The 225,624-nt window shown below is 74.6% G+C and carries 202 protein-coding genes and 1 tRNA gene (1 of these 203 only partly in view); 123 read left to right on the forward strand and 80 right to left on the reverse strand.

What is annotated here, in order from left to right:
- Window positions 1–258: acyl-CoA dehydrogenase family protein (locus tag ACFZCF_RS19675; protein ID WP_391287634.1), on the reverse strand; the 258-nt coding region annotated here is incomplete at its 3' end.
- A 142-nt stretch (window positions 259–400) separates the two neighbouring features.
- Window positions 401–1,078, reverse strand: coding sequence for a ScbR family autoregulator-binding transcription factor (locus ACFZCF_RS19680; protein ID WP_388444984.1), 678 nt, complete (start codon window positions 1,076–1,078; stop codon window positions 401–403).
- A 128-nt stretch (window positions 1,079–1,206) separates the two neighbouring features.
- On the opposite strand from ACFZCF_RS19680, the gene ACFZCF_RS19685 reads away from it, so the two are divergent.
- Genes ACFZCF_RS19685 through ACFZCF_RS19695 form a run of 3 tightly spaced genes read left to right on the forward strand, consistent with a single transcriptional unit; the run spans window position 1,207 to window position 3,833 of the window.
- Window positions 1,207–2,160, forward strand: coding sequence for a ScbA/BarX family gamma-butyrolactone biosynthesis protein (locus tag ACFZCF_RS19685; protein WP_388444987.1), 954 nt, complete (start codon window positions 1,207–1,209; stop codon window positions 2,158–2,160).
- Between the two features lie 44 nt (window positions 2,161–2,204).
- Window positions 2,205–3,182, forward strand: coding sequence for an NAD-dependent epimerase/dehydratase family protein (locus tag ACFZCF_RS19690; protein WP_388444990.1), 978 nt, complete (start codon window positions 2,205–2,207; stop codon window positions 3,180–3,182).
- Between the two features lie 45 nt (window positions 3,183–3,227).
- Window positions 3,228–3,833 (forward strand): TetR family transcriptional regulator, encoded by a 606-nt coding sequence (locus tag ACFZCF_RS19695; protein WP_391287636.1) that lies wholly within the window; start codon window positions 3,228–3,230, stop codon window positions 3,831–3,833.
- 211 nt (window positions 3,834–4,044) lie between these two features.
- Here the strand turns inward: ACFZCF_RS19695 and corA are convergent, their stop codons facing one another.
- Complete coding sequence (gene corA, locus ACFZCF_RS19700) at window positions 4,045–5,130, reverse strand: magnesium/cobalt transporter CorA (RefSeq protein WP_388446281.1); 1,086 nt, start codon at window positions 5,128–5,130, stop codon at window positions 4,045–4,047.
- A 58-nt stretch (window positions 5,131–5,188) separates the two neighbouring features.
- Complete coding sequence (locus ACFZCF_RS19705; protein WP_388444996.1) at window positions 5,189–6,520, reverse strand: D-arabinono-1,4-lactone oxidase; 1,332 nt, start codon at window positions 6,518–6,520, stop codon at window positions 5,189–5,191.
- A 290-nt stretch (window positions 6,521–6,810) separates the two neighbouring features.
- On the opposite strand from ACFZCF_RS19705, the gene ACFZCF_RS19710 reads away from it, so the two are divergent.
- Together ACFZCF_RS19710 and ACFZCF_RS19715 are read left to right on the forward strand one after the other, a co-directional pair.
- The gene (locus tag ACFZCF_RS19710) at window positions 6,811–8,052 is read left to right on the forward strand and encodes an alanine racemase (protein WP_391287638.1); all 1,242 of its coding nucleotides are present in this window, start codon (window positions 6,811–6,813) and stop codon (window positions 8,050–8,052) included.
- 95 nt (window positions 8,053–8,147) lie between these two features.
- On the forward strand, window positions 8,148–8,753 hold the full coding sequence (locus ACFZCF_RS19715) for a TetR family transcriptional regulator (RefSeq protein WP_391287640.1): 606 nt from the start codon (window positions 8,148–8,150) through the stop codon (window positions 8,751–8,753).
- A 35-nt stretch (window positions 8,754–8,788) separates the two neighbouring features.
- On the opposite strand, the gene ACFZCF_RS19720 is transcribed toward ACFZCF_RS19715, so the two are convergent.
- Window positions 8,789–9,028, reverse strand: coding sequence for a twin-arginine translocase TatA/TatE family subunit (locus ACFZCF_RS19720; RefSeq protein ID WP_388445004.1), 240 nt, complete (start codon window positions 9,026–9,028; stop codon window positions 8,789–8,791).
- A gap of 149 nt (window positions 9,029–9,177) precedes the next feature.
- On the opposite strand from ACFZCF_RS19720, the gene ACFZCF_RS19725 reads away from it, so the two are divergent.
- The 5 genes from ACFZCF_RS19725 (at window position 9,178) to ACFZCF_RS19745 (ending at window position 13,817) form a co-directional block, all read left to right on the forward strand.
- Window positions 9,178–9,660 (forward strand): BlaI/MecI/CopY family transcriptional regulator, encoded by a 483-nt coding sequence (locus ACFZCF_RS19725; protein WP_391287642.1) that lies wholly within the window; start codon window positions 9,178–9,180, stop codon window positions 9,658–9,660.
- A gap of 4 nt (window positions 9,661–9,664) precedes the next feature.
- A complete protein-coding gene (locus ACFZCF_RS19730; protein ID WP_391287645.1) occupies window positions 9,665–10,606 on the forward strand; it encodes a M48 family metalloprotease in 942 nt (313 codons plus the stop codon).
- 437 nt (window positions 10,607–11,043) lie between these two features.
- Window positions 11,044–11,916: an alpha/beta fold hydrolase gene (locus ACFZCF_RS19735; RefSeq protein WP_391287647.1), complete on the forward strand. Its 873-nt coding sequence runs from the start codon at window positions 11,044–11,046 to the stop codon at window positions 11,914–11,916.
- Between the two features lie 166 nt (window positions 11,917–12,082).
- Window positions 12,083–12,874, forward strand: coding sequence for a DUF4239 domain-containing protein (locus ACFZCF_RS19740; RefSeq protein ID WP_388445015.1), 792 nt, complete (start codon window positions 12,083–12,085; stop codon window positions 12,872–12,874).
- Between the two features lie 91 nt (window positions 12,875–12,965).
- Window positions 12,966–13,817: a YhjD/YihY/BrkB family envelope integrity protein gene (locus ACFZCF_RS19745; RefSeq protein WP_391287650.1), complete on the forward strand. Its 852-nt coding sequence runs from the start codon at window positions 12,966–12,968 to the stop codon at window positions 13,815–13,817.
- A 15-nt stretch (window positions 13,818–13,832) separates the two neighbouring features.
- Here ACFZCF_RS19745 and ACFZCF_RS19750 read toward each other — a convergent pair whose 3' ends face one another.
- Window positions 13,833–14,822: a substrate-binding domain-containing protein gene (locus ACFZCF_RS19750; RefSeq protein WP_391287652.1), complete on the reverse strand. Its 990-nt coding sequence runs from the start codon at window positions 14,820–14,822 to the stop codon at window positions 13,833–13,835.
- A 245-nt stretch (window positions 14,823–15,067) separates the two neighbouring features.
- Here ACFZCF_RS19750 and ACFZCF_RS19755 point away from each other — a divergent pair, with 245 nt between their 5' ends.
- Complete coding sequence (locus tag ACFZCF_RS19755) at window positions 15,068–17,272, forward strand: RICIN domain-containing protein (RefSeq protein WP_391287654.1); 2,205 nt, start codon at window positions 15,068–15,070, stop codon at window positions 17,270–17,272.
- An 80-nt stretch (window positions 17,273–17,352) separates the two neighbouring features.
- Window positions 17,353–17,919 carry a DM13 domain-containing protein gene (locus ACFZCF_RS19760; RefSeq protein ID WP_391287656.1) on the forward strand — a complete coding sequence of 189 codons (567 nt, stop codon included), beginning with the start codon at window positions 17,353–17,355 and terminating at the stop codon, window positions 17,917–17,919.
- Between the two features lie 52 nt (window positions 17,920–17,971).
- Here the strand turns inward: ACFZCF_RS19760 and ACFZCF_RS19765 are convergent, their stop codons facing one another.
- The 3 genes from ACFZCF_RS19765 to ACFZCF_RS19775 all read right to left on the reverse strand — a co-directional run bounded on the left by ACFZCF_RS19765 (window position 17,972) and on the right by ACFZCF_RS19775 (window position 21,682).
- Entirely contained in the window at window positions 17,972–19,234 is a 1,263-nt protein-coding gene (locus tag ACFZCF_RS19765; RefSeq protein WP_391287657.1) for an MFS transporter, read from the reverse strand.
- A 105-nt stretch (window positions 19,235–19,339) separates the two neighbouring features.
- Window positions 19,340–20,197 (reverse strand): hypothetical protein, encoded by an 858-nt coding sequence (locus tag ACFZCF_RS19770; protein WP_388445032.1) that lies wholly within the window; start codon window positions 20,195–20,197, stop codon window positions 19,340–19,342.
- Window positions 20,198–20,575: 378 nt separating this feature from the next.
- Window positions 20,576–21,682, reverse strand: coding sequence for a magnesium and cobalt transport protein CorA (locus ACFZCF_RS19775; RefSeq protein WP_388446284.1), 1,107 nt, complete (start codon window positions 21,680–21,682; stop codon window positions 20,576–20,578).
- A gap of 214 nt (window positions 21,683–21,896) precedes the next feature.
- Between ACFZCF_RS19775 and ACFZCF_RS19780 the strand changes: the two genes are divergently transcribed.
- Window positions 21,897–23,000, forward strand: coding sequence for a DNA glycosylase AlkZ-like family protein (locus ACFZCF_RS19780; protein WP_391287660.1), 1,104 nt, complete (start codon window positions 21,897–21,899; stop codon window positions 22,998–23,000).
- Window positions 23,001–23,206: 206 nt separating this feature from the next.
- Here the strand turns inward: ACFZCF_RS19780 and ACFZCF_RS19785 are convergent, their stop codons facing one another.
- On the reverse strand, window positions 23,207–24,046 hold the full coding sequence (locus ACFZCF_RS19785; RefSeq protein ID WP_388445037.1) for a LuxR C-terminal-related transcriptional regulator: 840 nt from the start codon (window positions 24,044–24,046) through the stop codon (window positions 23,207–23,209).
- A 288-nt stretch (window positions 24,047–24,334) separates the two neighbouring features.
- Between ACFZCF_RS19785 and ACFZCF_RS19790 the strand changes: the two genes are divergently transcribed.
- The gene (locus ACFZCF_RS19790) at window positions 24,335–25,876 is read left to right on the forward strand and encodes an AMP-binding protein (RefSeq protein WP_391287663.1); all 1,542 of its coding nucleotides are present in this window, start codon (window positions 24,335–24,337) and stop codon (window positions 25,874–25,876) included.
- 106 nt (window positions 25,877–25,982) lie between these two features.
- Complete coding sequence (locus ACFZCF_RS19795; RefSeq protein WP_391287665.1) at window positions 25,983–27,587, forward strand: AMP-binding protein; 1,605 nt, start codon at window positions 25,983–25,985, stop codon at window positions 27,585–27,587.
- On the opposite strand, the gene ACFZCF_RS19800 is transcribed toward ACFZCF_RS19795, so the two are convergent.
- The 3 genes from ACFZCF_RS19800 to ACFZCF_RS19810 form a co-directional block, all read right to left on the reverse strand.
- Complete coding sequence (locus ACFZCF_RS19800; RefSeq protein WP_391287666.1) at window positions 27,566–28,135, reverse strand: GNAT family N-acetyltransferase; 570 nt, start codon at window positions 28,133–28,135, stop codon at window positions 27,566–27,568. The two genes, ACFZCF_RS19795 and ACFZCF_RS19800, sit on opposite strands and share 22 nt — an antisense overlap.
- Window positions 28,136–28,154: 19 nt before the next feature.
- A complete protein-coding gene (locus ACFZCF_RS19805; RefSeq protein ID WP_391287668.1) occupies window positions 28,155–28,913 on the reverse strand; it encodes a TIGR04222 domain-containing membrane protein in 759 nt (252 codons plus the stop codon).
- Window positions 28,914–29,005: 92 nt separating this feature from the next.
- Window positions 29,006–30,151 carry a hypothetical protein gene (locus ACFZCF_RS19810; protein ID WP_391287670.1) on the reverse strand — a complete coding sequence of 382 codons (1,146 nt, stop codon included), beginning with the start codon at window positions 30,149–30,151 and terminating at the stop codon, window positions 29,006–29,008.
- A 265-nt stretch (window positions 30,152–30,416) separates the two neighbouring features.
- Between ACFZCF_RS19810 and gcl the strand changes: the two genes are divergently transcribed.
- Together gcl and ACFZCF_RS19820 are read left to right on the forward strand one after the other, a co-directional pair.
- Entirely contained in the window at window positions 30,417–32,204 is a 1,788-nt protein-coding gene (gcl, locus tag ACFZCF_RS19815; protein ID WP_388445054.1) for a glyoxylate carboligase, read from the forward strand.
- A gap of 152 nt (window positions 32,205–32,356) precedes the next feature.
- The gene (locus tag ACFZCF_RS19820; RefSeq protein ID WP_391287672.1) at window positions 32,357–32,776 is read left to right on the forward strand and encodes a hypothetical protein; all 420 of its coding nucleotides are present in this window, start codon (window positions 32,357–32,359) and stop codon (window positions 32,774–32,776) included.
- Here the strand turns inward: ACFZCF_RS19820 and ACFZCF_RS19825 are convergent.
- Window positions 32,773–33,765 carry an ArsR family transcriptional regulator gene (locus ACFZCF_RS19825; RefSeq protein ID WP_391287674.1) on the reverse strand — a complete coding sequence of 331 codons (993 nt, stop codon included), beginning with the start codon at window positions 33,763–33,765 and terminating at the stop codon, window positions 32,773–32,775. The genes ACFZCF_RS19820 and ACFZCF_RS19825 overlap by 4 nt on opposite strands.
- Window positions 33,766–33,898: 133 nt before the next feature.
- Here ACFZCF_RS19825 and ACFZCF_RS19830 point away from each other — a divergent pair, with 133 nt between their 5' ends.
- On the forward strand, window positions 33,899–35,131 hold the full coding sequence (locus ACFZCF_RS19830; protein ID WP_391287675.1) for an MFS transporter: 1,233 nt from the start codon (window positions 33,899–33,901) through the stop codon (window positions 35,129–35,131).
- Here the strand turns inward: ACFZCF_RS19830 and ACFZCF_RS19835 are convergent.
- From ACFZCF_RS19835 to ACFZCF_RS19850, 4 genes are all read right to left on the reverse strand, one after another.
- Window positions 35,067–35,732 carry an HNH endonuclease gene (locus tag ACFZCF_RS19835; protein ID WP_391287677.1) on the reverse strand — a complete coding sequence of 222 codons (666 nt, stop codon included), beginning with the start codon at window positions 35,730–35,732 and terminating at the stop codon, window positions 35,067–35,069. The genes ACFZCF_RS19830 and ACFZCF_RS19835 overlap by 65 nt on opposite strands.
- A gap of 527 nt (window positions 35,733–36,259) precedes the next feature.
- Window positions 36,260–37,717 carry a catalase gene (locus ACFZCF_RS19840; RefSeq protein ID WP_391287679.1) on the reverse strand — a complete coding sequence of 486 codons (1,458 nt, stop codon included), beginning with the start codon at window positions 37,715–37,717 and terminating at the stop codon, window positions 36,260–36,262.
- A gap of 194 nt (window positions 37,718–37,911) precedes the next feature.
- Window positions 37,912–38,826: a 2-hydroxy-3-oxopropionate reductase gene (locus tag ACFZCF_RS19845; RefSeq protein WP_391287681.1), complete on the reverse strand. Its 915-nt coding sequence runs from the start codon at window positions 38,824–38,826 to the stop codon at window positions 37,912–37,914.
- Window positions 38,827–38,873: 47 nt separating this feature from the next.
- The gene (locus ACFZCF_RS19850; RefSeq protein WP_391287683.1) at window positions 38,874–39,707 is read right to left on the reverse strand and encodes a TIM barrel protein; all 834 of its coding nucleotides are present in this window, start codon (window positions 39,705–39,707) and stop codon (window positions 38,874–38,876) included.
- Window positions 39,708–39,847: 140 nt separating this feature from the next.
- On the opposite strand from ACFZCF_RS19850, the gene ACFZCF_RS19855 reads away from it, so the two are divergent.
- From ACFZCF_RS19855 to ACFZCF_RS19890, 8 genes are all read left to right on the forward strand, one after another.
- Complete coding sequence (locus ACFZCF_RS19855; RefSeq protein WP_360610128.1) at window positions 39,848–40,108, forward strand: hypothetical protein; 261 nt, start codon at window positions 39,848–39,850, stop codon at window positions 40,106–40,108.
- A 44-nt stretch (window positions 40,109–40,152) separates the two neighbouring features.
- Window positions 40,153–40,473, forward strand: coding sequence for a helix-turn-helix domain-containing protein (locus ACFZCF_RS19860; protein WP_391288229.1), 321 nt, complete (start codon window positions 40,153–40,155; stop codon window positions 40,471–40,473).
- Between the two features lie 155 nt (window positions 40,474–40,628).
- Window positions 40,629–41,144, forward strand: coding sequence for a 2-oxo-4-hydroxy-4-carboxy-5-ureidoimidazoline decarboxylase (gene uraD, locus ACFZCF_RS19865; RefSeq protein ID WP_391287685.1), 516 nt, complete (start codon window positions 40,629–40,631; stop codon window positions 41,142–41,144).
- Window positions 41,141–41,548, forward strand: coding sequence for a hydroxyisourate hydrolase (uraH, locus tag ACFZCF_RS19870; protein ID WP_031015272.1), 408 nt, complete (start codon window positions 41,141–41,143; stop codon window positions 41,546–41,548). The genes uraD and uraH overlap by 4 nt, the downstream gene beginning before the upstream one ends.
- Before the next feature lie 5 nt (window positions 41,549–41,553).
- Window positions 41,554–42,501 carry a factor-independent urate hydroxylase gene (gene pucL, locus ACFZCF_RS19875; RefSeq protein ID WP_388445082.1) on the forward strand — a complete coding sequence of 316 codons (948 nt, stop codon included), beginning with the start codon at window positions 41,554–41,556 and terminating at the stop codon, window positions 42,499–42,501.
- 92 nt (window positions 42,502–42,593) lie between these two features.
- Entirely contained in the window at window positions 42,594–44,012 is a 1,419-nt protein-coding gene (locus ACFZCF_RS19880; RefSeq protein ID WP_391287688.1) for a solute carrier family 23 protein, read from the forward strand.
- 48 nt (window positions 44,013–44,060) lie between these two features.
- Window positions 44,061–45,449, forward strand: a complete 1,389-nt coding sequence (locus ACFZCF_RS19885; RefSeq protein ID WP_388445089.1) for an 8-oxoguanine deaminase — start codon at window positions 44,061–44,063, stop codon at window positions 45,447–45,449.
- A 393-nt stretch (window positions 45,450–45,842) separates the two neighbouring features.
- A complete protein-coding gene (locus tag ACFZCF_RS19890) occupies window positions 45,843–47,192 on the forward strand; it encodes a solute carrier family 23 protein (protein WP_391288231.1) in 1,350 nt (449 codons plus the stop codon).
- 98 nt (window positions 47,193–47,290) lie between these two features.
- Here ACFZCF_RS19890 and ACFZCF_RS19895 read toward each other — a convergent pair whose 3' ends face one another.
- Complete coding sequence (locus ACFZCF_RS19895) at window positions 47,291–47,890, reverse strand: hypothetical protein (protein WP_388445091.1); 600 nt, start codon at window positions 47,888–47,890, stop codon at window positions 47,291–47,293.
- A 132-nt stretch (window positions 47,891–48,022) separates the two neighbouring features.
- Between ACFZCF_RS19895 and ACFZCF_RS19900 the strand changes: the two genes are divergently transcribed.
- The 3 genes from ACFZCF_RS19900 to ACFZCF_RS19910 all read left to right on the forward strand — a co-directional run bounded on the left by ACFZCF_RS19900 (window position 48,023) and on the right by ACFZCF_RS19910 (window position 52,988).
- Window positions 48,023–48,985 (forward strand): fibronectin type III domain-containing protein, encoded by a 963-nt coding sequence (locus ACFZCF_RS19900; protein WP_391287691.1) that lies wholly within the window; start codon window positions 48,023–48,025, stop codon window positions 48,983–48,985.
- A gap of 123 nt (window positions 48,986–49,108) precedes the next feature.
- Complete coding sequence (locus ACFZCF_RS19905; protein WP_391287693.1) at window positions 49,109–51,046, forward strand: hypothetical protein; 1,938 nt, start codon at window positions 49,109–49,111, stop codon at window positions 51,044–51,046.
- 136 nt (window positions 51,047–51,182) lie between these two features.
- Window positions 51,183–52,988, forward strand: a complete 1,806-nt coding sequence (locus ACFZCF_RS19910) for a hypothetical protein (protein ID WP_391287695.1) — start codon at window positions 51,183–51,185, stop codon at window positions 52,986–52,988.
- Between the two features lie 6 nt (window positions 52,989–52,994).
- Here ACFZCF_RS19910 and ACFZCF_RS19915 read toward each other — a convergent pair whose 3' ends face one another.
- From ACFZCF_RS19915 to ACFZCF_RS19925, 3 genes are all read right to left on the reverse strand, one after another.
- Complete coding sequence (locus ACFZCF_RS19915; RefSeq protein WP_391287697.1) at window positions 52,995–54,140, reverse strand: GDSL-type esterase/lipase family protein; 1,146 nt, start codon at window positions 54,138–54,140, stop codon at window positions 52,995–52,997.
- A 199-nt stretch (window positions 54,141–54,339) separates the two neighbouring features.
- A complete protein-coding gene (aceB, locus tag ACFZCF_RS19920) occupies window positions 54,340–55,971 on the reverse strand; it encodes a malate synthase A (protein WP_391287699.1) in 1,632 nt (543 codons plus the stop codon).
- A gap of 248 nt (window positions 55,972–56,219) precedes the next feature.
- A complete protein-coding gene (locus ACFZCF_RS19925; RefSeq protein ID WP_391287701.1) occupies window positions 56,220–56,846 on the reverse strand; it encodes an NTP transferase domain-containing protein in 627 nt (208 codons plus the stop codon).
- Between the two features lie 188 nt (window positions 56,847–57,034).
- On the opposite strand from ACFZCF_RS19925, the gene ACFZCF_RS19930 reads away from it, so the two are divergent.
- Window positions 57,035–57,346: a DUF5955 family protein gene (locus tag ACFZCF_RS19930; protein WP_391287703.1), complete on the forward strand. Its 312-nt coding sequence runs from the start codon at window positions 57,035–57,037 to the stop codon at window positions 57,344–57,346.
- 126 nt (window positions 57,347–57,472) lie between these two features.
- Here the strand turns inward: ACFZCF_RS19930 and ACFZCF_RS19935 are convergent, their stop codons facing one another.
- Window positions 57,473–58,099, reverse strand: a complete 627-nt coding sequence (locus ACFZCF_RS19935) for a response regulator (protein ID WP_388445113.1) — start codon at window positions 58,097–58,099, stop codon at window positions 57,473–57,475.
- The gene (locus ACFZCF_RS19940) at window positions 58,096–59,256 is read right to left on the reverse strand and encodes a histidine kinase (protein ID WP_391287704.1); all 1,161 of its coding nucleotides are present in this window, start codon (window positions 59,254–59,256) and stop codon (window positions 58,096–58,098) included. Before ACFZCF_RS19940 ends, ACFZCF_RS19935 begins: the two co-directional genes overlap by 4 nt.
- Before the next feature lie 112 nt (window positions 59,257–59,368).
- On the opposite strand from ACFZCF_RS19940, the gene ACFZCF_RS19945 reads away from it, so the two are divergent.
- Window positions 59,369–60,445 (forward strand): ABC transporter permease, encoded by a 1,077-nt coding sequence (locus ACFZCF_RS19945; protein ID WP_388445119.1) that lies wholly within the window; start codon window positions 59,369–59,371, stop codon window positions 60,443–60,445.
- Window positions 60,442–61,122 carry an ATP-binding cassette domain-containing protein gene (locus ACFZCF_RS19950; RefSeq protein WP_391287706.1) on the forward strand — a complete coding sequence of 227 codons (681 nt, stop codon included), beginning with the start codon at window positions 60,442–60,444 and terminating at the stop codon, window positions 61,120–61,122. Before ACFZCF_RS19945 ends, ACFZCF_RS19950 begins: the two co-directional genes overlap by 4 nt.
- A 62-nt stretch (window positions 61,123–61,184) precedes the next feature.
- Here the strand turns inward: ACFZCF_RS19950 and ACFZCF_RS19955 are convergent, their stop codons facing one another.
- Window positions 61,185–61,991, reverse strand: a complete 807-nt coding sequence (locus tag ACFZCF_RS19955; RefSeq protein ID WP_388445125.1) for an IclR family transcriptional regulator — start codon at window positions 61,989–61,991, stop codon at window positions 61,185–61,187.
- Between the two features lie 326 nt (window positions 61,992–62,317).
- On the opposite strand from ACFZCF_RS19955, the gene allB reads away from it, so the two are divergent.
- From allB to ACFZCF_RS19975, 4 genes are all read left to right on the forward strand, one after another.
- Window positions 62,318–63,655 (forward strand): allantoinase AllB, encoded by a 1,338-nt coding sequence (gene allB / locus ACFZCF_RS19960; RefSeq protein ID WP_391287708.1) that lies wholly within the window; start codon window positions 62,318–62,320, stop codon window positions 63,653–63,655.
- A gap of 3 nt (window positions 63,656–63,658) precedes the next feature.
- A complete protein-coding gene (alc, locus tag ACFZCF_RS19965) occupies window positions 63,659–64,774 on the forward strand; it encodes an allantoicase (protein ID WP_388445130.1) in 1,116 nt (371 codons plus the stop codon).
- A gap of 426 nt (window positions 64,775–65,200) precedes the next feature.
- A complete protein-coding gene (locus ACFZCF_RS19970) occupies window positions 65,201–66,139 on the forward strand; it encodes an EamA family transporter (RefSeq protein ID WP_391287710.1) in 939 nt (312 codons plus the stop codon).
- A gap of 9 nt (window positions 66,140–66,148) precedes the next feature.
- Window positions 66,149–66,490, forward strand: a complete 342-nt coding sequence (locus ACFZCF_RS19975) for a hypothetical protein (protein WP_391287712.1) — start codon at window positions 66,149–66,151, stop codon at window positions 66,488–66,490.
- A gap of 1 nt (window position 66,491) precedes the next feature.
- Here ACFZCF_RS19975 and ACFZCF_RS19980 read toward each other — a convergent pair whose 3' ends face one another.
- Window positions 66,492–66,716: a hypothetical protein gene (locus ACFZCF_RS19980; protein ID WP_388445141.1), complete on the reverse strand. Its 225-nt coding sequence runs from the start codon at window positions 66,714–66,716 to the stop codon at window positions 66,492–66,494.
- A gap of 144 nt (window positions 66,717–66,860) precedes the next feature.
- On the opposite strand from ACFZCF_RS19980, the gene ACFZCF_RS19985 reads away from it, so the two are divergent.
- Genes ACFZCF_RS19985 through ACFZCF_RS19995 form a run of 3 tightly spaced genes read left to right on the forward strand, consistent with a single transcriptional unit; the run spans window position 66,861 to window position 69,182 of the window.
- Window positions 66,861–68,072, forward strand: coding sequence for a histidine kinase (locus tag ACFZCF_RS19985; protein WP_391287714.1), 1,212 nt, complete (start codon window positions 66,861–66,863; stop codon window positions 68,070–68,072).
- Window positions 68,069–68,755 carry a response regulator gene (locus ACFZCF_RS19990; protein ID WP_391287716.1) on the forward strand — a complete coding sequence of 229 codons (687 nt, stop codon included), beginning with the start codon at window positions 68,069–68,071 and terminating at the stop codon, window positions 68,753–68,755. The genes ACFZCF_RS19985 and ACFZCF_RS19990 overlap by 4 nt, the downstream gene beginning before the upstream one ends.
- Window positions 68,756–68,789: 34 nt before the next feature.
- Window positions 68,790–69,182, forward strand: coding sequence for a PaaI family thioesterase (locus ACFZCF_RS19995; protein WP_388446294.1), 393 nt, complete (start codon window positions 68,790–68,792; stop codon window positions 69,180–69,182).
- A gap of 11 nt (window positions 69,183–69,193) precedes the next feature.
- On the opposite strand, the gene ACFZCF_RS20000 is transcribed toward ACFZCF_RS19995, so the two are convergent.
- Window positions 69,194–70,186 carry a Gfo/Idh/MocA family oxidoreductase gene (locus ACFZCF_RS20000; protein ID WP_391287718.1) on the reverse strand — a complete coding sequence of 331 codons (993 nt, stop codon included), beginning with the start codon at window positions 70,184–70,186 and terminating at the stop codon, window positions 69,194–69,196.
- Between the two features lie 161 nt (window positions 70,187–70,347).
- Here ACFZCF_RS20000 and ACFZCF_RS20005 point away from each other — a divergent pair, with 161 nt between their 5' ends.
- From ACFZCF_RS20005 to ACFZCF_RS20030, 6 genes are read left to right on the forward strand one after another with little or no spacing between them, the layout of a single operon-like run.
- Window positions 70,348–71,367 carry a sugar ABC transporter substrate-binding protein gene (locus ACFZCF_RS20005; RefSeq protein WP_388445153.1) on the forward strand — a complete coding sequence of 340 codons (1,020 nt, stop codon included), beginning with the start codon at window positions 70,348–70,350 and terminating at the stop codon, window positions 71,365–71,367.
- Entirely contained in the window at window positions 71,364–72,428 is a 1,065-nt protein-coding gene (locus tag ACFZCF_RS20010) for an ABC transporter permease (protein ID WP_388445156.1), read from the forward strand. The genes ACFZCF_RS20005 and ACFZCF_RS20010 overlap by 4 nt, the downstream gene beginning before the upstream one ends.
- Window positions 72,425–73,222 carry an ATP-binding cassette domain-containing protein gene (locus ACFZCF_RS20015; protein ID WP_388445159.1) on the forward strand — a complete coding sequence of 266 codons (798 nt, stop codon included), beginning with the start codon at window positions 72,425–72,427 and terminating at the stop codon, window positions 73,220–73,222. The genes ACFZCF_RS20010 and ACFZCF_RS20015 overlap by 4 nt, the downstream gene beginning before the upstream one ends.
- A 56-nt stretch (window positions 73,223–73,278) precedes the next feature.
- A complete protein-coding gene (locus ACFZCF_RS20020) occupies window positions 73,279–74,442 on the forward strand; it encodes an ROK family glucokinase (RefSeq protein WP_388445162.1) in 1,164 nt (387 codons plus the stop codon).
- Window positions 74,439–75,041, forward strand: a complete 603-nt coding sequence (locus ACFZCF_RS20025; RefSeq protein WP_388445165.1) for a hypothetical protein — start codon at window positions 74,439–74,441, stop codon at window positions 75,039–75,041. Before ACFZCF_RS20020 ends, ACFZCF_RS20025 begins: the two co-directional genes overlap by 4 nt.
- Window positions 75,042–75,076: 35 nt before the next feature.
- Entirely contained in the window at window positions 75,077–76,492 is a 1,416-nt protein-coding gene (locus ACFZCF_RS20030; protein WP_391287722.1) for a DEAD/DEAH box helicase, read from the forward strand.
- Between the two features lie 85 nt (window positions 76,493–76,577).
- Here the strand turns inward: ACFZCF_RS20030 and ACFZCF_RS20035 are convergent, their stop codons facing one another.
- Window positions 76,578–77,228, reverse strand: coding sequence for a fasciclin domain-containing protein (locus ACFZCF_RS20035; RefSeq protein ID WP_391287724.1), 651 nt, complete (start codon window positions 77,226–77,228; stop codon window positions 76,578–76,580).
- A gap of 86 nt (window positions 77,229–77,314) precedes the next feature.
- Window positions 77,315–78,907, reverse strand: coding sequence for a molybdopterin-dependent oxidoreductase (locus tag ACFZCF_RS20040; RefSeq protein WP_391287726.1), 1,593 nt, complete (start codon window positions 78,905–78,907; stop codon window positions 77,315–77,317).
- Between the two features lie 425 nt (window positions 78,908–79,332).
- Between ACFZCF_RS20040 and sigK the strand changes: the two genes are divergently transcribed.
- The 15 genes from sigK (at window position 79,333) to ACFZCF_RS20115 (ending at window position 93,101) form a co-directional block, all read left to right on the forward strand.
- Complete coding sequence (gene sigK, locus ACFZCF_RS20045; protein WP_388445177.1) at window positions 79,333–79,926, forward strand: ECF RNA polymerase sigma factor SigK; 594 nt, start codon at window positions 79,333–79,335, stop codon at window positions 79,924–79,926.
- Window positions 79,923–80,672 carry an anti-sigma factor domain-containing protein gene (locus tag ACFZCF_RS20050; RefSeq protein ID WP_388445180.1) on the forward strand — a complete coding sequence of 250 codons (750 nt, stop codon included), beginning with the start codon at window positions 79,923–79,925 and terminating at the stop codon, window positions 80,670–80,672. The genes sigK and ACFZCF_RS20050 overlap by 4 nt, the downstream gene beginning before the upstream one ends.
- 110 nt (window positions 80,673–80,782) lie before the next feature.
- A complete protein-coding gene (locus tag ACFZCF_RS20055; protein WP_388445183.1) occupies window positions 80,783–82,042 on the forward strand; it encodes an NAD(P)/FAD-dependent oxidoreductase in 1,260 nt (419 codons plus the stop codon).
- Window positions 82,036–82,806, forward strand: coding sequence for a DUF1365 domain-containing protein (locus tag ACFZCF_RS20060; protein WP_388446297.1), 771 nt, complete (start codon window positions 82,036–82,038; stop codon window positions 82,804–82,806). The genes ACFZCF_RS20055 and ACFZCF_RS20060 overlap by 7 nt, the downstream gene beginning before the upstream one ends.
- Window positions 82,803–84,143, forward strand: coding sequence for a class I SAM-dependent methyltransferase (locus tag ACFZCF_RS20065; RefSeq protein WP_388445185.1), 1,341 nt, complete (start codon window positions 82,803–82,805; stop codon window positions 84,141–84,143). The genes ACFZCF_RS20060 and ACFZCF_RS20065 overlap by 4 nt, the downstream gene beginning before the upstream one ends.
- Entirely contained in the window at window positions 84,140–85,426 is a 1,287-nt protein-coding gene (locus ACFZCF_RS20070) for a class I SAM-dependent methyltransferase (protein ID WP_388445187.1), read from the forward strand. The genes ACFZCF_RS20065 and ACFZCF_RS20070 overlap by 4 nt, the downstream gene beginning before the upstream one ends.
- Window positions 85,423–86,253, forward strand: a complete 831-nt coding sequence (locus ACFZCF_RS20075; protein WP_391287730.1) for a DUF1295 domain-containing protein — start codon at window positions 85,423–85,425, stop codon at window positions 86,251–86,253. Before ACFZCF_RS20070 ends, ACFZCF_RS20075 begins: the two co-directional genes overlap by 4 nt.
- A 198-nt stretch (window positions 86,254–86,451) precedes the next feature.
- Window positions 86,452–87,720: an alpha/beta fold hydrolase gene (locus tag ACFZCF_RS20080; protein WP_391287731.1), complete on the forward strand. Its 1,269-nt coding sequence runs from the start codon at window positions 86,452–86,454 to the stop codon at window positions 87,718–87,720.
- 44 nt (window positions 87,721–87,764) lie between these two features.
- Complete coding sequence (locus tag ACFZCF_RS20085; RefSeq protein ID WP_391287733.1) at window positions 87,765–88,397, forward strand: MBL fold metallo-hydrolase; 633 nt, start codon at window positions 87,765–87,767, stop codon at window positions 88,395–88,397.
- A 45-nt stretch (window positions 88,398–88,442) separates the two neighbouring features.
- Window positions 88,443–89,222 carry an exodeoxyribonuclease III gene (locus ACFZCF_RS20090; protein WP_388445198.1) on the forward strand — a complete coding sequence of 260 codons (780 nt, stop codon included), beginning with the start codon at window positions 88,443–88,445 and terminating at the stop codon, window positions 89,220–89,222.
- Between the two features lie 82 nt (window positions 89,223–89,304).
- Window positions 89,305–89,742, forward strand: a complete 438-nt coding sequence (locus ACFZCF_RS20095) for a DUF6278 family protein (RefSeq protein ID WP_388445201.1) — start codon at window positions 89,305–89,307, stop codon at window positions 89,740–89,742.
- A 132-nt stretch (window positions 89,743–89,874) separates the two neighbouring features.
- Window positions 89,875–90,618 carry an ATP-binding cassette domain-containing protein gene (locus ACFZCF_RS20100; RefSeq protein WP_391287736.1) on the forward strand — a complete coding sequence of 248 codons (744 nt, stop codon included), beginning with the start codon at window positions 89,875–89,877 and terminating at the stop codon, window positions 90,616–90,618.
- Between the two features lie 14 nt (window positions 90,619–90,632).
- Complete coding sequence (locus tag ACFZCF_RS20105; protein ID WP_391287737.1) at window positions 90,633–91,562, forward strand: transporter substrate-binding domain-containing protein; 930 nt, start codon at window positions 90,633–90,635, stop codon at window positions 91,560–91,562.
- A gap of 31 nt (window positions 91,563–91,593) precedes the next feature.
- The gene (locus ACFZCF_RS20110) at window positions 91,594–92,238 is read left to right on the forward strand and encodes an ABC transporter permease subunit (protein WP_391287739.1); all 645 of its coding nucleotides are present in this window, start codon (window positions 91,594–91,596) and stop codon (window positions 92,236–92,238) included.
- Window positions 92,235–93,101 carry an amino acid ABC transporter permease gene (locus ACFZCF_RS20115; RefSeq protein WP_388445214.1) on the forward strand — a complete coding sequence of 289 codons (867 nt, stop codon included), beginning with the start codon at window positions 92,235–92,237 and terminating at the stop codon, window positions 93,099–93,101. The genes ACFZCF_RS20110 and ACFZCF_RS20115 overlap by 4 nt, the downstream gene beginning before the upstream one ends.
- Window positions 93,102–93,153: 52 nt before the next feature.
- Here ACFZCF_RS20115 and ACFZCF_RS20120 read toward each other — a convergent pair whose 3' ends face one another.
- Window positions 93,154–94,662, reverse strand: coding sequence for a CocE/NonD family hydrolase (locus ACFZCF_RS20120; RefSeq protein WP_388446300.1), 1,509 nt, complete (start codon window positions 94,660–94,662; stop codon window positions 93,154–93,156).
- Between the two features lie 297 nt (window positions 94,663–94,959).
- Between ACFZCF_RS20120 and ACFZCF_RS20125 the strand changes: the two genes are divergently transcribed.
- On the forward strand, window positions 94,960–96,198 hold the full coding sequence (locus tag ACFZCF_RS20125; RefSeq protein WP_391287741.1) for a cytochrome P450: 1,239 nt from the start codon (window positions 94,960–94,962) through the stop codon (window positions 96,196–96,198).
- Between the two features lie 215 nt (window positions 96,199–96,413).
- Window positions 96,414–98,285, forward strand: a complete 1,872-nt coding sequence (ggt, locus tag ACFZCF_RS20130) for a gamma-glutamyltransferase (RefSeq protein ID WP_391287743.1) — start codon at window positions 96,414–96,416, stop codon at window positions 98,283–98,285.
- 210 nt (window positions 98,286–98,495) lie between these two features.
- Here the strand turns inward: ggt and map are convergent, their stop codons facing one another.
- Window positions 98,496–99,263, reverse strand: coding sequence for a type I methionyl aminopeptidase (map, locus tag ACFZCF_RS20135; protein ID WP_388445222.1), 768 nt, complete (start codon window positions 99,261–99,263; stop codon window positions 98,496–98,498).
- A gap of 53 nt (window positions 99,264–99,316) precedes the next feature.
- Between map and ACFZCF_RS20140 the strand changes: the two genes are divergently transcribed.
- Both ACFZCF_RS20140 and ACFZCF_RS20145 read left to right on the forward strand, forming a co-directional pair.
- Window positions 99,317–99,568, forward strand: a complete 252-nt coding sequence (locus tag ACFZCF_RS20140; RefSeq protein WP_360610044.1) for a helix-turn-helix transcriptional regulator — start codon at window positions 99,317–99,319, stop codon at window positions 99,566–99,568.
- A 134-nt stretch (window positions 99,569–99,702) separates the two neighbouring features.
- Entirely contained in the window at window positions 99,703–100,002 is a 300-nt protein-coding gene (locus ACFZCF_RS20145; protein WP_388445226.1) for a hypothetical protein, read from the forward strand.
- Between the two features lie 284 nt (window positions 100,003–100,286).
- Here the strand turns inward: ACFZCF_RS20145 and ACFZCF_RS20150 are convergent, their stop codons facing one another.
- Window positions 100,287–100,517: a hypothetical protein gene (locus ACFZCF_RS20150; protein WP_391287747.1), complete on the reverse strand. Its 231-nt coding sequence runs from the start codon at window positions 100,515–100,517 to the stop codon at window positions 100,287–100,289.
- A gap of 128 nt (window positions 100,518–100,645) precedes the next feature.
- Between ACFZCF_RS20150 and ACFZCF_RS20155 the strand changes: the two genes are divergently transcribed.
- The 6 genes from ACFZCF_RS20155 to ACFZCF_RS20180 all read left to right on the forward strand — a co-directional run bounded on the left by ACFZCF_RS20155 (window position 100,646) and on the right by ACFZCF_RS20180 (window position 107,288).
- The gene (locus ACFZCF_RS20155; protein ID WP_391287749.1) at window positions 100,646–101,041 is read left to right on the forward strand and encodes a PPOX class F420-dependent oxidoreductase; all 396 of its coding nucleotides are present in this window, start codon (window positions 100,646–100,648) and stop codon (window positions 101,039–101,041) included.
- Between the two features lie 155 nt (window positions 101,042–101,196).
- On the forward strand, window positions 101,197–102,486 hold the full coding sequence (locus ACFZCF_RS20160) for a UL36 very large tegument protein (protein WP_391287751.1): 1,290 nt from the start codon (window positions 101,197–101,199) through the stop codon (window positions 102,484–102,486).
- A gap of 202 nt (window positions 102,487–102,688) precedes the next feature.
- Window positions 102,689–103,528 (forward strand): nitrilase-related carbon-nitrogen hydrolase, encoded by an 840-nt coding sequence (locus tag ACFZCF_RS20165; RefSeq protein WP_388445241.1) that lies wholly within the window; start codon window positions 102,689–102,691, stop codon window positions 103,526–103,528.
- Window positions 103,525–104,805, forward strand: a complete 1,281-nt coding sequence (locus ACFZCF_RS20170; RefSeq protein WP_391287753.1) for an aminotransferase class III-fold pyridoxal phosphate-dependent enzyme — start codon at window positions 103,525–103,527, stop codon at window positions 104,803–104,805. Before ACFZCF_RS20165 ends, ACFZCF_RS20170 begins: the two co-directional genes overlap by 4 nt.
- A 19-nt stretch (window positions 104,806–104,824) precedes the next feature.
- The gene (hydA, locus tag ACFZCF_RS20175; RefSeq protein ID WP_391287755.1) at window positions 104,825–106,228 is read left to right on the forward strand and encodes a dihydropyrimidinase; all 1,404 of its coding nucleotides are present in this window, start codon (window positions 104,825–104,827) and stop codon (window positions 106,226–106,228) included.
- Between the two features lie 46 nt (window positions 106,229–106,274).
- Window positions 106,275–107,288 carry a TIGR03842 family LLM class F420-dependent oxidoreductase gene (locus tag ACFZCF_RS20180; RefSeq protein ID WP_388445249.1) on the forward strand — a complete coding sequence of 338 codons (1,014 nt, stop codon included), beginning with the start codon at window positions 106,275–106,277 and terminating at the stop codon, window positions 107,286–107,288.
- On the opposite strand, the gene ACFZCF_RS20185 is transcribed toward ACFZCF_RS20180, so the two are convergent.
- Window positions 107,269–107,481, reverse strand: a complete 213-nt coding sequence (locus tag ACFZCF_RS20185; RefSeq protein ID WP_391287758.1) for an MbtH family NRPS accessory protein — start codon at window positions 107,479–107,481, stop codon at window positions 107,269–107,271. The genes ACFZCF_RS20180 and ACFZCF_RS20185 overlap by 20 nt on opposite strands.
- A 201-nt stretch (window positions 107,482–107,682) precedes the next feature.
- Here ACFZCF_RS20185 and ACFZCF_RS20190 point away from each other — a divergent pair, with 201 nt between their 5' ends.
- From ACFZCF_RS20190 to ACFZCF_RS20275, 18 genes are all read left to right on the forward strand, one after another.
- Entirely contained in the window at window positions 107,683–107,925 is a 243-nt protein-coding gene (locus ACFZCF_RS20190; protein ID WP_391287759.1) for a hypothetical protein, read from the forward strand.
- Between the two features lie 384 nt (window positions 107,926–108,309).
- Window positions 108,310–109,959, forward strand: coding sequence for a condensation domain-containing protein (locus tag ACFZCF_RS20195; RefSeq protein ID WP_391288234.1), 1,650 nt, complete (start codon window positions 108,310–108,312; stop codon window positions 109,957–109,959).
- Window positions 109,949–111,793, forward strand: coding sequence for an amino acid adenylation domain-containing protein (locus ACFZCF_RS20200; protein ID WP_391287761.1), 1,845 nt, complete (start codon window positions 109,949–109,951; stop codon window positions 111,791–111,793). Before ACFZCF_RS20195 ends, ACFZCF_RS20200 begins: the two co-directional genes overlap by 11 nt.
- Window positions 111,790–116,472: a beta-ketoacyl synthase N-terminal-like domain-containing protein gene (locus ACFZCF_RS20205; protein ID WP_391287763.1), complete on the forward strand. Its 4,683-nt coding sequence runs from the start codon at window positions 111,790–111,792 to the stop codon at window positions 116,470–116,472. The genes ACFZCF_RS20200 and ACFZCF_RS20205 overlap by 4 nt, the downstream gene beginning before the upstream one ends.
- Complete coding sequence (locus tag ACFZCF_RS20210) at window positions 116,465–117,781, forward strand: MupA/Atu3671 family FMN-dependent luciferase-like monooxygenase (RefSeq protein WP_391287765.1); 1,317 nt, start codon at window positions 116,465–116,467, stop codon at window positions 117,779–117,781. The genes ACFZCF_RS20205 and ACFZCF_RS20210 overlap by 8 nt, the downstream gene beginning before the upstream one ends.
- Window positions 117,778–121,839, forward strand: coding sequence for an amino acid adenylation domain-containing protein (locus tag ACFZCF_RS20215; RefSeq protein WP_391287767.1), 4,062 nt, complete (start codon window positions 117,778–117,780; stop codon window positions 121,837–121,839). Before ACFZCF_RS20210 ends, ACFZCF_RS20215 begins: the two co-directional genes overlap by 4 nt.
- Entirely contained in the window at window positions 121,836–123,101 is a 1,266-nt protein-coding gene (locus tag ACFZCF_RS20220) for an MFS transporter (RefSeq protein ID WP_388445268.1), read from the forward strand. The genes ACFZCF_RS20215 and ACFZCF_RS20220 overlap by 4 nt, the downstream gene beginning before the upstream one ends.
- On the forward strand, window positions 123,098–126,376 hold the full coding sequence (locus tag ACFZCF_RS20225) for a condensation domain-containing protein (protein WP_391287770.1): 3,279 nt from the start codon (window positions 123,098–123,100) through the stop codon (window positions 126,374–126,376). The genes ACFZCF_RS20220 and ACFZCF_RS20225 overlap by 4 nt, the downstream gene beginning before the upstream one ends.
- A gap of 12 nt (window positions 126,377–126,388) precedes the next feature.
- Window positions 126,389–127,720 (forward strand): enoyl-CoA hydratase/isomerase family protein, encoded by a 1,332-nt coding sequence (locus ACFZCF_RS20230; RefSeq protein ID WP_388445274.1) that lies wholly within the window; start codon window positions 126,389–126,391, stop codon window positions 127,718–127,720.
- Complete coding sequence (locus tag ACFZCF_RS20235) at window positions 127,699–129,288, forward strand: AMP-binding protein (protein WP_391287772.1); 1,590 nt, start codon at window positions 127,699–127,701, stop codon at window positions 129,286–129,288. The genes ACFZCF_RS20230 and ACFZCF_RS20235 overlap by 22 nt, the downstream gene beginning before the upstream one ends.
- Entirely contained in the window at window positions 129,285–131,798 is a 2,514-nt protein-coding gene (locus ACFZCF_RS20240) for an amino acid adenylation domain-containing protein (protein WP_391287774.1), read from the forward strand. Before ACFZCF_RS20235 ends, ACFZCF_RS20240 begins: the two co-directional genes overlap by 4 nt.
- Before the next feature lie 246 nt (window positions 131,799–132,044).
- A complete protein-coding gene (locus ACFZCF_RS20245) occupies window positions 132,045–133,295 on the forward strand; it encodes an ATP-grasp domain-containing protein (RefSeq protein ID WP_391287776.1) in 1,251 nt (416 codons plus the stop codon).
- Window positions 133,285–133,995 (forward strand): HAD family hydrolase, encoded by a 711-nt coding sequence (locus ACFZCF_RS20250; protein WP_388445285.1) that lies wholly within the window; start codon window positions 133,285–133,287, stop codon window positions 133,993–133,995. Before ACFZCF_RS20245 ends, ACFZCF_RS20250 begins: the two co-directional genes overlap by 11 nt.
- Window positions 133,992–135,128, forward strand: a complete 1,137-nt coding sequence (locus tag ACFZCF_RS20255; RefSeq protein WP_391287778.1) for a hypothetical protein — start codon at window positions 133,992–133,994, stop codon at window positions 135,126–135,128. Before ACFZCF_RS20250 ends, ACFZCF_RS20255 begins: the two co-directional genes overlap by 4 nt.
- A complete protein-coding gene (gene pdhA, locus ACFZCF_RS20260) occupies window positions 135,125–136,246 on the forward strand; it encodes a pyruvate dehydrogenase (acetyl-transferring) E1 component subunit alpha (protein ID WP_388445290.1) in 1,122 nt (373 codons plus the stop codon). The genes ACFZCF_RS20255 and pdhA overlap by 4 nt, the downstream gene beginning before the upstream one ends.
- A complete protein-coding gene (locus ACFZCF_RS20265; RefSeq protein WP_388445293.1) occupies window positions 136,243–137,280 on the forward strand; it encodes an alpha-ketoacid dehydrogenase subunit beta in 1,038 nt (345 codons plus the stop codon). The genes pdhA and ACFZCF_RS20265 overlap by 4 nt, the downstream gene beginning before the upstream one ends.
- Complete coding sequence (locus ACFZCF_RS20270; RefSeq protein ID WP_391287781.1) at window positions 137,277–138,764, forward strand: 2-oxo acid dehydrogenase subunit E2; 1,488 nt, start codon at window positions 137,277–137,279, stop codon at window positions 138,762–138,764. Before ACFZCF_RS20265 ends, ACFZCF_RS20270 begins: the two co-directional genes overlap by 4 nt.
- Before the next feature lie 25 nt (window positions 138,765–138,789).
- Complete coding sequence (locus ACFZCF_RS20275) at window positions 138,790–139,767, forward strand: NAD-dependent epimerase/dehydratase family protein (protein ID WP_391287783.1); 978 nt, start codon at window positions 138,790–138,792, stop codon at window positions 139,765–139,767.
- A gap of 26 nt (window positions 139,768–139,793) precedes the next feature.
- Here ACFZCF_RS20275 and ACFZCF_RS20280 read toward each other — a convergent pair whose 3' ends face one another.
- The 3 genes from ACFZCF_RS20280 to ACFZCF_RS20290 form a co-directional block, all read right to left on the reverse strand.
- Window positions 139,794–140,990 (reverse strand): PLP-dependent aminotransferase family protein, encoded by a 1,197-nt coding sequence (locus ACFZCF_RS20280; RefSeq protein WP_388445302.1) that lies wholly within the window; start codon window positions 140,988–140,990, stop codon window positions 139,794–139,796.
- Window positions 140,991–141,083: 93 nt separating this feature from the next.
- A complete protein-coding gene (locus ACFZCF_RS20285; protein ID WP_391287785.1) occupies window positions 141,084–142,214 on the reverse strand; it encodes a glycosyltransferase family 9 protein in 1,131 nt (376 codons plus the stop codon).
- A complete protein-coding gene (locus ACFZCF_RS20290; protein ID WP_388445307.1) occupies window positions 142,211–142,957 on the reverse strand; it encodes an SDR family oxidoreductase in 747 nt (248 codons plus the stop codon). The genes ACFZCF_RS20285 and ACFZCF_RS20290 overlap by 4 nt, the downstream gene beginning before the upstream one ends.
- A 444-nt stretch (window positions 142,958–143,401) precedes the next feature.
- On the opposite strand from ACFZCF_RS20290, the gene ACFZCF_RS20295 reads away from it, so the two are divergent.
- A complete protein-coding gene (locus ACFZCF_RS20295; RefSeq protein WP_391288236.1) occupies window positions 143,402–144,664 on the forward strand; it encodes an MFS transporter in 1,263 nt (420 codons plus the stop codon).
- A gap of 19 nt (window positions 144,665–144,683) precedes the next feature.
- Here the strand turns inward: ACFZCF_RS20295 and rfaE2 are convergent, their stop codons facing one another.
- The 10 genes from rfaE2 to ACFZCF_RS20345 form a co-directional block, all read right to left on the reverse strand.
- Window positions 144,684–146,081: a D-glycero-beta-D-manno-heptose 1-phosphate adenylyltransferase gene (gene rfaE2, locus ACFZCF_RS20300; RefSeq protein WP_391287787.1), complete on the reverse strand. Its 1,398-nt coding sequence runs from the start codon at window positions 146,079–146,081 to the stop codon at window positions 144,684–144,686.
- Window positions 146,078–146,734: an SIS domain-containing protein gene (locus ACFZCF_RS20305; RefSeq protein ID WP_388445314.1), complete on the reverse strand. Its 657-nt coding sequence runs from the start codon at window positions 146,732–146,734 to the stop codon at window positions 146,078–146,080. The genes rfaE2 and ACFZCF_RS20305 overlap by 4 nt, the downstream gene beginning before the upstream one ends.
- 118 nt (window positions 146,735–146,852) lie before the next feature.
- Window positions 146,853–148,124 (reverse strand): glycosyltransferase, encoded by a 1,272-nt coding sequence (locus ACFZCF_RS20310; protein ID WP_391287789.1) that lies wholly within the window; start codon window positions 148,122–148,124, stop codon window positions 146,853–146,855.
- On the reverse strand, window positions 148,121–149,083 hold the full coding sequence (locus ACFZCF_RS20315; protein ID WP_391287791.1) for a glycosyltransferase: 963 nt from the start codon (window positions 149,081–149,083) through the stop codon (window positions 148,121–148,123). The genes ACFZCF_RS20310 and ACFZCF_RS20315 overlap by 4 nt, the downstream gene beginning before the upstream one ends.
- Complete coding sequence (locus ACFZCF_RS20320; RefSeq protein ID WP_391287792.1) at window positions 149,080–150,159, reverse strand: glycosyltransferase family 9 protein; 1,080 nt, start codon at window positions 150,157–150,159, stop codon at window positions 149,080–149,082. The genes ACFZCF_RS20315 and ACFZCF_RS20320 overlap by 4 nt, the downstream gene beginning before the upstream one ends.
- A complete protein-coding gene (locus ACFZCF_RS20325) occupies window positions 150,156–150,818 on the reverse strand; it encodes an HAD-IIIA family hydrolase (RefSeq protein WP_391287793.1) in 663 nt (220 codons plus the stop codon). The genes ACFZCF_RS20320 and ACFZCF_RS20325 overlap by 4 nt, the downstream gene beginning before the upstream one ends.
- Window positions 150,815–151,888, reverse strand: a complete 1,074-nt coding sequence (locus ACFZCF_RS20330; protein WP_388445328.1) for a glycosyltransferase family 2 protein — start codon at window positions 151,886–151,888, stop codon at window positions 150,815–150,817. The genes ACFZCF_RS20325 and ACFZCF_RS20330 overlap by 4 nt, the downstream gene beginning before the upstream one ends.
- A gap of 4 nt (window positions 151,889–151,892) precedes the next feature.
- Complete coding sequence (locus ACFZCF_RS20335; RefSeq protein WP_391287796.1) at window positions 151,893–153,548, reverse strand: carbamoyltransferase C-terminal domain-containing protein; 1,656 nt, start codon at window positions 153,546–153,548, stop codon at window positions 151,893–151,895.
- Window positions 153,549–153,611: 63 nt separating this feature from the next.
- On the reverse strand, window positions 153,612–154,574 hold the full coding sequence (locus ACFZCF_RS20340) for an NAD-dependent epimerase/dehydratase family protein (RefSeq protein ID WP_388445334.1): 963 nt from the start codon (window positions 154,572–154,574) through the stop codon (window positions 153,612–153,614).
- A 351-nt stretch (window positions 154,575–154,925) separates the two neighbouring features.
- On the reverse strand, window positions 154,926–155,498 hold the full coding sequence (locus ACFZCF_RS20345; RefSeq protein ID WP_391287797.1) for a hypothetical protein: 573 nt from the start codon (window positions 155,496–155,498) through the stop codon (window positions 154,926–154,928).
- 182 nt (window positions 155,499–155,680) lie between these two features.
- On the opposite strand from ACFZCF_RS20345, the gene ACFZCF_RS20350 reads away from it, so the two are divergent.
- Complete coding sequence (locus ACFZCF_RS20350; RefSeq protein ID WP_391287800.1) at window positions 155,681–156,721, forward strand: substrate-binding domain-containing protein; 1,041 nt, start codon at window positions 155,681–155,683, stop codon at window positions 156,719–156,721.
- Window positions 156,722–156,753: 32 nt separating this feature from the next.
- Here ACFZCF_RS20350 and ACFZCF_RS20355 read toward each other — a convergent pair whose 3' ends face one another.
- The gene (locus ACFZCF_RS20355; RefSeq protein WP_391287802.1) at window positions 156,754–157,659 is read right to left on the reverse strand and encodes a poly-gamma-glutamate hydrolase family protein; all 906 of its coding nucleotides are present in this window, start codon (window positions 157,657–157,659) and stop codon (window positions 156,754–156,756) included.
- Between the two features lie 470 nt (window positions 157,660–158,129).
- On the opposite strand from ACFZCF_RS20355, the gene ACFZCF_RS20360 reads away from it, so the two are divergent.
- Together ACFZCF_RS20360 and ACFZCF_RS20365 are read left to right on the forward strand one after the other, a co-directional pair.
- Window positions 158,130–158,543, forward strand: a complete 414-nt coding sequence (locus tag ACFZCF_RS20360) for a VOC family protein (protein ID WP_391287804.1) — start codon at window positions 158,130–158,132, stop codon at window positions 158,541–158,543.
- 107 nt (window positions 158,544–158,650) lie between these two features.
- Window positions 158,651–158,735, forward strand: a tRNA-Leu gene (locus ACFZCF_RS20365).
- Window positions 158,736–158,820: 85 nt separating this feature from the next.
- Here ACFZCF_RS20365 and ACFZCF_RS20370 read toward each other — a convergent pair.
- The 9 genes from ACFZCF_RS20370 to ACFZCF_RS20410 all read right to left on the reverse strand — a co-directional run bounded on the left by ACFZCF_RS20370 (window position 158,821) and on the right by ACFZCF_RS20410 (window position 165,810).
- Entirely contained in the window at window positions 158,821–159,627 is an 807-nt protein-coding gene (locus tag ACFZCF_RS20370) for a trypsin-like serine protease (RefSeq protein WP_391287806.1), read from the reverse strand.
- A gap of 63 nt (window positions 159,628–159,690) precedes the next feature.
- Entirely contained in the window at window positions 159,691–160,593 is a 903-nt protein-coding gene (locus tag ACFZCF_RS20375; RefSeq protein WP_391287808.1) for a hypothetical protein, read from the reverse strand.
- A gap of 10 nt (window positions 160,594–160,603) precedes the next feature.
- Window positions 160,604–161,659: a biotin/lipoate A/B protein ligase family protein gene (locus ACFZCF_RS20380; protein WP_388445354.1), complete on the reverse strand. Its 1,056-nt coding sequence runs from the start codon at window positions 161,657–161,659 to the stop codon at window positions 160,604–160,606.
- Window positions 161,660–161,773: 114 nt separating this feature from the next.
- On the reverse strand, window positions 161,774–162,079 hold the full coding sequence (locus ACFZCF_RS20385; protein ID WP_391287810.1) for a hypothetical protein: 306 nt from the start codon (window positions 162,077–162,079) through the stop codon (window positions 161,774–161,776).
- 62 nt (window positions 162,080–162,141) lie between these two features.
- On the reverse strand, window positions 162,142–162,330 hold the full coding sequence (locus tag ACFZCF_RS20390; RefSeq protein ID WP_388445359.1) for a hypothetical protein: 189 nt from the start codon (window positions 162,328–162,330) through the stop codon (window positions 162,142–162,144).
- Window positions 162,331–162,400: 70 nt separating this feature from the next.
- Window positions 162,401–162,598: a hypothetical protein gene (locus tag ACFZCF_RS20395; protein WP_388445361.1), complete on the reverse strand. Its 198-nt coding sequence runs from the start codon at window positions 162,596–162,598 to the stop codon at window positions 162,401–162,403.
- Between the two features lie 91 nt (window positions 162,599–162,689).
- A complete protein-coding gene (locus tag ACFZCF_RS20400) occupies window positions 162,690–162,878 on the reverse strand; it encodes a hypothetical protein (RefSeq protein WP_388445364.1) in 189 nt (62 codons plus the stop codon).
- 58 nt (window positions 162,879–162,936) lie between these two features.
- Window positions 162,937–163,128, reverse strand: coding sequence for a hypothetical protein (locus ACFZCF_RS20405; protein ID WP_388445367.1), 192 nt, complete (start codon window positions 163,126–163,128; stop codon window positions 162,937–162,939).
- A gap of 30 nt (window positions 163,129–163,158) precedes the next feature.
- Window positions 163,159–165,810 (reverse strand): S8 family serine peptidase, encoded by a 2,652-nt coding sequence (locus ACFZCF_RS20410; protein ID WP_391287814.1) that lies wholly within the window; start codon window positions 165,808–165,810, stop codon window positions 163,159–163,161.
- A 334-nt stretch (window positions 165,811–166,144) separates the two neighbouring features.
- Between ACFZCF_RS20410 and ACFZCF_RS20415 the strand changes: the two genes are divergently transcribed.
- From ACFZCF_RS20415 to ACFZCF_RS20445, 7 genes are all read left to right on the forward strand, one after another.
- Window positions 166,145–166,852 carry a BTAD domain-containing putative transcriptional regulator gene (locus ACFZCF_RS20415; protein WP_388445374.1) on the forward strand — a complete coding sequence of 236 codons (708 nt, stop codon included), beginning with the start codon at window positions 166,145–166,147 and terminating at the stop codon, window positions 166,850–166,852.
- A gap of 74 nt (window positions 166,853–166,926) precedes the next feature.
- Window positions 166,927–167,775 carry an inositol monophosphatase family protein gene (locus ACFZCF_RS20420; protein WP_388445377.1) on the forward strand — a complete coding sequence of 283 codons (849 nt, stop codon included), beginning with the start codon at window positions 166,927–166,929 and terminating at the stop codon, window positions 167,773–167,775.
- Window positions 167,776–167,897: 122 nt separating this feature from the next.
- Window positions 167,898–169,331 (forward strand): phytoene desaturase family protein, encoded by a 1,434-nt coding sequence (locus ACFZCF_RS20425; protein ID WP_388445380.1) that lies wholly within the window; start codon window positions 167,898–167,900, stop codon window positions 169,329–169,331.
- 10 nt (window positions 169,332–169,341) lie between these two features.
- Window positions 169,342–169,962: an L-threonylcarbamoyladenylate synthase gene (locus ACFZCF_RS20430; protein ID WP_388445383.1), complete on the forward strand. Its 621-nt coding sequence runs from the start codon at window positions 169,342–169,344 to the stop codon at window positions 169,960–169,962.
- A gap of 105 nt (window positions 169,963–170,067) precedes the next feature.
- Window positions 170,068–170,847 carry a metallophosphoesterase gene (locus tag ACFZCF_RS20435; protein ID WP_391287816.1) on the forward strand — a complete coding sequence of 260 codons (780 nt, stop codon included), beginning with the start codon at window positions 170,068–170,070 and terminating at the stop codon, window positions 170,845–170,847.
- A gap of 57 nt (window positions 170,848–170,904) precedes the next feature.
- A complete protein-coding gene (locus tag ACFZCF_RS20440; RefSeq protein WP_388445389.1) occupies window positions 170,905–172,374 on the forward strand; it encodes an AlkA N-terminal domain-containing protein in 1,470 nt (489 codons plus the stop codon).
- Between the two features lie 12 nt (window positions 172,375–172,386).
- The gene (locus tag ACFZCF_RS20445) at window positions 172,387–172,905 is read left to right on the forward strand and encodes a methylated-DNA--[protein]-cysteine S-methyltransferase (protein WP_388445392.1); all 519 of its coding nucleotides are present in this window, start codon (window positions 172,387–172,389) and stop codon (window positions 172,903–172,905) included.
- A gap of 165 nt (window positions 172,906–173,070) precedes the next feature.
- Here ACFZCF_RS20445 and ACFZCF_RS20450 read toward each other — a convergent pair whose 3' ends face one another.
- Window positions 173,071–173,787, reverse strand: coding sequence for a Sir2 family NAD-dependent protein deacetylase (locus tag ACFZCF_RS20450; protein WP_391287817.1), 717 nt, complete (start codon window positions 173,785–173,787; stop codon window positions 173,071–173,073).
- Window positions 173,788–173,851: 64 nt separating this feature from the next.
- On the opposite strand from ACFZCF_RS20450, the gene ACFZCF_RS20455 reads away from it, so the two are divergent.
- Window positions 173,852–174,055, forward strand: a complete 204-nt coding sequence (locus ACFZCF_RS20455) for a type II toxin-antitoxin system VapB family antitoxin (RefSeq protein ID WP_383461403.1) — start codon at window positions 173,852–173,854, stop codon at window positions 174,053–174,055.
- A gap of 24 nt (window positions 174,056–174,079) precedes the next feature.
- On the opposite strand, the gene ACFZCF_RS20460 is transcribed toward ACFZCF_RS20455, so the two are convergent.
- Window positions 174,080–174,574: an NUDIX domain-containing protein gene (locus ACFZCF_RS20460; RefSeq protein ID WP_391287818.1), complete on the reverse strand. Its 495-nt coding sequence runs from the start codon at window positions 174,572–174,574 to the stop codon at window positions 174,080–174,082.
- A 161-nt stretch (window positions 174,575–174,735) separates the two neighbouring features.
- Entirely contained in the window at window positions 174,736–176,442 is a 1,707-nt protein-coding gene (locus tag ACFZCF_RS20465; RefSeq protein WP_391287820.1) for a BCCT family transporter, read from the reverse strand.
- 112 nt (window positions 176,443–176,554) lie between these two features.
- Here ACFZCF_RS20465 and ACFZCF_RS20470 point away from each other — a divergent pair, with 112 nt between their 5' ends.
- On the forward strand, window positions 176,555–177,706 hold the full coding sequence (locus ACFZCF_RS20470; RefSeq protein WP_388445405.1) for a glycerate kinase: 1,152 nt from the start codon (window positions 176,555–176,557) through the stop codon (window positions 177,704–177,706).
- Window positions 177,707–177,746: 40 nt separating this feature from the next.
- Here ACFZCF_RS20470 and ACFZCF_RS20475 read toward each other — a convergent pair whose 3' ends face one another.
- Window positions 177,747–178,946, reverse strand: a complete 1,200-nt coding sequence (locus ACFZCF_RS20475) for a PucR family transcriptional regulator (RefSeq protein ID WP_388445408.1) — start codon at window positions 178,944–178,946, stop codon at window positions 177,747–177,749.
- A 207-nt stretch (window positions 178,947–179,153) separates the two neighbouring features.
- Between ACFZCF_RS20475 and ACFZCF_RS20480 the strand changes: the two genes are divergently transcribed.
- From ACFZCF_RS20480 to ACFZCF_RS20505, 6 genes are all read left to right on the forward strand, one after another.
- Window positions 179,154–180,014 carry an ABC transporter ATP-binding protein gene (locus ACFZCF_RS20480; RefSeq protein ID WP_388445411.1) on the forward strand — a complete coding sequence of 287 codons (861 nt, stop codon included), beginning with the start codon at window positions 179,154–179,156 and terminating at the stop codon, window positions 180,012–180,014.
- Window positions 180,011–180,856 carry an ABC transporter ATP-binding protein gene (locus tag ACFZCF_RS20485; RefSeq protein ID WP_388445414.1) on the forward strand — a complete coding sequence of 282 codons (846 nt, stop codon included), beginning with the start codon at window positions 180,011–180,013 and terminating at the stop codon, window positions 180,854–180,856. The genes ACFZCF_RS20480 and ACFZCF_RS20485 overlap by 4 nt, the downstream gene beginning before the upstream one ends.
- The gene (locus ACFZCF_RS20490) at window positions 180,853–181,743 is read left to right on the forward strand and encodes a branched-chain amino acid ABC transporter permease (protein WP_391287824.1); all 891 of its coding nucleotides are present in this window, start codon (window positions 180,853–180,855) and stop codon (window positions 181,741–181,743) included. Before ACFZCF_RS20485 ends, ACFZCF_RS20490 begins: the two co-directional genes overlap by 4 nt.
- 10 nt (window positions 181,744–181,753) lie before the next feature.
- Window positions 181,754–182,812, forward strand: coding sequence for a branched-chain amino acid ABC transporter permease (locus tag ACFZCF_RS20495; protein WP_388446309.1), 1,059 nt, complete (start codon window positions 181,754–181,756; stop codon window positions 182,810–182,812).
- The gene (locus ACFZCF_RS20500) at window positions 182,809–184,077 is read left to right on the forward strand and encodes an ABC transporter substrate-binding protein (protein WP_388445420.1); all 1,269 of its coding nucleotides are present in this window, start codon (window positions 182,809–182,811) and stop codon (window positions 184,075–184,077) included. The genes ACFZCF_RS20495 and ACFZCF_RS20500 overlap by 4 nt, the downstream gene beginning before the upstream one ends.
- A gap of 93 nt (window positions 184,078–184,170) precedes the next feature.
- Window positions 184,171–185,157, forward strand: a complete 987-nt coding sequence (locus ACFZCF_RS20505; protein ID WP_388445423.1) for a GNAT family N-acetyltransferase — start codon at window positions 184,171–184,173, stop codon at window positions 185,155–185,157.
- Between the two features lie 58 nt (window positions 185,158–185,215).
- Here ACFZCF_RS20505 and pssA read toward each other — a convergent pair whose 3' ends face one another.
- The 9 genes from pssA to ACFZCF_RS20550 all read right to left on the reverse strand — a co-directional run bounded on the left by pssA (window position 185,216) and on the right by ACFZCF_RS20550 (window position 196,195).
- Complete coding sequence (pssA, locus tag ACFZCF_RS20510) at window positions 185,216–186,091, reverse strand: CDP-diacylglycerol--serine O-phosphatidyltransferase (RefSeq protein WP_388446312.1); 876 nt, start codon at window positions 186,089–186,091, stop codon at window positions 185,216–185,218.
- The gene (locus tag ACFZCF_RS20515; protein ID WP_388445426.1) at window positions 186,084–186,740 is read right to left on the reverse strand and encodes a phosphatidylserine decarboxylase; all 657 of its coding nucleotides are present in this window, start codon (window positions 186,738–186,740) and stop codon (window positions 186,084–186,086) included. The genes pssA and ACFZCF_RS20515 overlap by 8 nt, the downstream gene beginning before the upstream one ends.
- Before the next feature lie 170 nt (window positions 186,741–186,910).
- A complete protein-coding gene (locus ACFZCF_RS20520) occupies window positions 186,911–188,116 on the reverse strand; it encodes an acyl-CoA dehydrogenase family protein (RefSeq protein WP_388445429.1) in 1,206 nt (401 codons plus the stop codon).
- A 3-nt stretch (window positions 188,117–188,119) separates the two neighbouring features.
- Complete coding sequence (locus ACFZCF_RS20525) at window positions 188,120–188,644, reverse strand: MaoC family dehydratase (RefSeq protein WP_116158043.1); 525 nt, start codon at window positions 188,642–188,644, stop codon at window positions 188,120–188,122.
- 3 nt (window positions 188,645–188,647) lie between these two features.
- Window positions 188,648–189,622: an HpcH/HpaI aldolase/citrate lyase family protein gene (locus tag ACFZCF_RS20530; RefSeq protein ID WP_388445432.1), complete on the reverse strand. Its 975-nt coding sequence runs from the start codon at window positions 189,620–189,622 to the stop codon at window positions 188,648–188,650.
- Window positions 189,619–191,688 carry a protein meaA gene (locus ACFZCF_RS20535; RefSeq protein ID WP_388445435.1) on the reverse strand — a complete coding sequence of 690 codons (2,070 nt, stop codon included), beginning with the start codon at window positions 191,686–191,688 and terminating at the stop codon, window positions 189,619–189,621. The genes ACFZCF_RS20530 and ACFZCF_RS20535 overlap by 4 nt, the downstream gene beginning before the upstream one ends.
- A gap of 14 nt (window positions 191,689–191,702) precedes the next feature.
- Window positions 191,703–193,040 (reverse strand): crotonyl-CoA carboxylase/reductase, encoded by a 1,338-nt coding sequence (gene ccrA, locus ACFZCF_RS20540; RefSeq protein WP_388445438.1) that lies wholly within the window; start codon window positions 193,038–193,040, stop codon window positions 191,703–191,705.
- 421 nt (window positions 193,041–193,461) lie between these two features.
- Entirely contained in the window at window positions 193,462–194,331 is an 870-nt protein-coding gene (locus ACFZCF_RS20545; RefSeq protein WP_388445441.1) for a TetR family transcriptional regulator, read from the reverse strand.
- Between the two features lie 82 nt (window positions 194,332–194,413).
- Window positions 194,414–196,195, reverse strand: coding sequence for a 3-hydroxybutyryl-CoA dehydrogenase (locus ACFZCF_RS20550; RefSeq protein WP_391287829.1), 1,782 nt, complete (start codon window positions 196,193–196,195; stop codon window positions 194,414–194,416).
- A 379-nt stretch (window positions 196,196–196,574) separates the two neighbouring features.
- Here ACFZCF_RS20550 and ACFZCF_RS20555 point away from each other — a divergent pair, with 379 nt between their 5' ends.
- The gene (locus ACFZCF_RS20555) at window positions 196,575–197,204 is read left to right on the forward strand and encodes a HEAT repeat domain-containing protein (protein ID WP_391287831.1); all 630 of its coding nucleotides are present in this window, start codon (window positions 196,575–196,577) and stop codon (window positions 197,202–197,204) included.
- Window positions 197,205–197,220: 16 nt separating this feature from the next.
- On the opposite strand, the gene ACFZCF_RS20560 is transcribed toward ACFZCF_RS20555, so the two are convergent.
- The 3 genes from ACFZCF_RS20560 to ACFZCF_RS20570 all read right to left on the reverse strand — a co-directional run bounded on the left by ACFZCF_RS20560 (window position 197,221) and on the right by ACFZCF_RS20570 (window position 200,517).
- Window positions 197,221–197,664, reverse strand: coding sequence for a RidA family protein (locus ACFZCF_RS20560; protein ID WP_388445450.1), 444 nt, complete (start codon window positions 197,662–197,664; stop codon window positions 197,221–197,223).
- Between the two features lie 80 nt (window positions 197,665–197,744).
- On the reverse strand, window positions 197,745–199,367 hold the full coding sequence (locus ACFZCF_RS20565; RefSeq protein WP_391287833.1) for an alpha/beta fold hydrolase: 1,623 nt from the start codon (window positions 199,365–199,367) through the stop codon (window positions 197,745–197,747).
- Between the two features lie 112 nt (window positions 199,368–199,479).
- A complete protein-coding gene (locus ACFZCF_RS20570; protein WP_391287834.1) occupies window positions 199,480–200,517 on the reverse strand; it encodes an Rv2578c family radical SAM protein in 1,038 nt (345 codons plus the stop codon).
- 170 nt (window positions 200,518–200,687) lie between these two features.
- On the opposite strand from ACFZCF_RS20570, the gene ACFZCF_RS20575 reads away from it, so the two are divergent.
- Both ACFZCF_RS20575 and ACFZCF_RS20580 read left to right on the forward strand, forming a co-directional pair.
- The gene (locus tag ACFZCF_RS20575; protein WP_388445459.1) at window positions 200,688–201,131 is read left to right on the forward strand and encodes an SRPBCC family protein; all 444 of its coding nucleotides are present in this window, start codon (window positions 200,688–200,690) and stop codon (window positions 201,129–201,131) included.
- Between the two features lie 285 nt (window positions 201,132–201,416).
- On the forward strand, window positions 201,417–203,873 hold the full coding sequence (locus ACFZCF_RS20580; protein ID WP_391287837.1) for a DHA2 family efflux MFS transporter permease subunit: 2,457 nt from the start codon (window positions 201,417–201,419) through the stop codon (window positions 203,871–203,873).
- Window positions 203,874–203,887: 14 nt separating this feature from the next.
- On the opposite strand, the gene ACFZCF_RS20585 is transcribed toward ACFZCF_RS20580, so the two are convergent.
- Window positions 203,888–205,132, reverse strand: coding sequence for a hypothetical protein (locus ACFZCF_RS20585; RefSeq protein WP_391287839.1), 1,245 nt, complete (start codon window positions 205,130–205,132; stop codon window positions 203,888–203,890).
- Between the two features lie 306 nt (window positions 205,133–205,438).
- Here ACFZCF_RS20585 and ACFZCF_RS20590 point away from each other — a divergent pair, with 306 nt between their 5' ends.
- From ACFZCF_RS20590 to ACFZCF_RS20605, 4 genes are all read left to right on the forward strand, one after another.
- The gene (locus tag ACFZCF_RS20590) at window positions 205,439–206,272 is read left to right on the forward strand and encodes a M55 family metallopeptidase (RefSeq protein ID WP_388445468.1); all 834 of its coding nucleotides are present in this window, start codon (window positions 205,439–205,441) and stop codon (window positions 206,270–206,272) included.
- Window positions 206,265–207,668, forward strand: a complete 1,404-nt coding sequence (locus ACFZCF_RS20595; RefSeq protein WP_388445471.1) for a M20/M25/M40 family metallo-hydrolase — start codon at window positions 206,265–206,267, stop codon at window positions 207,666–207,668. The genes ACFZCF_RS20590 and ACFZCF_RS20595 overlap by 8 nt, the downstream gene beginning before the upstream one ends.
- 118 nt (window positions 207,669–207,786) lie before the next feature.
- Window positions 207,787–209,784 (forward strand): S9 family peptidase, encoded by a 1,998-nt coding sequence (locus tag ACFZCF_RS20600; RefSeq protein WP_388445474.1) that lies wholly within the window; start codon window positions 207,787–207,789, stop codon window positions 209,782–209,784.
- Window positions 209,781–210,770: an LD-carboxypeptidase gene (locus ACFZCF_RS20605; protein ID WP_391287842.1), complete on the forward strand. Its 990-nt coding sequence runs from the start codon at window positions 209,781–209,783 to the stop codon at window positions 210,768–210,770. Before ACFZCF_RS20600 ends, ACFZCF_RS20605 begins: the two co-directional genes overlap by 4 nt.
- 79 nt (window positions 210,771–210,849) lie before the next feature.
- Here the strand turns inward: ACFZCF_RS20605 and ACFZCF_RS20610 are convergent, their stop codons facing one another.
- From ACFZCF_RS20610 to ACFZCF_RS20620, 3 genes are all read right to left on the reverse strand, one after another.
- Window positions 210,850–211,503: an FCD domain-containing protein gene (locus tag ACFZCF_RS20610; RefSeq protein WP_391287844.1), complete on the reverse strand. Its 654-nt coding sequence runs from the start codon at window positions 211,501–211,503 to the stop codon at window positions 210,850–210,852.
- A gap of 63 nt (window positions 211,504–211,566) precedes the next feature.
- Window positions 211,567–212,655, reverse strand: coding sequence for an adenosine deaminase (locus tag ACFZCF_RS20615; RefSeq protein WP_388445481.1), 1,089 nt, complete (start codon window positions 212,653–212,655; stop codon window positions 211,567–211,569).
- 188 nt (window positions 212,656–212,843) lie between these two features.
- The gene (locus ACFZCF_RS20620) at window positions 212,844–213,605 is read right to left on the reverse strand and encodes a GntR family transcriptional regulator (protein ID WP_388445484.1); all 762 of its coding nucleotides are present in this window, start codon (window positions 213,603–213,605) and stop codon (window positions 212,844–212,846) included.
- A 169-nt stretch (window positions 213,606–213,774) separates the two neighbouring features.
- Between ACFZCF_RS20620 and ACFZCF_RS20625 the strand changes: the two genes are divergently transcribed.
- The 3 genes from ACFZCF_RS20625 (at window position 213,775) to ACFZCF_RS20635 (ending at window position 215,237) form a co-directional block, all read left to right on the forward strand.
- Window positions 213,775–214,026 (forward strand): lipopolysaccharide assembly protein LapA domain-containing protein, encoded by a 252-nt coding sequence (locus tag ACFZCF_RS20625; protein ID WP_388445487.1) that lies wholly within the window; start codon window positions 213,775–213,777, stop codon window positions 214,024–214,026.
- The gene (locus ACFZCF_RS20630; RefSeq protein WP_388445490.1) at window positions 214,023–214,385 is read left to right on the forward strand and encodes a hypothetical protein; all 363 of its coding nucleotides are present in this window, start codon (window positions 214,023–214,025) and stop codon (window positions 214,383–214,385) included. The genes ACFZCF_RS20625 and ACFZCF_RS20630 overlap by 4 nt, the downstream gene beginning before the upstream one ends.
- 306 nt (window positions 214,386–214,691) lie before the next feature.
- A complete protein-coding gene (locus tag ACFZCF_RS20635; RefSeq protein ID WP_388445494.1) occupies window positions 214,692–215,237 on the forward strand; it encodes a GNAT family N-acetyltransferase in 546 nt (181 codons plus the stop codon).
- Here the strand turns inward: ACFZCF_RS20635 and ACFZCF_RS20640 are convergent.
- Together ACFZCF_RS20640 and ACFZCF_RS20645 are read right to left on the reverse strand one after the other, a co-directional pair.
- A complete protein-coding gene (locus tag ACFZCF_RS20640) occupies window positions 215,218–215,553 on the reverse strand; it encodes a DUF6204 family protein (protein ID WP_388445497.1) in 336 nt (111 codons plus the stop codon). The two genes, ACFZCF_RS20635 and ACFZCF_RS20640, sit on opposite strands and share 20 nt — an antisense overlap.
- Window positions 215,554–215,664: 111 nt before the next feature.
- On the reverse strand, window positions 215,665–216,477 hold the full coding sequence (locus tag ACFZCF_RS20645; RefSeq protein ID WP_391287849.1) for a methyltransferase domain-containing protein: 813 nt from the start codon (window positions 216,475–216,477) through the stop codon (window positions 215,665–215,667).
- A 418-nt stretch (window positions 216,478–216,895) separates the two neighbouring features.
- Between ACFZCF_RS20645 and ACFZCF_RS20650 the strand changes: the two genes are divergently transcribed.
- The 3 genes from ACFZCF_RS20650 (at window position 216,896) to ACFZCF_RS20660 (ending at window position 220,705) form a co-directional block, all read left to right on the forward strand.
- Window positions 216,896–218,131, forward strand: a complete 1,236-nt coding sequence (locus ACFZCF_RS20650; protein ID WP_391287851.1) for a molybdopterin-dependent oxidoreductase — start codon at window positions 216,896–216,898, stop codon at window positions 218,129–218,131.
- Between the two features lie 82 nt (window positions 218,132–218,213).
- Window positions 218,214–219,479, forward strand: coding sequence for an aminotransferase class I/II-fold pyridoxal phosphate-dependent enzyme (locus tag ACFZCF_RS20655; RefSeq protein WP_388445506.1), 1,266 nt, complete (start codon window positions 218,214–218,216; stop codon window positions 219,477–219,479).
- Window positions 219,476–220,705, forward strand: coding sequence for an MBL fold metallo-hydrolase (locus ACFZCF_RS20660; RefSeq protein ID WP_391287853.1), 1,230 nt, complete (start codon window positions 219,476–219,478; stop codon window positions 220,703–220,705). Before ACFZCF_RS20655 ends, ACFZCF_RS20660 begins: the two co-directional genes overlap by 4 nt.
- On the opposite strand, the gene ACFZCF_RS20665 is transcribed toward ACFZCF_RS20660, so the two are convergent.
- Entirely contained in the window at window positions 220,685–221,356 is a 672-nt protein-coding gene (locus ACFZCF_RS20665) for a DedA family protein (protein WP_388445512.1), read from the reverse strand. The genes ACFZCF_RS20660 and ACFZCF_RS20665 overlap by 21 nt on opposite strands.
- Window positions 221,353–222,132 (reverse strand): MBL fold metallo-hydrolase, encoded by a 780-nt coding sequence (locus tag ACFZCF_RS20670; protein ID WP_388445515.1) that lies wholly within the window; start codon window positions 222,130–222,132, stop codon window positions 221,353–221,355. Before ACFZCF_RS20670 ends, ACFZCF_RS20665 begins: the two co-directional genes overlap by 4 nt.
- Before the next feature lie 91 nt (window positions 222,133–222,223).
- Between ACFZCF_RS20670 and ACFZCF_RS20675 the strand changes: the two genes are divergently transcribed.
- From ACFZCF_RS20675 to ACFZCF_RS20685, 3 genes are all read left to right on the forward strand, one after another.
- Complete coding sequence (locus tag ACFZCF_RS20675; RefSeq protein WP_388445518.1) at window positions 222,224–222,628, forward strand: hypothetical protein; 405 nt, start codon at window positions 222,224–222,226, stop codon at window positions 222,626–222,628.
- Window positions 222,629–222,766: 138 nt separating this feature from the next.
- Window positions 222,767–224,926, forward strand: a complete 2,160-nt coding sequence (locus ACFZCF_RS20680; RefSeq protein ID WP_391287857.1) for a phage holin family protein — start codon at window positions 222,767–222,769, stop codon at window positions 224,924–224,926.
- 83 nt (window positions 224,927–225,009) lie between these two features.
- On the forward strand, window positions 225,010–225,624 hold the 5' portion of the coding sequence (locus ACFZCF_RS20685; RefSeq protein WP_391287859.1) for an amino acid permease. Its footprint extends 837 nt past the window's final position; the window shows 615 of its 1,452 coding nt (coding positions 1–615); its start codon is at window positions 225,010–225,012; its stop codon lies off the right edge, out of view.

The raw sequence follows: 225,624 nt of genomic DNA on the forward strand, positions 1-225,624 counted from the left end.
ACCACACGCCCGCGCGACCTCCTCGATCACGATCACCGTCGCCAGCGCGTCCGCGCCCGCACCCCCGTACGCCTCCGGCACGTGCACCGCGTGCAGATCGTTGGCGACCAGCGCGTCCAGGGCCTCCTGCGGGAAACGCCCCTCCTCGTCCACCGCCGCCGCGAACGGAGCGATCTTCGCCTCCGCCAGCGCACGCACCGACTCCCGGAGCATCTCGTGCTCCTCCGACGTCCGGTACAGGTCGAAGTCCTTGCCCATGCTGTCGAGCTCCCTGGAATGCGTGTGGCACTGAGTACCCTCAGCAAAACACACTCAGTGCCATGACGCCAGAGCGCCCCGGCGGCGGAGGGCCGTCGGGGCGCTTACAAGACCGGTCGGTATGTTTCTGTGGACGCTCGGGTCAGGCGTGGACGTCGGCCGGGACGTCGTCCCGACGGTGCCGGCCGGCCTCGTACTCGGCCGCGAGGGCGCGCGCCCGCTCGGCGCTCATGTCCAGCTCCAGCAGGATCGACGGCGTACATATCGACGGGATCAGGTGTTTCATCAGCACCGTCGTCCGATGCGGAAGATCATTGCGATCGCACAGCACCGCGGACATCGTCTGGATCCCGGTGAAGGCGCCGGAGAACAGCTCGGCCGTGTCCGTCACGTTCACGTGGCGGAGCAGCTCGCCGCGCGCCCGCGCCACGGTGAGGATGTCCGAGACCTGGTCGACCCAGGCCTGGAACGGGATCGCGCGGTTGACACTCACCGCCCCACTGTCCAGCGCGAGCGCGACGCTCGCCTGCACCAGCGGGTCGTGCTGGAGGCGGTGGGCCAGCAGGAAGCCCTGGTCTATGAGCTCTTGGAGCTTGACCTCCTGCGGAGTGAGCGGCTCGTCGAGCAGCTGGGCGTCGAGGACGCCCATGGCGACCTCTTCCTTGGATGCAAAGTGGAAATACAACGCACCCTTGGTCACTCCGGCGCGCGCGAGGATCTCCCCGACGGTGGCCCGCTCGTATCCGCGCTCCGCGAAGACGGTGGCGGCTGCTTCGAGGATCGTCCGTCGTGTTCGGATGGCACGCGCTTGTTGCGCCACAGGGCCCTCCCGCTGTCTCACTGTGTGCTTTCGCCATGTGACGTGAAGCATTGAAAAAGAAACCGGACCGTACGTACCCTACGCCGGGCCGGGTACGACGCCCGGGGGGAAGGGTCACAGGGGGAAACATGGACCGGCGCAATCCACTCAGGGAGACGACGGGGACGACGGTCCCGGGAGAGTTCGTCCATCGGCACGATCCCCTGGACATCATCCCCACCGGTTGGAAGCAGCTCGCGGAGAATCGATTCTCCGTCTCCGCCGCCTGGTCCACCGAGCATCCCTTCTTCTCCCCGGTCGCTGGCGACCGGCACGATCCGATTCTGGTCGCGGAGACCATACGCCAGGCGACGATGCTCATCGCCCACGCCGAGTACGGCGTCCCGGTCGAGTCGCAGTTCGTCCTCTGGGACCTCTCCTACGACGCCGAGCCCGACGCGCTCCTGATCGAGGACGGCGACGCGGACCTCACCGTCGACGTGATCCTCTCCGACGTGCGCGGCCGGGGCCGGGGGCTGCGGGCGCTGCGCACCACCACGGTCCTCACCCGGGACGGACGCCTCGTGGCGACCGGGCGGGGCGTGGCGAGCTGCACCTCCGCCGCCGCGTACCGCCGGATCCGCGGCCCCCAGCTGGCCCTCCTCGGCCGCCCGGTGCCGCTGATACCCGGCATCGACCCCCAGACCGTGGGCCGGGAGCGGCCCGAGGACGTCGTCCTCGGCGCGGGCCCCCTGCCCGGTCAGTGGCAGCTGCGGATCGACACCGGCCACCGCACGCTCTTCCGCCGCCCCAACGACCACGTCCCCGGCATGCTGCTCCTGGAGGCGGCCCGCCAGGCGGCGCACGCCACGGTCGGCTCGGAGAAGTTCTTCCCCTCGGTGATGAACGTCTCCTTCCACCGGTACGTCGAGCTCGACACCCCGTGCTGGATCACGGCCGAGGTCGTCCCCGCCCCGGACCCCGAGACGTACGCCGTGCGGGTCTCCGGCCGCCAGGACGGCCGGTCCGTCTTCGCCTGCACCTTCTCCTCGCCGACCGGCGCCGTCGCACTCGCCGACGTCGACCGCCGGCTCGCCGGCTGACCGCCGGTCCGGCCGCGTCCACCCCCTCTCACCGGAAGAACGTCATGGGAACCCGCCTCCTCGTCACCGGCGCCACCGGCTTCATCGGCGGCCGGGTCGCCGCCGCGGCCGCCGCGCACCCCGACCTCGACCGGGTGCGCCTGCTCGTCAGGGACCCGGACGCGGCCCCGGCCGCCCACCCGGGCACCGCCGGCGGCGGGCCCGTCGTCGAGACCGTCCAGGGCGACGTCCGCGACGCCGAGAGCCTGCGCCGGGCCTGCGAAGGGGTCGACGCCGTCATCCACTGCGCCTCCGCGATCGGCGGCGAGGAGGAGCTGCTGCGGGCCGTCAACGAGCACGGCACCCGCGACCTCGTCGACGCCGCCCGCCGGGCCGGAGCCGGCCGGATCGTCTCCCTCAGCACCGCCTCCGTCCACGGCCGGGGCCCGTTCCGCGCCGCCGCGCCGGACACCCTCCCGCTCGCCCCGGTGTCCGCGACCAGCCGGACCCGCGCCGCCGGGGAGCGGCACGTCCTCGACGCCGGCGGCACCGTGCTGCGCCCGCACCTGGTCTACGGGACCGGGGACCGGCAGGTCGTCCCCGGGATCCTGACGCTGCTCGGGGCGCTGCCCGGGCCGCTGGCCGGAAACGGCTCGCTGCACTCGCTCATCGAGGTGGAGAGCCTGGCGGGCGCCCTGGTCGGCGCGGCGCTCTCCCCGGCGACCAGGCCCGGCGCGTACTACCTCGCCCACCCGGACCCGGTCTCCGACGAGGAGCTGCTCGCCGCCGTCGAGCCCCTGCTCCCGGAGCCGGTGCGGGAAGCCCGGGGCCCCGTCGTGGAGTTCGAGGAGGCCAGGGCGCTGCTGGCCGGGAACCCGCTGGCCGCCCACCACCTGGAGATGTTCGGCCTCGACCACTGGTTCGCCGACGAACGCCCCTGGACCGACTTCGGCCGCGGCCCCGGCCCCGGCTTCACCGCCGTCTTCCCCCGCCATCTGGGCTGGTACCGGCGAGTTCTCGCCGAGCGCGCGGAACGGACATAGTCCGTCACCTCCGCGACCGCACGGCGCGTCTAAGGTGGGGGCACGATGACCAGTTTCCGTGAGAGTGTGCGGTCCCTGCTCCGGGAGCAGGTGCTCGATGCCGCCCATGGACTCGTGGCGGCCGACGGATGGGGCGTGCTGCGGATGACCGCGATCGCGCGGGCCGCGGGGATCAGCCGGCAGACGCTCTACAACGAGTTCGGCTCCAAGGAGGCGATCGGCGGCGCGCTCGTGCGGCGCGAGCTGGAGCGGTTCCTGGTGGGGATCCGGCGGGAGCTGGACGCGCACCGGGGAAGCCTGGAGGGGGCCGCGCGGGCGGGGGTGGAGTACACGCTCCAGCAGGCCGTCGACAATCCGCTGATCAAGAGCGTGCTGCTGGCCGCGCGGGGCGGGGCCGACGCCGATCTCCTCGCGTACCTCACCACCCGCACCGAGCCGGTCTTCGGGACCGCGATGACCCTGCTCGACGCGTACGCCGTCGAGGCCTGGCCCGACGTGGACGAGGAGTCGCGGGGGCTCGCGGTCGAGACCATCGTGCGGCTCACCGTCAGCCACATCGTCCAGCCGGTCGCGCCGCCCGAGGAGTCCGCGCGCCGGATCGCCCGCATCACCGCGCGGGTCGCCCACCCGGGCGGCGCGCCCGCCGGCTGACCCGGGGCGAGCCGGTCGGGGCGCGGCCGGGGGACCGCGGCCGACAGGACCGTGCCCCGCTCGGCGGCCGCGAGTTCCCGGCGGGTGCGGACCGGGTCCGCGATGAGCTCGCGCCGTCGCCGGGTCCGCTCGTCCCCGCGGACGGAGTCGACGACCAAGACGGTGGCCAAGACGGCGACGAAGACGGCCGACGCGGACGGGGCGACCCCGTTCAGAGCCAGCCGTTGCGCCGGAAGCCCCGGTGGATGACGTAACAGGCGATCGCGATCACCCCGAGGACCACCGGGTAGCCGTAGGTCCAGCGCAGCTCCGGCATGTGCTCGAAGTTCATGCCGTAGACGCCGCAGACCATGGTCGGCACGGCGACGATCGCCGCCCACGCGGTGATCTTCCGCATGTCCTCGTTCTGCGCCACCGTCACCTGCGCCAGGTGCGCCTGCAGCACCGAGTCGAGCAGGGTGTCGTACGAGGCGATCTGCTCGGTCACCCGCGAGAGGTGGTCGGTGACGTCCCGGAAGTACGCCCGGATCTCCGGGTCCACCAGCGGCATCGGCCGGGTCGCCAGGGCCGTCAGCGGGCGGGCGAGCGGGGCGACGGCCCGGCGCAGTTCGAGCAGCTCCCGCTTGAGCTGGTAGATCCGGCCCGCGTCGCGGCGGTCGGTCTGCGAGGAGAAGACCGCGTTCTCGATCGCGTCGAGGTCGGTCTGCACGGCGTCCGCCACGGCCAGGTAGTCGTCCACCACGTGGTCGACGACGGCGTGCAGCACCGCCGACGGGCCCTTGGCCAGCTGCTCGGGCAGCTCCTCCAGGGCCTCGCGCAGCGGGCCGAGGGAGCCGTGCCCGCCGTGCCGGACGGTGATGACGAAGTCGGGACCGACGAAGGCCATCAGCTCACCGGTCTCCACCACCTCGCTGGTGGCGGTCAGTTCCTCGTGCTCGACGTACCGGACCGTCTTCAGGACGGCGAACAGCACCCCGTCGTACTCCTCGATCTTGGGGCGCTGATGGGCGTGGACGGCGTCCTCGACCGCCAGCGGGTGCAGTCCGAAGAGCTCCGCGAGGACCGTCAGCTCCTTCTCGGCCGGCTCGTGCAGGCCGATCCACACGAAGCCGTCGCCGGTGCGCCGCACGTGGCGCAGCGCCTCCTCCGCGCCCCCGCCCCGGACGGTGCGCCGCACGCCGTCGGCGTACACCACGCAGTTGACGACCGCGCTGCCGAGCGGCGAGCGCGCCGGGTGGCTCAGGTCCACGGTGCGGCGATAGGTCCGGCGGACGGCGGTGCGCAGACGCTGGATCACGGACACGGTGGTACTCCTTCGGCAGACCGGGCCAGTGTGCCACCGCCCGGCCGTGCCGTCAGCCCGCCCCCGGAGGTGCGCCGAGGACCCGGTCGAGGTACGGATTGGAGAGGACGCCGGAGGGGTCGAGGGAGTCGCGGAGGGCCACGAAGTCGTCGAAGCGCGGGTAGAGCGGACGCAGGTCCTCCGCGCCCAGGTCGTGCATCTTGCCCCAGTGCGGGCGGCCGCCGTAGGAGCCGAGGATCCGCTGGCAGGCGTCGAAGTACCGGCGGTACGGCATCCGGTGGTACTGGTGGAAGGCGATGTAGCAGCTCTCCCGGCCCTGCGCGGTGGAGAGCCAGATGTCGTCGGCTGCGGCGAAGCGGACCTCCAGCGGGAACGACACCGGTTCCCCGTGGGCGTCGATCCACTTCCGCAGCTCGCGCAGCGCCTCGGTCGCGTGGGCGCGGGGGATCGCGAACTCGCCCTCGTGGAAGCGGACGTCGCGCACCGAGGCGAAGATCCGGTACGCGTGGTCCGTCCAGGTCCGGGAGGACATCGCGCGCGCGGCGAAGCGGGTGATCGGCGGCACCAGGCGGGGCACCCGGGTGCCGAGCCGGTTCAGCGCCTCGAAGCCGGGGCCGCTCACGGCCTCGTCCAGGCGCCGGGAGAGGCCCCCCAGGGGGGAGAGGGGGGTGTCGCCGGGCAGCCGGCGAAAGCGGCGGGTGAGCGTGGTCTCGCTGTGCGGGAACCAGAAGAACTCGAAGTGGTCGTTCTCCGCGACGAGTTCGTCGAGCCGGCCGAGGGTCTCGGCCACCGGCGTCGAGACGTCCCGGGCGTGCAGGGCGTACAGCGGGACGGTCTGGAGGGTGACCCGGGTGATGACGCCGAGCGCCCCGAGACCGACCCGGGCCGCCGCGAAGAGCTCCGGCCGCTCCGTCTCCGAACAGGTCGTCACCGACCCGTCGGCCAGCACGAGTTCGAGCGCCCGCACCTGGGTGGCGATGCCGCCGAAGCGGACGCCGGAGCCGTGGGTGCCGGTGGAGATCGCGCCCGAGACCGTCTGACGGTCGATGTCGCCCATGTTCTCCAGGGCCAGGCCGTGCGAGGCGAGCAGCGGGTTCAGTCTCCACAGCGGCATGCCGGCCCCGACGGTGACGAGACCGCTCTCCGCGTCCACGGAGAAGGCCGCGTCGAGCCGGTCGAGGCGGAGCTGGACGCCGGGGGCGACGGCGACCCCGCTGAAGGAGTGGCCCGCGCCGATCGCCTTGACCCGCAGTCCGTCCCGTACGGCGTCCCGCACGGCCGCGGCGACCTCCTCGGTGCTCGCCGGGCGCAGCACGCGCCGGGGGCGGGCCTCCTCGTTCCCGGCCCAGTTGCGCCAGACGGCGCCGTTCTCGCTGCTGCTCATGCCGGGCGGTCCCTTCGGGGCGGGCGGTCGGGCGGGGCGTCCGGGGAGCTTTCCCCCGGGGCGGTGGCGGGTTACCGCCGGTTCTCGCTGTCCGGAAGGGTGAACTTGGACAAGCGTCCAAGTCAAGGGTCGGGGAGTCTTGACTTGGACGGACGACCAAGAGACCGTGGCGGCGTCGCCACCGGTTCCGGAGAAGCCGCGCACGCTCCCCGAGCGGGTCCCCGAACGGGTCCGCAGGTTCCCGGACGGGTCCGCAGGTCCCCGAACAGGTCCACGAAAGGCCGCCCACCATGGCAAGCGCCCGCCCCGACGCCGCAGCCGCTGAGCCCGCCCCGCGCCCCGCCGGCTTCGCCGACCTGGAGAAGGCGACCTCCGGCCTCCAACCGCCCTTCGCCGTCGTCGACCTGGGCGCCCTGCGCGCCAACGCCGCCCAGATGGCCCGCCGCGCCGGCGGCAAACCGATCCGCCTCGCCAGCAAGTCGCTCCGCTGCCGCGCCCTCATCGACGACGTCCTCGCCCGCCCCGGCTTCTCCGGCGTCCTCGCCTTCACCCTCCCCGAAGCCCTCTGGCTCGCCGCCCGGAACCCCGCCGCCGACGTCCTCGTCGGCTACCCCACCGCCGACACCGACGCGCTCCGCCGCCTCGCCGCCGACGAGGACACCGCCGCCCGGGTCACCGTCATGGTCGACTCGCCCGAACAACTCGACCTCCTCACCACGGCCATCGGCCCCTCGGGGCCGCCCGTGCGGGTCTGCCTCGACCTCGACGCCTCCCTGCGGCTGCTCGGCGGCCGCGTCCACCTCGGCATGCGCCGCTCCCCGCTGCACGCCCCCGCGCAGGCCGCGGCCCTCGCCCGCGCCGTCACCGCCCGCCCGCGGCTGCGGCTCGTCGGCGTCATGGCGTACGAGGGCCAGATCGCGGGCGTCGGCGACGCCCAGCCGACCCAGGCCCGGCCGATGCGCACCGCCGTCCGCGCGGTCCAGCGGCTCTCCGCCCGCGAGCTGCGCGCCCGCCGGGCCGCCGCCGTCCGCGCCGTACGGGAGGTGGCGCCGCTGGAGTTCGTGAACGGCGGCGGCACCGGCAGCCTGGAGTCCACCTCCGCCGAGCCCGCCGTCACCGAACTCGGCGCCGGGTCCGGGCTCTACGCCCCCGCGCTCTTCGACCACTACCGGGGCTTCAGCCCGCTGCCCGCCGCCTTCTTCGCGCTCGCCGTCGTCCGCCGCCCCGCCCCCGGCCACGTCACCGTCCTCGGCGGCGGCTGGACGGCCTCCGGCGCGCCCGGCCCCGACCGGCTCCCCGTCCCCGTCCACCCGGCCGGGCTGCGGATGCTCGGCGCCGAGGGCGCGGGCGAGGTGCAGACCCCGCTGACCGGACCGGCGGCCGACACCCTCCGGGTCGGCGACCGCGTCTGGTTCCGGCACGCCAAGGCGGGCGAGCTGTGCGAGCGCGTCGACACCCTCCACCTCGTCGAGCACGACCGGATCGTCGACGCCGTCCCCACCTACCGCGGCGAGGGCATGGCCTTCCTGTAGGCGGCGGGACCGGGATCCCGCCGCGCCCCCTGCGGTACCTTGACCCGGCCCGCCACCCCCGGGCCCGCCCGCACGACATCCGAGGAGCCCGCGCCATGCCCCGACTCTCCGCCGCCGAGCGCCGCGAGCAGCTGGCCGAGGCGGCGATCCGGGTCATGATCCGCGACGGGGTCGACCAGACCACCACCCGGGCCGTGGTCACCGAGGCCGGGGTGCCGCTCGGCGCCTTCCACTACTGCTTCCGTTCCAAGGAGGAGCTGCTCCAGACCGTGATCGAGCGGATCATGGAGCGGAACCTGCCGCCCGCGGACCTCGCGCACCCCGAGGACGCCACCCCCTTCGAGAAGGTCCGCGCCGTGCTCCGCGCCTACTGGGAGCAGGTCCTGGCCCGCCCGGACGAGCACCTGATCACGTACGAGGTCACCCAGTACGCGCTGCGCCGCCCCGGCCTCGCCGACCTGGCCCGCCGTCAGTACCGGCACTACCTGGACGTGAACCGCGCCTACCTGGAGTCGATGGCCCGCGCGGCCGGCCTCGCCTGGACCGTCGACCCGGCGGTCCTCGCCCGGCACGGCCTCGGCGTCCTCGACGGCCTGACCCTCACGTGGCTGATCGACCGCGACGACGAGCAGGCGCTGGCCGCGCTCGACGAGTACGCCCGCTACCTGGCCTCGGTCGCGGAGCCGCTCCCCGGAGCCTGACGCCGGGAGGCGGCGTCTCCGGTCGGTGCTTCTCGTCAGTGCTTCTCGGCGGCGGCCGGGGCCTGGGCCTGGGTCTGGGTCTGGGCCGGGGTCTCCCTGATCGTGTACGTGGCCGCCGGCTCCCGTCGGGTGCCGTCGGCCTTCATCTCCCGCGCCTCGGCCTTGAGGATCCGCGCGGCCTTGCCGGCGTTGCGGGCGAGCTCCGGGAGCTTCTTCGCGCCGACCACCAGGGCGACGACGACCAGCAGGATCGCGATCTCGCTCAGACCGAACATGGAATGACACTCCTGGCGGGGACGGGACGGGGGTCCTACCCGCGTCAATCTACAGGGACGTAGAAGAACGGGGTAGGGTCGCCCCCCGAACGATGAACGGCACCCGGGTGGCGCGGACGAGCGGCCGGGAACGGGAAGGCGGACGAGCGGTGAAGAAGAGGGACGCCGAAGCGGCGGAAGGCGGCGGCACGCGCCGGCGCGGGCAGGGCGAGCTGGAGGCGCAGGTCCTCGCGGCGGTCCACGCCGCCGGGGGACCGGTCACCGCGGGCGGGGTGCGGGAACGGCTCGGTGGAGACCTCGCGTACACCACCGTCATCACCATCCTCACCCGCCTCCATGCCAAGGGCGCCGTCGCCCGCGAGCGCACCGGCCGCTCCTTCGAGTGGACCGCCGTCGCCGACGAGGCCGGGCTCGCCGCGCTCCGCATGCGCCGGCTCCTCGACGGCGAGGGCGACCGCCAGGCCGTCCTCACCCGCTTCGTCACCACCCTCCCCGCCTCCGACGAGCAGCTCCTGCGCGAGCTGCTGGCCCGGGCGGAGGAGCCGGCGGAGGAATCGATGGAGGATCCGGGCGAGGACTCCGTGAAGCGAGCGGCGGAGAGACCGGCGGAGGAAGCGGAGGGGGAGGACTGACCCCGTGGGCGTCTTCGTCTTCCTGCCGCTCGTGCTGCCGCTGACCGCCTGGCCCGTCGCGCGCCTCGCCGAACACCACCTCCACCCGCGCTCCGCGACCCGGCTGCTCACCGCCGTCGCCGCCGTGCTCGCCGTCTGCAGCACGCTCTGCCTCGCCCTCCTCATGGTCGTGGGCACCGCCCAGCTGCCCGGCAACCCGCTGCCGGACGCCTGGTCGGACCCCGAGGTGCGGGCCGCCGTCCCCTACGACGAGATCGCGGGCCGGGCGGCGATCCCGGCGCTCCTCGCGCTGGTCGCGGTCTGCGGCCGGGTGCTGCTGCGCCACCGCAGTGTCCGCCGGCGGGCCGCCCGCGCGCTCGCCGGACTGCCGGACACGCCGGTCGCGGTGCTGCCGGACCCCGAGCCGTACGCGTACGCCCTGCCGGCGCCGACGCGCCGCTCCCGGGGGCGGATCGTGGTCAGCCGGGGCATGCTCGCCCGGCTCGGAGCGGCCGAGCGGCGGGCCCTCTTCGCCCACGAGCGGGCCCATCTGACGGGGCGGCACGACCGGCTGCTGCTCGTGACGCGCCTCGCCGCCGCGGCCAATCCGTTCCTGCGCCCGCTGCGGACGGCCGTCACGTACTCGGCGGAGCGATGGGCGGACGAGGAGGCGGCCGTCCGGGTCGGCAGCCGGCGCGTGGTGGCGCGGGCCATCGGGCGGGCGGCGCTGGCCTCCGGTGGTGCCCGGCCCGCGGTCCTGCCGGGCTTCGCCGTCGCCGGGCCCGTGCCGCGCCGGGTGGCCGCGCTCCTGGCGCCCCCGCCGTCCCCGCGCGCCTGGCCGCCGGCCGGCACCGCCGTCGGCCTCGCCCTGTGGGGCGCGGTCGTCGGCGTCACCGTCTCGGCGCTCTCCTCGGCCAACTCGGCGCTGACGCTCTACGCGGTCCTCAAGGCGGCGACCCCGCTCTGAACGCCGCCGGCGGAGCGCCCTCCCGGGGCCAGGGGCCGCCTTCGGGCGGAGCGGTCCGGGGCGAAGCCGGCGTCGCGGACGACGCCCCGCGCCTCGGCCGGCTCCTTGCCCGCCCCGGCTGCCTCCTGGGACGCGTCACCGGCCCGGAAAGGCGTGGCCGGAGGCGGCGGAGGGCTGTTACGGTCGGGCCCATGTGCTCCGTCATCCCGAACTTCCGGGCGAACCGGCTCCGTTCCGCGCGCTGACCACGGCTCCGGCCCGTCCGCGTGCCCGCCACGGGTGCTTCCCGGTGCGTTCCCGCGCGCCCTCGCATGCCCGCGGGCTTCCGCGTCTCCGCGAGCATGCGCGCTCCCGCGTGCTTTCGCCCGCCTTCGCGTCCGCCGGTCCCGGGGTCCACGCGTCCACCCTTTCGCCTCAGGATGACGAGGAACCCTCCCATGCGCTCAGACCAGCGCCCCACCTTCGTGTTCGTGCACGGCGGTTCCAGCAACGCCCGTGCCTGGACCCCGCTCCGCAACGAGCTGGCCCTGCGCGGGCACCGCTCGTACGCCGTCGACCTGCCCGGTCACGGCGACTCGGCCACCGGACCCGCCGCCTACCACCGGCCCGGTGCGGACCGCACCGCCCTCACCCACGAGCCCTCCCCGATGAGCGGGGCCACCCTCGCCGACAACGTCAGGCACGTCGTCGGCGTCCTGCGCCGGCTCGCCGCCCACGGCCCGGTGGTCCTCGCCGGCAACAGCCTGGGCGGTCTCACCCTCACCGCCGTCGTCAACGCCGCCCCCGCACTCGTCGACCGGGTCGTGTACCTCTCGGCGCTGTGCCTCGCGGACCCCGCCATGCTCACCGAGCCGTGGGACGTCGCCGACGACAACCTGCTCGACGCCGCCGCGGCCCGCGTCGCCGTCCCCTACGAGACGCCGGCCGGCGACCCCGGCGTCGTCCGCCTCGACTGGCGCCGCGCCCACGCCGACCCGGAGGCCTTCGCCGCGCTGAAGGCCGCCATCATGGCCGACGCCCCCGACCCCCTCTTCCGCCACTTCCTCGACACGCTCGACGCGGACGAGAACCACGCCGTCCTCGAACCGGCCGCGCTGATCCGGCCCGAGGCCTGGCGCGGGGTCCGCCCCACCTACGTCCGCCTCTCCGCCGACCGCGCGCTCACCCCGGCCGTCCAGGACCACATGATCCGCAAGGCGGACGAACTGACCCCCGACCACCCCTTCGACGTCCACACCCTGCCCGCCTCGCACGTCGGCTACTGGAACCGGCCCGAGCTCTTCGCCGACCTCCTCGCCCGTCTGACCTGACCCGCCCGGCCGCTCCGGTCCGCCGCCCGGTGGCCGCCGTACCCCCACGGTGGACACCGGGCCGTCCGGCCGCGTCACCCGATGGTGTGCACTGTCCCCCGCGCCGGGGGCGCACGCCTCGGTGGTGGCCCGGAGGCCGCGCGCCCGGTCCCTAGACTCCGCGCCCATGTCGCTCTGGCTGCTCAACCACCTCGGCTCCTTCACCCTCTCCCTCGTCCTCGTCGGCGGGACCGTCGCCCTCGCCGTCGCGGGCAGCGTGCTGCTCCGGCGCCGCCACCCCTCGCTCGCCGCGGGGGAGCACAACGACATGGTCGGCGTGACCCTCGGGATGTTCGGCGCGATCTACGGGATCATCCTCGCCTTCGTCATCGTCACCCTGTGGACGCAGCGCGAGACCACCCAGACCATCGTCGCCGCCGAGGCCACCGACGTCGCCCTCATCGCCCGGGACGCCGCCGCCTTCCCGCCGCCCGTCCGCGCCGGGCTAGACGCCGCGCTCGGCGACTACGTCCACGCCGTCGTCGAGAAACAGTGGCCGCTCATGCGCGACGGCGTGCCGCGGTACGGCGCCACCGAGCGCAGCCTCGTCGACGCCTTCGACGTCCTCCAGGCGTACGAACCGGAGGGCGCCCGCGAGGAGGTGTTCTACGAGGAGGCCGTCGCCCACCTCAACGACGTCGCCGCCCAGCGCCGCGCCCGGATCACCATGGCCGAGCAGGAACTGCCGCCGCTGCTCCAGGTACTCGCCTTCGGCGGCGCGCTGGTCCTCATCCCGCTGACCTTCCTCTACGGGATGCGGCGGCTGCGGATCCAACTGCTGTTCGTCGCCTCGGTCGCCGCGCTGATCGGCTTCAGCCTGCTGCTCGTCCTCGTCCTGGACCGTCCCTTCGCCGGAGACCTCGGCGTCAGCCCCGCCCCGTACAAGGAGGGCGCGCTGGCCCGGTACTGGGAGCCGTGAGCCGCCCGATCGGCCGCCGCCGGATGGCCGGGGGAGCGGCGGCGGCGTCTCATGGCGGAAGGACCGGCGAGGCGGGGCGGGAGGCGGCGCGATGTCGTGGGTGAACCGGCTGCGGAGCCTGCGCGCCGGCGCCGAGCGGCGCTTCCCGGTGCTGACCGAGGTCACCGAACGGCTCGTCGGGGGCAACCTCCTCGACGCCGGCACCCGCCTCGCCGCCCAGGCCTTCCTCGCCGCGATCCCGCTGCTCTTCGCCCTCGCCGCCTTCGCCCCCGCCCCGGTGCGCGACCAGCTCCGGGAGTCCCTGCGCGCCATGTTCGGCCTCACCGGCGCCGCCGACCAGCAGCTCCAGCAGGTCTTCGACCGGAGCGCCGACGACACGGCACGGGAGACCAGCGGCGCCGTCGGCGCCCTGGTCGCCCTGATCTCCGCCACCAGTTTCAGCCGGGCCATGGCCCGGGTCTGCGAGCGGGCCTGGAGCCTGCCCAAGGCCCGCACCCGGATCGCCGCCTGGCGGTGGGCGGTCTGGCTGATCGCCCTGGTCGTCGTCGTGTTCCTGCAGGCGCCGATCCGGGACGGCTTCGGGGCCGGCGCCTGGCTCGGCTTCCCGCTCTTCTTCGTCCTCGCCACCGGCGTCTGGCTCTGGACCCAGCACCTCCTGCTCGCCAACCGCGTCCCCTGGCTGCCGCTGCTGCCCGGGGCCGTGCTGGGCGCCGCCGCCTCCACCGCGCTCGGCGTCACCGCCCACCTGTACATGCCGGGCGCGCTCAACCGGGCCCTCGCCGAGTACGGTTCCCTCGGTCTGGTCCTCACCCTGCTGTCCTGGCTGATCGCCGTCTGCGCCGCGCTGACCTTCGCCTTCACCATCGGAGCCGTACTCGCCCGGGAACCGGCGTTCGCCCGCCGGCTCGGCACCGACCGGATCGGGGAGCCGCGGGGCGACTGACCCGCCCCGCCCCCGTCACCGGGCCGGCGCGGTGCTCTCGCCCGGGGTGAGGGTGGGGAGGAGGAGGCGGGGGACGGCCGTGCGGGGGGCGGCGGGGGCGAGGGCGAGGTCGACGGCCTGCCGGGCCATGGCCCGCTTGGGCAGGGTGACGCTGGTCAGGGCCGTGCCGGAGAGCAGCCCGGCGGGGGTGTCGTCGTGGGCGACGACGGACAGGTCATCGGGGACGGCGCGGCCGAGGGAACGGGCGGCCTCCACGGCGGCGACCGCGAGGACGTCGTGGGTGGCGAAGACGGCCGTGGTGTCCGGGCGGTCCCGCAGGGCGTCGAGGGCGGCGTCGAACCCGCCCCGGAAGGTGGGTTCCGCCGCCGTCCTGACCGCGTCCTCGGGCAGCTCGACGCCGTCCTCGCGGAAGGCCCGCCGGAACCCGGCGGCGCGGACGGTGTGCGCGGGGCTGGCGAGCACCAGCGCCCGCTCGTGCCCGAGCGCCCGCAGATGGCGGCCCGCGAGGTGGCCGCCGTGCTCGTAGTCGACCGTGACGACCGGGAAGCCGCCCGGCAGCGCGGCCTCCCAGGCACAGAGCACCACCGGGAAGCGGGCGTCCGCGAGCAGCGGCAGATGACCGGTGAGGTCCTGGTCGCCGGCGATCAGGAGGGCGTCGACGGAGCGGCTGGCGAGCGCGGCCAGATGGCGCCGGGCCCGCTCGCCGTCGAGACGGGTGGTGCAGAGCAGCAGCCGGTACCCCCGCTCCTCCAGGGCGTCCTCGACCTCCTCGACCACGTCCGCGTAGAACGGCACCGAGACGGTCGGCACGAAGAGCCCCACGGTGCGGCTGCTGCCGGTGGCGAGCGAACGGGCCACCAGGTTCGGTACGTAGCCGAGCTCGGCGATCGCGGCGCGGACGCGCGCCTCCGTGGCCGGGCGCACCGCCACCCGCCCGGTGACGACGTTGGAGACGGTCTGCTTGGTGACGCCGGCCCGCTCCGCCACGTCCCGCATGGTGACCATGACGCCCCCGTCGCCCCCGCCCGTCGCTCCCGCCGGCTCGCAACGTAACCGGGCCCCCACCTGCGGTCAAGGCGCCGACGCGGCTCCCCGTACCGCCGACCACCGGCCAACTCCCTTGGACCGAAAGAGAGTCACCGGACGCAGAGCTCTTGTTTTACCGGTCAAATGAGCCCTAGGGTCCGAGCCGTCAGCGGCCCGACTCCTCCACCCAGGGAGTACTCGTGCACCTTCCGCGCAGCCGATTCGTGAGCACGCTCGTCGCGGCGGCCCTCGCCGTGTCCGCCGGTGCGGCGCTCGCCGCCCCCGCACCGGCCCCCGCCCCCACCGCCGCGCCCCCCTCCGCGACCGCCACCTACACCGTCACCGTCGGCGCCAAGGGCACCTGGAACCGGCCCGACGACACCCCCGCCAGCCCGTACGTCGACAAGGACGGCACCTTCTACTACCAGCAGGCCCACGCCCTCTACGGGGCGACCGACCCCCGCAGGTGGACCTTCTACACCGGCACCGACTTCGACTCCGCCGCCCGCTCCGCGGCCATCAGCGACGCGGTGAACCCGGCGAACTCCGCCGACCGCAACAACGACACCACCTGGCGCTGCAACAACAGCGTCACCGGCGTCGAGTCCACCCCGGCCCCGGCCGGCAGCGGCTACGCCCACCGCAACTACTGCGACCTGACCGGCCTGTGGGTCGACCCGGACACCGGCGACTGGTACGGCCTCGTCCACAACGAGTTCACCCCCCAGCCCTTCGCCGACGGCATCCACTACGACGGCATCGACTACGCCGTCTCCAAGGACCAGGGCAGGACGTGGACCATCAAGGACCACGTCATCACCTCGCCGTACAGCACGGACCGCGGCGACACCGCCGCCTTCCCCCAGCAGACCTACCACTACGGCACCGGCGACCCCCGGCTCTTCGTCGACACCGCCTCCGGCTACTTCTACGCCTTCTACGGCTCCCGGATCGTCAACAAGGGCGGCGGCTGGGCCGCGTTCTACGGGCACGTCGCCCGCGCCCCGATCTCCGGGAAGATGGCGCCCGGCTCCTGGCGCAAGTGGTACGACGGCGCCTGGACCCAGCCCGGCGTCGGGGGCCGCGAGTCCACCATGGTCCCGGTCGGCGCGGGCAGCACCACCGGCTACGTGCCGACCGCCTCCGAGTACGACCCCGCCAACGCCGGCACCGTGGCCCAGCAGGTCGCCGCGGGACTGACCCCCGCGACCTCCCCGCTCTTCGTCATGGACATCACCTACAACGCCCACCTCGGCCTCTACATCGGCGAGCCGCAGGCCGTCGACCAGAGCGGCGACGCCCCCCAGGAGATCTACGCCACCGCCGACCTGACGACCCAGAAGTGGTTCCGGCTCGGCGACACCGGCAGCTACCGGACCGCGTCCTGGTACCGCTGGTTCCTCGACGCGGGCAACCGCACCTCCTCCGGCATCGTCGGCAAGGACTTCCGCGCCTACTGCTCCTTCGGCTGCTCCGGCGGCGCGAGCGGCGAGTACGTCAACCTGAGCATCGGCACGAACGAGCCCGCGGCACCCGTCGACACCGGGCGCGCCTACCGGATCGCCGCCGGCGGCGGCCGGGTCCTGGCCCAGGTGTCCGGCGGCTCCGCCACCACGTCCACGGCGGCCGCCACCGGATCGGCCCTGGAGCACTGGACCTTCACCGCCAAGGGCGACGGCTCCTACCGCATCGCCAACGCCGCCACCGGCGGACTGCTCGGCGTCGCCTCCCACGGCGCCGCCACGCGCGCGTGGGGCACGAAACCCACGGTGACGGCGGCCGCCTCCGGCACCGGCCAGGACTGGTTCGTCCTGCCCGGAGCCTCCGCCGCCGACAACGCCCCCACCGGCACGTACAAACTGGTCAACCGCCACAGCGGCCTCGTCCTCGGACTCTCCGCCACCGCCACCCGCACCGCCGAGACCACCCCGGCCCGCAGCTGGACCGACACCAGCGGCAGCCCCGTCGGCGCGGGCCGGACCGCGGCCGAGCAGACCCTCACCCTCACCCCGGTCGGCGCCGCCCCCCGGACGGTCACCCTCACCACCGGGGGCAAGGCCCTCGACAACCCGGACAGCGGCACCGCCAACGGCACCGGGCTCGTCACCTGGACCGCGAACGGCGGCGCCAATCAGAAGTGGACCCTCACCCCGCACGCCGAGGGCGGCCACGAACTGCGCAACCTCTCCTCCGGCAAGTGCGCGGACGTCGAGGGCGGCTCCACCGCCGCCGGCGCCCGGGTCGTCCAGTGGACCTGCCACGGCGGCGCCAACCAGCGCTGGACCCTCACCACGCTCCCCGACGGCACCACCACCGTCGCCTCCGTCCGCAGCGGACTCCTCCTGACCACCGCGTCCACGGCCAACGGCGCCCAGGTCACGCAGCAGCCGGACACCGGAAGCGCCCGGCAGCGCTGGACGATCCGCTGACCCGGGCCACGGCCGGACGGACGTAGGTCATCATGGGCATGCCGGAAGACCGACGGGGAGCACGGGGAAGGGGAGACGCCATGGAGCGTGTCACGAGGAAGCGGCGGTGGATCGCGGTGGCCGTCGCGGGCCTGGTGGTGGCGGTGGCCGGACTGGTGTGGTTCAAGCCCTGGGCGCTGTGGGTGGACGAGACGGTGAACGAGGCACTGCCGTCCGCGCCCTCCGCCCCCGCGACGGCCACCGCGAGCGCGGCCCCCGGCGGACCGCCGGCCGGCACTCCGTCCCCGGCGGGCCCGGTGACGGTCGCGCGGGGCGGCTTCATCAGCCACGAGCACGCCACCACCGGCACGGTGAAGATCGTCCGCCTCGCGGACGGCAGCCACACCCTCCGCCTCGAAGGGCTCGACACCAGCAACGGCCCCGACCTGCGCGTCTGGCTGAGCGACGCCCCCGTGAAGGAGGGCAGGGCGGGCTGGTCCGTCTTCGACGACGGGGCGTACGTCGACCTCGCCAAGCTGAAGGGCAACAAGGGCGACCAGAACTACCCGTTGCCCCCGGGCGTCGACTGGTCGGCGTACCCGAGCGTCAGCATCTGGTGCGACCGCTTCGACGTCTCCTTCGGCGCCGCGGCTCTCGCCCGCGCCTGACGGCGTACGGCGGGGCCGGACCCCACGGGGTCCGGCCCCGGCCGTACACGCGTCAGGCGGCCTTGACCAGGGTGGACCGGTCCCGCGCGGGCGCGGCGAGGCCGGCGGCCGTGGTCGCCCGTCCCTCGTGGCGCGGCCACAGCAGGAGGGCACCGGTCGCCCCCGCCCCGGCGAGGACCGCGAGGACGGACCAGGTGACGGTGAAGCCGGCGGCCGTGCCGAGCCACCCGGCGAGGGGATAGGTCACCAGCCAGGCCAGGTGCGACAGCGAGAACTGGGCCGCGAACGCCTCGGGGACCGCGTGCGGCGCCACCGAGGCGCGCACGACCTTGCCGGTCGGCGTCACGACGAGCGCCATGCCGACCCCGATCGCGCTCCAGACGAGGGCCGTGGCGGTCCAGGTGAGGAGGCCGGTCGCGGTGAGCGCGACGGCGGCCACGGTGCCGCCGGTCAGGACCCCGGCGCCGGTCGTCATGACGGTGCGCGCGGCGACCCGGTCGAGGACGCGGGGGAGGACCAGGGCGGCCAGGAGGGTGCCGGTGCCGGAGGCGGCGAGCATCCACGCCACGTCCGACCGCGTGCCGCCGAGCACGTCCCGCACGTGGTTGACGGTGTTGACGACGACGATCGAACCGGCCGCCGCGACCACCAGGTGGAGCGCCAGGACGCCGCGCAGCCGGGGCGTCCCGAGGAAGGTCCTGATCCCGGCCGCCGCCTTGTCCCACGCCTTGGCGTGGCCGTTGGGGCGGGCGTCGGGGACGCGCGTCGACAGGACGAGCGCCGCGGAGAGGAGGAACCCGGCCGAGGTGCCCAGGAAGAGGCGGTCGAAGCTCAGGAACGTCAGGGCGACCGCTGCCAGGACCGGGCTCAGCAGGCTCTCCATGGTGGACGCCACCTGAGAGGCGGACAGGGCGCGCGTGTAGGCGGACTCGTCGGTGACGATGTCGGGGATGACGGCCTGGAAGGTGGGGGTGAAGGCGGCCGAGGCGGCCTGGAGCAGGCCGATCAGCACGTAGACGTGCCAGACCTCGGTGACCAGCGGCAGGGCCAGGACCACCGCGCCGCGGAGGACGTCGAGGACGAAGAGGAAGGTCCTCCGGGGCAGCCGGTCGACGTACGCGGCGGCCAGAGGGGCGATGACCACGTACATGACCATCTTGACGGTCAGGGCCGTGCTCAGCACCGCGCCGGCGTCCGGACCGGCGAGGTCGTAGGCCAGGAGTCCGAGGGCCACCGTGGTCAGCCCGGTGCCGAACAGGGCGATGACCTGGGCGCCGAACAGGCGGCGGTAGTCGCGGAGGGCGAAGAGGCGCATGGCGGTTTCCTTCCGTGTCCATGCGGCGGGGGCGGCCCCGGCGGTGGGGGCCGCGCCCCGCGGAGACAGCCGGGGGAGTCGTCGGGCATGGGGATCGCTCTTCCGTCAGTGGTGCGCGTGGTGTCCGTGGTGCGTCCCGCCCGTGTGAGGCGGCCGGCCGTGCGCGGGCGCGGCCTCCGCGGTGTGCACGGTGAACTCGGCGGTGCGGACGACGCCGCCGTGCTGGAAGTCCAGGTACAGGCGGTAGGTGCCGGCCGTCGGCGCGACCGCCACGAATCCGATCTCGGGACCGGGCGCGGTGACCCCGTCGCCCGGGTGGCCCTCCGGGTGGACGTGGAGGTAGCCCAGGTCGCCGACGCGCAGGGCGACGAGATGCCCGTAGGCGGCCAGGTAGGGCTCCAGGTCGGTGACGGGCCGGTCGTCGCGGTGGACGGTGAGGGTGAGCTCGCTCGCCTCGCCGGGCACGAGGGCGCCGTCGAGGGTGACGGCGTACGCGCCGATCCGCGCGGTCCGGGTGGCCTCGGGGAGCGGGCGCGGGGCGTACGCTCCGGCGACCGCGACGTCGATCCCCAGGGTCAGGGTGCCGTCGTGGCCGGCCGGGTGGATGTCGGCGAAGAAGCGCCAGTCCCCGGCCTCCAGGTCCAGCTCGGTGCTCCAGCCGCCCTTCTCGTCCCGCACCGGGTGGACGTGCTGGAACCCGGCCGTGTCCCGCCGGACGGCGATGAAGTGCAGCTCCTTCTCGTGCTCGGCGACGAAGTCGGTCACCGGCTCCCCGTCGGGCCCGATCACCCGGAAGCCGACGGGCCGGCGCGGCCCGGCGGTGAGGATCCTCGCGTCGACGTCGAGCGTGTACCCGTCCACCGAGACCGCCAGCCCCCCGGGCCCGCCGTGTCCAGCGTGCCCGCCGTGGTGGCCCTGCCCGCCGTGGGCGCCGTGACCGTCGTGGCCGATGTGGTCGTTCATGACGTGTCTCCTCGGGTTGTCGCGCGGGCTCCCCGCGTCGCCGTCCGCTCTGGACGATGATCAGAACCATATACCCCCGGGGGGTATTCCGAAAGGGTGGGAATTCCCTCAGAGGGATCGCGCGGATCTCCGTCGGGCCGCGCCGCGCCGAGGCGCCCCACGGTGCGAGGACGAGGGGGTGGGGCGGGGTGGGGCGGGGCCTGGCGTAGGGCGCCCGGGCGGGCTCCTACGGCGCGGCGCGACGGCGCGACGGCCGCCCCTGGCGACATGAGCGTGCCGCACGCGCCGCTCGGCGGCTCGCGGCTCGCGCCCGAGCCGGGGGCGCCGTTGCTCCGGCACCTGCTCGACGGGGGTGCCGGCGTCAGCGCCGTGGGGCGGCTACAGCCAGTCCTTGCGTTTGAAGATCACGTACAGGCTCGTGCAGACGACAGCCATCAGCAGGACCGCGAACGGGTAGCCGGCCGCCCAGTGCAGCTCCGGCATGTGGTCGAAGTTCATGCCGTAGATCGTGCCGACGAGGGTGGGGGCGAAGAGGATGGCGGCCCACGAGGAGATCTTCTTGATCTCCTCGTTCTGTTCGAAGCCGGCCTCCGCCAACGCGCGCATCTCCGCGTTCTGTTGCTGGGTGACCAGGGTGGCGTTGACGGTGAGGATCTCCGTGAGGGCCTGGCGGAAGCCGTCGACGCGTTCGCTGGTGTGGGTGACGTGGTCGGCGACGTCGCGGAGGTAGCGCTGGAGCTCCTCGTCGGTGCCGTACTTCGCGAAGCCGGCCATCAGGCCGTGGAGCATGCCGACGAGGGGGCGGGTGGCGCGCTGGAACTCGACCATCTCGCGGGAGAGTTCGTAGATGCGGCGGGAGACGGCCGGGTCGCCCCCGAAGACCTCGGTCTCGATCTCGTCGACGTCGTTCTGGACGCCGGCCACGACCGGGGCGTAGCCGTCCACGACCGCGTCCAGGATGGCGTAGAGGACGGCCTCCGGGCCGAGGGCGAGCAGGTCGGGGTTCTCCTCCATGCGGTGGCGGACCGCCGACAGGTCCGGGGCGGCGCCGTGCCGGACGGAGATGAGGAAGTCCGGGCCGACGAAGACGTGCAGCTCGCCGAAGTCGACCTCCTCCTGCGCGTCCAGGTAGCGGGCCGCGCGCAGGACGACGAACAGGGTGTCGCCGTACCGCTCCAGCTTCGGGCGCTGGTGGGCCTCCAGTGCGTCCTCAACGGCGAGCTCGTGCAGGTCGAACTCGGCCGCCAGCGAGTGGAGTTCCTCCTCGGTCGGGCGGTGCAGGCCGATCCACGCCATGCCGTCCGGGTGTTCCCGCAGCTGCCGGTACGTCTCCGCCAGCGTCGCCGGCGACGCCACCTTGCGGCCCTCCCGGTACAGGGTCGCCTGGATGACGCTCGGCGCCTCGGCGGAGGACTCCGGGGCCACGGGAGCCGGCGCGGGCTCCGGCTGGCGGCGCCGGGCCGCGCGGGGGCGGCGTTCGGACACGATGCGTACCTCCGTCGACTGCTGCTGGGCCTCCGCACCCTTCCCGAACACGGCCGGGGAGGAGGCGATCATCAGGATATATGGGTGGGAATCGTGCCGCCGGGGCGTGTCCGCCGACGGCACGGTTCCCGCCTGCCCGGGAGGTTCCGTGCGACGCCCCTTCCATCGGCGATGGAGGACAGGTTCTGTCCTCGATGGACGGTAGCGTCCCCGCATGGACTCCCTCCCCGTGCTCTCGCCCCGCGCCCTGGGCCGTGCGACCCTCGCCCGTCAGCTGCTGCTCCGACCCTCCGAGCTCGGGGCCGAGGAGGCCGTACGGCACCTGGTGGGGCTCCAGGCGCAGAACACCAAGCCCCCGTACTACGCCCTCGCCGCCCGGCTCGCCGGTTTCCGGCCCGAGGAGCTCTCCGGCCTGATGGAGTCCCGGGCGGTCGCGCGGATCGTGTCCCTGCGCTCGACCGTCCACACCCACACCGCCCGGGACGCCGTCGGCCTGCGGCGACTCGTCCAGGCGGGGGCCGTCGAGCGGGAGCTGAAGGCGTTCCGGAAGGGGCTCGCCGGCGTCGACCTCGACCGGCTCACCGCCCTGGCGGCCGCGTACGTCGAGGAGCGGGCCCGGACGCCGAAGGAGCTGCGGGAGCGGCTGCTGCGCGAGTGGCCGGACGCCGATCCCCTGGCACTCACGATCGCGGCGCGCTGCCTGCTGCCGATGGTGCAGGTCACCCCGCGCGGGCTGTGGCGGCGCAGCGGGCAGGTCGCGCTGACCACCACCCGGGAGTGGTTCGGCGCGGGCGACGAGGAGGCGGCCGCGATCGACGAGACCGTACTGCGCTACCTCGGCGCGTTCGGGCCCGCCTCCGTCAAGGACATGCAGACCTGGTGCGGGCTCACCCGGCTGCGCCCGGCCTTCGAGAGGCTGCGGCCCCGGCTCCTCGCCCTGCGCACCGAGCACGGCACCGAGCTCTTCGACCTGCCCGACGCGCCCCGGCCCGACGAGGACACGCCGGCCCCGCCGCGGCTCCTGCCCGAGTTCGACAACCTGCTCCTCTCGCACGCCGACCGGACCCGGATCGTCGCCGCCGATCTGAAGGGGCGCACCTGGACCGGCAATCAGGCCCACCGCGTCTTCCTCCTCGACGGGGTCCTCGGGGGGCTCTGGTTCCTGGAGGAGTCCAAGGGCCGTACGACCCTGACCGTCGAGCCCTTCGGGCGGATCGCGCGCGCCGACCGGGTCGCCCTCACGGACGAGGCCGAGCGGATCCTCCGCCTCACCGCCCCCGAGGGCGACGCGTACGACGTCGCCTTCCGGGCGGGGTGAGCGGCACACCGGGCCGCTTCGCCCACGAGGAGGGGCGAGCGGCGTCACGGTCGCTCGGGCCCGTCCCTCGGCGCGCCGAGCCGCCCGGCCTCCCCAGCCGTCCCTGCCGCGCCCGGGCCGCCCGGGATCCCCAGCCGTCCCTGCCGCGCCGCCCCCCCCGCGCCCCGGCCTGCCGGCCGCCCACGCCGCTCCCCGTCCCTCCCCGCCTACGGCAGCGCCCCCGCGCGGCGGGCCGCCACCACCGCCTCCAGGCGGGTGTGCGCGCCCAGTTTGCGCATCGCCGAGCGCAGGTAGCCCTTGACCGTCTCGGGGCGCAGCCCGAGGCGGCGGGCCGCCGTCGCGTTCGTCGCGCCGGAGGCCACCGCCGCCAGGACGTCCGTCTCGCGCGGGGTCAACGCCACGGCGGGCAGCGGCGCCCGGGTGCCGGCCGCGGACTCCAGGCGGCCGCAGACGGCGAGCAGCCGGGCCCGCAGGTCCTCGTCCGCGAGCCGCGGGGCGAGGGCCCGGAGCTCGCCGTAGGCGTGCCGGACCTCCTCCCACGCCGGGCCGGGTCCGGCGGTGGGGCGCGGCGGCTCCGGCTCCCGGGCGAGGCGGCCGAGCTCGTCGCGGACCACCAGCGCCTGCTCCACGTCCCGGGCCGCCGCCATCGCCGCGTCGAAGACCCGGTCGCCGAGCGGCAGGGCGTCCCGCAGCGCCCCGTACAGCACTCCGCGCACCCGCCGCCGGACGACCACCGGCACCGCGATCACCGAGCGGAGGCCCTCCGCCGACACCGGCAGGTCGTACTCGTGGGTGATGTGCCGGGCCACCGGGTAGTCGGTGACCGCGCACGGGCGGGCCAGCGCCAGGCACTTCCCGCCCAGGCCGTTGCCGGGGGAGATCACCAGGCCCCGGAGCGCCGGGGTGAGCGCCCCGTGGAGTTCGGCGATCCGCAGCGGCCGGGCGCCGTCCGGCACGAGGCCGCCGAAGACCACGGGCAGCCCGCTGCCGCGCCGCAGCCGTACCAGCGCGGCGCGCAGCTCCGCCTCCTCGATCCGCTCGGACACGGAAGAACACCCCTCCTTCACCCCCGAACGGGGGTAGTGGGACCCGGGGCACCGATTACACGATGGGCGGACCCCGTCCCGCAACGAGGAGGACACATGACGGCCACCGGTGCCGCCCGGGACCTCCCGGTCCCGGAGGCCGCCACCGGGCCCGCGCGGGCCGGCCCGGCGCCGTCCTGACGGAGACCGGTTCCTCTGTTTGGATGGCGCGTGAGGCGTTCGGGTCCAACGGTCGGCACCACCGGCGACGCCGGGGGAGCGGCCCCTATCTGCGAAGAGGCGACACCGATGCGTGTACCGATGACGATCACCGACTTCCTGGAGCGGGCCGAGCTCGGCTTCCGCGAGGGCGTGGCGGTGGTGGACGAGCCGGACCAGCCCGCGGGGGCCGTGCCCACGACGACCTACGGGACCTTCGCCGAGCGGGTGCGGGCGTGGCAGGCCGGGTTCGACGCCCTGGGCGTGCGGGAGGGCGAGCGGGTGGCGGTGGCGAGCCACAACTCCGCCCGCCTCCTGGAGCTGTTGTTCGCGCTGCCGATGAGCGGCCGGATCTGCGTGCCGGTCAACTTCCGGCTGAAGCCGGAGGAGGTCGCGTACGTGGTGGCGCAGAGCGGCGCGTCGGTGCTGCTCGTCGACCCGGAGCTCGACGCCGCCCTGTCGGGGGTCAGGACGCGGCACCGTTTCGTGCTCGGGGAGGCGACGGACACCGGGCTCATGCGGTTCGGGGTCGAGCCGCGCCCGTGGTCGGCGCCGGACGAGGACGCGACGGCGACGATCAACTACACCTCCGGCACGACGGCCCGCCCCAAGGGCGTGCAGCTGACACACCGCAACATCTGGGTCAACGGACTGACCTTCGGCCTGCACACGCGCGTGTGGGAGCGGGACGTCTACCTGCACACGCTGCCGATGTTCCACTGCAACGGCTGGGGCATGCCGTACGTGATGGCCGGGCTCGGGGTGAAGCAGGTGGTGCTGCGGAAGGTCGACGGCGCGGAGATCCTGCGCCGGGTCGACGAGCACGGCGTCACCCTGATGTGCGGGGCGCCCGCCGTGTGGAAGGCGGTCGTGGACGCGGCGGCCGACTGGGACGGTCCGGTGCCCGGCCGGGACCGGGTGCGGATCGTGTGTGCGGGCGCGCCGCCCCCGAGCCGGCTGATCCAGCGGGTCGAGGAGGAGCTGGGCTGGGAGTTCACCCAGATCTACGGCCTGACGGAGACCTCGCCGCTGCTCACCTTCAACCGCCTCCGCCCGGAGGACGCGCACCTGCCGGCGGAGGAGCGGGCCCGGAAGCTGTCCCGGGCCGGGCTGCCCGCGCTCGGCGTGAAGATGGAGCTCTCCGGCACGGGCGAGGTGCTGGCCCGCTCCAACACGGTCCTCGACGGGTACTGGGAGAAGCCCGAGGAGAGCGCCGCCGCCCTGGAGGACGGCTGGTTCCACACCGGCGACGGCGGCACCTTCGACGAGAAGGACGGCCACCTGACGATCTCGGACCGGAAGAAGGACGTCATCATCACCGGCGGCGAGAACGTCTCGTCGATCGAGGTCGAGGACGTGATCTTCCGTCACCCGGCGGTCGCCGAGGTGGCCGTGATCGGCGTGCCGGACGAGAAGTGGGGCGAGACGATCAAGGCGCTCGTCGTCACGGCGCCCGAGGAGACGGTCTCGGAGGCGGAGATCATCGCGCACTGCAAGGAGCGGATGGCCGGCTACAAGGCGCCGACGAGCGTGGAGTTCCGTCCGGACATCCCGCGCACCGCCACCGGCAAGATCCAGAAGTTCAAGCTCCGCGAGCCGTACTGGGAGGGCCTCGACCGCGGTGTGAACTGACGCGTTCCGCCGTCCCGGGTCCGCGAGGCGCGCGCGGCCCCGGGACCCGTACGGCCGCCGAAGGGGCCCGCGCCGACACCGACGTACACCACCGAAGGGACCCGGCATGACCGCCACGGAGCTCTCGTACGCGCACGGGGTGGCGGACACCCCGCTGCTCGGCGACACCATCGGAGCCGACCTCGACCGGGCCGTCGCCGCCTGGCCCGACCGGGAGGCCCTGGTCGACCTCGGCGACGGACGGCGTTGGACCTACGCCGAGTTCGGAGCCGACGTCGACCGGATCGCCGGCGCCCTGCTCGGCAGCGGTGTCCGCAAGGGCGACCGGGTCGGGATCTGGGCCGTGAACCGCGCCGAGTGGGTCCTCGTCCAGTACGCCACCGCCCGCGTCGGCGCCGTCATGGTCACCATCAACCCGGCCTACCGCGCCCATGAACTCGCCTTCGTGCTGCGCCAGTCGGGCATCTCGCTGCTCTTCGCCTCGCTCGCCCACAAGACCAGCGACTACCGGGCGATGGTCGAGGAGGTGCGCGGCGCGTGCCCGGAGCTGCGGGAGGCGGTGTACTTCGGCGACCCGACCTGGGACGCCTTCGTGGCCCGCCCCTCCGGAGGCCTCGTGCCCGAGCCGCTCTCCGCCGACGAGCCGGTCAACATCCAGTACACCTCGGGCACCACCGGCTTCCCGAAGGGTGCCACGCTCTCCCACCACAACATCCTCAACAACGGCTACTTCGTGGGCGAGATGATCGCCTACACCGAGGAGGACCGGATCTGCGTGCCGGTGCCCTTCTACCACTGCTTCGGCATGGTGATGGGCAACCTCGCGGCCACCTCGCACGGCGCCTGCATCGTGATCCCGGCCCCGTCCTTCGACCCCGCGGCGACCCTCCGCGCCGTCCAGGACGAGCGCTGCACCTCCCTCTACGGCGTACCGACCATGTTCATCGCCGAGTTGAACCTCCCCGACTTCGCCGCCTACGACCTCTCCTCGCTGCGCACCGGCATCATGGCGGGCTCGCCGTGCCCGGTGGAGGTGATGAAGCGGGTGGTCACCGAGATGAACATGGCGGAGGTGTCGATCTGTTACGGCATGACGGAGACCTCGCCGGTCTCCACCCAGACCCGCCGCGACGACGACCTGGAACGGCGCACCGGCACCGTCGGCCGGGTCCTGCCGCACGTCGAGGTGAAGGTCGTCGACCCGGCCACCGGCCTCACCGTCCCGCGCGGCACCGCGGGCGAACTGTGCACCCGCGGCTACAGCGTGATGCTCGGCTACTGGGACGAGCCGGAGAAGACCGCCGAGGTCGTCGACGCGGGCCGCTGGATGCACACCGGAGACCTCGCGACGATGCGCGAGGACGGCTACGTGCAGATCGTCGGCCGCATCAAGGACATGATCATCCGCGGCGGCGAGAACATCTACCCGCGTGAGATCGAGGAGTTCCTCTACGCGCACCCCAAGATCGCCGACGTGCAGGTCGTCGGCGTGCCCGACGAGTGCTACGGCGAGGAGATCCTCGCCTGTGTGATCCCGCGCGACCCGGCCGACCCGCCCACCCCCGACGAACTCGCCGCCTTCTGCCGCGACCGCCTCGCCCACTACAAGGTCCCGCGCCGCGTCGAGATCCTCACCGAGTTCCCCATGACGGTCAGCGGCAAGGTCCGCAAGGTGGAACTCCGCGAGCGCTACGGCCCCCAGGGCGGGTGAGCGCCGGTCGGCCCCGACCGCTCCCACGACTCCTGCCCCAGCTCGCGGCGCATGCAGACGCGCGGCCACGCGGCGAGGCCGTGGGCGGCCTCGGCGCGGCTGATCTCCCGCAGGCCCTCGGTGAGGGCGGGGTCGGCGTCGGCGAGCGGCCGGAAGCCGAGACGGGCGTAGTACGGGGCGTTCCAGGGCACTTCGGCGAAGGTCGTCAGGGTGAGGGTCGTCAGGCCCTCCTTCCGGGCGACCTCGGCCAGGTGCTCGATCAGGGCCCGGCCGACGCCCCGGCCGGCCGCCTCCGGGTGGACGGAGACCTGCTCGATGTGGGCGGCGCCGTCGACCGCGTCCGCGATCAGATACGCGACGGGACGGTCGGTCCCGTCGACCGCCACCCAGGCCCGGCCCGCCGCGCGATACCCCTCCAGGACGTCGAGGGGGAGCGGCTCGTCGTCGGCGATCGCCGCCATGCCGAGGGCGCGGAACGACTCGCCCGCCGCGCGCTCGATGGACCGGAGCAGCGTGAGTTCGGCCGGTGCGACCGCTCGGGTGCGCATACGCCAGTATCGCCCGGCCTCACCGCCCCTCGGGGGGCCGAGGGGCGAGCAGGCCCCCGTCGCGGGCGAAACGCGGCAGGAACAGCGCCAGCGCCGGATCGCCGTACAGCGCCACGTACAGCTGGACGAGCCGGCCGTCCGTCACCTCCCGCCGGTGCGCGGGCAGCGGATGTTGTTCCCGCAGGTCGGAGAGGAGCCGCCGGGCGGCCCCGGTGACCGGCGGCAGCCGCAGCAGCGCGACCACCGCCAGGAGCGCGGGCGCCCCGGTGACGAGGACGAGCACGGGACCCGGACCCTTCTGCGCCCCGGCGCCCGCGAGCAGCCCGGCCGCGAGCGTGGCCGGCGCCGCCGCGAGCAGCAGCCGGGCCGCGCGCCGCCGCCCCGGCGGGCGCAGCAGCCCCGCCCGCCCCAGATCGGCCTGCAGCCCGTCGACCGCCCGTCGCGCCTCCGGGCGCGCCGCGAGCGCCCGCGGCGTGAGGGCGTTGCGCAGCGAGCGGTGCACGCCGAGCTGCACCGGTTCTCGGGTGCGCCCCGGCCCGCCATTGGCCCGAACCGTGTGTTTACGTCCCGCCGCGACCGCGCCGCGCTGGTGCAGCGCGACGAGCGCCACCGTCACCGCGGCCTGCCGTCCGCCGCGCAGCAGCGCCAGTGCCTCGGGGCCGGGCGGGGCGTCGTCGCCGCCGCTCCCGGCCCGGACCCGCAGCAGCACCGCCGCGACCAGCACCTCGGCCCACGCGGCGCAGGCCGCCGCCAGGAACCACCCCGTCCCCGTCCCCATGCCGTCCACCCCCCCAGGAGGGTTCTGCCCGGGGGAGCGTGATCGTCACGCGTGGATGGCCGGATCCATATCCCCGATCGGCCCCCGAGGGCTCAGCCGGCACCGCCGGACGTCAGTTCGTCGGCGGCGTCGTTGACGGGCTGCGGGGTGCCGGTGAGGTCGAGGACGTAGAGCGGGAGCCCTATCTCGGCGGCACGGGAGCGGGCCTCGGGGGTGTATCCGGCGAGTGAGAAGAAGACGCTCACGGAGGAGGCGCCGAGGCCGTTCAGCCACAGGCACTCCACGGCCCGCAGCCCGGCCGGCCGGGTGCTGGGGTCGACCTGGGCGACCAGCCCGTCGCCGCGCAGGTCCACGCCGGGGGTGTGCCGGTCCTCCGGCTGCACGATCTCCCGGAAGCCGAGCCAGTGCAGATACGTCGCCGCCGCGGCGACCGCGTCCCGGGCCGTCCGGATCGTCACCGGCCGGTAGACGCCCCGTCCGGGGGACGGCCTCGGCACGGTCGGCGGGGGCGGGATGTGCGCCGGGTACCGCTCGGCGAACGACCGGGGCGAGGCCCCGAACCAGTCCGAGACGGGCCCCGACCACCACCCCTCACCGGCCCCGTCGTCCGGGTCGGCGAACGGACCGGGGCGGTCGGGGCGGTCGGGGCCGGGCCCCGGGCCGTCGGGAGCGGCGCCGGGGAAGCCGTCGGAGGCGGGGCCGGGGAAGCCGCCGGGCGGGTACGGGGCGGGCGCGGGACCGGCGGAGTCGTCCGGTGCGTGCGGGACGGGACCGCGCGCCTCGGAGCCGTACCCCTCCTCGGGGCCGTGCTTCCGCCCGGAGCCGTACCCCTCCCCGGGGCCGCGCCTCTCGGAGTCGTACCCCTCCCCGGAGCCGTGCCTCCGCCCCGAGCCGTGTCCCTCCTCGGGGCGGTACCCCTCCGCGGGGTCGGGCCGCGGCGGTGGCGGGACCGTGGTGCCCGGTCCCGTCCGGCCGGGCGCGGGTGCCACGGGGATCCTCAGGACCGTCCCGCAGGCACAGCCCAGCTCGGGGCGGGGCCACTCGCCCTCGCGGCCGCAGGCTCCGCAGCGGACGGTCACCCACTGGTCCTGCCAGGTCCGGTGCCGGACCGGTTCGGCGGTCGCGTCCGGGTCGACGCGCGGCGCGACGGGGGTCCCGCAGGCGCAGGGGAAGGCGGGCGGCGCGTACGCATGGCTCCGCCGGCACTCAGGGCAGCGCACCGACACCGACTCACCCACACCGAACCCCCTCTTCCCGTGCGTCCATGGTCCACCCATCCGGTCGCGCGGGGGTGCGACTTCGGCCATCCCGGCGGCCTTTCGGAGCCCGCGGGGGCCAGGTCCGGGCCCGTTCCGGTGCCCGGCTGGTGGGCGCTCCCTTGACGGCTTCCCGAGCCCCACCTACATTGCTTCCGTATAGCAGAACAGTTCTTCCGCATTACGGAAACAGGGACGGGCGGCCCGCCCGGAACCTGCGACCGACCGGCCGAGCAGGAGCACTCCCATGCCTCGTATGACCGCCGCCGCAGCGGCCGTTGAGATCCTCAAGCGCGAAGGCGTCACCAACGCCTTCGGCGTGCCCGGCGCGGCGATCAACCCCTTCTACCGCGAGCTCAAGAACGTCGGCGGCATCGGTCACACCCTGGCCCGCCACGTCGAGGGCGCCTCCCACATGGCGGAGGGCTACACCCGCGCCAAGGCCGGCAACATCGGTGTCTGCATCGGCACCTCCGGCCCCGCGGGCACCGACATGATCACCGGCCTGTACTCGGCGATCGCCGACTCCATCCCGATCCTGTGCATCACCGGCCAGGCCCCGGTCTCGAAGCTCCACAAGGAGGACTTCCAGGCCGTCGACATCGCCTCGATCGCCGCGCCCGTCACCAAGAAGGCCACCACCGTCCTGGAGGCCGCGCAGGTCCCCGGCGTCTTCCAGCAGGCCTTCCACCTGATGCGCTCCGGCCGTCCCGGCCCGGTCCTCATCGACCTGCCGATCGACGTCCAGCTCACCGAGATCGAGTTCGACCCCGAGACCTACGAGCCGCTGCCCGTCTACAAGCCGACGGCCACCCGCGCCCAGGCCGAGAAGGCGCTCTCCTTCCTCCTGGAGGCCGAGCGCCCGCTGATCGTCGCCGGCGGCGGCATCATCAACGCCGACGCCTCCGACCTCCTCGTCGAGTTCGCCGAGCTGACGAGCATCCCGGTCATCTCCACCCTCATGGGCTGGGGCACCATCCCGGACGACCACGAGCTCGCCGCCGGCATGGTCGGCGTCCAGACCGCGCACCGCTACGGCAACGCGACCTTCCTGGAGTCCGACGTCGTCATCGGCATCGGCAACCGCTGGGCCAACCGCCACACCGGCTACAACCTCGACGCGTACACCCAGGGCCGGAAGTTCGTCCACGTCGACATCGAGCCCACCCAGCTCGGCAAGATCTTCGCCCCGGACTACGGCGTCGCCTCCGACGCCAAGGCCGCCCTGGAGCTCTTCGTCGCCATCGCCAAGGAGTGGAAGGCCGAGGGCAGGCTCCCCGACTTCACCGCCTGGGCCGCCTCCGCGCAGGACCGCAAGGCCACCCTCCAGCGCCGGACGCACTTCGACAACGTCCCGATCAAGCCGCAGCGCGTCTACGAGGAGATGAACAAGGCCTTCGGCCCGGAGACCCGGTACGTCACCACCATCGGCCTCTCCCAGATCGCCGCCGCGCAGTTCCTCCACGTCTACAAGCCGCGCCACTGGATCAACTGCGGCCAGGCCGGCCCGCTCGGCTGGACCATCCCCGCCGCCATCGGCGCCGCCACCGCCGACCCGGAGACCCCGGTGGTCGCGCTCTCCGGCGACTACGACTTCCAGTTCATGATCGAGGAGCTGGCGGTCGCCGCCCAGCACAAGGTCCCCTACGTCCACGTCCTCGTGAACAACGCCTACCTCGGCCTCATCCGCCAGGCGCAGGGCGGCCTCGGCATCAACTTCGAGGTCAACCTCGAGTTCGAGAACATCAACACCCCCGAGATCGGCGTCTACGGCGTCGACCACGTCAAGGTCGCCGAGGGCCTCGGCGTCAAGGCGATCCGCGTCGAGGACCCGGCCAAGCTGGGCGAGGCCCTGGAGCAGGCCAAGAAGATGGCCGTCGAGTTCCAGGTCCCGGTCGTCGTCGAGGCGATCCTGGAGCGCATCACCAACATCGCGATGAGCAAGACCGTCGACATGAGCGACGTCACCGAGTTCGAGGAGCTCGCCACCGAGCCCGGCCACGCCCCCACGGCGATCAAGCCGCTCGCGGTCTGACCGCCGGGCCCCTCCGGGCCCGGCCCCGGCTCCCGCCCGCCCCCGTCGTCCACGCGGGGAGGCGGGCGGGCCCACCCGGGACGCTCCCGTCCCCGTCGCACCGTGCCCGGCCGGCTCCCTCCGGCCGGGCACGCGGCGTCTACGGTGGACCCATGAGCCCCGGCACCCCCACCCGACCCGTCACCCCCGTCCGCCTCGTCACCCACGTCGAACTCGACGAGGCCCACACCACCGACCGGCAGCTGTCGGTCTCCGCCCGCCTGGAGGCCGAACTCTCCGACGGACGCGGCCTGGTCCTCCTCGACGACCGCGGCTGGAGCGAGAGCGCCCTGGGCGACGGCGACGTCCGCGCCCTCCTGACCCGCGCCTCCGTCGAGGAGACCGCCCGCACGGTCGTCGGCCCCGACGAGCCCCACGGGGACGAGACCCAGGAGCAGGCCGCCGCCGGCCACTGGGCCGCCCTCGCCGGCATCCTCGCCCGCCGGGGCGTGGACGCCGACCCCGCCGCCCTCGCCGGCCTCGCCCACGCCGTCGTCCTCGGCGAACGCCTCCGCGCCTGGGCCGGTTTCTAAGGAGCCGACCGCTGCGCCCGGACGAGCACCGCGCCGGCCTCCGTCCAGTCGTACAGCACCGACCGGCCCGCCCTCCTCCGCCGCACCAGCCCCGCCTCGTGCAGCACCTTCAGATGGCGCCCCACCGAGCCGAGTCCCTGGCCCGTCAGAGCCACCAACTGGCTGGTGGAGAGCGGGGCTTCGAGGCGCAGCAGGACGCCGGCCCGGGCCGGGCCGAGCAGCGCGCCCAGCGCCGACGGCACCGCCGGTCCCGTCCCGTCGGCGAGCACCCCCGCGCAGGCGTAGACGATCGCGTACCGCTCCTCGCCCGGCCGCTCCGTGTCCCAGGACACCCAGCCCGTCGCCGGCGTCACCGGCACCAGCAGCAGCCGGCCGCCCTCGACCGAACGCGGCGGATAGTCACGGGCGTTGACCTGGAGCCTGCCGTTCCCCAGCCACCGCAACTTCCCCGGGCACAGCTCGTCGAGCGCCGCCGCCCAGCCGTCCCGCGCCAGCCGCGCGGTCCTGGCCGCCACATCGGCCTCCAGCACCCTGCGCCGCCGAGGCCACTCCGGCAGCACCGTCTCCCGCCACACCCAGTCCAGCAACTCCGCGAGGCGCCCCGGCAGATCGCCCGCCGAGGCCAGCGGCTCCGGCACCGGGCCGCCGACCGAGACCGCCAGGTCGGCCAGGGCGGCCGACTGCCCGGTCGCCCGGACCACCGCTACCTCCTCCTCGAAGCACCGCTCGCCCTCGCCCAGCGGGGTGGGCGTGAGGAAGTCCGCGTTCCAGGTGGGGCTGATCGCCGCCCGGACCAGCAGTCCGTCCAACGGCTCGGCGGCGAGCCGCGCCCGATAGGCCGGGAGGTGCTCCGCCAGCCAGCGCCGCTCGCCCGGGTGCCCGGCCCGCCCGGTGTGCAGCGCCTTCAGCGCGGCGACGGTCTCGGCGAGCGGCGACACCACGAACCGGCCGCCCGCCAGCGTGTCCGCCCCGATCCGCCACCACCCCATGCCCGGCCCCCTTCCCCGTCCGGTCGAGCTTCCCGTCCGGTCGAGCGTCCCCGCCCGCCCCGGCGCGCGCCCACTGTTTCGCGGTCCCGCGAAACAGTACCGGCGCCCCTCCCGGCCTCACAGAATCCCCGGCATGCCCCTCTCCGCCTCCGAGGCGCCCGCCCAGCCGGGCTACCGCGACCTGTTCCGCACCCCCGAGTTCACGCCCCTCTTCCTCGCCGGCTCCGCGCAGACCGCCGCCCAGACGGTCGCCGGGCTCGGGCTCGCCCGACTCGTCTTCGACGCGACCGGTTCCCCCCTGCTCAGCGCGCTCGCCATGTTCGGGCCCTCGCTCGCCCAGCTGATCGGGGCCACCACGCTGCTCTCCGCGGCCGACCGGCTGCCGCCGCGCACCGCGCTCGCCGTCGTCGCCGTCGTGTTCGCGGCGGGCACGGCCGCGCAGGCCGTGCCGGGGGTGCCGCTCGCCGCCGCCTTCGGGCTGCTCGCCGTGCTCGGCGCCGTCGGCTCCCTCGGCGGCGGAGTGCGGCTCGGACTGCTCGGGGAGATCCTGCCGCCCGAGCGCTTCCTGCTCGGGCGGGCCGTGATGAACATGGCCGTCGGCGTCTGGCAGATCGCCGGCTTCGCCACCGGCGGCGTCCTGCTCGCGGTGCTCTCGCCGCGCGGCACCCTCCTCGCCGCCGCCGCCCTCTACCTCCTCGCCGCGCTCCTGTACCGCTTCGGCCTCACCCCCCGCCCGCCGCGCGCCTCCGGCCGAGCCTCGGCCGCCGAGACCTGGCGGACCAACGGCCGGCTGCTCGCCGACCGCCACCGCCGCCTGCTCTACCTCGCCCTCTGGGTGCCCAACGGCCTGATCGTCGGCTGCGAGGCGCTCTTCGTCCCGTACGCCCCCGGCCGCGCCGCGCTGCTCTTCGCCTGTGCCGCCGCCGGCATGCTCGCCGGGGACACGGTCGTCGGGCGGTTCGTCCCGCCGCGGCTGCGCGGACGGCTCGCCGCGCCCCTCCAGGCCCTGCTGGCGGCCCCGTACCTGCTCTTCGCGCTCGGTACGGGGCTGCCGGCGGCCCTGGCGTGCGCGGCCGTCGCCGTCTCCGCGGCCGGTTACGGCGCGAGCCTGCTGTACCAGGAGCGGCTGCTCGCGCTCGTCCCGGAGGAGTCCCGCGGCCACGCGCTCGGCCTGCACGGTTCCGGGATGCTGGCCTGCCAGGGCCTCGCCGCGGCGCTGGCGGGCGGTCTGGCGCAACTGACCTCTCCGGCGACGGCGATGACCCTCCTCGCGGCGGCCTCGCTCGCCGTCACCGCCGCGCTCACCGCGGGGCTGTCGAGCGCCGCACGACCGTCTCCTCGCACGGGCCGTCGCCGAACAGCTTGAGCGCCTCCTTCTCGTCCTTGTCGACGGAGAGCTCCCAGCGCAGCTTGGTGCCGACCCACTCGCCGACGTAGCGGCAGTACGCGGCTCGGTCGTCGGGGACCCACGCGGCCGGGTCCTGCCCGGCCTTCGCCCTCAGGCTGCGGGCGGTGACGGCGACCAGGGTGGCCGCCGCGCCCTGGTCGTTGGCGTACGCCGCCCGCCTCGCCGCCGTCCAGCCGGACGCCCCCGAGGCCCACGCCTCCTCCAGCGGCACCAGGTGGTCGACGCGCAGGAGGGACGCGTCGGTGACGCTCTGGCCGTCGTAGAAGGAGGTCCACCGGCCGCCGGTGAGGGCGCAGCCGGCCCCGATCGCCGGTGCCTCGACGGCCTCCTCGAGGAGCACCTCGGCGCGGGTGTCGCAGCCGTCGGCCGCGTCGAGGCCCTCGTCCCAGTGGGGGAAGGCCGACTTCTCGTACCCGGCCGGGTCCTCGGTGGCCTCGGTGAGTTCGGCGAGCGCGTCGGGGAAGAGCTGGACGCCCGCGGAGGCGGTGGGCGCGGGGGCGGCGAGCGGGGACAGGACGAGGGCGAGCGGGACGAGCCCGCGCATCAAGTTCTTGATCACGTACGGGTGGATAGCGCCGGGTCCGGGGCGCGCGGACGGCGAATCGCGGTGCGCTCCCCCGGGCGGGTGCGGATCTTCACCGCAGAAACGATGCGCTGTGCTCGCGCGCGGCGGCACGGAGCAGCGCCGGTGCGCCGGGCTCGCGCACGGTGGACGGGAGGACGGGGGCATGGAGAAGAGCGCGGAACCAGGGACCGTAAACCTGGTTCCGCGCTCTCGTCGATGACCGCCCGGCGGTGCGAGGCCGGCGCGACTGGACGTTCGTGCCGCCGGGCGGAGTGCGGGGCTCCCCCCCCGTGGGGGGAGGGCGTTGGGACCGCGGCGGCTCCGGCGGACGCTCCGGCCGGTCCCTTCCTTCAGGTCTGGAAGGGAGGCCGGGCGTCCTGGCCACCGCACTGGCTCGCAGCCGCCGCGGTCCTCACGCTGTCCATGAACACCGGCCACCCCTCATCCGGGCCGGTGTTCCGGACGGCGTACGACAGTGACCTCCCGTCAGCTGTCGTACGCGGTCTGGGATTTCGAGACGACTAGTCCTCGCGCAGGGCGCGGACGGCCTCCTCGACGCGCTTGCCGTACTCGGGGTCGGCGGCGGCGAAGTGGGCGATGTTCTTCTCGATGACGTCCTCGCGGGACACCTGGGAGAGGCCGCCGGCGATGTTGGCGATCAGACGGGACTTCTCCTCCTCCGACATCAGGCGGTACAGCTCGCCGGCCTGGAAGAAGTCGTCGTCCTTGGTGTGCTGCGGGGCGGCGTGGGTGCCGGTCCAGCCGTGGATCGCCAGCGGCGCCGAGAGCGGCACGTCGGTCTGGGCCGGGCCCCGGTAGGAGTTGGGCTCGTAGTTCTTGTCGTAGCGCGAGCCGTTGCGGGTCGCCATGGCGCCGTCCCGGCCGTAGTTCTCGGCGACCGTCGCCTTGGGGGCGTTCACCGGGAGCTGGGTGTGGTTGACGCCGAGGCGGTAGCGGTGGGCGTCCGCGTAGGCGAAGAGGCGGCCCTGGAGCATCTTGTCCGGCGAGGGGCCGATGCCCGGCACGAAGTTGTTCGGGGAGAACGCGGCCTGCTCGACCTCGGCGAAGACGTTGTCCGGGTTGCGGTCGAGGACCATCCGGCCGACGCGCTGGAGCGGGTAGTCGGCGTGCGGCCACACCTTGGTGAGGTCGAACGGGTTGAAGCGGTAGTCCGCGGCCTCGGCGGCCGGCATGACCTGCACGTACAGGGTCCAGGACGGGTTGACGCCGCGCTCGATGGCCTGGAGCAGGTCCGTCTGGTGCGAGTTGGCGTCCTTGCCGACGAGCTCGGCGGCCTGCTCGGCGGAGAGCGAGCGGATGCCCTGGTTCGTCTTGAAGTGGCACTTGACGAAGAAGGCCTCGCCCGCCTCGTTGGTCCACTGGTAGGTGTGCGAGCCGTAGCCGTTCATGTGACGGTACGAGGCCGGGATGCCGCGGTCGCCCATGAGCCAGGTGATCTGGTGGGTGGCCTCGGGGGAGTGGGCCCAGAAGTCCCAGACGTTGTCCGGCTCCTGCTTGCCCGTGAAGGGGTCGCGCTTCTGGGAGTGGATGAAGTCGGGGAACTTGATCGGGTCCTTGATGAAGAACACCGGGGTGTTGTTGCCGACGAGGTCGTAGTTGCCCTCGGCGGTGTAGAACTTCACCGCGAAGCCGCGCGGGTCGCGGACCGCGTCCGCGCCGCCGAGCGAGTCGGCCACGGTGGAGAAGCGGATGAAGAGCTCCGTCTTCTTGCCCACCTCGGAGAGGAAGTCGGCCTTGGTGAAGCCGGTGACGTCGTCGGTCACCTCGAAGTAGCCGTAGGCGCCGGAGCCGCGGGCGTGCACCACGCGCTCCGGGATGCGCTCACGGTTGAAGCGCGCGAGCTTCTCCAGCAGGTGCTGGTCCTGGAGGAGGAGGGGGCCGCCGACACCGGCGGTGGCGGAGTTCTGGTTGTCGGCGACGGGGGCGCCGGACTCGGTGGTAAGCACGCGCTGCGTCATTTGTCGGGGCGGCCTTTCCGTACAGGAACCTGCTGACTGCCGTGGAGCGTAAGTTCGCTCAGAACAGGGCGTCAACAGTTTGTTGAAAATGAAGTGTGGTGTTCCGGTCGGCGGCGGCGCCTGGGCGCGACAGGACAGGTGTCAGCACCGCCGCCGACCGGAAATCTGGGGCCCCGCCGAGACGGGGCGTCGGATCAGACCTGGGCGCCGGAGAGACGCTCGACGGCGCGGAGCAGGGCCGAGTGGTCCAGGCCGCCGTCACCCTGCGCGCGCAGCGAGGCGACGAGCTGGGCGACCACGGCGCCGACCGGGAGGGCCGCGCCGACGTTGCGGGCGGCGTCGGTCACGATGCCCATGTCCTTGTGGTGCAGGTCGATCCGGAAGCCGGGCTTGAAGTCCCGGTTCAGGAAGTTGTCCTTCTTGCGGGTCAGCACGGTGGAGCCGGCCAGACCGCCGTTGAGGACGTCGAGGGCGGCGGCCAGGTCCACGCCCGACTTCTCCAGGAAGACCACGGCCTCGGCGCACGCCTGGATGTTCACGGCGACGATGAGCTGGTTGGCCGCCTTGACCGTCTGGCCGGAGCCGTGCGGGCCGCAGAGCACGATGGTCTTGCCGAGGGCCTCCAGGATCGGGAGGGCCTCGTCGAAGTCGGCCTGCTCGCCGCCGACCATGATGGAGAGCACGGCCTCGATGGCGCCGGCCTCGCCGCCGGAGACGGGGGCGTCGATGACGCGGATGCCCTTCTCCTTGGCATTCTTCGCCAGGTCGACCGAGGTCTGCGGGGTGATCGACGACATGTCGATGACCAGCGCGCCCTGCCTGGCGTTCTCCAGGATGCCCTCGGGGCCGTAGGAGATCGCCTCGACCTGCGGGGAGGCGGGCACCATCGTGATGATCACGTCGGCGTCCTCGACGGCCTCGGCGATCGAGCCGGCAGCGGTGCCGCCGGCGGCGGCCAGGCGGTCCAGCTTGTCCTGCTCCAGGGTGAAGCCGGTGACCGAGTAGCCGGCCTTGATCAGGTTCTCGGACATGGGGGAGCCCATGATGCCGAGGCCGATCCACGCGATCGCCGGGCGGGTGGGCTGGGAGGAGCTCGCAAGAGTGCTCATGGTGAGGGTGCCTCTCAAAACAAGGTGGTACGGGGAGGGGGCCTGCGTCAGCGGGCGGGGCGGGCCTCGGCGGCGAGCCATTCGAAGGAGGCGGCGGCGTCGGCGGCCTTGTACTCCAGGCCCACGAAGCCGTCGTACCCGGCCTTCCTCAGCTCGTCGAGCAGCTGCTCCAGCGGGAGTTCGCCGGTGCCCGGGGCGCCGCGGCCCGGCATGTCCGCGATCTGGACGTGGCCGGTCTTGTCGGCGTACCGCGCGATGACCTCGCCGACGTCCTCGCCGTTCATGGCCAGGTGGTAGATGTCGAGGAGGAACTTGGCGTTGCCGAGCCCGGTGGCCTCGTTCACCTTGTCGACGACCTCGATCGCGGAGGGCGCGCTCACCAGCGGGTAGAGCGGCGACTCCGGCTCGTTCAGGGTCTCGATCAGCAGGATCGCGCCGACGCGGTCGGCGGCGCGGGCGGCCAGGACCAGGTTCTCCAGGGCGAGGGTGTCCTGGACCTCCGGGTCGACGCCCTCGACGCGGTTGCCGTAGAGCGCGTTGAGCGCCTTGCAGCCGACCGAGGCGGCGAAGTCCGCGGCGACGTCGATGTTGGCCCGGAAGCGGTCGGACTCCTCGCCCGGGACCGAGACGGCGCCGCGGTCCGGGCCGGGGAGCTGTCCGGCGTAGAAGTTCAGACCCACCAGCTGGGTGCCCGCGTCCTCAAGAGCCTTCTTGAGGGCGTCGAGCTCGCTCTGCTCGGGGGTGGCGGTGTCGATCCAGGGCCACCACAGCTCGACCGCGGTGAAGCCGGCCGCGGCGGCGGCCGCGGGGCGCTCCAGGAGCGGGAGTTCCGTGAAGAGGATCGACAGGTTCACATCGAAGCGCTGGTCCGAGTATCCCATGAGGGGCGGCGCTCCTTCCGTATTGCGGAAGTCGTTTTCTGTCTGACGGAAGGTTGCCCGGCGGGCGTCCGACTTGTCAAGAGGTCCCCGCAGGTCCGGGGCTCCCCAGCCGCCCGAACGGCCCGTAGCGTGGGGGCATGGTGCGTTTGAGAGTGGAGTTCACGACCGAGCCGTTCGACCTCGACGAGGCGCCGGCCCACGCGGTCGTGGCTCGTGAGGTCATCCAGTCGGCCGAACTGGACGCCGTCGATGTCGGCCCCTTCGGCAACACCGCGGAAGGCGGCGCCGACGCCGTCCTCACCGCCGTCGACGAGCTGCTGCGCAAGGCGCTCGGTGCCGGTGCCACCCGGGTCTCGCTCCAGGTCAACGTGATCGGTGAGGGCGGGGAGGACGAGAAGTGATCGAGCATCCCTTGGCGGCGGCGGTGAAGCCGCTGGTCGACGCGATGGGCGCGGAAGTGCTGGAGCCGGCGCAGGCGGCGGTCGACGACATCGTGCTGTCGTGGGAGGGCGAGGACGTCCTCGCCGTGCGACTGCCGCAGCTGTCGGACTCCCTGGACCGCATCCTCGCGGCGATGGAGCGCCGGCACGGGATGCCGCTGGCCGAACTGGACCGCAAGGCCAAGCAGGAGATCGTGCGGCTCCTGGAGGCGCGCGGTGCCTTCTCCGTGCGTCATGGAGTGGAGACGGTGGCGGGTGCACTGGGTGTCAGCCGCTTCACCGTCTACAACTACCTGAACAGGGAAAACGCCTCCAAGAACGCTTAGTTGATCAAGAATGGCCACAAGCCGTCGTCCGCATGTCGGGACGACGGCTTTTGTGTCACCGACTTTTCAACAAAGTGTTGACGTCGTGTTGTCGAGGGCGTTAGCTATCCGCAGCCCGTCCGACGCACAGCGAAAAACAGCCACGGAGGCTTCCCGTGACTTCAGGTACGACACCGGGTCTCACCCGGTTCAACACCTCGGCGGACAGCGAGGCTCTCGCCGCGCTCCACGAGGTGTGCTCCAGCTCGGCGTGGGGGAGCAAGATCCTCGACCAGCGCCCGTACACCACCGCCGAAGCCCTCTTCCTCGCCAGTGACGCCGCCATGGCCGAGCTGACCGCCGAGGACCTGGCCGAGGCGATGGCGGGCCACCCGCCGATCGGTCGTCCGAAGGAAGGGGATGCCACCTCCACCCGCGAGCAGAGCGGGATGGCCGGCTCCTCCGCCGAGCTCAAGGCCGAGATGCTCGAACTGAACCTGGCCTACCAGGAGAAGTTCGGCCACGTCTTCCTCATCTGCGCCACCGGCAGGACCGGCGAGCAGATGCGGGACGCGGTCAAGGACCGGATCGGCAACTCGCCCGAGCAGGAGCGCGAGATCGTCCGCACCGAACTGGGCAAGATCAACCGCATCCGGCTCACCCGTCTCGTAGAGGAAGAGAGTGCCGCATGAGCACCGACACCACGGCCTCGGTGTCCACGCACATCCTGGACACCAGCATCGGTCGCCCCGCGGAGGGCGTGGCGATCACCCTCGCCGCCCGCGCCGGCTCCGACGCCGCCTGGGTCGCGCTCGGCGGCTCCGCCACCGACGCCGACGGACGGTGCAAGGACCTGCCGGCCCTGCCGGTCGGCACCACCCACGTACGCCTCGACTTCGAGACCGAGGCGTACTTCCTGAGCAAGCAGAACCAGCAAGCCGAGGCGCAGCAGGACGCCCCCGCGAATCGGGACAGCGGTCCGGCCGGTGCTTTCTTCCCGGAGGTGGCGATCACGTTCGCCGTCAAGCCGGGCGAGCACTACCACGTACCGCTGCTGCTCAACCCGTTCGGCTACTCCGTTTACCGAGGGAGCTAGCAGACATGACACCCCTTTCCCGCCCTGCCCACCCTGTGATCCTCGGCCAGAACCAGTACGGCAAAGCGGAGAACCGCGTCGTCAAGATCACGCGGGACGGCGCCACCCACCACATCAAGGACCTGAACGTCTCCGTCGCCCTCTCCGGCGACCTCGACGACGTCCACCTCACCGGCTCCAACGCCAACTGCCTCCCCACCGACACGACGAAGAACACCGTCTTCGCGTTCGCCAAGGAGTACGGCATCGAGTCCGCCGAGCAGTTCGGCATCCACCTCGCCCGCCACTTCGTGACGAGCCAGGAGCCGATCAAGCGGGCCCGGATCCGGATCGAGGAGTACGCCTGGGAGCGCATCGCCTCCTCGGACGCCAACTCCAAGTTCATCGGGGCCGACGAGGTCAACCACTCCTTCGCCCGCAAGGGCCAGGAGACCCGCGTCACCCAGATCACCTACGACGGCGAGAAGTGGGAGGTCATCTCCGGCCTCAAGGACCTCGTCGTCATGAACTCCACCAACTCGGAGTTCTGGGGCTACATCAAGGACCAGTACACCACCCTCCAGGAGGCGTACGACCGCATCCTGGCCACCCAGGTGTCCGGCCGCTGGCGGTTCAACTGGACCGACGACGACCAGCGCATGCCCAACTGGGAGCGGTCCTACGAGCAGACCCGCAGGCACATGCTCGAAGCCTTCGCGGAGACCTACTCGTACTCCCTCCAGCAGACGCTGTACCAGATGGCCACGCGGATCATCAACCACCGCGCGGAGATCGACGAGGTGCGCTTCTCGCTCCCCAACAAGCACCACTTCCTCGTGGACCTGGAGCCCTTCGGGCTCAAGAACGACAACGAGGTCTACTACGCCGCGGACCGCATGTACGGCCTCATCGAGGCCACAGTCCTGCGCGACGGCGCCGAGGCGCTCATCCCGGTCGACATGACCAACCTCTGAGTGGCACCACATCTCTGAGCGGCACTGAGTGACCCGGTCCCCGCCCGCCCGCAGTCGGGCGGGGACCGGCACCGGACCGGAGGGAACCCAGCATGGCACTGCCCGCACCGGGGCCGGCGACCGCCGAAGGCCCGTGTTCCACCCCGTCGACCAGCGAGGCCCCTGCCCAGGCCGCCTGCCATCCGGTCGACGAGAAACTCCCCGCCTCGCGGCTCGTCCCCGCGGCGCTCCAGCACATCGCCGCCATGTACGCCGGCGTCGTCACCCCTCCGCTCATCATCGGCCAGGCCGTCGGCCTGGACGCGGCCGGGATGACCCGGCTCATCGCCGCCAGCCTCCTGATCGCCGGTCTCGCCACCATCCTGCAGACCCTCGGCATCCGGAACATCGCCGGCAACCGGCTCCCGTTCGTCAACGCGGCCTCCTCCGCGGGCATCGCCCCCATGCTGGCCATCGCCGAGACGAGCGCCCCCGGACACCAACTCCCCGCCATCTACGGCGCGGTCATGGTCGCGGGCGTCTTCTGCCTCGCCGTCGGCCCCTTCTTCGGCCGGCTCCTGCGCTTCTTCCCGCCGCTCGTCACCGGCGTCGTCATCACCCTGATCGGCGTCACCCTGATGCCGGTGCCCGTCAGCTGGGCCCAGGGCGGCGACAAGACCGCCGCCGACTTCGGCGCCATGAAGTACCTCGCCCTCGCCGGCTTCACCCTGGTCGTCGTCCTGCTCTTCCAGCGCTTCGGCCGCGGCTTCGTCAAGCAGATCGCCCTGCTCCTCGGCCTGCTCATCGGCACCCTCGCCGCGATCCCCTTCGGCATGGCGGACTTCTCCGCCCTGCGCGAGGCGCCCGTCGCCGCCCTGCCGTCCCCCTTCGCCTTCGGCGCCCCCGAGTTCCAGCCCGCCGCGATCCTCTCCCTGTGCATCGTGATGCTGGTCCTCATGACCGAGTCCAGCGCCGGCATGCTCGCCCTCGGCGAGATCTGCGAGCGCCCCAGCGACGGGAGGACCATCACCCGCGGTCTGCGCACCGACGGCATCGCCACCCTGCTCGGCCCCGTCTTCGGCGGCTTCCCGACCTCCGCCTTCGCGCAGAACGTCGGCGTCGTGTCGCTCACCCGGGTCCGCTCCCGCTACGTGGTCGCCGTCGCCGGCGGCGCCCTCCTGGTGCTCGGTGCCTTCCCGGTCCTCGGCGCGGTCGTCTCCATGGTCCCGATGCCCGTCCTCGGCGGCGCCGGCATCGTCCTCTTCGGCTCGATCGCGGTCAGCGGCATCCGGACCCTCTCCGAGGCCGGACTCGACGACAGCTCCAACATCATCCTGGTCGCCGTCGCGCTCGGGGCGGGCATCATCCCACTCGCCGCCCCCACCTTCTACGCCGGCTTCCCCGCCTGGGCACAGACCGTGCTCGGCTCCGGCATCAGCGCGGGCGCGCTCGTCGCCGTCCTGCTGAACCTGTTCTTCCATCATCTCGGCACCCGGAGCCGTCAGGCGGCCCCGGCACTCAAATCCTCCTAGGGTCCTGCCGTGCCCACCCCACCCATGAGGAATGAAGGAAGCACCGCCATGGCAGCACCTTCGGCAGCCCAGCGCATCGTCATCGAGAACGCGGCGATCGCCACCGTCGACGCGAACGACACCGAGTACGCCTCCGGGTACCTCGTCGTCGCCGACAACAGGATCGAGTCCCTCGGCCCCGGCAAGGCCCCCGAGAACCTGGAGAACGTGGTCCGGCGGATCGACGCCACCGGCCACCTGGTCACCCCGGGCCTGGTCAACACCCACCACCACTTCTACCAGTGGATCACCCGGGGCCTGGCCACCGACCACAACCTCTTCGACTGGCTGGTCGCGCTCTACCCGACCTGGGCCCGCATCGACGAGCGGATGGTGCGCGTCGCCGCCCAGGGCTCGCTCGCCATGATGGCCCGCGGCGGCGTCACCACCGCCATGGACCACCACTACGTCTTCCCGAAGGGCTCCGGCGACCTCTCCGGCGCGATCATCGGCGCCGCCTCCGAGATGGGCGTGCGCTTCACCCTGGCCCGCGGCTCCATGGACCGCAGCGAGAAGGACGGCGGCCTGCCGCCGGACTTCGCCGTCGAGACCACCGAGGGCGCGCTCGCCGCGACCGAGGAGACCGTCAAGAAGTTCCACGACGCCTCCTTCGACGCGATGACCCAGGTCGCCGTCGCCCCCTGCTCGCCCTTCTCCATCTCCACCGAGCTGCTCCGCGAGGGCGCCGCGCTCGGCCGCCGCCTCGGCGTGCGCATGCACACCCACGGCTCGGAGACCGTGGAGGAGGAGAAGTTCTGCCACGAGCTCTTCGGCATGGGCCCGACCGACTACTTCGAGTCGACCGGCTTCCTGGGCGAGGACGTGTGGATGGCGCACTGCGTCCACATGAACGACTCCGACATCGCCGCCTTCGCCCGCACCAAGACAGGTGTCGCCCACTGTCCGTCGTCGAACGCGCGCCTCGCCGCCGGCATCGCCCGCGTCCCCGACATGCTGAAGGCGGGCGTCCCGGTCGGCCTCGGCGTCGACGGCACCGCCTCCAACGAGTCCGGCGAGCTCCACACCGAACTCCGCAACGCCCTGCTGATCAACCGCCTCGGCGCCCACCGCGAGGCCGCGCTCAACGCCCGCCAGGCCCTGCGGCTCGGCACCTACGGCGGCGCGCAGGTCCTCGGCCGGGCCGACAACATCGGGTCCCTGGAGGCCGGCAAGCTCGCCGACCTCGTCCTCTGGAAGATCGACGGCCTCGGCCACTCCTCGATCGCCGACCCGGTCACCGCCATCGTCTTCGGCGCGGCGGCCCCGGTCACCGCGTCCTTCGTCAACGGCAAGCAGATCGTCGAGAACAACCGGCTGCTCACCGTCGACGAGGACACCATCGCGCGCGACGCGCGCGCGGAGGCCCAGCGCCTGGCCCGCATCGCGGCCCAGGCCTGACCCTCCCCCCGGAGTCCGGTCGGGGGGGACGGCCCCCGACCGGTCGCCGCGGACCCGAGCAGGGTCCGCGGCAGCCCGACCGGGCGGCGCCGTACGCACCCGTCGTACGGCGCCGCCCGCGACGGCCGCAGCCGCCCGTCCCCCCACCGGGCGTCCAGTCCCCGCGCCGCACCCCTTCCTCCGGCGCACCGCACCGCCCCGCGACGAGCCGCACCTCCCGCACTTCGCACCGCATCGCACCACCTCCCTGACACCCGCGTCACCGCCGACGCGTACCCGACCGGAGGAACCGCCGTGGCCGATGAGCCCCAGGTTCGCAATGCACAGGACGCAGGCACCACCGACCCCGGAGACCGGAGACATCCGGTCGACGAGACCCTGCCTCCCCTGAAGATGTTCACCAGCGGCCTCCAGCACGTGGCCGCCATGTACGCGGGCGTGGTGGCCCCGCCGCTGATCGTCGGAGCGGCTGTCGGCCTCTCCGGCACCGAACTCACCTTCCTGACCGGCGCCAGCCTCTTCACCGCCGGCCTCGCCACCTTCCTCCAGACCCTCGGCGTCTGGAAGATCGGCGCCAAGCTGCCCTTCGTCAACGGCGTCACCTTCGCGGGCGTGGCCCCGATGCTCGCCATCATCGACACCACGAAGGACAAGGCGGACGCGCTGCCCGTCATCTTCGGCGCGATCATCGTCGCCGGTCTGCTCGGCTTCCTCGCCGCGCCGTGGTTCTCCCGGCTCGTGCGCTTCTTCCCGCCGGTGGTCACCGGCACCGTCATCACCCTCATCGGCATCTCGCTGCTGCCGGTCGCCTTCGGCTGGGCGCAGGGCCCCAACCCCGCGGCGAAGGACTACGGTTCGGGGAAGTTCCTCGCCCTGGCGGCCGTCACCCTCGCGATCGTCCTGCTGCTGCGCCGCTTCACCCGCGGGTTCCTCAAGCAGATCGCGGTCCTGGTCGGCCTGGTCCTCGGCACGCTGATCGCCATACCCTTCGGCGTCACGGACTTCTCCCCGGTCACCGAGGCGGACGTCGTCGGCTTCCCGAGCCCCTTCCACTTCGGCGCCCCGCAGTTCGCGCTCGCCGCGATCATCTCCATGTGCGTGGTCATGCTGGTCTCGATGACCGAGTCCACCGCCGACATGCTGGCGCTCGGCGAGATCGTGGAGCGGCCCGCCGACGAGAAGACCATCGCGGCCGGTCTGCGCGCCGACACCCTCGGCTCGGCGATCAGCCCGCTCTTCAACGGCTTCATGTGCAGCGCCTTCGCGCAGAACGTCGGCCTGGTCGCCATGACCCGGATCCGCAGCCGCTTCGTCGTCGCCTGCGGCGGCGGCATCCTCGTCCTCATGGGCCTCTCGCCCATGATGGCCTCGCTGATCTCGGTGGTGCCCCGCCCCGTCCTCGGCGGCGCCGGCGTCGTCCTCTTCGGCTCGGTCGCGGCCAGCGGCATCCAGACCCTGGTCAAGGCCGGCCTGGAGAAGGACAACAACGTCCTCATCGTCGCCGTCTCGCTGGCCGTCGGCATCATCCCGATCACCAAGCCGGACTTCTACCACGCCTTCCCGCAGACCGCGCAGATCATCCTGGACTCCGGCATCTCCACCGGCTGTGTGGCCGCCGTCCTGCTCAACGTGGTCTTCAACCACTTCGGCCGGCGCGCGGACGACGACGAGGTGACCGCGCCGATGGAACCGGGCGAAGAGATCTCCGAGACCCGCACCGCCAAGGCGGCCCACGTCCACTAGCCGGCGCGGGAACCACCGCACCCGCGTCCCCCGTCCCGCCCGCCCCGGCTCCCGCGCACCGCGCGGGGCCCGGGGCCGCGGCGTGCGGTCCGGCGCCCTCACCGCGACTCCACGGCGATCCGCCGGGCGCACTCGGCCGCGAGCGCCGGATACGCGGCGGCGATCGCCTCGTACTGCCTGCGCCGCAGCAGCCGCTCGGCCTCGTGGCGGCCCGTGTCGCCGTACAGCCCGTCGAGCAGCGTCTCGTACCGCGCCAGCGTCTGCCGCAGATAGCCCACCTGCCACCGCGTCAGCGCGCCGGGGGAGACCCCGCCGCCTCCGCCGCCCGCACCGCGCGCCGTCAGCAGCCTCCGGTGGCGGGCCGCCCGCCGCTCCAGCTCGGCCGCCGGGAGCCTCGGCACCAGGAGCGGCTCGGCCCGGATCGCCGCGAGGACGGCCGCCCGCCGCCCCTCGGCCAGCACCCCGACGGCGCCGCTCCGCCCCGACGCGGCCAGGGCCGACGAGGCCGCCGCGAACTCGGGCGTCCGCTCCACCGCCTCCACCCGCGCCAGCAGGTACAGCCGCAGCGGCGTGAGCGCGTACCGGCGGGGATCGCGCCCCTGCACGTCCGGAAGCCCCAGCAGCTCCCGGATCATCGTGTCGCTCCAGCCGCGCCGCCGCACCCCGGCCGACGACACGTAAAGCCAACGGTCCGTCATGATCCCCCCAAGAATCGACTACGGAGAGTAACGATTCCAGTGAAGCGCACCCCACTGACAACGCCCCCTTGCCAACCGCCGGACCCGCGTGCGATATAGGTCTGGACCATTCCGACGGATGGAGGCCGGACCGTGCAACGCCCGCTCGCCGCAAGCCTGTCGACCGCGCTCGCCCTGACCGCCGCCACCGTCCTCACCGCCTGCTCCGGCCCCGGCCCCGCGGACACCACCCCGCCCGCCACCCCCACCGGCCTCACCGCAGCCTCCGGCAGCTCCACCACCGTCCACGTCATGTGGGAGGCCGCCACCGACGACCGCGCCGTCACCGGCTACCAGGTCCTCCAGGACGGCCGCCCGGTCAAGGACCTCCCCGCCACCACCGTCATGACCGACATCACCGGCCTCGCCCCCGGCAGCCGCCACACCTTCGCCGTCGTCGCCCGCGACGCCGCCGGCAACACCTCACCCGCCACCCCCGCCGTCGCCGCCACCACCCTGCGCGCCACCGCCGAGGACCGCGAACCCCCCACCGCCCCCCGCACGCTGCGCGCCACCCCGGACGGCACCACCGCCGCCGTCCTCACCTGGACCCCCTCCCGCGACGACACCCGCGTCACCGCCTACGACGTCCACCAGGCCGGCGTCCGCATCCACACCGCCCCCGGCACCGCCACCACCGCCCGCCTCACCGGCCTGCGCCCCGGCACCGCCTACTCCCTCACCCTGCGCGCCCGCGACGCCGCCGAGAACTCCTCCCCGGACAGCCCCCCGGCCGAGCTCACCACAGCCCCCGCCCCCGGCGCACCCGCCAACACCTCCCCGCGCGCCCTCGCCGCCACCTCCGCCGACGGCGAGATCACCCTCACCTGGACCCCGCCCGAGACCGGCGGCCCCGTCACCCACCACGAACTCCACATCGACGGCCGCTTCGCCACCACCATCGTCTGGGGCGCCGCCCCGCCCGCCGGCCGCGCCACCTACACCTTCCCGGCCCAGGCGAAACCCGGCACCACGTACACCCTCACCCTCCGCGCCCGCCTCCCCGACGGCACCTGGGGCGACTTCTCCGCCCCACGGACCGTCACCGTCCGCTGAGCCCGGACCGGTTGCGGGGCGGCCCTCCGCCGCCGAGGCGACGGGTCATAGGATCGGGCGATCAGGGCGGAACGACGGGCCCGGCACGGCCGGGGCCGTCGAGAACGGACGAGTGGGACCAGCGTGACGAACCCGATCGCCTCCGGCGGCGGCGAAGCCGAGGAAGCGTTCACGGCGATCCCGGCCCTGGACGCCCTCGCCCACGAGTTCGGCGTGACCCCGCCCCGCGACCTCGCCGCCGCCGAGGAGCTCTGCGCGCTCGTGGCCGCGGCCGGCGAGGACCACCGCCCCCTCGACCGCTGGCTCGCCCCCGGCGGTCCCGCGGAGGCCGAGGACGCGGCGGTACGCGTCACCGCCGACGCCCTCCGCGCCTTCCTCGCCCGCCGTGCCGAGGCCCTGGCGGCGCGAGAGCGGGCCGCCGTTGAGGCCGGCCCCCGCTGGACCGCCCTGCCCCCGGACCTCACCGGACAGCCCCCCGCCGTCGAGCGGGCGCTCGCCGGGCTGCGCCCCGAGGGCCTCGGCCTCGCCCCGCTCACCCGCGCCCGGGCCGCCGGCCTCGCCCGCCGGCTCACCGGCCTCGCGGCCCATCTGGCGGAGACCGACGCGCGCGCCTCCGCCCTCGCCGGACTCCTGGGCCGCGACGCGCCCCGGAGCACCCGGGAGGCCGAGGAGCTGACCGCCCTCGCCGGCCTCGGAGCGGGCCCCCACCGGGCCCCGGAGCACTGGCTGGACCCGGCGGTGCTGCGGCGGGTCCGCGAGGTCCGCGTCCAGCTCGCCGACGCCCTCCGGCGCCTCGCCGAGGCGGAGGCGGCCGCGTCGGCCACCTTCCGCCCCGAGATCGTGACCCTCCCCGAACTCCCCGACATCGCCCGCCGACTGACCGAGGGGGCGCGCGGCCTCGGCGGGGCGCTCTCGGGCACCGTGCGCGCCGACCGCGGGATCATCGGCGCCTTCACCACCGCCGGTACCTGGCGCGGCGACCTGTACGACAAGCTGCCCCTCGCCCTCGCCTGGAAATCCGCCCACGAGCGGCTGCGCTCGCTCGTCCGCGCCCACGCCGCACTGCTCGGCCGGTACGCCGCGGAACTCCCCGACCTGACGCTCCTCGACGCCGCCCTCGGCCACGCCGGGGTCCTGCGCCGCCTCGCGCCCGACACCCTGGCGGACCCGCGCCGTCGCGCCCTCCTCGCCGGGCAGCTCGCCGACGGCCGCACGCCCACCCCCGAACTGACCGGCCACGCCGCCGCGGTGCGGGAGGCGCTGGCCGGCTGGCGGACGGTACTGCGCGGGCCGTGGCTCGCGGAGCGCGCGGAGGCGCTCGCCGGGCAGCCGCTCGGCCGGGCGGCCCGCTGGGCGAGCGCCCACCTGGCCCCGCTCGCAGCCGCCCTGGACCTCCTGGACGCCGTCGCCCCGGCCGGCCGGGGCGACGACGACCCCGCCTACGCCCCCACGGTGGAGGAGGCGCGGACCGCCCTCGCCGCCGTCCGGGAGGCCCGTCGGGCGACCGACGCCCTCGACGCGCGGGCCGAGGCGGACCGGCTGCTGCTCGGCCCCTGGTACCGGGGCCTCGACACGGAGCCGTCCGCGATCGGCGCACCCCTCCCCGACGCCACGCCGGCACAGGCGGCCGTCGGTGAACTCCTCGCCCGCGCCCGGGACCTCGCCGACCACGCCGACGGCCCCGCCGCCGAGGACCGCCACCGCGAGCTCCTCGGCCGGTACGCGCCCGACGCGGGCACCGGCCCCGATACGGCGGTAGGCCCCGGCACCTTCGCCCTGTGCCGGGCCCTCGACATCGCCCGGACGGCGGAACGGCTCGCACCGGACGCCCTCGCCGACCCGGAGCGCCGGGCCCGCCTCGCCGACCGGCTCGCCGACGGCCGCCCGGTGCCTCGCGACGCCCTGCGCCGGGCCGAGCGGATCCGCGCGCGGCTGTCGGCCCGGCGGCGGGGCGCCCCCGGGGGAGCGGCCGGGGGCTCGCCCGGGCGGGCGAGGACAGAGGACCCCCGGGGACGGTCGAGGCGACGACAGACCCGGCGGAGGCGACGAGGGGAGGGCTGAGAGCCGCCCGGGACGACCGGGGAGGGGCGGGCGCGTCCGTCGGGGCGTCCGCGGAGGCGGTCCGGGCACGACAGGCCCTCGCCGCCCGGGGGTGTTCCTCAGGCCGTTCCCGGTGCCCCCGAACTACCCTGGAACCGTGGCCGAGACCGTTCTCACCAATACCGGGCTGGACAGGTTCCTGGAGCTGCTCGACGGCAGGCCGGAGCACCGTGACCCCGCGTTCCGCCGGGCCGCCGAGATCGTCCTCGGCCTCCTCTCGCTGCGCGGCGCCGACCGGGCCGGCGGCCTGCCCGAGCCCACGCCGGAGCTGGTGCGGCGCCTCCTCGTCGAGGACCTGCCCGCCTTCGTCCACATCGCCCCCGGCGAGGAGGCCCGCTACCGTGCGGTCGTCGGCGAGCTCGCCGGGCGGTTCGACGACGGGCTGCGCGAGCGGATCGCGGCCGTCGTCGAGGAGAGCGCAGGGGACTTCGAGCGCGCCATGGCCGACCCCGGGAACCTCACCTGGTACCGGTGGTACGCCTCGCTGCTGCGGACCATCGGCACCGACCTCGACGACCCCGACGACGTCCGGCGGCGGATCGGCGCCCTCGACGGCGCGCCGCTGCCCGACGGGGTCCTCCGCGCCGACCTCATGGGCCGTACCGCCCTCGCGGACACCGTGCTCGCCGAGGCCGTCGCCCGCGCCTACGTACGGGACGCCGAGGAGCCGCCCGCCGCGGGGCCGCTCCTCTCCGACCACGCCGTGGCCGGGGGCGTCGGCCGGGTCGCCGCCGCCCTCCTCGACCGCTGGACCGCCGCCGGCCTCGCCGAGCAGCTCGCCGGCGCCTACGCCCGCTTCGCGCCGGGCCCCGACGACTTCCCGCACCTCGTCCTCGCCGACGCCCTCCTCGACGAGCACATGGACTACTACGGCGACCCCTCGATCCCGGTCCCGCCGCCCTTCGCCGTCGAGCCCGCCCCGTGGGACGACGCCGAGCGGGACGCCGACGCCCTGCTGGCCGCCGTCGAGGAGCTGGCCGAGGAGGAGTACGAGCCCTACGGCGGCGAGGCCCCGCACCTGCTGTACGCGCTCTACCAGCGCGGCTGCGCCGCCGACTCGATCGCCCGGCGCGCCGCCGAGTACGAGGACTGGACCGTCGACCCGGCCCTGGAGGACGTCCCCGTCGCCGTCCCGGAGGGCGTCACCGGCGCCTACGTCACCCCGCCCGTGCCCGAGCTCGTCCGGCTGCTCGGCTCCGCCGGACTCGGCGAGGACGACCGGGTCCGCCTGGAGGGCCCGGCCCGCGAACTCGCCGCCGTCGCCGACCGGCTGGCCGCCACCGGTCTGGTGCTGCGCTCCGGCGACGCCTTCGGGCTCACCCCGCGCGGCGCCGCCACCGTCCGCTACCTCCTCCGGGTCCGCCGGGTCGCCGCGCCCACCACCGCGGAGGCGGTCGCCTGGCCGGCCGCGGAGCTGGTGGCCGCCGCGGCGCAGTGGCCCCACGCGCCCGCCGCGCGCGTGCTCGCCGACTGGCTGCACGCGCGCGGGGACACCGCCGCCGCCTGGTCGGAGCTGCTGGCCGCGCTGGGCTCCGTCCACGCCCACGCCGCCGAAGGGGCCGACGTACGCGCCCTGTTCGGGCTCCTCGACACCGCCACCGCCCCGCCCGACGCGCTGCGCGCCGCGCTCCGGGACCCGGTGGTCGGCGCCGACGCGCTGGACGCGCTGCGCGCCCGCGGCGAGGAGGCCGACCCGGTCCAGGTGCCGGCCTCGGCCCGTGCCCTGCGCGTCCTGGACCGGCTGCCCGGCAAGAAGGGGCCGCTGGAGTCCCGGCGGGCCGCCTTCGACGCGGCCGCCGCCGAGTGGCCGGGCGGCTCGGCCGCCCTCGTCCGGGAGATGGCCGAGGCCGACCGGCACGGCACGGAACGGGTCCTCGGACCGCTGGGCATCCGCCTGCCGTGAGGGGCGTCAGCCCGTCGTGAGGTACATCCCCGAGGGGCCCGCGCCGGCCGTGTTCCGGCAGGAGCGGTGGCCCGACGGGACGGCGTGGATCAGCGCCAGGCAGCGCCCGAGGGCCTGCTGGCCGTACGCGTTGGGGTGCATGGACTCCTGGACGAGGCCCTGGGTGGACTGGCTGTCGATCCACCGCGCCCACTCGCTGGACGCCCCGGACGGAGGCAGGGACGCCGTCACCTGGCGGCTCGCCTTCGCGCACACCTCGCGCCCCTGGAGGGCGTCCCGCAGGTCGAGGAACTGCGCGCCCTTCGCCACCGCGACCTGCCGCAGCCGCCCGGCGAGCTGGGGGACGAGGGAGTCCCGCGCCCAGTCGGAGTCCTTGTTCCAGAACGGGCAGCCGCCGGTGTTCGTCCGCGCCCAGCCGCTCTCGGAGTAGCGGTTGTCGGCGGCGCGGGGGAGCGGGGAGGGGTAGGACTGGAGCACGATCCGGTAGTCGGAGGCCGTGTAGCCCGCGCCGGCCATGACCGCCCGGATCTCGTCGACGGCCTTGCCGACGGAGGCCATCACGGCGTCGATCCGGGCGTCGACCTCGGCCTGCTGGTCGTCGTGGCAGTAGGAGTACCAGACGATGTAGTCGGTGGCGCAGGTGGTGATGATGTCGGCGAAGCCGAGGTCGTTGCCGCCGATCGACAGGGCGATCAGTTCCACGTCGTGGGAGGCGGCGACGGCGGCGAGCCGGTCGGCCTGCGGGGCCTCGCCCTTGTACGGCAGGCCGCCCTGCGAGGCGCGGAAGACGTTCGCGGTGGTGGCCCCGGAGCAGGCCAGGTTGATGAGGGAGCTCGCGACCGGTCCGGCGCTCCTGACCTCGGAGACGTCCGAGCGGTGGCAGCCGCCGGCGGTGGAGCCGTACACCCGGGAGGGGTCGTAGCCGCTGCCGGTCCAGGCGCGGTCGGTGCCGTCGCGGCCGGCGGCATTGGTGAGGCTGTTGCCGAGCCAGCGGCCGGCCTCGCCGGAGATGTAGCTGTCGCCCAGGGCGACGACGGCGGTGGGGCCGCTGCCGGGGGACGCCTGGGCGGCCGGGGCGGCGGCGGTGGCCAGTCCGGCGGCGGTACACAGTGCCAGGAGTGCGCGCAGCGCGCGGCGGGGGGTCGAGGGCATGGCTGGGTGCTCCTGCGGTACGCGGTGACGTGGGGGACGGCCGCCGGCCGGTGGCATGGCGGAATCTCGCACGCGCCGACTTATTACCGCTAGGTAGCTGCATATCTCGGTTGCGTCACTTCCCCTGTGACGCGCCAGGGCCCGGGCCCCGGATCTGTGCGTTTCCCGGGGGCCGGGCCCTGACGTGGTGGTGCGGGGGTCAGCCGACGAGCTGCTCGTACGCGGGGAGGGTGAGGAAGTCCGCGTAGTCCGCGTCGAGGGAGACGTGGAGGAGGAGGTCGTGGGCCTGCTGCCACTTGCCGGCCGCGAAGGCCTCCTCGCCGATCTCGGCGCGGATGGCGGCGAGCTCCTCGGCGGCGACCTCGCGGGCCAGCTCCGGCGTGGCCCGCACCGTCTCTCCGGCGCGCTCGAACTCGACCCCGGCGTTGATCCACTGCCAGATCTGGGAGCGGGAGATCTCGGCGGTGGCCGCGTCCTCCATGAGGTTGAAGATGGCGACGGCGCCGAGGCCGCGCAGCCACGCCTCGATGTAGCGGATGCCGACCTGGACGGCGTTGCGCAGGCCGTCGTAGGTGGGCTTGGCGTCGAGTGAGTCGATGGCGATCAGGTCGCCGGGCGCCACGGAGACGTCCTCGCGGAGGCGGTCCTTCTGGTTCGGCCTGTCACCGAGGACGGCGTCGAAGGACGCCATGGCGATCGGGACCAGGTCGGGGTGGGCGACCCAGGAGCCGTCGAAGCCGTCGCCGGCCTCGCGGTCCTTGTCGGCCTTGACCTTCTCGAAGGCGACCTTGTTGACCTCGGCGTCCTTGCGGGACGGGATGAAGGCCGCCATGCCGCCGATCGCGTGCGCGCCGCGCTTGTGGCAGGTGCGGACGAGGAGTTCGGTGTACGCCCGCATGAACGGGGCCGTCATCGTGACCGCGTTGCGGTCCGGGAGGACGAACTTCGGCCCGCCGTCACGGAAGTTCTTGACGATGGAGAAGAGGTAGTCCCAGCGGCCCGCGTTGAGGCCGGCGGCGTGGTCGCGGAGCTCGTAGAGGATCTCCTCCATCTCGTACGCGGCCGTGATCGTCTCGATGAGGACGGTGGCGCGGACGGTGCCCTGCGGGATGCCGACGTAGTCCTGGGCGAAGACGAAGACGTCGTTCCAGAGGCGGGCCTCCAGGTGCGACTCGGTCTTCGGCAGGTAGAAGTACGGGCCCTTGCCGAGGTCGATCAGGCGCCGCGCATTGTGGAAGAAGTACAGGCCGAAGTCGACGAGCGCGCCGGGCACCGGGCGTCCCTCGAAGGTGAGGTGACGCTCCTCCAGGTGCCAGCCGCGCGGCCGCATGACGACGGTGGCGAGCTTCTCGGCCGGCTTGAGGGCGTACGACTTGCCGGTGCGGGCGTCGGTGAAGTCGATGTTCCGGGTGTAGGCGTCGATCAGGTTGACCTGGCCGAGGACCACGTTCTCCCAGGTGGGGGCGGAGGCGTCCTCGAAGTCCGCGAGCCACACCTTCGCGCCGGAGTTGAGCGCGTTGATCGTCATCTTGCGGTCGGTCGGACCGGTGATCTCGACGCGGCGGTCGTTCAGGGCCGCCGGGGCCGGCGCGACCTTCCAGGAGTCGTCGGCGCGGATCGCCGCGGTCTCCGGCAGGAAGTCGAGGGTGGAGGTGCGGGCGATCTCGGCGCGGCGCTCGGCGCGGCGGGCGAGCAGCTCGTCCCGGCGCGGAGTGAAGCGGCGGTGGAGCTCGGCGACGAAGGCGAGGGCCGCCTCCGTCAGCACCTCCTCCTGGCGCGGCAGGGGCTCGGCGTCGACGACGACCAGGGGGGACGGCGCTGGTGCGGACATGAACTGTCACTTCCTTCAGCGGACGGGCGGTGCCTGCGGCCGCCGGGCGTCACGGACGGCACGGAGTGCCGCGATGCCGAGATACGGCCGCGAGCGCTCTCACACGGGGTGAGGCGCTTCTATGCAGTGGATATTAGTTTCCTCATGGTGGAAGTTCAATCGTTTGTTGATGTCGAGATTCTTCGGGTCGACAGAACATGGCTCCGAGTGCCAACCCCCTCACTCCAGGTGCCCACCGCGGGCCCTCCTCACCCGTCGAGCCGGTACAGATCCGCCTCCGTGTCGATGTCGAAGGGCTCCGCCACGTCGCCGCACTCCACCAGCGCCACCGCCTCCCGGTGCGCCGCCAGGTACCCCCGCGCGCCCCGGTCGCCCTCCGCGCCCGCCGCGATCCCGGCCCACCGGTCCGCCCCGAACAGCACCGGATGCCCGCGCTTCCCGTCGTACGAGGCCGCCGCCAGCGCGTCCCGCGCCCCGTACGCCCCCCGGACCCGCGCCACCGCCGCCGCGCCGATCCCCGGCTGGTCCACCAGCGACACCAGCGCCGCGTCCACCCCGCGCGCGTCCGCCGCCAGCGAGGCGAGCCCCACCCGCAGCGAGGAGCCCATACCGTCGGCCCACTCCGGGTTCTCCACCACCACGCACCCCGTCAGATCGGCCCGCTCCCGTACGCGCTCCGCCGAGGCGCCGAGCACCACGTGCACCACCGGGCAGCCGCCCTCGCGCAGCACCCGCACCGCGTTCTCGACCAGCGGCCGGCCCCGGTACGGCAGCAGCGCCTTCGGCCGCCCGCCGAGCCGGCGGCCGCCTCCGGCCGCGAGCAGCAGCCCGGCGACGACGGGCGTCCTCCGGGTCTCAGCAGTCCGGGGAGGCATGGGATTCATGGGAGTCATGGAGGACTGCATACCGCATGACACGGAATGACACGGTCGCATGAATGCGCCGCACTGCCTCTTCCCCGCCGGGCGGCCGGGGAGTTAACTGTCCGCACTCCGGGCGCCGACCGCCGTCCCGGGGCACCTGGACGGACGTCTCGGCGTGGGGGGAGACCGTGGTGCGAAGCGTGGGGCAGAGGCGAGTGACCGGCGAGGCAGTGGACCCGAGGGTGGCCGGACTGCGGTCCGCCGTGGCCCGGCTCCGGCGGGAACTGGCCGGACACCGGGTGGACTTCGCCGACCGCGAGATCGCCGAGGACGAACTCGCCGCGCTCGACGCCATGGCCGCCGGCGGTGCCCCCGAGGTGTGGCGGCTGCGCCGCAGCCTGCTGCTCGTGGCCGGTTCGCTCGGCTCCGTCAGCGCCCTCTCCCAGGCGCTCAGCGGCGTCCGCAACGCCGTCGAGCTCTTCGGCCCACCCGGCCCGCCGACCCCGCGCTGACCGCGCCGACCCCGCGCTGACCGCGCCGACCGCGCCGCTCCCGCGCCCGCGCGCACCGCGCCGACCCGCGCGCGTCGCGCCGCGCTCGCGGGTCGCGCCGACCCGCGCGCGTCGCGGCGGCACCCGCTACCGCCGGATCAGCCGTCGCTCGCGGGCCGCCGCCACCGCCGCCGTGCGCGAGTCGACGCCCAGCTTCGCGAAGACGTGCACCAGGTGGGACTTCACCGTCGCCTGGCTGAGGAACAGCACCTTGCTGATCTGCTGGTTCGACAGCCCGTCGCCGACCAGCTGGAGCACCTCCAGCTCCCGCTTCGTCAGCGCCGCCGCCGGCGTCCGCATCCGGTCCATCAGCCGGTGCGCCACCGCCGGGGCCAGCGCCGACCGGCCGGCCGCCGCCGTCCGCACCGCCGCCGCCAGCTCCTCCGGCGGCGCGTCCTTCAGCAGGTAGCCCGAGGCCCCGGCCTCCACCGCCGCCAGGATGTCCGCGTCCGTGTCGTACGTCGTCAGCACCAGCACCCGCGGCCCGCCCGGTACGGCCGTGATCGCCGCCGTCGCCTCCGAACCGTGCATCCCCGCGCCGAACTGGAGGTCCATCAGGACCACGTCCACGCCCCCGGCCGCCGCGCGCTCCACCGCCCGCTCCGCCGTCGCCGCCTCGCCGACCACCGTGAAGTCCGGCTCGGTGTCGAGCACGGCGCGCAGCCCCGCCCGGACCACCGGATGGTCGTCGGCGAGGAGAAGTCGGACGGTCATGAGGCGGCTCCGGCGGGGAGGGGGAGGGAGACGGCGACGGCGGTGCCCTGGCCGGGGCCCGACTCCACGGTGAACGTGCCGCCCAGCGACTCCGCCCGCGAGCGCATCGCCGGAAGGCCGAAACCGCCGTCCGAGGACGGGCGCACGGAGACCGGGTCGAAGCCCCGGCCGTCGTCGACCACGTCCAGCGTCACCGACGCGTCCATGAACGACAAGGTGATCTCCACCCGGGACGCCGAGGCGTGCCGCACCGTGTTCCCCAGCGCCGACTGCGCGATCCGCAGCAGCGCCACCTCGTACGGCGTCGGCAGCTCCACGGGCGTCCCGCTCACCGAGAACCGCGCCCGAGGCCCCGCGCCGGGCTCGCACAGCCGCTCCAGGGCAGCCGCCAGCGAACCCCGCTCCAGATCCGGCGGCGTCAGCGCCCGCACGAAACGGCGCGCCTCCGCGAGGTTCTCCTGTGCCGCCCGCCGCGCCCGGTCGATGTGCCCGGCCGCCGGCGACCCCGCGGGCAGCGCCCGCTCCGCCGCCCGCAGCAGCAGCTGGATCGACGACAGCCCCTGCGCCAGCGTGTCGTGGATCTCCCGGGCCAGCCGCTCCCGCTCGGCCAGCGTCCCCGCGTGCCGCTCCGCCGCCGCCAGCTCCGCCCGGGTCGTGACCAGCTCCTCGATGAGGCGCCGCCGCCCCTCGCTCTCCCGGTACAGCGCCTGGTAGCCGAGGACCGTCGCCACCGCGACCGCGGCGCCGAGCAGCGGCCCGATGAAGACGCCCGGGTTCAGGGCGGCGCCGTGGCCCACGTACGAGAGGATCGCCGCCCCGGCCGTCAGCGCCACCGCCGGCAGCGACCAGCGGACCGGCAGCAGGTGCAGTTGCAGGAAGTACAGCGGGAACGCCAGCCACAGCGCGTCCGGTGTCGCCCACAGGAGCGCCAGCCAGGACAGTGCGAGGACCGCGAGCCAGCCGCCCGCCGCCCGCTGCGAGCGCCGTACGGCGGGGAGCCAGGCCCCGGCCGCGTACACACCGCCCACGACGGCCGCCAGGACCGCGCCCGCGGTGGAGCGGTCGCGCACCGCCACCAGGACGAGGAGCCCCGCCACCAGCAGGTGCAGACAGAGCCGGAGGGCGCGCAGGACGGGGGTGAGGGTGAGCGGATCCATGACCCCACCAGCGTAGACACGGGCGGGGCCCGGCCGGGTCAACCAAAAGTTTGAAGGGGGAGCCATCCGTGGCGCGATGCCCCGGGCCGGGCCCGGGCACCAGGCTGGTCCCATGTTCGTGGCATGGAGAGACCTGAGATTCGCCAAGGGGAGGTTCGCCCTCATGGGCACGGTGATCGTGCTGATCACCCTGCTCGTGGGGCTCCTTTCCGGGCTGACGGCCGGACTCGCGCGGGAGAACGTCTCCGCGATCACCGGCCTGCCCGCCGACCGCGTCGCCTTCGCCGCCCCGCCCGCCGGCCAGTCCGTCTCCTTCACCAACTCGACGGTGACGGAGGAGCAGTGGACCGGGTGGGCGGAGCGGCCGGGAGTGACCGCGGCGGCACCGCTCGGCATCCGCACCCTCAACGCGGTCGCGGGCGACCGGACCGCCGCCGTCTCCGCCTTCGGCACCCGGCCGGGCGACGGGCTCGCGCCCGGCGCCGTGACGCCCGGCGAGGCCGTCCTCTCCGGGGCGGCGGCGGAGGAACTGGACGCGCGCCCGGGGGACACGGTCCGGCTCGGCCCGCTGGAGGCCCGCGTCTCCGCCGTGGCAGGGGACGCCTCGTACAGTCACACGCCCGTCGTGTGGACCTCCCTCGACGACTGGCAGGAGCTCGTGCGGGGCGGCACGACGGCGGGGGAGCAGGCGACGGTCGTGGTGCTCCGCGGCGACGGCGCCGACTGGGCGGCCGGCGACGCGGCGGCCGGCACGGAGGCGCGGACCGTCGACGGCGCGCTCACCGCCATAGGGTCGTACCAGGCCGAGAACGGCTCCCTCCAGCTCATGCGCGGCTTCCTCTTCGCGATCTCGGCGCTGGTCATAGGGGCCTTCTTCACGGTGTGGACGATCCAGCGCAGCGGTGACGTCGCCGTCCTGAAGGCGCTCGGCGCCTCCACCCCGTACCTGCTGCGCGACGCGCTCGGCCAGGCGGTGCTGATGCTGGTGGCGGGCACGGTGCTCGGCACCGGTCTCGCCCTCGGCGTCGGCGCGCTGGTCTCCGGCGGCGACGTCCCCTTCGTCCTCTCGCCGCTGACCGTCCTCGGCCCCGCCGGCGTGATCGTCGTGCTCGGCGCGGTCGGCTCCGCCCTGTCCATCCGGCGGATCACCGCCGTCGACCCCCTCACCGCGCTCGGGAGCGTCCGATGAGCCTCGCACTCGATGCCGTGACCCTGACCTACCCGGACGGCGAGGGGCGGCTCACCGCCCTCGACGAGGTCTCCCTGACGGTCCCGGCCGGACGCCTCACGGTCGTCGTCGGCCCCTCCGGGTCCGGCAAGTCCAGCCTGCTCGCCGTCGCCGCGACCCTCGTCACCCCCGACCGGGGCCGGGTCGTCGTCGCCGGCACGGACACGGCCGGCCTCGACGCGGCCGGGCGGGCGCAGCTCCGCCGCACCTCCATCGGGATCGTCTTCCAGCAGCCGAACCTGCTGCCCTCCCTGACGGCGGTCGAGCAGCTCCAGGTCATGGCGCACCTCTCGGGACGCCCGCCGGCCTCCGTACGCGCGCGGGCCATGGAGCTCCTGGACGCGGTCGGCCTCGCGGACCGCGCCGCCCGCCGCCCCCACCAGCTCTCCGGCGGGCAGCGCCAGCGCGTCAACATCGCCCGGGCCCTGATGAACGAGCCGGCGGTGCTGCTGGTCGACGAACCCACGAGCGCCCTCGACCACGAGCGGGGCGCGGCCGTCGTGGCGCTGCTCGCCGCCCTGACCCGCGACCGGGGTACGGCGACGGTGCTCGTCACCCACGACCGGACGCACCTGTCGGTCGCCGACGAACTGACGACGGTCCACGACGGCCGCCTGACGGTCACCACCCCGGCCTGACGCACCCCCGTTGCGGGCAGGCGTCCCGCCCCGCGGAGCGCCTGCCCGCTACGGAGCGGGCGTCAGGCCTGGCCGTTGCCCGCGGTGTTGGCGAGGGCCGTGGAGAGTTCGCGGGCCACCTGCTGGAGGATGGGGACGATCCTCTCCGTCGCCGCCTCGGTGACCCGGCCCGCCGGGCCCGAGATGGAGATCGCCGCGGCCGTGGGCGAGTCGGGGACCGAGACGGCGAGGCAGCGGACCCCTATCTCCTGCTCGTTGTCGTCGACGGCGTACCCCGTCTGCCGCACGTCCGCGAGCGCCGCGAGGAAGCCGTCCGCCGTGGTGATGGTCTTCTCGGTCGCCGCCGGCATGCCGGTGCGGGCGAGCAGTGCCCGCACCTCCTCGTCCGGCGTGTGCGCGAGGAGCGCCTTGCCGACGCCCGTGGAGTGCGGCAGCACGCGCCGACCGACCTCGGTGAACATCCGCATGGAGTGCTTGGACGGCACCTGCGCGACGTAGACGATCTCGTCGCCGTCGAGGAGCGCCATGTTCGCGGTCTCGCCGGTCTCCTCGACGAGCCGTGCCAGGTAGGGGCGGGCCCAGGTGCCCAGGAGGCGGGAGGCGGACTCGCCGAGGCGGATGAGCCGGGGACCGAGCGCGTACCGCCGGTTCGGCTGCTGCCGTACGTAGCCGCAGGCGACCAGGGTGCGCATCAGGCGGTGGATGGTCGGCAGCGGCAGCCCGCTGCTCGCGGACAGCTCGCTGAGCCCGACCTCGCCCCCCGCGTCGGCCATCCGTTCCAGAAGGTCGAAGGCGCGCTCAAGGGACTGGACGCCACCGCTCGCGGCGGGCTTGGCGGCGTCGGTGGTGCTGGCGCTGGACGTCGGCACGTCAACGGTCCTTTCGGGGCAGGCGGGCAAGTCAGCAGCCTACCGGGCCGCCGGGCCGGGCACCGCGTGCGGGCCCCGGCGAACCGGCCGGTCAGCGGGGTGTTTGTCCGTTGTCTGCGGCTGCTCGGCGTGGGTCTGGACCACCCCGCCTGTGCGGAGCTACCTTCTACTGTACGAAATATTGATTCCACTTTGTGGAAACATCTAAGCGAGTCCGGCCGGACCCGACCCGGAGGGGGCTGCCCTTGACGGCATGTCGTCCCGGCCGCACACTCCTTCAACAGTTCGTTGAATTCCTGCTTCCCGGAAGCGGAACGGAAAGGGGCATGGTGGACGTCAACCTGGTACTGCGCTCGACTCGGGTGATCACCCCGGAGGGCACACGGCCGGCGGCCATCGCCGTCTCGGGCGGAACGATCGCGGCGGTCCTGCCGTACGACGCCGAGCTGCCCGCCGGAGCCGTGCTGGAGGACGTCGGCGACGACGTCGTCCTCCCCGGCCTCGTCGACTCCCACGTCCACGTGAACGACCCCGGCCGCACCGAGTGGGAAGGCTTCTGGACCGCCACCCGCGCGGCCGCCGCCGGCGGCATCACCACCATCGTCGACATGCCGCTCAACTCGCTGCCGCCGACCACCACGGTCGAGAACCTCCGGGTCAAGCAGGACGTCGCCCGCGCCAAGGCCCACGTCGACGTCGGCTTCTGGGGCGGCGCCCTGCCCGACAACGTCAAGGACCTCCGGCCCCTGCACGACGCCGGCGTCCACGGCTTCAAGTGCTTCCTGTCGCCCTCCGGCGTCGAGGAGTTCCCCGAGCTCGACCAGGAGCAGCTGGCCCGCTCCCTCGCCGAGATCGCCGGCTTCGACGGGCTGATGATCGTCCACGCCGAGGACCCCCACCACCTCGCCGCCGCCCCGCAGAAGTCCTCGCCCCAGTACGCCGACTTCCTCGCCTCCCGGCCGCGCGACGCCGAGAACACCGCGATCACGAACCTCATCGACCAGGCCCGCCGGCTCGGCGCCCGCGTCCACGTCCTCCACCTCTCCTCCTCCGACGCGCTGCCGCTCATCGCCGCCGCCAAGGCCGAGGGCGTCAAGGTCACCGTCGAGTCCTGCCCGCACTTCCTCACCCTCACCGCCGAGGAGATCCCGGACGGGGCCACCGAGTTCAAGTGCTGCCCGCCCATCCGCGAGGCCGCCAACCAGGACGCGCTGTGGCAGGGGCTCGCCGACGGCGTCATCGACTGCATCGTCTCCGACCACTCGCCGTCCACCGCCGACCTCAAGACGCCGGACTTCTCCTCCGCCTGGGGCGGCATCTCCTCCCTCCAGCTCGGCCTGCCCGCCATCTGGACCGAGGCCCGCCGCCGCGGCTTCGACCTCACCGACGTCGTCCGCTGGATGTCCGAGGGTCCCGCCCGCCTCGCCGGCCTCGACCGCAAGGGCGCCATCGAACCCGGGCGCGACGCCGACTTCGCCGTCCTCAACCCCGACGCCACCTTCACCGTCGACCCGGCCGAGCTCCAGCACCGCAACCGCATCACCGCCTACGCCGGCAAGACCCTCCGCGGCGTCGTCAGGTCCACCTGGCTCCACGGCCGCAAGATCAACGACGGCGGCGCCCTGACCGAGCCCTCCGGCCGCCTCCTCGAAAGGAACAACTGACCCGTGACCGGCATACCCTCCTTCACCGGCGACGCCAGCCCCTACGGCGGCGGTGACCCGTACGCCGACTACCGCACGGCCGAGTTCCCCTTCACCCGGTACGCGGACCTCGCCGACCGCCGGCTCGGGGCCGGCGTCATCGCCGCCAACGACGAGTTCTTCGCCGAGCGCGAGAACCTCCTCAAGCCCGAGGCCGCCGAGTTCGACCCCGAGCACTTCGGCCACAAGGGCAAGATCATGGACGGCTGGGAGACACGCCGCCGGCGCGGCGTCTCCGCCGCCGAACCGCACCCCACCGCCGAGGACCACGACTGGGCCCTCGTCCGGCTCGGCGCCCCCGGCGTCATCCGCGGCATCGTCGTCGACACCGCCCACTTCCGCGGCAACTACCCGCAGGCCGTCTCCGTCGAGGCCACCTCCGTACCCGGCTCCCCCTCGCCCGAGGACCTCCTCGCCGACGACGTGAAGTGGACCACCCTCGTCCCGCGCACCGCCATCGGCGGCCACGCGGCCAACGGCTTCGCCGTCGACGTCGAGCAGCGCTTCACCCACCTCCGCGTCAACCAGCACCCCGACGGCGGCATCGCCCGGCTCCGCGTGTACGGCGAGGTCGCCCCCGACCCGGCGTGGCTCGACGTCCTCGGCACCTTCGACCTCGCCGCCCTGGAGAACGGCGGCCGGGTCGAGGACGCCTCCGACCGCTTCTACTCGCCGGCCACCAACACCATCCAGCCCGGCCGCTCCCGCAAGATGGACGACGGCTGGGAGACCCGCCGCCGCCGCGACAAGGGCAACGACTGGATCCGCTACTCCCTCGTCGCCGAGGCCGCGATCCGCGCCGTCGAGATCGACACCGCGTACCTCAAGGGCAACAGCGCCGGCTGGGCCGCGCTCTCCGTCGCCGCCGAAGGCTCCGAGGACTGGACCGAGATCCTGCCCCGGACCCGCCTCCAGCCCGACACCAACCACCGCTTCGTCCTCGACACCCCGGCGGTCGGCTCCCGCGTGCGCATCGACATCTACCCGGACGGCGGCATCTCCCGCCTCCGCCTCTTCGGCTCCCTCACCGAGGCGGGCACCGCCCGCCTCACCGCCCGCCACCAGGAACTCGGCGGCTGACCCACCCGGCCCGCCCCGGGGGCCGAGCGGCCGACACCGCCCGGTCCCCGGCGCGCTCCCTCGGCCCACGCGCCGGGCCCATGCGACCGGGCGGGCACGACACCCCGCCCGGCCCGCGAGGGCGCACCGACCCGACAGCACCGGTGCGCCCTCGCGAACCCCTGCGCCGCGGGGCCGCCGCCGCGCGGCGACGGATCGGCGGCCCTGAGGGACGGCCCCCGCGCGTCGGTACGCCGTCGGGCGCCGTCCTCGGCGTCGCCCTCCAGACGTACGAGCGCGCCGGGCGCCCCACGTACGGCAGTTACGCCTGAGGACGGGGGCAGGGAAAGGTGTAGTCACCACGGGCCGTGCCGGGTACGGTGAGCCTCCCGTGTGCGAGCCGCCGACGTCTCCACCCCTCCGGAAGAGTGGGAGACCCGGTCCGACATGGCCGCTCCGTCCGCCCCCGCGCCCGCCCTCACCGCCCCCCTCGGGACCCGCCGCCGCGCCTGGCTCACCGACCTGCCGCTGCTGTTCGTCGCCGTCTTCTGGGGCGGCAGCTACCTCGCGGCCAAGGGCATCACCACGAGCCACACCGTGGTCGCCGTCCTCGTGCTGCGCTTCGCGCTCGTCGTGCCCGTCCTCGTCGCCGCCGGGTGGAGGGGCCTGCGGGCGCTCACGGCCGCGCAGTGGCGGGGCGCCGCGCTGCTCGGGCTGATCCTCGCCGGGATCTTCCTCCTGGAGACCTACGGCGTCGTCCACACCTCCGCCACCAACGCGGGCCTGATCATCAGCCTCACCATGATCTTCACCCCGCTCGCCGAGGCCGCCGTCACCCGGACGGCGCCCTCGCGGGGTTTCCTCGGCGCCGCCGCGCTCTCCGTCGGCGGCGTCGTGCTGCTCACCCAGGGCGCCGGGTTCACCGCGCCGTCCCTCGGCGACCTGCTGATCCTCCTGGCGGCCCTCGCCCGGACCGTGCACGTCCTCGCCATGGCCAGGACGAAGGCCGTGCGGTCGGCGGACCCGCTCTCCCTGACCACCGTGCAGCTCGGCACCGCCGTGCTCGTCTTCGCCGCGCTCTGCGCCGTCGGGGGAGGGCCGACCCCCTGGGCCGCCGCGCTCGACTTCGGGCCCGGCGAGTGGGCCGGTCTGGTCTTCCTCTCCGTCTTCTGCACGCTCTTCGCCTTCTTCGTGCAGATGTGGGCCGTGCGCCGCACCTCCGCCTCCCGGGTCAGCCTGCTGCTCGGCACGGAGCCGCTGTGGGCCGCCGTCGCCGGCATCGCCCTCGCCGGCGACCGGCCCGGCCTCCTCGGCCTGGCCGGCGCGGTCCTCGTGCTCGCGGGCACCGCCTGGGGGCGCCGCGGGGCAGGCCCCGCCGCCCAGTAGGTTGTGATCATGTCAACCTCCGGCGCCCGTACCCGCCCCGAGTCCCCGCTCCTCGTCCGCGCCCGCCGCTCCCAGGGCCGGGGCCTCCTGCTGCTCGCGGTGGCCGGCCTGCTGTGGGGCTGTTTCGCCGTCCTGCTGGTCACCCCGTACGGCGACGACGGGGAGTGCCCCGCCCTCGTCACCAGCGCGTACGCGCACGAAGACGACTGCGTCGAGAGCCGCGACTGGCCCCTCATGACCCTCCTCCTCGGCGGCTCCGTTCCCTTCGCCGCCCTGGGCGCCGCCGTCTACGCGAGCGCGAGCACCGAGCGCCGCGTCGCCGAACACCTCGACGCCCCGCCCCGGGACTGACTCAGCCCTTCCCCTCCACCCGGTCCGAGACGATCATCAGGACCAGGCCGAGGGCGGCCACCACCAGGTTCGTGAAGACCTCCCGGCCCTCCAGGAACCACACGTTCTCGGTGAGGAACCGGGTCGCTCCCATGAACGAGAACCACCCGTCCGTCAGCTCGCGCACCACCCCGCAGACCCCGAACACCGTGAGCAGGAAACCGGTCACCTCGAGAAATCGCCTCATACGGCGATCATGGGCGCCCCCGTCGGCCCCCCGCGTCGGCCACCGGTCCACCGCCGTGCGACCGAAGTATCGGCCCGCGCGACTTCGGTAGCGGCCGGACGCCGCGGACCGGTGCGGCGGGCCCCGGCTGCGTACATTGCGGATATGACGCGAACGGACCGGCAGCGCTGGCTGCTCCCCTCCCACCTGGTCCAACCGGGCCGGACCGGGGGCGCCCGGCCGCGCCGTACCGTCCGCGACTGGGTCGTGGACCTCCTGGTCTTCCTGCTCGCCGTCCTCTTCGGGCTCGTCGCCCTCGACGCCGGCGCCCGCTACGACAGCGACCCCGTCCATCTGGCGGACCAGATCGTCGGCGCCCTCGCCTGCTGCTCGCTGTGGCTGCGCCGCCGGTGGCCGGTGGCGCTCGCCGCCGCCCTCGCGGTCGTCGGCGCCCTCGTCCCGGCCGCCGCCGGGGCCATGCTCGCGAGCCTCTTCAGCGTCGCCGTCCGCCGCCCCTTCCGGGACCTCGCCTGGATCGTCGCCCTCGCCCTCGCCGGTGCCGTCGCCACCGTCTTCGTCCGGCCCGACCCCGAGACCGGCCGGCTCCTCGGGATCGTCCTCGGCGTCGCCCTCACCCTCCTCGCCGTCGCCTGGGGCATGCTCGTACGGGCCCGCCGCCAGCTCGTCGAGGCACTGCGCGAGCGTGCCGAGCGCGCCGAGTCCGAGGCCGAGCTGCGGGCCGCGCAGGCCCAGCGGCTCGCCCGCGAGGCCATCGCCCGCGAGATGCACGACGTCCTCGCCCACCGGCTCACCCTGCTCAGCGTCCACGCCGGCGCCCTGGAGTTCCGCCCCGACGCCCCGCCCGAGCAGATCGCCCGCGCCGCCGGCGTCATCCGCGACAGCGCCCACGACGCCCTCCAGGACCTGCGCGAGATCATCGGCGTCCTGCGCGCCCCCGGCGAGGACGGCGGCGGCGACCGGCCGCAGCCCACCCTCGCCACCCTCGGCGAGCTCGTCGACGAGTCCCGCGCGGCCGGGACGCGCGTCGTCCTCGACTCCACCGTCCGCGACCCCGGCGCCGTGCCCGCCGCCACCGGCCGCACCGTCTACCGCATCGTCCAGGAAGGCCTCACCAACGCCCGCAAGCACGCCCCCGGCACCGAGGTCACCGTCACCCTGACCGGCCGGCCCGGCGACGGGCTCACCGTCGAGGTCCGCAACCCCGCCCCCGCCGGAACCGTCCCGCACGTCCCCGGCTCGGGGCAGGGCCTCATCGGCCTCTCCGAGCGGGCAGCCCTCGCCGGCGGCCGCTGCGACCACGGCCCCGACCCCGGCGGCGGCTTCGTCCTCACGGCCTGGCTACCGTGGCCCCCATGACCATCCGGCTGCTGGTCGTCGACGACGACCCCCTGGTCCGCGCGGGCCTCACCCTGATGCTCGGCGGCGCCCGGGGCATCGAGATCGTCGGAGAGGGCTCCGACGGCGGCGAGGTCCCCGGCCTCGTCGCCCGGCTCGCCCCCGACGTCGTCCTCATGGACATCCGCATGCCGCACGTCGACGGCCTCACCGCCACCGAACGGCTCCGCGCCCGCCCCGGCGCCCCCGAGGTGATCGTCCTGACCACCTTTCACGCCGACGAACAGGTGCTGCGCGCCCTGCGGGCCGGCGCCGCCGGCTTCGTCCTCAAGGACACCGCGCCCGCCGAGATCGCCGGCGCCGTCCTCCGGGTCGCCGCCGGCGACCCCGTCCTCTCCCCGGCCGTCACCCGCCAGCTCATGCGCCACGTCGCCGGCGCGCCCGAGGCCCGTCCCCGGCGCGAGACCGCCGCCGCGCGGCTCGCCGGGCTCGCCGACCGCGAGCGGGAGGTCGCCGTCGCCGTGGGACGCGGCGCCTCCAACGCGGAGATCGCCGACCGGCTGTACATGAGCGTCCCCACGGTGAAGACGTACGTCTCCCGGCTGCTCGCCAAGCTCGGCCTCAACAACCGTGTGCAGATCGCCCTGTTGGTCCACGACGCCGGTCTCCTCGATCACGACCCGCCGGAGGGTACCGGCGAGTAGGGTGGCGAGGGTGACCGACCACGCCACCCTCGCCATGGCCCGGGGCATCCTGCGGGCCCAGCCCTTCAGCCGCCTCGTCGGCGCCGACGTCCGCGCCTTCGGCGACGGCGGCGCCACCCTGGAACTGCCGATCCGCGAGGACCTGCGCCAGCAGAACGGCTACGTCCACGGCGGAGTCCTCTCCTACGCCGCCGACAACGCGATCACCTTCGCCGCCGGCACCGTCCTCGGCCCGTCCGTCCTCACCGCCGGCTACTCCATCGACTACGTCCGCCCCGCCACCGGCGTCACCCTCCGCGCCCGCGCCGAGGTCCTCCACTCGGGCCGCCGCCAGGCCGTCGTCCGCTGCGAACTCCTCGCCGTCGACGAGGAGGGCGACGAGACCCTCTGCGCCCTCGCCCAGGGCACCGTCCGCACGGTCGGCTGAGTCCTCAGCCCTCAGCCCTCCACCGCCACCGGGCGGCGCTCCCGCCGGGACAGCTCGCATGCCTCCGCGACCCGCAGCGCGGCCAGCGCCTCCCGCCCGTCGCACGGGTTCGGGGCCTCGCCGCGCACCAGGCGCACGAAGGCGTCCAGCTCCGCCTCGTAAGCCGGGCCGAAGCGCTCCAGGAAGCCGGGCCACGGCTTGGGCGGGGGCGCCGGGGAGTGGGGTTCGAGCGAAGTGAGCGGGGTGCGCTCGTCGAGTCCGACCGCCAGCTGGTCGAGGTCGCCCGCCAGCTCCATCCGCACGTCGTACCCGGCGCCGTTGCAGCGGGTCGCCGTCGCCGTCACCAGGGTGTCGTCGTCCAGGGTCAGCAGCGCGGCGGCCGTGTCCACGTCCCCGGCCTCGCGGAACACGGCGGGGCCCGCGTCCGCGCCGCGCGCGTACACCTCCACGACCTCCCGGCCGGTCACCCAGCGGACCATGTCGATGTCGTGGATCATGCAGTCCCGGAAGAGGCCGCCGGAGAGCGGCAGATACGCGGCCGGCGGCGGCTCCGGATCCGAGCTGACCGTCCGCACCGTGTGCAGCCGCCCGAGGAGCCCCGCGCGGACGGCCGCCCGCGCCGCCCGGTAGCCCGCGTCGAAGCGGCGCATGAAGCCGAGCTGGAGCTCCGTGCCGGCCTCCGCGACGGCCCCGAGCGCGGCCAGCGTGCCCGGCACGTCCAGGGCGATCGGCTTCTCGCAGAAGACCGGTAGCCCGGCCCGCGCGGCCCGGACGATCAGCTCCGCGTGCGCGGCCGTCGCCGAGGCGATCACCACCGCGTCCACGCCGGCGCCGAGCAGCGCCGCCGCGTCGGGCGCGGCCTCGGCGCCCAGGGCCGCGGCCACCGCCCGGGCCCGTGGCGCCTCGACGTCGGTGACCACCAGCGAGCCGACCTCCGGATGCCGGGCGAGCGCCCCCGCGTGGAAGCTCCCGATCCGGCCCGTACCGATCAGTCCGATGCGCATGGCCCCACCGTGAGCCGCCCCGCCGGGCGGTGTCAAGGCGGTCCCGCCGCTGGTCCGTACGTAGGCCGCGCCGGAGCGGGGTAGGCCCCCTGGCGAGCCGCGGCACCCGCATGACCGATACTGCAATGCACGCAGAAGGACACAAAGGAGGGCACGGCCTCGTGACCAGGCTTCGGACAGGAGGGGTACGCGCCGCCATCGGCGCCGTGCTCGCACTCGCGCTCACGGGAGCGCTCGCCGGGTGCAGCAGCACGGGCGGCAAGCGGGCGGAGGACGCCCGCAAGGCGGCCGCGGCCCAGGGCCGGGCGGCCGTGGACACCCCCCGCTGGACCTTCGCGATGGTGACCCACTCGGGCGACGGGGACACCTTCTGGGACATTGTCCAGAACGGCGCCGAGCAGGCCGCCGCCAAGGACAACATCAACTTCCTGTACGCCCACGACGCCGAGGCGCAGCAGCAGGCGCAGCTGATCGACTCGTACGTCGCCAAGGGCGTCGACGGGCTGATCGTCTCCCTCGCCAAGCCCGACGCCATGAAGGCCTCCGTGGAGAAGGCCGTCAAGGCCGGCATCCCGGTGATCACCGTGAACTCCGGCGCCGAGCAGTCCAAGGCCTTCGGCGCCCTCGCGCACATCGGCCAGGACGAGACCGTCGCCGGCCAGGCCGTCGGCGAGGAGCTGAACAGGCGCGGGCGGAAGAAGGCCCTCTGCGTCCTGCACGAACAGGGCAACGTCGGCCACGAGCAGCGCTGCGCCGGCACGAAGGAGACCTTCGACGGCGAGCTGGTCAGCCTCTACGTCGACGGCACCAACATGCCCGACGTGAAGGCGTCCGTCGAGGCCAAGCTCCAGTCCGACAAGGACGTCGACGCCGTCGTCACCCTCGGCGCCCCGTTCGCCGACGCCGCCGTCCAGGCCGCGAAGAGCGCCGGCAGCGAGGCCGAGATCGACACCTTCGACCTCAACGCCAAGGTCGCCGCCGCCCTGGAGGCCGGCACCCTCGGCTTCGCCGTCGACCAGCAGCCCTACCTCCAGGGCTACGAGGCCGTCGACCTGCTCTGGCTGTACCGCTACAACGCCGACGTCCTCGGCGGCGGCAAGCCCGTCCTCACCGGCCCGCAGATCATCACCCAGGACCAGGCCGGCGAACTGAAGAAGTACGCGGAGCGGGGGACCCGATGAGCGCCACCGCGCCCCCCTCCGCGCCGGGCGACGGCCTCGACCACGTCGACGAACGCCTGCTGCGCACCACCCCGCTGAAGAAGCTGCTCGCCCGCCCCGAGCTGGGCTCGGTCGTCGGCGCGATCGCCGTCTTCGTCTTCTTCGCGGTCGCCGCCGACGGCTTCCTCCGCCCCTCCAGCCTCGGCACCGTCCTGTACGCGGCCTCCACCCTCGGCATCATGGCCGTGCCGGTCGCCCTGCTGATGATCGGCGGCGAGTTCGACCTCTCCGCCGGCGTCCTGGTCACCAGCTCCGCGCTGGTCTCCTCGATGTTCAGCTACCAGATGACCGCGAACGTCTGGGTCGGCGTCGGCGTCTCGCTGCTCGTCACCCTGGCCGTCGGCGCCTTCAACGGCTTCATGCTGACCCGCACGAAACTTCCCAGCTTCATCATCACGCTCGGCACGTTCCTCATGCTGACCGGCCTGAACCTGGGCCTCACCAAACTGATCACCGGCACTGTCTCCACCAAGTCGATCGCCGACATGGAGGGCTTCCCCTCCGCCCACGCCGTCTTCGCCTCGACCCTCACGGTCGGGAGCGTGGAGCTGAAGGTCACCATCCTGTGGTGGCTCGCCCTGGTCGCGCTCGCCACCTGGATCCTGCTGCGCACCCGCTTCGGCAACTGGATCTTCGCGGTCGGCGGCGGCGCCGACGCGGCCCGCGCGGTCGGCGTCCCGGTCCACCGGACCAGGATCGGCCTCTATCTCGGTGTCGCCCTCAGCGCCTGGATCGCCGGCCAGCACCTGCTCTTCTCCTTCGACGTCGTCCAGTCCGGCGAAGGCGTCGGTAACGAGCTGATCTACATCATCGCGGCCGTCATCGGCGGCTGCCTGATCACCGGCGGCTACGGCTCGGCCATCGGCTCCGCCGTCGGCGCCCTCATCTTCGGCATGACCAGCAAGGGCATCGTCTACGCCGAGTGGAACCCCGACTGGTTCAAGTTCTTCCTGGGCGCGATGCTGCTCCTCGCGACCCTCCTGAACGCCTGGATCCGCAAGCGCGTGGAGGCCACCAAGTGACGGCACCGACGACGACCCCGCTGGTGGAGCTCGACGAGGTCTCCAAGTACTACGGCAACATCCGCGCCCTCGAAGGGGTCTCCCTTGAGGTCCGGGCCGGCGAGATCACCTGCGTCCTCGGCGACAACGGCGCCGGGAAGTCCACCCTCATCAAGATCGTTGCCGGACTGCACCGGCACGACGCCGGCACCTTCCGCGTCGAGGGCGAGGAGGTCACCCTCGCCAACCCGCGCGACGCCCTCGACCGGGGCATCGCCACCGTCTACCAGGACCTCGCCGTCGTCCCGCTGATGCCCGTCTGGCGGAACTTCTTCCTCGGCTCCGAGCCCACGAAGGGCAAGGGCCCCTTCAAACGGCTCGACGTCGAACGGATGCGGACCACCACCCGCGAGGCGCTGCTCCGCATGGGCATCGACCTGCGCGACGTCGACCAGCCGATCGGCACCCTCTCCGGCGGCGAGCGCCAGTGCGTGGCCATCGCCCGCGCGGTCCACTTCGGCGCCAAGGTCCTCGTCCTCGACGAGCCGACCGCCGCCCTCGGCGTGAAGCAGTCCGGCGTCGTCCTCAAGTACGTCGCCGCCGCCCGCGACCAGGGCCTCGGCGTGGTCCTCATCACCCACAATCCCCACCACGCCTACCTCGTCGGCGACCGCTTCGTGCTGCTCAAGCGCGGCCTGATGGCCGCGAGCCACACCAAGGACTCGGTGACGCTCGACGAGTTGACCCGCCAGATGGCGGGCGGCAGCGAGCTCGACGACCTCCGCCACGAGCTGGAGCGGCCCGCGGGACCGTGACCCGCCCCGGCCTTTCGTCACACGGACCCGACCTCCCTCCTGGCAGAATCGACCCGATGAGTACCTACCGTGATCCCGCCGCCCGGGGCGGTGTCCTGCGGACCGTGGGGTCCCGCGAGCGGCGCTCCCACCTGTCGGCGCCCCGGGTGCCGACGGTGGGCATCGACATCGGCGGGACCAAGGTGATGGCGGGCGTCGTCGACGCCGACGGCACCATCCTGGAGAAGATCCGCACCGAGACGCCCGACAAGTCCAAGAGCCCCAAGGTCGTCGAGGACACCATCGTCGAGCTGGTCCTGGACCTCTCCGACCGGCACGACGTGCACGCCGTCGGCATCGGCGCGGCCGGCTGGGTCGACGCCGACCGGGCCCGCGTCCTCTTCGCCCCCCACCTGGCCTGGCGCAACGAACCGCTCAGGGACGCCCTCCAGGACCGGCTCGCCGTCCCCGTCATGGTCGACAACGACGCCAACACCGCCGCCTGGGCCGAATGGCGCTTCGGCGCCGGCCGCGGCGAGGACCACCTCGTCATGATCACCCTCGGTACGGGGATCGGCGGCGCCATCCTGGAGGACGGCAAGGTCAAGCGGGGCAAGTTCGGCGTCGCCGGCGAGTTCGGGCACATGCAGGTCGTGCCCGGCGGCCACCGCTGCCCCTGCGGCAACCGCGGCTGCTGGGAGCAGTACAGCTCCGGCAACGCCCTGGTCCGCGAGGCCCGCGAGCTGGCCGCCGCGGACTCCCCGGTGGCGTACAACATCATCGACCGGGTCAAGGGCAGCGTCCCCGACATCACCGGCCCCCTCATCACCGAGCTCGCCCGCGAGGGCGACGCCATGTGCGTCGAGCTGTTCCAGGACATCGGGCAGTGGCTCGGCGTCGGCATCGCCAACCTCGCCGCCGCCCTCGACCCCTCGTGCTTCGTCGTCGGCGGCGGCGTCTCCGCCGCCGACGACCTGCTCATCGGCCCCGCCCGGGAGGCCTTCCGCCGCCACCTCACCGGCCGCGGCTACCGCCCCGAGGCCCGGATCACCCGCGCCCAGCTCGGCCCCGAGGCCGGCATGGTCGGCGCCGCCGACCTCGCCCGGCTCGTCGCCCGCCGCTTCCGCCGCGCCAACCGGCGCCGGGTGGAGCGCTACGAGCGGTACGAGCGGTACGCGCAGGCCTTCCGGGCCGGCACCCACGGGCGCACCCCGCGCACCCCCGAGGACCCCGGCTCATGACCGTCCACCAGCAGCCCGGGAGCCCGCCCGAGGAGCGGCTCCCCGAGCAGCGCCGCGACCGGCCGCGGCTGCCGGAGGAGCGGGGCCGGATGCTGCGCCGCCGCTGGCTGACGGCGGTCACCATCGTGCTGCTCGTCGGCATCCCCGCCGGCTATCTGGTGATCTCCGCCGGGCAGAGCCGGGAGAGCGGCATCGACAAGGAGCGCGAGTCCTCCGTCGTCGGCCTCCAGGACAACTGGCCCTCGCTGATGAAGCGCCGGGTCTTCGAGGTCCCCGTACCGGCCGGCGCCTCCGGCGTCGCCTACTACGAGACCAGCAACTGGAAGACCAGCCGGCTGTACGTGCAGTTCACCACCACGGCGACCGGCCTCGACACCTTCCTCGCCGAGTCCGGCACCGGCCGTTCCGCGCTGACCCCGGGCCGCGTCACCGTCTCCGACCGGGACGCCGACATCGTCGGCTGGGCGTTCCCCGACGGCCTGAGCTGGTCGGGCGCCACCGTCGACCGCGAGGACCCGCGCCCCTCCACCGACATCACCGTCGACCTCACCGACCCGGCGTTCCCCCGCGTCTTCGCCGTCTCCACCACCAGCCCCTGACCGGGCCCGCCCGGCGACCGGTCACAATGGACCCCATGAACAGCTCCCCCCGTCCCGCCGCCGAGGACGACTTCACGCAGCACGCCGGCAGCACCCCGGCGCTCCCCGCCGTCGACTCCTTCGACGCGCTGGGGCTGCCCTCCGCGGTACGGGAGCTGCTCACCGCACAGGGCGTCGTCACCCCCTTCCCGATCCAGGCCGCGACCCTGCCGAACGCCCTCGCCGGGCGCGACGTCCTCGGCCGCGGCCGGACCGGCTCCGGCAAGACCCTCGCCTTCGGGCTGCCGCTCCTGGTGCGGCTCGCCGGACGCCGGGCCGAGGCCCGCAAGCCCCGGGCCCTGGTCCTCGTGCCCACCCGGGAGCTGGCCCAGCAGGTCGCCGACGCGCTCGCCCCGTACGCGGCTGCGCTGGGGCTGCGCCTCGCCACCGTCGTCGGCGGCATGTCCATCGGCCGGCAGGCGACCGCGCTGCGCGACGGCGCGGAGGTCGTGATCGCCACCCCCGGCCGCCTCCTCGACCTGGCGGAGCGCAAGGACGCCCGGCTCGACCGGGTCGAGATCACCGTCCTCGACGAGGCCGACCAGATGGCCGACCTGGGCTTCACCGACCAGGTGACCGCCCTCCTCGACCTGGTGCGCGAAGGGGGCCAGCGGCTGCTGTTCTCCGCCACCCTCGACCGGAACGTCGACCTCCTCGTCGAGCGCTACCTGCACGACCCGGTCGTCCACTCCGCCGACCCGTCGGCCGCCGCCGTCACCACCATGGACCACCTGGTCCTCCAGGTGCACGGCCCCGACAAGTTCGCCACCGCCACCGAGATCGCCGCCCGCGACGGCCGCACGATCATGTTCCTCGCCACCAAGGCGTCCGTCGACCGCTTCACCGCCCACCTGCGCGGCAGCGGCGTCCGGGCCGCCGCCCTGCACGGCGACAAGTCGCAGCCGCTGCGCACCCGCACCCTGGAGCGCTTCCGCGCCGGCGAGGTGACCGTTCTCGTCGCCACCAACGTCGCCGCGCGCGGCATCCACGTCGACGAGATCGACCTCGTCGTGAACGTCGACCCGCCCGCCGACCACAAGGACTACCTCCACCGCGGCGGCCGCACGGCCCGCGCCGGCGGCTCCGGCACCGTCGTCACCCTCGTCCTGCCCGACCAGCGCAAGGACGTCCTGCGCCTCATGGCGGACGCCGGACTGCGGCCCCGGGTCACCCAGGTCCGCTCCGGCGAGGCCGAGCTCAGCCGCCTCACCGGCGCCAAGGCCCCCTCCGGCGTCCCCGTCGCGGGCAGCGCCCCGAGCACCGAGGGCCCCAAGCGGGGAGGCGCGCAGTTCCGCGGCATGGGCACCGTCCCCGGCAAGCCCGGCCGCGCCAAGAACGAGTCCCGCCGCTCGGCGGAGGAGCGGAAGCTGGCCGAGGCCCGCAAGGCCGCCCGGGTCCGCCGCGGCCGCTGACCCTCCCGGCCCTGCCGGCGGCCCCGCACCCCTCCGAGGAGGACGGGTGCGGGGCCGTCGTGGCTCGCGGACCGTGAGCCGAGCCCTACTCGGGCATGAGGACGGTGTCGATGATGTAGACGTTGGCGTTGGCGGTCTTCACGTTGCCGCAGACCACCTTGGCGCTGTCGTCGACCTTGTAGGACTCGCCGGACCCGGTGGTGGTGATCGTGCCCTTCTGGAGGGTCTCGAAGCTGCCGTTCTCCAGCTGCTCGGGCGTGAGCCTCTGGCCGACGACGTGGTAGGTCAGGACCTTCGTGAGCATGTCCTTGTCGGCGAGGACCTTGTCGAGGTCGGCCTTCGGAATTTTGGCGAAGGCGTCGTTCGTCGGGGCGAAGACGGTGATGTCCTCGGCGTTGTTGAGGGTGTCGACCAGGCCGGCCTTCGTGACCGCCGTGACGAGGGTCGACAGGGCGGGGTTGTTCGAGGCGGCGGTGGCGACCGGGTCCTCGGCCATGCCGTCGAAGGAGCCCGCGCCCTCCTTCGGCACGCCGGCGCAGGCCGGGCCGAAGGGCTGGTCGTCGGTCATCGGCTTCTGGGAGGGGGTGCTCGTCCCCGCCCTCGCCTCGTCTCCGGCGGCCGCGGTGGGGGCGGCCTCGGTCTCGCTGCCGGAGTCGGAGCACGCGGCCAGGGAGAAGGGCAGCGCGGCGGCTGCGACGACGGCGATCGCGGTACGGCGGATCCTCATGCTGTTCATAGTCGGTCGCTCCTTGCTGGTTCTTCAGTGGTGTCGAGGTGGTCGGTGGTGCTGCCCGGCGCGGCCCTCGCGGCCGGCCGGGTGGTTCAGGGGACGGTGACGAAGACGCTGTGCCGGCCGCTCGCGCCGTCGGGGACGGTGCGGGTGCGCTGCTCGGTCTGGACCCGGCCGGTGCCGTCGGTGGCGCGGACGGTGAGGTCGTGTCCGCCGGGGGTGGCGTTCCAGCGGTAGGACCACTGGCGCCAGGTGTCGACGCCCGCCCGGGCGGCGAGGTCGGCGTCCCGCCAGGGCCCGTCGTCCACGCGGATCTGCACGCGGGTGATGCCGCGTCGCTGGGCCCAGGCGACGCCCGCGACGGTCACGGTGCCGGCGGCGGGGCGGGCGAAGGGGCGGGGGGTGTCGATGCGGACCTGGGTCTTGACGGGCGCGCGGCGGGCCCACCCCCGCTTGACCCAGTAGGGGTCGTAGGCGTCGAACGTGGTGAGTTCGATGTCTTCGATCCACTTGCAGGCCGAGACGTAGCCGTAGAGGCCGGGGACGAGCATGCGGACGGGGAAGCCGTGGTCGAAGGGGAGCGGTTCGCCGTTCATGCCGACCGCCAGCATGGCGTCGCGGCCGTCCATCAGGTCCTCGACGGGGGAACCGAGCGTCATGCCGTCCACGGAACGGGCCACCAGCTGATCCGCCCGGCCGCCCTTCGACGGCGGCCTGACGCCGGCTTCCTCCAGGAGGTCGGCGAGGGGCACCCCGAGCCAGCGGGCGTTGCCGACGTAGGGCCCGCCGACCTCGTTGGAGACACAGGTCAGGGTGATGTCGCGCTCGACGAGCGGACGGGCGAGGAGCTGGCTGAGGGTATAGGTGCGGGAGCGGGCCACGCCCGCGCCGTGGATGCGCAGCCGCCAGGTGTCGGCGTCGACCCGGGGCACGGTCAGAGCGGTGTCGACGCGGTAGAAGTCGCGGTTGGGGGTGGTGAAGGCCGTGATGCCGGGGACCTTCAGCCGGGCTCCGGCCGGGACGGCGGGCGCCGGGGAGGCGGGCTCGGGAAGCACCAGGCCTTCCCGGGAGGCGACGGCGCCCCGGCCCTGCCGCCCGGTGAAGTACCGGCCCAGCGCGCCGGCCGAGCTCGCGGCGACCGCGGTCACACCGGCGGCGGTGAGGAAGCTCCGCCTGCTCCACGCGCCGGGGCCTGCCCGGCCGTCCGCACCCGCCGGGGCGGGGACGGAGGCGGCCGCGGCCGCCAGGACGTACAGGGCCAGGGCTCCCGCGATGGCGCCGACGATCGAGGGCAGTGCGTCACCGGCGCCGGAGGAGTCGGGGCGGCTGAGAGCCGCGGCGGCGCCGACGACCCCGAACAGCAGCACCCCCGCGGCACCGGCGCGCCGATGGGACACGGCCAGGAGGCCGAGGCCGACGGCGGCGACGGCGAGGATCGTGAGGATCCCCAGCCGGAGAACGACCTTGTCGTCCTCTCCGAACGTACGGATCGCGAAGTCCTTCACCGCGGCAGGCGTCCGGTCGATCACCGCTCCGCCCACCGCGGTCACCGGCCCGGCCGACGGCCGCACCGGTCCGGCCACCAGCTCGGCCACGGCCAATGCCGTGTACGCGGCCAGGAGTCCGGCCAGTGCGCCGAGTGCGGCGCGGACGAGTCTGCTGCGGAAGCTGCTCACATGGTGCATTCGGCAACCCCCGCCCGGCGGATTGGCCCGACCCCCGAAAGAGCGGAATCCCTCGTCGGCCCGCCTTCCGCGAGGGCCGCGGAGCGGCGGCGCGGCCAGGGCCACCGGCGGGCGGAGCGGCACCCGTGGCGGGGCGGCACCGGCGCCGGGGGACCGTCGGGCCATCCCACGGCCCGGCCGCCGCGCCCGCGTTGCCTCGAACGGGTCGATCAGGGACGGCGAGGGAGACGAAGCGCCACCCATCCACGGCCCCGTCCGCTACGAAGAACGGGCAATACACCCCCAGGATTCGGGGACCGGGTCGCCCCAGGGCGGCCCGACCGGATCGAACGACGACAAAGGACCGGCATGCGATGCACGCCCCGCCCCCCGACGGCTGGCCCGGGCCGCCCCGTCGCCCTCTCACCACGACCGGGGCGGCACAGGTGAACCAGCCGCTTCCCTTCGGCACCGGCCGCGAAGGTCGCTCCGCCCCCGGTGACCTCGGCGAGATCATGGGCAAAGTGGCGCGGGGCGACAAGCAGGCCTTCTCCGACCTCTACGAGGCCCTGGCCCCCCTGGTCTTCGGCATCGTGCTCAAGGTGGTGCGCGACCGGGCGCAGTCCGAGGAGGTGGCCCAGGAGGTCATGATCGACCTGTGGCGGCAGGCGGCGCGCTACCGGCCCGAGGCCGGCACGGTCACGGCGTGGGCGGCGACGATCGCGCACCGGCGGGCCGTGGACCGGGTCCGTTCGGCCCAGGCCGCTGCCGACCGCGAGCAGGCCCAGGCCGCCCGCGAGCACACCACCGCTTTCGACGAGGTCGCCGAACAGGTCGAGACCCGCCTGGAATCCGAACAGGTACGCCGCTGTCTGCGCGGCCTGACCGAACTGCAGCGCCAGGCGGTGACCCTGGCCTACTACCGGGGGCTGACCTACCGTGAAGTCGCCGAAGCCCTGCGCGCGCCGCTTCCCACCATCAAGACACGCATGCGCGACGGGCTCATCCGGCTCCGCGACTGCATGGGGGTGACCACATGAAACACCACGCCACCGACGCCCACACCCTCGCCGCCGCCTACGCCCTGGGCGCACTCGACGACGCCGAACGCAGGGACTTCGACGCCCACATCGAGACGTGCGAGGCATGCCGCCTGGAAGCCGCCGAGTTCCAGGCGACCACGGCACGCCTGGCGGCCGCCGTCGCCCAGCCGCCGCCTCCGGGCGCCAAGGCACGGGTCATGGCAGCCATCGACGGCGTGCGTCAACTGCCCCCGCGCGTTCCCCCCACAGGTGCGACGCCCTTGCTCGGCGGCATCCTGCGCCGCCGTGCCCCTGCCCTGGCGCTGGCCGCCAGTGTGGCAGCGGCCGCACTGGGCGGCGTCGCCGTGTGGCAGACGCAGAACGGACAGGAACTGGAACAGCGGGCCCGTCAGGCCCAGCGGCAACTCGACGCGATCAGTGGCGTCCTGGCGGCCCCGGACGCCCGGACCGTGCACGGAAAGGCCGTCAACGGAGCCCTGACCACCGTCGTCTCCTCCGACCAGCAGAACCGGGCCGTCTTCACCGCCGCCGACCTGCCGGCGCCCGGCGCCGGGAAGACGTACCAACTGTGGCTCGACCACGACGGCACCATGCTCCCGGCCGGACTGATCGACCACGACGGCACCGTGCTCCTCATGGGCGACCCCGCCGACGCGGGCGCCGTCGGCCTCACCCTCGAACCCGACGGCGGTTCCGCCCAGCCCACCACCGACCCCCTGTTGCTGATGGCCCTGCCCACCTGACCGGGCGTTCCGCATCGCCCGCATCCCGCCCCATCCGATCGCCCGGCCGCTCCGAAGTACCGGTGAAACGCAGCAGCCGGGCGGCGTGTCGAGTGGCGGGAGAGGCCGTGATGGAAGACCGGAAAGCAGCGGTCATCGGAGCGGGGGTGGCGGGCCTGACCGCCGCCTACGTGCTGGCGTCCTCGTACGAGGTCACCCTGTACGAGGCCGACGGACGGCTCGGCGGTCACGCCCACACCCGAGAACTGGCCGTACCCGGCGGCCGGGCGGTGCCCGTGGACTCCGGCTTCATCGTCCACAACGAACGCACCTATCCGACCCTGCTGCGGCTCTTCGGCGAGCTGGGGGTCGACACGCAGGACGCCGAGATGAGCATGTCGGTGCGGTGCGACGGCTGCGGCCTGGAGTACGCGGGCGCCCGCGGCCCGGCCGCCCTGTTCGCCTCCCGGGCCGCCCTGCGCGGCCGCCACCTGCGGCTCCTGGCGGAGGTTCCGGTCTTTCACCGCCGCGCCCGCCGCCTGCTGGCCCGCGCCGCGCACTCGGGAGTCACGTTCGGGGACTTCCTGCGCGAGGGCGGGTTCTCCGCCTACTTCGTCAGCCACTTCGCCCTCCCCCTGGTCTCCGCGGTCTGGTCCTGCCCGGCACACACCGCCCTGTCCTACCCCGCCGCCTACCTCTTCGCCTTCCTCGACCACCACGGCCTGCTCTCCGTCACCGGCTCCCCTCGGTGGAAGACCGTCACCGGCGGCTCCGCCGCCTACGTCGAGGCCGCCGCCAAACGCGTCCAGCGCGTCCGGGTCTCCAGCCCCGTCCACACGGTCCGGCGCACCAGCCGAGGTGTGCTGATCACCACCGGCGACGGAACCACCGACGCCCACGACGCCGTCGTGATCGCCACCCACCCCGACCAGGCACTGCGCATGCTCGCCGACCCCACCACGGACGAGAGACGGCTCCTGGGTGCCTTCACCTCCTCCCGCAACCCCACCGTCCTGCACACCGACACCACCGTCCTGCCCCGGTCCCCGCGCGCCCGCGCCTGCTGGAACTACCGCATGACCGGCTGCGACCCCACGACCGAGCCGGTCCGCGTCAGCTACGACATGCGGCGGCTCCAGCGGCTGCCCGCCGGTGCCGACTACCTCGTCACCCTCGGCGGTGAGGACGGCATCGCCGCGGACCGGGTGGTGGAGCGGATGGTGTACGAGCACCCGGTGTACACCCCCGCCTCCGTCGCCGCCCAGCGGGAGCTGCCCCGACTCGACACGGCCACGACCGCGTACGCCGGGGCCTGGCGCGGCTGGGGCTTCCACGAGGACGGCTGCCGTTCCGGGGTGGAGGCCGCCCGCTCCCTGGGGGTGAACTGGTGACCGGGACCGACTCCGCCACCGCGCTCACGGCGGCGCGGACGCCGGCGCTGTACGAGTGCGTGATCACCCACGTCCGCCACACGCCCCTGCGCCACGTCCTGCGGCACCGCACCTATCTGTGGTGCGTGGAACCGGAGCGGTTGCCGGTGCTGCCCCGGGCGCTGCGTCCGCTGGCCCGCTTCGACGCCCGCGACCACTTCGCCGGCACCACCGGTTCCGTCCGTGCCGGACTCGACGCCTTCCTCGCCGCCCACGGCGTCGATCTGGAAGGCGGGCGGGTGGTGATGCTCGCGCACGCCCGCGTCCTCGGATTCGTCTTCAACCCGCTCAGCGTGTTCTGGTGCCACGACTCGACCGGCGCCCTGGTGTGCGTGGTCGCGGAGGTCCACAACACCTACGGGCAGCGCCACTGCTACCTGTTGCGGACCGACGAGGCCGGTGAGGCGGAGGCCGACAAGGAGTTCTACGTCTCGCCGTTCTTCGCCGTCGAGGGCCGCTACCGCATGCGGCTGCCGCTGCCGGGCGAGCGTCTCGGCCTGACCATCCGGCTGGAGCACGGCGGCGGCCGGGCGTTCACCGCGGTGGTCCGGGGCATCCGCCGCCCCGCGAGCGTGCCCGCCCTGCTGTCCGCGTCCGTGCGCAGGCCCTGGTCCACCGTCGCCGTCTGGGCCGGCATCCGCCGCCACGGCATCCACCTGCTGCTGCGCGGCCTGCCCGTCCACCCCCGTCCCCGTCCCACTCCGCAGAAAGGCATGCTGCCGTGACGCGCCCCGCCTCCACCCCGCAGGCCCGCCCCCGGCCCGCGGGCCGCACCGCCGCAATCCCTCTCCGGGCGATCCCGGGCGGCGGGACCGCGGCCACCGCTCCGACCGTCCGCCGTGCGGACGTCGACGCCGGCCGGTGGCCCGACGTCGCCCGGCTCCCCGCGGCCGGGTCCGCTCGTACCGCCCTCGCCCGACACCTGGTGGACCGCGCCCTGCACCGGCTGGACCTGACCGCGCCCACCGGAAGGACTGGCGCGGACGCGGCCGGCCCGCGGATGACCGTCCACGATCCCGACGCGTTCCACCGCCGCATCGGCCGGCACGGACTGATCGGCTTCGGCGAGTCCTACATGGCCGGGGAATGGGACAGCGACGACCTGGCCGGCGTCCTGACCGTCCTCGCCGCCCACACCGAGGAGCTGGTGCCCGCTCCGCTGCGCCGGCTCCGCGGCCTGTGGGTGTCGGGACGTCCCGTCGCCGACCGGAACACCCGTGCCGGTGCGCGCGACAACGTCCGGCGTCACTACGACCTGTCCAACGATCTGTTCTCCGCGTTCCTCGATCCCACCCTCACCTACTCCTCCGCGGTCTTCACCGGCTTCCCCGCGCGCCCCGAGTCCCTGGCCGCCGCCCAGCACCGCAAGATCGACCGGCTCCTCGACCTCGCCGCCGTCGGTGCGGGCACCCGGCTGCTGGAGATCGGCACCGGCTGGGGCGAACTCGCCCTGCGGGCCGCAGCCCGCGGCGCCCGGGTCACCACCCTGACCCTCTCCGCCGAACAGGCCGCCCTGGCCCGTGAGCGGATCGCGGCAGCCGGTCTCGCCGACCGGGTGGACGTGCAGCTGCGTGACTACCGCGACATCGAGGGCCGCTATGGCTCCGTGATCAGCGTGGAGATGATCGAAGCGGTCGGCGCCGAGTACTGGCCCGCCTACTTCTCGGCCCTGCGCGGCGCGCTCGCGCCCGGCGGCAGGATCGCCCTGCAGACCATCACCATGGGGCACCGGCAGATGCTCCACACCGCCGCCACCCACACCTTCATCAGCAAGTACGTCTTCCCCGGCGGCCTGATCCCCTCCCGGGAAGCCATCGCCGGGCACTCCGCCGCCGCCGGTCTGCGCACGGCCGCCGACCACGGCTTCGGCGAGCACTACGCCGAGACGCTGCGCCTGTGGCGGGAACGGTTCACCGCCCACCGTCCCGCCGTCACGGCGCTCGGCTTCGACCCGGTGTTCCAGCGCATGTGGGAGTTCTACCTCGCCTACTCGGAAGCGGGATTCCGCTCCCGCTACCTCGACGTCCGCCAGCTCCTCCTCACCGAAGGAACCCCCCGATGAAGTCCGCCGCCGACCTGCTCGCCCAACTCCTCGGCCACTTCCTGCCGGGGCCGCTCCCCGTGCGGGTGCGGGCCTGGGACGGCACCCTGACGGGCCCCGCCGACGCGCCGCTGGTGATCCTCCGCTCGCCCGACGCGCTGCGCCGCCTCGTGTGGCAGCCGGGCGAACTCGGCCTCGCGGAGGCCTACATCACCGGGGACCTGGACGTCGAGGGCGACCTGGCCTCCGCCCTCTCCCGGGCCGGCCGGAGCGTACGCGACCGGCGCCCGGCCCGCCCCAAACCGGCCGGCATGGCCGCGGCCACCGCTCTCGCGGTACGCCTCGGTGCCGTCGGCCCGCCCCCTAAGCGCCCCGACGGGCGGGCCCGCCTGACCGGCGCTCCGCACAGCGTCGCGCGGGACCGTGCGGGCATCAGCCACCACTACGACCTCTCCAACGACTTCTACGCGCTCCTCCTCGACGAGACCATGGCGTACTCCTGCGCCTACTGGACCCGGCCCGACGACCCGACCCACACCCTGGCCGACGCGCAGCGCGACAAACTCGACCTGATCTGCCGCAAGCTCGGCCTGAGCGCGGGAGAGCGGCTGCTCGACGTCGGCTGCGGCTGGGGATCCCTCACCCTCCACGCGGCACGCGAACACAAGGCACGCGTCACCGCCGTCACCCTCTCCCGCGCCCAGCACCGGCACGTCACCGAACGCGCCGCGCTCGAAGGGGTGTCCGATCTCGTGGACGTCCGGCTACGGCACTGGCGCGACGTCGACGGCGGCGGCTACGACGCGGTCGCGGCCGTCGAGATGGGCGAGCACGTCGGCGACACCGAGTACCCCGCCTTCGCCACCAAGCTGCACGACGCGCTGCGCCCCGAGGGCCGGCTCCTGATCCAGCAGATGTCGCGCGGTGCCCACGCGCCCGGCGGGGGCGCCTTCATCGAGACGTACATCGCCCCCGACATGCACATGCGGCCCGTGGGCCGCACCGTGGACCTGCTGGAGACGGCCGGTTTGGAGGCCCGCTCCGTCGAATCGCTCCGCGAGCACTACACGACCACCATCGATGCCTGGCGCTCCACCCTCGAACAGCGCTGGAGCGACATCGAGGCACTCGTCGGCACGACCACCGCCCGGGTCTGGCGGCTCTACCTGGCCGGGGCGTCACTCGCCTTCGCCGAGCGCCGCATGGGCGTCGACCAGATCCTCGCCGTGCGGGCCACCCGCGACGGGGCCTCCGGCATGCGGGCCACCCCCGCCGCCTGGTACTCCCGGGCGGTGCCGGCATGAGCGGCACCGCCTGGGGCGCCCTGGGCGTCAACACCGCCGTGGCCGCGGCGACGGCCGGGGCGGTGCTTCTCGCCACCTCCATCATCGGCGTACGACGCGGGCTGCACCGCGTCGTCGACATCGTCTGGGGCCTCGCGTTCGCCGCCGTCGCCGCCGTGACCTGGCTGCTGTCCGCCGGGCACGGCGACGACGGCCGTCGGCTGCTCGTCGCCGCGGCGACGAGCCTGTGGGGACTGCGGCTGTCGGTGCACATCGCACGGCGCTCCCGCGGACACGGCGAGGACCCCCGCTACACCGCCCTGCTCGACAAGGCCCCCGGCAACCGGACCCGGTACGCGCTGCGCACCGTCTACCTGGGCCAGGCGGCTCTCGTCTGGCTGATCTCCCTCCCCGTCCAGGCCGCCTCCTACAGCTCCGTGCCCCTGGACGCCCTGGCGTACGGCGGCCTCGCGGTGTGGGCGACCGGACTCGCCTTCGAGGCCGTCGGCGACCACCAGCTGGCCCGCTTCAAGGCGGACCCCGCCAACCGCGGACGGATCATGGACCGGGGACTGTGGGCCTGGACCCGGCACCCCAACTACTTCGGGGACAGCCTCGTCTGGTGGGGCCTGTACCTGCTCGCCTGCACCGCATGGCAGCCGGCCCTGGCCGTCCTCGTCTCCCCGGTCCTGATGACCCTGCTGCTCACCGTCGGCAGCGGCAAGCGCCTCCTGGAGAGGCACATGGCCCACCGTCCCGGTTACGCCGCGTACGCCGCCCGCACCAGCGGCTTCCTCCCCCTGCCACCCCGGAGGACTTCTCGCGGCACACCGGAGAGGACCGGATGAGCGAACCCGGGCGAAGGCGCGCCGTCCGTGCGCTCCACATCCCGAGCCGCGGCGGACGGGAGCGGCTCCTGCTCACGGGCTCCCCGGAATCGTCCGAAGCGTCGAACGTTAGGCTGCTCGTGGTGTTCCACCCGGCCAGGATCACCCATTCGGACCCGTCGCCAGAGGGGCTGTCGTGACAGATGTAGGTGTGAACCGGTGAGCGAGACCAAGATCGATACGCTGCAGTTCCGCGTCGACGGGCCCGAGGACGCGCCCGTCCTGGTCCTGGGCCCCTCGTTGGGCACCACCTTCCACATGTGGGACCGCCAGATCCCGGAGCTGATCCGGGACCGCCGGGTGGTCCGCTTCGACCTCCCCGGACACGGCGGCGCGCCCGCCCAGCCGTTCACCTCCGTCGCGGAGCTCGGCGACCGCCTCCTCGCCACCCTCGACGTCCTCGGCGTCCAGCGCTTCGGCTACGCCGGCTGCTCCCTCGGCGGCGCCGTCGGCCTCGACCTCGCCCTGCGCGCCCCGCACCGGGTCGCCTCGCTGGCCCTGGTCGCCACCGCGCCCCGCTTCGGCACCGCCGACGAGTTCCGCCAGCGCGGGGTCGTGGTCCGCACCAACGGCCTGGAGCCGATGGCGCGCACCGCGCCCGAGCAGTGGTTCACCCCGCACTTCGCCGCCAACCAGCCCGCGATCGTCGACTGGGCCGTGCAGATGGTGCGGACCACCGACGCCGCCTGCTACGTCGCCGCCTGCGAGGCCCTCGCCGTCTTCGACGTCCGGGCCGCCCTCGGCAGCATCGGGGTGCCGGCGCTCGTCCTCGTCGGCTCCGAGGACCGGGTCACCGGCCCCGCCGAGGCCCGCACCCTCGTCGCCGGCATCGCCGACGCCAAGCTCGCCGTCGTCCCGGGCGCCTCCCACCTCGCCCCCGTCGAACAGCCGGCCGCCGTCACCGACCTGCTCCTGGAGCACTTCGCGGCCATCTCCCACGACACCAGCGGCACCCTCGCCGTACCGCCGCCCGTCCCGGCCCCGGCGGTCCAGGCGGAGCCCGCGCCCGCCCCGGAGGCCGTCCAGGACGGCGTGGAGGCCCCGGCCGGCCGGCCCGACCCGTACGAGAAGGGGCTCGGGCTGCGCCGCGAGATCCTCGGCGACGCCCACGTCGACCGGGCGCTCGCCGACGAGGACGCCGCCGACTTCCAGGAGCTCGTCACCCGCTACGCCTGGGGCGAGGTCTGGGCCAGGGACGGCCTCGACCGGCGCACCCGCAGCGTCGTCACCCTGACGGCGCTCGTCGCGGGGGGTCACCGCGAGGCGCTCGCCGACCACACCCGCGCCGCCCTCCGCAACGGCCTCTCGCCCGCCGAGATCCGCGAGATCGTGCTCCACACCGCCGTCTACTGCGGCCTCCCCGCCGCCGAGACCGCCCTCGCCACCGTCGGCCGCGTCATCACCGAGGAGACCACGCCGCCGGTGTAGCCGGCACCCGAGCCGGGCCCGCACGCCCGGCGTAGGGTGTGGCCGTGAAGCTGACGAAGAAGTCCCACGCCTGCGTCCGGCTGGAGAAGGACGGGCGGACGCTCGTCCTCGACCCCGGGACGTTCACCGAGGAGGACGCCGTGCTCGGCGCGGACGCCCTCCTCGTCACCCACGAGCATCCGGACCACTTCGACGAGGGCCGGCTGCGCGCCGCGCTGGACGCGCACCCGGCCACCGAGCTCTGGACGCTGCGCAGCGTCGCCGAGCAGCTCGCCGCCGCCTACCCGGGCCGCGTCCACACCGTCGGCGACGGCGACGCCTTCACCGCCGCCGGCTTCGACGTCGAGGTCCACGGCGAGCTGCACGCCGTCATCCACCCCGACATCCCGCGCGTCACCAACGTGGGCTTCCTCGTCGACGGCGCCGTCTTCCACCCCGGCGACGCGCTCACCGTCCCCGGCCGCCCGGTGGACACCCTGCTGCTGCCGGTGATGGCACCGTGGAACAAGATCTCCGAGGTGATCGACTACGTCCGCGAGGTGAGGCCGCGCCGGGCGTACGACATCCACGACGCGCTCCTCACCGATCTGGCCCGGCCCATCTACGACCGGCAGATCGGCGCGCTCGGCGGCACGGACCACCAGCGGCTCGCCTCCGGCGCCTCCGTCGGGCTCTGAGCCGGGTCCGGGCCGTTGTCGGTGCCCGCCAGTAGGGTGGAGCCCATGCGCATCGCCACCTGGAACGTCAATTCGATCACCGCCCGGCTGCCCCGGCTGCTGGCCTGGCTGGAGAGCAGCGGCACCGACGTGCTGTGCATCCAGGAGACCAAGTGCACCGCCGAGCAGTTCCCCACCGAGGCGCTGCGGGAAGCGGGCTACGAAGCGGTGGTCAACGCCACCGGCAGGTGGAACGGCGTCGCCCTGCTCTCCCGGGTCGGCTTCGAGGACGTGGTCAGCGGCCTGCCCGGCGGCCCCGAGTACGACGGAGTGCAGGAGCCCCGTGCCGTCTCCGCCACCTGCGGCCCGGTCCGCGTCTGGTCGGTCTACGTGCCGAACGGCCGGGAGGTCTCCCACGAGCACTACGCGTACAAGCTGCGCTGGCTGGAGGCGCTGAAGGCGGCCGTCGCCGAGGACGCGGCCGGCGGGCGCCCCTTCGCCGTGCTCGGCGACTACAACATCGCCCCGACCGACGCCGACGTCTGGGACGTCTCCCTCTTCGAGGGCGCCACCCACGTCACCGGGCCCGAGCGCGCCGCCCTCGCCGGCCTGCGCGAGGCGGGCCTCGCCGACGTCGTCCCGCGCCCCCTCAAGTACGACCACCCGTACACGTACTGGGACTACCGCCAGCTCGCCTTCCCCAAGAACAACGGCATGCGCATCGACCTGGTGTACGGCAACAAGCCCTTCGTCGAGGCCGTGAAGGACAGCTACGTGGACCGCGAGGAGCGCAAGGGCAAGGGCGCCTCCGACCACGCGCCGGTCGTCGTCGACCTGGACCTCTGAGCCGGGCCGCCCGCCGGGGCGGTCCCGATGATCTCCGCGTGCCGGGTGGTGGTCCGGCAGGTGGCGGTGCGACGCTGTTGCGATGAACATCCCGTTTCTCGACCACTGGCGCAGACGGCACCGGCCCGAGCCGTCCCCGCTGGTCGCGGTGGACGACCGGGACCCCGAGGGCGTGGCGGAGCTGCTCGCCGAGTGCGAGCTGCTCCGCGCCCGGGTGGAGGCGGCGGGCGTCGAGCTCGACGACACCCCGCGCTCCCTCGCGGCGCTGGACCAGCTCCCGCCACGCTGGCGCGACGACCCCGAGGAGCTGCCGTGGTTCGGCAACGACGCGGGGCTCTACCTCGGCACCGTCATCGTCCGGACCGTGCCGGGGGCCCGCTGGCAGGTGTGGCCGAACGGCGGTCCGGTCGTCGTCCTGGAGTCCGGACGCGAGATCCCCGTCGTCGAGTACGGCGTGGAGTGGGCCATGACGGGCGCGCCCGAGCTCTCCCAGGTGTACGCCGAAGCGGCCGAGCAGTGACATAAATACGGCTAATCCCCGATCACCCCTTTCGTGCGTGTCGGGGTGTGAAGTCCCTTTCCCCGCCGGATAGTTTGCGCTGTCGCGACACACCGCACCGGCACACCGCCGAGGAATGGGGCAGGGCAGCGCATGACCGTCGATCCGCTGATCGAACTGCGTGGCGTCAACAAGCACTACGGCACGCTGCACGTCCTCCAGGGCATCGACCTCACCGTCGGCCGCGGCGAGGTCGTCGTCGTCATCGGCCCCTCGGGCTCCGGCAAGTCCACCCTCTGCCGTGCGATGAACCGCCTGGAGACCATCGCGTCCGGCGAGATCCGCATCGACGGCCGCCCCCTCCCCGAGGAGGGCAAGGACCTCGCCCGGCTGCGCGCCGAGGTCGGCATGGTCTTCCAGTCCTTCAACCTCTTCGCCCACAAGACCGTCCTCGCCAACGTCTCGCTGGCGCAGACGAAGGTCCGCGGGCGGAAGCGGGAGGAGGCCGACCGCCGCTCCCGCGAACTCCTCGACCGCGTCGGCCTCGCCGCCCACGCCGAGAAGTACCCGGCCCAGCTCTCCGGCGGCCAGCAGCAGCGCGTCGCCATCGCCCGGGCCCTCGCCATGGACCCCAAGGCGCTCCTTTTCGACGAGCCGACCTCCGCCCTCGACCCGGAGATGATCAACGAGGTCCTCGACGTCATGCGGCAACTGGCGGACGAGGGCATGACCATGGTCGTCGTCACCCACGAGATGGGCTTCGCCCGCTCCGCCGCCCACCGCGTCGTCTTCATGGCCGACGGGCGGATCCTGGAGGACCGCGCCCCCGAGGAGTTCTTCACCGCCCCGCGCAGCGAGCGCGCCAAGGACTTCCTCTCCAAGATCCTCTCGCACTGACCGGGGTGGGAACCATGCAGCGCACGCACCGACGCCCGGGCGCCCTCGCCCTCGCCCTGCTGCTCGCCACCGCGGGCTCGCTGCTGGCCGGCTGCGGCCGGCCCGGCAGCCCGCCCGTGAAGGGCCCGCAGCCCGACCAGCTCCCGTCCTACCGGATCGCCTCCGGCTTCCGGCTGCCGGACTCCTCCACCTGGAACCGGGCGCGCACACGCGGCCGGCTGATCGTCGGCGCCAAGGAGGACCAGCCGTACCTCGGCGAGAAGGACCCCGCCACCGGCCGCTACTCCGGCTTCGACATCGAGATCGCCAAGATGATGGCCGCCTCCCTCGGCTTCGACCCGGCGACCGGCGTCGAATTCCGCACCATCGCCTCCGCCAACCGCGAGACCGCCCTGCAGAACGGCCAGATCGACTACTACGTCGGCACCTACACCATCAACGACAAGCGCAAGCAGCTCGTCGGCTTCGCCGGCCCCTACTACGAGGCCGGCCAGTCCCTCCTCGTCCGCGCCGACGAGGACTCCGTCCACGGACCGCAGGACCTCGCCGGCAAGCGCGTCTGCTCGGCCGCCGGATCCACCCCCTACCAGCGCATCCAGCAGGAGTACCCGAAGGCCGAACTCGTCGCCTACGACACGTACTCGATCTGCGTCGACAACCTCCTCACCTACCAGGTCGACGCCGTCACCACCGACGACACCATCCTCATGGGCTACGCCGCCAAGGTCCCCGACGAACTCAAGCTCGCCGGCAAGCCGTTCTCGAAGGAGCCGTACGGGATCGGCGTGCCGCGCGGCGACACCGCGCTCCGCCTCGCCCTCGACGACGCGATCGCCGCGCACGAGAAGAACGGCGACTGGAAGAAAGCGTACGACGCGACCCTCGGCCTCTCCGGCGTACCGGCCCCGGCGCCGCCGCCCATCGACCGCTACCCGACCGACTGAGGACCCCCACCGCTGACATGGACGTACAGACATGGACGTACTGACCGAGAACTTCTCGCTCTACGGCGAGGGTTTCCTCGGCACCCTCGAACTCACCCTCTACGCCTCGGCGCTCGCCCTGGTCCTGGGCTTCGTCATGGCCGCCTTCCGGGTCGCGCCCGTCGGTTCCTTCCGGGTCTTCGGCACCGTCTGGGTGACCGTCCTCCGCAACACCCCGCTCACCCTGCTCTTCTTCGCGGTGATGCTGGGCCTGCCCCGCTTCGGACTGGTCCTGCCCTTCGAGCTGTTCGCGGTCCTCGCGCTCGGCTGCTACACCTCCGCCTTCATCTGCGAGGCGCTGCGCTCCGGCATCAACACCGTCCCCGTCGGCCAGGGCGAGGCGGCCCGCAGCCTCGGCATGAGCTTCACCCAGACCCTCGGCGCGGTCGTCCTGCCGCAGGCCTTCCGCTCGGTGATCCCGCCGATCGGCTCCACCCTGATCGCCCTCGCCAAGAACTCCGCCATCGCCGGCGCCTTCAGCGTCACCGAACTCCTGGGCACCTACAAAACCTTGAGCGAACTCGGCTACAACATCATCTGGACCTTCGTCTGGATCGCCGTCGGCTACCTGATCATCACCCTCTCCATCAGCGCGGTCTTCAACGTGATGGAGAAGCGCTGGGGGGTGGCCCGATGAGCCGCGCGGAACGGGCCAGCGCCCTCTACGACATCCCCGGCCCGCAGGCCCGCCGCCGGCACCTGCTCTACGGCCTGGCCTCCACCGTCGTGCTCCTCGGCCTCGCCGCCTGGATCCTCCACCTCCTCTTCGACACCGAGCAGTTCACCGCGGTGAAGTGGCGGCCCTTCCTCTACGACGGCATCCAGGAGCTGATCCTGGAGGGGCTCGGCAACACCCTCAAGGCCTTCGCGCTCGCGGCCGTCCTCTCCCTGGCGCTCGGCGCGGTCCTCGCCACCGGGCGGCTCTCCGACCACCGGCCGGTGCGCTGGATCGCCACCCTGCTCGTGGAGTTCTTCCGCGCCATGCCCGTCCTCGTGATGATCTTCTTCATCTTCGTGGCGCTCAAGGTGCAGCCGCTGCCCGCGCTGGTCGCCGGACTCACCCTCTACAACGGCTCGGTGCTCGCCGAGGTCTTCCGCACCGGCGTGCACGCCGTGCCGCGCGGACAGGGCGAGGCCGCGTACGCCCTCGGCATGCGGAAGACCCAGGTCATGACCTGGGTCCTGGTCCCGCAGGCGGTCCGGGCGATGCTGCCGGCCATCATCAGCCAGCTGGTGGTAGCCCTGAAGGACACCTCGCTCGGCTATCTCATCACCTACGAGGAGTTCCTCCACGCGGGCAAGCTGATCGCCTCCAACCTCGACTACGACCTGCCCTTCATCCCCGTCGTCCTGGTCATCTCGCCGATCTACATCGGCATGTGCATGCTGCTCTCCTGGTTCGCGACCTGGGTCGCGCGACGGGAGCGCCGCGACCCCCGCACCAAGGGGGTGGACGTCGCTCCCGCCGCACCGGTGACCACGCTGCCGGGCCGTGAGTGACCCCCGTACGGGCCCCCGCACGGGCCTGGAACCGGCCCGGCAGCAGCCGTGATCACTCCTTCCGCAACGGCACCGACAGATACGAGGGGTCGGTGGCGGGGGAGGAGAAGGTCAGCTGCGCGCCGGCCGGGTTGTGCTCGATGTACAGCGGGTCGACGGTGTCGACGACCACCGCCAGGCGATGGCCGGCCGGCACGTCGTAGGCCGTGGAGAACAGCTCCAGGTCCACGGCGAACGGCCGGCCCGGCGTCTTGTCGTGGAAGGTGTACGGGGCGTTGCTCACCAGCTTCCCGACGCCGAGCGGCCCCACGTCGTAGAGGTACGCGACGAAGGTGCCGCTCGACGCGGTCGGGGTGACCGTGGTGTGCAGCACCGGCGTGCCGCGCACCGCGGCGCCCGAGTCGTACCGGCCGGACTGCCACACGGCGGCGAAGGAGCGGGGGAGCAGCGGGACGGAGACGGTCGGCGGGGTCTGCGCCAGTTGGTCGAGGAGGTTGCTGAGCAGCACGATGCCGCCGTCGGCGCCGGAGTTCACGTTGGCCCAGACGTGTTCGGAGTCGTTCAGCGCGATCCGCTCGCGGTGGGCGCCCACGGACTTCCAGTCGGCGTAGCCCTCGTAGCCGCCGTCCGAGCGGGGCTTCAGCCGGACCGGCGGCTCGCGGTCGACGCCGTTGTCGGTCCCCTTGAGGTGGCGGTCGAACCAGCGGTGGGCGCTCGTCCAGGTGTCGTTCGGCAGCCCGAGGAGACCGGTGGCCTCGGCCGTGGCGTGGTCGCCGGGGCGGAACTCCAGGCGCTTGGGGCCCGTGAGCTTCTCGTAGAAGCTCGCGTACTGGTTGGGCGGGAAGATCGTGTCGCCCCAGGCGTTGCCGAGCATGACGGCGGTGCCGTTGGCGTTGATCCGGTCCAGGTGGGTGGCGGCGGAGCGCTGCCGCCCCCAGGCGATCATCTCGTCCTCCTGGTCGAGGTTCGAGGAGAGGAAGTCGCCGAGGACCTTCTTCAGTTCGGGCCCCGGACGGCCGGTGAGGTAACCGGCTCCGCCGAGCAGGGCGGCGGCCTGGAGGTGCTGGGTGCGGCCGCTGTAGATGGAGTCGATGAGGTCGGCCCAGCCGCTGAGCGCGGCGACGGCCTTGATCCGGGGGTCGTGGGCGGCGGCGAGCAGGCTGATGCCGGCTCCGTAACTCACTCCGGCCATACCGACCTTGGCGGGGTCGGCGGGCGTGTGGGCGAGCGCCCAGTCGATCACCTTCGACGCGTCGGCGACGTCCTTCGGTCCGGCGGTCTCGATCTCCCCGCCGGACTCCCAGAAGCCGCGCGAGTTGTAACTCACCACGACGTAACCGGAGTCGGCGAGCTTTCGGGCCTGTGCCAGGTATTCGACCTGGGGCATGGCCCAGCTGGTGGGCAGCACGACGACCGGGAAGCGGGCGGAGCCGTCCGCCCCGGCGGGCGTGACGACGTTGGCCTTGAGCACGGTGCCGCCGTCCCCGGCGATGTCGACGAACCGGATCGACGTGCCGCTCGTCGCGGACTCGGCGGCGTGGGCGGCGGGGGAGAGCGACAGGGCCGTCCCGGCCAGCAGCGCGGCCGAGACGGCGAGGGCCAGGGGTGTACGCACGGGCCACTCCTCGATGGGGGGTCGCCGATGGGGGGTCGGCGAGGTGGCCCGACGGTAACCGGAGCGTGCTACCCGAGGTAACCGGTCGGTAAGTTACGTGCGGGTAACGATTGGGGGCGGCGGGGCGGGCGCGCCGGACACCACCGACAAGGCACCCGAATCGTGCCTGCCGCCCCGCTCGGAACGCGACGCTCCGACCTGGCGCCATGGACACCTCTCCACCCCTGCTCCAGGCTGGACCCCGTGGAGCAGACGAACCTTCCCGACGTCTTCGACCCCCGGATCCACGCCGCCGGGCCGCCGCACGACGCCTTCCGCGCGCTGCGCGACCGGGCCCCGGTCGCCTGGCAGGAGGAGCGGGCGGTGCTCGGCTGGCCGGCCGGGCCCGGCTTCTGGGCGGTGACCCGGCACGCCGACGTCGTCCGGGTGCTCAAGGACGCGGGGACGTACTCCTCCTGGCTCGGCGCCACCCAGATCCGCGACCCCGACCCCGCCGACCTGCCGTTCATCCGCCGCATGATGCTCAACCAGGATCCGCCCGGGCACGGCAGGCTGAGGCGGCTGGCCGCCCGGGCCTTCACCCCCGGGCGGATCGCCCGGTTCGAGGCGACCGCCCGCGCCCGGGCCCGGGAACTGCTGACGGCGGCCCGGGAGGCGGGCGGCGAGGTCGACCTCGTCCGGGCCGTCACCGACGACTACGCGCTGCTCAACCTCACCGACCTGCTCGGCGTGCCCGCCGCCGACCGGGGGCTGCTGCACGCCTGGACCGAGCGGGTCATCGCCTACCAGGACCCCGACGAACCCGCCGTCCTCGACGCCGACGGCAGACCCCTCAACCCCCGGTCGCCGGCCATGCTCGCCGAGATGTTCGCGTACGCCCAGGATCTCGCCGCCCACAAGCGCGCCCACCCCGCCGACGACCTGATGACCGCCCTCGCCACCACCGAACTCGGCGACGCCGAACTGGAGATGTTCTTCTTCCTCCTCACCGTCGCGGGCAACGACACCGTGCGCTCCGCCGCCCCGGGCGGCGTGCTCGCCCTCGCCGGAGACCCCGGCGAACAGCGCAGGCTGCGGCGGGGCGAGGTCGGCGTGGACACCGCCGTGGAGGAGCTCCTGCGCGTCCACCCTCCGGTGCTCTCCTTCCGCCGCACCGCCGCCCGCGCCACCGAACTCGCCGGGGTTCGGATCGCCGAGGGCGCCAAGGTCGTCGTCTTCCACGGCTCCGCCAACCACGACGAACGCGTCTTCGCCGACCCGCACCGGCTGGACCTCGGCCGCCGCCCCAACCCCCACGTGTCCTTCGGTGACGGCCCGCACGTCTGCCTCGGCGCCCACTTCGCCCGGCTTCAACTCCGGGTGTTCCACGAGGAGCTGCTGGCCGCGTGTGGGGGCGTCGAGCTCGCCGGACCACCCCGGCGGCTCGTCTCCAACTTCATCAACGGCGTCAAGTCGCTGCCGGTGCGTCTGCGACAGCCCTGAGCGCCGCCCGCGACGGGCGCGGGCGAGCCGCGGCCGGATCCGGCTCGGCATGCGTGGAGAGGCCGGGCAGCAGTGTGCCGAGGTGGGCGGCCGTCGGCCGATCGGGGCGCGTGCCGGCGGCGGTCGGGTGACCCTTCGACGGGGGCGGCCGGCGGTCCTGCGGACCGCGCCGACAGAAGTTACCCTGCCTGAACGGTCATTGACGGGAGGTCAGGATGCGTCGTTCCACGGTCCGGTACGGGGTGTTCGCGGCGGCGGCCGCGACGGTGCTCTCGGTGGGGGCGGCGGCCCCACCCGGTACGGCCCCGCACGCCCCGACGGTCGCCCCACCGGCCCCGGCGGTCGCCCCACCGGCCCCGGCGGTCGCCCCCGCCGCGCCGGCCGCGCCGGGCAAGGTGCCGGTGGCCGTCGGCCACGGCGGGGCCGTCGCGAGCGTGGACGCGGACGCCAGTGCCGCCGGCATCGAGATCCTCCGCCGGGGCGGCAACGCCGTCGACGCGGCCGTCGCCGTCGCCGCCGCCCTCGGCGTCACCGAGCCCTACTCGGCCGGCATCGGCGGAGGCGGCTACCTCGTCCACTACGACGCCAGGAGCCGTACGGTCTCCACCGTCGACGGCCGCGAGACCGCACCCGCCTCCGCCGACGCGGGCCTGTTCACCGAGAACGGCGCCCCGCTGCCCTTCGAGGAGGCGATGACCAGCGGGCGCTCGGTCGGCACCCCCGGCACCCCCGCCACCTGGGCGACCGCCCTCGACGCCTGGGGCAGCAAGCCGCTGGGCGAACTCCTCGCCCCCGCCGAACGGCTGGCCCGCGACGGCTTCACCGTGGACGCCACCTACCGCGCCCAGACCGCCGCCAACGAAGCCCGCTTCCGCGACTTCCCGGCCTCCACCGACCTCTTCCTGCCCGGCGGCCGGCTGCCCGAGGTCGGCTCGGTCGTCCGGAACCCCGACCTGGCCCGCACCTACGCCACCCTCGCGAAGGAGGGCGTGGGCGCGCTCTACCGGGGCCCGCTCGCGCGTGACATCGTGCGGACCGTCCGTACGCCTCCCGTCCGGGAGGGCGCGTCGCGCGTGGTCCGCCCCGGCGACCTGACCGAGCGCGACCTCGCCGCCTACCGGACCGTCCGGCGCGCCCCCACCAAGGTCGCCTACCGGGGCCTCGACGTCTACGGCATGGCCCCGTCCTCGTCCGGCGGCACGACCGTCGGCGAGGCCCTCAACATCCTGGAGTCGACGGACCTCTCCGCCGCCCCGCGGGAGCGCTACCTCCACCGCTTCATCGAGGCGAGCCGGATCGCCTTCGCCGACCGAGGCCGCTGGGTGGGCGACCCCGCCTTCGAGTCCGTACCCGTCCGCGGCCTGCTCTCGCAGCGGTACGCCGACTCGCGGGCCTGCCTGATCCGCGACGACGCCGCGCTCACCAGCCCGCTCGCGCCCGGCGACCCCCGGAACCCGGTGCCGTGCGCCGCCGGCGGGACGGCGGCCCCCACGACGTACGAGGGCGAGAACACCACCCACCTCACGGTGGCCGACCGGTGGGGGAACGTCGTCGCCTACACCCTCACCATCGAGTCCACCGGCGGCAGCGGCATCACCGTCCCGGGCCGCGGCTTCCTGCTCAACAACGAACTGACCGACTTCTCCTTCGTCCCGGCGAACCCCGCCGTCCACGATCCCAACCTGCCCGGACCCGGCAAGCGCCCCCGCTCCTCGATCTCGCCGACGATCGTCCTCGACCGCCACGACCGGCCGGTCCTCGCCCTCGGCTCGCCCGGCGGCGCCACCATCGTCACCACCGTCCTGCAGACCCTGACCGGCGTCGTCGACCGGGGCCTGCCGCTCGTCGACGCCATCGCCGCGCCGCGCGCCAGCCAGCGCAACCAGGCGACCACCGAACTCGAACCCGCCCTCTGGAACAGCCCCCTGCGGGCCCGCCTCGAAGCGCTCGGGCACGGCTTCCGGCAGAACCCGGAGATCGGCGCCGCGACCGGAGTCCAGCGCCTCCGCGGCGGGCGCTGGGTCGCCGCCGCCGAGACCGTCCGCCGGGGCGGCGGCTCGGCGATGGTGGTCCGCCCGGACAAGTGAGGGCCGGGCGAGCGGCGTTCGATCAAGTGACGCCCGGACAGTGACGCCTGGAGACGCCCGGACAGTGACGCCCGGACAAGTGGCGCCCTGACGAGCGGTGGGCGGCCCCGGCGGACGCGTGTCAGGCGCCGGGGCCGCTCCCCCCCACCGTCCACCGCGTGGGGCGGCGACCGTCCGGCGGGTGACGGGAGCGGCGGCGCCGGGCCGCGCCTACAGGGCCGTCAGCACGCGCGGCCCCGCGTCCGTGACGGCGACGGTGTGCTCGGCGTGGGCGGCGCGGGAGCCGTCGAGGGTCCGGATCGTCCAGCCGTCCCGCGCCGTGTAGTGCCCGTCGCCGCCGCCCCCCACGAGCATCGGCTCGATCGCCAGGACCATGCCGTGCCGCAGCCTCATGCCGCGCCCGGGCCGCCCTTCGTTCGGCACGCCCGGGTCCTCGTGCATCGCCCGGCCGATGCCGTGTCCGCCGAAGCCGTCCGGGATGCCGTAGCCGGCCTTCCGGCACACCCGGCCGATGGCGTGCGCCACGTCCCCGATCCTGTTCCCGACCACGGCCGCCGCGATGCCGGCCGCCAGGGCCTCCTCGGCCGCCCCGATCAGCCGGGTGTCCTCGGCGCGGGCGCGGCCGACGGTGAAGCTCACCGCCGCGTCCCCGGCCCAGCCGCCCAGCAGCGCCCCGCAGTCCACCGACACCAGGTCGCCGTCGGCGAGCCGGGAGGCGTCCGGGATCCCGTGCACGATCGCGTCGTTGACGGAGACGCAGACGACGGCCGGGAAGGGTGTCGGCGCCCAGTCCGGCCGGTAACCCAGGAAGGGCGAGCCGGCGCCGGCCTCCGCGAGCACGTCCCGGGCCGCCCGGTCCAGTTCGGTGACCGGCACCCCGGGCGCCGCCGTCTCCCGCGCGGCGGCGAGGGCGCGGGCCACCACGCGGCCCGCCTCGCGCATCGCGGCCATGTTCTCGTCGGTCTTGATCTCTACCATTCCCATTACTATACCGGTATAAAAATGGGGGCGAGGGCGGGTAGGGTGGGGGCATGGTGCGCACCCCCCTCACTCCGGAAGAGCGCGAGCGCGGCGAGCGGCTCGGGCGACTGCTGCGCGAGGCCCGCGGCGAGCGGTCGATGGTGGAGATCGCGGCGGCGGCGGGCCTCTCGGCCGAGACGCTCCGCAAGATCGAGACCGGCCGCGCCCCCACCCCGGCCTTCTTCACCGTCGCGGCCCTCGCGGGCGTCCTCGACCTGTCGATGGACGACCTGCTGGTCCGCACCGCACCGCTGCCCGCCTGAGTCCGGCCCCGGTCCGGCCCCGGGCGCCGAGTGGCCGCCGCCCTGCCGGGGGAGGACGCTTGAGGGGAGTACGTCCGGGTGGACCGTGGGCGTACCGCACGGCGCCTCCGCCCGGCCGGGATCGGAGCTGTGCCATGCGCATGCTGCTGAAGGTCGAGATGGACACCGCGGCCTCCAACGAGGCCATCAGGCAGGGCAGCATCCCGGGGCTCATGCAGGAGGCGATCGCCCGGATCCGTCCAGAAGCCGCCTACTTCACGGTCGAGAACGGCTGCCGCACCGGCTACTTCTTCTTCGACCTCACCGAGACCTCCGACCTGCCGGCCATCGCGGAGCCCTTCTTCATGAGGCTCGGCGCCAAGATCCACTACTCGCCGGTGATGAACCCGGAGGAACTGGCCCAGGGCCTGAGCCGACTGAGCGGCCAGAGCTGACCCCGGACGGAACCAGGCCCCGGCCGTAGGCCGGCGCGCGAGGCGCGTCGGGAACCTCGGGACCCGGTCCCGTCACCCTGTCCGGGTCGCCGAGAGGGCTCACGTCGAGACCGCCAGGAGGGCGCGGCTGTGGTCCGGGGGGTCTCGATCTCGTCGAGCGGGGCGAGTGCCAGGTCGGCGTGGGCGAGGCGGCCGGGGCCGTCGAGGACCGTGCCGACCGCCGTCCGGTAGCCGCCCGTGGGCTCCGCCTCGGCGTCCAGGTCCAGCGGCGGCACCACCATCAGTCAGTCGAGCCCCGGTCCCGCTCCCGTCCTCAGGAGCTCGAACTCCGCCACGTGGCCTTGGGCGAAGGCCCGCCACTCCGCAGGGAAGCCCGGCGCGTCCGTCAGCCGGACGCCGGACGCGACCTCGAGCGTGGTGGCGATCCCGAGGGTCGGCAGCCTGCCGACGCCGGCCGCGGGAAGTCCGGAGAGCAGCGCCTTCGCCGTCGCGGTGAAGTTCTCCTTCGACGGCACGTCGAGCCGGACCGAGGCGCGGCGACGCGCGGGCCGTGTACCCGGACCGCCCGGTGGCGTGACGCCGGACGCGTCGCCCGGGACGCCCCGGCGCACGTCCGCCCCGCTCCGGCATAGGCTGCGCGGTCATGACGACCGACCGACGAATCCCCGAGGAGCTGCGGCGCGGCCGCTACCTCAGCCTCACCACCTACCGGAAGGACGGGACCGGGGTCGCCACCCCGGTCTGGTACGCCGTCGACGAGGAGCGGGTGTACGTGTGGACCCGCGCCGACTCCTGGAAGGTCAAGCGGCTCCGTAAGGACCCCCGGGTCGAACTGGCCGTCTGCGGCCTGCGCGGCGACATCCCCGAGGGCGCCGCCCGGATCCCCGGCACCGCCCGCCTCGTCACCGGGGAGGAGCTGCGCCGCATCCGCCGCCTGCTCTCCCGCAAGTACACCTACCAGTACTGGCTGGTGGACTGGCCGGCCACCCTCGTCCGCCTCGGCAGGCGCCCGCACACCGGGATCGTCGTCACCCTGTGAGCCGGACCGTGCGCACCCGCCGGTACAAGATCGATGTGGTCTCCGGGGCACGGGGAGGAAAACGGTCCGTAGCCGTCCCGTAACACGACTGCGGTGCAATGCCCTGCGGCGGACCGGAAGGTCCCCTTCTCCAAGCGCGGGGCAGGTGCATGCAGATGACGTCTCCTCACATCCCCTCCGGGATGGCGGATTTCACCCGCTGGCTGAACGGTCTGGCCGCCCGCGCCGAGCAGGTCGGCGGCTGGTGGGCCGTCTTCGCCGCACGCGACCCGGAGGGCCTGCGCGCCTGCCTCGACGGCGCCGAGCTGCTGCCCTGGGACGTCGTCGAGTCCCTGCTGCGGGACGTGGGGGAGGCCCCGGACCGGGGCCGGGAGCTGTACGAGGCCGCCGCCGCCGCGCACGACGGGGCGCCCGGCGGGGCCGAGGCCCTGGCCGCCCGCCGGGACGCGATGGAACGCGAACGCCGGCACGCCGAGGCGCGGATCGAGGAGGGGCGGCGACGCCTCGGCGCCCAGCCGGCCCCGGGCCCCGAGGAGACGGCCCGGCTGGTCCACGACCTGGCCTGGGCCCGCGACGACCACGCCCGCGCCACCGCCCGGCTCGCCGACCTCGCCACCCGCCTCGCGCACCTGCGCGGCGCCACGGCCCCGGACGGCACCCCGGCCGAGCGGGCCGGGTCCGACGGCCCCGCGCCGGCCGCGGTCCGGCGGCGGCCACGGGGTGCCCGGTACGCCTGGGCGGAGGCGGACGACGCCACCGGGACGGCCGTCCCCGTCGGCGGGCCCGACCTGCCCGTCGGCGGAGGCGAGCCGCCGCGCGGCGCCCGGTTCCGGGGGAGGGCCGGGGCCCGTACCGCCGAGACGGCCGCTCCCGTCCCCGGGGCCGCCTCCGGGGACGGCAGGGAGGAGGCGGAGGAGGCCGCGCGCGCCGCCGCCGACGCGGTCCACGCCCTCCGGCGGCTGCGGTCCGAGGGCCGTACCGGCGAGGCGCACGTCCTGCTCTTCGAGGCGCTCGGCGGACCGCCCGGCCGGCTCCCCGCGCTCGCCGCGGAGCTGCACCGGGCCGGTCTCGGCGCCGACTGGGGCACCCTGCTCTGGGAGGCCGCCTCGCTGCCGCCCGCCCGGCTCGCCGCCGTCGCCGGGGCGCTCGCCGACGCGGGCCGCGCCGACGACTGCGAGCAGTTGCTGCGCCAGGGCCTGGCCCGGCCGGTGGAGGAGCTCGCGGGGGCCGTCGCCGCCCTGGTCGCGGAGGCCCGCGAACGCGAGGCCCACGCCCTGCTCACCGCCTTCATCCGGGTCCGCACCCCCGAGGAGGCGGCCCGGCTCGCCGCCGTCGACCCGGCCCTCCTCATGCCCCGGCTCGGCGCGGCGGCCCGCGCCCTGTCGGCGGCCGACGACCGGGCGCTGCGGCACGCCCTGCGGGTCGGCGGAGTCCTCGGGCCCTGAGGACCGGCCCCTCGGGAGAACGGGAGCAGTCGGCACGTGTCGGTACGTGTCCGGTGTGGACCACTCCGGTATGAAACATGATCGACTGCGCGGCTTCCGGGCGGCGGTCTTGCTCCGGGGTGTGACGGGGCTTACGTTCTCCTCCTACGCACCGCGTCTACGGGCGTAGAGGCTCATCGACGCCGCGCCGAAGGAGCTGCTCATGACCGTCGTACGCGCCGCCCTCGTCCAGGCGACCTGGACCGGCGACACCGAATCCATGATCGCCAAGCACGAGGAGCACGCCCGTGAGGCGGCCCGCCGGGGCGCCCGGGTGATCGGCTTCCAGGAGGTGTTCAACGCCCCCTACTTCTGCCAGGTCCAGGAGCCCGAGCACTACCGCTGGGCCGAACGCGTCCCGGACGGCCCCACCGTCACGCGGATGCGGGAGCTCGCCCGCGAGACCGGCATGGTGATCGTCGTCCCGGTCTTCGAGGTCGAGGCAGAGGGCTTCTACTACAACACCGCCGCCGTCGTCGACGCGGACGGCAGCTACCTCGGCAAGTACCGCAAGCACCACATCCCGCAGGTCAAGGGATTCTGGGAGAAGTACTACTTCCGCCCGGGGAACGCCGGCTGGCCGGTCTTCGACACCGCCGTCGGCAAGGTCGGCGTCTACATCTGCTACGACCGCCACTTCCCCGAGGGCTGGCGCCAACTCGGGCTCAACGGAGCCCAGTTGGTCTACAACCCGTCGGCCACCCACCGCGGCCTCTCGTCCTACCTGTGGCAGCTGGAGCAGCCCGCCGCCGCCGTCGCCAACGAGTACTTCGTCGCCGCCATCAACCGCGTCGGCGTCGAGGAGTACGGCGACAACGACTTCTACGGCACCAGCTACTTCGTCGACCCGCGCGGCCGCTTCGTCGGCGACGTCGCCTCCGACAAGGAGGAGGAACTCGTCGTCCGCGACCTCGACTTCGGCCTCATCGAAGAGGTGCGGCAGCAGTGGGCGTTCTACCGGGACCGCCGCCCCGACGCGTACGACGGGCTGGTCCGGCCGTGAACAGCCTGTACGCCCGCCACCGTTCCGTCCTGCCCGACTGGCTCGCCCTCTACTACCGGGAGCCGATCGAGATCACCCACGGAGAGGGCCGCCACGTCTGGGACGCCCAGGGCCGCCGCTACCTCGACTTCTTCGGCGGCATCCTCACCACCATGACCGCCCACGCCCTCCCCGAGGTGACCAAGGCGATCGCCGAGCAGGCGGGCCGGATCGTCCACTCCTCCACCCTCTACCTCAACCGGCCGATGGTGGAGCTCGCCGAACGGATCGCCACCCTCTCCGGCATCCCCGACGCCCGGGTCTTCTTCACCACCTCCGGCACCGAGGCCAACGACACGGCCCTGCTCCTCGCCACCGCCCACCGCGGCTCGAACCAGATCCTGGCGATGCGCAACAGCTACCACGGCCGCTCCTTCTCCACCGTCGGCGTCACCGGCAACCGCTCCTGGTCGCCCACCGGCCTCTCCCCGCTCCAGACCCTCTACGTGCACGGCGCGGTCCGCGGCCGCGGCCCCTTCGCGGGCCTCGACGACGAGCGCTTCACCGCGGCCGCCGTCGCCGACCTGGAAGACCTCCTCGGCCACACCCACGGCGCCGCCGCCCTCATCGCCGAACCCATCCAGGGCGTCGGCGGCTTCACCTCCCCGCCCGACGGCCTGTACGCCGCCTTCCGCCGCGTCCTCGACCGCCACGGCGTCCTCTGGATCTCCGACGAGGTCCAGACCGGCTGGGGCCGCACCGGCGAGCACTTCTGGGGCTGGCAGGCGCACGGCCAGGCGGGTCCGCCCGACATGCTCACCTTCGCCAAGGGCATCGGCAACGGCATGTCCATCGGCGGGGTCGTCGCCCGCGCCGAGATCATGAACTGCCTCGACGCCAACTCCATCTCCACCTTCGGCGGTTCCCCCGTCACCATGGCCGCCGGCCTCGCCAACCTCGGTCATCTCCTCGACCACGACCTCCAGGGCAACGCCCGGCGCGTCGGCGGCCTCCTCATCGAGCGGATCCGGGCCGCCGCGGCCGGGGTCGACCTGGTCCGCGAGGTCCGCGGCCGGGGCCTCATGATCGGCATCGAGCTCGCCGACCCCGTCACCGGCGCGGCCGTCCCCGACGCCGCCTCCGCCGTCCTGGAGAAGGCCCGCGAGAACGGCCTCCTCATCGGCAAGGGCGGCGGCCACGACACGAGCTGCCTGCGCGTCGCGCCCCCGCTCTCCCTCACCGTCGCCGAGGCGGAGGAAGGCGCCGCCCTCCTCGAACAGGCCCTCCGATCCCTCTAGTCGACAGGGGAGCACTCCCATGAGCACCCGAACCCTGATCCGGGGCGGCCTCGTCGTCACCGCCTCCGACGAACTCCACGCCGACGTCCTCGTCGAGGACGGCCGCGTCGCCCTGCTCGCCGCCCACGGCTCCGAGGCGGCGGCCGGGCTGACCGCCGACCGCGTCCTCGACGCCACCGGCCTCTACGTCATCCCGGGCGGTGTCGACGCGCACACGCACATGGAGCTCCCCTTCGGCGGCACGTCCGCGTCGGACACGTTCGAGACGGGGACGCGGGCCGCGGCGTGGGGCGGGACGACGACGATCGTCGACTTCGCGGTGCAGGCGCAGGGCGAGTCGCTGCAGGCCGGCCTGAACGCGTGGATGGAGAAGGCGAACGGGAACTGCGCGATCGACTACGCCTTCCACATGATCATGTCGGACGTGAACGAGTCGACGCTCAAGGAGATGCCGAAGCTCGTCGAGCACGGCGTTCCCTCCTTCAAGCTGTTCATGGCGTATCCGGGCGTCTTCTACTCGGACGACGGTCAGATCCTGCGGGCGATGCAGGTGGCCGCCGAGACCGGCGGGCTGATCATGATGCACGCGGAGAACGGCATCGCGATCGACGTCCTCGTGGAGCAGGCGCTGGCCCGGGGCGAGACTGATCCCCGCTACCACGGGGAGGTCCGCAAGGCGCTCCTGGAGGCGGAGGCCACCCACCGCGCGATCCAGCTCGCCCGGGTCGCGGGCTCCCCGCTGTACGTCGTGCACGTGTCGGCGCGGGAGGCGGTGGCCGAGCTGGCGGCGGCCCGGGACATGGGGCTTCCGGTCTTCGGCGAGACCTGCCCGCAGTACCTGTTCCTGTCCACGGACAACCTGGCGGAGCCGGACTTCGAGGGCGCCAAGTACGTGTGCTCGACCCCGCTGCGGCCGAAGGAGCACCAGGCGGCGCTGTGGCGGGGACTGCGGACGAACGACCTCCAGGTGGTGTCGACGGACCACTGCCCGTTCTGCTTCACCGGGCAGAAGGAGCTGGGGCGAGGGGACTTCTCGAAGATCCCCAACGGCCTGCCGGGCGTGGAGAACCGCATGGACCTCCTCCACCAGGCCGTCGTCGACGGGCACATCACCCGCCGCCGCTGGATCGAGATCGCCTGCGCCGCGCCGGCGAGGATGTTCGGCATCTACCCGCAGAAGGGCACCATCGCCCCCGGCGCGGACGCGGACATCGTCCTCTACGACCCGCACGCCACCCAGGTGCTGTCGGCCGAGACGCACCACATGAACGTCGACTACTCGGCGTACGAGGGGAAGACGGTGACCGGTCGGGTCGAGACCGTCCTCTCGCGGGGCGAGGTCGTCCTCGACCGGCGGAAGTACGTGGGGCGCGCGGGGCACGGGGTCTTCGTGCCGCGCGGCCTCTGCCAGTACCTGGGCTGAGCGGCCCGGGGTCCCGTCGCACCGACTCGAACTTGGAGGCCCCGAAGTGGACTTCGGACTCGTCCTGCAGACCGACCCGCCCGCCTCGCAGGTCGTCGGCCTGATGCGCCGGGCGGAGCGCAACGGCTTCCGCTACGGCTGGACCTTCGACTCCGCCGTGCTCTGGCAGGAGCCGTTCGTCATCTACAGCCAGATCCTCGAACACACCACCAAGCTCCACGTCGGCCCGATGGTCACCAACCCGGGTACCCGTACGTGGGAGGTCACCGCCTCCACCTTCGCCACCCTGAACGACATGTTCGGCAACCGGACCGTGTGCGGCATCGGCCGGGGCGACTCCGCCATGCGCGTCGCCGGACGCAGGCCGAACACCCTCGCCCGCCTGGGCGAGGCCATCGAGGTCATCCGCGACCTGGCGGAGGGCAGGGAGGCGCGGGTCGACGGCAACGCGATCCGCATCCCGTGGGTGAAGAACGGCAGGCTGCCGGTGTGGATGGCGGCGTACGGCCCCAAGGCCCTCGCCCTCGCCGGGCAGAAGGCCGACGGCTTCATCCTCCAGCTCGCCGACCCCTTCCTGACCGAGTGGATGGTCAAGGCCGTCCGGCAGGCCGCCACCGACGCCGGTCGCGACCCCGACGCCCTCACGATCTGCGTCGCCGCTCCCGCCTACGTGACCGCCGACGACTCGCCCGAGGCCCTCGCCCACGCCCGGGACCAGTGCCGCTGGTTCGGCGGCATGGTCGGCAACCACGTCGCCGACCTCGTCGCCAAGTACGGCGAGCACTCCTCGATGGTGCCGGAGGCGCTCACCGCGTACATCAAGGACCGGCAGGGCTACGACTACTCCCACCACGGGCGCGCCGACAACCCCGACACCGCGTTCGTCCCCGACGAGATCGTCGACCGCTTCTGTCTCCTCGGCCCAGCCGAGGCCCACGTCGAGAAGCTGCGCCGGCTGGCGGAACTCGGGGTCGACCAGTTCGCCGTCTACGCGATGCACGACCACCGCGAGGGCACCATCGACGCCTACGGCAGCGAGATCATTCCCGCCCTGCGTTGACTCGGGCGGCGGCTGCGTCCCGCACGCTGCGCGGGCGCATGTCGGTCCAGACCTCGGCGATGTGGTCGAGGCATTCCGCCTTGGTGCCCGTCTTTCCGCCGTCCGTCCAGCCCGGCGGGATCTCCCGGTCCTCCGGCCAGATCGAATACTGCTCCTCGTGATTCAGGACCACCCGGTAGATCGTGTCATCCATGCTGTGCCTTCATCCTCGATGAACTCCGACTGCGCCCTACGGTGATCGAAACGGCGGCGCCGCGTCAACCTCTCCCGGAAATGCGGATGGGGCAGGACGCCGGTCCCGCGGAACGAGGGAAAGGGCGCACAGGGGGAGTACCGCGACGGACGGAATCCGTGGATCCGGATATTCCGTCCGCGTCCGGAAGTCGCCCGCCGGATGGTGCGCGACACCGGACGGTCCCCCGAGCGTCTGATCGTGTGGGCTCGACGATCCCACCCGACCGCGACCCTCGGAGTGACGCGGATCACAGTGGAGGTGTGGCGCGAACGCGCCACCGCCCGGGCGGAGGTCCGCGTCGTCGAGGGCGGACGCTTCCCTCTCGTCGCCCACCCCCTGTATTTCCTGGAGCATATGCAGGGCATTCTCGGGATCGCCTCGGTGGAATCGGAAGCGATCTGACAGATTTTCGGCCACATGTTTCATCCTGCCGGAACACGGGAAGTCAAGCGCTTTCCACCGGGTATGCGCCGGATGTCTGATCCCTCCTTCTCCGTGTGAATTACCGGTGGTGGACCGGCGGACGTCGGCGAATTCCCCCTTGCGTCACGCCGGTCGTCTGAACAAGACTGCGGCCGAGACCAAGATCGTGGTGGCCGGACTTCGCGCGTTCCCTTCGAACGCCGTTCCCGGCGAATCGATCTTGTTCGGTGCCGGCTTATGGGGGAATTCGTTGAGCGGCCTTTTCCGCGCCACCGGGGCGCACTGCGATGTCCGTGCGGGGAACGGTTCCACGGGAGCGGCACGGCCGCGTCGGCGCCCGGGCGCGCCCGGGGCGTGAGCACCATGGGATTCGTCGAGGAAGAGATCGCCCGGTACTGGTCCGAGCTGCTCGGCGTCACCGCCGTGGCACCGCGATCCCGCTTCGCCCGGCTCGGCGGAGCCGCGGACACCGCCGCCCGGCTCTCCGACCGCGTCGACGAGGAGCTCGGCGTCCGCGTCCCGGCCGAGGACCTCCTCGGCGCGGACACCCTGGAGGCGATGGGCGCGCTCGTCCGCGCCGCCATGGAGGCCCCCGGGAACGGCCCGTCCCCCGGCGCGGAACCCGCCGTCACCGGCCCCCGCCCCGGCTCCCGCGACGAACGGCCGGTGCTCTCCTTCGGCCAGCAGCGCCTCTGGTTCATGCAGCAGCTCGACCCCGGAACCACCCTCTACAACGTCCCGACCGTGCTCCACCTGAACGGCCCGCTCGACCGGACCGCGCTCGGTGCCGCGCTCGACGCGCTGGTGGCCCGGCACGAGGTGCTCCGCACCACCTACGCCGCCCCCGGAGGCCGCCCGTACCAGGTGGTGGCGCCCCCGGCGCTCGTACCCCTGCCGTACACCGACGTCTCCGGGCACCCCGAGCCCGCCGCCGAGGCCGGGCGGCTCGCGGACGAGGAGGCCCGGTGGGTGTTCGACCTGGCCGCCGCCCCGCCGCTCCGCGCCCGACTGCTGCGGGTCGCCGACCGGGAGCACCGGCTCGTCCTGACTTTCCATCACATCGCCGTCGACGGCTGGTCACTGGAGATCCTCCACCGGGAACTCGGCGCCCTGTACGGAGCGGCCACCGGGCGGACGCCGACGCCACCCGAACCCGGCCTCCAGTACGCCGACTTCGCGGCCTGGCAGCGGGCCCGACTGGACGGCCCGGTCCTCGACGACCTCGTCGGCCACTGGCGCGCCGTCCTCGGCGACGACCCGCAGGCCCTCGCCGTCCCCACCGACCGGCCCCGCCCCGCCACGCGCGGCTTCCGCGGCGCGGTCGCCCGCCATGAACTCGGACCCGAACTCGTCGGCCGCTTACGCGACTTCTGCCGGAGCGAACGCGTCACCCCCTACATGGCGGCGCTCGCCGGCTTCGACGCGCTGCTCGGCGGCTGGTCCGGCGCGCGGGACATCACCGTCGGCACCCCCGTCGCCGGGCGCACCCGGCCCGAGCTGGAACACCTCGTCGGCTGCCTGATCAACATGGTGCCGGTCCGCGTCCGGCTCGACGGCGCCGCCTCCTTCCGCGCGCTCGCCGCCGCCGTCCGCACCGCGGTGCTCGACGCCTCCGCCCACCAGGACCTGCCCTTCGACAAGCTCGTCGAGGCCCTGGTGAACCGCCGCACCCGCGACCTCCTGCCGGTCTTCCGCATCATGTTCAGCTTCCTGAGGGAGCGGGAGAACCCCCGCTTCCCCGGCCTCGACTCCTGCGTCGTGGACCTCACCGGCCCCGAGGACACCGCCAAGTACGACCTCAGCCTCTACGTCGAGGAACGCGGCGACCGGCTCGCCCTCACCCTCGAGTACGACACCGACCTGTTCGCGCCGGACACCCCGGCCGCCCTGCTCGCCGCCTACGAGCGGACGCTGCACGAAGCGATCGCTTCCCCCGACAGGCCCCTGGCGGACCTGCCGACGGTCCGGCCCGGCGCGCCCGGCACCGAGAGGAGCCCCCACCGTGACCTCTGACGGACGCGCCACCGACGAGCCGGGCACCCTGCACGCCCGCTTCGCGCGGCAGGCCGCCGCACGCGGCGACGCCGTCGCCGTCACCGCCGGCGCCGACCGGCTCACCTACCGCGCCCTCGACCGGGAGGCCAACCGGCTCGCCCACCACCTCCGGGCCCTCGGCGTCGGCCCCGAAGCCCGCGTCGCCGTCCGCCTGGAGCGGACCGCGCACCTGATCACCGCCCTCCTCGCGGTGGTCAAGGCCGGCGGCGCCTACGTGCCGCTCGACCCCTCCGCCCCCGACGAGCGCCTCGCCCGCACCCTCGCCGACGCCGGAGCGGACGTCCTCCTCACCGACACCGCCGACCGCGACCTCGGCGCCCGGCACACCGTCGTCACCGGCCCCGGCGGCACCGACCTCACCGACCACCCGGACACCCCGCCCGCCGACCCCGGCACCGGCCCCGCGAACCTCGCGTACGTCATCTACACCAGCGGCTCGACCGGCACCCCCAAGGGCGTCATGGTCGAGCACCGCCAGGTGCTCGCCCTGCTGGACGGCACCCGCGAACGGTTCGGCTTCGGCCCGGACGACGTGTGGACCCTCTTCGCCTCCGCCGCCTTCGACGTCTCCGTCTGGGAGATGTGGGGAGCGCTGCTCCACGGCGGCCGGCTGGTCGTCGTCCCCGACGACGTGCGCCGCGCCCCCGAGGAGTTCCACGCGCTGCTGCACCGCGAGCGCGTCACCGTCCTCAACCAGACGCCCGCCGCCTTCCGGCAACTCGTCCGGTACGAGGAGGAACACCCGGCCGCCCCCGCGCTCGGCCTCCGCCTCGTCGTCTTCGCCGGCGAGGCGCTGCCCCCGGCCATGCTGGGCCCCTGGACCGCACGCCACGGCGATGGCGCGCCGCTCCTGGTGAACATGTACGGGATCACCGAGACCACCGTGCACTCCACCTACCGCCGGATGACCGCCGCCGACGTCGCCACCACGGCCAGCATGATCGGCGCCGCCCTCGACGGCTGGACGCTGCGGGTCCTCGACGAGCGCGGCGAACCGGTCCCCGACGGCGAGCCGGGCGAGCTGTACGTCGGCGGCGCGGGCGTCGCCCGCGGCTACCTCGGCCGGCCCGCCCTCACCGCCGAGCGCTTCCTGCCCGACCCCGACGCCACGGTCCCCGGGGCCCGCCGCTACCGCTCGGGCGACAGCGCCCGGCGCACCCGCGACGGCGACCACGCCTACCTGGGCCGCCTCGACCACCAGGTCAAGATCCGGGGCCACCGCGTCGAACTCGGCGAGATCGAGACCGCCCTCGCCCGGCACCCCGCCGTCCGCGAGGCCGTCGCCGCCGTCGACCGGGACACCGCGGGCGACCCCCGCCTGGTGGCCTACTGGGTGCCCGCCGCCGGCGCGCCGGCCGGCCCGTCCGAGCTCCGCGACCACCTGCGGCGCACCCTGCCCCCGTACATGCTGCCCAACGTGTACGTGGCCCTCGACCGGCTGCCGCTCACCGTCAACGGCAAGGTCGACCGGCGCGCCCTGCCCGCCCCCGAGGCCGTCCGCCCCGACCTCGACGCGGACTTCGCGGCCCCCGCCACCCCCGCCGAGAAGGCCCTCGCCGACATCTGGGCCGAGGTGCTCTCCGTCGACCGGGTCGGCCTCGACGACGACTTCTTCGAACTCGGCGGGCACTCCATGCTCGCCACCCAGGCCGTGGCCCTCACCCGGGAACGCCTCGGCCTCCCCGCGACCCTGCGCCTGATCTTCGACGCCCCGACCCTCCGGGAGTTCGCCGGGGCGCTCGACACCACGGCCACCGCCGCCCCCACCGAGCACGGGGAGAACGACGCATGACCACCGAAACGGATCCGCCGCTGCCCGAGCAGTCCGTCGCCGTCATCGGGATGAGCGGACGCTTTCCCGGCGCCGCCGACGTCGACGAGCTGTGGCGCCTGGTCGTCGACGGACGCGAGGGCGGCACCACCTACACCGACGAGGAACTCGCCGCCGCCGGTGTCCCCGAGCGGCTCCTCGCCGACCCCGCCTACGTGAGGTCCGGCTTCCCCCTCGACGGCTTCGACCGCTTCGACGCCGCCTTCTTCGGCGTCACCGCCGCCGAGGCCGAACTCATGGACCCGCAGCACCGCCTGCTCCTGGAGACCGCCTGGCACGCCCTCGAACGGGCCGGCTACGCCCCCGACGCCGTCCCCGGACGCGTCGGCGTCTTCGCCGGAACCTCCGGTAGCACCTACCTCCTGGAGCGGGTCGCCCCCGGCCGCGGCGGCTCCGACCGGGTCTCCGACGCGCTGCAGCGGGCCATCGGCAACGACCCCGGCATGCTCGCCCTGCGCGTCTCCCACAAGCTCGGGCTGACCGGACCCAGCCTCACCGTGCAGAGCGCCTGCTCCTCCTCGCTGGTCGCCGTCCACCTCGCCGTGCAGTCCCTGCTCACCCGTGAGTCCGACACCGCCCTGGCGGGCGGCGTCGCCGTGCGCGCCCTGGAGCCCGCCGGCTACCCGTACGAGGAGGGCGCCATCCTCGCCGCGGACGGCCACTGCCGGCCCTTCGACGCCGACGCCACCGGCACCGTCTCGGGCGACGGCGTCGCCGTCGTGGTCCTCAAGCGCCTGGAGGGCGCGGTCGCCGACGGCGACCACATCCACGCCGTCATCCGCGGCACCGCCGTCAACAACGACGGCTCCGAGAAGATCGGCTTCACCGCGCCCTCCGCGCGCGGCCAGGCCGAGGTCGTCGGCGAGGCCCTCGCGGTCGCCGGGGTCGAGCCCGCCACCATCGACTACGTCGAGGCCCACGGCACCGCCACCCCGCTCGGCGACCCCATCGAGGTCCAGGCGCTCACCGAGGCGTTCGGCCCCGGCCTCCCGCCCGGATCGGTCCACCTCGGCTCCGTCAAGTCCAACGTCGGCCACCTCGACGCGGCCGCCGGCGTCACCGGCCTCGTCAAGGCCGCCCTCGCCCTGGAACACCGCTTCATCCCGCCGACCGCGCACTTCCGCACCCCCCACCCCGAACTCGGCCTGGACCGGACCCCGTTCCGCGTCGACGCCGAGGGAGTGCCGTGGCCCGCGCGCGACCATCCGCCACGCGCCGGCGTCAGCGCCTTCGGCATCGGCGGCACCAACGCCCACGTCGTCCTCGAAGCGGCGCCGGCCACCGGTCGCCGGGAGGACGCCCCCGAGGACGCCCCCGAGGACTGGCAGGTCCTGCCGCTGTCCGCGCGCTCGCCCGAGGCCCTGGACGCCGCCGCCGCCGACCTCGCCCGCGCGCTCACCACCGACACCGCCACCCCCGCCGGCACCGTCGGCCGGGCCGCCCTCGCCGACGTGGCGCACACCCTTCAGCGGGGCCGTACCGCCTTCCCCCACCGCCGCGCCGTCGTCGCCGCCGACCGGGCCGCAGCGGTGGCCGCCCTGGAACGGCCGGCCGCGCGGACGGCCCCCGTCGGCCCCGACGACGCACCGCCCGCCGTCGTCTTCCTCCTCCCCGGCCAGGGCAGCCAGTTCCCCGGCATGGGCGCGGAACTCCACCGCACCGAACCGGTCTTCCGCGAGGCCTTCGACCGCTGCGCGACGCTGCTGCTGCCCCACCTCGGCCAGGACATCCGGGACCTCGCCTTCGCCGCCGACGGCGAGGAGTCCCGCGCGCGGCTCCGGCAGACCCTCGTCACCCAGCCGACCGTCTTCAGCCTCGATTACGCGCTCGCCCGGCTCCTGATGTCCTGGGGCGTCACCCCCTCGGCCATGACCGGCCACAGCCTCGGCGAACTCGTCGCCGCCACCCTGGCCGGCGTGTTCACCCTGGAGGACGCGCTGCGCGTCGTCGCCCGGCGGGCCCGCCTGATGCAGGACCTGGCCCCGGGCCGGATGCTGTCCGTGCTCCTCGACGAGGCCGAGCTGGAGAAGGTCCTCGACGGCCGCGCCGCCGTCGCCGCCGTCAACGCGCCCGGCTCCTGCGTCGTCGCCGGCACCCCCGAGGAGGTCGAGGCGGCCCGCCGCCTCCTGGAGGAGCGGGGCGTCTCCGTCCGCGACCTGACGACCTCGCACGCCTTCCACACCGACCTGGTCGAACCCGCGCTCCCCGGCCTCGCCGAGGTGCTCCGCGAAGTCACCCTGAACCGCCCCGCCCTCCCCTTCCTGTCCAATGTGACCGGCACGTGGATCACCGACGAGCAGGCCACCGACCCCGACTACTGGGTCGCCCACACCCGCCGCCCGGTCCGCTTCTCCGACGGCGTCGCCGCCCTCGCCGACCTCGGCCCCGCCGTCCTCGTCGAGGTCGGCCCCGGCAGCCAGCTCACCGGCCTGGTCCGGGCGCACCCCGGCACCGGCCCGGCCGTCACGCTGCTGCGCCGCCCGCGCGCCGGGGAACCGGCCGCCGAGGCCCGTACCGTCCGGGAAGGCCTCGGCGAACTCTGGCGCCACGGCGTCCCGGTGACGTGGAGCGCCCTCCACGGGGCCGCCCCGCGCCGTCGCGTCCCCCTGCCCGGCTACCCCTTCGAGCGCCGCGCCCACCTGCTGCCCCGGCCCGAGGCCGCCGCCGGCCCCGCCCGCAAGGGCGTCGACCGCTGGACGTACGCCCCCGTCTGGCACCCCGCACCGGCCGCGCCGGCCGGCCAGGACCCCGCGACCGTGCCCCTCGCCTGGCTCGTCCTCGCCGACCGGCGGGGCCTCACCGACGCGCTCACCGGCGGCCTCCGCGACCGGGGGCACACCGTCGTCACCGTACGGCGCGCCGCCGCCTACGCCCGCCCTGCCGAGGACGCCTTCGAGGCCGACCCCGCGGACCCCGGGCACCTCGGCCGGATCGTCGCCGAACTGCGCCGGGACGGACGCCTGCCCGACCGGATCGTGCACGCCTGGAGCGTCACCGACGCGCCCGCCGGCCCCGGCGCGGACGCGGGGACCGAGGCCGACGCGGCGGACCGCCACGCCACCGCCCTCGACGCCGGCTTCCACACCCTCGTCACGCTCGCCCAGGCCCTCGGAGAGACGGGCGAGGACCGGCCGGTCCGCATCGACGTCCTCACCGACGAACTCCAGGACGCCCACGGCACACCCGTACGGAACCCGGAACGGGCCACCCTGTACGGGGCGGTCACCGTCCTGCCCCAGGAGTACGGATGGCTGAACTGCCGCTCCGTCGACGTCACTGTGCCGGGCGACACCGGCGGCCGCGACCGGCTCACCGCGCGGCTGCTCACCGAACTGACCTCCCCGCAGCGGGAGCCGCTCGTCGCCCACCGCGGCCCGCACCGGCTGCGCCGGGCCTTCGCCCCCGTCCCCCTGGAGGCGGTGGCCCCGGCCGCCGCCTGGGAGCCGGGCGCCGGGTACCTGCTCACCGGCGCCTCGGGCGACGCGGGCCTCGCCTTCGCCGAGGAGCTCGCCGGGGCCGGCGCACGGCTCCTGCTCGTCGGCGACCCGGACTTCCCCGCCAGGGACGCCTGGGACGCGTGGCGGGCCGGCCGTGCCGGGGACGACGAGCGGACACGCGGCCGGGTCGACCGCCTCGCCGCGCTGCTCGCCGCCCACCCCGGCGACCTCGCCTACCGCGTCGCCGACCTGGCCGACCCGGACGACGCCCGCCGCACCGTCACGGCGGCCCGGGAGCACCTGGGCGCCGTCCGGGGCGTGCTGCACCTCGCCGACGCCCGCGGCTCCGGCCTCGTCGCCCTGAAGACCCGCGACGACTTCGCGGCCGTCCTCGCCGCCCGGGTGCGGTCCACCCTGCTGCTCGACGCGCTGCTGCGCACCGACGACCCGGCCTTCTTCCTCGTCGGCTCCTCCACCACCGGGATCGTCGGCGGCTTCGGCCAGGCCGAGAACACCGCGGCCGCCGCCTTCCTCGACGCTTTCGCCCCCGCGCGCGCCGCCACCGGCCGCCCCACCGTGACCGTCGACTTCACCCAGTGGGAGTGGGACGACTGGTTCGAGCGGCAGATGGCCGGCCTGCCCGAGGTGCGGGACCTGTACGAGCGGATCCGGCGCGAGCAGGGCATCCCGGCCGGCGACGGCCTCGCCGCCGCCCGGGCCGCGCTCGGCGGCGGACTGCCCCAGGTCGTCGTCTGCCCGGTCGACTTCCAGGACATCCTCGCCGACCAGGTCGGCCTGACCGCCTCCTCGTTCACCGCCTCCCTCGGCGCCTCCCGGGACCCATCGGGCGACGACGACTGGGACCCCGCCACCGTGTGGCCCGACGACGAACTCGCCCAGTCCGTCGCCCGTGTGTGGCGCGACATGCTCGGCGTCTCGCCCATCGGCCCCGACGACGACTTCTACGACCTGGGCGGCAACTCGCTCTTCGCCATCCAGATCGTGGGCCGGCTGCGCCGCGCCCACGGCGACTTCCCGATGAGCGCCGTCTTCGAGGCGCCGACGGTCGGCGGACTCGCGGCGGCCATCCGGGAGCACCAGGCGGAGGCGATCGGCCTCGACGAGTTCGAGGCGCTCCTGAGGGAAGTGGAGGGCCTCTCCGCCGCCGAGGCCGAGGCGTTCCTGAGGGGGGACCATGCCTGAGGCCACCGGCACCGCCAGGACCGGCGACACCCCGGAGCCGGCCGTACGCACCGGCACGCCCGCGGACGAGGCGACGGCCGAGCGGCTCAAGGCGCGGCTCTCCTCCCTCTCCCCGAGCCAGCGCGCCGTCCTCGAACAGTCCCTGCGCCGCCGGAACGCCAAGGCCCCGCAGGCGCTCGGCACCACGCCCCGCGCCGCCGGGACCCCGGCGGCCGCGCCCCGCAGGACCCGGCGGCCCGGCAGCACCATGGAGTTCAGCCTCTTCTTCTTCTCCGGGGACGGCAGCGCCGAGGGGCCGGGCAAGTACCGGCTGCTCCTCGACAGCGCCCGCTACGCCGACGCCCACGGCTTCGCCGGGATCTGGGTCCCCGAGCGCCACTTCGTCGACTTCGGCGGGCTCTACCCCAACCCCTCCGTGCTCGCCGCCGCGCTCGCCATGGTCACCGAACGCCTGCAGATCCGCGCGGGCAGCGCGGTGCTGCCGCTCCACCACCCGGTCCGGGTGGCCGAGGAGTGGGCGGTCGTCGACAACCTGAGCGGCGGCCGGGTCGCCGTCTCCGCCGCCTCCGGCTGGCATCCGGACGACTTCCTCCTCGCACCGGGCGACGGCGCGCTGCGCCACGAGCGGCGCAAGGAGGAGATGTTCGAGGCCATCGACACCGTCCAGCGGCTCTGGGCGGGCGAGACCGTCTCGCTGCCCCGCGCCGACGGCACCCCGCAGCCCGTCCGCACCCTGCCCCGGCCGCTCCAGCCCCGGCTGCCGATGTGGGTGTCGGCGCAGGGCAGCGTCGAGACCTTCGTCCGCGCCGGCGCGATCGGCGCCCACGTGCTGACCGGGCTCGTCGCCCAGCGCCCCGCCGACCTCAAGGACAAGATCGGCGCCTACCGGGCGGCCCGCGCCGAGGCCGGTCACGACCCGGCGGCCGGCACCGTGACCGCGATGGTCCACACGTTCCTCGCGGCCCGCGTCGACGAGGCCAAGGAGGTCGTACGGGCGCCGCTCACCGCGTACCTGAAGTCCTTCCTCGCCCAGCAGGACAGCTTCGACAGCGAGTTCGCCACGCTCAGCGACGCCGAGCGGGACGCCATGCTCGCCGCCACCTTCGAACGCTACTTCGACGGCCTCGCGCTGCTCGGCACCCCCGACACCTGCGAGTCCCTCATCGAGGACCTGGTGGACATCGGCGTCGACGAGGTCGCCTGCCTGGTCGACTTCGGCCTCGACCCCGACCGGGTCCTCGCCGGCCTCGACCACCTCACCGTCCTCAAGGACCGCTACCGGCCCGCGCCGGAGGGGGAGCACCCGTGACCGACCTGTCCGCCCGGCTCGCCGGGCTCACCCCGGCGCAGCGCGCCCTGCTCGACCGCCGCCTGCGCGAGCGCACCCGGACGCCCGACACCCTGACCAGGATCCCGAGACGGCGTCGGGCGGACCGCGTCCCGCTCACCGTCGACCAGGAACGCATCTGGCTCATCCACCAGTTCGACCCCACGGACCCCGTCTACAACGTCTACTTCGCCTCCCGGCTGCGCGGCGCCCTCGACACGGACGCCGTCCAGCGGGCCGTGGACGCCTTCGTCGCCCGCCACGAGGCGATGCGCACCACCTTCGAGCAGGACGGCCTCGCGCCCGTCCAGGTCGTGCACGACACCATGAAGGTCACCGTCCGCCACCACGACCTGCGCTCCGTGCCGGCCGAGGACCGCGAGGCCGAACTCCTGCGCCGGGCCACCGAGCAGCTGCGCACCGCCTTCGACCTCGTCCACGGGCCGCTGCTGCGGATCGACCTGCTTCGCCTCGACGAGCGCGAGCACGTCCTCGTCGGCACCGTCGACCACCTGGTCTGGGACCGCCAGTCGATGGGGATCTTCAACGCCGAGTTCACCGCGCTCTACTCGGCGTTCGCCACCGGCCGCGAACCGGACCTCCCCCCGGTCGAGGTGCACTACCCGGACTACGCGGAGTGGCAGCCCGAGTGGCTCCGCGAGGAGGTGCGGCGCAAGCACCTGCCGTACTGGCGCGACCGGTTGGAGGGCGCCGAACTCGTCCTGGAGCTGCCCACCGACCGGCCCCGGCCGCCGCTGCAGACCTTCAACGGCGCACGCTACCGCTTCACCCTGTCCACCGCCCTCACCCAGGCGGTCCGCGACCTCGCCAAGCGCGAGGAGGTCACGGTCAACATCGCGCTGCTCGCCGCCTGGCAGCTGCTCCTCCACCGGCTCACCGGACAGGAGGACATCGTGGTCGGCACCACCTCCTCCACCCGCAGCCGGCCCGAGACCGAGCCGATGGTCGGCTACTTCCTCACCATGCTGCCGCTGCGCACCCGGGTGCGCCCGGAGATGACGGTCGCCGAACTCCTCCAGGCCACCCGGACCACCATGATGGGCGCCTTCGACCACCACGACATCCCGTTCGGCACCCTGCTCGACGAGCTCGACGTCCCCCGCGACCCCAGCCGCACGCCCGTCTACCAGACCTCCTTCATCCTCGTGGACTTCCACCACGAGGAGGAGACCGCCATGGCCGGCGTGGAGGTCGAGGAGCTGCTGCTCGACAACCTGACCGCCAAGGACGACGTGACCCTCGGGTTCTTCGACGACCCCATGCTGGGGGACGGCCGGTTCGTCGGCCTGTTCGAGTACAACTCCGACCTGTTCACCGAGGACACCATGGCCCGGATGAGCCGCCAGGTGACCCGGATCCTGGAGCAGATGACCGCCGACCCCGGCCAAGGCGTGCACGAGCTGTCGCTGCTCGGCCCGGAGGACGCCGAGCGGCTCCTCGTCGAGTGGAACCGCACCGAGGCCGCCCGCGAACCCGGCCTCCGCCTGGAGGAGCTGATCCGCCGCCGGGCCGAGGCCGACCCCGGCGCCGTCGCCGTCTCCTCGGGCGACGAGCGGCTCACGTACGCCGAACTCGTCGGCCGCGCCGGCCGGCTCGCCCACCACCTGCGCCACCGGGGCGTCACGGCCGGAACGGTCGTCGGCGTCTGCCTGGAACGCGGGACCGACCTCGTCGTCGCCCTCCTCGGCGTCCTCATGGCCGAAGGCGCCTACCTGCCGCTGGACCCCGGCCACCCGCCGCGGCGGCTCGCCGACACCGTCACCGACGCGGGCGCCGCGCTCGTCGTCACCCGGTCCGCCCACCTCGACGCGCTCGCCGGCTGCCCCGGCGGCCGCGTCGCCCTCGACACCGACGCCGCGGCGATCGCCGCCGCACCGGCCGCGCCCCCGGCCCCGGCCGGTGACGACGGCCGCCTCGCCTACGTCATCTACACCTCCGGCTCCACCGGCCGCCCCAAGGGCGTCGAGATCACCCACCGCAACCTCGTCAACCTCCTCCTCGCCATGACCGCCGAGACCGGCCTCGGCCCCGGTGACGTCCTCGCCGCCGTCACCCCGGTCACCTTCGACATCGCGGGCCTGGAGCTGTGGGGGCCGCTCGTCACCGGAGCCCGGGCGCACGTCGTCCGCAAGGACGAGGCGGTGGACGGCCGCAGGCTCGCCGCCCTGCTCGACGAGACCGGCACCACCGTCATGCAGGCCACCCCGGCCACCTGGCAGCTGCTCACCGAGGCCGGCTGGCCCGGCGACGTCCGCCTCCGGGCCCTCGTCGGCGGCGAGGCCGTCCCGCCCGCCCTGGCCGAACGGCTCGCCTCCACCACCGGCCGCGCCTGGAACGTGTACGGGCCCACCGAGACGACCGTCTGGTCCACCGCGCACCGCCTGGAGCCCGGCGCCGGCACCGTCTCCATCGGCCGCCCCCTCGACAACACCCGGGTGTACGTCCTCGACGAGCGGCTGCGCCCCGTCCCCGTCGGCGTCCCCGGCCACCTGTACCTCGGCGGCGACGGCGTCGCCCGCGGCTACCGCCACCGGCCCGCCCTCACCGCCGAACGCTTCCTCCCCGACCCCTTCGCCCCCCGCCCCGGCGCCCGCATGTACGCCACCGGCGACACGGTCCGGCTCCGCGAGGACGGCACCCTCGTCTTCCTCGGGCGCGGCGACGGCCAGGTCAAGCTCCGCGGCTTCCGCATCGAGACCGGCGAGATCGAGGCCCGCCTGGAGGAGCACCCCGCGGTCCGCCGCGCGGCCGTCCTGGTCCGCGAGGACCGCCCCGGCGACCGGCGGCTCGTCGGCTACGTGGAGAGCCCCGACGAGGCCCTGCGCGCCGAGGACCTGCGCACCCACCTCCGCGACCGGCTCCCCGACTACATGGTCCCCGCGGCGCTCGTCCGCGTCGACGCCTTCCCGCTCGGCACCAGCGGCAAGATCGACCGGCGGGCCCTGCCCGCCCCCGCCGCCGACCGCGAGGACACCGCCTACGCACCGCCCCGCGACGCCGTCGAGCTGGAGGTCGCCCACATCTGGGAGGACGTCCTCGGCGTCCGCCCCATCGGCCTGCACGACCGCTTCTTCGACCTCGGCGGACACTCCCTGCTCGTGCTGCGCCTCATGGCCGAGATCGAGCGGCGGTTCGGGCGGCAGCTGCCGATGGCCGCCATCTTCCAGGGCGCCACCGTGGAACGCTTCGCCCGCATGCTCCGCGAGGGCTACCGGGAGGAGACCGGCGTCCACCTGGTCGAGCTCGGCTCCGGCGGCAGCGGCACCCCCGTCTACTTCGCCCACCCGGCCGGCAGCGAGGTCGTCTGCTACATGCCGTTCGCCGGGCTCGTCGGCCCCGACCGCCCGCTGTACGCGCTCGCCTCCCCGCCCGCCGTCGACGGCACGCTGCCCTTCGCCACCTTCCGGGAACGCGCCGCCGCCTACGCCGAGCTGATCCGCGCCCACCAGCCGGAAGGCCCCTACGCGCTGGTCGGCTGGTGCTACGGCGGTTCCAACGCCTACGCCGTCGCCCACGAACTGGAGCGCACCGGTGCCGAGGTCTCCGTCGTCATGATCGACAGCCACGCCCCCGCCGAGGTCCCCGAGGGCGAGGAACCCGACCGGGCGGAGATCGTCGAGGCCGTCGCCGCCAACCTCCAGTGGGACTACGGCGACCGGCTCAAGACCGCCGCCGAACTGCGCGCCATGACGCCCGAGGAGCACCTCGACTACCTCCTCGGCATCGCCCGCGCCGCCGACTACCTGCCGCCGGACGCCGGCCGCGACCAGATCGCCGACGTCCTCGGCCTGTGGGTCGCCAACCTGCGGCTGCTGTGGAACCACCGGCCCGAACCGCTGCGGGGCAGGGTCACCCTGGTCCGCGCCGCCGACGAGGAGTACGACATCACCAGCACCTGGCACGCCCTGCACGGCGAGCACCTCGACGTCCGAGCCGTCCGCGGCAACCACTACACCGTCATGCGCGCACCGCACGTCGAGGCCGTGGCCGAGGTCGTCAACGAGGTGATCGCGCCGTGATCGAGCTCCTCAAGGACGGCACCTACCTCCGGTACTGGCTCGCCGTCGTCGCCTCCTTCCTCGGCGACGCCATCACCAAGATCACCCTGATCTACGTGGTCGCCACCGGAACCGACCGGCCCGTGCTCTTCGTGTCGCTGGTCGTCATCGCCCAACTGCTGCCCTCCGGGGTCCTCGGCGCGTTCGTCGGCCCGCTCGCCGACCGGTTCCCCGCCCGGGGCCTGCTCGTCGGCTCCGACCTGGCCCGGGTGGCCATCGCCCTCGCCATGATCGCCGTGCGCGACTCGGCCTGGCTGCTCATCCTGCTCACCGTCCTCAGCGGCGTCGGCAAGGCCTTCTTCGAGACCGCCCGCATCACCGCCATCCCGAAGATCGTCGGCGGCCACAGCATCCCGACCGCCGTCGCCCTCTTCCAGTCCACCAACCACACCATCAACCTCGTCGGACCGGCGCTCGGCGGCCTGCTCCTCGCGTTCGGGAACGTGACCGCCATCTTCGTCCTCGACGCGGCGACCTTCGCGGTCTCCGCGGTCCTGCTGGGCAGCATGGCCGTCCTCCGCGAGGTCCCCGCCCCCGGCGCCGCCGGGAACCGCGAACCGTACTGGCGGGCCCTGCGCACCGGCGTCCGCGGCGTGCTCCAGGTGCCCAGCCTCCGCTTCCTCGCCGTGTTCCTCGTCCCCGTGATGCTGGTGCTCGGCCTCTTCACCACCAACCTCAACACCCAGCTCCTCAACGTCTTCGGCCTGGACGCCCTCCCGTACGGCTTCGCGCACGCCCTCTTCGGCGGCGGCGCGATCCTCGGCGCCCTGGTGGGACCCGGCCTGGTGCGCCGCCACTCCGACCGGTGGCTGCTCGTGGTGTCGATCCTGCTGTTCGGCCTGTCGCTCGTCCTGCTCGCGCCCGCCGGAGCCCTCCACGACCGGATCGGCCTCGGCCCCGTCCTGGCCTGGTGCCTGCTGGCCGGCCTCGGCTCGGGACTCTTCCAGGTCCCGGTCGCCCACACGCTCCTGCGCGACCTGCCCGAGGAACTGCGCGGCCGGGGCGTCGGCCTCGCCAACGCGCTCATGGTCAACTTCACGGTGCTCGGCGTCCTCGCCGGCGGACTGCTCGCCGGAGCCATCGGCACCGCCGAGTCGATCATCGCCTCCGGAGCGGTGCTGCTCGTCGCCGGCGCGGCCCTCGCCGTCCCGCGCCGCCCCGCCGCCGCGCCGGACAGCGGCGACCCGGCGGCCGACAGCAGCGGATCGAAGGTGTCCCCGTGACGACGGAACAGCTCGCCCACCGCTCCCCGGACCGGCCCGGGGACCGGGTCGCCGACGGGCCCGCGGAGACGGTCCTGCCGCTCACCCCGGCCCAGCGGCGCCTGTGGGCCCTGGCCCACCTGCGCCCCGGCGACCCCTTCTTCAGCATCCCCTTCGCCGTCACCGCCGAAGGACCGCTGGACACCGCGGCGCTCCGGCGCGCCCTGGACGAACTCCTGCGCCGCCACGAGGCCCTCCGCGTCCGGATCACCCACCACGGCGGCGAACCGGCCCAGACGGTCACCGCCCCCGCGCCCCTCCCGCTGCCGCTCGTCGACTGCGCCGGCAGCACGGAGACCGCCGACGCGCGGGCCGAGGCCTTCGCCCGCGTCCCCTTCGACCTCGACGGCGGCCCCCTGATCCGGGCCGAGCTGCTCCGGATCGACGACCGGACCCACCGCCTGCTCGTCGGCGTGCACCACATCGTCTTCGACGGCAGCTCCCTGGAGATCCTCACCGCCGAACTCGCCGCACTGTACGAGGCGTTCGCCCGCGGACTGCCCTCCCCGCTGCCCGCCCCCGCCGTCCCGTACACCGCCTTCCTCGCCCGGCGGACGGAGGCCGACGAGCGGACCGGACCGGACCGCCTGCGCCACTGGACCGCGCGGCTCGCCGGCGCGCCCGAGGTGCTCGAACTGCCCCTCGACCGACCCCGGCCCGTCCACGGCGACCACCGGAGCGCCCGCCGCACCACCGTCGTCCCCCACGAGGTCGTCGAGCCGCTCCGGCGCCTCGCGCGCACCCGCCGGTCCACCCTCTTCACGGTCCTCAAGGCCGCCTTCGACGTCGCCCTCGGCACCTACGGCGGCCACGACGTGCTCACCGGCATGGCCGTCTCCGGCCGCGACACCAGCGACAGCGCCGGCGTCGTCGGCTACCTCGCCCGGCCCGTCGTCCTGCGCGCCGACCTCTCCGACGACCCCGTCTTCACCGACCTCCTCGCCCGGGTCCGCGGCGACGTCCTCGACGCCCACGACCACGCCGACCTGCCCTTCGACGAGGTGATCGACGCCCTCGGGCTCACCCGCGACCCCAGCCACCACCCGCTCTACCAGGTCATGTTCAGCCACCAGCGGGCCTCGACCCCGGCCGAGGCGGCCGGCGTCCGGCTCACCACGGCCGAACTGCGGCTGCCCACCATGAAGACCGACCTCGCCGTCGACACCCTCGAAACCGACGCCGGCCTGCTCGTCCTGGTCGACCACCGCACCGACCTCTTCGACGCCGCCACCGCCGACCGCCTCCTCGACCGGCTGCGCACCGTCCTCACCCGCGTCGCCGCCGACCCGGACGCCCGTGTCACGGCGCTCCGCGCCCCCGACCGGGCCGAACTCCACCGCCTCGTCGAGGAGTGGAACCCGGACCGCGACGAACCCGCCGACACCACCTGCCTGCACGCCCTGGTCGAGGAGCAGACCGCCCGCACCCCGGACGCGGTCGCCGTCGACACGGCCGCCGGACCCTGGACCTACCGCGAGCTCGACACCGCGGCCACCGGCCTCGCGCACCGCCTCCGGGAGCTCGGCGTGACGCCCGAGACGCCCGTCGGCGTCTGCGCCACCCCCACGCCGCAGCTCGTGGCGGCGCTCCTCGGCGTCCTCAAGGCGGGCGGCGTCTGCGTCCCGCTCGATCCGGCGCTGCCCGCGTACCGGCTGCGCACGACGATCGACGACCTCGGCATCGGGACCGTCGTCACCGACCGCCGGGCCGCGTCGCTCTTCGACCGCAACCGCCTCACGGTGGTGGACGCCGAGCGGACGGCCGGGGCCGCGGCGCCGGGCGACGGCACCACCCCGCCGGTCCGTACGGACGTGACCGCGCACCACGCCGCCTGGATCCTGCACACCGCCGGCACCGAGGGGGAGCCCCGGCCCGTCGTCGCCGAGCACCGCACCCTCGTCGGCAGGCTCCGCTGGATCCACCGGTCGCTCCCCGAGGGCGCACCGCCCGTGACGGCCCCGGCGGCCGCACCCGGCTCGTACGCCTCCGTGCTCGAACTGTTCGCCCCGCTCACCGGGGGCGGCCGGCTCGTCCTCGGCGGCTCCGGCACCCCCACGCTGCACGTCACCACCCCGGAGGCGCCGGGGGAGCAGCGGTCCGGCACCGTGCTCACCGGCGGCGCGCTCCTCGTCCCCGAGGCCGTGCGCGAGACGCACGGGGCCGGGGCCGGGCGGATCCTGCACGCCTACGCCGCGGCGGAGACCGCAGGACCCGCGCTCGGCGGCCCGGCCGTCCCCGGCGAGCCCGTCACCCTCGGCGTGCCCGCCGGCTGCACCGCGTACGTCCTCGACCCGCACGGCTCGCCGGTCCCGCCCGGAGCGACCGGCGAACTGCACATCGGCGGCCCGGCCGTCACCCGCGGCTACGCCGGCGACCCCCGGCGGACCGCCGAGCGCTACCGGCCCGACCCCTTCGGCAGCGTGCCCGGCGGGCGCCTGTACGCCACCGGCGACCTGGCGCGGCACGACGCCGAAGGGCGGCTCGTGTACGAGGGGCGGGCCGCCGACCGGATCCACGTCCGGGGCGTCCGGGTGTCCCCGAAGGACCTGGAGGCGGCACTGCTCGCGCACCCCGCCGTGGCCCGGGCCGTCGCGTTCCCCGCCGGGGACGGCACGCTCGCGGCCGCGGTGTCCCCCCGGCCGGGCGCCGCCCCCGACGAGCGGACGTTCCGCACGTACCTGCGGGAACGGCTCCCCGGCGCCCTCCAGCCCGACCGGCTCGCGGTCCTGCCGCGGCTCCCGCTGCTGCCCGCCGGCACACCGGACCGCACGGCCGTCGCCCGGGCCCTCGCGGAGGCGGCGGCGCGGCCGGCGGAGGAGCGGCCGCCGAGCGAGACCGAGCGGATCGTCGCGGAGGCCTGGCGGCACGTCCTCGGGCGCACCGTCGGCACCGGCGACAACTTCTTCGACGCCGGCGGCAACTCGCTCCTGCTGATCCGGCTCCGCGAACGGCTGGAGGACGGAGTGGGGCGCCCGGTCCGGGTCGTCGACCTGTTCCGGCACTCCACCGTGCGGGCCATGGCCGCCTTCCTCGCCGCGCCCGACGGCCCGGACGGCGTCCCGGCCGACAGCCCGGCCGGGGAAGCGGACGGGGGAGCGGACGGCACCGGCACGGCCCCCGGCACCGGCTCCGGCACGACCCCCGGATCCGGCAACGGCACCGGCGCGGGGGACCGGGCGCGGGCCCGCCGGGAGGCGCTGCGCGCCCGCGGCCGGGCGCGCAGGCACACGAACTGACTGGGAGGCGACATGGGGAACGACGGGTACGCGGGGACCGCCCCCGCGCTGGGCAGGGGGTACGACGCCGACGCGGCGGACACCGTCGCCTTCCTGGCGCGCGCGGCGGAGACGGTGCGCGCCCTGCCGGCGAAGGCGGCGCGGGACACGGCGCAACAGGCCGCGGCCGAGCGCGCGCACACGGCGGCCCGCCGGGCCCGCGGGCGCTTCCTCGACCTGCACGCGGAGACGCTCTACGCCGAACTGACCGACGGCCGCGCCGCGTTCCTTCGCCTCGGCGACCTCGCCCAGCAGGCCTCCGAACTCCTGCCCGGCCTCGTCCCCACCAAGGAGGAGCTGGAGGAGGAGCGGGTGCGGCCGCAGCGCGACAAGGAGGGCCGGGAGATCGACCAGGGCATCCTCTTCTCCCGCCTGCTCCGCTCCGCCGGCACCGGACGCCACCTCGTCGAGGCGATGCGCCGCCCGACGCCGGAGGCGCTCGCCGCCCTGCCCGGCTTCCGCGCCACCGGCAGCGCCGACCTCGGCATCGTCACCGTCCGGCGGGACGGCGCCGTCGGCGAGGTCACCGTCCACAACACGCGCTTCCTCAACGCCGAGGACGACCTCCTGGTCGCCGCCCTGGAGGTCGCCGTCGACCTGGTCCTGCTCGACGACGACATCCGCGTCGGCGTGATGCGCGGCGGCGAGATGACCCACCCCCGCTACGCGGGCCGCCGGGTGTTCAGCGCCGGCATCAACCTCACCCGCCTCCACCAGGGCGAGATCTCGCTCCTCGACTTCTTCCTCGCCCGCGAACTCGGCTACATCAACAAGATCTACCGCGGCCTGAGCCGCCCCGACGACGGCGAGTCCTGGCTCCCCGAACCCGTCGAGAAACCGTGGATCGGCGCGGTCGACACCTTCGCCATCGGCGGCGGCGCCCAGATCCTGCTCGTCTTCGACCGGGTGATCGCCGCCGACGACGCCTACTTCACCCTGCCCGCCCTCCGCGAGGGCATCATCCCGGGCCTCGCGAACCTGCGGATGCCCCGGGCCGCGGGCGCCCGGACGGCCCGGCGGTCCATCTTCGCCGACCGCCGCGTCGACGCCGCCACCCCCGAGGGCCGGCTGCTCTGCGACGAGACCGTCCCCGCCGCACGGCTCGACGACGCGATCGCCGCCGCGGCCGCCGAGCTCGCCAACCCGGCCGTCGTCGGCAACCGCCGCATCCTCCACGCGCACGAGGAGCCCGAGGACACCTTCCGCGGCTACCTCGCCTCGTACGCCGTCGAGCAGTGCAAGCGCCTCTACAGCAGCGACCTCGTCGACAACCTGGAACGCACATGGATAGCGAGGAACCGGTGACCACCTTCCCCGTCCGCACCTTCTACCAGCGGTTCGAGGAGTCGGCGCTGCGGCTCCCGGACCGGCCCGCCCTGGAACTCCGCGACGAGGTCCTCACCTACGCCCAGTTGCGGAACCTCGCCCTCACCCTCGCCGCCCGCCTGGTCGAGAAGCACGGCGGCGTCCCCGACCGGGTGGCGCTGGTCGCCTCCCGCACGGTGGCCACCTACGCCGGCTACCTGGCGATCCAGCGGCTCGGCGCCGGCATCGTCCCGCTCCACCCGGACCACCCCGACCGGCGCAACCTCGACATCGCCCAGCGGGCGGGCGTCGAGGCGGCCGTCGTCGCGCCGAAGAGCGCCGGACTGTTCCACGCCCTGCCCGAGCGGTACCGGCCGACGGTCCTGGAGCTCGACGAGGACGAGCGCGCCACCGGGAAGCCGTCCACCGCGCTGCTGCCGCCCGTCCCCGCCGACCCGGACCGCGAGGCGTACCTGCTGTTCACCTCCGGATCGACCGGCCAGCCCAAGGGCGTCCCGATCCTCCAGCGCCACTTCTCGCACCACCTGTCCCACACCACACCGCTGTACGGGATCGGCCCCGGCAGCCGGGTCTCCCAGGTCTTCGGCCTGACCTTCGACGCCCACGCCTTCGACCTCTTCGCGACCTGGGGCGGCGGCGCCACCCTGGTCGTACCGACCCCGGCCGAGCTGTACGCGCCGGTCGACTTCATCGTCGAACGGCGCCTCACCCACTGGTTCTCCGTCCCGTCCGTGGTCCGCGAGGCACAGCGGCTCGGCAACCTGCCCCTGGGCCGGGCCACCACCCTCCGCCACAGCATCTTCGGCGCCGAACCCGTCACCCTCCAGCACGCCCGGCTGTGGCGCCGGGTCGCCCCGCACACCGCCATCCACAACGTGTACGGCCCCACCGAGCTGTCCCTCACGGTCACCGACCACACCCTGACCGGCGACGGCGCCGACTGGCCGGAACTCCCCAACGGCACGGTCCCCATCGGCACGATGTACCCGCACATGGAGGGCGTCCTCCTCGACGAGGACGGACGGCCCACCGACGAGGGCGAGCTGTGCGTCCGCGGCCCGCAGCGCTTCGCGGGCTACCTCGACCCGTACGAGAACACCGGCCGGTTCGTGCGGTACGAGGAAGGCGGCCGGGCCGAGGTCTACGACGGCACCGAACCCCTCACCGAGCGGCACTGGTACCGCACCGGCGACCGGGTGCGCCGCGAGAACGGCGTCCTCGTCCACCGCGGACGCCTCGACCAGCAGGTCAAACTGCGCGGCCACCGCGTCGAGATCGGCGAGGTCGAAGCCGTCCTGCACCGCCACCCGGACGTCGTCGACGCCGCCGTCGTCCCCACCCGGCGGGACGGCGAGACCGAACTGATCGCCGCCTACGCCGGCCGCCGGATCGACCCGGCGGAGCTCGACGCCTGGCTGCGCGAGCAGCTCCCGCTGCACATGGTGCCCGCCCGCACCACCCACCTGGACGGGCTCCCGCTCAACGACAACGGCAAGACGGACCGCAGGGCCCTGGCACGGATCCTCGGCGACCGGGAGGGATCATGACCGAAGCGCTCGCCTTCTGGCGCGCCGAACTCGCCGGCCTCGAACCGCTGGAGCTGCCGGCCGACCTGCCCCGGCCCGGGACGGGGAACGGCGGCACGGCCGACCACGCCTTCACCGTCCCGGCCGGGACCGCCGACGCCCTGCGCAAGCTCGCGGCCGAGCGGGGCGGCACCCTCCGCGAGCCGCTGCTCGCCGCCTACCAGGTGCTGCTGGGCGTGTGGACCCGGCGGCGCGACATCGCCGTGGGCCACCGGGCGCCGGACGGCACCCTCGCGGTCGTCCGCACCGACCTGACCGGCGACCCGGCCTTCGACACGCTGGTACGGCGGGTCGCGGCGACCCTGGAGCGGGTCCGCCCCCACCGGGACCTGCCCTTCGCGGAGCTCACCGCCGCGCTCGACCCCCACCCGGACGGCCGTCACCACCCGCTCGTCCAGGCCCTGTTCACCGAGGCGGACGCCCCGGCCCCGGCCGACACCCGCCCGCCGGACCTGGAGCTGCGCGTCACCGACGGCGACGGCGCCCTCGCGGCCCGGCTCACGTACGGCACCGCACTCCTCACCGCCGGGACCGCCGAGCGGTTCGCCGCCTGCTACCTCACCCTGCTCGCCGCGGCGGCCGCCGCGCCCGGCACCCCGATCGGCGGGCTCGACCCGCTCGACCCCGCCGAGCGCCACCGGCTCCTGCGCGAATGGGGCGTCCACCCGGCGGCCTTCCCCACCGACCGGGGACCGGACGAGCTCATCGCCGAGCACGCCGCCCGCACCCCCGACGCCCTCGCCCTGGTGTCCGGCACCGAGCGGCTCACCTACGCCGAGCTCAACGCGCGGGCCAACCGCCTCGCCCATCACCTGCGCGCCCTGGGCGCCGCGCCCGGCACCCCCATCGGCGTATGCCTCGACCGCGGCCCCGCCCTGGTCGTCGCCCTGCTCGCGGTCGTCAAGGCCGGCGGCGCGTATGTGCCGCTCGACCCCGAACACCCGGGGGAGCGCCTGGAGTTCGTGCTCCGCGACACAGGCGCCCCGGTCGTCGTCACCCAGCGGGCGCTGCGCGGCCGCGTCCCCGGCGACGGCCGCACCCTCGTCGTCCTGGACGCCGACGCCGACACCGAGGCCCTCGCCGCCCGCCCCGCGACCGACCCGGAGCCCACGGCCGGACCCGAGGACCTCGCCTACGTCCTCCACACCTCCGGCTCCACCGGCACCCCCAAGGGCGTGGCCGTCACCCGCGGCGCCCTGCTCGACCTCGTCCACGCCATGCGGACCGTCTTCCCTCCGCCGGCGAGCGACGCCGTCCTCTTCACCACCTCGGCCACCTTCGACATCGCCAACGTCGAGATCTTCCTGCCGCTCGTCACCGGCGGCCGGCTGATCGTCGCCGACAAGGACCAGGTCCACGCCCCGCACGCGCTCGCCGCCCTCGTCGACGAGCACCGGGTCACCCTCGTCCAGGCCACCCCGTCCGCGTGGCGGCCGCTCGTGGACGCCCTCGCCGAACGCCCCGCCGCCGACCGCGACCTGACGGTCCTCAGCGCGGGCGAGGCGCTCCCCGCCGACCTGGCGGAACGGCTGCTGCGGGTCGGCCGCCGGGTCGTCAACGGCTACGGGCCGACCGAGACCACCGTCTACGCGACCGTCGCCGAGATCCGCGACGCGACCGGCCCCGTGCCGATCGGCCGCCCCACCCCCAACACCGAGGTGTACGTCGTCGACGACGCCGACCGGCCCGTACCCGTCGGCGTCCCCGGCGAACTCCTCGTCGGCGGCAGCGGCGTGGCCCGCGGCTACCTGGGCCGGCCCGACCTGACCGCCGAGCGCTTCGTCCGCCACCCCTTCTCCACCGACCCGGCGGCCCGCGTCTACCGCACCGGCGACCTGGTGCGCTGGCTGCCCGACGGGAACCTGGAGTTCCTCGGCCGGCTCGACCACCAGGTGAAGGTGCGCGGCTTCCGCATCGAACCCGGGGAGGTCGAGTCCGTGCTGTCCGCGCACGAGGCCGTCGCCTCCTGCGTGGTCGTCGTCCGCGAGGACGTCCCCGGCGAGAAGGCCCTGGTGGCGTACTGCGTCCCCGCCGAGGGACACACGCCCGGCGTGAGCGCCCTGCGCGACTGGTGCGGACGGACCCTGCCCGGCTACATGGTCCCCACCGCCTTCGTCTTCCTCGACCGGCTGCCGCTCACCACCAGCGGCAAGACCGACCGCACGGCGCTGCCCGCGCCGGACGGCGACCGGGCGGGCCTGGAGGCGGCGTTCGTCGCCCCCCGCACCCCGGCGGAGCGGGCGGTCGCCCGCAGCTGGGCCGAGGCGCTGTGGGTCGACGAGGTCGGCGCGCACGACGACTTCTTCGACCTCGGCGGGGACTCGCTCATCGCCACCCGGGTCGCGCTGCGCCTGCAGCGGGAGTTCGCCCTGGAGGTCCCGGTCCGGGCCCTCTTCGCCCACCCCACCGTCGAGGCCCTCGCGAAGGCGCTCACCGCCGCCCGCAGGAGCGGCGGCCCCGTCGCCGTCTGACCCGCGCCGCACGAAACCCGGCGACGCGACCCACCACACCGCACCGGACCCCGCACCAGCCCCGGGCGGACCGCACGGGCCCCGGGCGGTCCCCCCCCGCCCGGGCTCCACCGCCCGGGCTCCACCGCCCGAGCCCGACCTGCCCGGGCTCACCGCCCTGGCTCCACCGCCCGAGCCCGACCCGCCTCCCCACGCCGTGGCGCGCTCCCCCCGCCGCGCCCGGCCCCCGACCCGAGAGGGTGACCCATGAGCCACACGCCGGTGCTCCTCGTCGTCTACGACACCGGGAGCCTCGCCCCGACCCGCCTCGCCGAGGCCGCGCGGCAGGCCGACTGCCGGCTCGTCTTCGTGACGGCCGACACCGACCACGCCCAGGAGATGATCCCGACCCTGGAGATGGTCGGCTCCGTGGTGAACACCGCGGGCCGCACCGAGTCCGACGTCCTGCGCGAACTGGCGCGACTCGCTCCGGCGGGCATCCTCACCTTCAGCGAGTTCCGGATCGCCGCCACGGTGCGGCTCGCCGAGGCGCTCGGCCTGCCCTACCACCGGCCCGCCGACCTCGCCGCCATCACCCACAAGGACCAGCAGCGGCTGCGCTTCGCCGAGGCCGGCGTCGACACCGTCCGCTTCCGCACCGTGACCTCGCCCAAGCAGGTCGACGAGGCCGTCGCCGCCGTGGGCCTGCCCGCCATCGTCAAACCCGTCATCGGCGCGTCCAGCCGCAACACCGTCGCCGTCACCACGGAGGAGGAGTGCCGGGCGGCCCTCGCCGCCCTGTTCGACCCGTCCGCCGACGGCCCCACCGAGACCGCCGTCATGCTGGAGGAACTCCTCGTCGGCCGGCCCGAGAAGCACCCCTGGGGCGACTACATCGCCGTCGACTGCGTGGCCCGCGGCGACGACGTCCGCCCCGTCTTCGTCACCAGCAAGTTCGGCCTCGCCGAGCCCTTCCGGGAACGCGGCGGCTACGGCGGGTTCTCCGTGGTCCCCGAGCACGAGGAGCGCCAGGTCCGCGACCTCGCCTGCCGTGCCGTACGCGCCCTGAACGTCCACGGCGTCGCCGACGTCGAGATCAAGCTGACGCCCGCCGGCCCCCGGGTCATCGAGGTCAACGGCCGCCTCGGCGCCTGGGTCGACGACCTGGCCGTGCGCTCCGGCACCTCCGACCCCGCGGGCATCGCCGTCCGGGCCGCGCTCGGCCTCCCGTACGACACCCCGGACGTGAAGAAGGACGGGCCGATCGCCTTCCACTACCTGGTCGTCCCGCCCCGGGGCGCCCGCCGGGTCCGCGCCATCCGCGACGTCGGCGCCCTGCGCCGGCTGCCCCGCGTGCGGAGGGTCTCCGTCCTCGCCGAGCCGGGCGCCGACGTCGACTGGCGGATCGGCGCGCGCGGCAACGTGGCCGCCGTCCTCGGCACCACCGACACCCACGAGGAACTGGCCGCGACCGTCGCCGCCATCGAGAACGCCGACTGGATCGACTATGACCACTGACGCCCCGGCCGGCCCCCGCCCCCTCGTGATCTTCGACCTGGACGGCGTCCTCGTCGACACCCAGGACGCGGAGAACGGCGCCCTCGCCCACGTCGGCACCCTGATGGGCCTCGACCTCGGCCGCGAGGAACGCGACGCCCTCTTCTCCGGCAAGAAGATGCAGGAGTGCCTCGACCTCATGGCGGAGCTGACCGGCACCGCCCCGCCGGCGGACGCCATGGCCCTCGCGCGGGCCCGGTGCGAGGAGCTCATCGGCGACCGGATGGACCCCGTCGACGGCGCCGCCCCCGCCCTGCGAGCCCTGTCCGCGACCGGTCTCACCCTGTGCGTGGCGTCCAACAGCCCCCGGGAGATCATCGAACGCCGGCTCGACAAGGCCGGGATCCTGCACCCCTTCGGCGGCCGGCTCTTCTCCGCGTACGACGTGTCCGCCTGGAAGCCCGACCCCGAGCTCTTCCTCCGGGCCGCCGCCGAGTGCGGCACCGACCCCGCCGACTGCCTCGTCGTCGAGGACAGCGCCGTCGGCGTCGACGCCGCGCTCGGCGCCGGCATGCCCGTGCTCCAGTACGCGCCCGACCCGGCGACCGGCCCGCACCGCCCCGGCGCCCGGGTCTTCCCCTCCCTGCACGACCTGCCGGACCTGGTCCGGCACCACTTCGCGTCCACTCCCCACCCCGTACGCCCCGGAGGCAGGTCATGAGCAACGGTCCCCGCAAGGTCATGGTCCTGGGCGCCGGGGACATCGGCCGCCGCGTCTTCCACGAACTGGCGCAGAGCGCCGCCCCCCGCCACGTCCGGCTCGCCGGCCGCGACGGGGAGACCGTGCTCCGGGCCGCCAACCTCGCCCGCTTCTGCGGCCTGCAGCGCGGCTTCGCCCCCGCCGTCGACCACGCCGTCACCGACGTCACCGACACCGCGCGGACCGCCGAGACCATCGCCGCCTTCGACCCCGACGTCCTCTTCCTGGCCGTCAGCTACCAGTCCTGGTGGGTCATCTCCACCCTCCCCGACGAGAACTTCCAGCGCCTCTACGCGGCGAACTACGGCCCCTGGCTGCCCATGCACCTCGTCCCCGTCATGAAGGCCATGGAGGCCGTCCGCCTCTCCGGCACCCGGGCGGTCGTCGCCAACGCCGCCTACCCGGACGCCGTGCACCCCGCGCTCTCCGCGATCGGCCTCTCCCCGGACATCGGCATCGGCAACGTCGCCAACAACGTCCCCGGCATCCAGGCCGCCGCCGCCGACCGGCTCGGCCGCGGCCCCGAGGAGATCGAGGTACGGCTCGTCGCCCACCACTACGTCTCCCACCGGCTGTCCCGGGCAGGCGACAGCGGCCCCGCCGAGATGGGCCTCGCCTTCCTCCGCGACGGCGCCGACGTCACCGCCGAGCTCGACGTCCCCGGCCTGCTGCGCCGGCTCCCCGTCGACTACCGCAGAACCGGCGGCCTCGGCGGCCACGCCATGACCGCGGCCTCCGCCCTCAGCGTCCTCGAACCCCTCGTCGACGGCCGCGACGCCCTCGTCCACGCCCCCGGCCCCGACGGCCTGACCGGCGGCTACCCGGTCGCCCTGGAGTCCGGCACGATCCGGCTGCGGCTCCCCGACGGCATGACTCCGGAAGAGGCCGTCGCCGTCAACGTCTCCGGCCAGGAGGCGGACGGCATCGCCGAGATCCGCCCGGACGGCACCACCGTCTTCGCGGACGCCGCCATGAAGATCCTCACCGAGGAACTCGGCTACGCCTGCGCCGAAATGCCCCTGCACGAGGCCGAGGACCGGGCCCGCGAGCTCGCCGGACGCTTCGCCGCCTACCGGGACCGGACCGCCCGATGACGGCCCTCGGCACCCGCGTCCACCACGCCCCCGGCGCCGACCCCGGCGCTCTCCTCCCCGGCCCGGAGCCCCGCACCCTCCTCGACACCCCGCACGGAACCGCGGCGCTCGACCCCGCGCTGCTGCTCCGCCTCCACCGGTGGCTCGTCCGCGGCCGCCGCTACAACCAGCAGGCCACCGCGCTCACCAAGCAGGGCCGGCTCGCCGTCTACCCCTCCACCACCGGCCAGGAGGCCTGCCAGATCGGCGCCGCCCTCGCCCTGGAGGAGCGCGACTGGCTCTTCCCGACGTACCGCGACACCCTCGCCGTCCTGGCCAGGGGGGTCGACCCCGTCGAGGTCCTCACCCTGCTGCGCGGCGACTGGCACAGCGGCTACGACCCGCTCGCCCACCGCACCGCCCCCCTGTGCACCCCGCTCGCCACCCAGCTGCCGCACGCCGTGGGCCTCGCCCGCGCGGCCCGCCTGAAGGGCGACGACGTGGTCGCGCTCGCCCTGGCCGGCGACGGCGCCACCAGCGAGGGCGACTTCCACGAGGCGCTCAACTTCGCCGCCGTGTGGAAGGCGCCGGTGGTCTTCCTCGTGCAGAACAACGGGTACGCGATCTCCGTGCCCCTGGCCAAGCAGACCGCCGCCCCCTCCCTCGCCCACAAGGCCGTCGGCTACGGCATGCCGGGTCTGCTCGTGGACGGCAACGACGCGGCCGCCGTCCACCAGACCGTCCGCGAGGCCGCCGACCGGGCCCGCGCCGGACACGGCCCCACCCTCGTGGAGGCCCTCACCTACCGGATCGACGCCCACACCAACGCCGACGACGCCACCCGCTACCGGGACGACGACGAGGTGGCCGCCTGGCGGCGGCGCGACCCGCTCGCCCGGATGGAACGGCACCTGCGGGACCGCGGTCTGCTCGACGACGCGGAGGCCGAGCGGGCCGCCGCGGAGGCCGAGGCCATGGCCGCCGGCCTCCGCGCCGCCCTCGCGGTCGACCCGCGGCCCGACCCGGCGAGCCTGTTCGACCACGTCTACCGGCGGCCCACCGCCCAACTCCGCGAACAACGCGCCCTCCTGGAGCGCGAACTCGCCGCCGGGCCCGACACGGGGGAGACGCTCCGATGAGCCCGGCGAGCACCGCGCGCACCCCGACCACCGGGGCGCGGGAGGCGACCCTCGCCAAGGCCCTCAACCTGGCCCTCCACGACGCCCTGGCCGCCGACGAGCGGGTCCACCTCCTGGGCGAGGACATCGGCACCCTCGGCGGCGTCTTCCGCGTCACCGACGGCCTCGCCGCCGCCTTCGGCGACGACCGCGTCACCGACACCCCGCTCGCCGAGGCCGGCATCCTCGGCACCGCCGTCGGCATGGCCATGTACGGCCTCCGCCCGGTCGTCGAGATGCAGTTCGACGCCTTCGCCTACCCCGCGTTCGAGCAACTCGCCGGGCACGTCGCCAAGATGCGCAACCGCACCCGCGGCGCCCTGCCCATGCCGCTCACGATCCGCGTCCCGTACGGCGGCGGCATCGGCGGCGTCGAGCACCACAGCGACGCCTCCGAGGCGTACTACGCCCACACCCCTGGCCTCCACGTCGTCACCCCCGCGACCCCCGCCGACGCCTACGGGCTGCTGCGCGCCGCCATCGCCTCCGACGACCCCGTGGTGTTCCTCGAACCCAAGCGCCTCTACTGGGCCAAGGGCCTCCTCGACCCGGCCGAGCCCGTCCCGCCGATCGGCACGGCCGCCGTCCGCAGGCCCGGCACCTCCGCCACCCTCCTCACCTACGGCCCGTCGGTGCCGGTCTGCCTGGCCGCCGCCGAGGCCGCCCGCGCCGAGGGCTGGGACCTCGAAGTGGTCGACCTGCGGTCCCTCGTCCCCTTCGACGACGAGACCGTCTGCGCCGCCGTCCGGCGCACGGGCCGCGCCGTCGTCGTCCACGAGGCGCAGGGCTTCGCCGGCTTCGGCGCCGAGATCGCGGCGCGCGTCACCGAGCGCTGCTTCCACCACCTCCACGCGCCGGTGCTGCGGGTCACCGGACTCGACATCCCGTACCCGCCGCCCCTGCTGGAGCACCACCACCTCCCGGACCCCGAGCGGATCCTGGACGCCGTGGCCCGCCTCCAGTGGGAGACCGACCCGGCCGGGGAGGCCCTGTGAACACGCCCGGAACCGTCCGGGACTTCGTCCTTCCGGACCTCGGCGAGGGCCTCACGGAGGCGGAGGTCGTCCGCTGGTTCGTCGCCGTCGGCGACACGGTCGACGTCGACCAGCCGGTGGTCGAGGTCGAGACCGCCAAGGCGGTCGTCGAGGTGCCCTGCCCGTACGCCGGCGTCGTCACCCGCCTGTGCGGAGAGCCGGGCACGACCCTCCGGGTCGGCACCCCGCTCCTGTCCGTCGCCACCACGGGCACGTCCGCCGCCACCGCCCCGCCCACGTCCGCCGCCCCGGCCACGTCCGCTCGGACCGACACGGCACCAGCCCTCGGCGCGTCCGCCGACACGGTTCCGGCCCCCGGCACGCCCGCCGACACAGCTTCGGCCCCCGGCGCGTCCGCCAACACGGTTCCTGCCCCCGGCACCTCCGACGCAGGAACGCCCGCCCACGGGCCTCCGGCCCCCGGCACGCCCGCCACCGGCACCCCGGCCCCCCGCGCTCCCGCCGACGCCGTGCACCCGCCCCAGGACGGCTCCGGTCGCGTCCTCGTCGGCTACGGCACCGCACCGTCGCCCCGCCGCCGCGCGCGGGCGGCCGGTGGCGACCGGGCCGGGGAGCAGGTCCGCGTGGTCTCCCCGGTCGTCCGCCGCCTGGCCCGCGACCGCGCCGTCGACCTGCGCACCCTCCGCGGCACCGGCCCGGACGGGCTCATCCTGCGCGCGGACGTCGAACGCGCCGCCCCCGCCCCCGCCGAGGAGCCGGAGGCCGTCCGGGTCCCGCTGCGCGGCCTGCGCAGGACGGTCGCCGACACCCTGACCCGCGCCCACCAGGAGATCCCCGCCGCCACCGCCTGGGTCGACGTCGACGCCACCCGGTTCCTGGAGGCCCGCCGCAGACTCTCCGCCACGCCCTCCGGCCGGGCGGCGGCCGCGCACGGCCCCGGGGCGTCCGCCCGCGTCTCCCTCCTCGCGCTCCTCGCCCGCGTCTGCACCGCCGCCCTGGCGGAGTTCCCCGAGCTCAACTCCCGGGTGGACACCGAGCGGCAGGAGATCGTCCGGCTCTCCGCCGTCCACCTCGGCCTCGCCGCCCACACCGACCGGGGGCTCCTCGTGCCGGTGATCCGCGACGCCCACCGCCGCACCCTGCCGGAGCTCGCCGCCGAGACCGAGCGGCTCACCACCGCGGCCCGGGAGGGCCGGCTCGCCCCCGCCGAGCTCTCCGGCTCCACCTTCACCCTCAACAACTTCGGCGTCCTCGGCGTGGACGGCTCCACCCCGCTGCTCCACCACCCCGCGGCCGGCATGCTCGGCATCGGCCGGATCGTCCCCCGGATCCGGGCCGTCGACGGACGGCCCGAGATACGCGACGTCGGGCAGTTCTCCGTCACCTTCGACCACCGGGTCTGCGACGGCGGCACGGCCGCCGGCTTCCTGCGGCGCGTCGCCGACCTGGTCGAGGAACCCCTGTCCCTGCTCCGCCTGCTGTGAACCGAACGAAGGAGAACGACCACCGATGAGGCTGCTTCTGCTGGGCGGAACCGACTTCGCGGGCCGCGCCCTCGCCGAGACCGCACGCGACCGCGGCTGGGACGTGACCGTCTTCCACCGCGGCGAGCACCCGGCGCCGCCCGGCGTGCGCGCCCTCCACGGCGACCGCACCGGGCCCGGCGGCCTCGCCGCCCTCGCCACCGGCACCTGGGACGCCGCCGTCGACACCTGGTCCGGCGCCCCGCGCGCCGTCCGCGACGCCGCCCGGCTGCTCGCGGACCGGGTCGGCCGCGCCGTCTTCGTCTCCAGCCGCTCCGTGTACGCCTGGCCCGCCGCGCCCGGTCTCGCGGAGGACGGGCCGCTCGCGGACGGCGATCCGGACGCCGGGGCGACGGACTTCGCCGCCGACAAGCGCGGCGGCGAGCTGGCCGTGCTCCGGGAGTACGGCGAGGACCGCGTCCTCCTCGCCCGGCCCGGCCTGATCCTCGGCCCGCGGGAGAACTCCGGCCGCCTCCCGTGGTGGCTGCGGCGCGTCGCCCGCGGCGGCCGGGTCCTCGCCCCGGGGCCGTACGACACCCCGCTCCAGTACGTCGACGCGCGCGACCTCGCCGACGCCCTCACGGCGGGCCTGCACGGCGCGTACAACACCGCCGGCCCGACGGGCGGCACCACGATGGGCGAGCTCCTCGACACCTGCCTCCGGGTCACCGGCTCCGACGCCGAACTCCGCTGGACCGACCCGGCCGTCCTCGACGCCGCCGGCGTCTCCGGCTGGACGGACCTGCCCCTCTGGGCCCCGCCCGGCAGCGAGCTGCACGGCGCCGTCCACGGCGGCGACGTCACCAAGGCCCTCGCGACCGGCCTGCGCCCCCGCCCCCTCCTCGACACGGTCGCCGACACCTGGGCCCACCTCCGCTCCCTGCCCCCGGACGCCGAGCCCCCGGTCGCCGACGGCCTCGCCCCCGACCTGGAGGCCAAGGCCCTGGCCCTGCGCGACGCCTGAGACCCGGAACCGTAGGGTCGGTACGCCTAGCCCGTCAGCTCGCGCACGGCGTCGCCCAGGCGCCGCACGCCCTCGGCGATCTCCTCCGGCGGATGCGTCACGAACGACAGCCGCAGCGCCGCCGGATCGGGCTCGCCCGCGTAGAACGGCGCGCCCGGCACGTACGCCACGTCGTGCTTCACCGCGAACCGCAGCAGTTCCAGCGCGTCGAGCCCGTCCGGGAGGCGGGCCCAGACGAACATGCCGCCCTCCGGCCGGTTCCAGGCGCTGCCGGCGGGCAGCGCGCCGGGCAGGCCCGCGAGGAGGGCGTCCCGCCGCTCCCGGTAGGCACGCCGGATCACCTCCACGTGGGCGTCGAGGTCGCGGTCCCGCAGGTACCGCGCGGCCGCGGCCTGGTCGACGGTCGAGGTGTGCAGGTCGGTGGACTGCTTGACGACCACGCAGATCCGGCGCAGCGCGGCGGGCGCCCGGAGGAAGCCGAGCCGCAGACCGGGCGCCATGATCTTGGAGTAGGAGCCGAGCAGCACGGTCCGGTCCGCCGCGGGCGGCTCCGAGGCGATCCACGGCACCGGCTCCCCGTCGTACCGCAGCTCCCCGTACGGGTCGTCCTCCACGATCCAGAAGCCGTGCCGCTCGGCGGCCTCCGCGACGGCCCGCCGCCGTGCCGGCGGCAGGGTGCGGCCCGTGGGGTTCTGGAAGGTCGGCACCAGGTAGAGCAGCTTCGGCCGCTCGCGGCGGACGATCTCCTCCAGCGCCACCGGGTCGAGTCCGTCGTCGTCGGTCGGCACGGGCACGACCCGGGCGCCCGCGAACGCGAAGGTCTGCAGGGCGGCGAGATAGCCGGGGTCCTCGACGAGGACCGCGTCCCCCGGCTCCAGCAGAGCGGTGGCCATCAGGGTGAGGGCCTGCTGCGACCCCGTGGTGACCAGCAGCTCGCCGGGGTCCGTCGGCAGCCCCCGGGCAGTCAGCCGCCGGGCCGTCGCCTCGCGCAGCGCCGGGTCGCCCTCGGTGAGCGAGTACTGGAGCGCCTGCCGCGGCGCCTCGGCGAGCACGTCCGCGAAGGCCTGCCGCAGGCCCTCGCCGTCGAAGAGTTCGGGAGCCGGCAGACCGCCCGCGAACGAGATCACCTCGGGACGGGCGGTGAGCGCCAGGATGTCGCGGACGGGGGACGAGTCGACGGCGCTCGCCCGGGCGGCGGTCGGAGGCGGTTCGGCACGGTTCATGTCCCGCACTGTACGAAACCCGCGATCACCCCCGCAGACGAACGTGCCTGCGTGGAAGGCGAGTTGCGGGCCCGGCGGGGGTGATCGCGGGGGTCAGCGGCGCCGGTACGCCGGGTCGGCCGGGCCGGGCGCCGCGTCCGCGCCGTGGCGCGCCGCCGACGCCACCGCCTCCAGCACCTCCTCCACCCGGATCCGCAGGAGCCTGGCGTCGGGGGCCCGGCCGTGGGCGTCGCCGGGACGCAGGGGGTCCTCGCCCGGCCGGGGGTGCCACAGCACCTGGTGCCGCGGGTCGCGGGGCGGCCCCCACAGGCGCGGTGCCACGGGGCCGAAGAGGACGACGGAGGGGGTGCCGAGGGCGGTGGCCAGGTGGGCGAGGCCGGTGTCCCCGACCACGACACAGCGGGCCCCGGCCACCAGGGAGCAGAGCAGGCGGAACGGCACGTCGTCGGTGCCGCCCCACACCGCCTCCGGCGGCAGGCCCGCGCCGTCCGCCACCGCGCGGGCGAGCGGGCCCTCGTCCGCCCCGGCGGTGACGACGACGCGGTGTCCGGCGCGGCGCAGGGCCCGGGCCACGGCGGCGAACCGTTCCGGTGGCCAGCGGCGGGCGCCGGAGTCGGCACCCGGATGGATCACGATCGCGCCGGGGGCGGGCGACGGGTCCTCCGGGGGCGGGAGTCGTACGTCGGCGGGGTCGGCCTCGATCCCGTACCACCGCAGCAGCCGGCACCAGCGGTCGCGTTCGTGCTCGTCCTCCCGCCACCCGGGTCCGGCGACGTCGGGCGTGTGCGGGTGCCGGTAGGCGAGGAGCCGGCCCGGGCGCAGGTCCTGGAGGGGCTTGTGGCTGGCGGGACCGTTGCCGTGCAGGTCCACGGCCACCTCCGGCGGGGGGCCGGTCCAGGCCAGTGCGGTGGGGACGGCGCGACCGGGCGCGGCGGCGGGCAGCAGCCGGTCCACCAGGCCGGTCGCCGCCGCGGCGGCGGACAGCCGGGCGGGCGCGGCGAGGACGAGGTCGTGCGCGGGCAGGGCACGGCGCAGCGCCCGCAGGCACGGCACCACGGCCAGCAGGTCGCCGAGCCCCAGCGCGCGCAGGACCAGCACCCGGGGGCGCGGCTCGTGGCCGCCGCCGGGCCGCACGGGCACGGGGCGTCCGTCCTCCTCCGGAGGGGCGGCGGCGGTGCGCGCCGGGCGCGGGGCGCCGGGGCCGGTGTCGGGGGTGCCGTTCACGGCCAGGACGGTTCCCGGCGCGGAACGACGACGAGTTCCCCGACGGCGCTGCCGGCCGGCACGGAGAGCGCGTAGAGGACCGTGTCGGCGACGATCTCCGGGCTCTGCAGCATCGCGGTGTCGGCGTCCGGGAACCGTTCCATGATGAAGGCGGTCTCCATGCCGCCGGCGATGATGCCCGTCACCCCGATGCCCTCGCAGTCGCGCTGGGCCTCCTTGAAGAGGGTGTGGGTGAACGCGCGGAGTCCCGACTTGCTGGCCGCGTAGGGGCCCGCCTCCGTCCAGGTCCTGTTGGCGGCGGTCGAGAGGATGTTGACGATGTGGCCGCCGCCCTGGGCCACCATGCGGCGGTACGCCTCCAGGCACAGGTACATGGGGCCGAGGAGGTTGGTGGTCACCACGCGGGAGACCTCGTCGGCGGTGAGGTGCTCGGCCGACTTCGAGACGTCCACGGCGGCGTTGTTGACGAGGATGTCGACGCGCTCCCCGGCCTCGTCGAGGTCCCGGAAGACGTCGGCGACCGCGCCCGGGTCGCAGACGTCGAGGCCCACGGAGCGGGCGCGCCCGCCCCGGGCCGTGAGGTCCTCGCACAGCTCCTTGGCCAGGTCCTGCCGCACGTCCGCCACGACGACGGAGGCGCCGGCCGCCGCGAGCCGCCGGGAGATGGCCGCTCCCAGTCCTCTGGCCCCTCCGGTGACCAGCGCCTGCCTGCCGCCGAGATCCGAGTACACCGCGCCGCTCATCGGGCTGCCTTTCGTCGTGTGACCCGTGCCGCCGGGCGGGCTGCCCGCGGCGGCACCTACGGGTCCACTGTCACCAGCGGGAGCCGCCCGGGCACGCCGGGTTAGCCCGGCGGGCGGCACGCGTGTGCCGCCCGCCACGCCCGGGCGGCGGCGCGGCGGTCGGCGGGCGCGTGTGAGCAACCCCACGGTGCGCTCCCGACACCGGGCGGGCCAAGGGATGCGGGCGCCCGGCCGGCCCGGCCGGGCGGACGATCACCCCGGTGGTGCCGGCCGGTCTGCCACGATGGTCCGGGACCGATCCCCTCCTTCGCCGGGCGCCGCGCGCTCCGCCGGTGCGGACGGTCCTCTCCCTTCCGTCCTGCCGTCCTCGCGCCCCGGGGTGACTCCGTCGTGCCTTCCTCCGCTCCGTCCCGTTCGCCGTGGCGGTCCCTGCGCCACCGCAGCATGCGGTGGTGGGCCGTCGCCAACTTCGTGTCCAACGCCGGTACGTGGATGCAGCTGACGGTGCAGAACCTGCTCGTCCTCCAGATCACCGGGTCCGCCGCCGCGACGGGCCTCTCGGTCTCCGTGCAGGCGGCGCCGGGCCTGCTGTTCGGCCTCATGGGCGGGGCGGCCGTCGACCGCTGGCCGCGCCGGCTCACCGCCGCCGTGGGCCAGGCGCTGCTGGGCGCGGTGGCCCTCGTCACGGCCGTCCTGGTCGCCTTCGACGGGCTCGACCTGCCGGTGCTGCTGGCCCTGGCGGCGGTCACCGGCCTGATCGCGACCGTCGACGGCCCGGCCTGCGCGCTCCTCGGCAACGACCTCGTCCCCCGCGACGACGTGCCGTCCGCCATCGGGGTGGGCTCGCTCGTCCACAGCGCCGGCCGGCTCGTCGGCGCCGCGCTCGCCGGCGTAGCCGTCGGGTTCCTCGGCACCTCCGCGGCCTACGCGGCCAACGGTCTGTCGTTCCTCTTCGTCGCCTGCGTCATCCCGTTCCTCAAGGCCGCGGAGCCGGCCGCCGGACGCGCGCCGGACGGCCCCGCGGCCGCGGCGGAGCCCGTGGGCGGAGGGACGGCGGGAGCGAGCGCCCGGGAGGGCCTGGCCTTCTTCCTGCGGCGCCCCCGGCTCGTCGCGCTCGCCGCGCTCAACGGGATCGGCGCGATGTTCGGCCGCAACTACTCGCTGACGCTGGTCGTCCTGGTCACCGGGCCGCTCGCCGGGGACGCCGGCGCCTTCAGCAAGGTGTCGACGGTCCTCGCCGTCGGCGGCATCATCGGCGCCGTCCTCGGGGCCCGGCTCCGCCGGCCGGGGGTGCGCCTGGTGGGTGTCCTCACGGTCGCCGGCGCGCTGCTCCAGGTGCTGGCCGGCCTCTCCCCGTCGCTGGCCGTGCTCCTCGTCCTCGTGCTTCCCATGGCCGTCGCGGAGTCCGTCGGGGACACCGCCCAGTCCACGGTGCTGCAGACCGACCCGCCGCCGCACATGCGGGGCCGCGTCCTGGGCGCCTGGTCCACCATCCGCACCGTGTGGGGGCTCGCCGCGCCGCCCGCGCTGGGCCTGATGATGGAGCTGGCCGGCGTGCGGACCGCCCTGGTGGCGGGCGGCCTGATCGTGACCGCGGCCGTGGCGGCGGGGTACCTCCTGCGCGGCCGGGAGCCCCGGGTGGCTCCGGCCGCGCGCACCCCGGAGGCCGCCGCACCCGCCCTCGCCGCCCTGGAGAAGGCGGCCTGAGAGGACGGCCTCCCCGGCGTCAGCGCGGCGCCCGGGGGCCGGTGGCGGCGCGGGCCGCGCGGTCCGCGATGCGGGTGGTGGAGCGGCCGTCGAGGTACGGCAGGACGACGGTCTGCCCGCCCCAGCTCCGCAGCACCTCGGCCTCCGGCAGGGCGTCGGCCGAGTAGTCGCCGCCCTTGACCCACACGTCGGGCCGCAGTGCGGCGAGCAGCGCCTGCGGGGTGTCCTCCTCGAAGGCGACGACGGCGTCGACGCTGCCGAGCGCCGCCAGCACCCGCATCCGGTCCTCCAGGGGCGTGAGCGGGCGGCCCGGCCCCTTCAGCCGCCGCAGCGACTCGTCCGAGTTCACGCAGACGATCAGGCAGTCGCCGATGCGGCGCGCGCTGTCGAGCAGACCCACGTGGCCGGCGTGCAGCAGGTCGAAGCAGCCGCCCGTGGCCACCACGCTGCCACCCGCGGCCCGCACGCTGGCGGCGAGCGCGAACGCGTCGCCCGTCGCGGGCCGCGCGGGCCCGTCCCGGCGCGCCTTCCGCCAGAGCGCGGGGTCGGAGGCGCCGCCGGCCGCGACGAACGCGGCGGCCCCGGCGACCGCGCGCTGGACCGCTTCCTCCGGGAGGGCGCCGTCGGCGAGCGAGACGGCCGCGAGGGCGGCGAAGCAGTCGCCGGCCCCGCACGGGTCGCTCGTCGCCGGGTAGGGCACCGGGACGAGCATGGGCGCCGTGGACCGGGGACGGGTGAGCAGCGCGCCGCGGTCGCCGAGCGTCACCGCCACGCAGACCGCGCCCCACCGCTCGGCGAGTTCGGCGCCGCGCCGGGCGTGCTCGCCCAGCGCGTCGCCCTCGCCGGGGGAGAGGGCGGCCGCCTCGGCCGCGTTCGGGGTGACGAGCCGGGCCCCCCGGACGGGTGCGCGGCCCCGGGGGTGGGGGTCCCACACCAGCGGCACGCGCCGGGCCGCGTCGGCGAGGAGCGACCGCACGGCGTCCGCCGCGCCCCTGCCGTAGTCGGCCACGAGGACGGCGGCGGCCCCGCGGAGGACGTCCCGGACGGCCGCCGGGGCCGGTCCGACGTCGCCGCCGCCCCGGTCGACGCGGATCAGGGGCCGGCCGCCGGCGAGGACGCGGGTCTTCACCGGCAGCGTGCCGTCGAGCGGCAGCTCCACCAGCCGGACCCGCCCCCGCAGCCGGTCGCGGACGGTGTCGCTGGCCCGGTCCTCGCCGAGCGCGGTGACCAGTACGACGTCCCGGCCCGACCGGGCCGCGAGCACGGCCGCCAGCCCGGCGCCGCCGGGGCGGGCGAGTTCCGTCGAGACGTCGACGACGGGCACCGGGGCGTCGGGCGCCATCCGGTCGACGGCGCCGTGGACGTCGCGGTCGAGCAGGACGTCGCCGACGACGACGAGCGGGCCGGGGGTGGTCACGGCGCCCCCTTGAGGACCTCGACCCCGTTGGGGGGCCTCCTCCGGCCGGCCGCCCCGGCGACGGTGGCGGAGGCGGCGAGCGCGGCGTCGAACGACTCGCAGAGGAGGTGCACCGCGACCAGATGGGCCTCCTGCACCGTCGCCGTGGTCGCCGCGTCGATGCACAGGGCCTGGTCGGCCGCTTCGGCGAGCGGGTTCGGGGCGGCGCCGGTCAGCGCCCAGACCTCGACCCCGGTCGCGCGGGCCGTCATCGCGGCGGAGAGCAGGTTGCCGCTCCGTCCCGACGTGGAGAGGAGGACCAGGACGTCACCGGGCCGGCCGTGCGCCGCCACCTGGCGGGCGAAGACGTTCTCGAATCCGTAGTCGTTGCCGATCGCGGTCACGCTCGACGTCTCGGCGTGCAGGGCGATGGCCGAGTAGGCGGCTCGGTCCTCCCGGTAGCGCCCGACCAGTTCGGCGGTCAGGTGCTGGGCCTGTGCGGCGCTGCCGCCGTTGCCGGCGGCGAGCAGCCGCCCACCGGCGGGCAGCACGTCGGCGAGCCGGTGGCCCCAGTGGGCGAGCCGGTCCAGTCCCTGGGCGCGCAGGCGGTGCAGGGCGGTCTGGAGCGACAGGCAGTGGCGGTGCGCTTTCGCGTGCGAGGGTGTCTGACTCATGGCGTCGGGTCGACCGCTCGCGTGAGCGGTCGCCCCACCTCCTTCGGGTGTCGAAGCTGTGCCGGGCGGGCGGGGGCGGCCGGGCCGCCGCACGGGGTGCGCGGGGCCGCCCGCGGCGTCATGGCGTCCGGGCGGCGGCGAGGTGCGGGGCGAGCGCCGCGCGGTAGGCCCGTTCCGTGGCGGCCGCGACGCGGTCCCAGCCGTACCGGCCGGTCACCCGGCGTCGCCCGGCCGCGCCGTACGCCTCGCGCAGGTCCGGGTCGGCCAGCAGCCCGGCCACGGCGTCCGCGAGGGCCCGGGGGTCCCCGGGCGGCACCAGCCGTCCGGTCTCCCCGTCCGCCACGGTGTCGAGCTGTCCTCCGACGGCGCTCGCCACGACGGGCCGGCCGCAGGCCATGGCCTCCAGGGGCACGATGCCGAAGGGCTCGTAGTCGGCGGGGCACAGGACGACGTCGGCGCTCCGCATGAGGGCGGGTACGTCGGCGCAGGGGACCGCCCCGAGGAAGCGCACCCGGTCGGCGACCCCGGCGGCCCGGGCGAGGTCGCGCAGGCGCCGTACCTCGGGGTCGTCGTCGAGCAGGGCGGGACCGGGGCCGCCGGCGATCACGAGCTCGGTTTCGGGCAGCCGGGTGAGCGCGGCCACGGAGACCGCGGCGCCCTTGCGGGGCACGAGGCGGCCTATCTGGAGGAGCCGGTGGGCGTACCGGGTGTCGCGCTCGGCGACCGGGCCGTCCGGGCGGAACCGCTCGGTGTCCACTCCGCACGGCACGACGTCGGCCTTCTCCGCGGGGACGCCCATCCGTTCGAGTTCGGCGACCTCGTCCCGGCAGGTGGCCACGATCCGGTCGCAGCCCAGGCCGATCTCCCGCTCCGTGCCGATGCGGGACGGCGGACTGGTGTCCGCGCCGCCCTGGTGCCTCCTCTTGACGGTGCCGAGCGCGTGGTACGTGTGCAGCAGCGGCAGCCGCAGCTCGCGCGCGGCCGAGAGGGAGGCGAGGCCCGACATCCAGAAGTGCGAGTGGATCAGGTCGGGGCGTCGGCCCTGCTGCCACTGCGCCGTGAGGTGGTCGGCGAACTCCCGCATGTGGGGCAGGAGTTCGTCCTTCGGCAGGTGCTCGGCCGGCCCCGCCGGCACGTGGTGCACCGTCACCCCGGGGCGCAGGCTCGCCCGTTCGGGCAGGTCCCGGGCGTCGCGCCGGGTGTAGACCGCCACGCGGTGGCCGAGGTCGGCGAGGGCCCCGGCCAGACTCGCCACGTGCACGTTCTGGCCGCCCGCGTCGACTCCCCCGAGGGTCGCGAGCGGGCTCGCGTGTTCGGAGACCAGCGCGACGAACAGCGGTCTCCGGGACCGGCGGGCCGGGACGGTGGTGCTCAGCGGGGCCGAGGTCATGACCGCACCTCCGTCATCAGGCGCTCCCAGTCGTCCAGGAAGCGTTTGAGGCCGTAGCGTTCGAGGGCCGCCTGGCGTGCCCGGGCGCCGTCCTCCGCGGCGGCCTCCGGCTCGTCGAGGTAGTGGCGTACGGCGCGGGCCAGCACCTCGGGCCGGGTGGAGAGGACTCCGGTGCCGGGCCGGACCGCTTCCACGGCCTCCGTGGCGGCCAGCGCCACCACCGGCATCCCCAGGTGCATGGCCTCCAGCAGGGACAGCCCCAGCGACGTCCAGCGGACCGGGTGCAGGTAGAGGCGGCGTTCCGCGAGCGCCGCGTGCAGGTCCCGCTGGGGCAGTTCGTAGGAGCGGCACCGCTCGGCGGGCAGGCCCAGGTGCCCCGCGAGCCCTTCGGTGCGCATCCCGAAGACGTCCAGGGGCGCGGACTCCGCCAGCCGCGGCAGCAGGTCGGTACCGGTGTACCGGCCGCGGCGGACCGGTTCGTTGACCACCACCGCGGCGCGCGCCAGGGAGCCCGTGTAGAGGTGTCCCGGGTCGACGATGCCGTGCTCGATGACCTCGGTGCGGGTGCCGCCGTTGTCCCAGAAGACCCGGTTGAAGTGCGTGACGTGCACCAGGGTCAGGTCGTCGCGGTCCGCGCACGGGTGGCGGGTGTCCGGGACGTCGCCGTCGGGCGCGTTGTGCTCCAGGTAGACGGCGGGGACGTCCCGGCCGGGCCGGCGCCGGAGCCAGCGCTCGGCGAGTTCCGCCTCGTGCGGCCGTTGCAGCACGACGAGGTCGACGGGGGCGTCGGCGAGTTCGGCGGGCGTGACCTCGCGGACCGAGTCGGGCCAGACGAAGGTCCTGGCCCGTCCCAGGCCGTCGGGACCCCGGTCGGGGGTGACCGGGACGAGATAGGTGTGGGGGCCCTGGACGAACGCCGTGGTCCAGGAACCGTGCACGTGCCACAGCAGGATGTTCATGCGTCTACTCCTCGGTCTCTCCGGCCGGCGGCCTCGGCGCCGACCGGGCCCCCGCCGTCGGGCGCGGCCGTCAGGAGGGTGTCCACGGCAGCGAGCAGTTCGCCGTCGCCGATGCCGTCCAGGCAGGGGTGTCCGGCCACCGGGCAGGCGCGGGCCCTGCTGCCCGCGCAGGCCGCGTCCTGGTCGCCGAGCAGGACGTGGGGCACCCGGTAGGGGCGCCAGCGTCCGGCCGGCACCACGGGGGCGAAGGCGCAGACGACGGGGGTGCCCACGGCGCAGGCGAGGTGCATCGGGCCGGTGTTGCCGGTCACGACGACCCGGGCCCCGGCGAGGACCCCCGCCAGTTCGTGGAGGTCGTTCGTGGCGCCGCCCAGGTCGAGGCCGTGCCGCCCCGCGACCTCGGCGGTCAGGTCCTTCTCGGCCCGGCTGCCGGTGACGACGACGCGGTGTCCGGCCCCGTGCAGCGCGGCGACGGCGCGCGCCGCCCGGGCGGCGCTCCACCTGCGGGAGGCCACGGCGGCCCCCGGGTGCAGCACCACGTACGGTTCGGGGCCGGTCAGGCGGGTCGACTCGGGCGGCGGGAGGACGCGGAGGGAGCCGTCGTCGCCGGGCGGCAGCCGGTGACCGAAGGCGCGGACGAGGTCGAGCGCCGCCTCCGCCTCGTGCCGGCCGGGCTGCCGCCGGTGCCGGAGCGCCAGGAGGGAGCCGGGGTACTCCTCGCAGTCGGCGGCGACCCGCTCCACGCCCGCGAGGGCGAGCAGCAGGGCCGTCGGCAGCGGGCTCTGGTGGTACGAGACCAGGATCACGCCCTGGTCGAAGCGGCCGGCGGCCAGGGCGTCCACGAGCAGCTCGCACTCCTCGCGGGAGGTCCTGCCCGGCTCCAGGCCGACCCAGGGGGCGTCGTAGACGAGGACCTGGTCGACCCCGGGGAGCAGCCGGGCCGCCGGGGCGCCCTGCGGTCCGCAGAGCAGGGTGGTGTGCGAGGACCCGGCGGCGACCGCGCGGACGGCGGGTCCGGCCAGCAGGACGTCGCCGGCGCTGTCGAGGCGGACGACCAGGCTCCGCGGGGCGGTCATCGGACGCCTCCCGGTGCGCGAGCCGGCCGGCCGCTCGTCAGGATCAGCCGGACGGCGGCCCGCAGGTCGGACGCGGTCTCGGCCGCCGCGGCGATCTCGTCCGGGCGGGTCACGGGGGTCGGCACCAGGACGCCGCGCGCCCCGGCCGCGTCGGCGGCCCGCACGTCGGCGCCGATGTCGCCGACGACGACGGTGCGTTCCGGGGACGCGCCGAGCCGCTCGCAGGCGGCGAGGACCAGGCCGGGTGCCGGCTTGCGGCAGGCGCAGCCGTGGCCGGGGCCGTGCGGGCACACCGCCCACACGGCGAACGGCCCGAACAGCGCGTCGACCCGCCGGCGTACGGACTCCACCTGCCGCCGGGTCAGCAGTCCGCGGGCGACGCCCGACTGGTTGCTGACGACGCCGACGGGGATCCCCCGGTCGCGCAGGGCCGCCACCGCGGCGCGGGCGTGCGGCATCGGGACCACGCGGTCGGGGTCGCCGTTGTAGGGGACGTCGACGACGAGGGTCCCGTCGCGGTCGAAGAGGACCGCCTCCGGCAGCCGTCCGGCGGCCGCGTGACGCGGCCGCCCGGGGGGCGTGGCGGGGGCGTCCCACAGCCAGGGGCCGGCGGGGAGCCGGTCGTCGCGGACGGCGGGTCCGCCGGGGGCGCGGGTCATGTCCGCACCTCCCCGCGGGCCACGGGCCGCGGCGCGGCGGCGGGCGCTCCCGGCGGACGCGCCGGTCCGAGGGGCCGGGCGGTCCGGTGCGCGAGGTGGCCGCGCAGCCGGTGCCAGGTGGCGACGGGCGGGATCAGGGCGCTGGTCACCAGCATGGTCGTGACCTCGGTACGGCTCCGGGGGCCGGGCGCGACGCGCGCGGCGGCGAACTCGGCGGTACCCGCCAGCCAGCCGGCCGCGCACACCGCGGCGGCGCCGGTCCGGCCCGCCACGGCGAAGCCGACGGCGGCGACGGCCGCCGCGCTGACGGCGACGTGGCGCCGGATCCGGCCGCGGGGGGCGCCGGCCCGTTCCCACCAGGCGCGGCCGTGCAGCCGGTTCATCAGGACGTCGTCGGCGTTGCCCGCCTGGACGCGGACGGACACCCAGCGGTCGGCGGGGCGCACCGGATGCGCGGTGCGGCGGGTGCCGGGCGCGAGGGCCCAGCCGCCGTCGAGGAGGCGCAGGGCGAGGTCCGCGTCCTCCCGGAAGGCCCGGGGGAAGCGTTCGTCGAAGCCGCCGGAGGCGTCCAGCGCCTCGCGCCGGAAGGCCATGTCGGCGGTGATCCAGCGGGCCGTGGACAGGCCGGCCGTGGTGCGTTCCCAGTCGGTGGGCCGGCGGTCCCGCGGCAGCGGCACCTCGATGCGGGCGGTGACGGCGGCCGTCGTCCGGGAGGCCGAGGCGAGGTCGCGGGCCAGGGCCCGGCCCCAGCCGTCCCCGGGCACGACGTCGTCGTCGAGGAACACGATCCAGGGGGCGTCGCGGACCGCCCGGGCGCCGGCGTTGCGCGCGGCGGCGGGGCCCCGGCCGGCGCCGGCCACGACGGTGGTCACCGGCCGCAGCGCCGCCGGCACGTCCGCGGCGGGCGGGCGGCCGTCGGCGTCGGGGCGGTCGTGGACGAGGACGACCTCCGCCGGCCCCGTGCCGTCGGCCGTGGCGGCGGCGAGGGCCTCCAGGCAGACCCGGAGGCTGGGCCTGCCGAGGGTGGGGACGACCACCGCGTACGGCGGGGGAGTCTGCTGCGGGTCCATCGGTTCACCCGCCCTCTCCGTCGCGGTACAGCGCGCCCCGGCGGACGGCGTAGGGGCCGATGGCGAGCAGGTCCACGGGGGAGGAGCCGAAGCACTCCAGCGCGTCCCTGGGGTCGTCCACCATGGGCCGGCCGGCCGTGTTCAGGCTGGTGTTGACGACCACCGGCAGGCCGGTCCGCCGCTCGAACTCGGTGAGCATCCGGGCCACCAGGGGTTCCCGCCGCGCGTCGACGGTCTGGATGCGGGCCGTTCCGTCGACGTGGACGACGGCCGGGATCCGCTCGCGCCAGGCGGGGGCCACGTCGTGGACGAAGAGCATGTACGGGCTGGGCATCGGGCCGTCGAAGATCTCGGCCGCCCGCTCGGCGAGCACCATGGGCGCCACGGGCCGGAACTGCTCGCGGCCCTTGACGTCGTTGAGCCGTTCCAGGTTTCCCGCGTGGCCGGGGTGGGCCAGCAGCGAACGGTGGCCCAGGGCCCGGGGACCGTACTCGGACCGGCCCTGGAACCAGGCGACGACGGCGTTGTCGGCGAGGGCCTCGGCGACGGTCGCGGCGATGTCCGCCGGGCGTTCGAAGGGGACGCCGGCCGTCTTGAGCCAGGCGCCGATCTCCGCGTCCGACCAGTCCCGGCCGAGGTCGGCCCCGCTCATCGGCTCCGGGTCGTCCCCGGCGCCGGCGGCGAGCAGCAGCGCCGAGCCGAGGGCCGTTCCGGCGTCACCGGCCGCGGGCTGCACCCAGACCCGCGCGAACGGACCTTCGCGGGCGATGCGGGAGTTGGCGACGCAGTTGAGGGCGACGCCCCCGGCGAGGGTGAGGACGGTGTCGTGGGTGCGGCCGTGCAGCCAGCGCGCGAGGTCGAGGAGCGTCTCCTCCAGGACGGCCTGGGCGCTGGCGGCGATGTCGGCGTGCGCGGCGGTCCACGGCTCGTCCGCGCCGCGCGGCGGGCAGAACTCGTGCCAGGGGACGCCGGTCGCGCGGAAGCCGCCGTCGCCGGTCGGGTACACGTACCGCCGCAGCTCGCCCAGCATGCGGGGGGTGCCGTGGGAGGCGAGGGCCATCACCTTGAACTCGTCGGACGACCTCAGGAAGCCGAGGTGGGCGGTGAGTTCCTCGTACACGAGCCCCAGCGAGTGCGGGAGGTCCTGCGCGTACAGCGGTTCGAGGCGGTCGCCGACGCGGCGCGCCGCCAGGTGGGAGGCGCGCTCGCCGCGCCCGTCGAGCACCAGGACGGAACTGTTCTCCGCGCCGTCGGCGGCGAAGGCGCCCGAGGCCGCGTGCGCCATGTGGTGGGGCACGAACCGGACGAGGCCCGGGTCGAGTCCGGGAAGGGCCGTGGCGAGGAAGCCCGGCGCCTCGCGGGCGTACGTCTGCCGCAGGTGGTCCCACGGGTCGTGCAGGCCCAGCTCGTCGGCGGGCAGGGCGAGGGCCGGATCGTAGGAGTACGCGACGGCGTCCAGGTCCTGCGGGCGCAGCCCCGCCCGGCGCAGGCACCAGGCGGCGGCCTGCTCGGGCAGCTCCCACGCGGAGAAGGGGACGGGCCGCTTTCCGTGCTTGCGCCGCGAGAACCGCTCCTCCTCCGCGGCGGCGACGGTGCGCCCGTCGACGACGAGTGCGGCGGAGGGGTCGTGGAACAGCGCGTTGATGCCGAGAATACGCATGGCGGTACGGGCCTTTCGGCTGGTACGGGCGGGCCGCCGGCGGGAACGGACCGGCCCGCGCGGTCAGTTGTCGGGGTGGGCGCGGCACCAGTCGATGGTGTGGCGCAGCCCCTCCTCGGCCGTCACGAGCGGCTCCCACTGGAGCTTGTCCCGGGCCAGGGTGATGTCGGGGCAGCGCACGGCGGGGTCGTCCGTGGGACGCTCGACGAAGACGATCTCCGAGTCGGATCCGGTCAGTTCGATGATCCGACGGGCGAGGTCCAGCATGGTGACCTCGGCGGGGTTGCCGAGGTTCACCGGCCCCGGCATGCCGTGCGCGGCGGCCGCGAGGATGCCCGCGACCGTGTCGTCGACGTAGCAGAGCGACCGGGTCTGCAGCCCGTCGCCCGTGACGGTGAGCGGGGCGCCCGCCAGGGCCTGCCGGATGAAGGTCGGCACGGCGCGGCCGTCGTAACCCCTCATGCGCGGGCCGTAGGTGTTGAACAGCCGCACCACACAGGTGTCGGTGCCGAGCGCCGTGCCGTGGGCCGTGGTGAACGCCTCGCCGAAGCGTTTCGCCTCGTCGTAGACGCTCCGCGGACCGACCGGGTTGACGTGGCCCCAGTACCGCTCGTTCTGCGGATGCTCCTGAGGGTCGCCGTACACCTCGGAGGTGGAGGCGAGGAGGAACCGGGCCTCGCTGCGGTGCGCGAGCTCCAGCGCGTTGCGGGTGCCGAGGCTGCCGGCCTCCAGCGTGTGCAGCGGGAGCCGGAGGTAGTCGGCCGGGGAGGCGGGCGAGGCCAGGTGGAGGACGAGGTCGGGCGGCCGCTCCACGGTGAAGGGCCGCGAGACGTTCGCCTCCTGGAGGGTGAATCCCGGCCGGCCCACCAGGTGCGCCACGTTCTCGGGCCGTCCGGTGCTGAAGTCGTCGACGCAGGTGACCGCGGTGCCGGCCGCGACCAGGGCGGAGCACAGGTGCGAGCCGACGAACCCGGCGCCCCCGGTGACGACGGCGTGCTCCCAGGTGGGCGACGCGAGAGGGCCCATGGTGATCTCCTCACAGACGGGAGGGAAACGCGGGGCGCAGGTCGAGGGCGGGTGCTCCTCACCGCGCCGTCCCGTACCTGGGGACAGCCCGCAGGGATGCCCTCAGCCTGCCGAAGGCCCCGCCACGCCGCTCGGGAGGAAGGGCATCCGGGTGAACACGCGGAGTGACCACCCCGTCCCGGACCCACCACGGCCCCACTCCCGTACGTCCCCGGCTCCCGTACGTCCCCGGCTCCCGTACGTCCCCGGCTCCCGTACGCCTCCCGCTCCCGTTGCGCCCCCGGCCCCTGCCCCCGCCCCCCGGTCCCTGCCCCGGCCGCCGCCGCGGCCTCCGCCCTCCGTCGCGCCGGCTCAGACGACGGGGGCGCGGTCCGTCACGAAGTGGGCCAACCGCTCCACCTCGGGGAACGCGGGCTCCAGGTACAGCGGCGCGTGCCGGACGGGGCGCGGCGCCGGCACGACCAGCAGCCGGTGCGTCCGGTTGACCTCCTTGCCGAAGCCGTCCCGGACCGAGGTGACGGTGTGCCGCGCCTCCTCGATCTCGTCCCAGCGCACGGCCACCGGGGAGCGGCCCTCCGCCAGCCAGGCCATCCCGCCGTCCCACACCACCACCCAGGTCGCCGGGTGCCGCACGCCGGGGCGCTTCCCCCAGCCGATGCCCAGCGCCGCGAGGGTCAGCCCGTAGCCGAGCGAGAAGCCGATGTACAGCGGGAAGGGGATCTCGGGCTCCTGCCGCACGAGCACCACGCCCCACGTGGTCAGGCCGCCGAGGAGGAGCGCGACGACCAGGGCCGTCAGCAGCGCGAACCAGGAGCCGCCGTACCTGCGCGCCCCGACCGTGTGGCGCACCTCCCCGAGCTCCATGCCCCGGACCGCGTCCTTGAACGCCTCGACCACGTCGTCGGAGAACCCCACCCGTTCCACTGCGCCCCCTCGGCCCGTTCCTGAAGGTCGACTTCCTGCGGAGAGGCACCGGTCGGCGTGCCGATGCGCCGCCAGTATGCCGGACCCAAACGTTTGGGCCAAACGTTTGGGCAAACCCGTCCCGTACCATCACCCCCACCGGGGCAGTCGACGGTGACGGAACGAGGGAAGGAGTCGCGGCCGTGGCAGGCGAGCGACCAGTGACGCTCCAGGGCATCGCCGAGCGACTCGGCCTGCACGTCTCGACCGTCTCGCGCGTGCTCAACGGGCGGGACGGCGGAAGCGCCCGCGCCGCGTCCGGCGACACCGCCCGCCGCATCCGGGAGCTCGCGGACGAACTCGGCTACCGGCCCAACCCCTTGGCCGCCGGACTGCGCACCCGCCGCAGCAACCTCATCGGCGTCCTCGTGCCGCGTCTCTCCGAGATCGTGATGGCCACCATCTACGAGGGCGCCGAGGAGGCCGCGGCGGCCCACGGCCTGTCGGCCTTCGTCACCAACACCCGCGACGAGCCCGCGCTCCAGCGCGAGCGCATCGCCATGGTGCTGGACCGCCGCGTCGACGGCCTGGTCATCGGCGACGCGCACCTCGACGGGGCCGCCCTCGACCTGCCCGCCCTGCGCGACACCCCCTTCGTCCTCGTCAACCGCCGCACCGCCGCCGGCCACCCCTCCGTCACCTGCGACGACCGGCTGGGCGGCCGGCTCGTCGCCGAACACCTCCTCGCCCTGGGCCACCGGTCCGTGGGGGTCGTCGCCGGGCAGCCCTTCGCCAGCACCGGAGCGGACCGCACCGCGGGCTTCGTCGAGCGCTACCGCGAGGCGGGCCTCCCCGTGCCCGCCGCGCGGGTCGTCCACTCGGCCTTCGACACGGCCGGCGGCAGGCACGCCGCGCACCGACTGCTCCACGTCCCAGAGGACCGCCCCACCGCCCTCTTCGCCGTCAACGACTTCGCGGCCATCGGCGCCGCGGGCGCGGCCCGCGACCTCGGTCTCCGGCTCGGCCGGGACCTCGCCCTGGCCGGCTTCAACGACACGCCCCTGGTCGCGGAACTGCCCGTCCCGCTGACCAGCGTCCACTCGCCCATGACCGAGCAGGGGCGCCGGGCGGTGGAGCTCCTGCTGCGCCGCATCGCCGGCGAGGACGTCCGCTCCGAGGTCCTGACGCCGCGCCTCGTGGCGCGTGCGTCCACCGGGCGGTCCGTGGGCGCGCCACTCTTGTAGGGGCCCGGCGCCGAGGTCCCGGAGAACCCGCCCTACAGCGCGTCGAGTCCGCGCTCGTGGCGGTCCACGGCCTCGCGGACGGCGTCGACGAACCCGTTCCAGAAGTGGGCCTCGTGCGCGGACCCCACGCCGGCGGTCGTCCGGCGGCCGGAGGCGCTGGAGAAGTCGCCGAACATCGCCCTGCGGAGTTCGGTGGAGAGCTCCAGCTGCGCACCGGCGCCGCTGCGGGTGCGGTTGACGATGTTGTCCGGGTCGTCGCCGTTCAGGGGGCTGTCGACGCCCGCGACGGAGACCGTCACGTCGAGCGCGGGGTCGGCGTTCCCCTTCTTCAGGCCGTGCGCGGCGAAGGCCGCGGCGAGGTTGCGCATCAGGCGCGCGTCCCGGCCGCCGATGAGTATCTGCTTCGCCGGCGTGCCCGCGTCCGGCGCGAAGCCGTGCAGGGAGACCGCGTACAGGTTGGCCCCGCAGACGGCCAGGGCGGCGGGGTCGTCGCAGTGGGTCGAGGTGACGTGGAGGGAGCCGGAGGACGCCAGGCCCTCGAACATCCAGTAGTCGCGCTGCGGCACGGCGGGGTCCGCCACCGGATCGGTCCCGGCGCCGACGCGCGAGTACCCGGCCAGGGTGAGGCAGAGCTCGCTGGTGCCCGCCTCGATGCCGCCGCCGTGCGGCGCGATGACGGCCGTGCTGCGCACGGCGGCGCTGCTCGCGCTCGTGTTGTCGAGGAGCAGGCCCTGGGGGTGGGTGCGGAAGCGCCGCATCCAGTGGACGCCCTCCTGGTACTGGGCGCTGCTGTACAGCGCCGTGTTCGTGGGGAAGCCGTCCGCGGTGGTCGCCGCGACGGCGGTGCCGCCGTTCCCGGCGAGGTCGTTGAGCAGCGGCAGGGTCGCCGCCGCGGCGGCGACGGAGGTCAGGAGGGTGCGCCTGCTGGTGAGGTTCATGCGCCGATCATCCCAGCGCCCCCGGACCCACCCGGCGGCCCCTCCCGGAACCGCGCCCGGAGCCCCGGTCCGGTGCCGCCGGAACCCTGGACGCGGTTCGGCCGGCGCTCTACAACAGGGACGAAGACCGCGAACCACCCGCCCCGCCGCCACGGCCCGACCCGCCTTCCCGTACGGCCCCTTCAGCACCGTCCCACCCCCGACCGAACGAAGGGTTCCGCCGCGATGACCGCCACCACCCCCGCCGATCCCACCTCGCCCCGAAGCACGTCGACTTCCGGAAGGGCGCGCTCCTGAAGCCCCTGGCCGACTACGGCTGGGCCGTCGGCCTCGCCGCCGCCCTCCTCCTCTACACGGGCCTCATGGGGCGCCGTCGTCGGAGTGACGCCCCGGCGCGGCAGGGCGCCCGGACGGGACCGGCTGCCTAGGGTCGGTCGCACGTCTGACCCCCGGCTCGGAGAGGAGCCCCCGTGTCCTCACGGCTCAACCCCTACCTCAGCTTCACCGGCTCGGCGAAGCGGGCCCTCGACTTCTACCAGGACGTCTTCGGCGGCGAGCCCGTCGTCCACACCTACTCCCAGTACGGGGAGGCACCCCCCGGCTTCGAGGACAAGATCATGCACGGCATGCTGGAGACCCCGGCGGGCTTCACGCTGATGGTCGCGGACACCCCGCCCGGCATGGACCACACCCCCGGCTCCACCATCAGCATCAGCGTCAGCGGCGACGACGAGGCCGAACTCCGCGGCTACTGGGACAGGCTCTCCGCGCGCGGCGCGGTCTCCGTGCCGCTGGAGCGGCAGATGTGGGGCGACGTCTTCGGCATGTGCACCGACGAGTTCGGCGTCGTCTGGATGGTGAACATCGCCACCCCCTCCGCCTGAGCGCCCGCGCCCGCCCTGACCACCGGAAACGTGGGTGAGAAGCACCTCGAACACCTGGTAGATTGATGTTCGTCGCCGCGAGGGAGACCAGCGGGGACCAACACCTTGTCCGGGTGGCGGAATGGCAGACGCGCTAGCTTGAGGTGCTAGTGCCCTTTATCGGGCGTGGGGGTTCAAGTCCCCCCTCGGACACGATCGACGACGAGCCGTGCGGGCCGGTGAGAACCGGAGCGCACGGCTCGTTCTCGTACGCCGGTGGGGACCGGCCGGGCGGGGCTCAGGGCGTCGGCGGGCGGACGCCGGTCGTGCGGGCGATCCACGCCAGGTGGGAGGTGATCCGGGTGTTCACCGCCGGGGTGTCCGTGGCGCAGCCACGACCGTAGGAGACCAGGGCCGCCAGGACGCGGCGGCCCGTCGCCGTGCGGTGGGCGAGGGGGCCGCCGGAGTCGTAGACGCAGGTGTCGCGGCCCGGGGACCAGGTGCAGAGCTGGGCCGGGGTGAGGGGGCCGACGTCCCGGCGGGCGCATTCGGCGTGCGGGACGGTGTCCAGGGTGACCGTGCGCAGCACGGGGGAGGGGCCCTCGCCGAAGGCGGTCGCGCCCCAGCCGACGGCCTCCAGACGGGCGTGGTCGAACGATTCGGCAGGTGCGGGAAGCGCGATCGGCCGCACGCCGGCGTCCGGAAGGACCGGGTCCGACAGGGTGATCACGGCGAGGTCGTCGTGCTGGGTCCGGCGGTCGTAGCCGGGATGGACGGTGAAGCGCACGGGCCGGGCCACGCGCGCGTACCGGGACTCCGCCGCCGTGCGCAGGTCGTGGTCGCCGAGGAGCACCGCGACCCGGCCGGTGTCCGCGTACGAGCCGGTCAGGCAGTGCGCGGCCGTCAGCACGTGCCGGGAGCCGATCAGCGCGCCGCCGCAGAACTGCCGGTGCCGCTCGACGTCGACCAGCGCCGCCACGTAGGGGTACGCCCCCGGGGCCGCCTCCTGCCCGCCGACGACCGCCGCCGCCTCGCGCGGCGCGGCCGGTACCGCCGCCAGGACCGTCCCCGCGAGCGCCGCCGCCATCGTCCTCAGCCGTCCCATCCGTGCCCTCCATGGCCGTCGACCCAGCGTGTCCACGACGTCAACGAGCCGACGACGGGCAGGTCACCGCTCCGCGTCGGGCCGCCAGCCGGGGACGTACGAGGCGGCCGCCGCCTCCCAGCCCGCGACACCGCCGGGGAAGGGCCAGGCGCGGCTCAGGGCCGGTACGTCGGCGGCGGCGGCCAGCTCGCGCGCCAGCCGGCGGCCCTCGCCCGACGCCCGGACCGCCCGCAGGGGGCCGTCCTCGAGCACCGCCATCCGCTCCTCGTACGCCACCACCGGACGCTTCGACAGCAGCGCCGTCCACGCGGGGTCGGCCGCCCGGGACAGGATCAGCACCTCCGGCCGGCCGCCCTCCGCGAGCGCGGCCGTCAGCCGGTCGTGCCCGTCCAGGACGACGGGCACGCTCAGGCCGCTGATCCACCAGGCGAAGACCGGCGGCAGCGCGCCCTCCCGGTACAGGCGGCGGTACGCCTTCACCCGGGGCGCCGCCACGGCCGACAGGGTCCGCAGCGGCAGCAGGTCGCGGGCGTCGCCCTCCGGGTCGCCGTACCCGAACCAGGTGAGGTGCCCCCGGTCCGTGTCGTACCGCAGCAGGTGCGGCCAGTGGCGCTCGACGAACCAGTCCGTGGCGTCCGGCGCCAGCCGCCACGTGCCCTCGTGCAGCGGTCCGGCCGGCGCCACCCGCAGCTCCGCCTCCGCGTACGCCGCCCACCGCTCCGTCCACGCCCGCCCGCCGGGCTCCGCGAACTCCGCGTGGGCGCGTGCCCGTTCGGCCCGCAGCGGCGCCAGCGGCGACACGTACCGGCCCGTCCGCGCGTAGTGAACCCCCCGATGCGTCACCCGCTGCCGGGCGAAGAGCACCGGCACGGCCGCCCGCCCGCCCGACTCCTGCACGAGCACGAGGCGCCGCCCGTCGGCACATTCCATCCGCAGCCCGGCCCGCACCGGCGATCCCACCCGCATGCCGGCAACCCTAAGGGACCCGCGCGGTCCACTCCGGGGACGAGAACTTGCTCTCCGCCAGCTCCTTCGCGGCGGCCAGTTCCTCCTCCGTCACCCCGCCTTCCGTCAGGCCGTAGCGCTGCCGGAAGGAGGCGATCATGCGCGCGATCACCGCCTCGCGCGGCAGCCCCGTCTGGCGGCGCAGCGGATCGACGCGCTTCCTGGCGCTCGTGGTGCCCTTGTCGGAGAGCTTCTCGCGCCCGATCCGCAGCACCTCGGTCATCTTGTCGGCGTCGATGTCGTACGCCATCGTCACGTGGTGCAGCACCGCGCCCGCGCCCGTCACCACCCGCTTCTGCGCCGCGCCCGCGATCTTCCCGGCCTCGGTCGCGATGTCGTTGAGCGGCTGGTACCAGGCCTTCACACCCAGGTCGCCGAGGGCGGCGAGGACCCAGTCGTCGAGGTAGGCGTAGCTGTCGGCGAAGGACAGCCCCTGCACCAGGGCGTCGGGCACCGACAGCGAGTACGTGATGGTGTTGCCGGGCTCGATGAACATGGCGCCGCCGCCGCTGATCCGGCGCACCACCTGGATGCCGTGCCGCTCGGCGGCCTCCGGGTCCACCTCGTTGCGCAGCGACTGGAAGCTGCCGATGACGACGGCGGGCGCGCCCCACTCCCAGACCCGCAGGGTCGGCGGCCTGCGGCCCTCCGCGACCCCGGCGGTGATGACCTCGTCGAGCGCCATGTGCAGGGCGGGGGAGCGCGGCGGTTCGTGGACCAGCTGCCAGGCGTAGTCGGTCCAGTCGGTGGCGTGGGCGAGCGCCCGGCGGACCGCCACCCCGACGCCCTCGGCGGTGAGGCCGTACATCTGCGTGCCGGGCGGCAGGGCCGCCTCGATCCGGGCCGCGAGCCCGGCGGCGTCGGTGTCGGCGGGCGCGCCCTCCAGCGCGCCGTCGATGGCCAGGATCGCCTCGTCGGGTTCGAGGAAGAAGTCCCCGGCCACCCGCACCCGGCGCAGCACCCCGTCCTCGACGTCCAGATCGACGACGACGAGCTTGCCCCCGGGCGCCTTGTACTCACCGTGCACCGTTTCGTCCCCTTTCCACAGGTGAGGCGATCCTAGCCAGTGACACACCCGCAGCACGCGCCTCCCCGGCCGTCGCCCTGACGGGAGACGGCCGGGGAGCATCAGGGTCTCCTCCTAGAGGGTGCCGAGCCAGGCGCACGCGTCGGCCCCTTCACCCGGTGGGCAGTTCCATCCCCGGTCCGCGTCGCCCGCCCAGGGCGGGTCGTTGACGTCGGGGCCGAAATTGGAGGCGGGCGGGGGTTCTTCCCTCACGTACCCCGTCAGCTCCGTGTCCGGGTCCTCCTCTGTGGAGTAGGTGTAGACGCGTACGTCCTTCAGGAAGGGCCGGTACGTGTCCCAGCGGCGCTCCACCGCGCCGAGCACCGGCAGGTTCAGCCCGGTGCCGTCGGGCGGGGGTGCCGCTCGGTACCTGTCGTTCATGCTGCCGTCCTTTCAGGCCCGGCCGGGGCCGCGGCGACGCCGCGTGCGGCCGGCGTACGGCCTCACTTGAAGAAGGCGCCGATCGCCTTCGTCGCCAGGGGCAGCAGCCAGGCGAAGTCCGCCTCGACACCGCCCCCGTGCCCGGTGCCGGCGGCGAGGGGGGCAGGCCGGGCGCGGTCGACGGCCGGTGCCTGGACCGGTGCGCGCACGACGGCCGCCGGGGCCGTCCGCGCGGGGAATTCCGTGGTCATGTCCGTTCCTTTCCGTGCTCTCGGAGGTGGTCGGACGTTCTCGGACGTCCTGGACCGGTGGGCCGTGGCGCTAGGACTGGCGGGAGAGCCAGGCGTCCAGCATTCCCTTGGCTCCGTGACCGATCAGCTGCCAGGGCATCTCCCAGTTCGCCTCGGCCCCGTCCTGGCCGGCGCCGGCCCGTGCCGGTGCCGAGGGGGACCGGTCGACGGCGGGCGTCTGGAGGGGAGGCCGGGGCGCCGCCGCCGTGTCCGGGAATTCGCTGTTCATCCCGGTGTCCTTTCGAAGAGGTCCGCACAGCGGTGGCCGGGCGCCGGGACGCGGGCCACCGCTGCCGCGGAGGGGTGCTGCGAGCGGTCTTCTAGAAGAGGACCTTCTTGGCGATGTTCCAGATGTCGCCCAGGCCGAAGTTGGCCTGGACGCCGTCCGTGCCCTCACCGGCGTTCGCGGCGCCGGTGGGGCTGCGGTCGATGGCGGGAGTCTGGAACGGGGTCTGGGGGGCGCCGGCCGGTGCCGGTCGCTCCTCGGACCGCGTGAACGGCTCGTTCATCGTTCTCACCTTTCATCCGGTGGGGTCCGGCGGACGGTTGCCGCCGGAGGCTCGTGCGTCACAGGGCGTACGACCGCTGCGCGTAGCACATCTGCCGGGCGGGCCCCCACAGGTCCGCGCAGCCCGAGCGGGCGGCCTGGACGCCCTCGGCGTCCTGCTCCGGCCCCCGCCGCGGCTGCCGCCACGGGTCGCGCAGGACCGGCAGGGGCTGCGGGGGGAGGGACGGGGTGGGGGAGGTGGTCGTGTCCATGAGGAGCTCCTCGACGGGGAGGGGCGGCGTTCACATGCCGCCGATGAAGGTGTGGACCGGAGCGAGGCTGACCGGCACCTCGTCGCTCACGTCGAACGTGTACAGGTACGACACCGGCGCGCGACGGTCGTTCTCGGGGTCGAAGAAGGTCAGGACGACGTCCTGGCAGTCGGACCCGGTGCGGCAGAAGGGGCTCGGGGCGACGCTGACGGTGTCCAGGGAGTAGAAGTTGTCGCTGCCGCCGGGGACCTGGCTGGCGGAGAGGATGCCGTCCTGGATCTCGGCGCCGACCACGAAGGCGTTGGTGCCGGCGGCGTTGAGCGCGCGGTCGGCGGAACTGCGCCCGAGGTTGCGGAACTTCCAGTAGATCTTGTCCAGCAGGGCCCGGATGGTGGTCTTGAGGAAGTCGCCCTTCCGGCCCGCGAACTCGTCGCGCACCTTCGCCTCCGCGGCGGCCTGAGCCGCCTCGGACGCGGCCTGCGTCGGGTTGTCCTTCGCGGCGTCCTCGGCCGCCCACCGGCGCGCCTCCTGCACGCGCCGGGCGACCACGGCCGCGTACACCGCGTTGACCAGCAGCGTCTCGTTCCAGGTGTACAGGCCGCGGCTCTTCACCTCGACGACGGGCAGCACCTCGCCCGAGAACAGCCGGACCGTGCGGTCCGTGAGGACCCCGGGGATCGAGACCCGCGAGACGTAGCCTTCGTCCGACTTGCTCTTGGACTGCCCCAGCAGGGCGTCCCGGAAGGTGCGGTAGACGTAGGAGACCGGCGGATAGGCGAGGGTCTCCAGGATCTGGGCGAGCAGTCCGGGGGTGCCGTCGTCGCTCGGCGCGCCGCTCTGCTCCGCCGCCCCCATCGCGAGCTTCTCCACCTTCTCGGGGGTCGCCTTGGGGTCGGTGATGATGGGCCGGGTCCAGTCCATGCCCACCGGCGTCTCCGCCTCCAGGGCGTAGATCGGGGTGGCGTCCATGTTGAGCGTCCAGGTCAGCTTGTCGGAGGCCCACGGGTTCTTGCTCAGGTAGGCGTGCAGCTGCTGGGGGTCGTAGATGTTCGGCTGCGTCTCCCGCTCGGGCTGCCCCGGCTTGGCGTCGGTGGGGACGTACGGCATCAACTGGCGGAAGCTGTCGCGGCGGGCCTCGGTCTGGAAATCGAACCCGATGGTGCCGATCGCATAGATCAGCTGCTTCCCCGGCGGCGCAACCGGCACCGGCACGGGCACCGGCACCGGCGCCGCGGACGGGGTGTAACCGCCGCCCGCGCCGGGGTGCCCGCCCGCGCCCCCGCAGGTGCCGCCGCAGCCGGCGCACGAGGGGCAGACGCCCGGGGCGGCCACGGCCGGGGAGGAGGGGACCGCCGTGACCGGAGGGACGGACGCGACGGGCGCAGCGGGTGTGGCAGGAGTGACGGGTGTGGCAGGGCTGGCGGGCGGTGCGGCTCCGGCGGCGGCCCGCACGCCCGCGGGCGTCCCGGCCGGGACCGTCCCCTGCGGCGGACCGTACGCGGTCGGCGGGTACGACGGGGGCGGGGGAGCGGGTGCCTCCGGCGCCGGGGGCACCGCGGCCGGCCACGCCGCGGTCGGGTCCTCCCCCCAGGGCGGCGTCATCGCCTCGGCGCCGACGGGTGCCGCGGGCGCCTCCCGGGGTACGGCCGCGGGAGCCGTGGCGGCGTCCGCGGGCAGGGGGTCGGGGGGCCGGGCGGCCTGCGGGTGTACGGCGTTCGTGTCCATGACGATGACTCTTTCTCTCGGTTCGGCGGGGGCGGCCCCGGAGGCGACCGCCACCGGGGCGGGCACGCCGTCCTGGTCGAGCAGGGCGAAGGCGCCGGGGGCGTTCAGCAGGCCGCGGAGCAGCCTGCGGCACTCGGGGGCGTCGTCGGGGCCGCACGGCGGCCGGAGCGCCGAGTCCAGGACGGCCCGGCCGGCCGCGATCGGGTCGGCCGGGTGCCCGGTGGCCAGCTGCCTGGCCACCAGCAGGGCCACGACCCCGGTGACCGCCGGGGCGGCGAAGCTGCTGCCGGTGAGCGAGGCGAGTCCCCCGCCGGGCGCGGCTCCCCGGACGTCCCGACCCGGTGCCAGGACGCCGTTCCGCCGGTAGGCGCCGCCCCAGTTGTTGATGCCGAGCGGCGCGCCGGTGGCGTCGGCGGCTCCCACGGCGAGCACGGACGGCGTGGCGGCGGGGGCCTGCAGGCAGTCGCATCCGTCGTTGCCGACGGCGGCGACCACCAGGACCCCGCGGTCCGCGCACAGGCGGAGCGCCCGTTCGAGCATGCTGCTCGGCGTGCCCGCGGGGGTGCGTTCCCCGCCGCTGATGTTGACGACGTGGGCGCCGGCCTCCACGGCCTGCTCGACGGCCCGGGCCAGGTCCAGCTGGGGGACGCGGGTCGCCCGTCCGTCCGGGGTCTCCCGGAAGACCGGCAGCAGCAGCCCGGTGCAGCGCGGCACGAGGCCCGGCACGTCCGAGGGCGGCTGTCCGAAGAGGAGGCTCGTGACGTGGGTGCCGTGCAGCGACATCGGCCCGGTCCCCGCCGGTTCGGACACCAGCGTGGGCAGACGGGTCAGGTCCGCGCCGGCGAGACAGGGGTGGGCCAGGTCCACGGGACCGTCGAGCACCGCCACGCGCACGTCGGGGCTGCCCAGGAGCTCGCCTCGTCCGGCGACTCCGCGTACCACCGACCGGATGTCCATCCCGAACCTCCGAGATCCGCACCGCCCGGGTCCGGCCCGGACGATTCCGTCGTGGCCCGGTCCGCTCGGGTACCGCCGTACGCGGCGCCGGTGCCACAACAGACGTTCTCCCGCACGTCCGTTGCGGTGGCGTCACCGTCTCCTGGGCGGGGTGTGCGGAGGAACGTCGCCGAAACGTGCGGCTCGTGTCCCCGCTGCATGGAAGAAACGTTTCTTCTGTGAGAACGCGCTGGTGGGCGCCGTCTGACGGGCCTGCCGGGAGGCGCGGAGGGACGCAACGCCCCCGCCCACGCACCGGTTGCAGCCCCCCAGGCCCTCGCGCACAGTGAAAGGCGTGTCGCAACGAGCACGACTGGAACTCCTTCGCCCCCTCCAAATCACCTGCGGAGGGCGGCGCGTCACCGTCTCCGCCGCGGCGCAGCGGCTGCTGGCCTTCCTGGCCCTGCACCGGGAAGGCGTCCACCGGCGTGACGCGGCCGAACAGCTCTGGCCCGACTGCACCCCGTGCCGGGCCGCCGCCAACCTGCGGTCCGCGCTCTGCCAGGGCAGAAGGCTCGCGACGACACCCGCCATCGACAGCGTCGACCACGCCCTGGCCCTCTCGCCGTCCCTCGCCGTCGACTTCCACGAGGCCGGGGACGCCGCGCGCCGGCTCGTCGACGGCGGCGATCCGCCGCCCGACACCGACCGGCTCGTCAACGACCTCGGCCAGGTCCTGCTGCCCGGCTGGGACGACGAATGGCTGCACCTCGAACGCGAACGCTGGGACCAGTCACGGCTGTACGCCCTGGAGGCCCTCGCCCAGCGCTTCCAGGCGGAAGGCCGCCACCTGCCCGCCCTGCAGGCCTCCCTGACCGCGGCCGCCATCGACCCGTACCGCGAGACCCCGCAGCGCATCGCCGTCGAGGTCCACCTGGCCGAGGGCAACCTCGCCAGCGCCGTCAGGCGCTACCAGGACTACCGGCGGCTGCTCCAGGCGGAGTTGCAGGTCACCCCGTCCCCCCGGCTCACCCGCCTGGTCCGCGACCTGACGAGAACCTAGACACACCCGCCCGAGGACCCGCCCGAGGTCCCCGGGGTGTACCGGTTGTCGGACCCGCGTGCTTAGCTGGACGCATGATCGAGTCCTTCCTTGAGCACGTTCTCGGCGGCGGTACGACGGAGGTGGAGGAGGCGGTCCGCAAGGCGGTCGCGGTGGAGGTCATGCCGCGCTTCCGGCAGCTCGCCGACCACGAGATCGTCGAGAAGAAGGGGCCGTACGACCTGGTGACGGTCGCCGACCGGGCCGCCGAGGAGCACCTGACCCGGGCGCTGACCGCGCTGCTGCCGGGCTCCGTCGTCGTCGGCGAGGAGGCCGTCCACGCCGAGCCCGACCGGTACGACGCGCTGCGCGGCGACGCGCCGGTCTGGATCGTCGACCCGGTGGACGGCACCCGCCAGTTCGTCCACGGAGACCCGGCCTTCTGCACCCTCGTCGCCCTCGCCCACCACGGCGAGCTCCTCGCCTCCTGGACGTTCGCGCCCGCCCTGGGCGAGCTGGCCGTCGCCGTGCGGGGCCGCGGCGCGGTGCTCAACGGCGAGCGGATCCGGTCCGGTTCGCCCGCGCCGGGCGCCGTCCTGGAGGTCGCCACCTCGCACCCCGACTACTCCACGCCCGAGCAGAAGCGGGCCCTCCTCGGGCTCCACACCGAGGGCGTCCGGCCCCGGCCGTGCGGCTCGGCCGGCCTGGAGTACCTGTCGATCGCCCGCGGCACGCTCGACGCCACCGCGTTCAACTGGGAGTACGCCTGGGACCACGCGGCCGGGCTGCTGCTGGTCACGGAGGCGGGCGGCGCGCAGACCACCGTCGCCGGCGAGCCGTTCCGGATCGCCGGGGGGAACGCGCTGCCCTTCACCGCCGCCCGGGACGCCGCCACCGCCGAGCGCGTCCGCGCCCTCCTCGCCGCCGCTCCGGCCGGGGACTGACGGATGGTCACACGACCGGGCCGGCCGTGCCGCCGGACCCTGCCCGGGCCGAGCCGCGACCACCGGAGCGGGCGGGCCTATCCTGGCCCTGTCCGACCACCGGCCGACCTGAGGAGCCCGAGGTGACGTCACTGCTCGACGCCGTCGTCGTGGGGGCCGGGCCCAACGGACTGACCGCCGCCGTGGAGCTGGCCCGCCGCGGCCACTCGGTGGCCGTGTTCGAGGCGAAGGAGACCGTCGGCGGCGGAGCCCGCACCGAGGAGCTGACCCTTCCCGGCTTCCGCCACGACCCCTGCTCCGCCGTCCACCCGCTGGGCGTCGGCTCGCCGGTCTTCCGAACCATGCCGCTCGACCGGTACGGCCTGGAGTGGCTCCACCCCGAACTGCCCATGGCGCACCCCTGGGACGACGGCACCGCCGTCGTCCTCTCCCGCTCCGTCGCCGAGACCGCCGCCTCCCTGGGGCCGCGCGACGCCGGCACCTACCGCCGACTCGTCACCCCCTTCCTCGGCCGGTGGGAGGCGCTCTTCCGCGACTTCATGCAGCTGCCGCTCACCGCGCTGCCCCGCGACCCGGTCGGCCTCGCCCGCTTCGGCCTCACCGGACTGCCGCCCTCCACCTGGCTGCTGCGCCGCTTCCGCGACGAGAAGGCCCGCGCCCTCTTCGCCGGTCTGGTCGGCCACGTCATCGCGCCGCTCGACGGCCTCGCCACCTCCGCCGTCGGCCTCGTCTTCGCGCTCGCCGCGCACGCCGTCGGCTGGCCGGTGCCCCGCGGCGGCTCCCAGGCGATCCCGGACGCCCTCACCGCGTACCTCACCGAGCTCGGCGGCACCGTCCACACCGGCTACGAGGTCAAGCGCCTCGACGACCTGCCGCCCGCCCGCGCCTACCTCTTCGACACCTCGCCCACCGCCCTCGCCCGCATCACCGGCTTCGGCGCCCACCACTACGCCCACTACCGGTACGGCGCCTCCGCCTTCAAGATCGACTACGCCCTCGACGGGCCCGTCCCGTGGACCGCCGAGGCCGCCCGCCGGGCCGGCACCGTGCAGGTCGGCCCCACCGCCCGCGCCATCGACACCGCCCTGCGCCAGGCCTCCTCCGGCTCCGCCCCCGAGACGCCGTTCCTCATCACCGCCCAGCCCAGCCTCGTCGACCCCACCCGCGCCCCCGAGGGCAAGCACGTCTTCTGGGCGTACGGCCACGTGCCCAACGGCTGGCGCGGCGACCTCACCGACGCGATCGAGCGGCAGATCGAGCGCTTCGCCCCCGGCTTCCGCGACCGGATCCTCGCCCGCGCCACCGCGGGACCGCCCGAACTCGCCGCACGCAACGCCAACTACATCGGCGGCGACATCGCCTGCGGCGCCGCCCGCGGCCTCCAGCTCCTGCTGCGCCCCACCCTCTCCCCGTGGCCGTACCGCACCCCCCACCCCGCGGTCTTCCTCTGCTCCTCCGCCACCCCGCCGGGCCCCGGCGTCCACGGCATGTCCGGGCACAACGCCGCCAAGGACGTCTGGCGCCACCTCAGGAAGTCCGACGGCCGGGGAACCTAGACTCGGACCCATGGCGAAGTACATCGACGTGCACCCCGAGAACCCGCAGCCGCGCATCATCGACGGCGTGGCCGACTCGATCCGCAAGGGCGGGCTCATCGCCTACCCCACCGACTCCTGCTACGCCCTCGGCAGCCGGATCGGCAACCACGAGGGACTCACCCGCATCCGGGAGATCCGCCGCCTCGACGACCGGCACCACTTCACCCTCATGTGCGCGGACTTCGCCCAGCTCGGCCAGCTCGTGCACATCGACAACCGGGTCTTCCGCGCCGTCAAGTCCGCCGTCCCCGGCGCGTACACCTTCATCCTGCCCGGCACCAAGGAGGTGCCCCGGCAGCTCCTCCACCCGAAGAAGAAGACCGTCGGCGTCCGCATCCCCGACCACGTCGTCACCCAGGCGCTGCTCGCGTCACTCGGCGAACCCCTGCTCTCCAGCACCCTCCTGCTGCCCGACGAGGAGGAGCCGCTCACCCAGGGCTGGGAGATCAAGGAGCGCCTCGACCACCAGGTGGACGCCGTCCTCGACTCCGGCGAATGCGGCACCGTGCCCACCACCGTCGTCGACTTCTCCAGCGGCGACCCCGAGATCGTCCGCGTCGGCGCCGGGGACCCCGCCCGCTTCGAGTGAGCGAGCGGGGCCACCTCCCGGGCGGTGGCCCTTACGAGCCCCGCGTGATCACCGTACGGTCGACCGGGTGAACCACCGTCCACCCCGACCGCCGGAGGCCCGCGCGTGATCGTCATCGCCCACGTCAGCGACATCCACATCGACGCGCAGGAGCGCGCCACCGCGCGCACACGCGCCGTCCTGCGCCACCTGGAGGAGCTCCCGTACGACCTGGCGGCCGTCCTCGTCTCCGGTGACATCGCCGACACCGGGGCCCCCGCCGAGTACGACGCCGCCCGCGCGCTCCTGACCGGCCGCCACCCGCTCGTCGTCTGCCCCGGCAACCACGACGACCGCGCCGCCTTCCGGGCGGGCCTCGCGCCGCTGCTCCAGGAGGACGGCGACCCGGCGCCCACCGCCCCCGTCGACCAGGTGCTGCGCGGTGACGGCTTCGTCCTCGCCGTCTGCGACTCCTCGATCCCCGGCAAGCACGACGGCCACCTGGAGGACACCACCCTGGAGTGGCTGGACCGCGTCCTCACCGACACCCCGCACGACACGCCCGTCCTCGTCGCCTTCCACCACCCGCCGGTGCCGCTGCACACCCCGTACGTCGACGAGATCCGGCAGTACGGCGAGGACCGGCTCGCCGCGCTCGCCGCCCGCCACCCCCACCTCACCGCCTTCCTCGCCGGCCACGCCCACACCGCCGCCGCCACCACCTTCGCCGGCCGTCCGCTGCTGGTCGCCCCCGGCACCGTCTCCACCATCCGGCTGCCCTGGGAGCACCCGGGCCCCGACAGCCCGCACGTCCACCTGGACACCCCGCCCGGTGTCGCCTTCCACGTCCTCGGCGACGACGGGCGGATCACCACCCACTTCCGGACGGTGCCGGTCTCCGGCTGAACGTCCATGTCGTTTTTCTGCCAGCCGGAGGGCCCGCGCATCCTCGATCCTGGATCCATGCACACCGAGACCGAGCGCTGTGTGCGGGCCGTCCAGTCCAAGGACGCCCGCTTCGACGGCGTCTTCTTCACCGCGGTCCGCACCACCCGGATCTACTGCCGCCCCAGCTGCCCGGCCGTCCCGCCCAAGCCCGAGAACATGGAGTTCCACCCCAGCGCCGCCGCCTGCCAGCGGGCCGGGTTCCGGGCCTGCAAGCGGTGCCGGCCCGACACCAGCCCCGGCTCCCCGGAGTGGAACGTGCGGGCCGACGCCGTCGCCCGCGCCGTCCGCCTGATCCAGGACGGGGTCGTCGACCGGGAGGGCGTCCCCGGGCTCGCCCGCCGCCTCGGCTGGTCCACCCGGCAGATCGAGCGCCAGCTCCTCGCCGAGCTGGGCGCGGGCCCGCTCGCCCTGGCCCGCGCCCAGCGCGCCCAGACCGCCCGCACCCTCGTCGAGACGACGGCGCTGCCCTTCGCCGAGATCGCCTTCGCCGCCGGCTTCTCCTCCATCCGCTCCTTCAACGACACGGTCCGCCAGGTCTTCGACCTCAGCCCCGGCGAACTGCGCGCCCGCGCGGCCCGGCCCGCCGCGCCCCACCCGCCCGGCGTGATCAGCCTGCGGCTGCCCTTCCGCGCCCCGCTGGAGCCGTCCAACCTCTTCGGCCACCTCGCCGCCACCGCCGTCCCGGGCGTCGAGGAGTGGCGCGACGGCGCCTACCGCCGCACCCTCGCCCTCCCGTACGGGCACGGGATCGTCGCGCTCGCCCCGCGCCCCGACCACATCGCCTGCCGGCTCTCGCTCACCGACCCCCGGGACCTCACCCACGCGATCAGCCGCTGCCGCCGCCTCCTCGACCTCGACGCCGACCCCGTCGCCGTCGACGACCGGCTGCGCGCCGACCCGCTGCTCGCCCCGCTCGTCGACAAGGCGCCCGGCCGCCGCGTCCCGGGCACCGTCGACCCGGCCGAGTTCGCGGTCCGGGCCGTCCTCGGCCAGCAGGTTTCCACGGCCGCCGCCCGCACTCACGCGGCCCGGCTCGTCACCGCCCACGGTGTGCCCGTCGAGGATCCCGAGGGCGGCCTCACGCACCTCTTCCCGACGCCCGGGGCGCTGGCCGCGCTCGATCCCGAGACCCTGGCCCTGCCCCGGAGCCGCCGCACCACCCTGCTGACCCTCGTCGGCGCGCTCGCCGACGGCAGCCTCGCCCTCGGCCCGGACACCGACCGCGCCGAGACCCGCGCCCGGCTGCTCGCGCTGCCCGGCTTCGGCCCCTGGACCACCGAGATCATCGCCATGCGGGCGCTCGGAGACCCCGACGCCTTCCTCCCCGGCGACCTCGGCATCCGCCGCGCCGCCGTGGGCCTCGGCCTGCCCGGCAGTCCCGGCGCGCTCACCGCCCGCTCCGCCGACTGGGCGCCCTGGCGCGCGTACGCCGTCCAGTACCTCTGGGCGACCGACAGCCACCCCATCAACCACCTCCCCGCCTAAGGAAGTTCCGCCATGCTCCGCACCGCCGCGTCCCGCACGGTCGTGCACACGGTCGTGGACAGCCCCTACGAGCCGCTGACCCTGGTGGCCGTCGACGGCGTCCTCAGCCGCGTCCACATGACCGGCCAGCGCCACCGCCCGCCCGAGGAGAGCTTCGGTGAGCGCGACCCCCGCCCGTTCGGTGAGGTGATCCGCCAGCTCGACGCCTACTTCGACGGCGAGCTCACCGAGTTCGACCTGCCGCTCCACCTGGAGGGCACCCCGTTCCAGCTGCGCGTCTGGGAGCAGCTCCGGCTCATCCCGTACGGGGAGACCCGCACGTACGGCGAACTCGCCGAGGCCCTCGGCACCCCGAGCGCCTCCCGCGCGGTCGGCCTGGCGAACGGCAAGAACCCCGTCAGCGTCATCGTCCCCTGCCACCGCGTCATCGGTTCCGGCGGCAGCCTCACCGGCTACGGCGGCGGCCTGGACCGCAAGCGGCGGCTGCTCGCCTTCGAGTCGGGCGCGGCCGCCCCGGACGCGCTGTTCTAGGGCCTGTCGTCAAACTCCCGCCGTCGCCCGGAGGGCGGCCCCGCGGCGTCAGGTGCGTGCTCTCGGCGTGCCGGGCGCGAGGCCTCGTACGGGACGTACTCGGCCTTGTGCCCGGTGCGGCGAGAGTGCGTGTGGGGCAGGCGGGAGTTTGACGACAGGCCCTAGTCAGCCCAGCCGCTCCAAGAGCGCCGGCAGGGCGGTGCCGATCGGTTCGCGCAGGACCTCGGCGGCCAGCGGGTCGTACGGGGTCGGCTCGGCGTTCACGATGATCAGCCGGGCCCCGTGCTCGGCCGCGATGCCGGCCAGCGAGGCCGCGGGCTGCACCTGGAGGCTCGTGCCGACCGCGACGAACACCTCGGCGGCCTTGGCCACGGACATCGCGTTGCCGAGGACCACCGGGTCGAGGCGCTGCCCGAACATCACGGTCGCCGGCTTCAGGATCCCGCCGCAGTCCAGGCAGGCGGGGTCCGGATCACCGGCGTCCAGCCGCTCCAGGGCCGCGGCCATCGACGAGCGGGCGTGGCAGGCCGTGCACACCACCGAGCGGGCGGTGCCGTGCAGTTCGAACACCTTGCGGTCCGGCACCCCGGCGGCCTGGTGCAGACCGTCCACATTCTGCGTGATCACCCGCAGCGCGTTCCCTGTCCGCTCGTACGCCGCGATCGCGCGGTGCGCCGCGTTGGGCTCCGCCGTCAGGACCGGGGCGTCGCGCCGCATCAGCCAGGAGCGGCGGCGGACCTCCGGGTCGGCCATGTACGGCCCGTAGGTGACCAGCCGTTCGGCCTCGGGGTCCCGCCGCCACAGGCCGTTCGGCCCCCGGTAGTCCGGGATGCCCGAGTCCGTGGAGATACCGGCACCGCTGAGGATCGCGACCATCGTCATGGCGGGAGGGTAGGCATCCCCGACCGGCTCCCGCGACCGGGTTTCCCGGTGCTAGGTTCCGCACATGGCCAAGGTGAACATCGCGCTCGACGCCGAACTCGTCGTGGAAGTCATGGTCCTGGCGGGCGTCGGCAGCCCGCAGGACGCCGTGGAGGCCGTCGTGCGCGACTACATCGCGCGCGGCCACCGCACGGAGGCGAGGACCGCCACCCGCGACGAGGCGAACCGCACCGGCGAGACGCTGCCGCCGGAGCCCCCGCAGGGATGACCACCGCCCCCGGGTGACGGGGGGTCAGGCCTGCGCGGGCAGGCCGTTCACCAGCTCTGCCGGGCCGCTCCCGTCGGCCAGGGCGCGCAGGGCGGCCAGCACCCGGGGGCCGAGGCTGCCCTGGAGGTGGGCCGGCACCTCGGCCGGCTCGATCAGCTTCCAGGAGGCCAGCTCGGCCTCCGGGAGCCGGATCTCCGCGAACCGCTCCTCGGGGAGCACCCCGCCGTCGTACAGATAGGCCACCACCGGAGGCCGGGCCGGGCTCTGCGACCAGTCCACCGCGATCAGCGGGCCCGGCGGCACGTCCAGGCCGATCTCCTCCAGGGTCTCCCGGCGGGCCGCCTGCCGGGGCGTCTCGCCCGCGTCGGCTTCGACCGTGCCGCCCGGCAGGACCCAGCCCTCGCGGTAGGTCGGCTCCACGACGAGGATCCGGCCCCGGCCGTCCCGGAAGAGCACGGCGGCACCGGCGAGGACCCGGGGGAGGCCGGCGATGTACGTGGCGTAATCGGTGACAGTCACGGCGCCAGCGTAGCCAGGTGCGGCGTCCGCGCGGGCGGTCGACGGGCCCGCGCCCCGGCGAAGCCGTACACCGGGCCGCGCGCCCGGCCGCGCGGCGGGCCCCGGTACCTCCGCAGCCGCAGCCGCAGCCGCCGCCGGTCGACGCGCCGCCGGGCCGCCCGTCACGCCCCTCCGTCCCGCGGCGGTTCGTCGCCCTCCGCGTCGGTGCGGGAGCGGGCCGCGCGGCGCAGCCGGTGGTGCCGCGAGCCGCTGCCCTGCTCGGTCATCGCCTCGCCGACCAGGGCCCGTACCGCGTCCCGCATGCCGTGCAGGGCGTGGTGGCGGGCCGGGCCCGCGCCCGGGTCCTCGCGGAGCTCCCGCACCAGCGCCCAGCAGAGCAGCAGCATCACCACGACGAACGGCAGGGCCACCAGGATCGTCGCCGTCTGGAGGGAGTTCAGGCCGCCCGCGACCAGGAGCACGGCGGCGACGGCCGCCATGAGCACGCCCCAGGTCACCACCAGCCAGGTCGGCGGGTGCAGCGAGCCGCGGCTGGTCAGCGAGCCCATGACGAGCGAGGCCGAGTCGGCGCTGGTGACGAAGTACGTCATCACCAGGAGCATCGCCACGACCGAGGTGAACGTGCCGAGCGGCAGCGCCTCCAGCATCGCGAAGAGCGAGGCCTCCGCCCCGTCCTTCACCGCCGTCGCAAGGTCGGCCTCGCCGGTCGACTCCAGGCGGATCGCGGTGCCGCCCATCACGCAGAACCAGACGACCGTCGCCCCGGACGGCACGAGCAGCACCCCCACCAGGAACTCCCGGATCGTCCTGCCGCGGGAGATCCGGGCGATGAACGTGCCGACGAACGGCGCCCAGGACAGCCACCAGGCCCAGTAGAAGATCGTCCACGCGCCCAGCCAGTCCCGGTCGGTGAACGCGCCGGTGCGGCTGGCCATCGGCAGCAGCTCGTGGAGGTAACCGCCGACCGAGGCCGGGATCGTGTCGAGGACGTACACGGTCGGCCCGAGCAGGAAGACGAAGAGCGCCAGGCAGGCGGCGAGCACGATGTTCAGCGTCGACAGCCACTTCACGCCCTTGTGCAGGCCCGAGAAGGCCGACAGGACGAACGCCGCCGACAGCGAGACGATGATGATCAGCTCGGTGGTCGTGGAGGCCTCGACGCCCATCGTGAGGTTCAGCCCCTCCGCCACCTGGAGCGCGCCCAGGCCCAGGCTGGTCGCCGTGCCGAAGACGGTCGCGAAGACCGCGAGAAGGTCGATCGCCCTGCCCTGCCAGGACGCGGCCCGGCGTTCGCCCAGGAGCGGGACGAAGGCGCTGCTCAGCCGGTTGCCGCGGCCCTTGCGGAAACCCGCGTACGCCAGGGCCAGGCCGGCGATGCCGTAGATCGCCCACGGCGTCAGCGTCCAGTGGAAGAAGGAGTACTCCATCGCCGTCCGGGCCGCCGCGCCCGTCCCCGCCGGGCCGCCGCCCGGCGGCGGGGTCAGGAAGTGCTGGAGCGGCTCGCCGACGCCGTAGAACATCAGGCCGATGCCCATGCCGGCGCTGAACATCATCGCGATCCACGCCAGGTTGGTGAACTCCGGCTCGGAGTCGTCCGCGCCGAGCCGGATCCGGCCGAACCGGCTCAGGGCGAGCACCACGCACAGCACCAGGAAGGCGTCCGCGGCGACCACGAACAGCCAGGCGAAGTTGGAGAGGACCCAGGAGAGGGCGGCGGAGGAGGCGCTGTCGAAGGAGTCCTTGCCGAGTGCCGCCCAGGCGACCACCCCCACGACGGCGGCCACGCCGATCCCGATGACCCGCGCGTCGGGCGCGTGCCGTTCCGGTACGTGATCCGGGGACGGCCCCTCGTTCATATCCGTGCTCATGTGAGCCCACTATGGTGGGACATTTCCCTTTACCCGGGGGTGGCACGCCGTCTGGCCGTACGGATAGGGTCGGCCCTGGCGCGACTGCCTGTTCGAAAGCAAGGGATGCAAGGTGACGGACGGAGCAGCAACTCAGGTCGCTCACGTGCTCGTGGCGGCCGACAAGTTCAAGGGCTCGCTCACGGCCGTGCAGGTCGCGGAGCGGGTCACGGCGGGGCTCCGGAGGGTCGTCCCCGGCCTCTCGGTCGAGGCCCTGCCCGTCGCCGACGGCGGCGACGGCACGGTCGCGGCGGCCGTCGCGGCGGGCTTCGACCGCCACGAGGTACGGGTGACGGGACCGGTCGGCGACCCGGTCACCGCCGCGTTCGCGCTGCGCGGCACCACCGCGGTCGTCGAGATGGCGGAGGCGTCCGGCCTCCAGCTCCTCCCCGCCGGCACGTTCGCCCCGCTGACCGCCACGACGTACGGCTCCGGCGAGCTGCTGCGCGCGGCGCTCGACGCCGGCGCCACCACGATCGTCTTCGGCGTCGGCGGGAGCGCCACCACCGACGGCGGCGCCGGCATGCTCGCCGCGCTCGGCGCCCGCTTCCTCGACGCCGACGGCGAACCCGTCGGCCCCGGCGGCGCGGCCCTCGCGGAGCTCGCCTCCGCCGACCTGACCGCCCTCGACCCGCGCTTCGCCGACGTCGATCTCGTCCTCGCCAGCGACGTGGACAACCCGCTGACCGGCCCCAAGGGCGCGCCCGCCGTCTACGGCCCGCAGAAGGGCGCCACGCCCGAGGACGTCGAGACCCTGGACACGGCCCTCGCGCACTACGCCCGGGTCCTGGAGAAGACGATCGGGCCGAAGGCCACCGAACTCGCCGCCTCGCCCGGCGCGGGCGGCGCCGGCGGCATCGGCTACGGCGCCCTCCTCCTCGGCGCGGGCTTCCGCCCCGGCATCGAGCTGATGCTGGAGGTCCTCGGCTTCGCCCCCGCCCTGGAGCGCGCCACCCTCGTCATCACCGGCGAGGGCTCCCTCGACGAGCAGACCCTCCACGGCAAGGCCCCCGCGGGCGTCGCGGCGGCGGCCCGCGCGGCCGGCAAGGAGGTCGTCGCGGTCTGCGGCCGCCTGGCCCTCCCGCCCGAGACCCTCGGCGCCGCCGGCATCCGCCGCGCCTACCCCCTCTCCGCCCTGGAGCCGGACCCGGCCAAGTCCATCCCGAACGCCGGCCCCCTCCTGGAAGAGGTCGCCGCGCACATCGCCCGCGACTTCCTGGCGTAGCGCGCCCGGGCCGGACGCCCCGGGCGTCCGGCCCCGAGCCTCACCCCTGCGCCGTCAGCCGGAAGGCGTCCAGGGCCAGCGTCATCTCCGTCAGGTCCCGCGGCCGGGACAGCGACCGGGACGTCAACTGCTCCAGGCGCCGCAGCCGGTTGAAGACGGTGTTGCGGTGGCAGTAGAGACGGCCCGCCGCGCGGCCCGCCGAGCCCTCGCAGTCCAGCCAGGCGTCCAGCGTCTCCAGGAGGACCGCGCGGTCCGCCGGGTCCAGTTCCAGCAGGCCGCCGAGGACGTCCGTCACCAGGAGCTCCGCCAGATCCGGCCGGCCGACGATCAGGGCGCCCGCCATCCGCCGGTCCAGGCGGACCACCTGACGGCTGCCGGGCGGGCAGGTGCGCAGGGCGAGTTCCGCGAGCCGGCGGGCGCGACCCAGCTCCGTCAGGCCCGTGACGACCGGGCTGATGCCGCCCGGGCCCGGGGCCCGCCCGTCGAGGAGCTCCGCCAGCGCGTCGAGGCCCGTGCCCTCGGCGAGCGCCACCACCCCGATCTCGCAGTCCGCCCGCATCCGCCACAGGAACCGCAACCCCTCCGCCCGCACCTGGCGGTGGAAGGGCTCCCGCTCCTCCCGGCGGTCCGGCCGCAGCACCACCACCGCGTACCGCCCGAGCTCCGGCAGATCCAGGCCCGCCGCCGCCCGCGCCACCACCTCCGGCGTCCGCTCTCCCTCCAGGAGGGCGTCGAGGAGCGCCTGGAGCTGCTCGTCCGTGCGCCGGCGCAGCTCCGCCTCCGTCGCCCGGTACGCCTCCGAGGCCCGGTCCGCCTGGGCGTCCACCGCCGACCACACGGTCGTCGCCGACTGCATCAGCGCCGCCAGCTGGGCCGCGTCCGGGCCCGCGCCCTCGATCAGCGCGTCCCACACCAGATGCCCCGCGTGCCGGTACGCGTGCACCACCAGCTCCAGCGGCATGCCCTGCTCGGCCCGCCGCCGGCCCATCAGCTCCGCGTGCTCCAGGTCCCGCCGGGGCGAGTGCCGGGGAGCCGAGATCATCTCGATGCCGATCCTGATCGCCTCGTGCGCCTCCTGCCAGTGCTGGTCGTACGGCACGATCCGCCCGTAGGCGGGCTCGTACGCGTGCAGTTCCGCCAGATGCTCGTCCACCAGCTCCGGCACCCGCTCCAGAAGCGCCGTGCACGCACGCGCGAGCACCTTCCAGTCGTCACCGGTCCGCCGTCTGCGCCGTCCCATGCCGGGAGCATCCACTGCCCCGCGCCCCACGGCAACGCCCTGACGCGCGGTGTTGTGCGCGTGCACAGCCCTCCGGCGGCCCCGCTGGTCAACGGCAGCGATTGCGGCGCCGGGCGTGGACGGACCCTCCGGCGCGGTGCTGGGGTGAGCGACCGAACGGCCGAGTAGCACGCACGGGTAACAACGGCGGCCGGGGAAAGGGGAGTCATGGGAGGTACCGCACCCGCCCTGACGGTGACGGACCTGACGGCGGGATACGGACCGGTGCACGCGCTGAGGCGCGTCTCGCTGACCGTGCCCGCCGGGGCCGTCGTCACCGTCCTCGGCGGCAACGGCGCCGGCAAGTCCACACTGCTGCGGGCGGTCTCGCGCACCCTGCGGTTCCACGGCGGCGCCGTGGTCTCCGGCACGGTCGCCGCCGCCGGCCGGCCGCTCGACGGGCTGCCGCCCGACCGCGTCGTCGCCGCCGGCGTCTGCCAGGTCCCCGAGGGCCGCCAGGTCTTCGCCCGCATGACCGTCGAGGACAACCTCCGGGCCGGCGGCCTCGCCCGGCGCGGCGACCGCACCGCCAAGGCCGCCGCCCTGCGCCGCGTCCACGAACTCTTCCCCGTCCTCGCCGAGCGCGCCCGGCAGCCCGCCGGGCTGCTCTCCGGCGGCGAACAGCAGATGCTCGCCGTCGGCCGCGCCCTCATGGCCGCCCCCGAACTGCTCCTCCTCGACGAGCCCTCGCTCGGGCTCGCCCCGCTGATGGCCGCCCGGATCGCCGACGCCGTCCGGGAGATCAACGCCCAGGGCACGGCCGTCCTCCTCGTCGAGCAGAACGCGGCGCTGGCCCTGAAGCTCGCCTCCCACGCGTACGTCCTGGAGGTCGGCGAGGTCACCCTCGCCGGCCCCGCCGACGAACTCGCCGCCTCGGACGAGGTCCGCCGCCGCTACCTCGGCGTCGTGGACGCCGAGGCGGCGGAGGACGCCGCCCGCGCCCGCGCCGCCCACCCCGTCCTGTCCCGCTGGGACGAAGCGGCCCGGGCCCCCGCCCGCGGCCCGCGCCGCAAGGAGACACCCCGATGACCACCCCGGACGAGCCGGCCGTGCCCGCCCCCCGCACCCCCGCGCCCGGCCCCGCACCGGCCCGCGACGACGTCCCCGCCCTCACCGTCACCGGCCTCACCGTCCGCTTCGCCGGACTCACCGCCCTCGACGCCGTCGACTTCACCGTCCGCCCCGGCACCGTGCACGCCCTCATCGGGCCCAACGGCGCCGGCAAGTCCACGTGCTTCAACGTGCTCTCCGGCGTGTACCGGGCCACCTCGGGCTCCGTACGCCTCGGCGGCCACGAGCTCACCGAACTGCCCCCGCACCGGATCGCGGACCTCGGCGTCGGCCGGATCTTCCAGAACCTGGCGCTGCCGCCGCGCGCCACCGTCGAGGACAGCCTCATGCTCGGCCGCCACCGGCTCACCCGCACCGGCTTCCTCGCCGCCGGGCTCCGGCTGCCGTCCGCCGCCCGCGAGGAGGCCCGGCACCGGGCCCGGGTCCGCGAGATCGCCGACTTCGTCGGCCTCGGCGACCAGCTCGCGAAACCCGCGGGCTCCCTCCCGTACGGACAGCAGAAACTCGCCGAACTGGCCCGCGCCCTCTGCATGGAGCCCACCCTGCTCCTCCTCGACGAACCCGTCGCCGGCATGACCGCCGACGAACGCCGCCGCACCGCCGCCGTCATCGCCGGCGTCCGCGACGGCCTCGGCATCTCCGTGCTCCTCGTCGAGCACGACATGGGCCTCGTCATGCGGCTCGCCGACTCCGTCACCGTCCTCGAATTCGGCCGCCGCATCGCCGACGGCAGCCCCGCCGACGTACAGAACGACCCGGCGGTCGTCCGCGCCTACCTCGGAGAGGAGACCGCCGCGTGAGCACCTTCGCGGAGTTCCTCATCAACGGGCTCTCCCTGGGCTCCGTCTACGCCCTCATCGCCCTCGGCTTCGTCGTCATCTTCCGCGCCACCGAGGTCGTCAACTTCGCCCACGCCTCGCTGCTCCTGGCCGGCGGCTACCTCGTCGCCGTCCTCCACGAACCGCTCGGCTTCTGGCCCGCGCTGGCCGCCGGCGTCGCGGGCGCGGCCGTCGTCGGCGCCGCCGTCGAGTTCCTCGTCATGCGCCGCCACCGGGGCTCCGACCACAGCGTCCTCGCCATCGTCACCATCGGCGTCGACATCCTCCTCGCCACCGAGCTGACCCGCCGGATCGGCACCGACATCCTCGCCCTCGGCGACCCGTGGGGCGACGCCGTCGTCACCCTCGGCCCGGTGACGATCGCCGAGACCCGGATCGCCGCCCTGCTCGCCGCCGCCCTCCTCATCACCGCCTTCCTGCTCGCCTTCCGGCACACCTCCTGGGGCGTGGCCATGCGGGCCGCCGCCGAGAGCCAGGAGACCGCGGCCCTGATGGGCGTACGGCTCGGCAGGGTCTCGCTCGGCGCCTGGGCGGTCGCCGGGGGCCTGGCGGCCGTCGCCGCGCTCTTCCTCACCGTCTTCCCCACCCCCGGCCTGGAGAAGAGCACCTCGCTCGCCGCCCTCAAGGCCTTCCCCGCCGCCATCCTCGGCGGCCTCGACTCCACCACCGGCGCGCTCGCCGGCGGACTGATCGTCGGCGTCACCGAGTCCCTCGCCACCGGCTACCAGTCCGACCTGGCCTTCCTCGGCCGCGGGATCGGCGACCTCGCCCCCTACCTGGTCATGGTCGCCGTGCTGCTGATCCGCCCGGCCGGCCTCTTCGGCACGAAGGAGCTCGCCCGTGTCTGAGCGCCGCAGGATCCCCGCCGGGGCCTACGCCCGGGCCGCCGCCGGTCTCGGCGGCGTCGTCGCCCTCGTCCTCCCCTTCTACCTGGACCGCTTCTGGCTCCAGGCCGGGCTCTTCGCCATCGCCGCCGCCATCGGCGCCATCGGCATCAACCTCCTCACCGGCGCCACCGGCCAGCTCTCCATGGGCCACGCCTTCTTCCTCGCCGTCGGCGCCTACGGCTACTGCGCCCTCGCCGGCGACGGCACCGACGGGCTCGCCGGCCTCGGTCTGCCCGGCTGGCTCGCCGCCGTCCTCGCCGTCGGCCTCGCGGGCCTCGCCGGCGGGGCGTTCAGCCCCATCGCGGGCCGGCTGCACGGCGCGTACCTCGGCATCGCCACCCTCGCGCTGATCTTCATCGGCCAGCACGTCCTCTTCAACGCCCACGACCTCACCGGCGGCTACAACGGCCGCGCGGTCCCGCCGCTGAACCTCTTCGGCCTCACCTTCGACGACACCGAACTCCTCGTCGCCCAGGTGCCCTTCGGCGCCGTCGAGAAGCTCTGGTACCTGGGCCTGGCACTGCTCCTCGGCGGGGTCCTGTTCGCCCGCGGGGTGCTCCGGGGCCGCCCCGGACGCGCCATGAACGCCATCCGCGACCACCGCATCGCCGCCGGCGTCATGGGCATCCCGGTCGCCCGGCACCGCGCCGCCGTCTTCGTCCTGTCCTCCATGTACGCGGGCCTCGCCGGCGTCCTGCTCGCCCTGGTCTTCCAGCGGACCGTGCCCGAGTACTTCGGCATGGCGCTCTCCCTGGAGTACCTGGCGATGATCGTCATCGGCGGGCTCGGCTCCGTCGCCGGAGCGGTCGCGGGCGGCGTCTTCGTCGCCCTGCTGCCGCAGCTCCTGAACCGGTACGCCGAAGCCCTGCCGCTGGTCTCCGCCCCCGGCACCGGCGGCATCGCCCCCGGCGAGGCCGCCCGCTACCTCTACGGCGCCGCCGTCGTCGGCACCGTCCTCTTCCTGCCCGGCGGCCTCGTGAGGCTCGTCGCGCGAACCCCGATCCACCGACCCTCAGGGGAGACTCGATGACCCACAGACGACAGGCGGCCGTGCGGGGCCTCGCCGCGGCGCTCGCCACCCTCGTCGTGCTCACCGCCGCGGGATGCAGCTCCAAGGCGAAGACCGGCGACGGCAAGGAGACCGGCGCCGGTGGCATCAAGACCGGCGAGGGCGTCACCGACACCACCATCGCCCTCGGCGCCCTCACCGACATGACCGGCGTGTACGCCACCCTCGGCAAGAGCGTCACCCAGGCCCAGCAGCTGTACGTGAAGCAGGTCAACGCCGCCGGCGGCATCTGCGGCCGCAAGCTGGAGCTGACCGTCCGCGACCACGGCTACGACCCCCAGAAGGCGCTCGCCGCCTACACCGAGCTGGAGCCCAAGGTCGTCGGCTTCCCCCAGTTCATCGGCTCCCCGTTCGTCGCCGCCGTCAAGCAGCGCGTCGACGGCCAGGACAAGGGCCTGGTCATGCCCCAGGCCTGGTCGGCCTCCCTCCTCGGCTCCCCGTACATCCGCGTCCTGGGCGCCACCTACGACGTCGAGACGATCAACGCCGTCGACTTCCTCGTCACCGAGAAGGGGCTGACGAAGGGCGACAAGCTCGGGCACGTCTACTTCGAGGGCGACTACGGCGAGAACGCCCTCAAGGGCTCGAAGCACGCCGCCGAGCAGGCCGGCCTGACCATCGTCGAGCAGAAGATCAAGCCGACCGACAACGACATGTCGGCGCAGGTCGCCGCCCTCAAGCAGGCCGGGGTGAAGGCCGTCCTCGTCAGCGCAGGACCGCGCCAGGCCGCCTCCCTGGTCGGGGTGGCCGCCGCGACCGGCCTCCGCGTCCCCGTCGTCGGCAACAACTCCGCCTTCGCCCCCCAGCTCCTCGGCACCCAGGCCGGTCCGGCCCTGGAGAAGATGTACTGGTTCGCCTCCCCGAGCCTCCCCATCGGCGCCGACACCCCGGTCGCGAAGAAGCTCGCGACCGACTACGCGGCCGCCTACCCGGACGACGGCCTCGACAACGGCGTCGTCGCCGGCTGGACCGCCGCGTCCGCCTTCGGCGAGATCCTGCGGAAGGCGTGCGACAAGGGCGACCTCAGCCGCGAGGGCGTCGCCAAGGCGCTCCTCATCCTCAGCGCCCACGACCCCGGCTTCGGCATGACCCACGACTTCAGCGACCCGAAGGCCCCGTCGTCGCGCCAGTCCGTCATCCTCCAGCCCGACAAGAAGGTCCCCGGCGGGATGCGTACGGTCCGGCAGCCCTTCGCCGCGGAGGCGGCCCGGACCTACACCCCCTGACCGGCGCCGACACGACCGCGGGGAGAGGACGAACCCGTCCTCTCCCCGCGGTCGCGTCACCTGGCGGAAATCTTCCGGTGTGATGCTCGGACCATGAACGTCCTGATCGAGGAGAACGCCGCCCACCCGCGCCTGCCCGCCCTGCTCACCGCCTACCACCTGGCCACCGAGGCCGAGAAGGGCGCCGCGGTGACCGGGCCCGCCGACCTCCCGGCCGCCCGCCGCGCCGAGGCCGAGGACCCCGTCGCCGCCTTCGCCGCCGACACCGTGCTGCTCGCCGCCGCCCCGGAGACGGGCGAGGCCGTCGGCTGCCTCGTCCTGAAGGCCGGCCCGGTGCCCGAGGTCAAGCGGGTGTGGGTCGAACCGGACGCCCGCGGCCGGGGACTCGCGGGAGCGCTGATGGGCGAGGCGCTGCGGCGGGCCGCCGCAGCCGGGGCCGAGCGGGTCCGGCTGACCGTCTGGGAGTGGCGGCGGGGCCCCCTCGCCCTCTACCGCAAGCTCGGCTTCGAGCCCGCCCCGTCCTGGGACGACCGCCCCGGGCTGCTCTGCCTGGAGAAGCGCCTCGCCCCCGGCGACCGCGTCGAGCTCCTCGCCCCCGACGCCGTACGGCGGCACGCCGAGGGGCTCGCCGCCCTCCTGGTGGACGCGGTGGACGGCGGCGCCTCCGTGGGCTTCCCGGCGCCCCTGGAGCCCGCCGAGGCGGCCGCCTGGTGGGCCGGGACCGCGGGCACCCGGGACGTGTGGGCGGCCTTCGGGCCGGACGGCGCCGTCACCGGGGCCGTCACCCTCGTGCGCGCCGGCACCGCCAACGGCCGCCACCGCGGCGAGATCGCCCGGCTCCTCGTCCACCGCGCGGCCCGCGGCCGGGGGCTCGGCCGGCGCCTCCTGGCCGCCGCCGAGGCCCACGCGGCCGCCACCGGCCTCACCCTCCTCGTCCTGGACACCCAGACCGACAGCCCCGCCGAGCGGCTGTACCGGGGAGCGGGCTGGACGGCGGCCGGCACCATCCCCGACTACGCCGCGGACCCGTCCGGGGTCCTGCGGCCCACGACCCTCTACTACAAGCTCCTGGCGGCATGACGAAGGGCCCGGAAGCGCGATGCTTCCGGGCCCTTCGGCCGTTCCGTACGACGGCGGGTCAGCGCAGCTGCGCCGCCTCCGCCTGCCGGGCCTCCCGGCTCTCGCGGCGGTTGCCGCGGAAGGTGTTCACTCGGCGGGCCGTCGCGAAGAGGGGGATCACGGCGCCCAGCACGACCTGGAGGGCGCAGCCGGCCTGGAGCAGGAACTGACCGCCGGGGGCGTCGAAGGCCCACGCGGCCAGCATGGCCATCGCCCCGACGATCCAGCTGAGCATGGCCGCCGCGAGGACGCCCCGCGGCTTCGGGTACTCGACCCGGCTCACCATCAGCCACGCCGTGCCGATGATCGCCAGCAGCGTCGGGATGAAGGGGAGCTCCAAGAGGATGATCGAGACCACCGTCAGCGCGCCGAAGGGGCTCGGCATGCCCTGGAACATGCCGTCCTTCATGGTCACGCAGGAGAACCGCGCCAGCCTCAGCACCACGGCGAGCAGCACCACGATCGCGGCGACCGCCGAGACCTTCTGCTGTGCGTCGTCCGCGACCATGCCGTAGACGAGCACGAAGTACGCCGGGGCCAGACCGAAGCTGATCAGGTCCGAGAGGTTGTCGAGCTCGGCGCCCATCGGCGAGCTGCGGAGCTTGCGCGCCACGATGCCGTCGAAGAGGTCGAAGATCGCCGCGCACAGCATCAGTATCACCGCGGTGGCGGCGCTGTTGCGCGCCATCCCGGTCTCCGTGCTGCCGGTGAGGTGCGGGATGAGGATGCCCGTGGTGGTGAAGTACACCGCCATGAAGCCACACGTGGCGTTACCGAGCGTGAGGGCGTCCGCTATGGACAGCCTCAGCGACAGCGGCATCTCCTCCGCCTCCTGGGCCGCCTCCGCATCGGCGTCGGCGCCCCACTCGGCGGCTCGTGTGTCGGGATCAATCACGGTCAATGCGAGTCACCCCCGCGGTCGTGGTCTGCCCGACCTCGACGGCGACCTCGACACCCTCCGGGAGGTAGATGTCGACGCGCGAGCCGAAGCGGATCAGACCGATGCGGTCACCCTGCTCGACCTTCGTCCCCTGCGGGATGTACGGCACGATGCGCCGCGCCACGGCACCCGCGATCTGGATCATCTCGATGTCACCGAGCTCGGTGTCGAAGTGCCAGACGACGCGCTCGTTGTTCTCGGACTCCTTGTTGAAGGCCGGGACGAAGCCGCCGGGGACGTGCTCCACCGAGGTCACCGTGCCGGCCATCGGCGCACGGTTGACGTGCACGTTCAGCGGGCTCATGAAGATGGCGACCCGGGTGCGCCCGTCCTTCCACGGCATGATGCTCTGCACCACGCCGTCGGCGGGGGAGATGACCCGGCCCTGAGCGATCTCGCGCTCGGGGTCGCGGAAGAACCACAGCATGCCGGCCGCGAGCGCGGTGGTCGGCACGGCGATGGCCCGGGCGCGCTTCGAGCGGCCGGAGCGCGCGAGGCTGAGCGCCGCCGTGGCGACGGTCGGCAGGAGCCACGGCGACGCTCCGCGTGCGATGCGGGCGCCCTTGAGGCTGTCGCGGTGTGCAGAGTCTGGGCTGTGGGGCATGGATGACCTTCGTAGCGGATGATGCCGCGCTGGCAACGGGGGGACGGCGGCTTTCCGGCGATGCTATCGGTTGCGGGGCGCAACTGGGCAAGCCAGGAACCGAGTCGACGGCCGGAAGACGAACACGGGGTGTGATCTTCTTCGCGGCCGAATCGACTCAAAACCGACAATCAGCCCTGGAAGCGGTACTCCTCCAGGAGGCGGCGGCCAATGATCATTTTCTGGATCTCGGCGGTACCTTCACCGATGAGCAGCATCGGCGCCTCGCGGTAGAGCCGCTCGATCTCGTACTCCTTCGAGAACCCGTAGCCGCCGTGAATGCGGAAGGCATCCTCCACGACCTCCTTGCAGTACTCGGAGGCGAGGTACTTCGCCATCCCTGCTTCGAGGTCGTTTCGTTCCCCGGAGTCCTTTTTGCGTGCTGCGTTCACCATCATGGCATGGGCGGCCTCGACCTTGGTAGCCATTTCGGCCAATTTGAACTGGATGGCCTGGTGCTGCGCGATCGGCTTTCCGAAGGTCTGACGCTGCTGCGCGTACTGGACGCCCAGTTCGAACGCACGCTGCGCGACGCCGCAACCACGGGCCGCCACGTTGACGCGCCCGACCTCGACACCGTCCATCATCTGGTAAAACCCTCGCCCGGTGACGCCGCCGAGGACACGATTGGCCGGAATACGCAGCCCGTCCATGATGAGCTCGGTCGTGTCGACGCCCTTATAGCCCATCTTGTCGATCTTGCCGGGGATGGTGAGGCCCGGGCGGACCTCTCCGAAGCCGGGCTCCTTCTCGACGAGGAAGGTCGTCATCGACTTGTGGGGCGCCGTGCCCTCGGGGTGGCCTTCGTCACTTCGGACGAGCACGGCCACCAGCGTCGACGTGCCGCCGTTGGTGAGCCACATCTTCTGGCCGTTGAGGACGTACTCGTCGCCGTCCTTGACCGCCTTCGAGGTGATGGCCGACACGTCCGAGCCGAGGCCCGGCTCCGACATCGAGAACGCGCCGCGCGTCTCGCCGGCCGCCATCCGCGGAAGGAAGTACTCCTTCTGCTCCTGGGTGCCGTGCTGCTTCAGCATGTACGCGACGATGAAGTGGGTGTTGATGATGCCGGAGACCGACATCCAGCCGCGGGCGATCTCCTCCACGCAGAGCGCGTAGGTGAGCAGCGACTCACCCAGGCCCCCGTACTCCTCGGGGATCATCAGACCGAAGACGCCGAGCTCCTTGAGCCCGTCCACGATCTGCTGGGGGTACTCGTCGCGGTGCTCCAGCTCGGTCGCGACAGGGATGATCTCCTTGTCGACGAAGTCCCGCACGGTGGCGAGGATCTCCTGCTGGACATCGGTCAGACCGTGGGTCTGGGCGAGTCGCGCCATGGCTTACTTCTCCGACTTCTTGGAAGGCTCGATGAGCTCGGGGCGGCCGGGCTGCTCGCCGCCGCGCGCGTCGATGTACTCGGCGGTCGGGACCATCACCTTGCGGCGGAAGACGCAGACGAGGGTGCCGTCCTGCTTGTAGCCCTTGGTCTCGACGTACACGATCCCGCGGTCCGTCTTCGACTTGGACGGGGTCTTGTCGAGGACCGTGGTCTCGCCGTAGATGGTGTCGCCGTGGAAGGTCGGCGCCACGTGCCGCAGCGACTCGATCTCCAAGTTGGCGATGGCCTTGCCGGAGACGTCCGGCACGGACATGCCGAGCAGCAGCGAGTAGATGTAGTTGCCCACCACCACGTTCCGCTTGAAGTCGGTCGTGTTCTCCGCGTAGTTCACGTCCATGTGCAGCGGGTGGTGGTTCATGGTGAGGAGGCAGAAGAGGTGGTCGTCGTACTCGGTGACCGTCTTCCCGGGCCAGTGCTTGTAGACCGCGCCGACCTCGAACTCCTCGTAGGTGCGTCCGAACTGCATGGGTCAGGCCTCCGGGATCTCGAACTTCGACGTGCGCTGCATGCCGGCGGCGCGGCCCTTGCCGGAGATGACCAGGGCCATCTTGCGGGAGGCCTCGTCGATCATCTCGTCGCCGAGCATCGCGGAGCCCTTCTTCCCGCCGGCCTCGGACGTGTAGTAGTCGTACGCGTCGAGGATCAGCTCGGCGTGGTCGTAGTCCTCCTGCGAGGGCGAGAAGATCTCGTTCGCGGCGGCGACCTGGTCCGGGTGGAGCACCCACTTGCCGTCGAAGCCCAGGGCGGCGGCGCGCCGGGCGACCGCCTTGTAGCCCTCCTGGTTGCGGATCTGGAGGTAGGGGCCGTCGATCGCCTGGAGGTTGTTGGCGCGGGCCGCCATCAGGATGCTCATCAGGATGTGGTGGTACGCGTCCGCCGGGTAGCCGGGCGGCTGCTCGCCGACGACGAGGGACTTCATGTTGATGGAGGCCATGAAGTCGGCCGGGCCGAAGATGATCGTCTCCACGCGCTGCGAGGCCTGCGCGATGGCGTTGACGTTGGTCAGGCCCTGGGCGTTCTCGATCTGCGCCTCGATGCCGATCTTGCCGACCTCGAAGCCCATGGTCTTCTCGATCTGGGTGAGCAGCAGGTCGAGCGCGACGATCTGCTGGGCGTCCTGGACCTTCGGCAGCATGATGCAGTCGAGGTTCTGGCCGGCGCCCTCGACGACGGTGACGACGTCGCGGTACGTCCAGTGGGTCGTCCAGTCGTTGACGCGGACCACGCGGGTCTTGCCGGTCCAGTCGCCCTCGTTGAGGAACTTCACGATGGTGTGGCGGGCCTCGGGCTTGGCCAGCGGCGCGCAGGCGTCCTCCAGGTCCAGGAAGACCTGGTCGGCGGCGAGGCCCTGGGCCTTCTCCAGGAAGCGCGGGTTGGAACCCGGCACCGCGAGACAGGAGCGGCGGGGGCGCAGCCGGTTCACGGAAGGGGCGGTGCTGGTCATGCGAGGACCTCCGTACTTTCGTTTTCTTCCACGGGGCGGAGCTTGTTGGCTTTCCGGATCTCGTCGACGATACGGCCGATGATCTCCGTGATGCCGAAGTCCTTCGGCGTGAAGACCGCCGCGACGCCCGCGCGGCGCAGTTCCTCGCCGTCGGCGTTCGGGATGATGCCGCCGACCACGACCGGGATGTCGGTCGCGCCGGCCTGCTTCAGCCGGTCCAGGACGTCCGGGACGAGCTGGGCGTGCGAACCGGAGAGGATCGACAGGCCGACGGCGTGCACGTCCTCCTCCAGGGCGGCGTCCACGATCTGCTCCGGGGTGAGCCGGATGCCCTGGTAGACCACCTCGAAGCCGGCGTCGCGGGCCCGGACGGCGATCTGCTCGGCGCCGTTGGAGTGTCCGTCCAGGCCCGGCTTGCCGACGAGGAAGCGGAGCTTGCCGATGCCCAGGTCCGCGGCGGTCCGGTCGACCTTGCGGCGGACCTCGGCCAGCGGCGAGCCGGACTCGGCCGGCACGGCGACCGGCGCGGAGGAGACGCCGGTGGGGGCGCGGTACTCGCCGAAGACCTCGCGCAGCGCCCCGGCCCACTCGCCGGTCGTGACGCCCGCGCGGGCGCACTCCAGAGTGGCCTCCATGAGGTTCTCGGTGCCCCGCGCGGCCTCCTTGAGCTGCTCCAGGGCCTGCTGGGTGGTCGGGAAGACGAACGGGTCGCCGTTGCCCTGCCGGTCCGTGGACTCCTGCCGCTCGGCGCGCCAGCGGGTGACGGCCTCGACCACCCGGGCCTCGACGGCCGGGTCGACGGTCTGGATGGCGGTGTCGAGGTCGGCGGTGAGCGGGTTGGGCTCGGTCGTCTCGAAGACGTTGACCCCGACGATCTTGTCCTCGCCGGACTCGATCCGAGCGCGCCGCTCGGCGTGCGAGGCGACCAGCTGGGCCTTGAGGTAGCCGGACTCGACGGCGGCCATCGCCCCGCCCATCTCCTGGATCCGGTCGATCTCGGCGAGGCACTCGGTGACGAGGGCGTCGACCTTGGCCTCGACGACGTGCGAGCCGGCGAAGATGTCCTCGTACTCCAGCAGGTCCGACTCGTGGGCGAGGACCTGCTGGATGCGCAGGGACCACTGCTGGTCCCAGGGCCGGGGGAGGCCCAGGGCCTCGTTCCAGGCCGGGAGCTGGACGGCGCGGGCGCGGGCGTCCTTGGAGAGGGTGACGGCCAGCATCTCCAGGACGATGCGCTGGACGTTGTTCTCCGGCTGGGCCTCGGTCAGGCCGAGCGAGTTGACCTGGACGCCGTAGCGGAAGCGCCGCTGCTTGGCGTCCTGGATGCCGTACCGCTCCAGCGTGATCTTGTCCCAGATGCGGCCGAAGGCGCGCATCTTGCACATCTCCTCGATGAAGCGGACGCCCGCGTTCACGAAGAAGGAGATGCGGGCGACGACCTCGCCGAACCGCTCCTCGGGCACCTGGCCCGAGGCGCGGACGGAGTCGAGGACCGCGATGGCGGTGGACATCGCGTACGAGATCTCCTGGACCGGAGTGGCCCCCGCCTCCTGCAGGTGGTAGCTGCAGATGTTGATCGGGTTCCACTTCGGGATGTTGTTGACCGTGTACGCGATCATGTCCGTCGTGAGGCGGAGCGAGGGGCCGGGCGGGAAGACGTGCGTCCCGCGCGACAGGTACTCCTTCACGATGTCGTTCTGGGTGGTGCCCTGGAGCTTGGTGATGTCCGCACCCTGCTCCTCGGCGGCCACCTGGTAGAGCGCCAGGAGCCACATCGCCGTGGCGTTGATGGTCATCGAGGTGTTCATCTGCTCCAGGGGGATGTCCTGGAACAGCCGGCGCATGTCACCGAGGTGCGAGACCGGGACGCCGACCCGGCCGACCTCGCCGCGGGCGAGGACGTGGTCGGGGTCGTAACCCGTCTGGGTCGGCAGGTCGAAGGCGACCGACAGACCGGTCTGCCCCTTGGCGAGGTTGCGCCGGTACAGCTCGTTGGAGGCCTCGGCGGTCGAGTGACCGGCGTAGGTCCGCATGAGCCACGGCCGGTCCTTCTGGCGCTCAGTCATGTGCGGTCCCCGGCTCAGATGTTGCGGAAGCGGTTGATGGCGTCGATGTGCTGGGCCCGCAGCTCCTCGTCGCGGACACCGAGGCCCTCCTGGGGCGCGAGCGCGAGGACGCCGACCTTGCCCTGGTGCAGGTTGCGGTGGACGTCGTACGCGGCCTGGCCGGTCTCCTCCAGGGTGTACGTCTTCGAGAGGGTGGGGTGGATCTTGCCCTTGGCGATCAGGCGGTTGGCCTCCCACGCCTCGCGGTAGTTGGCGAAGTGCGAGCCGATGATCCGCTTCAGCGACATCCACAGGTAGCGGTTGTCGTACTCGTGCATGTAGCCCGAGGTGGAGGCGCAGGTGGTGATGGTGCCGCCCTTGCGGGTGACGTAGACCGAGGCTCCGAAGGTCTCGCGGCCGGGGTGCTCGAAGACGATGTCGATGTCCTCGCCGCCGGTGAACTCGCGGATCTTGGAGCCGAACCGCTTCCACTCGCGCGGGTCCTGGGTCCGCTCGTCCTTCCAGAACTTGTAGCCCTCGGCGTTGCGGTCGATGACCGCCTCGGCGCCCATGGCCCGGCAGATGTCGGCCTTCTCGGGGGAGGAGACGACACAGATCGGGTTGGCGCCGCCGGCCAGGGCGAACTGGGTGGCGTACGAGCCGAGGCCGCCGGAGGCGCCCCAGATGAGGACGTTGTCGCCCTGCTTCATGCCGGCGCCGTTGCGGGAGACCAGCTGGCGGTAGGCGGTGGAGTTGACCAGGCCGGGGGCGGCGGCCTCCTCCCAGCTGAGGTGCTTCGGCTTCGGCATCAGCTGGTTGGACTTGACGAGCGCGATCTCGGCGAGCCCGCCGAAGTTGGTCTCGAAGCCCCAGATCCGCTGCTCGGGGTCGAGCATCGTGTCGTTGTGGCCGTCGGAGGACTCCAGCTCGACCGAGAGGCAGTGCGCGACGACCTCGTCGCCGGGGGTCCAGGCGTTGACGCCCGGGCCGGTGCGCAGCACGACGCCGGCGAGGTCGGAGCCGATGACGTGATACGGCAGGTCGTGGCGCTTGGTGAGCTCGGAGAGCCGTCCGTAGCGCTCCAGGAAGCCGAAGGTGGAGACGGGCTCGAAGATCGAGGTCCAGACCGAGTTGTAGTTCACGGAGCTGGCCATGACGGCGACGAGCGCCTCGCCCGGGCCGAGCTCGGGGAGCGGCACCTGGTCGAGGTGGAGCGACTTGCGGGGGTCCTTGTCGCGACTGGCGACGCCGGCGAACATCTCGGCCTCGTCCTTGTGGACGGTGACGGCCCGGTACGACTCGGGGAGCTTGATGTTCGCGAAGTCGGCGGACGTCGAGTCCGGCGACTGGATCGCGTCCAGGATTTCCTTCACGGTGTGCCTCCGGCGGAGAGCGTCCGGGGGACCGGACGTCTGAGGGTTACGTCGGGGAGTGCTGCTGCTGTGGAGGTGTGCCGTCGGTTCGGCTCGGGTGGTGCTGTGGCGGCGCCCGGTGGGGCGCGAGGGTTGCCTGTGACGCAGGCGTCCGGGCGCACGGCCGTGGGGCCGCGGGGACAGTCGGAGCGCGGGCTTTCCCGATGCTCCGGCCACCCGGACGAGATCAACGTATGGCACGCCGTGTCACGTGACAAGGCACTGCGTGCCAACAATTTCTCTCAGATGCGAAAAGGTGCTCACGGATGAGCGATGATCGATCGAATGCGGCTCTGAGCTGCGGGAATGCGAAGAGGGCCGCCCCCGGGAAACCGGGGGCGGCCCTCCTGTCGGACCTTCGAAGGTGAGGGAGAAGCGGGCCTCAGCCCTTCGTGAGTGCCTGCTGGATGGTCCGCATGACCTCGTCGAGCGGAGCGTCGGTGCGCGCCACCGCGACCACCACGTCACCCGTGGCGGAGACCTGCGCCGCCGGTGCCTCGCGCGGGGGCCGGACGGTCTGCGGGGCGGTGGGGGAGGACGGCGTGGAGGGGGCCGGACGGCCCGCGCCTATGCCCGAGCCGAAGGTCTCCCGGACGATCGCGAAGGCGTGGTCCAGCTGGGTCTCCACGTCCCCCTGGCCGCCGGCCCGCAGCCACCGCCGCAGCACGTGGTTGTGGGCGGTGACCACCGCCGAGGCCGCCACCTCGGCGAGCAGCGGGTCGTCGTTGCCGTCGTGGTGGTCCCGCTCGTCGAAGTGGCCGAGCAGATAGCGGGTGAAGAGCCGCTCGTAGCGGGCCACCGAGGCGATCTCGCGCTCCCGCAGGGTCGGCACCTCGCGGGTCAGCCGGTAGCGGGCCACGGAGATCGCGGGGGAGCCCGCGTACATCTTCATGACCTCCTTGATGCCCCGGCACACCGTGTCGAGCGGGTGCTCGTGCGGCGGCGCCGCGTTCAGCACCGCCTCCGCCCGCACCAGCGTGTCGTCGTGGTCCGGGAAGATCGCCTCCTCCTTGGACCGGAAGTGGCGGAAGAACGTCCGCCGGGCCACCCCGGCCGCCGCCGCGATCTCGTCGACCGTCGTGGCCTCGTACCCCTTCGTCGCGAAGAGCTCCATCGCGGCGGCCGCCAGCTCCCGCCGCATCTTCAGCCGCTGCGCGGCGGCACGGGTCCCCGCCGCGCTCTCCTGAGCGTCGGGCGAAGAGGTGGCACGGGGTGTCTTCACGGCCTTGGGCATGACCCGAACGTACTGCATCCGTGCAGGAAGGCGCGCCCGCGGGGGCGGGCCCCCGGAGGGCTCCAGGAGCCCTCCCCACCCCCGTGCGGGCTCCTCCGGCTCAGCGCCGGGCATATTCGCGGAAGCCGCGCCCCGTCTTGCGGCCCAGGCAGCCGGCCGCCACCAGGTGCTCCAGGAGCGGCGCCGGGGCCAGGCCCGGGTCGCGGAACTCCCGGTGCAGCACCTTCTCGATCGCCAGCGAGACGTCCAGGCCCACCACGTCGAGCAGTTCGAAGGGGCCCATCGGGTAGCCGCCGCCCAGCTTCATCGCGGTGTCGATGTCGTCCAGCGTCGCGTAGTGCTCCTGGACCATCTTGACCGCGTTGTTCAGGTACGGGAACAGCAGCGCGTTCACGATGAAACCGGCCCGGTCGCCGCAGTCCACCCCGTGCTTGCGGATCTTCGCGGTGACCTCGCGGACGGTGGTGTGCACGTCGTCGGCGGTCAGGACCGTACGGACGATCTCCACCAGCTTCATCGCCGGCGCCGGGTTGAAGAAGTGCATGCCGATGACGTCCTGCGGGCGGCTCGTCGCCTTCGCGCAGGCCACCACCGGCAGCGACGAGGTCGTGGTGGCGAGCACCGCGCCCGGCTTGCAGATCTTGTCGAGCCGGCCGAACAGCTCCTGCTTGACCGCCAGGTCCTCGGCGACCGCCTCGACCGCCAGGTCGACGTCGGCGAAGGCGTCCAGCGAACCGGCCGGGGCGATCCGGGCCAGCGTCTCCTCGCGGGCCTCCTCGGTCATCCGGCCCTTGGCCACCGAGCGGGCCAGCGACTTCGCGATGTACGCCTTGGCCGCGTCCGCCTTCTCCTGCGACCGGGCGGCGAGGACGACGTCGTACCCGGCCTTGGCGAAGACCTCGGCGATGCCGGAGGCCATCGTGCCCGAGCCGGCCACGCCCACCGAGCGGACCTCGCGGCCCGTGCCCCCGGCGCCCGCGGCCGCCGGGGTCAGCGCGTCGGCGACCTTCTCGGCCGAGCCCGGCGCCGCGTAGGTGTAGAAGCCGCGGCCCGCCTTGCGGCCCGTGAGACCGGCCTCGGAGAGCTGCTTCAGGATCGGCGCGGGGGCGTGCAGCCGGTCGTGGGAGGCCTGGTACATCGCGTCCAGGACGGTGCGGGCGGTGTCGATGCCCACCAGGTCGAGCAGTTCGAGCGGGCCCATCGGCAGGCCGCAGCCCAGCTTCATGGCGGCGTCGATGTCCTCGCGGGAGGCGTAGCGGGCCTCGTACATGGCCGCGGCCTGGTTGAGGTAGCCGAAGAGCAGCCCGTCCGCGATGAAGCCCGCCCGGTCGCCGACCGCCACCGGCTCCTTGCCGAGGTCCTCGGCGAGCCGGGTGACCGCCTCCACGGCCCGCGGGTCGGTCAGCACCGAGGAGACGACCTCGACCAGCTTCATCGCCTGGACCGGCGCGAAGAAGTGCAGGCCGAGGACGCGCTCCGGACGGGCGGAGTCGGCGGCGAGCCGGGTCACCGAGAGGGCGTTGGTGCCGGTCGCGAGGATGGCGTCCGGGCGGACGATCCCGTCGAGCGCCCGGAAGACCTCCTGCTTGGTCTCGTACGCCTCCGGGACCACCTCGATGACGAGGTCGGCCGCGGCGGCGGCCTGGAGGTCCGAGTAGACCCGGAAGCGCGCCAGCGCGTCCTGCCGCTCGTCCTCGGTGATGCGCTCACGGGCCACGGCGCGGGCCGTGGACGCCTCCAGGGCGGCGACGGCGCGGGCGGCCGCGGACTCGCTGACGTCGATGCCGACGACCTCGCGGCCGGCCCGGACGAGGACGTCGGCGATGCCGGTGCCCATGGTGCCGAGACCGACGACGGCGATGGTGGAGAGAGGGGTGTCCATCAGGGGACTCCTGAGAGGAAGAGTGACGACTGAAGGCGGTGCGCGCGCACGGGGAAAAGGGCGCGGAAATACCGGAAACGCGGCCGACCGCACGGAGGGCGGCGGCACGGTGTACGGAGACGGCTCCGCCGCGCTCGGGAACGCGGGCCCCGGAGCACGCGGCGGTGAGGCCTTGAGGAAAAGGGGAACGACGCGGGCTCTGTCCCTGAGCCACGTCGAGAACTGCCGAACCGACCAGCGCCCGCCACGGCTGCGTCACCAGGCCGCGGCGAGAAGTGCGGGGGTTCCCCGCTCACTTGAGATTAACCGGCCGGTAACGAGCGCGCCAGTCCTGGGAAGTCGGGAAATTGTGATGTGGATCGCGGATAGCCTCGGTTTCATGGAAATCGCCGAGGGCAACTCCGGGATCGAGTCCGGAGATCCGGAATTCTGCTCGATGATCGATCGATTGCGCGATCAGATCGAGAACGAAGAAGGAAAGCTTCCCCCCGCATTCGGAGAACTCGCCCGCACCCCGGATCCCGAGGAACTCCACCGGCTCCTCACCGCCCCGGGACAGCCGCTCTGGGCCCGCGAGATCGCCGCCTACCGGCTCGGCACCGCCGGCGATCCGCGCGCCTTCGAGGCCCTCGTCCTCCTCCTCAACCACCGGGACCCCGAGCGCTGCGTCACCGCCGCCCACGCCCTCGTCCGGCTCGGCGACCCGCGCACCGCACGCGCCGCCGCCGCGCTGGCCACCAACGAACTACGGGCCGCCTACGCCCTCCTGCCGGTCCGGCTCCTCGCCGACCTGCGCGCGCCCGAGTCCGTCCCCGCCCTCGTCACCGTCCTGGAGCGCCGGCTCGTGGCCGGCGACCCGCACTGGCGGGTCGGTCTCGCCTGCGTCGAGGGCCTGGGCGCCCTCGGCGACCCGGCCGCCCGGGACGTCCTCGAAGCCGCCCTCCCGCACCCCCGCCTCGGCCGCGCCGCCGAACGCTCCCTCGCCCTCCTCGGCCACCCCGCGGTCTGACCGCCCGCCGCCCGGGTCAGCGGACGATCCGCAGCTCCGGCCGCTCCCCCTCGGGGCGCTCCTCCGGCACCAGGGCGAAGGCCTCGACCTCCATCAGCAGCTCGGGCCGCACCAGCGCGCCCACCTGCACCGCCGAGCTCGCGGGCAGCGGCAGCCCGGCGAAGGCGGCGTCCCGCGCGTCCCGCACGGCCGGCAGGTGGGCCACGTCGGTGAGGAAGTACGTCAGCTTCACCACGTCCCCGAAGCCCGCGCCGGCGGCGGCCAGGCAGCGCTCCAGGTTCGCGAAGACCTGCCGGGCCTGGGCCGCCGGGTCCCCCACGCCCACCGGAGCGCCCTCCCCGTCCAGTGCCAGCTGCCCGGAGATCGCCACGAACCGGCCGGTCCCCCAGACGACGTGGCTGTACTGGGCGCTCGGCGCGAGGCCCTCGGGGGCGGGCACATGGGTGAGGTGGCTGGTCATGCGGGCCATCCTCGCCCACGCCACCGACAACGCCCGCGCCCTTCGGGGGCGCGGGCGTCAGGAGTGACGAGAACCACAGGTCAGCGCACGTGGCCGAGCAGTCCGTGGAGGGTGGTCCCGAGGACCGGCCCGTCGCCGGCCGCGACCCGCTCCCGCGGCTCCTCACCCGTCTTCGGCTTCGGGGTCGGGGCGGGCTCGGGCGCCGGGAGCGCCGCGCAGACCGCGTCCACCTCCGCCCCACCCTCGGCGCGCGGCACCGCGCCCGTCGCGAGGTAGGTGCTCAGGTGTTCGTCGAGGCACTCGTTGCCGGCCAGGGTCACGCCGTGGTTCCCGCCGCCCCGCTCGACGACCAGGCTGGAGCCGTGCAGCATCCGGTGGAGGGCGAGCCCGCCCTCGTAGGGGGTGGCGGCGTCGTCGGTGGCCTGGAGGACGAGGACCGGGGGCAGCCGGTCGTTGGTCACGTCCGGCGGGGTGAGCGGCTCCACCGGCCAGAACGCGCAGGGCGCGTTGTACCAGGCGTTGTTCCAGGTCGAGAAGGGCGCCTTGGCGTGGACCTCCCAGTTGTCCTTCCGCCAGACGCTCCAGTCCTTGGGCCAGGCGGCATCCCGGCACTGGACGGCCGTGTAGACGGAGTAGCCGTTGTCGGTGGCGGAGTCGGCCTCGGCGTACCGCTCGTAGGCGGCGACGAGCGGGGCGGTGTCCTTCTCGTTCACGTACGCGGAGAAGGCGCTCGCCAGCTTCGGCCAGTACCCGTCGTAGTAGCCGCCGGGCAGGAAGGTGTCCTCCAGCTCGCCCGGCCCGACCTTGCCGCCCGCCGGCGAGTCGCGGAGCTCCTCGCGCATCCGGTACCAGGCGGCCTCGACCGCCGCCGGATCCCTGCCGAGCCCGTACGCGTCGTGGTGCTTCGCCACCCAGGCCATGAGGTCCTTGTGGCGGGTGTCGAAGGCGTAGTCCTGCGCGATGTTGTCCTCGTACCAGACCCCGTGCGGGTTGACCACGGAGTCCAGCGCCATCCGCCGCACCCGCTCCGGGTACAGCCGGGCGTACACGGCGCCGAGGTAGGTGCCGTACGAATAGCCGAGGTAGTTGATCCGTTCCGCGCCCAGCGCACCGCGGATCAGGTCGAGGTCGCGGGCCGCGGAGACGGTGTCGATGTGCGGGAGCACGTCGGCGTGCTTCTCGCCGCAGGCGGCCGCGAAGGCCTGGGCCCGCTCCAGGGCGGTCCGCTCCGCCCGGGCGCCGCGCGGCACCGAGTCGGGGCGCACCGGGTCGAAGTGGCCGGGCCGGCAGTCGAGCGCGGGCTCGCTCCTGCCGACGCCGCGCGGGTCGAAGCCGATGACGTCGTACTGGGCGGCGACCTTCGCGGGCAGCGCGGCGGCGACGTAGCCGGCCATGCCCCGGCCGCTGCCGCCCGGGCCGCCCGGGTTGACCAGGAGGGGGCCCTGGAAGGTCTTCGCGGTGTGCGGGATCCGGGTCAGGGCGAGCGTGATGCTCCGGCCGGCCGGGTCGTCGTGGTCGAGCGGCACCTTGAGGGTGCCGCACTGGAGCCTCGGGTACGCCTTGGTGCCGCAGTCGGTCCAGGCGAGCGGGGGGAGGGGGCGGGGGACCGGTTCACCGGTGCCCGCGGCGGACGCGGGCAGGACGGCGACCGTCCCGGCGACCAGCGCCCCAGCGGCGATCAGCATTCCTGCGCGGGTGGTCATGGAGCCTGGAGTGCCCCGCCGGGGGCGTGACACGACCTGTTGTGCCCGGGAACGACCCGAACGGAGGGCGCGCCGACGGCGTGTCAGGTGACCTCCCGGCGTGTCGGCGGGCTCAGAGGAGGGTGAGCTGCTCCGGTCCGCTCGCCGCCGCGTCCGGGTCCTCGCGCGGGTGGGCGACGCGGCGCGGGGTGCCCCGGTGGGCCGGCCCGATGCCGAACTCGGCGGCCAGCTCGTGGACCTGACGGGTGATGCGGCGCTGGTACCAGGTCGGCGCGTAGGCGCCGCCCGCGTACATCCGCTCGTACCGGCCGACCAGGTGGGGGTGGTGGTGGGCGAGCCAGCTCATGAACCACTCGCGGGCGCCCGGGCGCAGGTGGAGCACGAGCGGGGTGACGGAGACCGCGCCGGCCTCGGCGATCGCGCGGACGGTGGCGCGCAGCTGCTCGGGGGAGTCGCCGAGGAAGGGCACGACGGGGGCCATGAGGACGCCGCAGCCGATGCCGTGGTCGCCGAGCGCGCGGACCACGTCGAGGCGGCGGTGCGGGGCGGGGGTGCCGGGTTCGATCGTCCGCCACAGCTCCTCGTCGGTGAAGCCGACCGAGACGGAGACGCCGACCTCGGTGACCTCGGCGGCCTGGGTGAGCAGCTCCAGGTCGCGCAGGATCAGGGTGCCCTTGGTGAGGATGGAGAAGGGGTTGGCCCGGTCGCGCAGCGCCGTGAGGATGCCGGGCATCAGGCGGTAGCGTCCCTCGGCCCGCTGGTAGCAGTCGACGTTGGTGCCCATGGCGATGTGGGCGCCCTGCCAGCGCCGGGAGGCGAGCTGGCGGGTGAGCAGCTCGGGGGCGTTGACCTTCACCACGATCTGGGAGTCGAAGCCGAGGCCGGTGTCGAGGTCCAGGTAGCTGTGGGTCTTGCGGGCGAAGCAGTAGACGCACGCGTGCGTGCAGCCGCGGTACGGGTTCACGGTCCACTCGAAGGGCATCCGGGAGGCGCCGGGGACGCGGTTGAGGATGGACCGGGCCCGGACCTCGTGGAACGTGATGCCGCGGAACTCGGGGGTGTCGAAGGTCCGGGTGGTGACCGCGTCCGCGCCGAACAGGGCGGTGTCGGCCGGCACGGACGGGGTGTCGCCCAGATGGTCCCAGCGCATGGACGCCTCCTCGATCGATTTCGTTCGTACGTTCGACTTTCCTCCCGACTAGAATAGAACAACTGTTCTCTTGATCGTCGCGACCTGGATTTCGCCCGCCGCGGGGCTCGTGGTTCTCTTGGCGCACAGCCCCGAGACACCCCCGAGAACCACGAGCTGGAGGAAATGCGATGGCGCAGGTCGAGGCCACGACGGAACGGATCATCGCGGCGGACGCGGAGACCGTGTTCGACGCGCTGGCCGACTACAGCGGCACGCGCGCGAAGCTGCTGCCCGAGCACTTCAGCGAGTACGAGGTGCGCGAGGGCGGCGACGGCGAGGGCACCCTCGTCCACTGGAAGCTCCAGGCCACCAGCAAGCGCGTCCGCGACTGCCTGCTCGACGTCACCGAGCCCACCGACGGGCAGCTCGTCGAGAAGGACCGCAACTCCTCCATGGTCACCACCTGGACCGTGACCCCGGCCGGGGAGGGCAAGTCCCGCGCCGTCGTCACCTCCGTCTGGAACGGCGCCGGCGGCATCGGCGGCTTCTTCGAGCGGACCTTCGCCCCCAAGGGGCTCGCCCGGATCCACGACGCGGTCCTCGCCAACCTCGCGGCCGAGACCGAGAAGTAACGCCCGGGGCGTTCACCGATTCGAGTGGATTCCCCGCCGCCCCCGTACCGGCGCCCGAAGTGGCCAGGGGGCGCGGGGAGTTCCGCAAAGGCGCTGATGAGCGCCGCCCGCACCCCTTCGTTCCCCGTCGCACGCCCCCCGCGACCCCCTGTCGGGCCACCTCCCGCCGCCCCCGCCCGACTTGCTCCCGCTTCGCGCCCGATGCGAAGAATGGCCCGTCCCCGAGGGCGCCTTCGCGCCGAGGCCGCCGCGCCGGGGGCGACGCCATGACGAGGGGAGCCGTACGTGGGTGCGATCACGCTGGTGAAGGACGCCGGGGGGGCCTCCGCGCTCCCCGGGGACGGCCCGCCCGGCGGACCCCCGCCGCCCGCCCCCGCCGAGACCCCGCTCGACCCCCGCCGCGTCCGGCTCGTCTTCTCCGGCCTCATGCTCGCGCTGCTCCTGGCCGCCCTGGAGCAGATGATCGTCGCCACCGCCCTGCCGAAGATCGTCGGCGAACTCCAGGGCCTGGACCGGATGTCCTGGGCCATCACCGCCTATCTGCTGACCTCCACCATCGGCCTGCCCGTCTACGGAAAGCTCGGCGACCTCCTCGGCCGCAAGAGCGTCTTCCTCTTCGCCATCGTCGTCTTCGTCATCGGCTCGGGACTCGCCGGCTGGTCCCGCACCATGGACGAGCTCATCGCCTTCCGCGCACTCCAGGGCGTCGGCGCCGGCGGCCTCATGATCGGCGTGCAGGCGATCATCGCCGACATCGTCCCGGCCCGCGAACGCGGCCGCTACATGGGCCTGATCGGCGCCGCCTTCGGTCTCGCCTCGGTCGCCGGACCGCTCCTCGGCGGCTTCTTCACCGACCACGTCTCCTGGCGCTGGTGCTTCTACTTCAACGTCCCCTTCGGGCTCGTCACCCTGGCCGTCGTCGCCGCCGTCCTCAAGCTGCCCAAGCCGAAGGTCCGCGCCCGCTTCGACGTCCTCGGCACCCTGCTCCTCGCCGCCGCCTCCACCTGCCTGGTCCTGCTGACCAGTTGGGGCGGGACGGAGTACGACTGGGACGACCGGGTCGTCATCGGCCTCGGCTGCGGCGCCGCCGGAACGGTCCTGCTCTTCCTGGTCGTCGAGCATCTCGCTCCCGAACCCCTCATCCCGCTGCGGCTGTTCCGCGACTCGGTCTTCACCGTCACCGCCCTCGTCGGCGCCGTCGTCGGCATCGCCCTCTTCGGGGCCGCCAGCTACTTGCCGAGCTTCCTGCAGATGGTCGAGGGCGCCACCGCCACCGAGTCCGGGCTCCTGATGCTCCCGCTCATGGGCGGGATCGTCGTCGCCTCCGTCGTCTCGGGGCAGCTCATCAGCCGCACCGGCCGCTACAAGATCTACCCGGTGCTCGGCTCCGCCCTCGCCGTCCTCGGCATGGCCCTGCTCTCCCGCATGGACATCGGCACCCCGCGCCTCACCCACAGCCTCTGGCAAGCGGTCCTCGGCACCGGCATCGGCCTCATCATGCCGGTGCTCATCCTCGCCGTGCAGAACAGCGTCCCGCCCGGCGACCTCGGCACCGCCACCAGCGCCCACAACTACTTCCGCCAGATCGGCGGCAGCGTCGGCGCCGCGGTCTTCGGCACCGTCTTCGCCGCCCGCCTCGACTCCGCCCTCGCCGACCGGCTGACGGCGGTCCCGGACGCCGGCGCCCACGGTGCCGCCCTCCCGCCCGCCGAGGCGATCACCCCGGCGACCGTCCACGCGCTGCCGCCCGCCCTGCGCGACCTCTACGTCCAGGCGTACGCCGACGCCATGCCGCGGATCTTCCTCTACCTCGTGCCGGTCCTCGTGCTCGGCCTCGTCCTCGCCTTCTTCCTCAAGGAGCAACCGCTGGTGTCCCACCCCACCCCCGCCACCGAGGCCGCCGACACCCGCCACGTCCCCGGCGACCGGGGCGTCCCGCACGCCCGCCACGCCGCCCCCGCCCCCGCCGCCCCGCCCCCGCACGCCGGGGTGCCGGTCTGCGGCACCGTCCAGCACCACGACGGCAGCCGCGTCCCGCGCGCCGCGCTCACCCTCATCGACGTCGGCGGCCGCCAGATCGGCCGCGGGGCCAGCGGCGAGGACGGCCGGTACGCGCTCAGCGTGCCCGGCGGCGGCTCGTACGTGCTCATCGCCGCCGCGGGCGGGCACCAGCCGCAGGCCGTCTCCGTGACCGTCGGCGACCGCCCGGTCGAACTCGACGTGGTCCTCGGCGGCGCCGGCCGCCTGGCCGGCAGCGTCCTCACCGCCGACGGCACCCCCGTCAGGGACGCCGCCGTCACCCTCACCGACGTCCGCGGCGAGGTCGTCGCCTCCACCCGCAGCGGCCGCGAGGGCGGCTACGTGATCACCGAACTGGTCGCCGGCGAGTACACCCTCGCGGCCAGCGCCCCCGCCTATCGGCCCGCCGCCGTCCCGGTCAGCGTCCAGTCCGCCCGCGAGACCCGCCAGGACATCGAACTCGCGGGCGGAGCGGTCCTGCGCGGCACGGTCAGGGCCGGCGGCGGCAGGCCCGTCGAGGACGCCCGCGTGACCCTGCTCGACGCGGCCGGCAACGTCGTCGACACCCTCACCACCGGCCCCGACGGCACCTTCCGCTTCGTCGACCTGTCCTCCGGCGAGTACACCGTCATCGCCGCCGGCTACCCGCCCGTCGCCACCGTCCTCCAGGTCGCCGGCGGAGGCCGCACCGAACGCGACCTCCAGCTCGGCCACCAGGACTGACCCGGCCCGGTGCCTCAGGGGGCGGTCGGCGCGGACCTGCGCAGAGCGGCGATGCAGCTGCCGATCGCCTCCTGGAGGGCTTCGAGGCGCTGGAGCATGTCCTCCTCGTAGATCTCCTCCTCCATCACCTCGTCGAGGGTCAGCTCCTCGAAGACCTTCGTGGCCTTCTGGAGGGAGCTGTAGAAGCGGGTCCTGCGCTCCTGCACCCGCAGCGCCGGGTCCTCCTCGACGGCCTTCGCCACCAGCCCCTTCACCGACTCGTACGCCTCGCCGGCCCACTCGCCGGCCTCCTCCGAGTCGTCCAGCTCGTCGATCAGCGACAGATGGCGCTCGGCCTCCGCCCGCACCTCGGCCGGGGCCTCCACGGTCTGCCCCGCCGGCGTCCTGACCTGCCCGCTCTCCACGATCTGCCGGACGTAGCCGACCCGGTCGGCGACCTTCGCCTCCGTCGCCACCGCCTTCTTCAGATCGTCGGTGCGGGCGATCGCCCGGGCCATCTCCGTCTGGAGCGCAGGGTCCTCCTTCATCCGGTCGAGGAGCGCCCCGCGCGCCGCCTCCGCCGTCCCCGGGTCGGCGAGGATCGCGGCCCGCAGCGCCGTCGGGTTCTCCGCCACCTCCAGCGCCTTCGTCGGGCGGATGCCCTCGGCCTCCGCCGCCGCGCTGATCGCCTGACCGCGCACGGAGGACGCGCTGTTGCGGGAGGTGTAGTACGACAGCCACACGTCGGCGTCCGGGAGCTCGATGTCGGCGCCCGGCTCCAGGACCTCGAACTGCGGCACCAGGCCGTCGTCCGCCGCCATGTCCCACGCCTTGTAGTAGCGCATCACGCGCTCCGCCGAGCACCCGGCGAGCGCGGCGAACGCCCGCGCCGACACCTTCCGCGCCGCCGTGCCCTCGGCCGCCTGGCCGCCGGGCCGCACGCTGCGCGCCACCTTCAGCGCGAACGTCCAGCCGCCGGTCCTGGCGTACACCCCGAAGTCCCGGGCGTCCCGGACGACGACCGGGTCGTGGTCGGCCGGATCGGCGGCGGCCTCGTCCGCGTCGGACGCCTCCGCGTCGGTCGCCTCCCCGACGGCCTCCCCGGCCGCCTCCGGCGCGGGGGAGGGCTCCGGGACCCAGAAGTTCTCCTCGGCCCCGGAGGCGGCCTCGGGCACGTGCTCGGACGCGGGCCGGGGAACGGTCTCGGCCTCGGTTTCGGAGGGGGAGAGGGCGGGGACGGGGGAGGGGGTGGCGTCGGAAGGATCGAGGGCGATGGTCACCGAGAGCACTCCGGTCGGTCGGGCGGGACACCTGCGGCCGACAGCCTATACGTACCCCTTGGCGATGTTTGGGTCGATTCAGGAGTCCGCTCGCGGGTGAGTGGGGACGGCGCCCGGGAGGGCCACCGGCACCGGGCCTCCATGATCCACCGAGATCCCGAGGCACCGGACCGGTTCCCCCGGAGGCCTTCGCGCGACGGCCCCGACGTGCCGTTGTCGCGCCTCCCGGCGGCCGCGTCGGTCCACTCCGGCGACAGTTGTCCACAGGGGTGGTACGGCCGAGGGGCGGAGCGTACGGTGCCAGTCATGAAGATCCTCATCAGCGCCGACATGGAGGGCGCCACCGGCGTCACCTGGCCGGCCGACGTGCTGCCCGGCACGCCCCAGTGGGAGCGCTGCCGCTCCCTGTTCACCTCGGACGTGAACGCGGCGGCGCTCGGCTTCTTCGACGGCGGCGCCGACGAGGTGCTGGTGAACGAGGCGCACTGGACGATGCGGAACCTCCTCCTGGAACGGCTCGACGAACGCGTCCAGATGCTCACCGGCCGGCACAAGGCGCTGTCGATGGTGGAGGGCGTGCAGCACGGCGACGTCGACGGCATCGCGTTCGTCGGCTACCACACGGGCGCCGGCGCCGAAGGAGTCCTCGCCCACACCTATCTCGCCAACTCGATCACCGGCGTCTGGCTCAACGGCCTCCGCGCGAGCGAGGGGGTGCTCAACGCGCACGTGGTCGCCGAGTACGGCGTGCCCGTCGTCCTCGTCACGGGCGACGACCTGACCTGTGAGGACGCCATCGATTACGCCCCCGAGGCGCTGAAGGTCGCCGTCAAGGACCACGTCTCGCGGTACGCGGCCGTGTGCCGGACGCCGGCCCGCACCGCCGCCGACATCCGGGCCGCCGCCCGCGAGGCCGCCGCCCTGGCGGTCCGTCACGAGCCCGTGCACGCCGGGCCGCACACGGTCCAGGTGGAGTTCGACGCCGAGCACCTGGGCGCCGCCGCCACGGTGGTTCCCGGCGTGGCGCGCAGCGGTGAGCGGCGCGTCGCCTACACGAGCGCGACCATGTACGAGGCGATCCGCACGTTCAAGGCGGTCACCACGATCGTCTCGGCCGCCGTGGAGGAGCAGTATGGCTAGCAGCACGTCCTTCTCAGGCACGTCCCCCTCAGGCACCTCCCCCGGGGGCATCTCGTCCCCGGGCACCTCGTCCCCGCCGGGGCCCGACGCGCGGGCGCTCGACGAGGTCGTCGCCTTCACCTCGGCCCTCATCCGCGTCGACACCACCAACCGCGGCGGCGGCGACTGCCGCGAGCGCCCCGCCGCCGAGTACGTCGCCGAACGGCTCGCCGACGCGGGGATCGAACCCACCCTCCTGGAGCGCACCCCGGGCCGGACCAACGTGGTCGCCCGCATCCCCGGGACCGACCCCACCGCGCCCGCGCTCCTCGTCCACGGCCACCTCGACGTCGTGCCCGCCGACCCGGCCGAGTGGACCGTCCACCCCTTCTCCGGCGAGGTCCGCGACGACGTCGTCTGGGGGCGCGGCGCCGTCGACATGAAGAACATGGACGCGATGGTCCTCGCCGTGGCCCGCTCCTGGGCCCGCCAGGGGATCCGGCCGCGCCGCGACATCGTCCTCGCCTACACCGCCGACGAGGAGGACAGCGCCGAGGACGGCTCCGGCTTCCTCGCCGACCGGCACGCCGCGCTCTTCGAGGGCTGCACCGAGGGCATCAGCGAGTCCGGCGCCTTCAGCTTCCACCCGCACCCCGGCATGACGCTCTACCCCATCGGGGCGGGGGAGCGGGGCACCGCCTGGCTCAGGCTCACCGCCCACGGCCGGGCCGGCCACGGCTCCAAGGTCAACGAGGCGAACGCGGTCACCCGCCTCGCCGCCGCCGTCGCCCGCATCGGCGCCCACACGTGGCCGGTCCGGCTCACCGCCACCGTCCGCGCCGCCCTCGCCGAACTGGCCGCGTTGCACGGCATCGAGGCCGACACCGGGGACCCGGAGCTCGACGTGCCGCTCCTGCTCGACAAGCTGGGACCGGCCGCCGCCCTCGTCGAGGCCACCGTCCGCAACAGCGCCAACCCGACGATGCTCCAGGCCGGGTACAAGTGCAACGTCATCCCGGGCACGGCCGTCGCCCACGTCGACGGGCGGATGCTGCCCGGCACCGAGGACGAGTTCGCGGCCACCATGGACCTGCTCACCGGGCCGGACGTCGAGTGGGAGTTCCACCACCGCGAGGTGCCCCTCGAAGCCCCCGTCGACTCCCCCACCTTCGCCAAGCTGCGGGCCGCCGTCGAGCGCTTCGACCCGGACGGGCACGCCCTGCCCTTCACCATGTCCGGCGGCACCGACGCCAAGCAGTTCTCTCGGCTCGGCATCACCGGCTACGGCTTCTCGCCGCTGAAGCTGCCCCCCGGCCTGGACTACGGCGCGCTCTTCCACGGCGTCGACGAACGCGTCCCCGTCGAGGCCCTGCACTTCGGCGTACGGGTGCTCGACCACTACCTGAAGACCGCTTAGCGCTCACCGGTGCCTGAAGAACGTGTAGTGCTCACCTGAGGACCGCGCACCACTCCGCAGACCGCGCGGACACCGACGTCCGCGTGCGACCGAACCGGAACCCCGGGGGGATTCGAGGATGCAGAACACGGCCGCCTACGGCAGCTGGCCGTCGCCCGTCACCGCCGCGCTCGCGGCGGCCGACGACGGACGGCCCGATCACCTGGCCGCCGTCGGCGACGAGGTGTGGTGGACCGCACCCCGGCCCGCCGAAGGCGGCCGCCGGACCCTCGTCCGGCGGCGTGCCGACGGCACCGAGGAGACCGTGCTCCCGGCGCCGTGGAACGTCCGCAACCGCGTCCTCGAATACGGCGGCCGCCCCTGGGCCGCCGCCGAACGGCCCGCCGACGGGCCCCTCGTGGTCTTCGGGCACTTCCCCGACCAGCGGCTGTACGCCTACGAGCCCGACGCCCGGCCCGGCGCGGAGCCCCGGCCGCTCACCCCCGTCTCCGGGCTCGGCGGCGGATTGCGCTGGAGCGACCCGGTGCTCATGCCCGGGCGCGGCGAGGTCTGGTGCGTCCTGGAGGAGTTCACCGGCCCCGCGCCCACCGACGTCCGTCGGGTCCTCGCCGCCGTCCCGCTCGACGGCTCGGCCGCCGACGACCGGGCCGCCGTCCGCGAACTCTCCGACGGACGCCACCACTTCGTCACCGGACCCCGCATCTCGCCCGACGGACGGCGGGCCGTCTGGCTCGGCTGGGACCACCCCCGGATGCCGTGGGACGGCACCGAGGCCGTGCTCGCCGAGATCACCCCCGACGGCACCCTCGCGGACGCCAGGACCGTCGCAGGCGGACCGGAGGAGTCGGTGCCCCAGGCCGACTGGGACGCGGCGGGCCGGCTGCTCTTCGCCGGCGACCGCAGCGGCTGGTGGAACCTCTACCGCGCCGAGGTCGCGGCCGACGGCACCCTCGGCCCGGTCACCGCCCTCTGCCCCCGCGAGGAGGAGTTCGCCGGGCCCCTCTGGCAGACCGGGCTCACCTGGTTCAAGGCCCTGGAGACCGGGCCCGTCGCCGTCCTCCACGGCCGGGGCGACGCCGTCCTCGGCATACTCGACCCCGAGACCGGCACCCTCGCCGACGCCCCCGGCCCCTGGACCGTCTGGGGCGCCACCCTCGCCGTCCACGGCACCCGCGTCCTCGGCGTCGCCGCCGCGGCCCACCGCCGCCACGAGGTGGTCGAACTCGACACCCGCACCGGCCGCACCCGGGTCATCGGCTCCCCGCACACCGACCGGGTCGACCCCGCCCACTACCCCGAGCCCGTCGTCCGCACCTTCACCGGACCCGGCGGCCGCGACATCCACGCGCACGTCCACCCGCCGCGCCACCCCACCACCACCGGGCCCGCCGGCGAGCTCCCGCCCTACGTCATCCGCGCCCACGGCGGCCCCACCGGGCGTTCCGCCCTCGTCCTCGACCTGGAGACCGCCTACTTCACCTCCCGGGGCATCGGCGTCGTCGACGTCAACTACGGCGGCTCCACCGGCTACGGCCGCGCCTACCGCGAGCGGCTCGCCGGCGCGTGGGGCGTCGTCGACGTCGAGGACTGCGCCGCCGTCGCCACCGCCCTCGCCGCCGAGGGCACCGCCGACCCCGCCCGGCTCGCGATCCGCGGCGGCAGCGCCGGAGGCTGGACCAGCGCCGCCTCCCTCGTCCGCACCGACGTCTACGCCTGCGGCACGATCATCTACCCCGTCCTGGACCTGTCGGGCTGGCTCGACGAGACCCACGACTTCGAGTCCCGCTACCTCGACGGCCTCATCGGCCGCTTCGACGAGGTGCCGGAGCGGTACGCGGAGCGCTCCCCCATCGAACACGTCGACCGGATCACCGCCCCCTTCCTGCTCCTCCAGGGGCTCGACGACGTCATCTGCCCACCCGCCCAGGCCGAGCGGTTCCTCGCCCGCGCCGCCGGCCGGGGCGTCCCGCACGCCTACCTCGCCTTCCCCGGCGAGGGCCACGGCTTCCGGCACGCCGACACCATGGTCCGCGCCCTGGAGGCCGAACTCGCCCTCTACGCCCAGGTCTTCGGCTTCGACCGGCCCGACGTCCCGACCCTGGAGCTGCGCCCATGACGGCCCCCGGACCCCACGCCCCCGTCCCCGGATCCCCCGCCGCCCGGCCCGCCGCCCCGGTCGACGTCCCCGCGCTCGCCCGGCCCGGCCGGCTGCGCCCCGGGGACCGGATCGCCGTCGTCGCCCCCAGCGGCCCCGTCCCCGAGGAGCGGCTCCGCGCGGGCCTCGACCTGCTGCGCGGCTGGGACCTCGAACCGGTCGTCGCCCCGCACGTCCTCGACGCCCACGCGGCCCTGGGCCACCTGGCGGGCACCGACGAGACCCGGGCCCGTGACCTCACGGAGGCGTACACCGACCCCTCCGTCGCCGCCGTCGTCTGCGCGCGCGGCGGCTACGGCGCCCAGCGCATGGTCGACCTGGTGGACTGGCGGGCGATCCGTGCGGCGGGCCCGAAGCCCTTCATCGGCTACAGCGACGTCACCGCCCTCCACGAGGCCTTCGCCGTCCGCGCCGGGTTCGCCACCCTGCACGGCCCGATGATCGCGACGGCCGCCTTCCTCGGCGAGCCGCGCACCCGGGAGTCCCTGCGGGCCACCCTCTTCGCGCCCGAGACGGTACGCGTCCCGGCGACGGGGACCCCGCTGGTGCCCGGCCGGGCCGCCGGCGTCACCCTCGGCGGCTGCGCCAGCCTGCTCGCCGCCGACCTCGGCACCCCGCACGCCCGGCCCTCCGCCCGCGGCGGGCTGCTCCTCCTGGAGGACGTGGGGGAGGAGCCGTACCGCCTCGACCGGATCCTCACCCAACTGCTCCGCTCCGGCTGGCTCGACGGCGTCGCGGGGATCGCCCTCGGCTCCTGGGAGGAGTGCGGCCCGTACGAGGAGGTCCGCGCGCTCCTCGCCGACCGGCTCGGCGGCCTGGGCGTACCGGTCGTGGAGGGGCTGGGCTTCGGCCACGACCCCGCCGCGCCGACCGTGCCGCTCGGCGTCCCGGCCGTCCTCGACGCCGACGCGGGCACGCTCGCCCTCGACGTACCCGCCCTGGCCTGAGCACCGCCCCGGCACCGGCCCCGGCGCCCCGCCCCGGGCGGAGGGCGGGGCGCCCGAGGAACCGGGGCGACGGTGTCCGCTACTCCGCCGCCAGCCTCCGCCGGTGCTCGGTCGCCTTGCTCTGGCTGGTCTCCAGGTGGCGCAGCGCCAGCTCCTCGACGCGCTCGACGTCCCGCGCCTCGATCGCGTGGAACAGCTCCTCGTGCTCGTCGGCCACGACGGCGAAGTCGTCGTGCTGGCCGAGCAGCCACCGCATCCGGCTGCGCAGGGTGCCCTCCAACTCGTCGAGGAGGGCGTTGTCGGCGAGTTCGGTGACCGTCTCGTGGAAGTCCGCGGCGGCGCTCCGCGCCTCCGCGCCGTCGCCGCGGGCGGCCGCCGCCCGCTCGGCGTCGAGGACGGCGCGGAGCTTCGCGAGGCCCGCACGGGTGCGGCGCTGGGCGGCGAGCCGGAAGGCGAGGATCTCCAGGGCGGAGCGCACCTCGACGAGGTCGGCGATGTCGGAGGCGGTGAACTCGCGGACCACCGCCCAGGTGCGCGGCCGGGGCGTGACCAGTCCCTCGTTGACCAGGTCCCGCAGGGCGTCGCGGACCGGCAGCCGGCTCACGTCCAGCTCGGCCGCGATCTCCCGCTCCACCAGTCGGCTGCCGGGGGCCCGGGTCCCGTCGATGATCTGGTCGCGCAGGGTGCGCGTGATCCGCTCCGACTCGGGCCTGAACTCCTCAGCAGCTGTCATGGCCGCCATTCTTCCACCGGGGAGGGCGGCGACCGCCGCCCTCCCCTTCGCGCGGCCGGTCCGTCAGAGCGCCGCGTAGCCGGGGCGCACGAGCTCCTCGATCAGGCGCTCGCGCTCGGGCAGCGGCAGGAACGCGGCCTCCAGCGCGGCCACCGTGAACTCCTCGAAGACCTCGGGACCGTACCCGAAGGCGTCCGCCATGTGCTGGAACTCCTCGCTCATGGTGGTGCCGGAGACCAGCCGGTTGTCGGTGTTCAGGGTGATCCTGAAGCCGAGGCGGCGCAGCTCGTCGATCGGGTGCGAGCCGTAGTCCTTGGCCGCGCCGGTCTGGAGGTTGGAGGTCGGGCAGACCTCCAGGGCGATCCGGTTGTCGCGGACGTAGGCGGCGAGCCGGCCGAGCGTGCCGTCCTCCGCTATGTCGTCGGTGATCCGCACGCCGTGGCCGATCCGCTCGGTGCCGCAGACCTGCACGGCCTCGTGGATCGACTCCGCGCCGACGGCCTCGCCGGCGTGGATGGTGAAGTGGCAGTTCTCCCGCTTCAGGTGCTGGAAGGCGGCCAGGTGGCGGGCCGGCGGGTTGCCGATCTCGCCGCCGGCGATGTCGAACCCGGCGACGCCGTTGTCGCGGTGGGCGACGGTCAGCTCGGCGATCTCCAGCGAGCGGTCGGTGTGCCGCATGCCGGTGAGCAGGGCGCGGACGGTGATCCGGCCGCCGGTCCTGCGCTCGCCCTCGCGGAAGCCGTCGTTGACGGCCTCGACGACCTCGTCGAGGGTGAGGCCGCCCTCCAGGTGCTGCTCGGGGGCGTACCGCACCTCGGCGTAGACGACCCCGTCCGCCGCCAGGTCCTCGGCGCACTCGGCGGCGATCCTGACCAGCGCCTCGCGGGTCTGCATGACCGCGCAGGTGTGGGCGAAGGTCTCCAGGTAGCGCTCCAGCGAGCCGGAGTCGGCGGCGTCCCGGAACCAGACCGCGAGCTCGGCCGGGTCCTCGGTCGGCAGCGCGGTGTAGCCGCACTCGCGGGCCAGCTCGACGATGGTGGCCGGGCGGAGCCCGCCGTCGAGGTGGTCGTGGAGGACGGCCTTCGGGGCGCGGCGGATCCAGTCGGAGACGGCGGGCCGGACAGGCGTGGCAGGGTTGTCAGACAAGTGCATGGCCGGGAAGTGTACGTCATGACGCGCCCGGCGGGGAGGCGGATGCCGGGGGAGGTGTTCCGCACGGCGTCGGGGCGAGCCTGTACGGCTCCGGTGGCGGGCCTCTACGGCTCCGGGGGTGAACCCGTACGGTCCCGGGCGGGACCTGCGGCTCCGCGGGGGAACCGGTACGGCTCCGGGCCGGGGGGTCAGTGGGACTGGAGGACCGGAAGGGCGGGCGAGCCGGTGGGGAGCATGTGCTTGGCGGCCAGGACGGGGGTGTCCCCCACCCGCACGACCTGGGTGACCAGGACGGCGGGGGTGTCGGCGGGGCGGCCCAGCTGCTCGCCGCGGCGCCGCCCGAGCAGGGTGGCGGTGATCCCGCTGTGGGCGTGCAGGGCGACCTCGCGGGACGCGCCGAGCAGGACCGAGAGCATCGACACCGCCGGGCCCGCCGCCGGTGCGGCCCCGCACTCCCGCAGGGCGGCGGCGAAGGCCGGGTGGACGCGGTCCAGGACCTCGTCGTCGGCCGCCCACTCGTGGCAGAGGGCCGCGGGCCCGGCCTCGCCGGCGAGCACCGACTCCCAGAACCGCAGCTCGGCCCGGGCCGGGGCCAGCAGGTGCTGGGTGGTGAAGTCGGTGGGCTCCTCCATCGTGCGCAGCAGGGCCCGCACGCGCGGCCCCGTGCCGCCGCCGATCAGCTCCTCCAGGGGCTGGACCTGCTCGAACCCCCGGCGCGGCGGCCGGGCGTTGACCGTCCGGCCCACGCCCCGGCGCACGGTCAGCAGCCCGTCCTCCTGGAGCAGCAGCAGGGCCTCGCGCAGCGCCGGCCGGCTCACCCCCAGCTCGGCGGCGAGCCTCGGCTCGGAGGGAAGGGTGGAGCCGGGCGGATAGGTGCCGTCGTGGACGGCGTCCGCGATCCGCTCGTAGAGCGCCACCACAGGTCGCCGCCGGTGCCCGCTGGCCGTCAAGGCCCCTCCTCGTGCCGTCTCGTCCCGCGCCCGGTCCCCACCACCGTAACGGTCCTCGTTGTCTGACAAGTCACCCGGACGGCCTCGTCCACCGCCCCCTCGACGTGCCGGTCCCCCCATTCTGGTCCCACCGGTACGCCCGGGACGGACGACGGAGGAGGCGGCGGGCATGAGTCCCAAGGACACGGCGGGCACGCGAAGGGGTGACAGGGTCGGCGCCCTCACCCCGGGACGGATCGGGATGGCGGTCGTCGCGGTCCTCCTGCTCGTCTTCATCTTCGAGAACACCCGCGACGTCAAGATCCGGCTGCTCGTCCCCGAGGTGACGATGCCGCTCTACCTCGCCCTCCTCGCGACCGCGCTGCTGGGCGCCGCCTGCGGCTGGTACGCGGCCCGGAGGGGCCCGAGGAGGGGCCGGTGAAGCGCGGTGCCCTGATCGGGGCGGGCGCGGCGCTGGCCCTCGCCGCCGTGGCGGCCGGGGCGGCGGGGGACGCCGGCACCCGGCGGGCCGGGCGGGCGGCGGCCGGGGTGTGGCCGCCGATGCCGGACTTCCGAGGCGGCGGCCTGTGGCGGGTCTTCACCCGACTGGACCATCGCACCCGGCTCGACGTCCACGACGCGAGCGGCCGGGACCGCCGGGTGCTGTGGCCCGCGCGCTGGCGCGTCTGCACCCAGTACCCCTCCGCCGGCATGGGCCTCGACCGCCGCACGACGGTCGTCATCGGCGTCCTGCGCAAGGGCGAACCGTGCCCCGTCCGCGTGACGACGGCCCGCCGCTGAGCGAGCACGCGCCCGGAGCACGGGGGCGACGGGAGGGGTACGGCACCGGAGGAGTGCGCGGCGCTCAGGGGCGTGCGCCATCGGGCCGTTCGAATGACCGGTCCTGTACGGCGCCGGTCCCGTACGGCGGCCGGTCCCGTACGGCGGTCGGTCCCGTACGGCGGTCGGTCCCGTACGGCGGCCGGCCGACCGGGTGCGGTGGCCGGTCCCGTACCGCGGCCGGCCCCGTACAGCGGTCGGTCGGGTGCGGCGGCCCCTCGGGTGCCGCTCCGGGGGCCGGTCCGCGGGCCGCGTTAGCCTGGGCGCATGCCCGACGAACTCGACCGGTTCCTCACGGCCGGGCCCCGCGTGGGCCTGCGGCCGTTCACGCTCGACGACGCCGAGGAGTTCACCGCGCGGGCCGAGGAGAGCGTCGAGCTGCACCGGCCGTGGCTGTTCCCGCCCCGGACGGCCGAGCACTACGCCGCCTACGCGGGCGCGCTGATCGAGGAGCCGACCCGGGCCGGCTTCCTCGTCTGCGAGCACGGCGAGGCGGGCCGCATCGCCGGTTTCCTCACCGTCAACAACATCGTCCGCGGCGCCTTCCGCAGCGGCGCCCTCGGCTACGGCGCCTTCGCGCACGCCGCCGGGCGCGGCCTGATGGGGGAGGCCCTCGGCCTCCTCCTGTCCCACGCCTTCGGCCCGATGGGGCTGCACCGCCTGGAGGCCAACATCCAGCCGGGCAACGCCCCTTCGCGCGCCCTGGTCCGCCGGGCCGGCTTCCGCCTGGAGGGCTTCTCGCCCGCGATGCTGTTCATCGACGGAGCCTGGCGGGACCACGAGCGCTGGGCGATCACCGACCCTTGCGGTTGATCTTCATCGTGTCGAGGTCGGTCACCGTCGACTTCAGCCCCGTGTGGCCGTGGCCGAGCGCGGCCAGCGCGGCCTCCACCCGCTCCTCGGCGAGCGCCCCGGCCATCTCGTCGCCGTCCTCGGCGTCCGAGGTGACGACCAGCCGGTACGAGAAGTGCTTCAACGCCCGGTCGTAGGTGAGCGAGCCCTCCTCGGTGAACCGCATCGAGGCCAGACCGTGCTCCTCCACACCGGCGAGCAGCCGCTCCCGGCCCTCCGGCGTCAGCCCGTCGAAGGTGCCCCGCACGATGACCCGGTAGGTGTGTGGCGTGCCCATCTCTCGTACTCCCGTGGCGCTCCCGGTCGTCCGCCCCGGCGGCGGACGACCCTCCACCCTAGGCAGTGGCCGGGGCCGGGCGCGCGCGGATAAACGGCGGGTCCGCCCGGCTCAGGAGACGCGGCAGAGGATCTCGCCGTGCGGCACCATGAAGGAGGCGTCCTCCCGGGTGCCCCACTCGCGCCAGGCCGCCGCGATCTCCGCCAGCTCGGCCCGGGTGGCGTGGCCGCCGTCGACCGCCAGGTCCGCGTAGGACGAGGCGGTGGTGCGGTCCGCCCACAGCCCGCTCCACCAGGCCCGCTCCTCGGGGGTGGCGAAGGTCCAGGCGGTCGTCGTCACGGTGACGTCGGTGAAACCCGCGCTCCGGGCCCAGGCGAACAGCCGCCGCCCGGCGTCCGGTTCGCCGCCGTTGGCGCGCGCCACCCGGTGGTAGAGCTCCAGCCAGCGGTCCAGCACCGGCTGTTCGGGATACCAGGCGAAGGCGCCGTAGTCGCTGTCGCGGGCCGCGACGACCCCGCCGGGCCGGCAGACGCGGCGCATCTCCCGCAGCGCGCCCACCGGATCCCCGACGTGCTGGAGCACCTGGTGGGCGTGGACGACGTCGAAGGAGTCGTCGGGGAAGTCCAGGGCCTGTACGTCCGCCACCGCGAACTCCACGCCCTCCAGGCCTCGTTCGTCGGCGGTGGCGCGCGCCTTGGCGAGGACCTCCTCGGAGGTGTCCACGGCGGTCACCCGCCCCGGGGCGACCAGCGCGGCCAGGTCGGCGGTGATCGTGCCGGGACCACAGCCGACGTCCAGCAGGTCGAGCCCGGGGCGCAGTTCGCCCAGCAGGTAGGCGGCCGAGTTGGCGGCCGTGCGCCAGGTGTGGGAACGGAGGACCGACTCGTGGTGGCCATGGGTGTAGACGACGGGCTGCTGCGTCATGGAACCGACTCCCTCGGTGTGGGTGGTGGGTCCACCGTACGGCGGATCGCCGCATGGTGAGACTGCTGTCTCGTCATGCGGACGAGTCGATCGCGGGAGCGATACCGAACCTTCTTCGGCGGAAGGGGAGTTCGGAGTGGTGGGCGCCGGACCGTGACGAGAAGCGGAAGGATTGAAGTTGGTTTCTAGAAGCGACTTCTATATCGTTCCCCGCGGGGGGACGCGCAACGGGGGCGCGTACCGCGCGGGGCGGCCCGGGACCGTGGGGGAATCCGGGCCGCCGCCGCGCCCTTTCCGGCCGTCCGCGTGACAGCCTCGTGAACAGACCCCCGCCACCCCGGCCCCGGCGCCCCGCCCGCGCCTACGATCGGCCCGCCGCCGTCCGGCGGACCGACCCGCGACCGTGCCGAGGAGTCCCGTGCCGCACCCGTCCCCACCCGCCCGCCGAACGCTCCTGAAGGCCCTCGCCGCCACCCCGGCCGCCGCCCTCGCCCTCGGCGCCTCCGCCACCCCCTCCTCCGCGGCACCGGCCCCCGCCTCCGCCGCCGCGTCCGGGGCCTCCGCCCCCCTCGCGCCCGGCATCGTCAAGGCGCTGCCCGAGGCGTACTTCACCGTGCGCGGCACCAACGCGGAGGCCCGCTTCGACGCCTTCGGGGACACCGGGTTCCTCACCCCCGCCGACCGCTTCTTCGTCCGCAACCACACCTCCACCCCCGTCCTCGACGCCGCCGACTGGCGCCTCACCCTCTGGGGCGACGGACTCCACGGCCGCGCCCCCGTCCACTTCACCTACGGACAGCTCCGCGACCTGCCCTCCGTCACCCGGACGGCCCTCGTCGAATGCGCCGGCAACGCCCGCAGCCTCTACGCCACCCAGCAGGGGCAGCCCGTCTCCGGCACCGCCTGGACGCTCGGCGCCGTCGGGGCCGCCCGCTGGCGCGGCGTCCGCCTCGCCGAGGTGCTGCGCCGCGCCGGCCTCGCCCACGACGCCGTCGACCTGCTGCCGCGCGGCCTGGACGACCCGTACGTCTCCGGCGGCACCGACCACGGCCGGGTCCGCCGCCCGCTGCCGGTCGCCAAGGCGCTGGACGACGTGATCCTCGCGTACGAGATGAACGGCGAGCCCCTCCCGTACGACCACGGGCACCCCGTCCGGCTCATCGTGCCGCACTGGGTCGGCATCGCCTCCATCAAGTGGCTCGGCGACATCGAGGTCGCCACCCGCCCTCTCGCCAGCCCCTGGTCCACCGACTGGTACCGCCTCTTCGGGGAGCCCCACCCGGCCGGCGGCAGCGCCCCCCTCACCCGCCAGACCCTCAAGTCCGGCTTCCAGCTGCCCTTCGGCGCCACCCTGGAGGCGGGCAGGGTCCACCGGCTCACCGGCCGCGCCTGGTCCGCCCACGCGCCCGTCCGCGCCGTCGACGTCTCCACCGACGGCGGCGGCACCTGGCGCCCCGCCCGCCTCCACGACGGCCCCCGGCGCGGCGCCTGGGTCCGCTGGTCGCTGCCGTGGCGGCCCACGACCACCGGGCCCGCCACCCTCCTCTCCCGCACCACCGACGCCGCGGGGAACGTCCAGCCCGCCACCGCCGTGCACAACACCCAGGGCTACCTCTTCGACGCCGTCGTCCGTCACCCGATCACCGTCGCCTGAACGGGCGGGTCCGGGCGAACCTCCGTATAAAGGGCACGGGGACGCCGTGCCCGGCGCCCCGCGCGCTCAGGAGGTACGGGACATGCGGGAGACGGCTCCGGAAGGCCGCGGCCCGGTGCGCTACGGACCCCCCGTGCCCGAGAGCGGCCGGCCCGTTCCCCCGGGGCTCGCCGCCCTCCTCGCGGCCGCCGCCGGCCGGACCGACCCCGAACCGCCCGGCGGCGGGGCCGTCCTGCGTGAGGCGGCCGCCGGCTACTGGTGGCGCCGCGGCCTGCGCGGCCACGCCGAGGACACCCTCGCCGCGCCCGGCGCGCCCGCCCTCCTCCTCGCCCTCCTCGCCGCGCACGGCGGCGACGTGCTGCTGCCCCGGCCCTGCCCCGCCTGGTGGACCCCGCAGATCCGGCTCCTCGGCCGGCCCGCGTACCACGTGCCCACCACCGCCGAGGCCGGCGGCGTCCCCGACCCGTACGCCCTCCTGGAGACCGTCCGCCGGGTCCGCGCCGAGGGCGGCGACCCCCGGGTGCTGCTGCTCTCCGTCGCCGACGACCCGACCGCCACCGTCCCCCCGCCCGAACTCGTCCGCGAGAGCTGCGAGGCCGCCGTCGCCGAGGGCCTCCACGTCATCAGCGACGAGACCTGGCGCGACACCCTCCACCACCCCCGCGACACCGTCCTGGTCAGCCCCGCCGAGATGTGCCCCGACGACGTCACCGTCCTCGCCGACCTCGCCGGCGGCGGCCTCGTCCCCGCCTCCTGGCCCTGCGCCGTCGCCCGCTTCCCGCCCGCGGGACCCGCCCGCGCCGACCGGTACGGGGACCTCCGTGCCCGCGCGCTCGACGTCCTCACCGCCCTCGGCTCCGTGCTCCCCGCGCCCGTCGCACCCGCCGCCGCCCACGCCCTCGACGAACCCGAGGACGTCCTCGTGCCGGCCCTGCGCGCCGCCGCCGTCCACGGAGGGCTCGCCGCCGCCGCCCACCGCGCGGTCCTCGCCGCCGGCGCCCTCGCCCGGCCCCCGAGGGCCGGCCGCCACCTCTACGCCGACCTCGGGCCGCTCCGCGCCGGACTCGCCGCCAGGGGCGTCACCGACTCCCTGGAACTGGAGCAGTACCTCACCGACCGGCTCGGTACCCCCGTCCCCGGCGGCCACCGCTTCGGCGACGAACTCGGCGCCCTGCGCGTCCGCCTCGACACCGGCCCGCTGCTCGGCGCCACCCCGCCCGAACGCGCCGAGACCCTCGCCTCCCGCACACCCGAACGACTGCCCCAGACGGTACGGGCACTGGCCGCCCTCACCGCCGTCCTCGACGACCTGGCCCAGCCCACCGCGCAGAACGGAGCCCGCAGATGACCGAACGGACGGCCCGCCCCGCCCCGGCCACCCAGGCCCCGCACCGAGCCGCGCCCGCCCAGGCCCCGCACCGAGCCGCGCCCGCCGGGACCCCGCACCCGCCCGCGCCGACGGAGGCGCCGCACCCGCCCGCGCCGACGGAGGCGCCGCACCCGCCCGCGTCCACCGACCCCCCGCCCCCGCCCGCGTCCGCCGACCCCCGGCCCCCCGCCCCGCCCGCCGCGGCATCGCGACCGGCCGGGTCCGGACCCCTCGCCACCTCCGTGCTCCAGCCGCTCGGGCGGTTGCGGACGGACTGGCCCCGCAGTTTCGCCGACCGGCTGACCGCCCCGCTGCCCGGCGTGCGGGCGCTCGCGCGGCTCGCCCGCGAAGGGGCCGTACGACCCCGCCCCGAGGGACTGCGGGACGCTCCGCTGCTGCCCTTCGCCCCCGGGCCGCTGCCGCCCGCCGGCCCGACCACGGTCGCCGTCACCTGGGCCGGGCACGCCAGTTGGGTCGTCCGGATCGGCGGTCTCACCGTCCTCACCGACCCCGTCTGGTCCCGCCGGATCCTCGGCACCCCCGCCCGGCTCACCCCGGTCGGCGTCCGCTGGGAGGACCTGCCGCCGGTCGACGCCGTCGTCATCAGCCACAACCACTTCGACCACCTCGACGCCCCCACCCTCCGGCGCCTCCCGCGCGCCACCCCGGTCCTCGTCCCCGCCGGCCTCGGCCGCTGGTTCGTCCGCCGCGGCTTCACCCGGGTCACCGAGCTCGACTGGTGGGAGGCGGCCGAACTCGGCGGCGTCCGCTTCGACTTCGTGCCCGCCCACCACTGGTCCAAGCGCACCCTCCTGGACACCTGCCGCTCCCTGTGGGGCGGCTGGGTGCTCACCGACGCCGCCGGGCACCGCGTCCACTTCGCCGGGGACACCGGATACGGCCACTGGTTCGCCGAGATCGGCCGCCGCCACCCCGGCATCGACCTCGCTCTCCTCCCCATCGGCGCCTACGCCCCGCGCTGGTGGCTCCGCGACGTCCACACCGACCCCGAGGAGGCCGTCCGCGCCCTGCACGACCTGGGCGCCCGCCGGATGGCCCCCATGCACTGGGCCACCTTCGTGCTCTCCGCCGAGCCCGTCCTGGAACCCCTCACCCGGGTCCGCGCCGCCTGGGCGCAGGCCGGGCTGGCCGCCGAGGACCTGTGGACCCTCCCGGTCGGCGGCTCACGCGTCCTCGTGCCGTAGCCCGCCCGGCCGGCCGTCGTCCCCCCGCCGGTCACCGCCCCGCAGCCGCCGCCACACCGCCGGAGCCGCGCCGATCAGCACGGTCAGGCCGACCGCGGCGACCACGCCCTGCCAGGGCTCGGGGAAGAGGGAACCGCCGAGGATGCCGATGAGCTGGTACGTCGCCGCCCACGCCAGACAGGCCGCCGCGTCGCCACGGGCGAAGCGGCGCAGCGGCATCCGGGCCAGGAGGCAGGCCAGCATGACCGGGACACGGCCCCCCGGGACCAGTCGGGACAGCACCAGGACCGACACCTGGTGGGTGTCGAGCCGCTCCCGCGCCCGCGCGAGCCGGTCCGCCGTCACCCGGGCGCGCAGGGCGTCCAGCCGGCGCGAACCGTTCCGCGACCGCACCCCGCGCCGCCCCAGCCCGTAGAGGGCCAGATCGCCGAGGAAGGCGGCGGTCGAGGCCAGCAGGAAGACGACGAGCAACGAGAACGGCGACGCCTGGTGGAAGGCGACCACCGCCGCCGAGCTGACGATCGCGCCCGTCGGCACCACCGGCACCAGCGCGCCCAGCGCCACCAGGAGGAACAGCGACGGATAGCCGACGGCCTGCTGCGTCGACTCCGGCGGCAGCTCGCGGACCGCCGCCAGCAGACCACCCGTCACCGGGCGACCTCCGGCCGCACCCGCTCGCCGTGCGCGAGCCGGTGCACCGCCACCTTCGGCGCGAGGCGCGCCGCCTGGCGCGCGAACTCGTCACCGGGCGCGTGGAACTCGTGCGGCCGCACCCCGTCCAGGCCGATCGGCCAGTACGTGCCGTAGTGCACCGGCACCGCCGCCGCCGGGGACAGCGCGGCCAGCGCCTCCGCCGCCCGCCCGGCGTCCAGATGCCCCTGCCCGAGGTACGGGCCCCAGCCCCCGACCGGCAGCAGCGCCACGTCGACCGGGCCGACCTCCTCCGCCATCGCGTCGAACAGTCCGGTGTCCCCGGCGAAGTACGTCCGCGCCTCGCCCTCGACGACGTACCCGAGGGCCGGGGAGCGGTGCGGGCCGAACGGCAGCCGCCGCCCGTCGTGCCGCGCCGGCACCGCGCGCACGGTCACGCCCTCCACCGTCACCTCGTCGCCCGGCGCGACCTCCGTGAGCCGCAGCCCGGCCCCGGCGAGCCGCCGCAGGCCGGGCACGGCCTCCGGCGCGCCGCGCGGCACGAGGAGCCGGGTGCCGGGGGCCAGGCGGGCCAGCGACGGCAGGTGCAGGTGGTCGGAGTGCAGGTGCGACACGAGCACGGCCTCCGCGACCGTCGCCTCCGGCGGCGGCGGAGCGCCCCGGCGTCGCCGCAGGTGCGCGAGCCGCCGGGCGAACAGCGGATCGGTGAGGAACCGGACCCCGGAGTCCTCGACCGTGCAGGTCGCGTGCCCCCACCAGGTGACCTCCACCGGCATGCCGCCCTTCCGTCGCCCGCGCGCTCTCCTCCCCGAGGGTAGAGGCCCGCCGACCCTCCCGGCGGCCGCCCTGGGGCAGTAGGGTCTGCCCATGAACGACGTCCGGGTCGCGGCGATCGCCAGCCTGACCCCGCTCGAAGAACTCGATTCCGACCCCTTCCTCGTCGACACGCGCGGCCAGCACGCGGTGTGCGCCCGCTGGGCCGTGGAACGGGGATACGTCCTCGCGCGCGAGCTCCACTGCTACGGCGTCCGCCCCGACCACGAGGAACTCTGGGCCGACGTCGAGTCCGGCGAGGTCGACGTCTTCGTCGCGGCGAACGAGCGGGTCCTCGCGCGGGCCCTGACCTCGGTGCCGGCCTTCCGCGCGGAGTGCGCGCGGCGGGGCGTGCGGATCGAGACGGCGGACGGGCCCTCGCCCCGGTACGACTCCGCGGCGAAGGCGGCCGTGCACCGCCGCCTCTCCATGCCCACCGCCGGCTACGACGGCAGCTGACCTCCCGCTCCCGCCGGTCCGGATGCCCCGCGCCCGGGCCGGTGTTCCCGCGCCCGCACGGCCCGACAGGTGCGCGGGGGCCCCGGACCGGGGAGGTATGTCAGGGTGGGGGGACGTTTGGGCGGAAGGTCGGGTGGCGTGGGGTACGGGCGATGGCGCGGGGCGGGGCGGGCCGCCGTCAGGCTGGTCAGCGTGTGGGCGGTGTCGACCGCGACCCTGCTCGTGCTCGCCGGCCTCCTGCCCGACTTCCAGCTCCAGTCGCCGGACGGCGACACCTTCACCCGTACGGCCCTCACCGCCGCCTGGGCGGCCGGCGCCTTCGGCCTGCTGACCGCGCTGGTCTGGCCGTTCGTCGTCCGCGCCCTGCTCCTCGTGCCCGCCCTGGTGCTCGGGCTGCTCGTGTTCTTCCTGAACGGATCGCTGCTGCTCGTCGCGCTGTGGCTGATCCCGGACGGTCGGGGCGCGGCGGACCCGGAGACCGCCGTCGTCGTCGCGGCCGTGATGTCCGCCGTGGCGTCCGCGACGTCGACCGCCCTCGCGGTCCGCGACGACGAGGCGTACCGCCGCCGGCTCTACCGGCTGACGGGCCGGACCCGTCCCCGGGACCCCGGGTCCGGCCCCGAACCCGCGGCCGGCACGGTCTTCCTCCAGCTCGACGGCGTCGGCCACGAGGTGCTGCGGCGGGCCGTCGACGACGGGCTGATGCCGACGGTCGCGGGATGGCTGGAGGCCGGGTACCGGCTCACCCCGTGGCGGACGGACTGGTCGAGCCAGACGGGCGCCAGCCAGCTCGGCATCCTGCACGGCAGCAACGAGGACGTGCCGGCCTTCCGGTGGTACGAGAAGGACACCGGGCGGCTCATGGTGTCGAACCGGCCGGCGAGCGCGGTGGAGCTGCAGCGGCGGGCGGTGCGCCGCACCGGCGACGGCGGGCTGCTCAGCCTGGACGGCGCCTCCCGGGGCAACCTCTTCAGCGGCGGTGCCGACCAGGTGGCCCTGGTCCTGACGGTCGCCGCGCGCCGGGGCCGCCGCAACCGCTCGCGCGCCGGCTACTTCGCGTACTTCTCCGATCCGGCCAACGCGGTCCGCACCGCCGGCTCCCTCGTCGACGAGGTGGTCCGCGAGGTGGCCCAGTCGACCCGGGCCCGGCTGCGCCGCGAGACGCCCCGGATCCGGCGGGGCGGCACGTACCCCTTGGTGCGCGCCTTCGCGACCGTCGTCGAGCGGGACGTGGTGGTCGCGGCGGTGCTGGGCGACATGCTCGCGGGCCGCACGGCCGTCTACGCGGACCTCGTCGCCTACGACGAGGTGGCGCACCACTCGGGGCCGAGCGGCCGCGACACCGACCAGGTGCTGCGCCGCCTCGACCGCGCCGTCGGGCTGATCGCCCGGGTCGCCGAGCACGCCCCGCGGCCGTACCGGATCGTGCTCCTCTCGGACCACGGGCAGAGCCCGGGGGAGACCTTCGAGGGCGCGTACGGGCTGACGCTGAAGGACCTGGTGCGGGCGGGCTGCGGGCTGCCGGTGTCGCGCCGGGCCGGCCGGACCCGCAGCGGCGCGGAGGCCCGGGACGCCGCCCGGGACGCGCTGCGCAGCGCCCTGCACCGGCCGGTGGAGACGGGCGAGGAGGCGGAGCGGGAGCTGCCCGCCCGGCCGTCCGAGCCGCTCGTCCTCGCCTCGGGCAATCTGGGCCTGGTCTCCTTCCCGGACGTGCCGCACCGGATGACGCGGGAGGAGATCGACCGGCGCCATCCGGGGCTGCTGCGGACCCTGGCGCAGCATCCCGGGATCGGGTTCCTGCTGGTGGCGAGCGCCGCGCACGGCGCGGTGGTGCTGGCGGCGGACGGGGTGGAGGTCCCGGTGGCCGAGCTGGCCGACGGCGAGGGGCCGCTGGCGGTGTTCGGGCGGGGCGCGGCCGACGCGGTGCGCCGCACCGACGGCTTCCCCCACGTCGCCGACATCATGGTGAACTCGATGTACGACCCGGTCACCGGCACCGTGCACGCCTTCGAGGAGCAGATCGGCTCGCACGGCGGTCTGGGCGGCGCGCAGTCGCACCCCTTCCTGCTCTCGCCGCCGGAGCTGTCGCCGCCGGTGGCCGAGGGGGAGGAGCTGGTGGGCGCCGAGCGGGTGCACCGGGTGCTGCGGCGCTGGCTGCGCGAGGACGAGGGGCCGCAGGTGCCGCTCGGTCCGCCGGCGTCCGCCCCGGCGTCCGCTCCGGAGATTTCCCCGTCCGGGAAGAGGACGGAATCAGTTCTTCCGGTGGAGCGGCCGGTTCCGCCGGACAAAAACCGCTGATTTGGACGGATGTTCGCCGTACCCGACCATGGTCCGGTTCCGGAGGCTTGTCCGGAACCGCACGACGGAAGGCGCACCACCCCATGAGCACGGCCCCCACGGCCCCGCAGGCCCCGCCGCTCCCCACGGAGAGCACGGAGAGCACGGACGGCACGGACGGTTCGACCGGGACCGGCGGCCCCGGCCGGCAGCACGCCCGCCGCTTCGGCCTCCCGATCGCGACGGCCCTGGTCATGGGCAACATCATCGGCGGCGGCATCTTCCTGCTGCCCGCCTCGGTCGCCCCGTTCGGCACGATCAGCCTGCTCGCCTTCGGCGTCCTCACCCTCGGCGCGCTCGCCCTCGCCCTGGTCTTCGGCCGGCTCTCCCACCGCCACCCCGTGACCGGCGGCCCGTACGTCTACGCCCGCGAGGCCTTCGGCGACTTCGCCGGCTTCCTGGCGGCCTGGTCGTACTGGATCACCGCCTGGGTCTCCAACGCGGCCCTCGCCGTCGCCGCCGTCGGCTACCTCGACGTCCTCGTGCCCCTCCACGAGTCGAAGGCCGCCACCATCGGCGCCGCCCTGCTGATCCAGTGGCTGCCGGCCCTCGCCAACCTCGCCGGCACCCGGTACGTCGGCGCCGTCCAGCTCGTCGCCACCGTGCTCAAGTTCGTGCCGCTGCTGCTCGTCGCCGTCGGCGGGTTCTTCTTCTTCGAC

It is taken from the genome of Streptomyces sp. NPDC007945 (assembly GCF_042958885.1).
Classification (GTDB): domain Bacteria; phylum Actinomycetota; class Actinomycetes; order Streptomycetales; family Streptomycetaceae; genus Streptomyces.

Coding starts and splice junctions, on each gene's coding strand:
- ACFZCF_RS20485 (WP_388445414.1), top strand. CDS start 180,011: ATGACCACCCCGGACGAGCCGGCCGTGCCCGCCCCCCGCACCCCCGCG.
- ACFZCF_RS20640 (WP_388445497.1), bottom strand. CDS start 215,553: ATGGGCACGCCACACACCTACCGGGTCATCGTGCGGGGCACCTTCGAC.
- ACFZCF_RS19830 (WP_391287675.1), top strand. CDS start 33,899: ATGCCCCTCTCCGCCTCCGAGGCGCCCGCCCAGCCGGGCTACCGCGAC.
- ACFZCF_RS20530 (WP_388445432.1), bottom strand. CDS start 189,622: ATGACCAGCACCGCCCCTTCCGTGAACCGGCTGCGCCCCCGCCGCTCC.
- ACFZCF_RS20635 (WP_388445494.1), top strand. CDS start 214,692: ATGCCCGACGAACTCGACCGGTTCCTCACGGCCGGGCCCCGCGTGGGC.
- ACFZCF_RS19840 (WP_391287679.1), bottom strand. CDS start 37,717: ATGACGCAGCGCGTGCTTACCACCGAGTCCGGCGCCCCCGTCGCCGAC.
- ACFZCF_RS20670 (WP_388445515.1), bottom strand. CDS start 222,132: ATGCCGGTGGAGGTCACCTGGTGGGGGCACGCGACCTGCACGGTCGAG.
- ACFZCF_RS20445 (WP_388445392.1), top strand. CDS start 172,387: ATGCTCCGCACCGCCGCGTCCCGCACGGTCGTGCACACGGTCGTGGAC.
- ACFZCF_RS20465 (WP_391287820.1), bottom strand. CDS start 176,442: ATGAGCACGGATATGAACGAGGGGCCGTCCCCGGATCACGTACCGGAA.
- pucL (WP_388445082.1), top strand. CDS start 41,554: ATGACACCCCTTTCCCGCCCTGCCCACCCTGTGATCCTCGGCCAGAAC.
- ACFZCF_RS20305 (WP_388445314.1), bottom strand. CDS start 146,734: ATGAGTCAGACACCCTCGCACGCGAAAGCGCACCGCCACTGCCTGTCG.
- ACFZCF_RS20290 (WP_388445307.1), bottom strand. CDS start 142,957: ATGAGCGGCGCGGTGTACTCGGATCTCGGCGGCAGGCAGGCGCTGGTC.
- ACFZCF_RS20115 (WP_388445214.1), top strand. CDS start 92,235: ATGAGCCGCGCGGAACGGGCCAGCGCCCTCTACGACATCCCCGGCCCG.
- ACFZCF_RS19915 (WP_391287697.1), bottom strand. CDS start 54,140: ATGCCCTCGACCCCCCGCCGCGCGCTGCGCGCACTCCTGGCACTGTGT.
- ACFZCF_RS20625 (WP_388445487.1), top strand. CDS start 213,775: ATGAGTCCCAAGGACACGGCGGGCACGCGAAGGGGTGACAGGGTCGGC.
- ACFZCF_RS20330 (WP_388445328.1), bottom strand. CDS start 151,888: ATGGACCCGCAGCAGACTCCCCCGCCGTACGCGGTGGTCGTCCCCACC.
- ACFZCF_RS19720 (WP_388445004.1), bottom strand. CDS start 9,028: ATGTTCGGTCTGAGCGAGATCGCGATCCTGCTGGTCGTCGTCGCCCTG.
- ACFZCF_RS19695 (WP_391287636.1), top strand. CDS start 3,228: ATGACCAGTTTCCGTGAGAGTGTGCGGTCCCTGCTCCGGGAGCAGGTG.
- ACFZCF_RS20055 (WP_388445183.1), top strand. CDS start 80,783: ATGGAAGACCGGAAAGCAGCGGTCATCGGAGCGGGGGTGGCGGGCCTG.
- ACFZCF_RS20570 (WP_391287834.1), bottom strand. CDS start 200,517: ATGCGCTGGGACCATCTGGGCGACACCCCGTCCGTGCCGGCCGACACC.
- ACFZCF_RS20565 (WP_391287833.1), bottom strand. CDS start 199,367: ATGACCACCCGCGCAGGAATGCTGATCGCCGCTGGGGCGCTGGTCGCC.
- ACFZCF_RS19745 (WP_391287650.1), top strand. CDS start 12,966: ATGTCGTGGGTGAACCGGCTGCGGAGCCTGCGCGCCGGCGCCGAGCGG.
- gcl (WP_388445054.1), top strand. CDS start 30,417: ATGCCTCGTATGACCGCCGCCGCAGCGGCCGTTGAGATCCTCAAGCGC.
- ACFZCF_RS20400 (WP_388445364.1), bottom strand. CDS start 162,878: ATGAACGAGCCGTTCACGCGGTCCGAGGAGCGACCGGCACCGGCCGGC.
- ACFZCF_RS20205 (WP_391287763.1), top strand. CDS start 111,790: ATGACCACCGAAACGGATCCGCCGCTGCCCGAGCAGTCCGTCGCCGTC.
- ACFZCF_RS20155 (WP_391287749.1), top strand. CDS start 100,646: ATGACGACCGACCGACGAATCCCCGAGGAGCTGCGGCGCGGCCGCTAC.
- ACFZCF_RS20110 (WP_391287739.1), top strand. CDS start 91,594: ATGGACGTACTGACCGAGAACTTCTCGCTCTACGGCGAGGGTTTCCTC.
- ACFZCF_RS19685 (WP_388444987.1), top strand. CDS start 1,207: ATGGACCGGCGCAATCCACTCAGGGAGACGACGGGGACGACGGTCCCG.
- ACFZCF_RS20520 (WP_388445429.1), bottom strand. CDS start 188,116: ATGGCGCGACTCGCCCAGACCCACGGTCTGACCGATGTCCAGCAGGAG.
- ACFZCF_RS20250 (WP_388445285.1), top strand. CDS start 133,285: ATGACCACTGACGCCCCGGCCGGCCCCCGCCCCCTCGTGATCTTCGAC.
- ACFZCF_RS20395 (WP_388445361.1), bottom strand. CDS start 162,598: ATGAACAGCGAATTCCCGGACACGGCGGCGGCGCCCCGGCCTCCCCTC.
- ACFZCF_RS19795 (WP_391287665.1), top strand. CDS start 25,983: ATGACCGCCACGGAGCTCTCGTACGCGCACGGGGTGGCGGACACCCCG.
- ACFZCF_RS19950 (WP_391287706.1), top strand. CDS start 60,442: ATGAGCCTCGCACTCGATGCCGTGACCCTGACCTACCCGGACGGCGAG.
- ACFZCF_RS20275 (WP_391287783.1), top strand. CDS start 138,790: ATGAGGCTGCTTCTGCTGGGCGGAACCGACTTCGCGGGCCGCGCCCTC.
- ACFZCF_RS20440 (WP_388445389.1), top strand. CDS start 170,905: ATGCACACCGAGACCGAGCGCTGTGTGCGGGCCGTCCAGTCCAAGGAC.
- ACFZCF_RS20315 (WP_391287791.1), bottom strand. CDS start 149,083: ATGAACATCCTGCTGTGGCACGTGCACGGTTCCTGGACCACGGCGTTC.
- ACFZCF_RS20590 (WP_388445468.1), top strand. CDS start 205,439: ATGAAGATCCTCATCAGCGCCGACATGGAGGGCGCCACCGGCGTCACC.
- ACFZCF_RS19940 (WP_391287704.1), bottom strand. CDS start 59,256: ATGGATCCGCTCACCCTCACCCCCGTCCTGCGCGCCCTCCGGCTCTGT.
- ACFZCF_RS19805 (WP_391287668.1), bottom strand. CDS start 28,913: ATGGGGACGGGGACGGGGTGGTTCCTGGCGGCGGCCTGCGCCGCGTGG.
- ACFZCF_RS20030 (WP_391287722.1), top strand. CDS start 75,077: ATGAACAGCTCCCCCCGTCCCGCCGCCGAGGACGACTTCACGCAGCAC.
- ACFZCF_RS20310 (WP_391287789.1), bottom strand. CDS start 148,124: ATGACCTCGGCCCCGCTGAGCACCACCGTCCCGGCCCGCCGGTCCCGG.
- ACFZCF_RS20195 (WP_391288234.1), top strand. CDS start 108,310: ATGGGATTCGTCGAGGAAGAGATCGCCCGGTACTGGTCCGAGCTGCTC.
- ACFZCF_RS20645 (WP_391287849.1), bottom strand. CDS start 216,477: ATGACGCAGCAGCCCGTCGTCTACACCCATGGCCACCACGAGTCGGTC.
- uraH (WP_031015272.1), top strand. CDS start 41,141: ATGAGCACCGACACCACGGCCTCGGTGTCCACGCACATCCTGGACACC.
- ACFZCF_RS20185 (WP_391287758.1), bottom strand. CDS start 107,481: ATGGATGACACGATCTACCGGGTGGTCCTGAATCACGAGGAGCAGTAT.
- ACFZCF_RS20600 (WP_388445474.1), top strand. CDS start 207,787: ATGCAGAACACGGCCGCCTACGGCAGCTGGCCGTCGCCCGTCACCGCC.
- ACFZCF_RS19895 (WP_388445091.1), bottom strand. CDS start 47,890: ATGACGGACCGTTGGCTTTACGTGTCGTCGGCCGGGGTGCGGCGGCGC.
- ACFZCF_RS19820 (WP_391287672.1), top strand. CDS start 32,357: ATGAGCCCCGGCACCCCCACCCGACCCGTCACCCCCGTCCGCCTCGTC.
- ACFZCF_RS19945 (WP_388445119.1), top strand. CDS start 59,369: ATGTTCGTGGCATGGAGAGACCTGAGATTCGCCAAGGGGAGGTTCGCC.
- ggt (WP_391287743.1), top strand. CDS start 96,414: ATGCGTCGTTCCACGGTCCGGTACGGGGTGTTCGCGGCGGCGGCCGCG.
- ACFZCF_RS20545 (WP_388445441.1), bottom strand. CDS start 194,331: ATGCAGTACGTTCGGGTCATGCCCAAGGCCGTGAAGACACCCCGTGCC.
- ACFZCF_RS20255 (WP_391287778.1), top strand. CDS start 133,992: ATGAGCAACGGTCCCCGCAAGGTCATGGTCCTGGGCGCCGGGGACATC.
- ACFZCF_RS19825 (WP_391287674.1), bottom strand. CDS start 33,765: ATGGGGTGGTGGCGGATCGGGGCGGACACGCTGGCGGGCGGCCGGTTC.
- ACFZCF_RS20355 (WP_391287802.1), bottom strand. CDS start 157,659: ATGAACCTCACCAGCAGGCGCACCCTCCTGACCTCCGTCGCCGCCGCG.
- ACFZCF_RS20605 (WP_391287842.1), top strand. CDS start 209,781: ATGACGGCCCCCGGACCCCACGCCCCCGTCCCCGGATCCCCCGCCGCC.
- ACFZCF_RS20595 (WP_388445471.1), top strand. CDS start 206,265: ATGGCTAGCAGCACGTCCTTCTCAGGCACGTCCCCCTCAGGCACCTCC.
- ACFZCF_RS19710 (WP_391287638.1), top strand. CDS start 6,811: ATGGCAAGCGCCCGCCCCGACGCCGCAGCCGCTGAGCCCGCCCCGCGC.
- ACFZCF_RS20375 (WP_391287808.1), bottom strand. CDS start 160,593: ATGCGGGTGGGATCGCCGGTGCGGGCCGGGCTGCGGATGGAATGTGCC.
- ACFZCF_RS19935 (WP_388445113.1), bottom strand. CDS start 58,099: ATGACCGTCCGACTTCTCCTCGCCGACGACCATCCGGTGGTCCGGGCG.
- ACFZCF_RS19890 (WP_391288231.1), top strand. CDS start 45,843: ATGTTCACCAGCGGCCTCCAGCACGTGGCCGCCATGTACGCGGGCGTG.
- ACFZCF_RS20430 (WP_388445383.1), top strand. CDS start 169,342: ATGGCGAAGTACATCGACGTGCACCCCGAGAACCCGCAGCCGCGCATC.
- aceB (WP_391287699.1), bottom strand. CDS start 55,971: ATGTCCGCACCAGCGCCGTCCCCCCTGGTCGTCGTCGACGCCGAGCCC.
- ACFZCF_RS20610 (WP_391287844.1), bottom strand. CDS start 211,503: ATGACAGCTGCTGAGGAGTTCAGGCCCGAGTCGGAGCGGATCACGCGC.
- ACFZCF_RS20020 (WP_388445162.1), top strand. CDS start 73,279: ATGAGTACCTACCGTGATCCCGCCGCCCGGGGCGGTGTCCTGCGGACC.
- ACFZCF_RS20675 (WP_388445518.1), top strand. CDS start 222,224: ATGAACGACGTCCGGGTCGCGGCGATCGCCAGCCTGACCCCGCTCGAA.
- ACFZCF_RS19925 (WP_391287701.1), bottom strand. CDS start 56,846: ATGCCTCCCCGGACTGCTGAGACCCGGAGGACGCCCGTCGTCGCCGGG.
- ACFZCF_RS20660 (WP_391287853.1), top strand. CDS start 219,476: ATGACCGAACGGACGGCCCGCCCCGCCCCGGCCACCCAGGCCCCGCAC.
- ACFZCF_RS20475 (WP_388445408.1), bottom strand. CDS start 178,946: ATGGGACGGCGCAGACGGCGGACCGGTGACGACTGGAAGGTGCTCGCG.
- map (WP_388445222.1), bottom strand. CDS start 99,263: ATGGTAGAGATCAAGACCGACGAGAACATGGCCGCGATGCGCGAGGCG.
- ACFZCF_RS20210 (WP_391287765.1), top strand. CDS start 116,465: ATGCCTGAGGCCACCGGCACCGCCAGGACCGGCGACACCCCGGAGCCG.
- ACFZCF_RS20335 (WP_391287796.1), bottom strand. CDS start 153,548: ATGCGTATTCTCGGCATCAACGCGCTGTTCCACGACCCCTCCGCCGCA.
- ACFZCF_RS20245 (WP_391287776.1), top strand. CDS start 132,045: ATGAGCCACACGCCGGTGCTCCTCGTCGTCTACGACACCGGGAGCCTC.
- ACFZCF_RS20500 (WP_388445420.1), top strand. CDS start 182,809: ATGACCCACAGACGACAGGCGGCCGTGCGGGGCCTCGCCGCGGCGCTC.
- ACFZCF_RS19885 (WP_388445089.1), top strand. CDS start 44,061: ATGGCAGCACCTTCGGCAGCCCAGCGCATCGTCATCGAGAACGCGGCG.
- ACFZCF_RS19770 (WP_388445032.1), bottom strand. CDS start 20,197: ATGAACGACCACATCGGCCACGACGGTCACGGCGCCCACGGCGGGCAG.
- ACFZCF_RS19990 (WP_391287716.1), top strand. CDS start 68,069: ATGACCATCCGGCTGCTGGTCGTCGACGACGACCCCCTGGTCCGCGCG.
- ACFZCF_RS20040 (WP_391287726.1), bottom strand. CDS start 78,907: ATGCACCATGTGAGCAGCTTCCGCAGCAGACTCGTCCGCGCCGCACTC.
- ACFZCF_RS19880 (WP_391287688.1), top strand. CDS start 42,594: ATGGCACTGCCCGCACCGGGGCCGGCGACCGCCGAAGGCCCGTGTTCC.
- ACFZCF_RS20390 (WP_388445359.1), bottom strand. CDS start 162,330: ATGACCACGGAATTCCCCGCGCGGACGGCCCCGGCGGCCGTCGTGCGC.
- ACFZCF_RS20000 (WP_391287718.1), bottom strand. CDS start 70,186: ATGCGCATCGGACTGATCGGTACGGGCCGGATCGGGAGCTTCCACGCG.
- ACFZCF_RS20295 (WP_391288236.1), top strand. CDS start 143,402: ATGCGGTGGTGGGCCGTCGCCAACTTCGTGTCCAACGCCGGTACGTGG.
- ACFZCF_RS20405 (WP_388445367.1), bottom strand. CDS start 163,128: ATGGACACGACCACCTCCCCCACCCCGTCCCTCCCCCCGCAGCCCCTG.
- ACFZCF_RS20095 (WP_388445201.1), top strand. CDS start 89,305: ATGAACATCCCGTTTCTCGACCACTGGCGCAGACGGCACCGGCCCGAG.
- ACFZCF_RS20525 (WP_116158043.1), bottom strand. CDS start 188,644: ATGCAGTTCGGACGCACCTACGAGGAGTTCGAGGTCGGCGCGGTCTAC.
- ACFZCF_RS20450 (WP_391287817.1), bottom strand. CDS start 173,787: ATGACGATGGTCGCGATCCTCAGCGGTGCCGGTATCTCCACGGACTCG.
- ACFZCF_RS20230 (WP_388445274.1), top strand. CDS start 126,389: ATGGGGAACGACGGGTACGCGGGGACCGCCCCCGCGCTGGGCAGGGGG.
- ACFZCF_RS20515 (WP_388445426.1), bottom strand. CDS start 186,740: ATGCCCCACAGCCCAGACTCTGCACACCGCGACAGCCTCAAGGGCGCC.
- ACFZCF_RS20340 (WP_388445334.1), bottom strand. CDS start 154,574: ATGGGCCCTCTCGCGTCGCCCACCTGGGAGCACGCCGTCGTCACCGGG.
- ACFZCF_RS19705 (WP_388444996.1), bottom strand. CDS start 6,520: ATGAGCAGCAGCGAGAACGGCGCCGTCTGGCGCAACTGGGCCGGGAAC.
- ACFZCF_RS20070 (WP_388445187.1), top strand. CDS start 84,140: ATGAAGTCCGCCGCCGACCTGCTCGCCCAACTCCTCGGCCACTTCCTG.
- ACFZCF_RS20100 (WP_391287736.1), top strand. CDS start 89,875: ATGACCGTCGATCCGCTGATCGAACTGCGTGGCGTCAACAAGCACTAC.
- ACFZCF_RS19975 (WP_391287712.1), top strand. CDS start 66,149: ATGTCAACCTCCGGCGCCCGTACCCGCCCCGAGTCCCCGCTCCTCGTC.
- ACFZCF_RS20075 (WP_391287730.1), top strand. CDS start 85,423: ATGAGCGGCACCGCCTGGGGCGCCCTGGGCGTCAACACCGCCGTGGCC.
- ACFZCF_RS19740 (WP_388445015.1), top strand. CDS start 12,083: ATGTCGCTCTGGCTGCTCAACCACCTCGGCTCCTTCACCCTCTCCCTC.
- ACFZCF_RS19985 (WP_391287714.1), top strand. CDS start 66,861: ATGACGCGAACGGACCGGCAGCGCTGGCTGCTCCCCTCCCACCTGGTC.
- ACFZCF_RS20615 (WP_388445481.1), bottom strand. CDS start 212,655: ATGCACTTGTCTGACAACCCTGCCACGCCTGTCCGGCCCGCCGTCTCC.
- ACFZCF_RS20025 (WP_388445165.1), top strand. CDS start 74,439: ATGACCGTCCACCAGCAGCCCGGGAGCCCGCCCGAGGAGCGGCTCCCC.
- pdhA (WP_388445290.1), top strand. CDS start 135,125: ATGACGGCCCTCGGCACCCGCGTCCACCACGCCCCCGGCGCCGACCCC.
- ACFZCF_RS20035 (WP_391287724.1), bottom strand. CDS start 77,228: ATGAACAGCATGAGGATCCGCCGTACCGCGATCGCCGTCGTCGCAGCC.
- ACFZCF_RS19735 (WP_391287647.1), top strand. CDS start 11,044: ATGCGCTCAGACCAGCGCCCCACCTTCGTGTTCGTGCACGGCGGTTCC.
- ACFZCF_RS20090 (WP_388445198.1), top strand. CDS start 88,443: ATGCGCATCGCCACCTGGAACGTCAATTCGATCACCGCCCGGCTGCCC.
- ACFZCF_RS19995 (WP_388446294.1), top strand. CDS start 68,790: ATGGCCCGGGGCATCCTGCGGGCCCAGCCCTTCAGCCGCCTCGTCGGC.
- ACFZCF_RS19780 (WP_391287660.1), top strand. CDS start 21,897: ATGGACTCCCTCCCCGTGCTCTCGCCCCGCGCCCTGGGCCGTGCGACC.
- ACFZCF_RS20560 (WP_388445450.1), bottom strand. CDS start 197,664: ATGACCAGCCACCTCACCCATGTGCCCGCCCCCGAGGGCCTCGCGCCG.
- ACFZCF_RS20320 (WP_391287792.1), bottom strand. CDS start 150,159: ATGACCGCCCCGCGGAGCCTGGTCGTCCGCCTCGACAGCGCCGGCGAC.
- ACFZCF_RS20160 (WP_391287751.1), top strand. CDS start 101,197: ATGACGTCTCCTCACATCCCCTCCGGGATGGCGGATTTCACCCGCTGG.
- ACFZCF_RS20235 (WP_391287772.1), top strand. CDS start 127,699: ATGGATAGCGAGGAACCGGTGACCACCTTCCCCGTCCGCACCTTCTAC.
- ACFZCF_RS20555 (WP_391287831.1), top strand. CDS start 196,575: ATGGAAATCGCCGAGGGCAACTCCGGGATCGAGTCCGGAGATCCGGAA.
- ACFZCF_RS19690 (WP_388444990.1), top strand. CDS start 2,205: ATGGGAACCCGCCTCCTCGTCACCGGCGCCACCGGCTTCATCGGCGGC.
- ACFZCF_RS19750 (WP_391287652.1), bottom strand. CDS start 14,822: ATGGTCACCATGCGGGACGTGGCGGAGCGGGCCGGCGTCACCAAGCAG.
- ACFZCF_RS19860 (WP_391288229.1), top strand. CDS start 40,153: ATGGGCGCGGAAGTGCTGGAGCCGGCGCAGGCGGCGGTCGACGACATC.
- ACFZCF_RS20145 (WP_388445226.1), top strand. CDS start 99,703: ATGCGCATGCTGCTGAAGGTCGAGATGGACACCGCGGCCTCCAACGAG.
- ACFZCF_RS20140 (WP_360610044.1), top strand. CDS start 99,317: ATGGTGCGCACCCCCCTCACTCCGGAAGAGCGCGAGCGCGGCGAGCGG.
- ACFZCF_RS20550 (WP_391287829.1), bottom strand. CDS start 196,195: ATGGACACCCCTCTCTCCACCATCGCCGTCGTCGGTCTCGGCACCATG.
- ACFZCF_RS19845 (WP_391287681.1), bottom strand. CDS start 38,826: ATGAGCACTCTTGCGAGCTCCTCCCAGCCCACCCGCCCGGCGATCGCG.
- ACFZCF_RS20105 (WP_391287737.1), top strand. CDS start 90,633: ATGCAGCGCACGCACCGACGCCCGGGCGCCCTCGCCCTCGCCCTGCTG.
- ACFZCF_RS20410 (WP_391287814.1), bottom strand. CDS start 165,810: ATGGACATCCGGTCGGTGGTACGCGGAGTCGCCGGACGAGGCGAGCTC.
- ACFZCF_RS20050 (WP_388445180.1), top strand. CDS start 79,923: ATGAAACACCACGCCACCGACGCCCACACCCTCGCCGCCGCCTACGCC.
- ACFZCF_RS20455 (WP_383461403.1), top strand. CDS start 173,852: ATGGCCAAGGTGAACATCGCGCTCGACGCCGAACTCGTCGTGGAAGTC.
- ACFZCF_RS19790 (WP_391287663.1), top strand. CDS start 24,335: ATGCGTGTACCGATGACGATCACCGACTTCCTGGAGCGGGCCGAGCTC.
- ACFZCF_RS20325 (WP_391287793.1), bottom strand. CDS start 150,818: ATGACCCGCGCCCCCGGCGGACCCGCCGTCCGCGACGACCGGCTCCCC.
- ACFZCF_RS20505 (WP_388445423.1), top strand. CDS start 184,171: ATGAACGTCCTGATCGAGGAGAACGCCGCCCACCCGCGCCTGCCCGCC.
- ACFZCF_RS19850 (WP_391287683.1), bottom strand. CDS start 39,707: ATGGGATACTCGGACCAGCGCTTCGATGTGAACCTGTCGATCCTCTTC.
- ACFZCF_RS20420 (WP_388445377.1), top strand. CDS start 166,927: ATGATCGAGTCCTTCCTTGAGCACGTTCTCGGCGGCGGTACGACGGAG.
- allB (WP_391287708.1), top strand. CDS start 62,318: ATGGTGGACGTCAACCTGGTACTGCGCTCGACTCGGGTGATCACCCCG.
- ACFZCF_RS19980 (WP_388445141.1), bottom strand. CDS start 66,716: ATGAGGCGATTTCTCGAGGTGACCGGTTTCCTGCTCACGGTGTTCGGG.
- ACFZCF_RS20265 (WP_388445293.1), top strand. CDS start 136,243: ATGAGCCCGGCGAGCACCGCGCGCACCCCGACCACCGGGGCGCGGGAG.
- ACFZCF_RS20480 (WP_388445411.1), top strand. CDS start 179,154: ATGGGAGGTACCGCACCCGCCCTGACGGTGACGGACCTGACGGCGGGA.
- ACFZCF_RS19800 (WP_391287666.1), bottom strand. CDS start 28,135: ATGCGCACCCGAGCGGTCGCACCGGCCGAACTCACGCTGCTCCGGTCC.
- ACFZCF_RS20240 (WP_391287774.1), top strand. CDS start 129,285: ATGACCGAAGCGCTCGCCTTCTGGCGCGCCGAACTCGCCGGCCTCGAA.
- ACFZCF_RS20010 (WP_388445156.1), top strand. CDS start 71,364: ATGAGCGCCACCGCGCCCCCCTCCGCGCCGGGCGACGGCCTCGACCAC.
- ACFZCF_RS20535 (WP_388445435.1), bottom strand. CDS start 191,688: ATGACTGAGCGCCAGAAGGACCGGCCGTGGCTCATGCGGACCTACGCC.
- ACFZCF_RS19715 (WP_391287640.1), top strand. CDS start 8,148: ATGCCCCGACTCTCCGCCGCCGAGCGCCGCGAGCAGCTGGCCGAGGCG.
- ACFZCF_RS19765 (WP_391287657.1), bottom strand. CDS start 19,234: ATGCGCCTCTTCGCCCTCCGCGACTACCGCCGCCTGTTCGGCGCCCAG.
- ACFZCF_RS19970 (WP_391287710.1), top strand. CDS start 65,201: ATGGCCGCTCCGTCCGCCCCCGCGCCCGCCCTCACCGCCCCCCTCGGG.
- ACFZCF_RS20280 (WP_388445302.1), bottom strand. CDS start 140,990: ATGAACCGTGCCGAACCGCCTCCGACCGCCGCCCGGGCGAGCGCCGTC.
- ACFZCF_RS20190 (WP_391287759.1), top strand. CDS start 107,683: ATGGTGCGCGACACCGGACGGTCCCCCGAGCGTCTGATCGTGTGGGCT.
- ACFZCF_RS20385 (WP_391287810.1), bottom strand. CDS start 162,079: ATGAACGACAGGTACCGAGCGGCACCCCCGCCCGACGGCACCGGGCTG.
- ACFZCF_RS20655 (WP_388445506.1), top strand. CDS start 218,214: ATGCGGGAGACGGCTCCGGAAGGCCGCGGCCCGGTGCGCTACGGACCC.
- ACFZCF_RS20575 (WP_388445459.1), top strand. CDS start 200,688: ATGGCGCAGGTCGAGGCCACGACGGAACGGATCATCGCGGCGGACGCG.
- ACFZCF_RS20370 (WP_391287806.1), bottom strand. CDS start 159,627: ATGGGACGGCTGAGGACGATGGCGGCGGCGCTCGCGGGGACGGTCCTG.
- ACFZCF_RS19760 (WP_391287656.1), top strand. CDS start 17,353: ATGGAGCGTGTCACGAGGAAGCGGCGGTGGATCGCGGTGGCCGTCGCG.
- hydA (WP_391287755.1), top strand. CDS start 104,825: ATGAGCACCCGAACCCTGATCCGGGGCGGCCTCGTCGTCACCGCCTCC.
- ACFZCF_RS20165 (WP_388445241.1), top strand. CDS start 102,689: ATGACCGTCGTACGCGCCGCCCTCGTCCAGGCGACCTGGACCGGCGAC.